Origin of the sequence: Pseudoalteromonas sp. 10-33 (assembly GCF_001469195.1) — a bacterium.
GTDB lineage: Bacteria > Pseudomonadota > Gammaproteobacteria > Enterobacterales > Alteromonadaceae > Pseudoalteromonas.
Window position 1 is genome coordinate 173,015 of sequence record NZ_LOFI01000001.1, and the last position, 230,686, is coordinate 403,700.

The following is a 230,686-nucleotide window of genomic DNA, read 5'->3' on the forward strand; positions in this document are numbered from 1 at the left end:
TTTAGCTTTTTTCTTTCAGTGTCTATACCTACTTTGAATCGTTATTTAGATAAGGTTTTTGTGCTTGTTTTTTTGGCTTTAAGTTTAAAAGCGTCTATTTACCCATATTTAGCTTTGTCGGGCCTGATTTTATTACCTCTAAGTGTCGCATCTAAAGTCTTGATGAGATCTTATGATGTAGATTATCCAATAAAAAAATACTGTTTTGCATTGTGTTTATTTTTCCCTTTTTTATTATTAATAATTTTTTTGTTAAATTACTTTGGTGTTCGGCTTATATATGAACAAAATGACAATATAGGTTTTAGTGCCTTAATAATTATAAGTGCTTTCAAGGCTTTTAACTTTCTTGAAATTTTAACTTTTTCTATATATTCAAAAAAACTCGATTTTCAGTCACTGTCTTCTAAAGTGTCGAAATGCCTAAGTTTGATTACATTTATTTTGTTATTATTAGGGTATGTTATAAATGTTTCACTACCTGAGGGGTCTTTGCTGTTTCTATGTGGATATTTTTTTATATCTTTTGTTTTACTAGTTCTATCTATTAAGGGTGATAAATGAAATTTATAATTATGAGAGTTTTAAAGACCGTTATTTATTTTATGAACATACTCTATCTTTCATGTGTTAAGAGAGAAATGAAAATTGGTCGTAGGGTTTTGATTTCATTGGATAGCGTGCTTGAGGGAAATAATCTTATTAATGATGATTGTAGAATAATTAGTACGAAAATACAGCGATATTCTTATGTTTCTCCACAGTCAATTATTGTAAATAGTAAGATTGGCAAATATTGTTCAATTGGTCCAGGCTGTAAAATTGGACTAGGTAATCACCCTTTAACAGATTTCTCAACATCGCCTTATATTTATAATAATACTTTATTTAAAAAGCGCCGAGATGAGGACTTTCTGCCTGTTACAGTTGGAAATGACTGCTGGATAGGTGCCAATGTATTGATTTTAGGTGGTATTAAAATTGGTAATGGAGTTATTATTGGTGCGGGCAGTATAGTTACAAGAGATATTCCAGACTTTGCAATAGTAGTCGGAGCTCCAGCTAAAATAATCCGATATAGATTTGATGAAAAAGATACTGCATTCATTAATGAGAGTAATTGGTGGGATTTAGACCCCGAAGAAGCTAAGAAGGTGCTTTCTAAATGAAAATATGTTTTGTAGGTTCTTCAAATACTATTTTTAGCCATTCATATCTAAAACTATTTAATGAACTTTCTGATGAGTTGTCTTTTATAGATATTGGAAAGGAGTGCTCACAGAGCATCGAATTTTTGCCTAAGGAAAATATATTGAGGCTTTATGAAGAAAAACAAAAAGCTAGCAGTACCTCTAGGCTTAAGCAATTTCTATCTTTTTTTAAGTTAGATAGAAATCCTTTTTTTATTTTTTTTCTGAGTTTAGTTGAGTCATTCAAAAATTTAGATTCAAGCAAAGCTGAAAGGATGGAGCGTTTTTTATTAAGTGCCAACCCAAGCATTATCGTTTATTTTTGGAGTACAACAGTCAGAACAGAGAAAAAAGCAATTGATAGTATTTCATTACTGGGGGAGGTAAAATCCGTATTAATAATTAACACCTATCCTGTGCGAAGTAATGTATGTTATGAGTCGCGATATTTAGCTTCATACTTTGACAGAGCTTTTTTTAGAGGTTTTGATGCTATTTCATTTCCATCAAAGGAAATGAAGTTTTTTTTCGACAAAAATAATATTAAATATAAACAGTCTCAAGTTCTACCTGACTTTTTGACTAGTGACTTTTCTAAAACTATTTACAGTTCAAATGATCCTAGACACATACCGGGGAAAAAAAAGGTTGCCTTTTTGGGAAATACTAATTTCAATTCAAGAACAATAGATAACGTTTATATGGATCTATTGAAAATATCTAGTTTAGGAATTGAAGTCTGGTTGCAAGAGTCCACTGATATTCTTGATTTATTGGAGAGTCAACCGAACCTTAATATTAAGACTTTTAAACCTTTTAGCTATGCTGAAATGTTAGCTGGTGAGTTATCAGATTTCTTGAAAATGTTTGATGGTATTTTAATGATTTATAATGGGATAAATAATGCGAGGACTGCAACAGGGTTTCCAACTCGTTTTGCTTTATCCTTGTATTCTGAAAAACCTATACTAATCAAATCAAATACCTTTATTTCCTTAGAAAGTCATTTTAGAGATATAGTTATTCCATATGAAAATGAAAAAGATCTGCTTAGAAAATTAAACTTATATAACTATAAATGCCCAAATTTCCCATTACATCTTGAAGATTATTCTAAGCAATGGAAGGAGTTCTTAGTAAGCGTGTAGCAACACATTCTTAGAGTTTAATATCCTCAGCATTAGCTTATTGATATCTCCGATTGGCTGTAGTCGTATAGTTTAATTTAAATACGCAATGTTTGATAATTTAACTTTAGATAATTTAACTTTAGATAATTTAACTTTAGATAATTTTCGCCTGCTTTTATTTTTTAATTTAGGGTGATTGGACTTCCCAGCTTTTCAACAGCTAAGCAAGCTACAGCATATGTTGGCCTAAAACCTAAGCTAAATGAATCAGGTTCGTTTAAAGGGAGAGCGACACTGAGTAAAATTGGCCCATCCAGAATTCGATCCAAAATATTTTTAGCAGCAGATAGTGCTGGAACACATAACCCAGATATTAAAGCACAAACAAAATCGCCTTCTAGCTGCTGGGAAAACAAAGATGCAAGCGTTAGGTGCAGCAATGAGAAAACTAATTCAAATTTGTTTTGGGGTGGTAAAGAGCCAAACAAGGTATCAGTCCGCATTAGCTTTAAATTAGGTTTGTACTCTGTTCTGAAAAATGATAGTTACACATACATACTCGAGCTATAGAGATGTTATAAAAGCACATTTTAAATTATGCTTTTGGCTATTCGTTTTCCCTCCTCGCTCTGATAAAATAGTAAAAATATTTTTTAAATATAAAGGAATACCATGAAAATTGCTGTGGTAGGGACGGGCTATGTAGGCCTTTCAAATGCAATGCTTTTAGCACAACACAATGAAGTGGTGGCATTAGACATTGATGAGCACAAAATTGCGCTTTTAAACGATAAGACATCACCAATTGTTGATACTGAAATTAGTGAATTTTTACTGCGTGATGATTTAAACTTCACAGCAACCACCGATAAAAAAGTGGCCTATGAAAACGCAGATTTTGTTATCATCGCCACTCCAACGGATTATGATGTAGAAACAAACTACTTTAATACGCGCTCGGTTGAAGCGGTTATTAAAGATGCTGTGGCACATAATCCTAATGCGGTAATGGTTATTAAGTCGACTATTCCGGTTGGCTTTACGGCTGATATTAAAAAGCAGCTTAAGGCTGATAATTTACTATTCTCACCTGAGTTTTTACGTGAAGGCAAAGCCCTTTACGATAATTTACACCCGTCACGTATTGTTGTAGGCGAGCAAAGCGAGCGCGCTACTGTTTTTGCAAACTTACTTAAGCAAGGCGCTATTAAGCAAGATGTTGAAGTGCTATTTACTGACTCAACAGAAGCTGAAGCCATTAAGTTATTTTCTAACACATACTTAGCTATGCGCGTAGCGTACTTTAATGAGCTTGATAGCTACGCAGAAGCACACGGTTTAAACAGCAAGCAGATTATACAAGGTGTAGGCCTAGACCCACGTATTGGTAACCATTATAACAACCCGTCGTTTGGTTACGGTGGCTACTGTTTACCAAAAGACACTAAGCAGCTACGTGCTAACTACCAAGATGTGCCAAACAATATTATTGGCGCAATTGTAGATGCAAACACAACCAGAAAAGACTTTATAGCTGCTTCTATTTTAAAGCGAAATCCAAAAGTGGTTGGAGTATACCGTTTAGTAATGAAAACGGGATCTGATAACTTTAGGGCGTCGTCTATTCAAGGCATTATGAAGCGTATTAAGGCAAAAGGGATTGAGGTGGTTGTTTATGAGCCTGTTCTTGAAGAAAGTGAATTTTACCATTCACGCGTAATAAAAGACTTAAACGAGTTTAAGCAGATATCAGACGTTGTGGTTTCTAACCGTATGGTTGAAGAGTTAAGCGATATTGCTGACAAGGTATATACGCGTGACCTTTTTGGTAGTGACTAATTAAATAATAGCTGTTTGTACAGTGACCTAACCCCGATAAGTTTGCTCGGGGTTTTACCTCGTTCATCCCTCATCTATATTTAATCTGTTAGTTTAAAAATAATTAATTTAAAAATAAAGGACTACCCATGAAAGCAGTAATCCCTGTTGCTGGCCTTGGCACGCGTATGCTACCCATGACCAAAGCAATCCCTAAAGAAATGCTCCCTATTGTTGATAAGCCACTTATTCAATACATTGTTAACGAGTGTGTTGCTGCAGGCATTAAAGAGATTGTGTTAGTAACCCATAGCTCTAAAAACGCTATTGAAAACCACTTTGATACCAGCTACGAGCTTGAAGCAACGCTTGAAAAACGCGTTAAACGCACATTGCTTGAAGAGGTGCGCTCTATTTGCCCTAGTGATGTAACCATTATGCACGTGCGCCAAGGTGAGGCTAAAGGTTTAGGCCACGCTATATTGTGTGCAAAGCCTATTGTGGGTAATGACGATTTTGTAGTTGTATTACCCGATGTAATACTTGATGCATACACAGCAAACCAAAAAACAGAAAACCTAGCTGCTATGATCGCTCGTTTTAATGAGACTTCAGCAAGCCAAATAATGCTTGAACCTGTTGCTATGGATGACGTAAGTAAATACGGTATTGCCGACATTAATGGTGTGCAATTAGTTGCTGGTGAAAGCGCTAAAATTAAAACTATGGTTGAAAAGCCAGAGGTTGATGTTGCGCCGTCAAACCTTGCTGTTGTTGGCCGTTATGTATTAAGTAAAAATATTTGGCCGCTACTTGCTAAAACACCAGTGGGTGCTGGTGGTGAAATACAGTTAACCGATTCTATTGATGCGTTAATGGCACAAGAAACTGTAGAGGCATTTCACATGAGTGGCCGCGCACACGACTGTGGCGATAAGCTTGGTTATTTAAAGGCGATTGTTGAATACGGTATGCGCGATGAAAAGCTGGGTAAAGAGTTTGCACAGCATTTAAATACATTGGTTAATGGTGAAAATGGACCAACATTAAACAATGTGGTTAATTTGTAATAAACAATTTGGCTTATTTTAAAATTATAAAACCGTGTTTAGTTTAAACACGGTTTTTTTGTTTTAGGCAAGCTTAGTATTGCGCTCTTTTCTTTGTAGCGCGAAGCGCCTCAGTGTTCTCTGTGGTGAAAGATAACCTAAAATAATTGGCTTTGGTTTTATCACTTACCCATCATTCGTTTCTCTTTATGCATTAAGGTTTTAAAAGCCAATTACTCACAAAGAGGCTAAGAGACGCTGCGCTTTAGAGTTGGAGACTAAGTGATTTTATATTTAACAAGTACATCAACTTAGTTTAAACACACTATAATATTTAAAGTAATCCACACATAGGCGTGAAGCTTGCTCACGCGAAAGTTGTTAATGAAAACATGTGTAAATTAAACGCGCTAGCAAGCAAAGCGCCTACAAAAAACGCGAAGTATTGCTTCAAGTAGAAAATAACCTAAACCCATTGGCTTTGGTTTTCTCATTTACTGCTTATTCGCTTCTCTTTGTGCATTATGTTTTTAAAAGCCAATTATTCACAAAGAGGGTAAGAGGCGCTGCGCTTTAGAGGGTTGGATTATAGTAGCGGCTTTACACCGCGCTTTTTTGTGGGGGGGATATTTGGGCTAGTGCTGGCTTTTATATTTTGCGTAAAGCTTGCTCATGCAAAAGGTTGTTAACGTAACTATGTGTAAATTAAACGCGCTAGCAAGTAAAGCGCCTACAAAAAACGCGAAGTATTGTTTCAAGTAGAAAATAACCTAAACCCATTGGCTTTGGTTTTCTCATTTACTCCTCATTCGCTTCTCTTTGTGCATTACGGTTTTAAGAGCAAATTGTTCACAAAGAGGCTAAGAGACGCTGCGTTTTATAGGCCGGTAATAATTGATTTGATATTTAACCAAGGACGTTTGAAGCTAAGTTTCTAACGTGCACAGCTTTTGTCTATAATAAATTCGTATTTTCGAATTTAAAAATTAGCTGAGAGGGCGATTCTCGAAAATGCCTCGCCATAAACGTCTTTACCTAAATAAAGCTCAGCGCCTAGGCTTTTAGCACCCCAAACAGGTTTGTTTAGTTTACGCGTATAGGCTGTTTGGAGTTCATAACTGGTTTTGTAACCATCACGTTTGTTTGTAAGGCCGCGTAACGTTGTATTTAAGCTTTCTTTAGCGCTAAGCTGCCAATGCCAGTTAATACTCATCGATTTTGCTGGGGGGTAGTCGGTATAATCGTGCTCGTCCCCACCCCAGTGGCCAATTACGTTGCCTGAGTTACGGTTCCCATCTTGATATATTCTGTTTGCATACCAGCCGCCTTGCCAGTTGCTATGTTCAAAACGTAAGCTGTGATCGTTTGCAATAAAGGGGAGGTATAGCCCGAAGCTATAAGCGTTGTTTCGGGTGCCGCCAAGTGTATCTTCAAGCGCAACTTCACCATAAAGCTCATACGGTAAATTAAATAGGCTGTTGTTGTATTCAAAAGTGATTGAGCCTAATTGATCACCAAGCTCAAAGTTGCCTCCAATTTCATTTGCATCCTTACTACCAACATTATCTTTTGCACCGGGTGTAAAAAAACCTTCAGCAAAGTCTTTTAAGGTTACGCTACGCGGGCCCCCACCAAATTGCATTAAGCGGCTTAAGCCAATAGTTAAGTTCTCTGTTGCTGCAAAGCTAATATGTAAGCCGTATAAATATGGTCTACCTTTTTCGTAAATACGGACGGTGGAGTTTTTTTCTTCTTCATTTAAAATTCCACGCTGCTCGGTCATTTTACTAATAAACATATCGTACCGAATTTTAAAGCTGGTTATTGGCTCAACATTACTTATGGTAATTGACGGTGTTGTTTTAGCGTGTGTACTTAATAGCATAGCGCTGTCGTTAAAAGGCGAATACCAATGTTCACGGTAGCCTATATCGACCTGTGCGTATTTATTACCTAGGTAAATAAAGCTTTGGGTTGGGAGTATTTCGTTTTCGTTTGCAATGCCTGCCACGCTTACACCAAAGTAACGGCCAAAGTTAGCGTAAGCGCCACCTTCAACAATTAAGTTGGTTTTAGTGGTTTGCCCACGTTGGTTTGGCAGTGTTTTGTTTTTTGTACCGGCAGCAAGGGTTGCTTTAGCAAATGTGCCTGCATCGCTTTGAATGTACGGGCTTATTTGGTACGACAAAGTTTGGTAAAGCTCTGGGTAACTATGCCTAATGGTTTGTAGTACGTTATATATGTCGTGCACTTTATAAGGCTTGCTCATAATATGGGTATTTTTACTTACCGCTAAAAGGCGCGCTACATTATGCTCTAACTCTGGTGCTTGGTTTAAAGGTAAGTATGGTGATACGCCTCCCTTTGCTAAAGCGTTTGCACTTAATGCTAATGCTATAAGTAACGATGTTTTTTTGAGCATAATTATTCCATTTGCCAATTTTTATAGTAAGTAAATACGTTAATGCGAGGTTAGCAATAAATACGTTAGTAAGAAAGAAAAAGCGTTAATACATAGTGGTTTTAAGTTGCTAGTTATAAGGTAAAGTTTCTAGATATTAGATGGTAGTTACAGGTGTTAGTTTTCCATTTAAGTTGGCGGCAGTTATCAGAATAGTCATTAAGGTTTGTATTGATGAGCGTTATTTACAAAAGTGACTTATTCACTACAGAGAAGACAAGGAGCTGTACAGGAGAAGTAATTCTAAAACATATATATTGTATTACGCTCTTCTCAGTAAAGCGCGCAGCGCCTCGGTGCTCTCGGTGGTCAAACTTGTTATGTAACTTGGGCGCCGTACCTAGTTGATAAAGTGAATAAGCCATTATTATCACCACAGAGAAGACAAGGAGTAGTACAGGAGAAGTAATTCTAAAACATATATATTGTATTACGCTCTTCTCTGTGAAGCGCGCAGCGCCTCAGTGTTCTCGGTGGTAATTAATTTTTAGAGTTATTTCAACGAAGGTGTGAAGCTTGCACACGTAAAAGGTTGTTTATTTAACTATCTAAAAACAAAGTACGTTAGCAAGCAAAGCGCATACATTAAATTCGCTGTGCTACTGTAAGTTCGGATTAGTCGATGAGCATTCCAACTTGTACCTTAACGTATATTGTGTGAAAAATTTGTATTTATGCTTATTGATAATAAAGCTGCGCCTATTAGTAAAGTCCACTATGCTATGGGCTATTCGTTATTTATATTTTAAGGATTTATCATGATTGAACAAGGCCAAAACGTACCACAGGTTACGCTTACGCAGTTAACAAGCGAAGGCACGCAAACACTGACTAACAAAGAATTATTTGATGATAAAAAAGTGGTGTTATTTGCTGTGCCTGGGGCGTTTACGCCAACGTGTTCAAATGCGCATTTACCTGAATTTATTACCCTTGCTGATAAAATTAAAGCAAAAGGTGTTGATGCTATTTATTGTGTTTCGGTAAACGATGCCTTTGTAATGAAAGCATGGGGCGACTCGCAAAACGCTGAGGAAATTTTAATGCTAGCCGATGGTGATGCAAGCTTTACCAAAGCACTCGGACTTGAAAAAGACACCGCTGGCTTTGGTGGTATTCGTTCATCTCGCTACGCGATGATTGTAAATAACGCGGTTGTTACTGGGTTATTTGTAGAAGAAGGCAAAGAGTTTACAGTAAGCCGCGCAGAACATGTCTTAGAAAAGCTTTAAGGCCCCATTTAGTTTTCAAATATGAATTAGTAGAAATCAGTTGTCAGTGGTTAGTTATCAGATCATAGGTACTTGGAAGTCATCAGAATAGTAATTAAGGTTTGTATTGATGGGCGTTATTTACAAAAGCGATTTTTTTCACCACAGAGAAGGCAAGGAGGAGTGCAGGAGAAGTTACTAGCAAATAGTATATTTTATCTGAGTAGTACGCAGCGCTTCGGTGTGTTAGATGTTGTAAAATAACTCAAACTAATTGGCTTTGGTTTTATCATTTACTACTCATTCGCTTCTCGTTGCGCATTAAGGTTATATTTAAATGTCAATTATTCACAAAGAGGCTTAGAGACGCTGCGCTTTAGAAGGTTTCGTTGTAGCAGAGGCTTTACCCGCGTGTTGTTTTGATATAAAAGTGATGATGTCACCACACAGAGCACCGAGCAGTACAGGAGAAGTAATTTTAAGACAAATATTTTGTATTACGGTCTTCTCAGTATAGCGCTTAGCGCCTCAGTGTTCTCGGTGGTTAAAATTGTTTTGTAGCTTAGGCTTTGCACCTAGTTGATAAAGTGAATAAAACATTATTATCACCACAGAGAAGACAAGGAGCAGTGCAGGAGAAGTAATTCTAAAACATATATATTGTATTACGCTCTTCTCTGTGAAGCGCGTAGCGCCTTAGTGTTCTCGGTGGTTAAAATTGTTTTGTGACTTAGGCTTTGCACCTACTTATATACTAAATGAGGCGGTATTATCATCGCAGAGAAGGTAAGGAGCGGTGCAAGAAAACTGAACGCTTTTTCAAAGCTCAAACGGCGCTACGCCTACGGCTTTCATTTTGTAACCCACCTGTGCTAATTCACCTGACCAGGTTTCTGTTGTAATAATACCTGTGACTACAATTGCATCGTAAAGGCTTTCGATTGGTACGCCGCCTTTTATAGTAACGTGTACAAGCTGGTTAGGTGGCGGTGGTGGTACGTGTATGCAGGCGCCAAAATACGGTACTAATAAAAATTCGGTGATTACTTCGCTATCGCCCTCTAGCGGTACAACAAAACCGGGTAAGCTGACAGATTGCCCGTTTAGTTCTTTTACTACAGGGGCGTCTAAGTCGGGTTGTACCCAGTTTTGATCGCTGCCTTCGTGGTTAGCTTGTGCTTGGGTATCTATTTGCACATGGCCTTTAGGGATCAAGTCTTCCCAAAAAATTTCTTTAGGTGGGTTAGCGTTACTTGAAAAGCTAATAATAGCTAAGCTTAATATGCAAAAAGCATTTAAAGCTGTTTTAAAAAGTGTCATAAAATTCCTAAACATTATGTTTTTATACTCATGCCGTCGCTGAGTGAGTAAAAATAAGCACGAGTTGCTGGTATTAAACCAATAATAAAACCCGCCGCCATAATAGCGCCTATGAGGGTGAGTTCATAGCGTGAAAGGATAGCTATATTTACACTAATACCCGCATGGCTTTGTAGGTAGTCGGCTCCTAAAAGTAATGTGGCGTAAAATAATGCACACCCAAGCACACAGCCTAAAAATGTTGTAAGCAAGGATTCCATACTTATAAGTGTAAATAGCTGCCATGGCCTTGCACCAACTGAGCGTAATATAGCAAGTTCACGTCGACGTTGATTAAGGTTTGCGAGTAATGTAGTTAACATACCGAGCAGGCTTATCAGCACGACAACAAATGAAAAAAGCAGCAATATTTTTTCAACAATGGCGAGCATTTCCCATAAGTCTTTTAGTGTGACGGTAGGCATAATGGCTAATAGAGCCTCGGGCTTGTACTGATTTATATTGCGCCTAATTTGTAGTGTATACAAAGGCGAATCAAACCCCATTAAAAATGCAGTGATTTGTTTAGGGTGACCAGTTAGGTTGTTATGCTCACCGTGCTCACCGTGCTCACCGTGCTCACCGTGCTCACCGTGCTCACCGTGATTATGACTTGCGTTACCGCTGTGAATCAAATCAATAGCGGCAAGCGGTATATGCAGTGTTTTGTCGACCGGGGTACCCGTCGGGTTTAAAATACCGACTACTTCAAACGGGTTGTCGTTGTGATGATGAAAACTGGTATTACCCATACCATGAGATATTACAATGCTATCGCCCAGCTTGTAGCCTAGTTTTGTAGCCACCTCGCTGCCCAATACCACGCCGTGAATAGTGCTAAAAGGATTACCTGCACTAAAACTCAAATGTTGTTTTTTAGCAAAGCGGTAATGGGTAAAGTAATCGGGGGTTGTGCCTAACACGGCTTGGCCTTTGTGGCTGTCGCCAAGGCTAATAGGAATGCTCCACTTTACGCCGCGTTGGCTTGTTATGTATTTGTAGCTTTGCCAGCTCACGCCATTATTGGTGTGGCCAATTCGAAATACCGATGAAAGCAGTAATTGAATATCGCCGGTGCGGGCTCCTACAATTAAATCGGTACCCGAAATGGTATTGCTAAAGCTGCTTTTAGCATCAACTCTAACACGTTCAATACTTAGCAATAACATAACGCTAACGGCAATGGTAAACAGTGTTAAAACAACACTTGCACGTCTATTTAATAGGCTTTTAAAAGCAAGCTTTGTAAGGATCATAATGCCTCCTGCAAACTTACTAAGTCGATTGAGCGATTAAACAGCGGCTTTAAGTTTTCGTCGTGGCTTACAAATATCAATGTGCTGTTTGTATTACTCGCTTGTTCAAACAATAAGTTAATAAAGCTTTCGCGGTTTTGTGTATCAAGGGCTGAAGTTGGCTCGTCGGCAATTATAATTTCTGGGTTACCAATAAATGCGCGTGCGGCGGCCACGCGTTGTTGTTGGCCAATGCTTAACTCTGCCACATTTTTGTTATGATATTGCTTGGCTAAACCCAGCGCGTTCAGTAACCGTTTTGCCTCATTATTTAACGTGGCAGAGTGGCTTAATGCTTTTTGTTGGCGCTTTTTTGAAAATTGGCATCCCAGTATTACGTTTTCAATAGGCGATAGGTAAGGAAGTAAGTTGAAGTTTTGAAAAATAATACCAATGTGGTCAGCTCTAAATACATCACTTTGAGTGTTACTTAGGGTATTTAAGGTGTGGTTTAATAACGTGACATTGCCGCTGGTGGCTTTATTTATACCGGCAAGTAAGGCAAGTAACGTTGATTTTCCCGAACCACTTGGGCCATGTAAAAAAACATGTTGGCCTTTTTCAATATTAAGTTTGCTAATAGTTAGCGTGGGCGTTTTATCGTTTTTATGCCATTTAAAAGTAACGTTATTAAGGCTTATCATTGTTTGGTTTACCACTTCCAATAATTAAGGTTTTTGCGCGTTTTAAACTGCCTAATAATATTAAACGGTTTAGGTTTTAGCTTTTCGTCACTAAGTAAAAACTCATTCGTTGCAGCCACTACTCGCTCACTTGATTTACCGTCTGTGTATGGGTGCAGCTGTTGGCAATAGCTTTCTATATTTTGCATCAATGTTTTAGGGTAGGTAAATGCAAGGTCTATCGCGTCTTCTAGCTTATTTGGATCTGTTACGTTTAGTAAGTGCTTGTCTGGGGCATTATTACAAAAGGTCACAACAGGCTTTCGCTGCACTATAAACATTAAAAGCACCGACGAGGTATCACACAGCATTACATCGGCCGACTTTAATAAGGGGACTACGTCGTCAGTTTCAATAAAGGTTAAGTTTTGATTACTTAACGCTTTGTATTTATTAACATGCTCAATAGGCATTTTAGGATGAAACTGCATTAATATGCGCCACTTTCCTGTTTCGCTAAAGTGTTTTATTTGCTCGTAAAGTTTAGGCGCAAGTGATAAACGCTTTGAAAAAGTAGAACAAATTAAAAGTGTAGGGCGAGTGTCGGTTTTACTGATATATGGGGTGTGTAATTCGTCAGTAAACAAGCGGTCGAGCGTTGGCCAGCCAGTTTCTGTCACTTTAAAATACCCCAGCTTTTTTTGTAAGGCTTTAAATGGCACTGTGGTATTGGGGCCTTGAGTACAGTAAAGATCAAAGCAGCCCCTTGCTTTTAGGTGGTCGTTGTTACCTTTTTTATCAAGTTTTCCGGCATCAAAACCATGAAATACACCCACTTTAATACCCGGAAAAAACGTAGGAATTAAATTGGCCGGTGCAAATGTAGCATCGGGTTTCCAGTTGTGAATATCGTCTATTGAATTAAGACGTATTTCATCGGGTGTTAAAAAGTCAGGGTTTACAGAGCTACCTTGTAAAAACCAGCGAACCTGACCACCATTCGCTAATATGGCCGCTTGAATAGGCCTCAAAATTGCGTATGAATAATTTTGAGATATATACATTAAGTATTTTTTATTTTTGGTGGTGGTTAAGTACTTCAAGCTAGCTCCTCGACTCAATAGCACAGCCAGTTTACCCGATTGTGACAACCATATAAATATTCTTGCTAAATCTCTTAACCAAAGTTCAGGTTATTTAGTTTCAAGCCCAAGATTGAGCTTTGAAGTTGGCTGGATTATCATACCGCACATAACCCCATACCATACTTTGCTCATAGAGCATCCCTAACCCCGGAGATAGCATGACTAGCTATAAAGTTTTAGACGTAAACGATGATTTACCCATCCGCACCAAAGGTGAAGTACACAGTGGTAAAGTGCGTTCAGTTTATTGGCTAACAGATGAAGACAGTGCACGATTAATTAAAGATAAAGGCTACAAAGTACCCGCAGGTACTGAGCTGGCTATTATGGTGATTTCGGACCGTATTTCAGCGTTTGATTGTATTTGGCAAGGTGAAAATGGCTTAAATGGTGTGCCGGGTAAGGGGATAGCACTTAACACCGTTGCATCATATTGGTTTAAATTATTTGACGAAGCAGGCCTAGCTGGCAATCATATTGTGGATATTCCACACCCATATGTATGGATTGTTCGTAAAGCAAGCACAGTTAAGGTAGAGGCGATAGCGCGCCAATATATTACGGGTAGCATGTGGCGTGATTACGCTAAAGGGACACGTAACTTTTGCGGTATAGATTTACCTGAAGGATTAAACGCGAATCAAAAACTCGATAATGTACTTATTACGCCATCAACCAAGGGGATTATTGAAGGCGTTGCCGACATACCGCCAGTAGACGATGTAAATATTACCCGCGAGAACATAACAAATAACCTAGACGTATTTAATTTTAAGTCGGAAGACGACGTTGCAAAATACGAAAAGCTGTTAGTAGAAGGCTTTGGCTTAATTAGTAAAGAGCTTGCCAAGCTTGACCAAATTTTTGTAGATACCAAGTTTGAATTTGGTTACGTAGAAGATCTAAATGGTGCACAACAGCTTATTTATATCGACGAAGTGGGTACACCAGATTCATCGCGTATATGGGATGGCGCTGCGTATCGAGATGGTAAAATTGTTGAAAACTCTAAAGAAGGCTTTCGCCAATTGTTAATTAATAACGTGCCAGAAAGCGACGTATTACTAAACAAAGATCGCATGGCTGAGCGTGAAAAATTAGCAAAAGAGTATATTTTACCCGAATCAGTCATGCTTGAAGTGTCTAATACTTATGTGGGTATTGCCAGCAAAATAGTTGGTGAAGCAATTACTATTCCTGAAGATCCGCGCCAAGAGGTCATTTCTATTTTAGACGCTGATTATGGCTTAATTGTAAAATAGCCATACTAAAGAACTAAAAAACCCAGTGGCTAACTTTTTATTTTTAGTTACTGGGCTATATTCCTTGCAATTAACCCCTGTAATTAATTACCTTAACCTAACGTTAATAGTTAGGTGTTGTTATGTTTGAACGTTGTTTGCAAAAAATAACTAAAAGTTGCCGTTTTTTAACCATGGGTTTGTTTTTTGGTTACTTTTTTAACGCCGCTGCACTGGAGTTGGTAGTAGAAGATCAACACGGTAGTAAACTAGCAAATGCTGTTATTGAGCTACACTTTAACGCCGAGCAATTAGCCAAGCCAAATCTTCCTGTAGCCACTATGGACCAAGTTCATAAACAGTTTTTGCCAGAGCTATTAGTTGTGCAAAAAGGGCAGCAAGTTGACTTTCCAAATAGCGATAATATTCGCCACCATGTGTATTCTTTTTCGCAAGCTAAGCCTTTTCAGCTAAAGTTATATTCAGGGCAACCAAAAGCACCTATTACTTTTGATAATCAAGGGGTCGTTGTTTTGGGGTGTAATATTCACGACTCTATGGTTGGCTACATATATGTGGCAGGTAGCAAACATATTTATAAAACAAATAAGCAAGGCAAAGTAACCTTGCCAAATAACCTATTACCGATTGAATTAAGCGTATGGCACGCTTTGCAAACAGCACCTTTGGAGAATAAAAAAATTATAACGGTAAGCGCTAAAAGCAAACACACCATAACGGTAAACACATCTACACCGGCACCAAGAAACACCTTTGGTAGCAAATTTAAGGCTGGTAATGACTCATAGTTTAAAAAACCGAATTATCTCACTCTGCGTAGGGCTGGTGTTATTAACAACGCTGGTGAGTGTTGCTAGTTTTTGGTGGTCAACAAGTCAGTTTCAAGAACAAAAAGTAGACCAAGACATAAGTGTTGCGCAAAACGTATATAAGCAATATTTGACCTCAAAAGAAAGCCTATTGTTAACAGCAGCTAAAGTACTCACTGCCGATTTTGGTTTTAAACAAGCGGTTGCCACGCGCGATGCGGGCACCATAAGCAGTGTTTTGTATAATCACAGCCAACGGATAGACGCGCAATTAATGTTGCTTATAGATTTATCGGGTCAGCTAATTTCGTCAAATTTAGAGCAAGGTGCCTTTGAAGACGACTTGCGACCTTTACTCGCAGAGCTATTTAACGCACAAGAGCAATCCACATTTGTAGTGTTAAACAATGAGCTTTACCAGGTTATTTTATTACCTGTAAAAGCCCCAAGAACCATAGCTTACAGTTTAGTAGGCTTTAAAATAGACGACAGTGTTGCAAGCGAGCTTAAAAGCTTAACGGGCATGGATGTAAGTTTCGTAGGCAGTGCCGACAACCTAGTTATTAGCTCGCTAGATGAGCGCCCAACGCCTTTTGAACCGGTGAGTTATTTTAACTCGGCCACCACCTCACGAATATTTGGCGAGTACCCGGTTTACCGAAACCGAGATATTAATTTAGCCTCTTTGGCAACACACCCAATTATTATTTTATTAAGCGCCGATTTAACACAAAGTTATAGCGATTTTGAAAAGCTATTTTTTACCCTTATTATTTTGTCTATCTTAACGATGTTTGTAGGTGTAATAACAAGTAGCTTATTAGCAAATAACTTAACAACGCCGCTTTCTCAGTTGGTTGTAATTGCTAAGCAGTTTGCACAGGGTAATTATAATTTTGAGTTTAAAGGTAAAAAACAAAGCACAGAAATAACGACCTTAGTTAATGCGTTCGACAACATGGGTAACGACATCAACAAGCGTGAACAACAAATTAGTTTTCAGGCGCGACACGATACTTTAACCGGCTTTTATAATCGCTCTGCGATGTTAGAAGTGTTGGACAAAGAATTAAGCGAATTAACTCAATATACGCTTGTAGCAATAGATATAAAAGGGTTACGCCATATAAACGATAAGCTGGGCCCGCGCATTGGCGATGAATGTATAAAAACCGTGGCATGCAGAATAAGTGAGTTTTCGGATGAGTTTGGTGGGATTCATGCGCGTATTGGGGGAGATGAGTTTTTAACGGTATTTCCAAGCAGTGCGGTTAGCGAGAAAAAGTGCGGCATAGAGGGATTAATTGCTAGGCTCCAAGAGTGTTATACCATTCAAAAGTTAAAAATTAACTTACAGTTTAGTACCGGTGTATTGCAGTACCCATCGCAAGGTACTGCCAGTGATGACTTAGTAAGGCGAGTGCTTATTGCCGTAGAAAATGCGGCCAATAACCAAAACCATATACATTATTACCAAGATGGCGAGGACGAGGCCCACTTAGATCGTTTAATTATGCTTGATGAATTAAAGCAAGCTATTAGCGATGACGATGGCCAGCTGTTTATGACCTACCAGCCTAAGCTGCATATGCAAACTCAAAAAATAGATAAAGTTGAATCGCTTATTCGTTGGCAGCGTAAAGATGGCAGCTGGGTTAATCCTGAGTTATTTATTGATTTAGCTGAGCGCTCAGGGCTAATTGTTGAACTAACGGCATGGGTAATAAATACCGTTGTTGCACAAGTTGCCGACTGGAAATCGAAGGGTATTGAGCTTCAAGCCGCTATTAATGTATCTGCACAAGATATTGCGTTTCCGGGGTTTCATGCCGCGTTAGTCGCTACGCTTAAAAAACATAATGTGGATGCAAGGTTAATCACCATTGAATTAACCGAGCGCGACATGATAGAAAACGAAGAAAAGGGCATAAAAGCGCTTAAAGATTTAAAACAAATTGGCGTTAAAATATCGCTTGACGATTATGGGGTAGGGCAAACATCGCTGGGGCGTTTAAAAATGTTACCTATTGATGAGCTCAAGCTCGATAAATGTTTTATTTTAAAACTAGATGCCTCTCAAAAAGATCAATTTATAGTGCAGTCGTCAATTACGCTTGGGCATCAGTTAGGTTTTTCGGTGGTGGCTGAAGGGGTCGAAACCGAAGAGTCGTTAGCTTTACTTAAAACAATGCAGTGCGACCACGCACAAGGTTACTACCTTAGCCGGCCTTTAAAAGCTGATTTATTAGAACAATGGCTGGAAGAATACTATGGTAAAAATTAAGTATTTATTTGTCAGTGTTTTATTGCTAGTAAGTTTGCCAACGTTTGCCAACAGTAGCGGAAAGTTACTAGCAACACCTGGTGTATCTCAAGTTGAAGGTAGCGGCGGTGGCGGTATTGTGCCTTGGGCTCAGCTTGCAGGTTATGCGAGCGAAGATGAATTTTCGGTAAATGGTTTTTGTAGCCGAGCTGATGTGAGTGATTACGCATTAAATGTATGTGGTGCGCAGTTAAACTTATTTAATCGGGTGGAGCTAAGTTACGCAAAGCAAGAGTTTGACGTGCCAGCACTTAACACCGAAATAGAGCAATCGATTACTAGTGCAAAAATACGTTTATATGGTGATATTGTTTACAGCCAATGGCCGCAATTAAGTTTAGGTATACAGCATAAATCGCTAGATGACGGCACCGTAGCCAAACTTGTTGGCGCAGAGGATACCAGCGGTACAGATTATTACTTGGCTGCCAGTAAGCTTCACTTAGGTGCTTTTGCAGGTTATAACTGGTTTTGGAATGTAACAACACGCTATAGTGAAGCCAATGAACTGGGACTACTCGGTTATGGTGGCGGCAATGCTGACAGCGCGTTTTTATTTGAAGGTAGCACCGCTGTATTTTTAAGTCGTGAATTGGCAATCGGTATTGAGTATCGTCAAAAAGCGAATAACTTAAACTTGGGTGAGCAAGACTGGAAAGACGTTTTTGTTGCCTGAATGCCTAATAAAAACGTGAGTGTAACTGCCGCATATTTAGATTTAGGGCGTATTGCAGGGGCAGACGATCAAACGGGTTGGTACTTATCGGTAACAGGGTATTGGTAATGAAGTTAATTGCAGTTGGGTTTTTATGTGTTGGTATTTTAATGGGCTGTGCGAATAAAGCACCGCCTACTTTATATTACCAAATTGGCGGCAACGCCGGCATAGAAAAACTAATTGATAGCTTTATTAATCAAATTGGTAACGACGAGCAGGTATTTCACTACTTTGAGCACACAAACATAGCGCATTTTCGTCAAGGTTTTATTTTGCATATGTGCATGCTTACCGATGGTCCGTGTAAATACAGCTACGCAGGTGATTCAATGGTAGACATACACACCGGCATGAATATAACAGAAAAAGATTTTAATCATGTTGTTGATTTGTTGGTGAATGCCATGAATGAGCAAAACATATCTCATCCTATTCAAAATAAAATTTTGTCAAAAATGGCGCCATTAAGAAGCGACATTATTAACATATAGTGGATAAACATTATTTTCTGTTTACCTACAATACAAGCCATTACTTATGTACAATGAATAATATTGTTACTTTATTGTATATTTTTCATGTTTGTATATTTCGACGTCCAGCATATTTATTATTTACCTCAATATATACCTGTAATTGAAAAATTATCACATAGGGGTCATCAATGCGCATTAGTATTTTATAGATCTCAAGAAAAACAATTTATAGATATTTGCGAGACATTCGCAGTTGAACATTCAATAAAAGCAATTTGGTTGGAAGATAAATCAAATACATTAGATTTCTATCAGAGTGTTGAGTGCGATTGGGTCGTGTTTGGTAATGCGTTTTTAGACGTTGATAAGCTCAATAATAAAAGTGTATTAATGCAGCATGGCATAGGTCCAAAAAGCTGCTACTACGATGTATCAAACACTACGACTACCGTTCGCTTTGTTGAAGGTGAACATCGTTTAAAACGATTAAAAAACTTATATCCAAATGGTAATTTTGTTGATAGCGGCTATGCGAAATTAGATCCAATTATTAACAACTCAGTGGAAAAAGTTGACTTGGCTGGGTTGGGTTTAGATAAGAATAAGCCAACACTTTTATATGCCCCCACTTTTTATCCGAGCTCTATTGAGTGTATGAGCGATGATTTTCCAGAGTGTTTTCCTGATTATAATATTATTATAAAACCACACTTTTTTAGTTTGTCTAAACCGCGTTATAAAAAACAAAAAAGTAAAATCATGCGCTGGAAAAAATATAATAATGTTTATTTAACAAGTGAAAGTGAATTTAACTTAACGCCTTTTTTAGCGGTTGCAGACATAATGTTATCAGACGCGTCGTCTGCTATATTTGAGTTTGCAGCTCTGGATAAGCCTGTTGTGTGGTGTGACTTTTACAAGCTACGATGGAATTATAGAGGCATATTTTCTTATCGTTTTAAGGCACGGCTTGATGAGGACATAAATTATTTTCACAAAATTTGTCAAAGGGCTGAACAGTTCAGCGATGTTGTATCTGCAGTTCAGTTGTGTGCCTCAGAATCTGAAGAATTTAGATTTAACCGGAAAAAAATTATTGAGCAGCTTGCAGGAAAAATAGATGGAAATTGCGCTGACCGTATAGTTAATTACTTAGAGAGTTATGAATGAAACGAGTTATTACATTTGGTACCTTTGATATTGTTCATGTCGGTCATATTAACATTTTAGAACGGGCGAAATCTTTGGGTGACTATTTAATTGTTGGGATATCATCAGATGCACTCAATATGCAAAAAAAGGGTAGAACTCCAGTTTATAGCGAAAGTGATAGAGTTAAAATAATTAGTTCTTTACGCTGTGTCGATGAAATTTTTATAGAGCATTCCCTTGAACTCAAAGGCGATTACATAAAAGAACATGATGCAGATTTGTTAGTAATGGGTGACGATTGGGCAGGTAAATTCGATAACTTCAAAACGTTATGTGACGTACAATACTTAACTAGAACACCTTCCATTTCAACTACGGAAATAATTGAAGTAGTTCGCAATCCTTCATAAAAACTTATAAGAGCGATAATTCAGTAATATTTTGATTATTACTCTAAACCCCATTCGCTTTATTATTAAAAGGGTATCAAATCAAAAACTTAATAACCTGCCAGCAATTACAAAAAAGGCTAAACGACCCTACTTTAGTTTTGTTTGATGCGGGTATGCTTCGCCCTGGTGTTTTAGGAACTTATGTGCCTGGAGCTATGCTACCCAATGCAAAGCGGTTTGACATAAAAAATGAGCTGGCAGATAAATCAAACCCGCTATCAAGCACAATGTGTAATGCACAGCAGTTTACACAGGTTATGCAGCATGCGGGTGTAAACCATGATTCGTTTATTGTGGTATACGAAGATACTGGCTTATTTAGTGCTGCAAGGGCGTGGTGGATGCTAAAAGCCATGGGGCATCACAATGTAAAGGTTTTAAATGGCGGCCTTAAAAAGTGGTTAGCGTGCGGCTATGCAGTGCAGCAAGGTTATAGTGAGGCTTTAACGTGTGGTAATTTTGAAGCAAGTTATAATCCAAATTACTTTATTGACCGCCAGCAAGTATTAGCAGCAATAGATGATGCGAATACTATATTGTTAGATGCGCGTGCCTATAAACGCTTTACTGGTGAAGAGAGCGAACCTCGAAAAGGCATGCGAGGTGGGCATATACCACAAAGCCGTTCATTGCCTTTTTTAGATTTATTAACCGATGGCGAGGCTAAAGCTTTTGAAGAAATAAAGATAAAATTTGAGAACGCTGTAGGTACTGCAGAGTATATTCAATTTAGCTGTGGATCAGGTATTACAGCGTGTATTTTAGCTTTATTTGCTGATGAATGTGGTTATAAAAACTTAAGTGTTTATGACGGTTCTTGGAGTGAGTGGGGCGCGAGTGATTCATTGCCTATCACCAAAGATGTATAAGTGAAAATACTATAACAAGCAATTTTTGTAGGCGCCTTGCTTGCTGGCACGTTTAATTTATACATAGTCACATTAACAACCTTTGCGTGAGCAAGCTTCACGCCTACGTGTGGGTAACTTTAAATGTTTATTACCACCGAGAGCACCGAGGCGCTGCGCGCTACACTGAGTAGAGCGTAACGTTTGATTGGTTTTAAAATTACTTCTCCTGCACTACTCCTTGTTTTCTCTGTGGTGAATAAGTCACTTTTTGTTGTATTACTTAATAGCATTTAATTACCACCGAGCGCACCGAGGCGCAGCGCGCTACACTGAGTAGAGCGTAACGGTTGATTGGTTTTAAAATTACTTCTCCTGCACTGCTCCTTGTCTTCTCTGTGGTGATAATAATGTTTTATTCACTTTGAAACCTTTTACAGCTTGTATCCATAAGGGCAGTTTTTACAGCCATTTTTACAGCAGGTTCCTCGCTTTAAAAAAAACCACTTACTAAATACCATGTAGCCATTTTGCATGGTGTAGTCGAGTTCTTCAATTAAGTTATCGTTTCCTTTAAATGCTTTTGCAAACTCTATTTGGCTTTTAATTGGCTGAGTATAAAGCGCTTCAAGGTAATGATTAATTTTATTGAGTGTACAGGTTTGGCACAAACAGCTTGTTGCTGTTGCGTCTAGGGGTAAAATAGCGGGTAACTGGTTACACCAACATGCGGTTATATTATTTACATTACAGTTAAGCACTGTATTACATTGGCTGCAGTTTGTTTGAGTCATTTTAGTTCTTATCAATAGTAGAGCGCCAAGAATAACAAATATTATGAATATACAAAAAGCCTTAGCAGAATTTATTACGTTTTCGGCAAAAAGAGACAATGCAATATCGGTTATTGTGTCAACGCCTGCATATGGTCAAGCGCCCTTATACATATTAAAAACTGACGTATTAGTTGGTGTAATTAAACGCTGTTTGAGTGGTGAAATAGATTTAGATGACTTAGAGCTTTGGGCTAACGTTATTGAGTCACGAGAAGACGTTGATTGCGCTGAACACGAGGGCGTTATTTATGCGCTTAGTAATAGCGAGCAAATGGGCGAGCTTGATCACCAAAAGCTTGAAAAAATACTGGCATTGTTAAAGGATTAAAGTTTAGGTTAACTTAAAACCGCATTTAAATTAAATGCGGTTTTAGTATTTTTTGACAACCTGATTACTTGTGATATCCCAAGCAGGTTTCTACTTCGTTTTTAGATCCTAAAATAACCGCTACACGCTGGTGAATAGCGTCTGGCTGAATATCCATAATACGTTCAGAGCCTGTTGAGGCAATGCCGCCGGCTTGTTCTACTAGCATAGCCATTGGGTTTGCTTCGTAAAGCAGACGCAGTTTATTGGGTTTATTAGGATCTTTAGTATCAGTTGGGTAAGTAAATACACCGCCTCGGCTTAGTACGCGATGAACATCGCCTACCATGGCGGCAATCCAGCGCATATTAAAGTTTTTAGCGCGCGGGCCGGTATCGCCTTGCAGTAAATCATTTATGTAGTTTTGCATAGCGGGTTGCCAATGACGCTGATTAGACGCATTAATCGCAAACTCGTTTGTATCTGCAGGTATAGTGGCAAAGTCTTCTGTTAGTAAAAAGCTCCCTTGGGTTTTATCAAGGGTGAACATGCGTGTGCCTTTACCTGTACTGAGTGCCAACATTGTTGATGGGCCGTACAGTACATAACCTGCCGCAACTTGCTTGTGGCCAGGTTGCATAAAAATACTTTCGTCTGCTGCATCTGAGCCTTCAGGCGCTTCCATAATTGAAAATATAGTCCCTACCAGCGAGTTAATATCGGTGTTTGACGACCCATCAAGTGGGTCAAATGCCACAATATATTTAGCGTCGGGGTTTCCTGCAACGGTGTAATCTTCTTCTTCAGAGGCAATGGCTTTAACTGTGCCCGACTCCAGTAAAATATCTTTTAATAGCTGATTAGATAATACATCGAGCTTTTTTTGCGTTTCGCCTTGAATGTTTTCATCAAGTGTTGAGCCTAATACGCCAGAAAGCGCACCTTGACCAACACGAAACGATATTTCTTTACATGCCGCTAAAATAGTTCGGATTAATGATAATAGTTCTCTTGGGCAACCGTCTTCTAGCAATACTGGAGGGAGTCTACGCATTCTATTTTCCTGATAACGTGTTAAAACCAATCATAATGTGAGAGAGATTAGTTTAGAGCGCTGAAATTCGTCTTAAATATCTGTATTGTTTAAATACCGCCCTATAATGGGGGCACCTAATCGTACCTAAAACGCCTATAACAAAGATAAGATTATGAAAAAAATACCACTACTAAGTTACATATTCTTTACTGTGTTGTGCTCTATCATAACTCAAGCGCACGCAGCAATTAAGTCAATTGATGAATTTACTACACAAATGAACCACTTTCCGGGGTATTACTCGTTTTATTACGATACTCAAAACGGCAAAGTGTATTTAAAGGTAGATAAGTTTGAGCAGCAGTTTTTATTACAACAAAGTTTGCCATACGGGATTGGGTCAAACGATATTGGACTTGATCGAGGCCAGCTTGGCAACACGCATTTGGTACAGTTTGAGCGCTTTGGCGATAAAGTTATGCTGCGTGCTGTAAATACTTACTACCGTGCTAACACTAATAACAAAGCCGAGCAGCAAAGTATCAAAGAGGCATTTGCATCAAGCATATTGGCGGGCTTTAAAGTGGTTGCTGAAGACAAAAACACGGCACTTATTGATTACACACCTTATTTATTGAGCGATGTACATGGAGTAAGCCGTACACTAGCTGCCCGTAAGCAGGGGAATTTTAACCTTGATGAATCACGAAGTGCGGTTTACATGGCGCGTTCAAAAGCCTTTGTAAAAAACACCGAACTGGAAGCCGTGCTTACATTTAAAGGCGCAAAGCCGGGTAAGTTTGTACGCCAAGTTAGCGCCGACCCATACACTGTTACCGTACATATGCACCATTCACTTGTTCAATTACCAGATGATAATTACACACCACGTAAATTTAACCCGCAATCGGGCTTTTGGAGCATTGAACACAAAGATTACGCAGCGCCTTTAGGCGAGTCGATGTATGTTCGTTATATACCGCGTCACCGCTTAGCAAAAAAAGATCCGAGCTTACCTATTAGCGAGCCGGTTGAGCCTATTGTTTATTATTTAGATCCCGGTGTACCAGAGCCAGTTAAAAGCGCCTTACTTGAAGGCGGTAAGTGGTGGAATGATGCATTTAGCGCTGCAGGTTATAAAAACGCGTTTATTGTTAAAGTATTACCAACCAATGTTGATCCCATGGATATTCGTTACAACGTAATTCAGTGGGTGCATAGGGCAACACGTGGTTGGTCATACGGAAGCTCAGTTATTGATCCGCGCACCGGTGAAATATTAAAAGGCCATGTTACGTTGGGTTCGCTTCGTGTTCGCCAAGATATTTTAATTGCAGAAGCGCTGGCTGCTCCTTATTTTAAAGGCGATGAAGTTGCTAAAAACTTACACGCTATGGCGCTTGATCGTATTCGCCAGTTAAGCGCCCATGAAATTGGCCATACATTAGGTATTGCCCATAACTTTGCGGCATCAGTAAGTGATAGAGCCTCAGTAATGGATTACCCGCACCCATTATTGAGCTTTAATGAACAAGGCAAGCTTGACGTAACACGAGGCTATGCAACAGGTATGGGCGTATGGGATACGCAGGTAATTAAATACGGTTATAGCGACTTTACCAATCAAGATGAAAGCGCAGAGCTGGCCGCAATTTTAAAAGAGAATAAAGCCAAAGGGCTAGCGTTTATTTCAGATTCTGATGCGCGAGCTAAAGGGGGCGCTCATCCAACTGCTCACCTATGGGATAACGGCGCTAACCCATCAGAAGAGCTTTTACGTGTTTTAGATGTGCGTAAAAAGGCACTTTCGCAATTTGGTATTAATAATATTAAGTTGGGTGTTGCGCTATCTCAGTTAGAAGAAAAGCTTGTACCACTTTATTTATTTCATCGTTTTCAAGTTGAGTCTGTGGTTAAGTTAATTGCAGGTGTAAATTACGAATATGAAACACGCGGTGATGAGCCAGTCCAAGGCGCTCAGGTTGTTGATAAGCAAGTGCAACAAGATGCAGTTAATGCCATTTTAGCAACGCTTACAGCCAAAAATTTAGTTATACCTGAATCTGTATTATCGTTAATTCCGCCAAAAGCATATGGTGAGTCTAAATCGCGCGAAAGCGTAGTGGGGCGTACCGGGTTAACACTTGATGCAATGGCTTTACCAGAGGTGGCAGTGCAGCATAGTTTATCGTTGTTGCTTAATCCACAGCGCTTAAATCGTTTAGCGCAACAACAAGCCCGTAATAACCAATTTTACAGTTTAGATGCGTTATTAAAGCAGTTGTATAGCCATGTTTATAATGTATCGTCGCCCGACACAATGAAAGGCAAAATAACCCAGCGTATACAGTTTTTAACAGCAAAAACCTTTGCTGACTTAGTGGCAAGTAATAATGTAAGCCCAGAGGTACAGGCCCAACTTCGTTATTACTTAGTTAAGCTAAGTGACGACTTTAATCAAAACACTATGCTGAGTAATACAAGCACCGGTGAAAGCGCATTTAAGCAATACCTAGCAGTGCAGGTAAAACACTTTTTAGCTAGTGGAGAGTGGCCTAATAACTTTAAGGTTCTGCCTATACCGCCAGGTTCACCCATTTAATTTTATAAGGGCGCAGGTTAACACGCCCTGAGCTTTAAACGCCTTTATAAGCAGCGCTTCGATAGTATCAAGCGCTGTTTTTTCTTGCATAAAATTGGTTTTTTGTTAACCTACTTGCCTTCCATTTTTTGTCTTTTTGAGGTGTATATGGCGTTTTTATCTCGTGCGATTTTATCGCTGTCCATTGCACTTTCAAGTACCGCTGCCTTTGCTCAAAAACCGTGTGATGTTGAACTCAGACACGGTCTAATTATTACCGATGACGTAATACGAATTGTTGATAAAGGCCAAACACGAGTGCAAATTAACAACAATACCCAGCTCTTTATTCGTGGCTATTGGGTCGATTTAGGTGAAGATGAAAGCAAAGTACTGGAGCAATTTAGCCAAGGCATTCGCCAAACAGTACCCGAGCTTGTAAATTTAGCCACCGACGGTGTTAATTTAGGGCTGAGTGCTATTGAGCAGGTGGTTGAGGGCATGTCGGATAAAGAGCCTGAAGTACTTAAAACCCAACTGCAATACGTAGAACGCGCGTTGATGGATAAGTTTAAGCGAGGCGACGACTTTTTTTTTATAGCTCCTCAATCACTTTCTCAAATTGATGACTTTTTTACAAAAGAAATAAGCCAAAAAATCCACTCGGCGGTTCATGGCTCGTTAGGTGCTATTTTAGTGTCTTTAGGGGATGCGTTTAAATCGCGTGAAGGCAATATTGAGGATCGCATTAACGATATGGGTCAACGCATGGATATCATCACGAAAGAGATTGATAAGTCATTGCAAAAAAAAGCAGACCAATTAGAGCTAAAAGCATCAGAATATTGCGAATACCTCAACACCTTAGATGTCACCGAATCTCGCTTACAAGCGATTGTACCGGGCATGGCAGACTTTGATTTAGTGCAAATTAAATCGTAAGGGAAAGTGGTTCGTTATCAGACAGCCCTATAGTTTTATCTCATTCTCGGTTAACAAGCGGTATTCGCCTGGCGCTAAGTCTTCATCTAACTTAATACCCGCAATTTGCTCACGGTGTAATTCAACCACTTTGTTATCAACGGCGTAAAGCATGCGCTTTACCTGATGGTACTTTCCTTCACTAATTGATAAGCGTAAACCGTAGTTAGCTAAGCGCTCAGCAATAGCAGGGCGGGTGGCATCTTTTTCATTGTGTAGCATAACGCCTTCGCGTAATTGCTCAAGCGCTTCGTCGGTAATTGGTTCTTGGGTTTCAACTAGGTATGTTTTAAATTTATTACTGCGTGGTGAGGTAATTTTATGTGACCAGTCGCCATCGTTAGTGATAATAACTAAGCCTGTTGTGTCTATATCTAATCGACCTGCTACGTGAAAGTCACTCATATTTGGCTCATCAAGTAAGTCAAAAACTGTTTTGTGTAAGTCATCACTATTTGCGCAAACATAACCAACAGGCTTATTTAGCATAAAGTAACGTTTACCTAAAAACACTAATGGCTCACCGTTATGTAATACGACATCGTCTTTTGCTAACTGAAAGTTATGTGCTGTGATCACCTCACCATTTACGCTTACTTCTTTACGCTTAATACTGGCGCGAGCTTGCGTGCGCGGTACTTCTGCTAAGTGGCTAATAAATTTATCTAAACGGCAAGGGAATTTCATTTTGGTTCACATTTTTAGTCGGCTACAATGGGCGCGATTATAGCCGATAGTGAAATACCATGACAGTGCACAGCACACTAATTTTAAACCTGTATAAGGGCAAAGTGGCCTCTGGTGAGCTGACGTACGATGCTGCCCAGCAACGTGCGGTTATGGCATTAAATACCTTAAGCTTACAACTTCAGACACCGGTGAAATGGTGGCAAAAAACACCAAATATAAACGGAGTTTATTTGTATGGGCCGGTAGGACGCGGTAAATCAATGTTAATGGATTTATTTTATAATAATGTGCCAGTGGTAAAAAAACAGCGACTTCACTTTCATCATTTTATAGCACATGTTCATAGTCAATTAGCTGAGCTACAAGGCCACGCGAATCCGCTTACATTGATAGCGAAAAAATGGGCTAAAAACATTAAAGTATTATGTTTTGATGAGTTTTTTGTCAGCGACATTGGTGATGCCATGATTATGGCTAGATTGTTTAAAGCGATGTTTGAGCAAGGTTTAGTGCTGGTGGCTACCTCTAATGCAAAACCAGAACAACTTTATAGCAACGGCCTGCAACGCGCGCGATTTTTACCTACTATCGATTTAATTAACAACCACTGCCAGATAGTCAATGTGGCCGGTGAGGAGGATCATCGCTTTAGATATGGTAAAAATAGCCGCCATTATTATATCAACTTACCGAGTGATGATTTTAAAGCTATTTTTATGCAAGCATATTCGCAGGTTACTTTTTCAGATGTAATAACGATTCACGGCCGTAAACTTAGCTACCAATTAAAAGCGCCTAGAGCCGTAATCATTGATTTTATGGCTTTATGTTCAGGCCCACGTAGTGCAAACGACTATATGTTTTTAGCATCCCAGTTTGATGTGTTGTACGTTAATAAAGTGCCTAAAATGGGTGAAACCGCAACGGGTAAAACGATTGTGCATGGAATAGAAGATAGCTACCAACGGGAAAAGCAAACGCTTGAAGAACACACTTTAGACGACGAAGCTCGGCGCTTTATTGCATTAGTGGATGAATTTTACGACTGTCAAAAATTACTGATCATCAATGCTCAGGTAAATATAGAGCATTTATATGTGGGTAAAAAGCTAAGCTTTGAATATGCGCGAACGCAATCGCGGCTAGTAGAAATGCAAAATTGGTAAAAAACGCGCTTAACGGTTTATGGCTAAGCGCAAATTTAATGACTTTACTTACTGTAGCCATTTGGATTGTTTGACTGCCAGCGCCATGTATCTTGCATCATGGCATCAATTCCGCGTTTAGCTTCCCAGCCCAGCTCATTAAGGGCTTTTTCTGGTGCAGCGTAACATGCAGCAATATCGCCAGGGCGACGAGGTGATAATTGGTATGGTACTGCTTGGTTACTTGCTTTAATAAATGCATTAACCATTTGCAGAACAGAATAGCCATTACCAGTGCCAAGGTTATATACAAGTGCACCCGTATTTGTAGCTATTTTATCAAGCGCTTTTAAGTGGCCAATAGCTAAATCTACAACGTGAATGTAGTCGCGTACGCCTGTGCCATCAATGGTGTCGTAATCATCACCAAATACGGCTAACTGCTTGAGTTTACCCACTGCTACTTGAGCAATGAATGGTAATAAATTATTAGGAATGCCATTAGGATCTTCACCAATTAGGCCCGATTCGTGAGCACCTACTGGATTAAAGTAACGCAAAATAGCAAACGCAAAGCGCTCGTCAGATTTAGCGATATCCTGGAGCATCATTTCTACCATCAATTTTGAGGTACCGTATGGGTTAGTTGTGCCACCAACAGGAAAGTCTTCTTTAATAGGTAAACTTGCCGGGTCACCATAAACGGTGGCAGATGAGCTAAACACTAACTTAAATACGCCCGCATCTCGCATAGCATCAACTAAGGTTAACGTGCCTTGCACATTATTTTGGTAATACTCTACTGGTTTAGCAACCGATTCGCCAACCGACTTTAAGCCTGCAAAATGAATAACGCTGTTAACTGTATGCTTTGCAAATACTGAATCTAAAAAAGCTTTATCGAGTATGTCACCTTGATAAAAAGTTACTTCTTTTCCCGTAATTTGTTTAACGCGAGCCAGAGACTCTTGCGATGAATTTGCTAAATTATCTATAACAACAACATCACTTCCTTGTTGCAAAAGTTCTAAAACGGTATGCGAGCCAATATAGCCTGCGCCACCGGTTACTAAAATAGTCATGAAAGCTCCGTAGGGTTCTTTATTCAGTTATTTTAATTTCAACATAAAATGGCAGAGTTTACATGCTTTATATTTAATTTTTAGTTTGCAAAGAAGATGTTTTAACGTAGTTTTAAAAGGTACATCAGATTACATTTTGTTCGTTTATAATTACATTTAACAACTATGATTAAGTTATAGTTAATATATATCTGTTAGGATAGTTTAATTAAGGTAAGCAACAAAATCATACCATATACATTGTGTTATGGATTACTTTTTGGAGATAGCTATGAACTCAGTTACAAAAATTTCAATGGCACTGTGTGTTGTATTGCCACTATTTACACATGCTGGCGAGTCTGCAGTTAAGTGGCATGACTTTAAAGACTATCGCGATGTGCGTGCATCAAACCAAACTAAAGCGTCTTACCATAAGCAAATTACGAAGCAGTTTGAAAAACACTTTTCCAAGCTTGCTGAGCAACTGTCAAAAGATTATAAGCTAAATGTCGAAATTACAGATGTTGATTTAGCTGGTGATGTACGTTTCAGTGGCACAAGTGAAATTCGCGTTGTTGAACCTATTTTTTTCCCACGTATTAATCTGAACTATTCGTTAGTTAATAAAGAAGGGGATGTAATAAGTGAAGCAAATGATGTTGAACTCAAAGACATGGGCTTTATGGATAGAATAAGAAGAGGCCGAGAGGAGTCATTTGACCACGAAAAAAGATTACTCACACAGTGGTTTGGCGAACAAGTATTAACAAGTATTGATTGAGTTAACTTGCCGCTTAAGAGCGGCAAGTGATTAACTTTGGTTACTTAAACGTGGCAAGTAAAGTGAGTAACTGTTGTAATTTAATGACGGTCGTTTTTAACTTTTCTTCGTTAAAGCCATCGTTTGATAAACTTTCTACATCAGCTGCAACGTCTAGTACATAGGGTTTGAAACGCTTTGCTTCAAAGTCAAAACCAGCGTCTTTTCCAAATAAGGCTTTAAATTTACCATGGCCTTGTTGTTGTAATTCGTCTAGTTTTTTGTCGGCATCAAGTGCCTGACGATAAACAATTTTTAAGTTAGCGTTGAGTTGTTCAATTATAGAATCCATGGTTTTCCTAAAGCTTTGTACTGCATGGCCGATATAATACGTGGATTACATTTAAAAGTCAGGTTAGTAATATGAATATATCAGGTTCAAGTTTACCCGTTATGTCAGGGGCTAGCGAAAGTGGTGAAGTTTACAGCGCTTCTTTGGCTAAAAAACAGCAACAGGCAGACGGCGCAGCTGCGCTTGCACTAATTGAAGGTGCTGCGCAATCATCAAGTGCGCAAACACCGGCTAAATCGGTGACTGCAACACTTGGAAATAACATAAACGTATACGTTTAAATGTCGCCCTAAATAAGTTTGAGGTCGATAGGGGTCTTACTTTTTTGACCTCCTATTTCTCTTACTAATTTAGGCACTAAAAATCCGGGCAGAGCTTTTAAAAGCTCTGCCATTATTTTTATTGCTTGCTCTTCGTTAATATCAAAGTGACTTGCGCCTTCAACTTTATCTAGCAAATACAAATAATACGGCAGCACGTCGGCATCAAATAACGCTTCACTTAAATTTATTTGTGCGTCAACCGTATCGTTCACGTCTTTTAAAATAACCGCTTGGTTTAATAGCATAACGCCTGCATGTTTAAGCTTTTGCATTGCAGCTTTAAACTCACCATCTATTTCGTTGGCGTGATTTATATGGTTTATAAATACAATTTTTAGCGGTGATTTTTGTAAGCGGGCACATAGCTCGTTGGTAATTCTCGCAGGTATCACGACAGGCAAACGGCTGTGTATTCGCATACGTTTTATTTGTGGTAATTTTTCAAGCTCATCTAAAAACCAGCTAATGGCATCGTCTTTGGCCATAAGCGGGTCGCCACCACTTAAGATCACTTCGTTTATATTGGTATCTGATTTTATATAGCAAAGGGCATCTAGCAGGCTTTTTTTATTAAGTTGGTTTTCTTGATATGGAAAATGACGTCTAAAACAATACCGACAATTTACCGCGCAACCGGTTTTAAACATAACTAAAACACGCGATTTATACTTATGTAAAACCCCGGGTTGATCGTTGTCTTGCTCAAGCAAAGGATCTTTATTAAACCCCGATTTTTTTAAAAACTCTTGATGACGAGGCATAACTTGCAGCAATAGAGGATCGTTTGCATCACCTTTACGCATTTTTTTTATAAAAGGCACTGGCACCCGTACCGGAAATAAACTGCGAGCTTTTAGGTCGTTTTCATGGACTTGGCTCGATAAACCAACCATTTCAAGCAAGGTTTTTGGACAGGTAACTACATTTGCTAATTCTTTTTGCCAGTTTTTATGCAAATTTGCTTCATTTCTTTGTATCATTGGCACGTAGATTACTCGAAAAAATTAAAATAGAGGAAACGATGGCGAATTATAGCACCAACGAGTTCAAGGGCGGCCTAAAAATTATGATGGACGGCGAGCCTTGCAGTATCTTAGAAAATGAAATGGTAAAACCTGGTAAAGGCCAAGCGTTTAACCGTGTTCGTATCCGTAAGCTTATTTCTGGCAAGGTACTTGAAAAAACCTTTAAATCAGGTGAATCGGTTGAAGGTGCTGATGTTATGGATACGGACTTAGCGTATCTTTATACAGACGGTGAATTTTGGCATTTCATGAATAACGAAACATTTGAGCAAATTGCTGCTGACGAGAAAGCATTAGGCGATGCTGGCAAATGGTTAGTTGAAAACGATGTATGTACTATCACACTATGGAATGGCAGCCCAATTGCAGTTACTCCACCAAACTTTGTAGAGCTTGAGATCACTGAAACAGATCCTGGCCTAAAAGGTGATACAGCGGGCACGGGTGGTAAACCAGCAACACTTAGCACGGGTGCAGTAGTTCGTGTTCCATTATTCGTTCAAATTGGCGAAGTAATTAAAGTAGACACCCGCAGTGGTGAGTACGTAGGCCGTGTTAAGTAATATTTAACGTAGCTTAATAATACCAATTCGCAAAGAGCAACACGGCCTAAGCGAATTGGTATGAATCCCAGCCTATGCTGGGATTTTTTTTGGAGAAAATATGTCAGCAACACTTTGGGCGCCCAGCGCAAATATAAAAACATTAAAACAACGCGCAGAAATTTTACGCACAATTCGTGAATTTTTTTACGTGCGAGATGTAATGGAAGTAGAAACACCGAGCTTAAGTGCTGCTAGTGTCACTGATGTTCACTTGGCAAGTTTTAATACTTCATTTATGGGCCCCGGGCATGCTGGTGGTTTGCCTCTTTATTTACAAACATCCCCCGAGTTTGCAATGAAACGCTTGTTAGCGGCCGGTTCAGGTTCTATTTTTCAGCTTTGCAAAGCATTTAGAAATGAAGAGGCGGGCAGCCATCATAACCCTGAGTTCACGATGCTTGAGTGGTATCGTCCTGGGTTTGACGAATTTGCATTGATGGATGAAATGGATGAGCTAATGCAGTGTGTACTTAATGTGGAGCCAGCAACGCGTATTACTTATCAGGATGCATTTAAACAAGTATTAGGCCTGGATCCACTGACAGCATCTTTAGATCAACTAAAGGCGCATGCTTGTGAGCACGGCTTTGCTGACATAGCTAAAAACGAAACTCATAAAGATACCTTGCTACAGCTGTTATTTTGTATGAAAGTAGAGCCGAGCATTGGGCAAACTAAACCCTGTTTTGTTTATCACTTTCCGGCATCCCAAGCGGCTTTGGCGCAAATTTGTGAACACGATGAGCGAGTCGCTGGTCGTTTTGAACTCTATTATAAAAATATGGAGCTTGCGAATGGCTTTAACGAGCTAACCAACGCAACAGAACAAGCTAAACGCTTTGATGAAGATAACCAGTATCGTGAAGCGCATGGTTTAAAACAAGTTCCGATGGATTCGCGCTTAATTGCTGCATTGGAGCATGGTTTACCGCAATGTTCAGGCGTAGCATTGGGGATTGATAGGCTGATAATGTTAGCAACTAACAAAGACACAATTAAAGATGTAATTGCCTTTGATGTAGATAGGGCTTAGAAAAGTTATTAGTTTTCAGATAAAAAAACACCGCGCTTTAATTAAACGCGGTGTTTTCTAATCTTTAACTTACAACTGACAACTGACAACTGACAACTGACAACTGACAACTCTATTTTACAGCTCTAACGTAAACGTTATACCTGCTACTCTTGGCTCACCTAATTGTGTGTAGGTATGCGTTTCGTAGCCATCAAGTGGGTCGTTACCGAACTCAAAGCCACGCGTCGGCACAGCTTCATCAAACACGTTGCGTGCCCATGCACGAACTGACCACATGTCAGCGTCGTAACCAAAGCTTAAGTTAACTAAGTTGCTGTTAGGCGCTTTTGAGTTATGGCTATCTGAGAAGTAGTAATCGTCTTTCCCTTCAATACCCACCATGGCATAAAAAGCGTTGGTAAAATTGTAGCGTGCAGTAAATGCATATTGGTACTTAGGCGATTGTGCTTGTTCACGGCCATCTTGGTTTAAACCAGATTGCGTTACAAAGTTATCTATTTCTGTGTCTAAGTAACCAGCGCTACCGGTTAATAATAGGTTGTCGGTGAGTCGGTAGTTACCTTCAATTTCAAGGCCGTAGTTACTACCAGAGCTTGCGTTATCAACGTAGCCTGTAAACTGCTGGCCTTCAACTTGCCATGCTTTTAACTGTATGTCGTCGCGGTGCATATAAAATGCCGCTAGGCGAAGTGTTAAAGCGTCATCGAGTGATGATCCTTTAACACCAAACTCACCGCTCCATAAGTATTCAGGGTCGAAGCTGGTGTGTTGTTGAAAAAAGTTAGCGTCTAGGTTTAAGCCTTCATCTTTTGCTTTTGCAAGCGCTTCAGAGTTAATACCACCGGCTTTGTAACCGCGCGTAATACTTGCGTAGATCATAGTGCGATCTATTACTTGATACTCAAGCGCGACTTTACCACCGAGCATAACATCGTCGGTTTCTTGTATAAACCCGTTACTGTCGGTGTAATCGCCTTGGTACTGCTCAACACGCAGGCCTGTTATTAAAGTGGTTTTTGGTCCAACAGGGGTGGCTACTTGACCATACATAGCAATATTACTGGTTTCATAAGTAGAGGCAAATGGGTTTGCAAGCCATGTGTATTGGCGCTCTAAATCAACATCGCGGTTTTGATAGTAAAGACCCGCAACCCAGTTACCGGCTTTATCATTAAACTGTAAGTTAGCTGATTGATCATCGCGATCGCGATTATAAATATCTGTAGAGCTGTAACCCCAAGGGTGTAAGCCTGCAGCACATAGTTGCGGCTCGTTTACATCATTACATACCCAGTCTTCGTCGTAGCTATAAAGTAATTCGCTATCGATGGCTGATAGGTTTAAGCTAATATCAAATGCATCAAACCCTGTGTAAGTATTAGCAATACCTAGCGCGTAACTTTTTTGATTATCTTGACCTGGTTCATCAGCAACACTGTTGCGGCTGTTATCGAGCGTAAAGGCATCGTAACCATTATTTATATCAATATAATGAAAATTTAACTCAGTGCTTAGGTTTTTAGTAAGCTGAGAGTTTAATTTAAAGCGTGCAACTTGCTCGTCTTGATTTTGTGTTGATTCGTTCAGGTATAAGTTGTCTACGTAGCCGTCAGATTTTCTGCCAAAGTAGCTAACTCGAGCTGTTGTATCGTCGGTTAACCCAGTGCTTACTGCAAGGCCAGCTTCATGGCTGTTGTATGTGCCAGCACCTAAATGGAGTTTTAAACTCGGATCGCTAGTTGCTTTAGCCGATTGCATTTGAATCATACCGGCCATGCCGTCTGCACCAAAACGTGTCCCTTGTGGTCCACGGTAAATTTCTACTTGGTCAATATCAAATAGTAACGAGCTGCCACCTAATCCTGAGTAGTTTATGCCGTCAATAACTAAACCAACCGAAGGATTAATTGGGTCAACAAATTGAGAACGTAAACCCACGCCACGAATTTGTATAAAACGTCCACGCGACGCCCCTGCAGTAAAGTTTACGTTAGCGGCACTACCTAATATTTCGTCTAAGTAACTTGCACCACGTAGGCTTATTTCTTCTTCGCTTAGTAAGCTTGCACTGGCGCTCAAAGTTTGAATGGTTTCGCGTTGAAAGTCACCGGTAACTACAATTTTTTCTATGTCGCTATCATCAGCATTTGCTGAAAAAGAGGCGCTTAATAGCGGCAAAATTGCAGCGGTGATTAAAGACAAACGTAAGTTCATTTTGTTACTTAACTCCATTTTAGGGGCTTATGCTGGGGCCTGTTGACCTTTGTAATATTCGTCTTAAAAGACAAGCTGACCCTAGTAATTATTTTTATACCTGTGTTATAACGCAGCGATTATACGTAAAAAAACTAGGATTACTAATATGACTTTTAAAGTTGATTTTAAAGTACGTCATTACGAATGCGATTTACAAGGGATCGTTAATAACAGTGTTTATTTTAATTATTTAGAACATGCTCGCCATGAATTCCTATTTGCAAACGGGGTTGACTTTGCATTATTGGCAAAGCAAAAAGTTAATTTAGTTGTGATTCGTAGTGAAGTTGACTACAAGCATTCATTAGTGCCAGAAGATGAGTTTTATGTATCTGTAAAGCCTGTTCGTATAAGCCGTTTAAAGTTTGCGTTTGAGCAAAGCATTGTACGTAAACACGATCAGCAAGTGATGCTCAAAGCAAAAGTAATAGGTACTGCGGTGAACGAAAAAGGGCGTCCTTTTTTACCACCCGAAATGCAAACCCTATTCAACAATAATGATTTAGGCTAACTCATATTCCATATATAACGTTTTATGAACAAAAAATTACATTTAAAACATGCAAATTTAACGGATAAATCGCATAAATATTGTTATTATGACATTAATTAGACAATGAGTTAGTAGCAGTATGAAATTAGCAGCAATACCGATGCTTGTAATCGGTTTATGTGTTGGTTGCGCATCAACAGGGACCGTTACCAGTGAGCAGCTAAAGTACACACAGTGGCAATTATCAACAATTGATGATGTAGCCTTAGAGGAACAATACACGGCTTCCGTTGGCTTTATTGAAGCACTTCAAGTAAATGGATTTGCAGGATGTAACCGATTTTTTGGCGAGGGTGAACTTAAAGAAAGTAGCTTGAGTGTGAAAAAAATTGGAATGACCCGAAAATCTTGTGGCGAAAAAACAGATAAGTTTGAACAGCAGTTTTTAAAAACGTTAAAGCAAGGTGTCACGCTTAGCATGCAAGGTCAAAAATTAGTTATGCAAGGCGAGCAAAAGTTTGTATTTGTTGCTAAATAAATTTTAGCGTTTAAAAAAATGACCCCTTGCGGGTCTTTTTTAACTGGCGTACACTCAGTGCAGATTTAGTAAACGTGTTTATTAAATCAACGAACAATTTATATACTTGTCGGAGTGCCTAAGTATTGTTGCTTAGGCTGAGATCGCGAAAGCGGGATCCGTGAACCTGATCAGGTTAATACCTGCGTAGGGAACAAGCTGCCTTAAACGGGACGCTTGTGCGTCTTTTTTTATGCGTACAATAAAGCCACTCGTCGTTTAATAGGCTGCAAAGTGGCACGAAGCCACTTTACGATCTTTCTCTATTCCTTTGGAATATCTGGCAAGACAACCCTTTAGTTATGAGGTAAGTCATGTCAAACACTACAAATAAATCATCGCGCCGTGAAACACGCGCAGCTGCATCTGAATACATTTATAATTTAACAGGTCAGCCATTTCCAAATTCTCAAAAAGTCTATGTTGAAGGCAGCCAATCAGGCGTGCGTGTGGGTATGCGCGAAATTACACTCAGTGATACGTTTATTGGTGGCACCGACGAAAAGCCGGTGTATGAACCTAATGAGCCACTTCGTGTTTACGATACATCGGGTCCTTATACCGATCCAAATTTTGAATTAGATGTACGTAAAGGACTACCAAAATTTCGAGAGCAATGGATTGAAGGGCGCAACGATACAGAAGTGCTCGATTCGGTCACCTCGCAGTTTGCACAGCAGCGCATGGCTGATGACGGATTGGATCATATTCGATTCGAACACTTACCAAAAATTCGCCGTGGTAAAGCGGGTAAAAACGTAACCCAAATGCATTACGCTCGCCAGGGGATTGTAACACCAGAAATGGAGTACGTAGCTGTACGCGAAAATATGGGCCGGGCAAAAATTCGTGAAGAATTATTAGCTGCGCAGCACAAAGGCGAATCGTTTGGTGCGAGCATTCCTGACTTTATAACCCCTGAATTTGTACGTGATGAAATAGCACGTGGTCGCGCAATTTTACCTAACAACATCAACCACCGAGAAACAGAGCCGATGATCGTTGGCCGTAACTTTTTAGTTAAAGTTAATGCCAATATTGGTAACTCATCGGTTACCTCGTCTATTGAAGAAGAAGTAGAAAAAATGGTGTGGTCGACTCGTTGGGGCGCCGATACCGTAATGGATTTATCAACTGGGCGTTATATTCACGAAACGCGTGAGTGGGTAGTGCGCAACTCGCCTGTCCCCATTGGTACTGTGCCCATTTATCAGGCCCTTGAAAAAGTAAACGGTGTCGCTGAAGACTTAACGTGGGAAATATTTCGCGATACGTTAATTGAACAAGCAGAGCAGGGTGTTGACTACTTTACTATTCATGCCGGTGTGCTTTTACGCTTCGTCCCTATGACGGCAAAACGTGTTACAGGTATTGTATCGCGCGGTGGTTCTATTATGGCCAAGTGGTGTTTAGCGCACCATAAAGAGAACTTTTTATACACCCACTTTGAAGACATTTGCGAAATTTTAAAACAATACGATGTGTGTTTTTCATTAGGCGATGGCCTTCGCCCTGGTTCTATTGCTGATGCCAACGATGAAGCGCAATTTAGTGAGTTACGCACCTTAGGTGAGCTGACTAAAATTGCATGGAAGCACGACGTACAAGTATTTATTGAAGGTCCAGGACATGTGCCTATGCATATGATCAAAGCTAATATGGATGAGCAATTAAAACACTGCGACGAAGCGCCTTTTTATACTCTTGGTCCACTAACAACCGATATTGCACCAGGGTACGATCACATAACATCGGGTATAGGTGCTGCACAAATAGCGTGGTACGGCTGTGCCATGTTGTGTTACGTAACCCCTAAAGAGCATTTAGGCTTGCCCAATAAAGAAGACGTTAAAGAAGGTTTAATTACTTACAAAATTGCAGCGCATGCCGCCGATTTAGCAAAAGGCCACCCGGGTGCGCAGGAGCGCGATAATGCCTTATCAAAAGCGCGTTTTGAGTTTAGGTGGCACGACCAATTTAATATTGGCTTAGACCCTGAACGTGCTCGCGAGTACCACGACGAAACATTGCCACAAGAGTCGGGCAAAGTCGCTCACTTTTGTTCTATGTGTGGCCCAAAATTTTGTTCGATGAAAATTAGCCAAGAAGTGCGTGATTACGCTAACGATCTAGAAGAGCGCGGTATTGATCCTAATAACGCGGGTGAGGCTATTGAAATTAAAATGATTGATGTAGAAGCGCAAATGAAAGCTAAATCAGAGGAATTTAAACAAACAGGCTCTGAAATTTACCACAAAGCAATATAAATCGGCTTTAGGCTGCGGATATCGAATTGCATGCAATGTGATGGCTACCTAAGTACACCATTACATGTGGTTTGTGATTCGCAGCCAACGAATAGAGGAGCTGTTATGCAGTACAATATTGCGGTCGTTGGGTTTGGCTTGGCAGGAAGGCTTGCTGCACTTGAGCTGAGCAAGCTGCACCATGTTAGCGTGTTTGAGGCCGATGATGAACATGCACTCAATAGCGCAGGTAAAGTCGCAGCGGCCATGCTCGCACCATTGGCTGAGTCGGTATTATGTGAAGCCGATTTAGCACAAATGGGATTGGATTCGATTAATCGCTGGCCTCAAATTATTGAAGAGCTTGATCACGATGTGTTTTTTCAGCAGCAAGGCACATTAGTGGTTGCGCATCAGCAAGATAAAGGCGACCTACAAAGCTTTACCCAGCGTATAAAACCTGTAGCTGGGCACAGCGCTCAGGGATTAAATGCTCAGCAAATAGCGCAGTTAGAGCCCGAGCTTGCAAATCGTTTTAGCCAAGGTGTATTTTTGCCATGTGAAGGGCAAATAGATAACCAGGCGTTTTATAAAGCAAGCTTTACCCTGCTTAACAAACGAAAAGTGAAGTTTGTGTTTAATCAGCGGGTAACCATTAAAAATGGTGAAATTAATAATCGCCCGTTTGATTTTATTATTGATTGCAGGGGGCTTGGCGCAAAAGCAGAGCAACTGCTTCGCGGTGTAAGAGGTGAGGTTGCGCGACTTTATGCGCCAGAAGTTAATTTAACGCGCCCAATTCGCTTAATGCATCCGCGTTATCCTATTTATATTGCACCAAAACCTAATAATGAATATGTCATTGGCGCTACCGAAATTGAATCACAAGACAGCGGCCCTGCCACGGTACGCTCAACACTTGAGTTATTGTCGGCAGCTTACACGGTGCATAGCGGATTTGCAGAAGGGCGCTTATTAGGGATTCAAACAGGCCTTCGCCCTGCGTTTAGTGACAACAGACCACAAGTAAAAAAATCCGAAAATGTAATCAGTATTAATGGCTTATATCGTCATGGTTATATGTTGGCTCCTGTTCTTGTTGCGCAAGCGCTATCGTACATAGGTGAGTATTAGATGAACATTACATTAAATGGTGAGCTTTTAGATTTAACCTCTCATGCATTACTTGAAATATTAAAAGAGTATGGAGCAGTTGCCCCTTATGCGGTGGCTGTTAACGGCATATTTATACCAAAAAGCCAGCATAACGGTTTTGTTATAAATGAAGGGGATAGCATTGAGTTGTTATCGCCTATTCAAGGCGGATAGTCGTATGCATGTAAAAGACACTTTAAATATTTATGGTGAAACAATTGATAGCCGATTACTAATTGGCACCGCTTTGTATCCATCGCCAGATATTATGACCCAATCAATAGAGGCGTCTGGTGCGGGGATTGTGACGGTATCACTTAGGCGACAGCAAAGCGTAGCGGCGGGAGATGACTTTTGGCAATTAATAAAAAATACGGGTTTAAAAATACTGCCCAATACGGCCGGATGCCACAGTGTAAAAGAAGCTATTACGCTTGCTCAAATGTGCCGCGAAGTATTTGCTACTGACTGGATTAAACTTGAGCTTATAGGTGACGACTATAACTTACAACCCGATCCGTTTGCTTTGCTTGAAGCCACAGAAATATTAATTAACGACGGGTTTAAAGTCCTGCCTTATTGCACCGATGATTTAGTGCTTTGCCAGCGTTTAAATGAACTAGGTTGCGAAGTGCTTATGCCATGGGGCGCACCTATAGGTACAGGAAAAGGCTTGTTAAATAGCTATAATTTAAAAACGATTCGTGAGCGCTTACCAAATACAACACTTATTGTGGATGCAGGATTAGGTTTACCGTCGCATGCCTGCCAAGCGCTTGAATTAGGGTATGATGCGGTATTATTAAATTCAGCGATTGCTGGGGCGGGTTGCCCCATTACCATGAGCCGTGCATTTAAGGCGGCGGTGGAGGCGGGACGTTTTGCTTATAACGCAAAAGCAATGCCTGAAAAAGATTTAGCAGCCCCATCAACCCCCACAATGGGCATGCCATTTTGGCATCAGCAGTAGGAAATAAATAGTATGAATAATTTAGTGTGGACAATTGCCGGATCAGACTCAGGCGGTGGTGCAGGTATTCAAGCCGATATAAAGGCGATGCAAAGCTTTGGTGTGCATGGTTGCACCGCAATTACCGCCCTCACAGCGCAAAATAGTTTAGGTGTAGAAGCTATTAATGCGGTCTCTACTGACGTGATTGAATCACAGCTTTTGGCACTTGAAAAAGATATGAAAGCCAAAGTTATTAAAATTGGCATGTTAGCAAATGTTCAGCAAATTCAATTAATAAGTGAGCATGTAGCACATTACAAAGCTAAATGGCCCGTACCACCTGTCATTGTTTACGACCCGGTTGCCATTGCATCAAGTGGTGATGTATTAACTGAAGAAGACACCGTAAGTGCTATTAAAGAATGTTTAATGCCGCTGGTTGACGTAATAACGCCTAACACGCACGAAACTCAATTATTAACCGGCGTATATTTAATTGGCCCAAGCGCTGTTAAAGACGCCGCAAATAAACTGCTAAGTTGGGGCGCAAAAGCGGTTGTTATTAAAGGTGGGCACTGGGATTACCCAAGCGGCTATTGTATTGATTATTGTGTGAATAATTTGACGCAAAATGGTGAAGAGTATTGGCTTGGTAATAAAAAAATTCAAAGCCCACACAACCATGGTACGGGATGCAGCATGGCGTCGGTTATTGCCGCGTGTTTAGCAAAAGACTACCCACTAAAAGATGCCTTTATTTTAGCAAAAGCTTATATAAATCAGGGCTTAAAGCAGTCGGTGAGATACGGTGAAGGAATAGGACCTGTTGCGCATATTCGCTTTCCTACAAACTTAGATGACTTTCCACAAGTCATTGAGCCAGGTAGCTGGCTGGGTGATGAGCTTGATTTTGATGTGCCGCTTGAATTTAATATGGCCGCTGATTTCGCACCTTGTGACAGCAAGCAATTAGGTTTGTATGCGGTTGTAGACAGTAATGAATGGTTAGAGAAGTGTTTACAACAAGACATTAAAACAGTTCAGCTACGTGTAAAAAATAAAACTGACGCTGAGCTTGATGAGCTCATAAAACAGGCAGTTGAACTGGGTGAAAAGCATCGTGCTCACGTATTTATTAATGATTACTGGCAGTTAGCAATAAAGCACGGTGCTTACGGTGTGCATTTAGGGCAAGAAGATTTAAACATTGCTAATTTAGCCGCTATTAAAGACGCAGGTTTAAGACTTGGGCTTTCTACCCATGGCTTTTACGAAATGCTGCGTGCGCATAACTATCGACCAAGTTACATGGCATTTGGTGCAATTTACCCTACCACGACCAAAGATATGACAGGGCAAATACAAGGGCTCGATAAACTTAAAAAGTGTGTGCCCTTAATGCAAAGCTACCCAACGGTTGCCATTGGTGGAATAAATTTAGCCCGCGCAAACGAAGTTGCAAATACAGGCGTAGGGAGTGTCGCGGTGGTAAGAGCTATTAGCGAAGCGGATGATTATATTGCCGCGATTAATGCGCTACAAGGCGCTATAAATCAGTCTAATGGATAAGCTCAGCGATAAAGAAGCCCTGCGTTATAGCCGCCACATATTATTAAAAGAAGTAGGGCTAGAAGGGCAGTTAGCGCTAAAAGCTGCAACGGTAGCTGTTGTAGGTGCAGGCGGCTTAGGCAGTCCTGCACTTTTATATTTAGCGGCGGCAGGTATTGGTACGCTTATATTAATAGACGATGATGCCGTTGAGCTCTCAAACTTGCAGCGCCAAGTGCTTTATAAAGTAAACCACTTAGGGCAAAGTAAAGTAGCAGCCGCTGGCAAAGTATTAGCAAGCCTTAATAATCAAATACACATAGTGACGCACAGTAAAAAGCTCGATGATAACAATGCCGCTGAGCTTTTAAATAATGCCGATGTAGTACTTGATTGCTCAGATAATTTTACCACGCGCTATAGTGTTAACCGCTATTGCCTAGCGAATAAAACGCGTTTAATAGCTGGTGCTGCTATTGCAACAAGTGGGCAGTTAATGGGGTTTGACTTTACACAAACTCAAAGTCCTTGCTACGGCTGTGTTTTTCCAAAAACGAATAAGGCGCCAGTTATTAATTGCAGTAATGCAGGAGTAATTAGCCCGTTATTAGGTGTCATTGGTTCTATGCAGGCACAACTTACGCTTAATATGCTGCTAAGACACGTTGAGGGTAGTGTGTTTATTACTTTTGATGCGCTGAGTTTTAAGCAGCAACATTTTAAAGTAGTTAAAGATTTAAACTGTAAAGAGTGCGGTGGATAAAGTAAGAGGTAATTCGCGGGGGAAGCCATGAGAAGCTGCGCTTTTCACGTGAGCAAGCTCTGCGTCTTGCTTGCGCATTTGAAATTTATGCTGTGTATATTTATTAATGCAAAATATCCGACGCGAGGTAAACTCGCTGCGCTTTAGAGGAAAAGATAAGCTTAAAATAAGTATTTGTTTTATCTTTTCTCACTTATTCCTCTTTCACTTCTCTTTGTACTAAATATTAAGTTATTTATTCACTGAAAGGTTAAGAAGTGGGTCGCTTTAGAGGTGGAGCATTATGTCTATATTTTGTGTGAGCAAGCTCTATTCCTACCAATAAAAAAAAACCGCGTTTATCATAAACGCGGTGTTTTCTAATCTTTAACTAAAAACTAAAAACTAAAAACTAAAAACTAAAAACTAAAAACTAAAAACTTACAGCTCTTCATTTCCTTTAATTTTTGCAAACGCAGTACCTAATCGAGTTACAACTTCAGGGAGTTGATCGTCAAGTATATCTGCTTTATTAGCACCCCATGCAAGTACTACCGTTGAGCCTAATTTAAAGCGACCCATTTCATCACCTTTTTTAAGGGTAATCGCGTTTTCGCCTTTAGTAGGGTAGTTCCAGCTAAATACATCGCTACCTGCTGGTGGAGTAACGGTGCCAGCCCAAATAGTCTCAATGCTAGCAACAATTGTTGCGCCTACAAGTACCATGGCGAGTGGACCAATTTCAGTCTCAAAAATAGCGACTACACGCTCGTTACGCGCAAATAAGTTGGGAACATTCTGCGCTGTAAGCGGGTTTACTGAAAATAAATCGCCCGGTACGTAAATCATTTTGCTTAATGTGCCATCAATAGGCATATGAATACGGTGGTAGTCTTTAGGTGCTAAATAAATAGTTGCAAATTTACCGCCTAAAAATGGCGTGGTGTCGTCCTCAGAGCCGCCTAATAGCGCTTGTAAGCTGTAGTCGTGGCCCTTAGCTTGAATTAGCTGTCCGTCAACTATGTCGCCTAACTGGCTTATTGCACCGTCTACAGGATGAATAATCGTATCTGAATCTTCAATCATAGGGCGAACGCCGTCTTTAAGTGGACGAGTAAAAAACTCATTAAAGGTTTTGTAATGAGCAGGATCAGAATATTTAGCTTCGCTCATGTCTATTTTATATTGTTTAATAAACAGCTTGATAAGCGTAGTTGTTAAGGCTCCGGCTTTAGCAGCTGCTAATTTACCCACAACGCGCGAAATAAAATGTTTTGGCATTGCGTATTGCATTGCTATTTTAAATTTATCTAAACTCACAGTATTTTTCCTAAATTATACGCGAGGCGCGCGAGCGCCGGCACGGCCATCGGCCATTGATTCTAAAATTCGGTGGTAACTATCAAAGCGAAGCTGAGATATTTCGCCATTAGCTACGGCTTCTTTTATTATACAGCCCGGATCGTTTAAGTGTTTGCAATCTCTAAAACGGCATCCGCCTATAAATTCTCTAAATTCTTTAAAGCACCAAGTCACACGTTCAACGTCTAAATGCCACAACCCAAATTCACGAATACCCGGCGAGTCAATTAAGTTACCGCCACTGGGTAAGTGATGAAGGCGCGATACTGTTGTGGTGTGTTGGCCCAAGCCACTGTTCTCAGATACTTCTTTAGTTAATATTTCTGCATCTGGCAGAACAGTGTTTACCAGGGTTGATTTGCCTACGCCACTTTGGCCTACAAAAATATTATTTTTGCCAACAAGCATGTTTTTGAGCTCACCAATTCCTTCGCCTGTTATATTACTAACAAGTAGTACGCGATAATTTAATTTGCGATAAATATCGAGCACTTTTTGGATGTCATTAAGGCCAGCTTCGTCAATTAAGTCGATTTTGTTAAGGACTAAAATAGGCTCAATACCCATGTCTTCACACGCAATCAAATAACGGTCAATAATGCTGGGTGTAAACTCAGGTAATACAGCAGAAACCATCAGTATTTGGTCAATATTTGCAGCAATGACTTTTACACCATCGTAAAAATCAGGGCGTGTTAGTTGTGAGCGACGCTCTTGTGTTGCTTCAATAACTCCGGCTAAATCGCCTTCACTGACTTTAGCGCGGCGAAATAACACTTCGTCACCACACACTAAATTAGATACTGTACGACGTATATTACAGCGAAGTACGTCGCCACTTTGCGTTTCAACATCAGCGTGCTGACCAAAGCGACTGATCACAATAGCGCTTTCTACCTGACCTAAATTATCGGCCTGCCATTCTTGGGCACCTTTTTTAGCTGGTTTTGAACCTGCGCTATTAATGCGCTTTTGATGATTGGCCTTAATCTGACGTGATTGGCCTTTACTTAATTTTTTCTGTTTTGCCACTTTTGGCCTATAACCTTGTTTAAATGTCGGCTTTGAGCATAATACCAATTTGCAATAATACTTAACCGAGTTGGTATAAAAAAAGCTTTAGCTCGACGGTTGATGCTAATATGATATATCGAAATGCGTTGGATCTAAAGAAAAGCACCGTTTAAGGTAATTATGACTATTAATAAATCAAACTTAATTTGGCTCGATCTGGAAATGACCGGACTTGAACCTGCGACTGACAAAATACTTGAAATTGCAACTGTTGTCACGGATGCAGACCTTAATATATTGGCTGAAGGGCCAACTATAGCCATTCACCAAAGTGATGAGCTACTTAATGGTATGGATGAGTGGTGCACGACCCAGCATGGTAAATCAGGCTTAACTGCGCGCTGTAAAGCAAGTACGTTTGATGAAGAGTATGCGGTAGCGAAAACATTAGACTTTTTAAAGCAATGGGTGCCTGCGGGGGCATCCCCAATGTGTGGAAACTCAATTGGGCAAGACAGACGCTTTATGAATAAATATATGCGTGAACTCGAAGACTTTTTCCATTACCGTAACCTCGATGTGAGTACAATTAAAGAGCTTGCAAGGCGTTGGAAGCCAGAAGTATTAGCCCAAGTAAATAAAAAAGGTTCGCACCTTGCCTTAGACGATATTAAAGATTCAATTATGGAATTGAAGGTATACAGAGAAAAATTCTTTAATTTGTAAAAAACACTTGCAAACACATCGTATTATTGTAGAATCCTGCCCCGCTCAAGACGATAACCCCCGCGGGGTTAGTGTGCTTGAGTAAGCGATTATGCGGCACTAGCTCAGTTGCCGGAATGTTGAACGCGACGTGTCGCGCACCAACGGACAAATTACTGACTAACCATAATGCGGCACTAGCTCAGTTGGTAGAGCGCGACCTTGCCAAGGTCGAGGTCACGAGTTCGAGCCTCGTGTGCCGCTCCAATTTCTCACCAAAGAAATTGGAGCTAAAGTTTAGAAGTGCGGTACTAGCTCAGTTGCTAGAATGTTGAACGCGACGTGTTGCGCACCAACGTAAAATAACTAAAGAAGTAAAAATGCGGTACTAGCTCAGTTGGTAGAGCGCGACCTTGCCAAGGTCGAGGTCACGAGTTCGAGCCTCGTGTACCGCTCCAATTTCTAACTAAAAAATTTAGTTAGAATATAAAATACGTTGCTAGAATGTTGAACGCGACCCAACGTAAAATAACTAAAGAAGTAAAAATGCGGTACTAGCTCAGTTGGTAGAGCGCGACCTTGCCAAGGTCGAGGTCACGAGTTCGAGCCTCGTGTACCGCTCCAATACTTTATCCCTTCAAAATATCTATATTAAAAATCATAAATTATAATTCAAACCTTTATTATCTAATTTTTTCTTATTTGTAATATTCAGCATTCAGCATTCAGCATTCAGCATTCAGCATTCAGGCTTTGGTTATTTGAAGCTATCACTTTTCGCGCAGAGCCAGCTTTGCATTAATAAAGCGATGTTTTATTATGAGGTCGTATAGTTGAAACAAGTGGGGTTGATACTTTTTGACTGAGAAGTGTTGAAACTTCAGTTAAAACAGCGCTCCTTGAATAGTCGCTATAATGCGCCTTGCACCGCCAGCATCGCGGTGCTCACCTAAATAAATACCCTGCCAAGTCCCTAATGTTAAGTATCCATTTGAAATAGGAATACTTAACTCACAACCAAGTGTACTTGTTTTTATGTGGGCAGGCATATCGTCATCGCCTTCATAGTCATGGCGGTAATAAGGTTGTCGCTCAGGTACAAATTTATTGAAGTGACTTTCCATATCCATACGCACAGTCGGATCGGCGTTTTCATTTATAGTCAGGCTTGCCGATGTGTGTTGGATAAATAAATGCAATAAGCCTACTTTATAGTGGGCAATTTCGGGGAGATTATTTAAAACGTCGTTATCAATTAAGTGGAAACCTCGAGGACGAGGTTTCAATGTGATTGTTTTTTGCTGCCAGCTCATAGCTTGTCGAAACTAACTTCTATATTTGCAGTGCCAGCGTCGCTGCTAAATGGCATTATGATTTTTTTGCCTTGGCTCTTATGTGTTATTGTGTGGCCTGCACCCGATACAACAATAGGTGTTGCCATATCGAAATCAAATCCTTTTTCACCTAATAAATTTTTAGCTCCACCGGTAACCATGTTGGTGATTTCACCCACCATGTCGGTTACTTCTTCGTTGATAGAGTCAGGGCGCTCGCCTAGCATGCGTTCCATAATTGTCAGCGCTAAGCTTTCATCAAATGTAATTGAAAACGAGCCACGAGTCTGCGGGCCAACCATGCCAATTAAACCAGATACATCCCCACACGCGACCTCGTCAGTTTTAATGCGTGGTTTACCAGGTTTTAATTGTGTTTGTGCCATTGTGCTTAACACATTGATTAATGATGATAAGAAAGGGTTGATAAACTCTACATTCATACTGAATACTCTTAAATTTGTGCTATTAAATGGCTACAACTTACTAGTATAGCCATTAAGAATTATTTTGTTTTTATAAAGCTCTACAAGATTCACATTTACCATGTGCTTCTATTGTTTGCCCTGTTACTACAAACCCACTTTCAGCCGCTAAGTTATTTAGTTCATGAGAAATAACGGTAGAGTGCAGTTCTTTAACAAACCCGCAGTTATCGCAAATAAGTAATTGTACCGGATGAATATGATCAAAATGATGACACAACATAAATGCGTTAGTGCTTTCAATTTTATGGATAAATCCCAGTTCGGCTAAAAAATCCAACGCGCGGTAAATAGTGGCTGGTTTAGCACCCGATTCGGTTACTTTTAATTGTTCCAGTAGGTCATAGGCGCCTACACCACCTTGTGCACTGGCTAATAAGCGAAATACTTTTTCACGGATAGGCGTAAAACGAGCGCCACGGTTGTCACATACTTGCTTAGCTTTACTAACTAGTGATTCTATATTCATCATTCTCTTATCCTTATGCTACCGTGATATACTAACATACTGTGTTGTAGTTGCAGTGTTTTTATTAGGCGCTTTTTAGTCAGGAAAACTCGAAATGAACGAATTATTAGCCATTTTTATCTTCTTTTTTGCGGTAATAGACCCAATAGGCACTGTACCTGTATTTATAGCTGTGACCCGAGGGGAGGATGATAAATTTAAGCGCAAGGTCATCTTCAAGGCCGTTGGGGTATCGGCTATTGTGCTGCTATTTTTTGTTGTCGCTGGTGAGCTTTTATTAAATGCGATTGAAATTCCATTGTCGGCTTTTCAGATAGCGGGCGGCATAGTACTGCTGCTTTTTGCACTGTCGATGATATTTGGTGAGAGCAAACCCGAAACTGAAATAAAAAGCGTACGAGACAGCACTGAAACAGCCATCTTTCCTTTAGCTATTCCTTCAATTGCAAGCCCTGGTGCGATGTTGGGTGCCGTGCTTATGACGCGAAATGAAGAGTTTACCTGGATTGAGCAACTTATGACCTCGTCGATGATGCTTGCCGTATTAGCCCTAGTACTCATATTACTTTTACTTGCAACGCATGTGCATAAAGTAATTGGCGATAGCGGCGCTAGTATAATAAGTAGAATAATGGGACTTATTTTAAGCTCTGTAGCAGTCACTAATATTTTAAACGGTATAGCGCATTACTTTGGCTTGCAGGTATATAGCTAATATTGCCGCTAGTCGGGGTTTTGTGTAAAATGCGCCTCCCTTAATTGCTTTGCTTTTATACCCACTTGGGTTTTACATTTGGATGAATATATTTTGGATAAACCAACTTTAAACAGACGCTTTTCTGTCGCGCCAATGCTTGATTGGACTGACCGTCATTGCCGTACTTTTCATCGCAAAATGACAAAGCACACCGTGTTGTATACAGAAATGATTACCACAGGTGCTATTTTATTTGGTCGTGGTGATTATTTACACTTTAATCAGCACGAGGGACCCGTTGCATTGCAATTAGGTGGCTCTGATCCTCAAGCATTGGCAAAATGTGCAAAGCTTGCCGGTGAGCGTGGTTATGATGAAATTAATCTAAATGTAGGCTGCCCATCAGATCGCGTTCAAAATGGTCGCTTTGGTGCATGTTTAATGGCCGAGCCTGAATTAGTTGCACAGTGTGTTGCGGCTATGAAAAGTGAAGTTGCAATTCCTGTTACTGTCAAAACGCGTATTGGTATAGACGAGCAAGACTCGTATGAGTTTTTATGTGCGTTAATTGAAGCAAGCCATAAAGTAGGCTGTGATGATTTTATTATCCATGCGCGTAAAGCATGGTTAAATGGCTTAAGCCCTAAAGAAAACCGTGAAGTTCCACCTCTTGATTACCCCCGAGTTTATCAACTTAAAAAAGATTATCCGCAACTCGATTTAAGTATTAATGGCGGCGTTAAAACGATTGAACAAAGCCTTGAGCATCTTCAATATATTGACGGTGTTATGGTTGGGCGCGAAGCCTATAGTAATCCGTTTATGCTTAATGAGGTTGATGAAAAAATTTATGGTGATGTAGTTAATACGCAAACCCGCCATGATGTGGTTCGCTCTATGTATGATTACATTGAAGAAGAAATGCGATTAGGCGCTAATTTTTGGCATGTTGCACGTCATATGTTGGGTATTTTTCAGGGGCAACCTGGTGCGCGTGGCTTTAGACGTCATCTTTCAGAAAACGGCCATGGTAAGCAGGCTGATTTATCGGTAATGGATAAAGCACTTAGCTTTGTACCCGAATAATTGTTTTTCAAACGTTACATTTAAAGCCACTTATACAGTGGCTTTTTTGATCCTAAAAATTAGTCAAAAACATAATTTATTGGCCAATTATACTTAATGCTGTTCAGCGGATGGTCATTTCAATCTTATCTTTATTCGTTTTAACTCTATGATAATACGTATCTTTTATTAATTTAAAATGACTTGGCATAACTCTTGGAATCTACTTGTTGTAATCAATTAAAAATCAACAGGAGAATACCGTGGGAATAGTTAATCGCGTAAACGATGTTATTCAATCAAATATTGTAGCACTGCTTGATAAAGCAGAAGATCCAAAAAAACTTGTTAACTTAATGCTTAACGATATGCAGGATGCATTAAACGAGTGTAGAAGCACAGCCGCCGCGCTTTTATGTGAAGAAAAAGCAATAAACCGCCACCTTGAGACTAAAAAAGCAGAGCTTGTAGCATGGCAATCTAAAGCTGAATTAGCAATTGAAAAAGGGCGTGATGACCTTGCTAAGTCAGCACTTATGTCTAAACAAGCTGTAAGCGAGAGCATTGAAAAAAAGCAAGCCCAACTTGAGACTTTACAAGAGTCTGTATTAAAAATTAGATCTGACTGTGAGCGCCTACAGCAAAAAATAGCAGAAGCAAAGACAAAGCAAGCTCAACTCGCGCAGCGTCACGATGTAGTTGTTGCTCGTTCGCATATAAATACGCACTTAAATAGCGATAAAGTAGCTCATGCGCTCTCTCGTTTTGATCAAATAGAGCAACGTGTTGAGAGTATTGAAGCGCAAGTTGAGGCGTATGAGTTAACTGACACAGCTAATTCGACAGCCACTCAAATTGAGTCACTTGTTAAAAACGAAAAAATTGACACAGAGCTGGCTAGTTTAAAAGCACGCTTAAATGTTAGTTCTAAACAAAGCGCGTAGGAGGAATTATGAGTCGATTTAATCATCAGCGTGGCTGGTTTAAAGACACGTTAAACAAAAAAATATCTGGCGTATGTAGTGGCTTAGCTTACCGATTAGATTTTCCGGTATGGGCAACACGTTTGGTTACTATTTTACTGTTTTTAAGTTTTCCGTTTGTAGTTGCGCTTGGTTATTTTATTGCGCATTGCTGTTTAGAAGAAAAGCATATTAAGGAGTTTTAAAATGAAAGCTATCGCTGTTTGTATACTCATTTATTTGGTGTTTTTTACTAATTCATTCTCATTTTTAAACTTTGACACGTGGCAGTTTCCATTGTGGATTGCAGATATGAGCTGGGTTGGTGTTGAATTAGTGAGTGTACTTATAGCCATCGTAGCCGTTGCCGCAATTGCTGCATTAGTGACTTTAGGTTTAATAGGTGCAGCCGCAGTGGCTGTTATTGGTACTGTTTTGGCTTTGCTATTTGGCTCAGTGATGATTGCATGGCCATTATTATTTATTGCCGTATTATGCTGGTTAGTGGCTGATAACAAAAAAGTGGTTTCTTAATCCTTAATTTAACTCACTATTCCCCGTTAACTATGTTAAATTTAACGTGTGATATTACGTTTTTACAAGGATTAAATGATGGCAAAATTATGTTTATCTTTAGTGTCTGCATTGGCTTTTAGTTTTTTTTCGTCATCTTTGGCTGCGCATTCTGGCCATAACCATTCAGCCGATACTGCACAACTTGAAGTAAGTAACGCGCAAGTAAGAGAGTTCTTACCTGGGGGTAAAGCCAGTGCCGCCTACTTAACTATTTCCAATCATAGCGGTACGAATGCAACATTAACAAAGGCCAGCATTGACGGGTTAGGGCGCGTTGAAATACATGAGCACGCACATGTTGATGGCATGATGAAAATGCAAAAGGTTGAATCGGTGAGTGTAAAAGCACATGACAGTGTCGATTTTCAGCCCGGTGGTTATCATTTAATGGTGTTTGAGCCGCAAGAACCTTTAAAAGCAGGGCAAGAACGCAAACTAACGCTATATTTTAGTGATGGTAATCGCTTGTTTACAAATATTGAGGTGGTTACGCTAGAGTCGCAAATAAATAAAGCTAAGTCATCAGCACAACATTCTCATCATTAGGAGTTTACATGTCGCAACACAAAGGAAAAATAGCAGGCATTTTAGTTTTACTGCTTATTATATTTTACGCCATTGCCGTTTACTGGAGTACTGAGCCTTCACGTTTTGATGTGGTTGAAAATGCAAAAGAGCAAGCGCAATTTCGAAATGAAACTATGGTGACGGGCTATATCACTACATCTACACTTATTACCGTTGCAAATACGTTACTTGATAAGCCAGGTGGGTATTTATCAAACGATGTTATTCCACCTAGTATTATTATGGACGATATGCCTGCTTGGGAGTATGGCGCACTTGAAATGGTCCGTGATTTATCACTTTCTATGAGAAAAGATTTCAGCCGTTCTCAATCTCAATCAACTGAACATGAAGCGCTCAAAAAAGCACAACCGCAATTTAATATAAGTTCTGAAGCTTGGGCGTGGCCAAGTGCAGAAGGTGAGTACCAAAAAGGGATTGATTACTTAATTGTTTATCGTACGCAAATGGCTCATCAGCATGAACGCGACAGCCAGTTTTATGCACGGGCCGATAACTTACGCAGCTGGTTGAAAGAGGCAGAAAAGCGGTTAGGCAGCTTAAGTCAGCGTTTAAGTGCAAGTGTTGGCCAAGATAAGGTTAATACTGACTTAGCTGGTAATTCTTCAAATAAGCAAGCAACGCTTGCGCCATTGCAGCAGCAAGTAAGAACGCCATGGCTTGATATTGACGATGTGTTTTATGAGTCTCGTGGCGCAACGTGGGCGTTACTGCACTTTTTACAGGCCGTTGAATACGACTTTAATGATGTACTTGAAAAGAAAAACGCACGTGTAAGCTTACAGCAAATCATTCGTGAACTTGAGGCCACTCAAGAAACCGTATGGAGCCCACTAATTTTGAACGGCAATGGCTTTGGCTATGTTGCTAATCATTCTCTTGTTATGGCAAATTATATTTCTAGAGCCAACGCGGCTTTAATTGAACTTAGCGAACTATTAGCGCAAGGATAAAAAATGAAAAAGTATTATTTAGCAGCAGCCCTATCTATGGCTTGTTTAGCTCCAGCAGCGCAGGCTGACACTCTATTAGGTTTATATGTGGGTGTTGATGGTTGGCAATCAGATAATGAAGGTCAGCTTTCTTATAAAGATAATGCACCTCAAGATTTTAACTTTGAAGACGAAACATACATTAGTTACTATGCTGCACTCGAGCATCCGGTGCCTTTAGTACCTAACCTAAAGCTTAAGTATACTGAACTTGAATTAAACGGCTCGACAGTACTAAATGATACATTTAGCTTTAATGGTTCAGACTATGTAGTGGGTACAACCGCTAATTCTGTAAGCGATTTAACGCATGTTGATTATATCTTGTATTATGAAATATTTGATAATGATCTGATTTCTATTGATTTAGGTCTAAATGCGAAGCAGTTTGACGGTGACATTATTGTTAACGGAACAACGCAAGATGGTGGCGCAAACTTCACTGAAACGGTTGAATTTTCTGGTTTTGTACCACTTGCATACGCGCGTGCAGAAGCTGGCTTACCATTTACAGGTTTAAGTGTGTTTTTTGAAGGTAGCCTTTTGGCAATTGACGATAGTAAAGTGCAAGATTACCAAGTGGGTGTTGCATGGGAGCTTGTTGATAACTTAGCTGTAGATATTGCTGTTAAAGCAGGTTACCGTTCAATGGTATTAGAGCTAGATGATGTTGATGATATTAATACAGATATTGACGCATCAGGTCCGTTTGCAGGTATTCAGGTTCACTTTTAATTAGTATCTTCTAATTAAACAAAGCGTGGCGCTCTATTTTGTAGTGTGCCACGCTAAATCAAACTCTCCTTCTAATGCCGTGTTTACTAGTTGCTTATATATTTTGTTTACAGGAAATCGTATAAGTTTAGATAGCTCATCGCCAGTTTGGGTGAACTTGTAATAACTTAAAACCAAATCACTATTTTTTGCTTTGAGTGTCACTTTTTGAGATAAAAAAGAGAGTGTGAGTTCTTGCCCTGCTTTAAGTACAGCTGATTCTATTTCTTTTCTATAAAGTAAATTTAAATCCATTAAAGTTAAAATATCAGGAAAGCTTATTCCTGTTTTTCCTAAATTTAATGACACTTTATTTCCCTTGCGAAGCAGATCAAATAAAGACGGTTTTTTATAAAAGCCAAGTAAAATAAAGTGGCTGTCGTCTTTTTCATTGTAGCCAGAAAGCGATACACACTTTTGCAAAGAATCGGCTTCGCGCTGAGTCATATGCTTTAAAGTTTGTAAGCTTTTGATTGAAAATGTACCAGGGTTTAATGTTTCACCGGTTAAAATTTTTGCCCACAAGGCTTGCATAGAGCTATTTGATGTGTCCTCACATAAAGCAATAAAGTGTTCCACCCAGTCTGCGTCTGGCTGTTTATTGCTTGCTACGTCCGGGCAAAACTCCATTGCCGTGGTTAAAATAGCCTCTATGTTTTGTTGTCGCTTTATAGCCAGTAAATCGTGTCTTTGTTTGGCGCGAGTTAGTAAAGGGTGTTCACTATTAATATGATATAGCGGTTTTACTTGCCCCCTTGTATTGTAACTTTGCTCTGTTATTGGCGATGTGTCGCTGCTGGCCACCTTAGTGAGAGGATAGCCAAGTAACGATTCTATTATATTGGCTAAATTAATCCGTGCTTGTGCTGTTTTTACTGTCATGGCTATTTGCTACGCTTTGTATATCGCTTAATTGTGCTACGGTTTTTAAATTATTTAACCCAAGCTCTAGAGTGTTATTCAAAATATACTCATACACGAGTGCCATATAGCCTGATATGAGTAGAGTCGTTGATTGTCCTTCAATATAACAGGTCACGGTATTGGTATTTGCTTGCTGTGAAAAGGTGAGTATACCTTCAATAATATGTTCATTATTTAATAGTATATTAAATGTCATTTTATTTTCACTGAGAGATGTAATGGTCATTTCGCCATGCCCCCATTGCCCCACCCACGATTGATGTGCGCCTACGCCAGCTCCCGGTTCATTAACAATAAATTCAATGGAAGGGTCTACTTGCTGCCAAGGTGACCATGTGTGCCATTGATTAAAGTCAGCAACAAGTGTTTTTATTGTGCTGATATTAGCATTGATTTCTACGTTTTTACTCACACGGTAGTTTTGTGGAAGCAGTAATCCGACTACGACTGTTATAAGTAGTAAAACTAATACGTATTTGAACAGTGTTTTTAATAATTTAATAACCATACCTTTGGTAGTTTTTTAAGTTTATATGTAACAACTTTTTGTTAATCGACTATAGTATGAATTAGATCATAAGCCAAAAACTAAATTTATAGCTTTTTAAACATTACGTTAGAGTATTTATAGCATTAAGCAGTATCTGAAAAGGGTAAATATGTCGTCTGAACAAAATGATTTTCTATTTTTAGACCAACAGCAAGACGACGAAATAGTTGTTGAGCCATCTCGTTATTGGGATATTTTAATTGTAGACGACGACGAAGAAATTCATACAGTTACAAAACTCGCATTATCAGGATTAGAATATGGCGGCGCTAGGCTTAGGTTCCATCATGCATACTCTGGCGCTGAGGCCAAAAATATACTTACTCAGCCTAATGATATATCTGTTATTTTTTTAGACGTTATTATGGAAACTGACGATGCCGGCTTTCAGGTGGTTAAACATGTCAGAGACACTCTAAATAACAAACGCGTTCGCATTATTTTACGTACGGGCCAAGCCGCTAACATCCCGGAAGAAAAAGTTATTCGTGAGTACGACATAAACGATTACAAAACTAAAACAGAGCTGACACGTTCAAAACTTGTTACAACACTTATTGCTGCTATTCGTTCTTATGAACAAATTTGCCTACTTGAGTACCAAGCCCAAGCAATGAATACTATTTTATCTGCATCTAAATACATTTTGGGGCAGACAGATATAAAAGTATTGTGCAACAAAGCAATTGAATTTATGGGAGTCATTTTAGGTTGTAAATCTAACGGATTAATTTGCACCAAGCTTGATGGTGAAAATTTTATTCAGGTCCTGGGTGGATGTGAAAAGTACGAAGAGTATTTTGGTGAAAAGTTAGTTAATGTTAACCAAACTGCATTACCTCAGGTTGAAACCTGTTTTGAACAGCTTACCCATCAATATACTGATAATAGCATCACCTTTATTTTAAAAAGTAAGCACCGCAAAGCTGCTTTATATATTGAGTGTGGTGGAGCGCCTACAGATATTCAATTGCAGTTTGCCGAAATATTTTTAACTAATATCAGTATTGCGCTTGATAATATTCGGTTGTTTGTAAAATTAAGAGATGCAGCCTACAAAGACTTACTCACTGGTATTTCAAATAGAACGGACTTTATTGAACGCATAGATGATTTTCAAAACGTACATGAAAATAAATATGTATTTGTTTTATTAGATGTAATTAACTTCTCAGATATAAACGATGGCTTAGGGCAAGATGTAGGCAATAAGCTACTTATTGCTATTGTTGAGCGCCTACGAACAATTGCACCAACGGCGCAGTTGCTCTCGCGAGTAGGGGCGGATGTATTTGGTTTTTTAATATTAAAAAATGAATTTAACATTGCCGATTTTAACGAAAAACTAAGTCCATCCTTTTGTGCTGCGGAACATGTGTTGCCAATTGATTTTAGAATTGGCTTATGCCAACAGCAAGACTTTCAAGGCTCAGGTATTGAAACATTAAAAGTGGCTTATATTGCTTTAAATCATGCTAAAAAAATAAAGCACAAAGAAGGTGTTTATTACAGTATTGATATGCAAGAAAAAATGGAGTGGCGATTAGGCTTAATTAGACAGCTGCGCCATGATTTTGCCAGAGGGAAGCTCGAAGTGTGGTATCAACCACAGTTAGCGTTTGATGATTTATCTTTAATTGGTTGTGAAGCCCTTTTGCGTTGGCCATTAGAAAATGGCACGTATATTTCACCTGCGGTATTTATACCATTAGCTGAGGATGCTGGGCTTATTGTAGATATAGGGCAGTGGGTGTTGGAGCAAGCTTGCCAGCAGCAAAAAAGATTAGAAAATGACGGAACCGAAATTTGTATTGCTGTTAACGTGTCCGTTCCGCAATTTAAAGTAAAAGGGTATGCGCAGACAGTTAAAAAGACGCTACAAAAATATGGTGTTAAGCCAAAGAATATTGAGCTTGAAGTCACTGAAAGTGTAGTAATGGATGAATTAGACACGGTTATAAATACTTTAAGAGAGTTGAAGGCGCTTGGTATTGAAGTGGCTATTGATGACTTTGGTACCGGGTTTTCGTCATTAAGTTACATTCAAAGCTTACCTATAGACAGATTAAAAATTGATAGGGCATTTATTAAAGATTTAGATAATGGCGATACGGGAGCCATTGCAGGGCTGGTAATATCATTAGGTTCAAAGTTAGGGTTAAAAACAATAGCAGAAGGTGTTGAAACACAGGAACAAGCTAAGTTTTTAAAAGATTTAGGATGTGATGAAGTGCAAGGGTTTATGTACGCAAAGCCAATGCCTGAAAACAAGTTATTGGAGTTCATTAGTAAACAAAATACATAGATAATTATAGGCTTAGCGTTAAAGGTATTTCATACCCTGTAATGTTATATATATAAACAAGGCTATGGTGTATAATTTGCGCCTTTTGTTATTCGACGGTCACATTTATGAGCACACTCAAAGCTAAGCGCGCCTTATTCTCTTACCCAAAGTATTGGGCTGAGTGTTATGGCACCGCACCATTTTTACCTACATCACGCGAAGAAATGGATGCACTTGGCTGGGATAGCTGCGACATAATAATTATTAGTGGTGATGCATATGTTGATCACCCAAGTTTTGGTATGGCCGTAATTGGGCGTGTACTTGAAGCGCAAGGGTTTAGGGTGGGTATAATTGCTCAGCCTAAATGGGATACAAAAGATGCATTTATGGAGCTTGGCAGACCAAACCTATTTTTTGGTGTAACGGCCGGCAACATGGATTCGATGATTAACCGCTACACAGCTGAAAAGCGAATGCGTCATGACGATGCGTATACTCCTGACAACTTAGGGGGCAAGCGACCAGACCGTGCTGTGATGATTTATTCTCAAAAATGTCGTGAAGCATATAAAGGTATTCCTATCGTTATTGGTGGTATTGAAGCAAGCCTTCGTAGGATTGCTCATTATGACTATTGGCAAGAAAAAGTGCGCCGTAGCATTTTGTTTGATTCAAAAGCCGATATATTAATTTACGGAAATGCTGAGCGCCCATTAGTTGAAGTTGCCCACCGAATTGCCGGTGGCGAAACGATGGATACGATTCAAGATATCCGTGGTACCGCTGTTATCCGCAAGGAGCCACTACCTGGCTGGCGTGGCAGTGACTCAACTGCAATTGATAAAATTGGTAAAATAGACCCTATTCCAAATCCTTACGGAGCCGATGATGTTGGCTGCAGTAAATCTGAATTTAAGCAAGCCGGTATTGATTTAAAGGCAGAAGCTGCAAAGCCCATTACAGTGCAACCAGCGCGTCCTAAGCCATGGGAAAAAACGTATGTTAAACTCCCAGCCTACGAGCAAGTAAGTGTTAACAAACCTTTATACGCCCATGCTTCAAGGATATTACACCAAGAAACTAACCCTGGTTGTGCAAGAGCGTTGTTTCAACGTCATGGGGATCGCTCTATTTGGGTAAACCCACCGGCTTACCCGTTAGAAACACATGAAATGGATGCAGTATTTGGATTACCTTACCAACGAATTCCTCATCCAAGCTATGGCGACGCTAAAATTCCCGCTTACGACATGATCAAAACGTCGGTTAATATTATGCGTGGCTGTTTTGGTGGATGTTCATTCTGTTCGATTACAGAGCACGAAGGGCGTATTATTCAAAGTCGCTCGCAAGAATCAATTATTGAAGAAATTGAACAGATCAGAGATAAAGTGCCTGGTTTTACAGGCGTTATTTCCGACTTAGGTGGGCCAACGGCCAATATGTACAAACTACGTTGTACAAGTAAAAAAGCGGAAAGCACTTGCCGACGCTTATCATGTGTATACCCTGACATTTGTAAGCACATGGATACTGATCACACTCCTACTATCGATTTATACAAAAAAGCGCGTGGCGTAAAAGGGATTAAAAAAGTATTAATCGCTTCGGGTGTTCGCTATGACCTTGCTGTACGCGATCCTCGGTACGTAAAAGAATTGGTGACGCATCATGTGGGTGGTTACCTAAAAATAGCACCAGAGCACACTGAAGACGGCCCATTATCCAAAATGATGAAACCTGGCATGGGCGCTTACGACCAATTTAAAGAGTTATTTGATAAGTACTCAAAAGAAGCAGGTAAAAAGCAGTATTTAATTCCGTACTTTATTTCTGCCCACCCGGGAACCAAAGACGAAGATATGGTTAATATGGCTTTATGGCTTAAATCAAATGACTTTAAGTTAGATCAAGTTCAAAATTTTTACCCATCACCTATGGCCAATGCAACCACTATTTATCATACAGAGATGAACTCTTTACGTAATATTAAAAATAATAGTGAGGTAGTGCCTGTGCCAAAAGGAGCTCGCCAGCGTAGATTACACAAAGCTATTTTGCGCTACCACGATGCATCAGGTTGGCCAATGATACGTGAAGCACTTCGTAAAATGGGTAAGGCTAATTTAATTGGCAAAGGGCCAAATTGTTTAGTGCCAGAAGAAGGCCGCGATGAAAAAGCGGGTAAAACCGTTAATAAAGGCGGCAAAGGTGGTCGCCCAGCGCTTACACGCCATACGGGATTTAGCCAATTTAAAAAGGCTAATACAAAACCTAAAGTGGGTGGAAATAGACAAAAAGCCAGGTAGTTTCTACTGGGTAACTAAAAACGCGCAGCTATACATTAACTGCGCGTTTTTTTGTGACAGTTTTATGCTTATATTAATAGCCAGGTAGCGGTGCCTAAAAAGGCAAAAATACCCACAATATCGGTAACTGTTGTCAGCACTACACTACCTGCAAGTGCGGGGTCTATATTCATTTTTTTAAGTAAAATAGGGATACTCGCTCCAGCCACGCCGGCTACCACTAGATTCATAAACATAGCAAAAGCAAGCACGCCGCCGAGCATAAAGTCCCATTGCCATAGTGCAATGACACCCGCTATTAATAATGACCATAAAATACCATTAAGCGCACCTATGGCCAGTTCTTTCATCATTAAAAAACGTTGGTTAGTTTGATTAATATGACCGACAGCAATACCACGAATAACAAGCGTAAGCGACTGGCTACCAGCAACACCACCCATAGAAGGTACAATGCCATTAAGCACTGCTAATATAGGTAAAATATCGAGTGTGCTTTCAAAAAAACTAGCTACAAAGGCGGCCGCAAGCGCCGTCAATAAGTTAACTCCTAACCATACTGAGCGTTTTTTCGAGCTTTTTAAGACGGGAGCAAAGGTATCTTCTTCATCATCAAGACCTGCCAAGCTCAGTAAGCTATGCTCGGCGTCTTCTCGTATAACGTCGACAATATCATCGATTGTGACACGACCTAGCAGCTGATCATTATCATCAACAACAGGGGCAGAGATCCAATTATGGCGTTCGAATAGTTGTGCAACTTCACTTTCATCCATAGATATTGGAATTGACTCACACTCTTCATCCATTAAGTCGCGAACAATTTTTTCAGGTGAATTAGTCAGTAATGTACTCAGCGATAAAGCACCAATAAAGCAGTTATGTTTATCAACTACATACAGATCATCTGTGCCTTCAGGTAACTCTCCACGAAGTCGAATGTAGCGCAGTACTACATCAATGGTAACGTCTGGACGAATAGTTACCGTATCGGTGTTCATGAGTGCGCCAGCAGAACGCTCTTGATAAGACAACGCCTGTGTTGCGCGCTCTCTGTCTTGAATATCCATAGCGCTAACAACGTCTTTATAAACGGTGTCAGGCAAGCTACGTAACACTTCACCTAAGTCATCGTGCCCCATGTCTTCAGTAGCGGCAGCAATATGCTCAGGTTCCATTTGGGCTATGATGCCTAAACGTACGTCTTCTGATAACTCTTCTAGTACGTCACCTTGAACATCAGGGTCAACAAGTTGCCAAAGTAATCGACGAATTTTATGAGGAGACGACTCCAATAATAAAGCAGTATCACATGGGGCGGTTTTTGCGAGCATGCGTCTAACTTGAACAAACTGGCCACTATTAAGTGACTTAGTCACTTGTTTTAGTTGTTGTAGTGGGTAGTCTTGTTCAAAAGCTTCGGGCATTGGCGTCCTTTATTTATATTGTAACTGTTACTTAGTGGGTGGGAGAGTACGAACTATTAGCCAGTTATTTCTGATTATAGTTATTTTATTTAATTGTTAAAAATTAACGTTACTCTTGCTCGTTAAATCGTTGCGAAATAAGCTCTCCAACTGCATTTAAAGCTTGTTTTGCATCAGGTCCTTCACATACCACTTTAACCTCTTTACCTTGGCTACTTTCAAGTAGCATCAGTGCTAATACACTATCACCAGCAGCTTCTTTGTCATCTTGAAATAAAGTGATTGAAGCATCAAATTTAACAGCAAGTTGAGCCAAGACTGTCGCGGCTCTGGCATGTAGCCCTAATTTATTTTGTATTAAAAAAGTGTCTTGTATGCGCATACATTACTCTATCAAAGCTGAACAGGTTATTAGTTTATATAAATTATTTTTCTTGTTCTCTGTGGCGTATTTTTACATTAGGATGCGTAACTGCAAAGCTTTCACCAATTGTTTGCGCTAAATATACAGAGCGATGTTGTCCGCCAGTACAACCAATAGCAATCGTTAAGTAGCTACGGTTATTGCGTTCTAAATGAGGTAACCATGTTTGCACAAAAGTTTGAATTTGCCATGTGAACTTTTGAACTATGCTGTGGCTAGCTAAATAATCTTTTACTGGCTGGTCTAAGCCATTGAGTGGTTTTAGTTCAGGCTCCCAGTGTGGGTTAGGTAAAAAACGTGCATCAAATACGTAGTCTGCTTCTTTAGGAATGCCATGTTTAAAACCAAATGATTCAAATGTGACAATCAGCTGCTTGTCTTTTTTACCTAATATTTTTTCACGAATCGATTCAGCGAGTTGATGAACACTCAAGTCGCTGGTATCTATCATGTAATCGGCACGAGTAGTGAGCACATCAAGTAGTTCTTTTTCTTTTTTTATGGCTAAATCAAGCGGTAGCGAATCGATTGATAGAGGGTGCAAACGTCTTGTTTCTGAAAAGCGTTTTATTAATGTTTGATCTTCACTGTCTAAATAAAATAGCGTTGGTTTTGTAAAACCCGGTAAATATTCAATAATGTGATTAAATTCATCTTGTTCTTTTGGCAAGTTTCGCACATCGATGCTAACAGCGATTTTATCGTAGTTATCAGAAACGCTTCTTACCAAAGAAGGTAATAAATTTACAGGGATGTTATCTACGCAATAATAACCTAGATCTTCAACAACGCGTAAAGCAACCGACTTACCAGAACCAGAACGGCCACTTATGATAATCAACTCCATTAATCACCCTTAAAATTTATTACGATTGGTCAACAATAATTTGATACAGCTCGGCATCCGATTTAGCACAGCGTAGCTGCTTGCAAAATTCTTTATTTTTTAGTTTATCAGCTATCGTCGCTAGCGTCTTTAAGTGTTGCTGGTTATCACCATCAGGTACGATGAGTGCAACAAAAATATCAACTGGTCGATTGTCTATAGCATCAAAGTTAATCGGTGTTTCACTTACTAATACTAATGCTAAAGGTTCTTGTGCGCCGCTCATTCGACCATGTGGAATAGCTATGCCTCTTCCTATTCCTGTACTACCTAGCTTTTCGCGGGTTAATAAGGCGCCCAAAATATCTTGTTGAGACAAATAAGGTAATTTATCGTGAGCAAGCTCGCTAATAAACTCTAAAATTCTTTTTTTACTATTAAAAAGGACCGCAGCTTTGCTGCAGTCCTGGCATATAAGTGAACTTAGTTTCATCATATTAGTGTCGAGCAAGCTTCTCTTTATGTTTAATTACTTGACGGTCAAGCTTATCAATTAATGAATCAATCGCTGCATACATATCTTGATGTTCAGTGGATGCGAATAATTCAGCGCCACTTACATGAATAGTTGCTTCTGCTTTTTGATTTAATTTTTCTATATCAAGAATGACATGAACATTATTAATATGATCAGAGTGCCTTTCTAGCTTCGCAAATTTGGTATTTATATAGTCTCTTAATGAATCAGTTAGTTCTACATGACGACCAGTTAAATTTAGTTGCATAAGCATTACCCTCTTTGTTTAGCGTCTTAGATCAGGCTCTTTCGCTGATTTGACGGTGGAATAGCAAGAGATTCGCGGTATTTTGCGATTGTACGTCTTGCTACTTTAATTCCTTGCTCAGCCAATATATCCGCAATTTTGCTATCACTCAATGGTTTTGCTGAGTTTTCTGCTGCGATTAGTTTTTTGATAAGTGCTCGTATCGCTGTGGATGAACATTCTCCACCATTTTCGGTGCTTACATGGCTTGAGAAAAAGTATTTAAGCTCAAATATTCCACGCGGTGTGTGCATGTACTTTTGAGTCGTTACGCGCGAAATTGTCGATTCGTGCATTTCTACCATTTCGGCTACATCATTTAAAACCATAGGTTTCATGGCTTCTGGACCGTGTTCAAAAAAACCTTGTTGTTGCTTTACGATACAGTTAGTTACTTTTAAAAGCGTGTCGTTTCTGCTTTCTAAACTTTTAATAAACCATTTAGCTTCTTGTAAATGTGAGCGAATAAATTGGCTATCACCGCTCGACTTAACTGTACGCGACATTGCAGCATATTGGCTGTTTACACGAATTTTTGGCATGCTGTCTGGGTTTAGTTCAACCACCCAGCGGCCTTTAATTTTCTTAACTGACACATCTGGTATTACATATTCAGACTCTTCTCGCACTATTGTGTCTGCAGGCTTTGGGTTAAGCGTATGAATAAGTGTCATTACTTCTTTAAGCTCATCTTCTTTGAGCTTCGTTTTTTTCATTAATGTACGATAGTCGCGAGCAGCTAACAAATCTATGTGCTCGGTTAAAATCATTTTTGTTTCGTCAATAAAAGGAGTGCCTTTATCAAATTGATTTAACTGAATACACAAACATTCTTGTAAGCTTCGTGCTGCAATACCAACAGGGTCAAATAATTGAATACGCTTTAAAACTGCTTCTATTTCATCAAGTTCAACCTCAACGTCATCGTCGTTATCTTGATTAAAGCTCTCTAAAATTTCTTCACAGCTGAGGGTTAATATGCCTGAGTCGTCCACGGCTTCAACTATTGCAATAGCAATCGCTTCATCCGTAGGGCTAAATGGCGTTAGTTGTAATTGCCACATTAAGTATTCGTGAAGCGTTTCAGTCGATGCACCTTGATAAATAGACTCATCTTCAGGCATGGGGCCTGAAGACGATGCTGGGGCGGCACTCATGTACTCATCCCAGCTAACGTCCATTGCCATGTCGTCACTGACGGTATCTTTTGCTAGGGCTTCACCACTGTCTTGTTCATACTCACTGGGGGCTTCATCTGCAGATGCACTTACTGTCACTTCATCATTATCTGCTTTTTGCTCATTTTTGCCTGCAAGGTCATCGGCATAGTCTTGCTCCTCAACCTCAAGTAATGGGTTGCTGTCGAGCGCTTCTTGTATTTCTTGCTGAAGATCCAATGTGCTTAATTGCAGCAAGCGAATAGCTTGCTGCAACTGAGGTGTCATTGTAAGTTGCTGGCCCATGCGCAGCTGTAGTGATTGCCTCATGTATCTCTAACAATCCTTTTAAGTTGTTATAATTAATACTAGCAGATGCATACAAATAAGGCGTAAATGTTACAGCCTAAATTGCTCGCCTAAATATACATCGCGTACAGTTTTATCGTTTAATACGTGTTCAGGGGTACCAGAAGCAATCAGTTCCCCATGAGAAACAATGTAGGCTTTTTCGCAAACATCAAGGGTTTCTCTTACATTATGGTCTGTTATTAATACACCAATACCACGGTTTTTAAGGTGTTCAATAATTTTTTTAATATCCAACACTGAAATAGGGTCAACGCCGGCAAACGGCTCGTCTAATAAAATAAACTTTGGATCTGCTGCTAAAGCACGTGCAATCTCTACTCGGCGACGCTCTCCGCCCGATAGTGCCATACCTTTGCTGTCGCGAATGTGTTGAATGCTAAATTCATCCAATAGATTATTAAGTGTATCTTCTCTGGCTTGCTTAGTGAGCTCCTTTCGAGTTTCTAAAATAGCCATTAAGTTTTGATATACGGTTAACTTTCTGAATATAGACGACTCTTGCGGCAAGTAGCCAATGCCTAATCTAGCACGACTGTGCATAGGTAAAAGAGTAATATCGTTCTCGTCGATAGATATTTTACCTTTATCGCTAGGGACTAAGCCTACAATCATATAAAACGTGGTGGTTTTACCTGCACCGTTAGGACCAAGTAAGCCCACTATGCTGCCGGCTTTAACTTCTAAGCCTACATTTTTAACGACTTCTCGGCCTTTGTAGCTTTTGGCTAATAGCTCTGCTTTTAATGTACTCATGGCTGACCTTTATCGCTTTTTTTTGGCTCCACAGGTACTAAAATGGTGTGCACGCGATCAGTTGAGCTTTCATCTTTTTCGGCGCTAATGAGTTGTTGCTCAATATCGTAGGTAATGCTTTTTGCATTCATTTTTTGCCCAGCTTGAGAGACCTGGGCATCTCCAATTAATGTTAAAAAACGTTTAGAAACATCGTATCTAACTTCATTAGCGCTGGCGCTCATTATTGTGCCGTCGGCTTGTTTTTCTTCAAAATAAGCAGGTGTACCTGTGGCAATTAACAGTTGCTTGTTATCACCCAATTCATCGCGTTTATGCACTTCTAGTCGGTCAGCGGTAATTTTTCTGTCGCCATGAATAATTTCAACGTTTTTTTCGAATATACCTACATTTTCTTTTAGTTGACCTTCTTGCTTATCTGCACTAATCGAAATTTGATTTGCAGTAAGTGGCGCCGTTGGTTCAGCGGCATTTGCACCGAATGCAAGTATAAATGTTGGAATGATAAAGAGTGTTAATAGTTTATTGGTCATAATAAATAGTTCGCGTATGGTTAATTAGTTTTATCACTTCGGTTTTTAAATCGGCTTCGAGGCCTTTACCGGTGATCTTTAAATTGGGTCCTGTAACAATGACAGGTTGCTCTGATTGCATCGTTAGTAATTTTATATCTACCTGAATATTATCAGTATTTATCTTATCTATCATTGCGTTATCAGTTAAATTACTAGCAACAACGTTACCTTCTAGTATTAATTGTCTGCCTTCGTATAATGTTGCTTCGTTAGCGTTAATTCGCCACGTTTGTTTGTCGTTATAAAGCGTAAAAATGGGTTTATCAAAAAAGGTAAATCCTAACTCTTGATATAACTCCATTCGCGCTGCCGTTACTTTGTGGCTAATTTTCCCATTCTCGTCATACGCAGTTTGTTTTAGCTCTATGGCAGTGTAATCGGGCTTTGCAATTATGTCTGCTTCGGTTTGCTGCGGTAAACTTACTTGTGTGAAATAAGGGTACCAAAGCCAAACCATACAGCTGATGAATAAAACGCTTAATATGATGCGCGCTGCATTCATGAACTCGTACCTTTGGTGGTCAAGGGTTTGTTGTTTTCAAGCATTAGCAGGTCGGTAAGCTCTCTCACTGCACCAAATCCACCAAGCATTTGTGTGGTGTAATGCGCTAAACGTTTTATTAGCGGATGTGCGTCATTTACTGCAACAGCAAACCCTACTAACTCCATTACTGGCATGTCAGGGCCATCATCGCCAATGTAGGCAATTTGCTCATCACATAAGCTAAGCTTTGTTTTTAGCTCCTCATAAGCGAGGAGTTTGTTTTCTTGGCCTTGGTAAATGTGTTGTACTGTTAGGCTTGTCATACGTTGTTGTACTATTTTTGAGTGTCGTCCGGTAATAACCGCAACGTCAAAGCCGCTGTTAATTAGCGCTTTAATGCCAAAGCCATCTTTTGTATTAAATGCTTTGAGCTCTTCACCTTGGTTACCCAGATAAATACGACCATCAGAAAACACACCATCAATATCACAAATAAGCAGCTTTACTTTTTTAGCACGTGCTTTTGCGTCTTCGCTTAGAGGTTGATAGAGCTCTTCAAATTGCATTTATAGTACTCCTGCTTTTAATAAGTCTTGCATATTTAATGCACCAATAGGGTGATTTTGCTCATCAACAATTATTAAGCCATTTATACGTTTTTGCTCCATAATATTTAACGCTTCAGCGGCCAAAATATCTTGTGTTGCAGTGGTGCAGGACTTAGTCATCACAACATCTATTCGTGTTGTATGTATATCAATTCGTTGTTCTAAAATACGGCGTAAATCACCGTCAGTAAATAGCCCTACAAGTTGCTGCTGAGAATCAACTATGGCCGTCATACCTAACCCTTTGGCCGACATTTCTATTAGCGCATCTTTTATAGTTTGCGTAACATTAATAATAGGTGTGTTTTTACCGCTATGCATGACATCTTTTAAGGTCAGCAGCAAACGTTTACCTAAACTACCGCCGGGGTGAGATAGTGCAAAGTCATCAGCTGTAAAACCACGGGCTTCTAAAAGTGCAACCGCCATGGCATCACCCATTGCAAGTGTTGCTGTTGTGCTTGCGGTTGGGGCTAAGCCTAACGAACAGGCTTCTTTTTGAACTTTTATGCAAATATGTACGTTTGCAAGCGTGGCCATCGTTGAGCTTGCGTTGCCTGTCATGGCTATCATTTTGGCGCCAAGGCGTTTTAAAACAGGAATTATATTGAGTACTTCGCTTGTTTCACCAGAGTTAGAAATGAGCATAACCACATCATTTTTAGTGATCATCCCCAGATCGCCATGACTGGCCTCACCCGGATGCACAAAAAAAGCAGGGCTACCAGTACTTGCTAATGTTGCTGCTATTTTATTACCAATATGACCTGATTTTCCCATACCTATAACGATAGTTCGGCCTTGGCAATCATATATTAATTGACATGCTTGATGAAAATTTTCATCCACATATTGTGCAATATCACTCAATGCTTGGCGCTCTATATCTAATACACGTAAGCCTTGTTCAATAAAATTTAGCGTTGCCATTACTTACCCTACTTGACTAAAAATATACCCTTGGTAGCCCAAAAATGCGATTAATAATAAGCTGCCTTCTACTCTATTGATGCGTTGAGCACCCCTAAAGTTCAATGACATGATAATAAGCGCAACAGTGGCACCAATCATTATTAGTATGTCGCGGTTAGCAACCGACGGGTCAATCACTGAAGGGTTAATAATGCCTGCAAAAGGCAATACTGCAAGAATATTAAAAATATTAGAGCCAACAATATTACCCAGCGCTAAATCATCTTCATTTTTAAGTACGCCCGCAATCGAGGCAGCAAGCTCAGGCAGGCTAGTTCCTATTGCAATAATTGTTAAGCCAATCACTAAATCGCTTAAGCCAAAGTATTTAGCAATATCCACCGCTGAATCAATTAAAAAATGTGCGCTAATAGGGAGTAAAACCATACCAATAACCAACCAAAGAATGGCCTTTTTAGTTGGTACGTCGTTTGGTACTTCGTCACATGCTTCTGATACAAATGGGTCTGTTTGATTTTTTGCACGCAGCGAAACAATAATTAGCCCGCCAATAAATACGACAAAACCAATTAATAACGCAACGCCTTCGGTGAACGAAAAGTAGTTATCTGAAAATATATACCAGGTAGCCAGCGATATGATAAGCACTAACGGGATTTCACGTTTTAATGTGCTTGAAGAAACGCTAAGAGGCCTAAATAAAGCGGTAATCCCTAATACCAGCAAAATATTTGTGATATTTGAGCCAATTGCGTTACCTACCGCGGTGTCGGTTTTTTCTGCTAATGCGGCTGAGGCCGACACCATCATTTCAGGTGCTGATGAGCCCATGGCAACAACGGTCAAACCAACAATTAAGGTCGGTACACCAAAGTTTTTAGCCAGTGCCGCAGCACCATAAACAAACCTGTCAGCACTCCAAACTAGGGCTGCAAAACCAAGAATCAAAATAACAAACGAGGTAACCATTGTATTAAGCCAGTTGTTCAAAATAGGAATGGCGCGAATAGTAACAAATGCCACGATGAAAGTATAAATAAAAGAGTAAGGTCAACTACGTAGACTAATTCATTTTACTAAAAATTAATTAGTAGGAGCTGGCAGCCTTTGAGTATCAATTTATAGGAAGTAATCACTCTTCAATAGCTCAGCCTTACCTACATACTAAACAGTTTACTTTAAATTTGATTTCGACAGGGGGACAGGTCCTATTTTAAGTGTTGGTTAAGTGAATATAAGTGAGTCTTAATGTGTGTTTTGCACGTACATTACAAAATCTTACGAATTGTTTTTTCCATATTGGATCAAAAAGATTTAAAATAGGGGCACTAGTGAACATTTTTATGGAGAGCGACTTGTCGCAATCAATAGTAGAAGTCAAGGATGTTAGCTTTTCCAGAGGCGATAGGGTCATATATAAAAATATGAGCTTTAGTGTGCCTAAAGGCAAAATCACTGCGATTATGGGACCAAGCGGCATTGGTAAAACTACGATGTTGCGTTTAATTGGTGGTCAATTAAAACCCGACTCGGGTGATATTTTATTTGAAGGTGGCAGTATTCCTTCCATGACGCGCTCAGAATTATATGAAGCGCGTACAAAAATGAGCATGCTATTTCAAAGTGGTGCTTTGTTTACTGACATGTCCGTGTTTGACAATATTGCTTTTCCGATTCGCGAGCACACAAAACTAAGTGAAGACCTTATTCGATTAGTTGTGCTAATGAAGTTGCAGGCTGTGGGTTTGCGTGGTGCTAAAGATTTAATGCCCTCAGAGTTATCTGGCGGTATGGCAAGGCGTGCTGCTCTTGCGCGCGCAATAGCGCTCGATCCAGAGCTTATTATGTATGACGAACCGTTTGCTGGCCAAGATCCTATTTCAATGGGCGTGCTTGTAAAGTTAATTAAATCGCTCAATCAAGTATTGGGTTTGTCGTCTTTAATTGTGACCCATGATGTGACTGAAGTCATGAGTATTGCCGATCACGTTATTATTATTGCCGATCAGGGCGTAATAGGTTCAGGTACGCCAGATGAAATGCGCAATCATGAGTCTGAGCTAGTTCAGCAATTTTTAAAAGGTTTGTCCGATGGCCCTGTTCCATTTCATTTCCCCGCGCAAGCCTATGCAGATGAGCTGCTTGGAGAAAAAGCCTAATGTTGGATCTGTTTCAAAAGTTAGGGCATAAAACGCTTGGGCGCTTTGCTGCCCTTGGCCGCTCAGCTTATATGTTGTTTAGTGCACTTGCGCATGTTCCTAATTTTAAAAAAGGCACACCGCTGCTTGTGCGCCAGCTTTATATGGTGGGCTCGCAATCACTACTAATTATTATGGTTTCTGGCTTGTTTATCGGTATGGTACTCGCACTGCAAGGCTACACCGTATTAGTAGGGTATGGCGCTGAAGATAGCTTAGGGCCGCTTGTTGCGCTGAGTTTATTACGCGAGTTAGGCCCCGTAGTTACTGCACTATTATTTGCGGGGCGTGCTGGTAGTGCACTTACCGCAGAAATAGGCTTAATGAAAGCCACCGAGCAACTCTCATCGTTAGAGATGATGGCAATTGATCCACTTAAACGTATTATTGCACCCCGCTTTTGGGCTGGCTTTATTAGCATGCCTTTACTTGCAATTATATTTTCTGCCGTTGCAATTATAGGTGCTCATTTAGTTGGGGTTGATTGGTTAGGTGTAGATACTGGTAGTTTTTGGTCAATTATGCAATCGCAAGTGTCGTTTCAGGCTGATGTGCTAAACGGCATAATTAAAAGTTTTGTATTTGCAATAGTTGTAACTTGGATTGCACTTTACAAAGGCTATGACTGTGTTCCAACATCGGAAGGGATCAGCAAAGCAACTACCGAAACAGTTGTACATTCGTCATTGGCCGTTTTAGGTTTCGACTTTATTTTGACAGCGGTAATGTTTACTAGCTAATTAGGGTATAAATAATGAATTCACGGAAATTAGAAATTTTAGTTGGCTTTTTTGTAGCGCTTGGCATTTTAGCTTTTGCTATGTTAGCGCTTAAAGTAGCGAATGCGGGTATTAGTGGCTCAGGCGAAACCTATTCACTTAATGCAAAATTTGAAAATATTGGCTCATTAAAAGCACGTGCCCCTATAAAAGTGGGTGGTGTGGTAATTGGTCGAGTTGAGTCGATTTATGTTCATCCAAAGGAGTTTTTACCTGTGGTTGATATGACCATTGATGCGCAATACCTATGTCGTTTTTCAGATACAAGCTCTATATCAATACTTACATCGGGTATTTTAGGCGAGCAATACTTAGGTATAAACCCTGTTATTGCTTCTAGTTCAGCGGAACAGCGCTGTTTAGGTGAAACAGTAACTAACAATGAACAAGATACAGCAATTGATGATTTATTTGGCGTAGAAAGTAAGGCGTTAGGCAATGGAGATTCAATTATTGATACTAAGTCTGCCATTGTATTAGAAGAATTAATTGGGCAGTTTCTATTCAACCAAGGTAGTGAGTAATTATTATGTTGAAAAAGTATTTAGCTATTATAACACTTAGCGCACTGAGCCTAGTGCAAACGGTGAGTGCTGCAGAAGTAAAATTAGACGATCCAAATAAAATGGTACGAAAAGTATCAGAGCACACATTTGACCGTATCAAAAAAGATCAACCATTGATTGTTAAAGATCAAGAGTACCTTCGCGTTATCGTTGAAGAAGAGTTGATGCCCTATATTGATTATAAATACGCAGCACTTCGTGTACTAGGAAGTGAAGTATCTAAAGTACGCGCAATTACTGATGATGCTGAAAAGGCACAAGCAATTAAAGATATTCAGCGCTTTATTGGCGTGTTTAGAGAGTATTTAGTTGCGACCTACGCTGGTGTATTTACCCAATATACTAATCAACACGTTGAATTTGGTGCACCACAACCATTTAAAGGTCAGGATGTAGTTGTAGTAAAAACAAAAATAATTGAAGATGGTAAGCCAGATATCCGCATTGATTTTAAAGTTCGTGAAGATCGCAGTGGGCAGTGGCGTGCATACGACATGATTGCTGAAGGCATAAGCTTGTTAGATGCCAAGCAAAGTGAACTGCAAGGTATTTTACGTCAACAAGGTATCGACAAGGTAAGTGATCTTTTAGAGCAAAAAAGTAAGCTTCCAGTTCAATTTAGAGGTAACAGCTCGAATGACTAAATTGGCCATAAGCCAAATTGACGAGCAACAGTTTCGAGTGAGCGGCGAGCTCTCTCGAAATTCAATTGGCGATGAACAACTTCTGAACAAGCAGCTACAAACTAAGCATAAAACCATCTATTTTGACCTAAGTGGGGTGTCAAGGGTTGACACAGCCGGCTTAGCTTGGTTAATTCACTCTTTTGCAGAATTAAAGCAACAAGGTATTCGCCTTGAATTGCAAAATCCACCTGAGCAATTGCAAAATTTAATGCAATTGGGTCAAGTTACAACCCTATTTGAGTGAGAGTTATGGAAACTAGCCAAGTCGAAACATTATTACGCGAAGAACTTCAATTAGCAGAAGTTCATGTAAAAGCCAATGGAAGCCATTATGAAGTTGTTGCCGTAGGTGAGTGCTTCGACGGTTTAAGCCGAGTTAAAAAGCAACAGCTAGTATATGGCCCATTAATGAATACTATTTCAGACGGTACTATTCATGCAGTTTCTATTCGTGCTTTTACACCGACTGAGTGGAAACGCGAACAAAAATTTATTTTACCGCAATAAATAGGGCCCCCTAATGGATCAATTTGTTATTCAAGGTGGCACTTCACTTGCTGGTGAGGTGACTATTTCTGGTGCTAAAAATGCGGCACTGCCTATTTTATTTGCCTCACTTTTGGCCGATGGTAAAAGTACATTTACTAATGTGCCGCGCTTACGCGATATTGTTACTACCGAAGCTTTACTAAAAACATTAGGTGCAAATGTAAATTGGCAGGGTGATACACTTATAATTGACGGTGCAACCGTTGATAAAACCTTGGCTCCATACGATTTAGTGAAACAGATGCGCGCGTCTGTATTAGCATTAGGGCCTTTAGTTGCTCGCTTTGGTGAAGCGCAAGTTTCATTGCCTGGCGGCTGTGCTATTGGTGCACGTCCTGTTGATATTCATATTCAAGGTATGGAACGTTTAGGTGCGCAAATTAGCGTTGAAAATGGCTACATTAATGCAAAAGTGGATGGTCATTTAAAAGGCGCTGAAATCTTTATGGAGATGGTCAGTGTAGGCGCAACCGAGAACTTGTTGATGGCAGCAGCATTAGCCGATGGTAAAACAGTACTTGAAAACGCAGCACGCGAGCCTGAAATTACCGACTTAGCTAACTGCTTAATTGCAATGGGCGCTAAGATTAAGGGTGCTGGAACAAGCCGTATTGAAATTGAAGGTGTAGAGCGCCTAGCGGGTTGTGAACATAAAATTTTACCGGATCGTATTGAAACAGGTACTTTTTTAGTTGCTGCAGCAATGGCTGGCGGTGAAGTATTGTGTAAAAACACAGACTTCCATTCACTTGAACCTGTTATTGAAAAACTGCGCGCTACAAATGCCTTACTTGAAGTAAAAGACGATTCTATTTATCTAGATATGCGTGGTCGTGATCTTAAAGCTGTGAATGTTAAAACTGCACCACATCCGGGTTTTCCAACCGATATGCAAGCTCAGTTTACTGCTCTTAATGTAGTGGCTAACGGCAGTGCGACAATTACAGAAACCATTTTTGAGAATCGCTTTATGCATGTGCCTGAGTTACAGCGCATGGGCGCAAACATTCGCTTAGAGGGTAATACAGCGATATGTGGTGAGACTAAAAGCTTGTCAGGTGCTCAAGTAATGGCTACTGATTTACGTGCATCAGCGAGCTTAATTCTTACCGGTATTGTTGCGCAAGGTGAAACAGTTGTTGACCGTATTTATCATGTTGATAGAGGGTATCAGCGTATTGAGGATAAACTCAGCGCGCTAGGCGCGAACATAAAGCGTAGAGCAAGCTAACAAAGTCAAAGTATAGGTCGGTGTATACTCACCGACCTTTTAGGCTTTAGAGCTTAGTTTCAAGCTCGGCAACCGTCACCATTATTTTTTCGATTTTCCCATCTCTATACAATTCAAATTCTATTTTTTTACCTGGTTCAGTATTGCCAATTTTTTCGAGTACCTTTTGTGGGTTAGCCACTGAAAGCCCAGCAATTTTTATTACAATATCTTGCTCTTCAATTCCCGCTTGCCAAGCAGGCCCTAATGGATCTAAATTTGTAATACGCATGCCGCTCACAGGGGTTAAGTTATCATTTACTTCTTTGCCAGTGCTGTCTACTGCTGTGCCTTCAAACCCTAAGTAACCACGGACTACACGGCCATGGCGAATTAGCTTAGCCATGACCTCCTTAGCTAAAGTGTATGGGACAGCAAAAAAGATGCCTTGAATGTTTAAGTTTTCGCGAGTTTTAAATTGCGCCGAAGTAATACCTACTAAATCACCATTTGAATTAACAAGTGCGCCACCGGAGTTTCCTACATTAATTGCCGCATCCATTTGAAGTAGGTTATTAAACGGGCTATCGGTAATTTTTTGTTTGCCTGTGGCACTAATAATTCCCTGTGTGATTGTTTGCCCTAGATTAAGTGGGTTGCCAATAGCTAATACAACATCACCCACACTTGTCGTGTAGTCATCGTTTACAGGGATAACAGGAAGGTGTTCTGCATTTATTTTTAGCAGTGCTAAATCAGTAATTGTATCAAAACCAATAAGCTGGACATCAAAAAAACGTCGGCCGTCAGTTAAAATCACCATAATGACATCAGCATTATTAACAACATGATAATTAGTTAGAATGTAACCATCTTGCGACATAATTACGCCTGAGCCTAGCTCCTGAACGGTGTTTTTTCTTTTGTAGCGTGGCTCCTTGGAAATACTTTCAGAAAAAATAGTAACGACAGAGGGGGCTGCGCGCTTTACTGCATCAGAAAAGCTTAAGTGGCTTGCACTCATTGCACTGGGGATAGGAACATTAGGCAGCAATGCCGCTCTCATATTTGGGCTGAAAAACACCACCAAAAAAGCAATACTGAGGCCTGCAAATAGAGGGGGGAGAACAAATTTAATGAATTTCAGCACAAGTTTCTTATTATTAAAGGAGCAATCCCTTTATGATGGCACAAAAAAAATAACAGCGGCAAGTGCCACTGTTATTTTTATTACACATATCCCGCGATTAATTACTGAATTAGAATAAATATAGACTCGCGTCCACGCTTAACGCCTAATACAATATTGCCTTTGGTGTTTTCGATGATTTTATTCATATCGCGAATAGTCTCAACACGTTGGCGGTTCACTTGTACTATCATGTCGCCTTCTTCTAGGCCTACGCGTGCAGAAGGAGAGCGAGGGTCGACAGAGGTAATCTCAATGCCTTTAGCATTATTTTTTTGAACATTCTCTAACTCAGCGCCTTGAAATGCGGGGTGCAGTTCTTCGCCAACCGCTTTAACACCAGATGCACCGTCGAGTGTGACTTTGAGCGTTTTTATTTTTCCATCTCGGTAAATACTGAGCTTTATTTCTCTGCCTTCACCTAATGTAGCAATTTTACTGCGCAGTTCATGGAAGCCGCTTATATCGCTGCCATTAATGCTTACAATAACATCCCCGGCTTTTATGCCTGCTTTACTTGCAGCGGTATCATCCATTACCTGCATTACATAAGCACCTTGTTTTACATCAAGTTGTTGTGCTTTAGCTAACCCCGCATCAAGTGGACGACCCGATATGCCTAAAGAGCCACGACGAACTTCACCATGCTCAATAATTTGATCAACCAAGTTTTTCATCATATTAGATGGAATAGCAAAACCAATTCCAACATTACCACCCGATGCACCTAAAATAGCGGTATTAATGCCAATCAACTCGCCATTTAAATTTACTAAAGCACCGCCTGAGTTACCTTGGTTAATTGCAGCGTCGGTTTGAATAAAATCTTCGTAACCTTCAATGTTCAAACCACTGCGTCCAAGCGCACTGACAATACCTGAGGTTACGGTGTGGCTTAAGCCAAACGGGTTACCTATAGCAACTGCAAAATCTCCGACTCGTAATTGGTCTGAGTTAGCGAGTTTGATTTCTGTCAGGTCATCAGCATCTATTTGCAGTAGTGCAATGTCAGACTCTTTATCCGTACCAATTTTAGTAGCTTCAAATTCACGTCCATCTTCGAGGGTAACGATCATTTTTTCTGCATCTTGGATCACGTGATTATTAGTAACCACATAGCCTTCATCTGCATCGATAATCACACCTGAACCCAAACCACTAAATTGGCGCTTTTGGCTGCGAGGTTGTTGCTGGCCAAAAAAGAACTCAAGCGGGTCTGCGCGGCGGCGAACTTCTTTAGAGCCTGATACCTGAATACTCACAACCCCCGGGGAGATTTGTTCAAGCATAGGTGCAAGAGTAGGTAGCTGTTGCCCGTTAACTGCTATTGGTAACTTTGCATAAGACGCTACCGGGCTCATTAATAAGCTTGTAGATAAAATAGCAGCACTGATAAGTGATAATTTCATTTTCATAGTCAGGGTTTACTCCACTTAGGAAAAACAAAAATTAAAAAAGGCTGCATAAGCAGCCTTTTTTAGTTTGTTAGTAAGATAAAACAACAAAGCTGTTATATCTAAAGACTATGGGGTCAAAAAAAAGTTCATCAAGATGCTTTAGAACGTTCCTGTACTTTATTTTCACCAGCAAATAAACCGGACTCACCCGACACAAAGTCTGCAGGTTGCGCCTCTGCTGAAGAGCGATCAGAACGGCGTTCTTTTAAAGATGCTTGTAATTGCTCTGTTGTTTCTTTTGAGAAGTATGGAGCTGCAGGTTCTTTATTTCTATCTTCTAAAAGTAATTGATTTGTTTCTTCAACGTGGCTAAGAAGCTGGTTGTAGTTATCTTTCATTTTATTTACAAGCTTGCTGGTACTTGCTAAATGGTCAGCTACGTCTTGGCGATATTGCTCAAGTGCATTTTGCGCTTGTTCCGCTTGCTCTTTTAATTCATCTTGTTTGAACTGTTTTTTAGTAACAAATGCACCAATAAAAAATGCTATAACCGCTACAATAACAATTAAACCTACCCATATCACTGTGCCCATAAAACTACCCCTTTGGGAAAATAACGAAAGAATGCTGATTCATTTATAAATCATATTAAGTGTAATATACCCCGAGTTATGATGCGTGTTAATATGCTTTACAAATTAAACTGCGTTTTGACAGAAAATACATATGACTCCTTGGCAAACATATCAACAAGATTTAAAACGAGATGACTTTGTACACGACGCAGCACAAGAAAATGCTGTGCGCCACTTGCAACGTTTATACGATGACCTCACACAAGCAAAACCAAAATCAACAGGTTTTTTCGCTAGTTTATTTAGTAAAAATGAACCCGAACCTATAAAAGGGCTTTATTTTTGGGGCGGAGTTGGACGTGGGAAAACGTACTTAGTTGATACTTTCTACGAAGCATTGCCAAGTGAACGAAAAATGCGCGTGCATTTTCATCGTTTTATGCACCGTGTGCATGACGAATTAAAAAAACTAAATAACACGGCCAATCCACTGGAAAAAGTTGCAGACATATTTAAATCAGAAACAGACATCATTTGTTTTGATGAGTTTTTTGTTCAAGACATAACGGATGCCATGTTGCTTGGTGGTTTAATGGAAGCATTGTTTGCTCGCGGAATTGTTTTAGTCGCTACCTCTAATATAGTGCCTGACGATTTATACCGAAACGGCCTACAACGTGCTCGTTTTATGCCTGCCATTGAGCTGGTAAAACTCAATACTGAAATAGTGAATGTTGACTCGGGTATTGATTATCGATTGAGAACGTTAGAACAAGCTGAAATTTTTCACAGCCCACTTGATGAGCAAGCAGATAAAAACCTGTTTGAATATTTTGATAAGTTGTCAGCTGAACCTGGCCAGCTTGATAAACCTATAGAAATAGAAGGGCGCTTAATAAAAACACGCAAAGTAGCCCAAAATGTTGTGCTATTTGAATTTAATGAATTGTGTGAGACCGCTCGAAGCCAAGTCGATTACATGGAAATTAGTCGCTTATATAACACGGTCATTATTTCTAATGTAAAACAGCTTGGTCAGAACAATGATGATGCAGCAAGGCGTTTTATTGCCTTAGTCGATGAATTTTACGAACGCCACGTGACGTTAATTATTTCAGCTGAAAAGCCAATTACCGAGCTTTACACGCAAGGCAACTTAAATTTTGAATTTAAACGCTGTATAAGCCGTTTACAAGAAATGCAGTCGTTAGAGTATTTAGCGAGAGAACATTTAGCTTAATAAACATTAGAATGCCGGTCGTTTTGCTTTCTTAACACTTATTTGTAAATAGCGATAATTTTCTTGTGGGAAAAACAACCGATCGGTAGCAATGTGATTTAAGTGCTGGTATACTCCCGCGTCTGCCACGTTGCGTTCTATGCCTTCATATAGTTTAGCCACTAATGAGCGGCGCAAAAGTCTAAAACTCGAAGGGGTTATAGCAAACTTAGAGCAGTAGTTAATATTAACTACTTGTGGTTTTAATTGAAAAACATTGGATTTTTATAAATGAAAACGTTTGTTGCTAAACCAGAAACAGTAAAACGTGACTGGTACGTAGTTGACGCTGAAGGTAAAACTTTAGGTCGCATCGCTACTGAAATCGCTCATCGCCTACGCGGTAAGCATAAAGCTGAATACACTCCGCACGTAGATACTGGTGATTACATCATCGTTATCAACGCTGAGAAAGTTACTGTAACTGGTAACAAATTTAAAGATAAAGTGTACTACGCTCACTCTGGTTTTCCAGGTGGCCTTAAGTCTACTACTTTTGATAAACTTCAAGCTGCAAAGCCTGAAATGATCATCGAGAAAGCAGTTAAAGGCATGTTGCCACGTGGTCCTTTAGGCCGCGCTATGTACCGTAAACTTAAAGTTTACGCAGGTACTGAGCATAACCATGCTGCACAACAGCCTCAGGTTCTAGACATTTAAGGAGCACTATCATGGCAAATCAATACTACGGTACAGGTCGTCGTAAAAGTTCAAGTGCTCGCGTATTCTTACGCCCAGGCACTGGTAACATCGTAATCAACAAGCGCTCTTTAGAAGAGTACTTTGGTCGCGAAACAGCACGCATGGTTGTTCATCAAGCTCTTGAGCTTGTTGATATGACTGAAAAATTTGACCTTTTCATCACCGTTTCTGGTGGTGGTACAACTGGTCAAGCTGGTGCTATCCGTCACGGTATCACTCGTGCACTTATGGAGTTTGACGAGTCACTACGTCCACAACTTCGTAAAGCAGGTTTCGTTACTCGTGATGCACGTAAAGTTGAACGTAAGAAAGTGGGTCTTAAGAAAGCGCGTAAGCGTCCACAGTTCTCAAAACGTTAATCTATACGTTATCAAGAATTCAAAAACCCAGCTTATGCTGGGTTTTTTGTTATTAGCGTAAAATTTCTTCAGATTCCTTTCCATTTTGATAAATTGTTAGCCTAAGCTGAACATTGCAAATTACCGTTTATGATGATCACACTGTGCAATAACGGCGTATTAATTGTACGAAAGGAAGTAAATAGCCAGATCTCTGCAAAAAAGTTAAATAATTATCGTAATTAGTTTAAATCCATCAGTTAATTGATGGAATTTTTTGCTACAATTGGCGTGGAAGTAAAACGATCAAGTTTTATAACACTATGTGTAGTCTTAAAACTTCCGCTTAGTGGAGTTGATCTTGGTCACTACATCGTTTTTACAGAAGTGATATTATTACTTTTCAGCTCGTGCTCGAACTAGCTTAATCAAACCATTGGTGAAATTAATATTTTTCAAGACTCGAGTTGTTAATAACCTTGTTTTAAACAAGGGTTTTAATTATGATCATTTCTATTTTAAAAATTTCGAATAATTAACCTGCTGTAACTGATGTTCTCAATATAGCAAGTGTTGAGAATCGTAAGTGGAGATAAGTGGATGAGCAATGCGCCTGTAGACAATGGCCGACGTCGCTTTTTAACCATAGCTACCTCTGTTGTTGGTGGTGTTGGTGCGGCTGGGGCTGCTGTTCCTTTTATTGCGTCTTGGAATCCAAGTGAGCGAGCTAAATCTGCGGGTGCGCCTGTAGAAGTAGATATCAGCAAACTTGAACCTGGACAATTAATACGTGTCGAGTGGCGTGGTAAACCTGTATGGGTTGTATCACGAACCCCAAAAATGCTTGAGCAAATGAAAGAACATGAAGGTCAACTTCGTGATCCGCAATCGCAAGAGCCACAACAATTAGAATCATCAACAAATGACTACCGTTCATTACGTCCAGAGATTTTTGTCGCTGTAGGTATTTGTACGCATTTAGGGTGTTCACCTAGCTTTTTACAAGGTGGCTTTGGTGAAAAAGTGGAAGGGACTGATGATGGTTTTTATTGTCCATGTCACGGTTCTAAATTTGATATGGCTGGCCGTGTTTTTCAATCGGTTCCAGCACCATTAAACTTAGAAATTCCACCATATACTTTTCTTGATGAAACCACTATTTTAGTGGGCGAAGAACAAGGGGTGGCCTAATGTTTGGTAAGATTATTGGTTGGATTGACGACAGAATCCCAATGACACGTGTTTGGAACATGCATATTGCACAGTATCCAGCACCTAAAAACTTTAACTTTTGGTACTTCTTTGGCTCATTGGCAATGTTAGTACTAGTGAACCAAATACTGACCGGCATTTGGCTAACAATGAACTACGTACCGTCTGCTGAAGGTGCATTTGCATCAATAGAATATATCATGCGTGATGTAGATTATGGTTGGTTACTGCGCTATCTGCATTCAACCGGTGCGTCTGCGTTTTTCATTGTTGTTTATCTGCATATGTTCCGTGGCATGATCTACGGTTCTTATCAAAAGCCACGTGAGCTACTGTGGTTGTTTGGTATGTTTATTTTCTTAGCACTGATGGCTGAGGCATTCATGGGGTATTTACTACCATGGGGTCAAATGTCATTTTGGGGTGCGCAGGTAATTATTTCATTGTTTGGTGCAATCCCTGTTATTGGTGATGACCTTACACTTTGGATCCGTGGCGACTACGTAATTTCAGGTGCAACGCTTAACCGCTTCTTTGCATTACATGTTATTGCACTACCATTAGTTATTGTAATTCTAGTATTTTTACACATTGTTGCACTGCATGAAGTGGGTTCTAATAACCCAGACGGTATTGATAACAAACGTAAAAAAGGCACGGTTCCTGAAGAAGATAAGCCTAAATTTAAGTTCCATGAATATTACACTGATAAAAAAGACATTATTGATGCGATTCCGTTCCACCCTTATTACACAGTAAAAGATATTGTGGGCGTGGTTGGTTTCTTAATCCTGTTTTGTTGGGTTGTGTTCTTTATGCCTGCTATGGGTGGTTTCTTCTTAGAAGCGCCAAACTTTGAAGCGGCAAACCCACTTAAAACACCGGAACATATATTCCCTGTTTGGTACTTTACGCCATTTTACGCAATCTTGCGTGCAATCCCAGATAAACTAATGGGTGTTGCAGCAATGGGGGCGTCAATTGTAGTACTTGCGTTATTACCTTGGATTGACCGTGGTTCAGTTCGCTCTGTTCGTTACCGTTGTGGTTTCCACAAATGGAACATTGCAGGCTTTGTTGTTACTTTTGTTCTTTTAGGTTGGGTTGGTGCTACACCGCAAACTGACTTTAAAACGATTGTCTCGCAAGTTTGTACTGTGACTTACTTTATGTTCTTCGTGCTGTTATTTGTTTACAGTAAGAATGAAAAAACTAAGCCATTGCCTGAGAGGTTAACGAAATGATGAAAAAACTAATTATTGGTTTATTCGCTTTATCAGTAAATATGTTACCTGCAATGGCGGCAGGTCCGTCGGTTCCTTTAATGGAAGCGGGTAACGATATATCTGATCAGCCATCTTTGCAGCGCGGTGCTAAGTTGTTCATGAACTACTGTCTTGGTTGTCACCAAATGCAGTACCAACGCTATGAACGTACTTTCCGTGATATCGGTATTCCAACGGAAGTTGGCCAAGAGCAACTTATTTTTGATGGTTCAAAAGTAGGTAGCCATATCAAGAACTCAATGGCTAAAGATGATGCAGCGAGATGGTTTGGTGCGGCTCCGCCGGATTTAACCAATGTTGCACGTGTACGCGGAAGTGATTGGATTTACACGTACTTGAAATCATTTTATAAAGATGAGTCTCGCCCGTTTGGTGTAAATAATACGTTATTCCCATCAGTAGGTATGCCACATGTTCTACAAGAACTTCAGGGTGTTCCTACTCCTATTACTGAAGAAGTAACTGTTGACGGTGTAACAACTGTACATATCACAGGTACTGAAACAGATGGTTCAGGTGAAATGAGCGTAGATGAGTATGACCAAGCAGTTCGTGATTTAACGAACTTCCTAGAGTACGTCGGTGAGCCGACTCGACTTGAATCGGAAGCGCTAGGTATTAAGGTAATCGGATTTTTAATTATCCTATTTATCTTGGCATTTATGCTTAAGAAAGAATACTGGAGAGATGTTCATTAATTTTGAACATATTTAAAGGTAATTTTGCAATAGGGGCTTAAGCCCCTATTGCTGTTTTAGTTATTTAATGGAGGTAGGCATGGCCGTAGCTGCCAATAAGCGCCCTGTAATGACCCTTTTTTCTGGGGCTAACTGTATGTATAGCCACCAAGTACGCATAGTACTTGCAGAAAAAGGTGTAAGTGTAGATATTCATTTGGCTGAAAAGGACAATCTGCCAGAAGCACTTCACGAAATTAACCCTTACGGTACAGTGCCAACACTGATTGACCGTGAGCTTGGTTTATATCAGGCAAATATCATCATGGAATACCTTGATGAACGTTTTCCTCACCCTCCACTAATGCCTGTATATCCGGTCATGCGTGGCCGTAGCCGTTTAATGATGCATCGTATTGACACTGATTGGTACAGCCTTGCTGCTAAAATCAGCAATAACACATCAGATGCAGCACAAGCTCGTAAAGAGTTAACTGAGGCATTACTTGCGGTAGCTCCTATTTTTAGCGAAGCGCCTTACTTTATGAGTGAAGAGTTTAGCTTAGTAGATTGTTACTTAGCCCCACTACTATGGCGTTTACCTGAGTTTGGTATTGAGCTTAATGGTGCTGGTTCTAAAGAGATGAAAGAGTACATGATTCGTTTATTTGAACGTGAATCATTCCAAGCTTCGTTAACTGAAGCTGAGCGTGAGATCCGTTTATAATGACGCCTAATCGTCCTTATTTATTACGTGCTTTTTTTGATTGGATAGTCGATAACGATTGTACGCCGCATATTGTGGTGGACGCTGGTTTTGCAAATGTGCAAGTGCCTACACAGTTTGTGCAAGATGGACAAATTGTGCTGAACATTAGCCCATCTGCAGTTACACAGTTTTCGTTAGACTTAACTCAACTTAGTTTTAACGCGCGTTTTGGCGGTCAGCCAATGCAAGTTTACGTACCTTTAGGTGCTGTGCTTGCAATTTACGCTCGCGAAAACGGCGAAGGTACAGTCTTTACTGCAGACGAGTTTGTAGAGGACGAAGACGAGTTTGATGAAGGGCTAGAAAGTGTTGATTCATCAGAGTATATAGATGAAACACCACCAGAAAAACCTGAAAAGAAAAAAGGCTCACATTTACGTGTTATAAAATAATATGTGGATTACAAAAAAAACCGCTTAGAAGCGGTTTTTTTATTGCTGTAATTTAGTGACTTTTAATTAAAACCAATTCGCTTAATTAAGTAATCTATTTTGAGTCTGGAAAAACGTGTTGATAGCTAGGCAAAAAATTCGCTATTTAGTTGTTCTCGGCAATTGCTCCTGCATTGCTCTACCTTCTGCATCCATGCAGTCGTAAATGAGAATTTTTAACGCAGGTAGCGATACGGTTAGCCCCGCAAAATTATTAAGTATTATTACGGACTGGTATAATATATTCAAATACTTTTACAACGCGCTCAACGCCCGACACATTACGTGCAATATTAACTGCGCGATTAGCTTCATCTTGAGACACCAAGCCCATTAAATACACCTCAGCGTTTTCTGTAACCACTTTAATATTATTGCTGCTAATATCTTTAGTTGCTAGTAACTGCGCTTTTACCTTGGAGGTAAGCCATGAGTCGTGTGTTTGCGTGGTTATACCAATATTTGAACCAATACGAAGTTGGTTATGAATTTTACGAATGCCAGCAATTGACTCTACGGTTATTTGCGCTTCGTTTTTCATTTCCTGATTAGCAACTTGACCAACAAGTAAAACAATACCATTAACACTTATGGCGTTAACTCGAGCTGATTTTTCTAGGCGTTCAACTTCACTAATAGCAATACTGGCTTTAATTTCTATATTGTTATCATCAATTTGTGAGCCAATGGTGCGACGGTCATTTGCAGCGGTTACTGCACTGGCTGTACCGGCTACAACAGCTGCGGCGCAGCCTTGTAATAAAACAACGGTGCCTAATATGATGAGAGAGCGTTTAAACATAATTTTCATCCTGAGGGAAAAGCGTTAAATCTATGAGTTCACTTAAACAATGTAAGTTAGTTAAATGCGACTCTATAATTCGGCTAGGGCGTTTAGACGGTGTTCTTATTTCAACATCATTAGGGCCAAGTAAACCCACTAATTCACCCCCGTCGTCACCCACCATAACAATGACCTTCATATCGCGTGTGAGTGCAGCTTCAACGGCTGAAATGACTTGTTTTTCATTGCCATTAATTGCTAATACCAGTAGTAAGTCACCTTGCTGAGCAAAAGCACGGATTTGGCGAGCAAATGTGTCGTGATCATCACTGTGATTGTTTTGCCCAAGATTTATATTTTCTTGTGATAAAGCAATAGCAGGTAAGCAAGGACGCTCTGTTTCATAGTGATTAACCAATATCCCCGCCATGTGTTGCGCAAGCATATGACAGTTAGCTGTTCCGCAACAAATTAACTTATTACCATTAATTAGGCTTTGTGCAATTGTAAATGCGGCCGATTCAAGTGCACTGGGTAGGACTTCTCCAGCAGCTATTTGAACTTGAATACTTTCTGTAAAAATTTCTTTTATTGTGTCTTGCATAGCCTACCAATTTATTTTTAGTATTTTAAAATACGTTTTTAAGCCAATTATATGTAGGAGATGATTCTCCAGTTATGGCTACATAGTCAATTCTTAATGCCTGATTTGTTAAGTTTTTAGCCGCTAAGTAATGATAAATACTGCGTTTAAGCCGTGCTTGCTTTTGTGCACTGAGCGCATAATTAGCACCGCCTCGAGCGTTATTTTTGCGAAACTTCACTTCTACAAATACAAGGGTGTTTCCCTCTTTCATAATAATATCGAGCTCACCAAAGGGGCAGTAATAATTACGCTCTATAGGCTTTAACCCTTGCGACACTAGGTATTTTTGCGCTTGTAGCTCGTAGTACTGACCTTTTTCACGACTATTTTGCCACAGCTCTTTAAACCACGACATGTCGCCCCCTTAACTTAATAAAGTCTAATTTAAAGTTTGCACACCACTGGCTGACTGCATAAACAAGGGCACAGGGCGCTGTGTTTTAAGCTGAACGGTCTTAATTTGGCGATTAGTATATTGCGCCCAATCAAGCACTCGTTGTATGTGGCCATTACTATTAACTGATAACTTACCGCTCAAACCACTAAATTGATTACCAGGCATTAAGCTCAGTTGCCTAATATCATTAATAACTAGTACTGCATCGTATGCCATAGCGAATAAGCGTTGACTTATGTCAGCTTGCTCAGGCCAAAGGGTGTTGTACTGCTCACGTAAATTATGTTGTTTTATTTGCGAGTTAAGCATCCAAGGTAACTCTGTAAAGTAGAGTCCATCTAGGTCGCCTTTATCGGTCGAATCTATCTGTTTGCTATGACTTTTAGAACTGGCATAAAGCGGGATCCGTTGTGCAAACGTACTAATGTTAACGTCAAGATAAGGCTTAATTAAACGGGTCTCTGTAGCATCACCTAAAATATAAATGACATCAATATCACTGCGTGAGCGTGTTTCACTCTCAACTTCTTGCTTAAATAATGCTTTGATTGTTTTTATACGCTCTTTAGATTTGTCCACTTCTAATAAGTTAGTAATGGTTTTAGGCATGTCTTGGTTGTTTTCATAAAAACCAATTTGAGGTTTAGTCTCGCTATAGCGTTGCCATTGCTGATTAAAAAAATCAACTAAACGCTGGCCATTATTGTTTTCTGGGGCAAGTAACATAGGTTTTTGGTATCCCATAGCCAGAAAGTGCTCTAATGCTTGTTCTACCTCATGCTCAGGATTTAACGCAAAATAATAATGTTGAAGCGAAATAGTGTTTCCGTCGAATGTATTCAAATGTAGTGTTGGAATGTTAATCAGTGTTTCAGCAGCTGTTAGCTTATCTATATTTGCTTTAAGTAGTGGGCCAACTACAAAATCAGGATTTATTTGATCAAGCTTTGCAGCAATTTCTGCAGTACTTAAATTCTCATCAATAAAAATAGCTTCATTAATGTTTTGTTTGTCTAAGGCCGCCAGAGCACCAGCTTTTAATGCATTTCCTAGTCTTTCGTTTGGGCCAGACTGAGGGAATAAAAGCACTAGACGATCAATATTCAAAGGTGCTAACTCAACAAAACCTCCGTCTTGTTTAGGTAAAACAGTGCCAGCAGGGTGCCCTACGTAACGACGTCGCCAGTTATTAATTGCTTGGTCAAGTTCCACACCGCTACCTGCATATACTTGGTGGTATAGAGCAAGGTTTACCCAGCCTTGTTGAATAACAGAGCCGCGGTTAAAACGCTCCAATGCATAGGAAGACAACTGTTTTAGGTTATCCCATAACTGTTGCTCGAGTTGCGGGATGTCAATTTTACTTTTTGCAGATGTCTCAGATGCTCTAAAAAAGTAGGGAGCTGCTTTTTTTGGAAAATTTTGTGAGGCATAAATGCTAGCTGTTAAAAACTGATGCCATGCAAAGTGCTCAGGCTGTGTTAGTTGCCCATCTAACGATTGTAAAATAATTAAAGCCTGGTCATTTTTATTTTGTTGTTTTTGCGCGTATGCAATATAAAGACGATTTTGAGTTTGATCGACACTTGCTGTTAGCTCAAGGTCGCTACCAATTTGCTCTAATAATGGCCAGTTTTTTTCAGAAATAGCGGCATCACGTGCGCTATACAATAATTGTATTTTGTCAGCACCTTGACGATTTACGGCTAATTGATAGATAGATTGCGCACTGGTTGCTTGATTTTTTAGCGCATTAGCACTGCTGCTGAAGTTATCGCTTTTTTTAATTGGTTTTTCGGTTGTGCTACACGCCGATAACCCTGACAATATAATTAATAGACCAACTAGTTTAAGTCGCACAATGATTTCCCAATACGTTAACGCGATTTGCTTATATTACTGACTGACGCAGGAGACCTCAATGTTAAATGAGGAGAATTCACATAAAATTGGCACTCTTTACATTGTTGCCACCCCAATTGGCAATTATGACGACTTAAGTCAGCGTGCAATTGCGACGTTATCGCAAGTTGACTTAATCGCTGCTGAAGATACACGCCACACCGGCAAGCTGCTCAGCCATTTTGGTATTAAGGCAAAAACATTTGCATTACATGATCACAACGAAAAACAAAAAGCGCAGCAAATTATTGATCAACTAAATCAGGGGTTAAATATAGCCTTAGTGTCAGATGCTGGTACGCCGCTCATTAGTGATCCAGGATATGCGGTTGTAAACTTATGCCGTGAACAAGGCGCAAGCGTAACCCCTGTGCCTGGTGCATGCGCTGCTATAACCGCAGTGTGTTGTTCAGGTTTACCTACTGACCGCTTTCAGTTTATTGGTTTTACGCCCGCTAAGAGTAAAGCGCGCCAAGATTTTTTCATCGAAGCGGTAAACTCAGGTATTACCAGCATTATGTATGAAAGCACGCACCGTATTATGGCAAGTCTTGATGATTTAGAAACTGCGCTTGGCAGTGAACAGCAGGTGGTGTTTGCTAAAGAGCTCACCAAAACCTTTGAAACCTTTTTTAATGGCACTGTGAATGAGTTAAAGCAGTTTTTAACTGACGATCCTACCAAGCAACGTGGCGAAATTGTACTCATGTTGCCGGGCAAACCCAAGCTCGTAGACGATATCCCACCTGAGGCTCGTAAAATGTTGGCTCTACTCGAAAAAGAAATGCCAATGAAAAAAGCGTGTGGTGTTGTAGCCGACTACTTTGGCATGAAAAAAAATGCACTATACAAAACAATTATTGAAGAAAAAGAGTAAATATTACTGCGCTTGGCTTTAGCGTCATGTATACTGCGCGCCGAGTCAGCCAAGATAATCGCTGCCTGTGACGAAAATGATCAGGGGGAGGAAAGTCCGGGCTCCACAGGGCAGAGTGCCAGCTAACGGCTGGGGGGCGTGAGCCTACGACAAGTGCAGCAGAGAGAAGACCGCCAACCTTGGTTGGTAAGGGTGAAAGGGTGCGGTAAGAGCGCACCGGGCCGCTAGTAATAGTCGGTTGCAAGGTAAACTCCACTCGGAGCAAGACCAAATAGGGTTCCTTATGGCGTGGCCCACGTTGGAACCGGGTAGGTTGCTTGAGCCATAGAGCGATTTATGGCCTAGACGAATGATTATCACTTTCTTCGGAAAGGACAAAACCCGGCTTATAGGCTGACTCACTCATTCAATAAAAAGCCCGCAGTTAACACTGCGGGCTTTTTTGTGTCTAAATTTTATTAATCTAAATAATATTTTTCCCTTGCTCTGGATCCCTTGACTGATCTGCCTGTTCGCGTATTTCGTCGGTATCGCTGCTTACATCGTTGAGCGTTAAGGTTTGCTCGTGTGTCTCAGACCTTACCTCAGTATTTGAATCTTGCTTGGGTATTGAGTTTATAAAATCTGTACTTGAACTAGTTAATAAAATCCGTTCTCGGGCATCATCCGGCATACTAATATTTTGTTCGGTAAACTCATTGACTAATTCACGCATTATTTGAGAGCTTACTTTTAGGGGGCTGTGCTGTTGCCCATTTACCCAAAAATATAAAATAAAGTTTATGGTTGATGAACCTAAATTCTTTATAAGTACTTGTGCAGGGGGATCGCTTAATACCGCAGCTTGTTGATTTATTATATTTAGAGCTAGCGTTTGCGCGCTGCGTATGTCGTTATCGTAACCTATACCTATTTCTACTTTACCGCGCATTTTTGGGTTGGCAGTTAAATTTTTTATGGTGTTTTTATATACTGTAGCATTAGGAATTTGAATGTGGTTTCCATCGTAGTCAACAAGCGTTGTTGCGCGGGCTGTTACTTTTTTGATAACGCCTAAACGTCCATCTACTTCAATGACGTCGTCTATTTTAAACGGGCGTTGCACACTTAAGAGTAAGCTTGCGATAAAGTTCTCAGCAATGTCTCTAAAAGCAAAGCCTAATATTAAACCTATTAAACCGGTCCCGCTCATTATAGCTACCGCAAACTCAGTGAGCCCTGCTAAACGTAAAAATAGATACAGGCCTAATAAAATGATTAAAGTGCTAATACCGCGCCTTGCGACAAGTAACACTAGTTTACTATCGGTTACAAACGAGATCGGCTTTGTGAGCAAGCGTGAAAGAGGGCCTGCTGTAAAATAGCTAATAGTGAGTAAGAGTAAACCTAGTAACAAGGTGGGTAATATTTGCGCTGTAGCGTGAACTAATTGCATGGTTTGGTCATAAAAAAATTGCCATGAAAATACATTTTCATCCATTACGGGGTTTAATGACGGTGTACTGGCAGCCGATTGTACGTCTGATGCTATTGTAGGCATTGGGTTTCTTCCGTGTTTAATTACTTTTACTTTAACAGCAAGTTTAATACCAAACACCTTTTTTAAGTTGGCAGTTATTTTGCTTCATTAAAGTACTAATTATAGTGAGATTAAGTATGAAAAAGCCAAAAAGAGGTCAACATGCAGAGCAACCAGCTCATATTCCAATTAAAGGCTGGTGGGATATTGCAAAGCGTATTTTCGCGCGCATGAGTAAAGACAATTTATCTTTAGTGTCTGCAGGTGTGGCGTTTTATGCGCTACTTGCTATTTTTCCAGCCATTGCTGCTTTGGTTTCTATATACGCTTATTTTGCTTCACCTGTGGAGATCAGTGAGCATCTCAGGCAGTTTACATCCTTAATACCAAGTAGTTCACGTGAGCTGATTTTATCGCAAATCTCAGATCTCACACAAAGCTCTCAAACACGTTTAACCTTAGGGGCGTTAGGCACACTATTACTCACTATTTGGAGTAGCTCTAAGGGAAGCCAAGCATTAATTACAGCCTGTAATATAAGTTATCATGAATACGAAAAGCGCTCTTTCTTGAGGGCGCAGCTTGTTCGTTTTATGTTTTCGGTAGGCGCTATTTTAGTCGCTATTTTTGCGCTGTTGATTATTGGTATCTTGCCCATAGTACTCAATTTAGTGGGCCTCAAGGACAGTATTGATTTGTTGATCAAGGTTGTGTCGTGGCCAATACTGGCACTTACGTTTAATTTTGCATTAGTGCTTTTATACCGTTATGCACCGCATAGAAAAGCCGCTAAATGGCGTTGGATAACGCTTGGCTCTGTTATTGCAACCGTATTTTGGATTGTGGCATCTATTGGCTTTTCATTTTATGTATCGCGCTTTTCAAGTTATAACGAAACTTATGGATCGCTGGGTGGGGTGGTGATCATGCTTATGTGGTTATATATAAGTGCGTATATTGTAACCTTAGGTGCCGTTATTAACGCAGAGACAGAGCAGCAAACGGCGAAAGACAGCACAATCGGGCCAGAGAAAGAACTTGGTGAACGCGGCGCTTATGTTGCTGATCATCTGGGTATCAAAAACGATTAATTAACCGCTATTCTGCAGCTATTATTACTGCAAGTTGCTCTTTAAATTCTTGTGCTGCAGGGCCCAATCTATCTGCGTCGTTACACATTAAATATAAGTTAAGAGGACGCGTAGTACCTTGTTCAAGATTAAGCACTTTTAGGGTATGATCATCAATTAGGTGAGCGACTTGATTGAACGGAAGCCACGCGTAACCTAGGTTTTGGCTCACCATATCAATTGAATTGCGTAAATGGCTGACTGTCCAACGCATATCTGCGCCTAGCCACCCTTCGTCTTGGCTAGTGTGTGTTGCAGAGTCGCGCACTACAATTTGTCGATGTTGTTTTAAATCTCGAAAGCTTAATTGATCTTCGCGCTGGTTAAGTGGGTGATTTGTATGTGCGACGGCAATAAATTCAATGTCTGTTAATTTACTGCAACTAATACCATAAATAGGAACTGATGAAATAGCTAAATCAACAACTGCATTGTTGAGTAATTCGTTGGCACCGGTTAACACGCTTTCAATTAAATCTATTTTGAGCAATGGATAAAGCTCACTTGTTTTAGCAAGCGCTTGGTACAAAATAGCTTGAGGGAATACTTCATCAACTGCTATTTTTAATGTGCTTTCTACACCTTCACTTAGTGTATTTGCGACTGATTCTATTTTATTCGCTTCTTCAATTAAAAACTCTGCGCGGCGCAATATAAGTTTCCCACTTTCAGTTAAAAACGCTTTACGACCTTTAACCTCAAGTAATTTTATTTGCAAAGCAGCTTCTAATTTTTGAACTGCATGATGAACCGTTGACTGGCTTTTGAAAACTGCGGCGCTTGCGCCTGCAAACCCGCCATGGTCCACTACGGCTTTAAACATTCGCCATTGATCTAATGTGGGTTTTGCCATTGAAATTCCTGTTAATGCTTTATTTGCCTACGTAACTTGACCGCTCAAAGCGATTATTTATTGCATAACAACAGTGGTTTAATTAAACCCAGGTTTGAGATAAGTTTATTATTCAGCAATCAGTTAACCTAGAAAGCATTACTCTTTTATTAGTGATTAGCGTCATAAAGTCATTTTTATTAAGCGGTTTAGAAAATAAATAGCCTTGTCCATAATCACAGCCAGCTTCAGTTAGTAGCTGGTACTGTAATGGTGTTTCAATGCCTTCTGCTATTACTTTTAAACCAAGCTGATGAGCCATTACAATAATTGCCTCGCAAAGCGAGAGCTCTTGGCTGTTGGCTTTAATATTATCAACAAAGCGTTTATCAATTTTTAAATAATCAGTGTCCATTTCCTGCAAGTAGGCCAGTGAAGAGTAGCCTGTACCAAAATCGTCAAGCGCCAATTGCATCCCCGATTTCACAATTTGTTTGAGGCGCTTTTGTGTAAGTTCCTCAGGGTTAACCATTAAGCCTTCCGTTATTTCTGCAACAATAGACGAGGGGGAAATTTTAGCGGCATCAAGCATGGCATACCAATCATCAATGCCACTATTAGCAGTAGATAGTTGTATGGGCGAGACGTTTATACTTATTTGAAAATCGTTATCTGTAATTTTTTTTATTTCGGTAAGCGTTTCTATTGCTTGCGAAAATACAAATTGCCCAATGGCATTAATTTGTCTTGTTTCTTCAGCAAGTGGAATAAACGCAACTGGGCTTATTAGCCCCTTTTGCGGGTGTTGCCAGCGTATTAAGCCTTCGGCCTTGTGTATATGTAAATCGTTAAGCGACACGATAGGCTGATAAAATAATTCAAACTGGTTATATTCTATTGCACAGCGTAAGTCTTTCAGTAAATGCATGCGAGCCTGTGCTTGCTCTCTCATATCCCGAGAGAAAAACTCAAAGCCATTTCGACCATTACTTTTTGCTTTATACATAGCCTGATCGGCTGCTTTTAGTAATTGCTCAGTATTTTCACCATCATCAGGTGCACAGGCAATACCCATACTGGCACTTATAAACACTTCTTCATTATCTATATGTAATGCAGACGATAAGCTTTGCAAAATATTGCTAGCAATCTGGTTGATATGGCGGGTACTTTTAATCTGACTAAATACAATAACAAATTCATCGCCGCCAATACGCGCAACAAATTCGGCATTTTTAGCTGAATTGACAATACGCTGTGACACTAGCTTTAATAAGTTGTCTCCGTAGTGGTGGCCTAAAGTGTCATTAATATCTTTAAAGTGATCAATATCTAAAAGCATGACCACAAAGGTTTCATTTTCATTCTTAGAATTAGAAAACTGTTTATTAAGTCGTTTTTTAAGCTCTAATCGATTAGGCAAATCGGTTAAATGATCAAAATGAGCTTGCCGCCAAATTGTTTTATTTGCTTTAATTTTTTCAGTTAAATCAGTAAAAATAGCAATTCGACGGGCGGGGTTATTATTTTCATCGTAAACCGTGTCTATGTTTAACCATTCAGTGAACAGCACCCCATCTTTTTTACGATTTATAATTTCACCTTGCCAACGGCCTGTCGCATTTATTGATGCCCAAATTTTTTCATAAAACTCTTTTGAGTGCTCCCCTGATGAAAGTATGCGGGTAGAGTGGCCAATCACTTCATCTTTCGAATATTGTGTTGTTTCACAAAAAGCAGGGTTTACATCAAAAATAATACCGTTGGCATCTGTAATTGCCATACTTTCACTACTATTGCCGTAAACAAGAGATGCTAAGTGAAGCGAGTCTTCATTTACTTTTCGTTGGCTGATATCACGCAGCACAAGTATTAACTCATCGTTCTTTTCAAGATGATTGATATGAGCTTCAAAGTAATGAGTGGTTATGCCTGTACTTATTTTAAAATCAAATGTGATGACATCTTTGCGAGTAGATGCTTCATTTAAAATTTGTTCAGTGATGTCGGTTGGTAAAATATCTAATAATTTTTTCGGTGATTTATTGTTAGCTGAAAATAGCGGGATAATAGTGCCACTAATATTAAGTACTTTACCTAGGTTATTTAACCTAAGGTACATATCGGGGAGAGCATTTAATAACCCCGTTAGTTCGTCGTGTTTATTTTTTAAATCGGCTTCTGTTTGCAAACGAGTCTCAGCCATTACTTCAAAGCGTGAATATAAAGCGGACAGCTCGGGACTATTAGGCTTAATTTTTTTAGTTGGCATATTGCCTTGTGCTAATAGGTCGGTTGCTTGGGCAAGTTCTTCAATGGGGTAAAAAATACTTTTTCTGATAATACGATGCCCAATAAAAGCAATAGTTAAAATAGCGCTAAAAAATAAAATAATAGTTTCTAAAAAGTGTGTATTTGCGCGAGCAATATACTTATCAGTGGGTGATGTAATGTAAATTTCTAAATTATTGTTATTAATATCGTTATAAATAGTCGCGCGATGAAAAATTTGATTTACATTGTTTGCGTCTTTAAACAGAGCCAGTGAGTTATCGCCATGTAAAAAGTGTTTGTTGTTTATTTTTTCTCCCAAAGGGAGCAATGAATTCGGGTAACTTGCTAGCACAAGGCCATTAGAATCGGCAATGACAGCCTTAGAACCGTTTGGAAACTCGGCTTTGTTCAAGGCTATATTCCACCAGTTAAGCGCAATAACTGTGACAACAACCCCCTTCAATTGCCCTCGCTCATTAATAATAGGGGAAGCAAAGTTAACACTGGGTGCTTGAATGCTTCGATCGTATTGAAAATATCCAATTGAAAAGCTTTTATTTGCTATGGCATTTTTAAAGTATTGCCTATCACTAATAGAAACATTTTTTACTATGCCATTGGTTACACACATTAAGTTTCCTTTAACATCTACCACACCAATGTTGGCAACATTATTATAGAGAGTGTGTGTTTGGTGAAAATACTCAGGGCAGGTTGAAGGGAGGTTTGTGTCGTCAGCAATCGTGTTTGCTAGAAATTGAGTGAGCTGCTCAGTTTCGCTAATCATTGCGGTTTGCTGGTGGGTTAAGTGTTTTGCAATATTAACGACTCTCTCCTGGCTTTTTTCTATTGCAGCCTCACGCTCAGCCCATAGAGCTAAAAATGTCACAACGATGCCCGGAATACTAATAACAATAAGTAGTCGATAAAGTTGGCTTTTGAGAGATGAAGTTAAGATACCCTGTCCCTTTTTTGAGTAAATTTAGTGGTGATTGTAGTCAATAAATTATAAAAAAACCATATTTTATAAGTTGTTATAAAAAAATATTTCACCATTAAAAAATTCTATATAAACGAACGATTAGCTCGATATAAAGACATGGTTGTTTTATTTTTTCAGTGCTTTAATGAGTATAGATAATATTTCATATAGTGATTTAAAAAATGAATATAGCAAAAATATTAACGTCTTATGCAACACAAGATGGCGATGGTGTCAGTATAAGTCGTATACCTGGGTTCGATGGTAAATACCTTGACCCGTTTTTAATGATCGATGAGCTTAAATCAGATAACGAAGCTGATTACATGGGTGGTTTTCCTGCACACCCGCACCGAGGTATGGAAACGTTTACTTATATCATTAAAGGTGGATTTGAGCATCAGGATCAAATGGGAAATAAAAAAGCGATCAGAGCAGGCGATGTGCAATGGATGAGCACGGGCAAAGGGGTGATCCATAGCGAAATGCCTCTAGCTGATGCTAAAGATGGACTTCATGGTTTTCAAATTTGGATCAATATGCCAAGCACAGAAAAAATGCGCGATCCAATTTATCAAGACACAACGCAACATCCGGCTCCAACGTTTAAAAATAAGAGTGGCGTAACACTGACTGCCCTTGCTGGTTCATGGCAATTTGAAGCTGTCGAATTAACATCAAGTATTCAAAAGCTCTCAGCAAATGCCGCTTTAGCTAATGTAACTTTACCTGACGGTCAGCTGTTAAAGCTAGCCCCTTTAAAACAACAAAATGTGATGCTTTACATACATTCGGGGTCGCTTATTACGAAAGATAATCAAACACTCAAGGCGGGTAAGTTACTAATTTTAGAGCCTGGTAGTGATATTGATATAGCAACACAACATGGCGCAGGTGTATTAATTTTAGCGGGTGATCCGCTTAAGCAACCCATCGCACATATGGGGCCATTTGTTATGACTACACAAGCCGAAATACATCAAGCCGTTCGTGATTATCAAAATGGTGAATTTGGCACACTTATTTAATTTTTGAGGAGCAAATAATGGGATTACTCGTTAATGGTCAATGGCAAGATAAATGGTATGACACAGATTCAAGCGACGGTAAGTTTGAGCGAGAAGCCGCGCAATTACGAAATTGGATCACGCCTGACGGTAGCCCAGGAAAAACGGGTGAAGGGGGGTTTAAAGCTGAGGCTGGGCGTTATCATTTATATGTTTCGCTAGCGTGTCCTTGGGCACACCGCACGCTTATTTTTCGAACTTTAAAAAAACTTGATGAGCTTATATCTGTATCGGTTGTAAGCCCTGATATGTTAGCTAATGGCTGGGAGTTTGATCAAAATAACTACAGTACCGGAGATGCTTTGTTTGCCAGTGATTACTTACATCAAGTTTACACTAAAAATAATTCTAGTTACTCAGGGCGAGTAACCGTTCCTGTATTGTGGGACAAAAAACAAAACAAGATAGTGAGTAATGAATCTGCCGATATAATACGTATGTTTAATAGTGTATTTAACGAAATAACAGGTAACAAAGACGATTACTACCCTGAGTCGCTTCGTAGTGAAATAGATGAAATAAATGCATTAGTCTATCCAAATATTAATAACGGTGTATACCGAGCCGGATTTGCAACAGCAAAACACGCGTACGAGCAGGCATTTGATGATGTGTTTAATGCACTCGACAAGGTTGAAAAAATATTGAGTAAAAAACGCTACCTTGTGGGCGACAAAATAACAGAGGCAGATTGGCGTTTATTTACAACGTTAATAAGGTTTGATTGTGTATACGTAGGGCATTTTAAATGCAACTTGCGCACAATTGAGAGTTACCCTTCGTTAAGCGGGTACCTAAGGGATTTATTCCAAGTTGAGGGCGTTGCAAATACGGTTGATTTTTATCATATCAAACGACATTACTATTTTAGTCACACTATGATCAATCCAACCCAAATTGTACCAAAAGGGCCCAAAATTGATTATTTACAGGCGCATGGTAGAGGTTAATTAGCCAATTAACCTAAGCAGCCAGCCATATTTTCTTATAAGGCTGGTTTCGCTTTTGCCTGACTGAACGGCAACGCCAGCTATAAATGCGCTGCTTAAGCCCACTTTGCTGGCAGCAAAACGCTTTAATCGATATATAAAAGCGGCTTGATGTTGTCGTTTTAGCTCGCTTTGTAAATCAATCTGTTTAGTCAGCGCTTTTACACACTCATCGGGGTTTTTAATTAATACATCAACTAACATATTAATATCCTTATAATTTTAAAAATTGCTTAATACTTCGAATTGTTTTGCTAAACCCTACTTTGTTGCTTAAATAAACGGTGCTTTTCCATAACCAAATTAAACACGCCACTTGCAGAAATGTCGCGCTTGCAATGCTAAGCCATACAGAACCAAATAAGTCATATATTCCATAGCCAATCGCGCCAAGCACTCCCGCCCACAACAAAACCAAACCACTGGCAAAACAGCCTAAAAATATAGAGAGCAGTGCAAGCGATCTTAACGATAAGCGCCACTCAGCTTTTGCAAGTTGGTGGGTGATCTTTCCTTGAGTATGATAATCATCCTTAAGCTGTTTTGAATACGTTAAAAGTTTTGCGATGTGATCTTGCCAATCATCCTTTTGATACTGTTGATCAGTTGTTTGGTTTTGCGCTGTACCATCCTTGGTTGTGCTTGAGTGGAAATTTTCCATCAGATTTTACTTACGACGAAACAGTGAAGTAATTAACATACCCGCTGCAAACGCAATACCTGCAGTTGCTAGGGGGTTTTCAGATGCAAAAGCACGTGTTTTAGCTGTGCACTCACTCAGTTTTTCGCGGGCAATTAACTGTTTTTCACTCAGAGCTTCAGCTGAACTTGATGCTCCTTTTCTTACACTACTTTCAGCTGTTGCTGCTTTTGTAGAAAGTGCATCAACAGCATCGTGAGCAGCTGATGTTGCTTTTTCTGTCAGTGGGGCATCGGTCGTTTGTGCCTTAGTGTCAGACTTAATATCTGTAGTCGTATTTTGCTTATTAGTTGCAGTAGCCATAATCAATCCTTAATGAGTAAAAGTATTTAAGTAGTGTATTGATAGAAGCAACAATCAAACCACACTATGTAATATTCTTAATAGATTGATTTTAAATACTATTTTATTTTTTAGTGCACCACTTTAAATATATAATAAAAACGAAGCAGTAACTCTTACCACCAATCTAAGTAAATATTACAAAGTGGGTAAACCCGCTAAAAAATTGTAATTATTCATTGCTTATTCAGTAATCAAACCATGTAAACAAAAGGTTATTAAAGTAGATAAAAATATTTTTTTGTTTGTATCTCCACTTTTTCCCACGTAATTCAACCGCTTCGCCTGAACCCTTATTTTTTCTAGCTTAGAGACTCGTTAAAGGAGGTCAGCTTACTTGACAAAAAGGCTTGTCAAGCCCTAAACTGGAGCACTGTGGTAAAAAGTGGTTTTTAGTGGATCAAACTGGATCAGCATAGTTAATAGCTGATTAAAATAATTTAAAGCAGGCTAATTATGTTCCGTGGCGCGAGTTCACTGAGTTTGGATGATAAAGGACGTTTTGCGGTGCCGACCAAGTACCGAGAATCTCTGCTATCTGAAGATCAGGGAACAGTGATTTGCACTGTCGCGTTAAATGAGCCGTGCTTATGGTTGTATCCATTGGCTGAATGGCAAGAAATAGAAAGTCGTTTAGCTAAAATTTCCAACATGAATCCACGTGCCCGTCGAATGCAACGCATGTTGCTAGGCAATGCGACAGAGTATCAACTTGATAAACATGGTCGAATTTTGTTAGCGCCGTCGTTGCGTGCGCATGCAGACCTTGGCAAAAAAATAATGCTAGTAGGGTTAATGAATAAATTTGAAATTTGGGATGAAGCGCGTTGGAACGAACAGATGCGCCAAGACACTGAGCTTGAAAGGCTAGGTGATTTTGAGCCTAATTCAGATTTAGATAACTTTACACTCTAACGGCACAAAAAAAGGCAAACAATAGCTAATGACAGCGCAATTTGAACACGTATCCGTTTTGATGGACGAAACCATTGATGCCCTAGCAATTAAGCCAGACGGCATTTACATGGATGGCACATTTGGACGAGGCGGTCATTCAGGTCAAATACTTGCACGTTTAGGCGACGCAGGACGCTTACAAGCGATAGACCAAGATCCACAAGCTATAAAGTCGGCTGAAAAATTTGCTGATGATGGCCGTTTTGCTATTGCACACACTCGATTTTCAAAACTATACGATGTAGCAGAGCAAAACGATCTTATTGGTAAAGTGGATGGCATTTTATTAGATATTGGCGTGTCATCTCCACAGCTTGATGACGCTGAGCGTGGTTTTAGCTTTATGAAAGATGGCCCACTTGATATGCGTATGGATCCAACAAGTGGCCGAAGTGCTGCTCAGTGGTTAGCAGAGGCTGAGTTAGACGATATTACCCACGTGATTAAAAAGTTGGGTGAAGAAAAGTTCGGTAAGCGTATTGCACATAAAATTTTAGAAACGAGAGAGCACACACCCATTACTACCACTAAGCAGCTTGCAGATTTAGTTGATGAAGCTGTACCGGTAAAAGATAAGTTTAAGCATCCTGCAACACGAACTTTTCAGGCTATTCGTATTTATATAAACAGTGAACTTGAAGAGATTCAAACCGCATTACAGTCTGCCGTTAAAGTGCTTAAACCAGGTGGTCGCTTAGTGGTTATTTCGTTTCACTCGCTAGAGGATCGCATAGTAAAACAATTTATTCGAAAACAGAGTAAGGGAGAAGCATTACCCAGAGGTCTGCCTTTAACCGACGCACAAATAAATCAAAACCTGACGTTAAAAGCAGTGGGTAAAGCTATTAAACCAAGTGTTGAAGAAGTTGCACGTAATCCGCGTTCGCGAAGCTCTGTACTTAGGATTGCTCAGAGGTTGGGATGAGTACAAAAGCAAATCATCGTCAACCTCCCAATTTATTTTTCGAAATAATTAAAGGCCTGGGTGCTAATAAGCTGACCTTGGCCTTGTTGGTTACGATATTTGTTTCTGGTTTTAGCGTAGTGCAAGTTACGCATTTAGCGCGTGGGCAATTAATTGAACAAGATATGTTACTGCAAGAGCGTGATGAGCTTGATTTAGAGTGGCGATACTTACTAGTTGAGGAGGAGTTTTACTCTCAGCATGCGCGTATCGAAGAAGTAGCAACCTCGCAACTAAAAATGAAAAGACCGACAAGTCAGGATGAACAGGTAATTATATTAAAATGAGAAATCGAGGCAAAAAACCAGTCAACAACTTAATTACATGGCGTTTTATGCTTGTGTGTTCGGTTGTACTTTTGGTGTTTGTAACACTCGTATCTCGTGCTGCTTATTTACAAGTAATTGAACCTGATAAAGCACGTTCAGAAAGTGATAAACGCACAGTACGTGTTGAAAAACTACACGTACAACGCGGAATGATTTTTGACCGCAATGGCAAAGAACTCGCGGTAAGTGTACCTGTTGTGAGTGTATATGCTGACCCTAAAGCGTTGCATAAATCGCTTGTATCTAAAGTTGTTAGACAAGCGCGTAAAAATGGCGAGGATAAACAAGCACTGTTAGATAATGCGGTAGAGCTAAACAAGCGCACCGCGCAGTATTACAAAAACGATTTACGTTGGCGCGAACTAGCTGATGTATTACGTATTGACCAGAAAAAAATTAACGCCCGCCTTTTGAATGATCCTAGTCGTCGCTTTGTTTATCTAAAGCGACAGGTAACCCCTGCAGTTGCTGATTATATTGGCAGCTTACGTCTTCCTGGTATTCATTTGTTGGATGAGTCTAAACGTTATTATCCGGCCGGCGAAGTAACTGCGCATATTATTGGTTTTACCAACATCGATGGTAAAGGAATTGAAGGCATTGAAAAGCTCTACGAAAACGCTTTAACCGGTGAAGAAGGTCGTCGCACAATTAGAAAAGACGCCCAAGGCCGTGAAGTACAAGTGCTAGATGAGCGTGAACGTGTAGAGCCCGAAAGTATTCAACTAAGTATCGATCAACGTATTCAGGCAATTGCTTATAAAGCCGTAAAGTCAGCGGTTTTATCTTATAAGGCTACATCGGGTTCAGCCATGGTGGTTGATGTTAAAACCGGTGAAGTACTAGCCATGGTTAATAGTCCATCTTTTAATCCAAATAACTTAACCGATGCAGCTCCACATAAACGCAGAAATCGCGCTATTACTGATTTGTTCGAACCGGGTTCAACCGTTAAGCCACTGGCCATTTTAGCTGGGCTAGACTACGGCGCAATTCAAGCCGATGAACAAATAGACACCTACCCAGGTTGGATGCGTTTAGGCGGAAGTTTAGTCCAAGATACGCGTAACCATGGTGAAATGTCACTGCGAGAAATACTAAAATATTCGTCAAATATGGGGGTGACTAAAGTCACTCAGCTGGTACCAAAAGACTACCTGGTAGGTTTATTCCAAAAGGTTGGGTTCGGATCTGATTCAGGCACCGGTATGGTTGGTGAAAGCAGTGGTTTATTTTACCCAAACCGTCGTTGGTCGGATCACGAAATTGCTGCATTGTCATTTGGTTACAATATTGCTGTTAGTACTGCGCAAATGGCTCGCTTTTATGCCATGTTAGGTGCCGGAGGGGTCAATAGGCCACTCACTGTATTAAAGCAAGATTCCGTCCCTGAAGGGGATCGTGTGTTTCAACAGCAAGATGTTGAAGCGGTAGTACACATGATGGAAAGCGTATTTGAAAGTGGCGGAACAGCACACAACGTTAAAGTTGATGGTTATCGTGCTGCAGGTAAAACGGGAACTTCTAAAAAAGCCGCAGTAGGTGGCTACGGTGATGAATATGTTGGTTATTTTGCGGGCGTGGCGCCAGCAAGTAATCCGCGTTTAGCTGTGGTAGTAATGATCAATGAACCTGGCGGTGATGTGTACTATGGAGGTGCCACTGCAGGCCCTGCATTTGCAGAAATCGTTTCTAACGCATTAAGAATATTAAACGTCGCACCCGACAAGGAAGAAGTTGCGTTCGTAAAAGGCAAAAAGAATGATGCGTGATTTAAAAACCATTTTAAAATATATCGAAATAGATGCACCCTCGCAGCTAGTTAATCATTTGCGATTGGATAGCCGAGACGTCAACCCAGGCGATGTATTTGTAGCAATAAAAGGCCATGAGCTAGATGGCGGGCAGTTTATAGCTAAAGCAATTGAAAATGGTGCTGTGGCAGTTATTGCCGATAGACTTTGCGAGTTTGAAGTTGAATTTGGCCCGCTTTACTTAGTGTCTGAGCTTGATAAAAAACTGGCTGAACTTGCAAGTCGATTTTACAACCAGCCTAGCCATAACCTTGATTTAATTGGAGTAACTGGTACAAACGGTAAATCGACCACCACGGCTATGATTGCTCATCTAGCGCAGTACTGTAATACGCAGTCAGCAATTATTGGTACGCTAGGTTTCGGTCATCCAGAGAATTTAACGCCGCTGATAAACACCACGCCTTCAGCAGTCGATTTACAACATATCTTAAGTGACTTACATCAAGCGGATAAAAAATTGGTGGCAATGGAAGTATCGTCGCATGGCCTCGTGCAGCATCGTGTTGAACGGTGTCTGTTTAAAGCCGCTGTGTTTACTAACCTTTCTCGCGATCACCTAGATTACCATGGCGATATGGCAAGTTATGGTGATGCAAAGCTCATGCTATTTCGCGATTTTGATCCACAGCTTGTCGTACTAAATCAAGACGACAACCAAGCAGAGCAGTGGCTTGAAAAATACGATTTTAATCATTTAATTTGCTACGGACGAAAAAATTTAGCACCTAAAAATGTACAGTATGTGTACTTTTCAGATGTTGATTATTCGGCTGAAGGTATTTCGGCGCAATTATCTACAAGCTGGGGTGATATTAAGGTAAAATCGCCGCTGTTTGGTGAATTTAATCTTTATAACCTAACGGCTGCTTTAGCAACGTTACTTGGTTTGGGCTATCCACTAAAACAGCTTATTGCAGGTTGCTTACAACTTCAGCCAGTGGCAGGAAGAATGCAGGCATTTAGTGCTGTGGGTAAACCAACCTGTGTAGTGGATTATGCGCATACGCCAGAAGCACTAGCTTTGGCACTACAAGCGTTGCAAAAACATGTACCTGGTGGTGTTAGCTGCGTGTTTGGTTGTGGTGGTGATAGAGATAAAGGCAAGCGAGCTTTGATGGCGCAAGCTGCTGAAAAAAATGCTAACAAAGTTATTATCACCAGTGATAATCCTCGCTCAGAAGAGCCTAATGCAATAATTGCTGATGTGTTGGCTGGTTTAGAGCATCCTCAAAAGGCCCATTCAGACGCCGATAGGGCACGTGCAATAAGCTATGCAATTAATAATGCGGCCTCGGATGAGGTGGTTTTAATTGCCGGTAAAGGCCATGAAAATTATCAAATTATAGGCAATGAACGTATCGACTTTTGCGATCGTCAATTTGTACAAGAACAACTAATAAAAACAGGTAGAGGGACTCAAACATGATCCCGATGGATTTTGATTGGTTAGCCAATGTGTTAACAACTGATTATCAAGGTGATAATCAGCAAGTGCTTAACATAAACACAGATACTCGCACAGTATGTGAAGGTGACATGTTTTTAGCACTGAAAGGGCCAAATTTTGATGGTCACAAATTTATAACTGAGGCAAAACAAAAGGGCGCTATAGGCGTTATTGTCGATCATAAAGTCGATGTTGATATTGCCCAGTTTGTAGTGAAAGACACACGTATTGCACTAGGGGTTATTGGCACCGCTGTTATGGCCCAAGTGGCACCTAAAACAATTGCTATTACCGGCAGTGTAGGTAAAACCACCGTAAAAGAAATGTGCGCGGCTATTTTATCTGTACATGGCGACGTGCTGGCAACAAAAGGTAATTTTAATAACGATATTGGCGTACCTCTAACGTTATTGCGTTTAGAGCCGCAGCACCGTTTTGCTGTAATAGAGCTTGGTGCAAACCATTTAGGTGAAATTGCATATACAACGGCAATGACAAAGCCAGACGTAGCGGTAGTGTGCAACGTAGCACCAGCACATTTAGAAGGTTTTGGTAGCTTGATGGGGGTGGCCAAAGCAAAAGGCGAAATTTTTGATGGCTTAAAAGAAGATGGCGTAGCCATAATTAATTGCGATAGTGAGTTTAGTCAATATTGGCTAGATAAGCTTGAAGGACGAAATATAAAGCGTTTTTCAACGTCTGAAAAACTTGATATTTGGGCTGAAGATATAAGCTTGGATGCCAATGCTCGTGCTAGTTTTACCTTGTGCACAAAACAAAAAAAAGTACCTATTACTCTTGCACTACCGGGCAAACACAATATAGGTAATGCGCTGATTGCTGCTGCGCTGACAAGCGAGCTTGATGTAACTTTAGAAGATATTGCCAGCGCTTTGGCGACAATGGGCGATGTAAAAGGACGTGTTAACTTAATAGAAGTGTCTGACCTGCTCACCGTGGTTGATGATACCTACAATGCTAATGTTAAATCAGTTAAGGCGGCAATTGACTTATTGAGTGATATGCAAGGTCACCGTATTTTAGCGTTGGGTGATATGGGGGAGCTTGGCGAAGATGCACGTAAATACCATCAAGAAGTGGGTGAATATGCGTTTCAAAAAGGCATTGATGAGTTGTTTACTTTAGGTGTGTTGAGTAAGTGTGCCAGCGATGTGTTTGAGCTGCCTAATCGCCACTTTTCAAATCGCGATCAGATGCAACAACAAATTCAAGCCACAATTAATCACGTAAATAAAAAAACAACCATCGTCGTGAAGGGATCACGCAGTTCTCGCATGGAATTATTAGTAACCGATTTAGTAAATGGCCAGCAACAAGCCATCAATGGAGTATCATAATGTTAGTTTGGCTGGCTGAGTATTTAACACAGTATTATAGTGGTTTTAATGTTTTTTCGTATTTAACACTGCGCGCTATTTTGGGTATTTTAACTGCGTTGGTTATGTCGCTTTATTTGGGGCCAAAGTTAATTCGTGGTTTGCAAAAAATGCAAATAGGGCAAACCGTGCGTGACGATGGTCCGCAATCGCATTTATCTAAGTCGGGTACACCTACAATGGGTGGCTTACTTATTTTAGCGGCAATATTCACCAGTACATTATTATGGGCAGATCTCTCTAATAAGTATGTGTGGGCAACACTATTTGTAATTGGTTCTTTAGGTGTTGTGGGCTTTATTGATGACTACCGTAAAGTTATTCGTAAAGATCCCAAAGGACTAATAGCTAAATGGAAGTACTTTTGGCAGTCAGTAATTGCATTAGTGGTTGCTACTGCATTGTACTTTACAAGTACACACGCTGTTGAAACCTCATTAGTTGTTCCGTTTTTTAAAGATGTGTTGCCACAGTTAGGCTTGTTTTACATTGTTATTACTTATTTTGCATTGGTGGGAACATCAAATGCTGTAAACCTGACCGATGGCTTAGATGGTCTTGCCATTGTGCCTACTATTTTAGTGGCTGCGGCACTTGCCATAATTGCTTATTTAACAGGTAATATTAATTTTTCTGCTTATTTACATATTCCTCATTTGCCATTAGCCAGTGAGCTTGTGGTTGTATGTACTGCCATTGTTGGTGCTGGCCTTGGTTTCTTATGGTTTAACACCTACCCGGCGCAAGTATTTATGGGCGATGTAGGCTCATTAGCGTTAGGGGGAGCATTGGGTATTATTGCGGTGTTGGTCCGTCAAGAACTGCTACTTATTATTATGGGTGGGGTATTTGTAATGGAGGCGCTGTCGGTCATTTTACAAGTGGGCTCGTATAAGTTGCGCGGCCAACGAATTTTTAGAATGGCACCTATTCATCACCATTACGAATTAAAAGGTTGGCCTGAGCCACGCGTAATCGTCCGTTTTTGGATTATATCTATTGTGCTTGTTCTTGCTGGTCTTGCAACGTTAAAGATAAGATAAATGCAGTATTTAAACGAGATAAAAAACAAACAAATAACAGTGCTCGGACTCGGTGTAACCGGTCTGGGCATTGTGCGTTTTTTACTATCTCATGGTTTGTCACCAAAGGTTGTCGACAGCCGGGTAAACCCACCGGGGATTGAATGGCTAAGCAATCATGCGCCTAGTTTAAACACACATTTTGGTAATTTAGATACCGCAGATCTTAATTGCAGCGATATGATTATTATCAGTCCCGGGCTTAGCCTTAAAACTCCAGCTATTGCGAGTGCTATTAATTCGGGTGTTGAAGTAATAGGTGATGTTGAGCTATTTGCGCGCATTAATACTAAGCCTGTAGTGGCAGTTACTGGCTCAAATGGCAAATCAACAGTGGTCACACTAGCGTACGAAGTGTTAAAAACTGCTGGTTTTAATGTGGCACTAGGCGGAAATATTGGTACTGCAGTGCTTGATTTATTGAGTGATGACTTTGATATATATGTGCTTGAACTTTCGAGCTTTCAGTTAGATACCACAACAAGCTTAAAGTCGGTGAGTGCTACCGTATTAAATGTATCTGAAGATCATTTAGATCGTTACGACAGCTACCAAGCTTATATCGATTCAAAGCTGACCATTTACAACGGTTCCGAGTGCATTGTTGTAAATGAAGATGATAAACAAACACACCCCGTAAGTACTTACTCAGTGCCTAAGGTAAGTTTTGGCGTATCGCAAGGTGAATACCACTTAGCAGAGCACAATGGCAGTACTTACTTTGCAGCTAAAGATGACATGCTTTTACCTGTAAATTCGCTAGCTGTTATGGGGAAACACAATTATTTAAACACGCTTGCGGTTATGGCGTTACTGAGTCCTTTTAATATTAGTAATGAGGTGTATACAAAAGCACTTGGCCACTTTAATGGTTTAGCTCACCGCTGCCAGTTTGTTGCACAGTTAGGTGGCGTTAAATATTTTAACGATTCAAAGGCAACTAATGTAGGCGCTACTATTGCAGCCATAGACAGCCTATCAACAGGTACTGAAGATCTCATTGTTATAGCAGGTGGCGATGCTAAAGGCGCTGATTTAAACCCACTTAAGCCTTACTTAAAAAAACACGTAAAAGCGCTAATTTGCTTTGGTAAAGATGCAAAAGATTTAATGGCACTAACCAGTAAAAGTCACTTAACACAGAATATGAGTGAGGCGGTTACTTTAGCAAAGCAGCTTAGTTTGCCAGGTAATGTCGTTTTACTCGCCCCTGCGTGTGCCAGTATTGATATGTACAACAACTATATGCAACGTGGCGATGACTTTGTTGCGTGTGTTTTGGCAGAGCAAGTATGACTACCTTTGCGCAAATAAAAGAGGCGTTAATACCTAAGCCATCGGCGCAGCTTTACGATGTGCCTTTGCTTTATTCAATGCTAATGCTAATTGGCGTTGGCTTTATTATGGTGATGAGTGCGTCTATGCCAACGGCAGAACGCCTTTTTGATAACTCACATCATATTGCTATTCGTCACGGGATATTTTTGGCCGTTGCGTTTGTGCTTTTTTGGATTGCTGTATGTGTGCCAATGGACTGGTGGAAGCGATCCAATGCCTATTTACTGATATTGGGCATGGTATTGCTCATTGCCGTATTAATTATTGGTCGCGAGGTTAATGGTGCCAAACGATGGATCCCAATAGGGCCCATTGGTTTTCAAGTGGCAGAGGCTGCGAAGCTGTACTTTTTTAGTTACATAGCGGGTTACTTGGTTCGAAAGCGTGAAGAAGTACAAGAGAACATTAAAGGCTTTGCAAAGCCTATTGCAGTGTTTGCTGTGTATGCATTGCTTATTTTGTTGCAGCCTGATTTAGGCACCGTAGTGGTTATGTTTGTAACAACAGTTGGCTTATTGTTTTTAGCGGGCGCAAAACTATGGCAGTTTTTTGTCCTTATTTTAACCGGGATTGGCTTGGTTGTTTTGTTGATTATTGTTGAGCCTTATCGTATGGCGCGTGTTGTCGGTTTTTTAGATCCCTGGGACGATCCGTTCGGAAAAGGGTACCAGCTTGTTCAATCGTTAATGGCATATAGTCAAGGTGGTTGGTTTGGCCAAGGGTTAGGTAATAGTGTACAAAAGTTGCAATATTTACCTGAGGCACATAATGATTTTATTTTTGCTGTTATTGGCGAAGAGCTTGGTTTAGTTGGCGTGGTAAGCATTTTAATGGTGCTCGCCACTTTAGTATTTAGAGCATTATTAATTGGCCAGCAAGCCTTAAAATGCGGCAAAGAATACGAAGGCTATTTTGCTTTTGCAATTGGTATTTGGTTTGCGTTTCAAACCATGGTTAATGTAGGCGCTAGTGCGGGAATTTTACCGACTAAAGGCCTTACGTTACCGTTTATTTCTTATGGTGGTTCTAGTTTGATGATTATGACCATAGCAACTGGAATATTATTACGCGTTGATTTTGAAACTAAAATGGCAACTAAACAAGCGACCTCAGGTGGAGGTAAACGATGAGTAAAAAGTGTGTTGTAGTCGCTGGTGGTACTGGCGGGCATATATTTCCAGGTATTGCAGTTGCTGATTATTTAAAAGAGCAAGGCTGGCAGGTTACTTGGATTGGCACACCCGATAGAATGGAAGCAAGCGTTGTTCCTAAACACAATATAAATATTGATTTTATTAATGTAAAAGGTGTTCGCGGAAACGGATTAAAACGCCTCATTAAAGCACCATTCATGGTGATTAATGCAATATTGCAAGCGCGTAAAGTATTGAAACATCAATGTCCGGATGTCGTTTTAGCTATGGGAGGCTACGTCACTGGCCCAACAGGCATTGCTGCAAAAAGTTTGGGTATTCCGTTGGTTATTCATGAGCAGAATGCGGTTGCGGGTATGAGTAATAAATGGCTTTCACGATTTGCAAATCGTGTTTTGGCTGCTTTCCCAAGTGCATTTGACTCGGGTAAAGCCGAACTTGTTGGCAACCCGGTGCGTCAAAGTGTAATTGATATACCAACGCGTGATGTTTCAAGCCCTATCAATATGTTGGTTGTAGGGGGATCGTTAGGGGCTCAAGTGCTTAATCAAACGCTACCCGCTGCATTTAAAGCCCTTAATAAAACCAGTGAAATAAATGTATGGCACCAAACAGGTAAAGGGCATTTAAATGGTGTTGAGCAAGCATATAAAATACAAACCTTTTCAAGCGATAATGTAAAGGTTGCAGAATTTATTGATGATATGGATGCAGCGTATGCTTGGGCCGATATTGTTATTTGCCGAGCAGGTGCGTTAACAGTAAGTGAAATTGCAGCAGCGGGAAAAATGGCTGTATTTGTGCCGTTTCCTCATGCAGTTGACGACCATCAAACGGCTAATGCCCACTATTTGGTGAAGGCTGATGGGGCGTTAGTTATGCAACAAAGCGTGTTTAATGAGCAATCGATTGTTGAGCTATTAACCCCCTATTTAGTAAACCCGAGTCTAATTAATAAAATGGCTAATAATGCAAAAAAACAAGCCATTTTAGATGCCACAGCAAGCGTAGCCGCGCACTGTGAGCAAGTATCGAATAAGAGAGCGTAAGTGAAAGAAGCATTAGTACAAAACAAAAACATACGACCTGCAATGCGTCGAATAGAAACCATCCACTTTATTGGTATTGGTGGAGCGGGTATGGGCGGTATAGCAGAAGTGCTTGCTTTTGAAGGTTACCGTATTACAGGTTCAGATATTGCGCATAGTGCAATGACAGAACGCTTAATTAAAGCCGGTGCAGAAGTATTTATTGGTCACCACGAAAATAACGTAAAAGACGCCAATGTTGTTGTAGTTTCAAGTGCAATAGATGAAACAAACCCTGAAATAATTGCCGCAAAAGCCGCAAGAGTTCCCGTTGTGCGTCGTGCTGAAATGCTTGCGGAATTAATGCGTTTTCGCCATGGTATTGCCATTGCTGGTACCCATGGTAAAACCACAACGACCAGTTTAATTGCCAGTATTTATGCGCAAGCAGGGCTTGATCCTACTTTTATTATTGGTGGCTTATTGAACAGTGCGGGTAGTAACGCAAAGGTGGGCAAAAGCGATTTTTTAATAGCAGAAGCAGATGAAAGTGACGCGTCGTTTTTACATTTACAACCCATGGTATCGGTGATCACTAATATTGAAGAAGATCACATGGATACCTATGGCGGCAGCCTCGAAAAAATGAAAGACACCTATGTGGATTTCATACATAACTTACCTTTTTATGGACTGGCTGTTGTGTGTATAGATTCTGAGGTAGCTGCCGAACTTATTCCTCGCTTTGGTCGTCCTATTATTACGTATGGCGAGTCGCCTAGTGCTGATTATCGTATGAGTGATTTTAGTCAATCAGCGAACACCTGTACGTTTACAGTCACCAATAAACAAGGTGAGTGCTTAACCGCAACGCTTAATATGCCAGGTAAACATAATGCGCTTAATGCAACTGCGGCGATTGCAGTAGCAAAAGATCAAAATATTGCTAATCATGCAATTTTAGAAGCCTTGCAAAAGTTTGAAGGGATTGGTCGTCGTTTTCAGCATTATGGTGAATTTGAGAACGAGCGCGGTAATGTAATGCTTGTTGATGATTACGGTCATCACCCGTCGGAAGTAGCGGCTACCATAGCGGCTGTTCGTGAAGGGTGGCCTGATAAGCGTTTGGTAATGGTTTATCAACCACATAGATTTAGCCGTACTCGTGACTTATATGAAGACTTTGTAAAAGTACTCGCTGATGTTGATCAGCTTTTATTGCTAGATGTTTATGGTGCTGGTGAAGAACCGATTGTAGGAGCTGATAGTAAAAGTTTATGCCGAAGCCTTCGCCAACGCGGCAAAGAGCCATTGCACGTAGCGTCAAGTAAAGAGCTTGCAGGTGTATTAGCCGATAACCTACAAAATAATGACTTAGTGTTAACGCAAGGTGCGGGTAATATAGGTCAGTTAGTAAAAACGTTAGCGGCGACAGGTATGTCGGTAGAAAAATTAAAGCAAGGTGAAGTATGACCCAAGTAAATGCACAATTTGGTAAAGTAGCGGTACTGCTTGGTGGAAACTCTGCAGAGCGTGAAGTGTCATTAAAGTCGGGTCAGGCTGTTTTTAATGCATTACAAAATTGCGGTGTGGATACTATTGCGTTCGATCCTCAAAATCGATCGTTATGGGAATTAAAAGAATTAAATGTAGAGCGAGTTTTTATTGCGCTGCATGGCCGAGGTGGTGAAGATGGAACCGTCCAAGGTGCATTAGAGTTTATGAACTTACCTTATACAGGTAGTAATGTACTTGGCTCGGCTTTAGCAATGGATAAAATTCGTTGTAAGCATCTGTTTAAATCTGCAGGTTTAAGCACAGCACCTTATGCCGTTGTTGATGCTAAAAAGGGTTTTGATGCACACGCCATTATGGCTGAATTTAAAAAAGTGATGGTTAAGCCCTCTCATGAAGGGTCGAGCATTGGTATGGCGCAAGCAACTACTGCGCAAGAGCTTGAAGATGCATTAATAAATGCATTTAAGTTTGATAGCCAAGTGTTAGTAGAGCAGTGGGTAACCGGGCGCGAATTTACAGTGACTGTTTTAGGTGATGAAGTACAGCCCGTAATCGAAATGACGACACCGAATGGCTTTTACGATTACCAAGCAAAGTATCAATCAAATACAACACAGTATCATTGCCCAGCAAGTTTATCGGCGCACGACACACAGCTCTTACAGGCTATGTCGTTAGAAGCATTTGAGTTAGTCGGTGCAAGCGGATGGGGTCGCGTTGATGCAATGCAAGATGAGCAAGGCAATTTTTATTTATTAGAGGTCAATACCGTACCCGGAATGACAGAAAAATCATTAGTACCAATGGCAGCAAAAGCAAATGGGGTAACTTTTGAGCAATTAGTTGTTCGCATTTTGGAGCAAACGCTTTAATATGCATCCCTTTTTAGAAAAAGCTCATAAAATCAAACAGAACCTAAATTGGTCGCTGATTTTTGGCGTGAGTTTTTTTTTAGTGGTTGTTATTGGGTTAGTGCAAATTACAACGGGTGTATCTGATTGGTTAGTAAAAAACAAAGATGCGCAAATAAAGCACTTAACTGTGCAAGGGCACCCTAAATACACAGATGAAACCGCGATTATAACAGCAATAAAAAAAGCGGATCTTAGTAGTTTTTTTGAGCTTGATGTAAAGCACGTGCAAAAGCTTGTACAAGATTTACCTTGGGTAGCGACAGTGTCAGTGCGAAAACAATGGCCAGATACGATTCAGGTCTATGTTGTTGAACACGAGGCGGTGGCGCATTGGAATAGTGATTTATTAATTAATCACAATGGTGAGGCTTTTCAAGCGCGCAGTGACAAATTAAGTAAAGATTTACCTCAGCTATTTGGCCCAGAGGGCAGTGAACAAGAGGCATGGATTGCCTTTAAACAGTTTGACGAAATGCTTAAAGTAAACGCGTTAACGCTTAAAAGTTTAGCGTTATCAGAGCGTTTTTCTTGGCAGCTTTGGCTTGATAGCGGGGTGCGCTTAGATTTAGGGCGCAGAGATAAAGCCAAGCGTGTGCAGCGTTTTATAGACGTGTATCCACGCATGGAATATCCAGAAAAAGCACAGATAGATGCAGTAGATTTACGGTATGATACCGGCCTTGCAGTGAGCTTTAAGCCAGTGCAAGAAGAACAATTACAAAATAAGAGTAAGGCATGACTAAGTCAGCAGAAAGAAACCTCGTGATTGGATTAGACGTTGGTACCTCGAAAGTGGTAGCCACGGTAGGTGAAATCACCGCAGATAACAAGCTCAGCATTGTTGGTGTAGGCAGCCAAGTATCTCATGGTATGGATAAAGGCGGCGTTAACGATTTGAACTTAGTGTCTGAGTCTATTCGCCGTGCGATTGACGAAGCCGAATTAATGGCCGATTGTCGAATTAGCTCAGTGTACTTGGGGATTTCTGGTAAACATATTCAATGTCAGAACGAAAGCGGTGTTGTTGCTATAAACAACACTGAAGTGACAGATGAAGATATTGAAAATGTTATTCACATTGCACGCTCTGTGCCGATATCGGCTGAGCGTAAAATGCTGCATGCATTGCCGCAAGAGTACAGTATCGATATGCAAGAAGGGATTAAAAATCCTTTAGGTATGAGCGGTGTGCGTATGGAAGCACGTGCACACATTATTACCTGCTCCAACGACATGGCTAAAAACATAGAAAAATGTGTTGAACGTTGCGGCCTTGAGGTCGACCAACTGATATTTACAGCATTAGCTTCTTGTTATTCAGTTCTTACAGACGATGAAAAAGAATTAGGCGTAGCGGTACTTGATATTGGTGGTGGTACAATGGACATCACTATTTATATTAATGGTGCGCTGCGTCATTCAGCTGTCATCCCTGTAGCGGGTAATCAGGTAACGGGAGATATTGCAAAAATATTTCGTACACCTATATCGCATGCTGAGTCACTCAAAGTACAATATGCATGTGCAAGCAGCCAATTGGCAAGCAGCGAAGACACGATAGAAGTGCCAAGTGTAGGCGGACGACCAGCAAGGTTAATGTCGCGTCATACGCTGTCAGAGGTTGTAGAGCCTCGTTTTAGAGAATTATTTGAACTGGCGATGGAAGAAATTCGTCGTTCAGGTTTAGAAGACCAAATTGCGGCGGGTCTCGTTATAACAGGCGGAACTGCCAAAATGACTGGTGCAATGGAAGTGGCGGAAGACATTTTTCAAATGCCAGTAAGAATAGGTAAGCCGATCGGGATGGTTGGTTTAACAGACTATGTAGATGATCCTTCGTACGCAACCGCTGTTGGTTTGTTACAATACGGGCGTACTATGCAATCGATGAATGCACAAAAGTCGAAAGCAGAGGATAACAATAATTGGTGGAACCGCATTACTAAATGGTTTCAAGGCGAGTTTTAAGACTCAAGTCGGAGAGTGAACATGTTTGATATAATGGAACAACACAGCGAAGAAGCTGTAATAAAAGTAATAGGCGTGGGCGGTGGCGGCGGTAACGCTGTTGAGCACATGGTAAAACAGCAAATCGAAGGCGTGCGCTTCATTGCTGCAAATACAGATGCGCAAGCACTACGCAACTCAGCTGCCGATGTAACCGTTCAACTGGGCACACAAATAACCTCAGGTTTAGGTGCGGGCGCAAACCCTGAAGTGGGCCGTGAGTCAGCTGAAGAAGATGCAGAAACTATTCGCGCTAGCCTAGAAGGTGCCGACATGGTATTTATCGCAGCCGGTATGGGCGGCGGTACAGGTACAGGTGCTGCCCCAGTGGTTGCTAAAATTGCTAAAGAACTCGGTATTTTAACCGTTGCTGTAGTAACGCGTCCTTTTGACTTTGAAGGCAAGAAGCGCGCAGCTGCCGCAGAGCAAGGTATTAACGAACTATCAGAAATTGTAGATTCACTTATTACAATTCCTAACAATAAATTACTTAAAGTTTTAGGCAAAGGCACTACACTGCTAGATGCATTTGCCAAGGCAAACGACGTGCTATTTGGCGCAGTACAAGGTATTGCAGAGCTAATTACGCGTTCTGGTTTGATCAACGTGGATTTCGCCGACGTACGTACCGTAATGTCTGCCATGGGAACTGCAATGATGGGCACAGCGTCTGCATCGGGTCCTGATCGTGCGCAAGAAGCAGCAGAAGCTGCTATTTCAAGCCCACTTCTAGAAGATGTTGATTTAACGGGTGCTAAAGGTATCTTAGTTAACATTACTGCGGGTATGGATATTGCGATTGAGGAATTCGAAATTGTCGGTAACCACGTTAAAGCACTAGCCTCTGAAAACGCAACGGTTGTAGTGGGTGCGGTAATTGACCCTGAAATGACCGACGAGTTACGTGTAACGGTAGTTGCAACGGGATTAGGTGGCGATCGTCGTCCACAGTTTGGTATTGTTGATAACGGTTTTAAAAAGGCATCAGGTTCTGATGTTGCGAGCACGTCTAACCAAGCAAGCAGCATGTATGTGCCTAGCTTTGCAAGCCAAGACAGCACTGATGAAACTGCAGCTAAAGCGCAAACTGAAAGCGCAGAAAAAGCGAGTTCTAAAAGTTCAAGCAATGCAACAAGCTCGTCGTCGCAAGCGAGCAAAAAAGCAGATAAGTCAGAGGGTGGTGATTACTTTGACATCCCAGCTTTTTTACGTAAGCAAGCTGACTAACAAAAAAGCGTTACATTGCTGTTAAATTGAACGAATATTGTAAGGCGCGCGTATATATGATACTATCCGCCGTCTAACTGTAATAAATTTAAGTGAGCGAACCTATGATTAAACAGCGTACGATTGCAGAAGTAGTCAAAGCCATAGGAATTGGACTTCATAAAGGTGAGAAGGTCACAATAACTCTCCGACCTGCGAGCGCAAATACTGGGATTGTATTTCGTCGTGTCGACCTTGATCCGGTTGTTGAATTTGAAACAACACCTGAAGCCGTTGGTGATACGCAGTTGTGTACCTGTTTAATTAACAAAGATGGTGTTCGTTTATCGACTACTGAGCACCTTATTGCTGCAGTTGCAGCAATGGGCATAGACAATCTAATTGTTGAGTTAGATAGCTCAGAAGTGCCTATTATGGATGGTAGTGCATTACCATTTATTTATTTATTACAAAAAGGCGGCATTGAAGAACAAAATGCGGCTAAACGCTTTATTCGTATCAAAGAAAAAGTACGTATAGAAGAAGGCGACAAATGGGCCGAAGTAGAACCATACGACGGTTTTCACATCGACTTTGAAATTGCCTTTGACCACCCGGCTATTAACGAAAGTCGCCAGCGTGTTGGTTTAGACATAACCGCGCAGAGCTTTACAGAAGAAATTAGCCGTGCTCGTACGTTTGGTTTTATGAAAGACATTGAATACATGCATGCTAATAACCTTGCACTAGGTGGCAGCATGGACAGTGCAGTAGTGCTCGACGAGTTTAAAGTACTAAACCCAAATGGTTTACGCTACAGCGATGAGTTCGTTAAGCACAAGATACTAGACTGTGTAGGTGACATGTTTATGACAGGCCATAATATTTTAGGCAAGGTCACTGCGTTCAAGTCGGGCCACGACTTAAACAACAAGTTACTTCGTAAAGTTATGGCAACCGAGTCAGCATGGGAGTGGGCAACATTTGAAACGCCTGTAACGATGCCTGCACCCGGTCTTGAGTTAGCAACGGCTTAACATAGTATTTTTTAAGTACACGCTCAATCAGATATAAAAAATGACGCTTATTAGCGTCATTTTTTTTGCCATAAATTTATTTTTTTAAATAGTAATATCAATCGGCAATAATACTTGGTCATTTTTAGGGACTAAAAGTATCGCAATCGGCGTTAAAAATTATTTTTTAAAACTAAATAACGAATTTTTTGCCTAGCTATCAATGCGTTTATCTATCCTCAAAATAGATCATTTAGTTAAGAGGATGGGTATAAATATGAAAAATTAAATGTCTAATATGGCTTGTAACTGTTCTAATTTAGTTATTGTGTAAGTGGGGGATATTCCCTCTGGCAATTGTTCGCCAGGGTGTTGTAACCAACACGTATCAATGCCTACATTATTACCGCCGAGTATGTCGCTTGACGCGGTATCACCTACCATTAATATTTGGCTTTTATTTGGGTTACCCATTAGCTCAAAGGTATGTTCAAAAATAGCTTTGTTAGGTTTTGCTATACCTACAAGTTCAGATATAACCAACCACTCAAACATATCTTTCAAACCAGTATGCTCCAAACGAATTGTTTGTAGGCGGGCAAAGCCATTAGTAATAATGCCTAACCTAGCATGGGGTTTTAGTTTATTAAGTAACTCTATACCACCTGGTAATGGTTCACAAATTTGCGCCATTGCATCTAAAAATGCATCGTTCAACTCTTTAGCTGGCACATTCAATTTTGTTGACCATTCGTTAAAGCGGGTTACTTGTAAGTAATCAGCACTAATCGCACCATTTTGATAATCAACCCACAGTTGTTTGTTGGTTTTTTGATAGTGAATATAATCGTCTTGCGTAAAGTTAACGCCGTAGTTTTTAAACATACGGGTCATACCGGCTAAAATATCAAACCTAAATAAAGTTTCGTCTGCATCAAACAACACGTAGCTGTATTTCATTCAATTTCCTGTTTTTTATGTGCGATAAAGGTCGCTATGTAAAAAAGGTGCCATGGCCAAGGTAAGCGCTTGGGTATAGGTGCTTTCGCGTGTTGCATGGTTATTTGTAAGCAGGCCTATGGCGCCGCCTTTTTGTTTTATGTTAGTTGTATTAAATGCTTTATCCATTACATCGCCGAGCTCTTCGCCATTAAGCAGGGCTTTAAAAAGTATATTGGGTAATGGAAGGTTGCTACTACGTCCTACAACTTGCTCTGTGGCGTTATCAATAACAACATAGGCAAAGGTCGCTGCGCCATAACTAAATTGCTCTGCGCCGCCTTCCATTGCCACGTAGTAATCGGCTTGATGATGCTTTTTGCAATAGTTAACGCGGTTTTGCGCGCCAATGCGTGTTTCGTCTTCACCAATAGGTTGTTCAGGCACGTTTGAAGGGGCGTTAACACCTAGGCAATCAATGGTGTTATTTGGAAAGTACATAGTAAAAATGTGTTTTGCTGCATTTATTTTTACAGGGTTTTTAGACCCAACTATAACTTTTAACAAAGATGACATGCTGATCTCGTATTAAGTAAAATCAGCAGTGTACGTCAGTTCTGTTAAACAAAAAAGAGTACAAAAGCCATAATGCTAAATAGGTAAATCAAGCGGAGCGAGGTTTTCTAATGCACGCTTTTTCAAAATAATATCTTTAATAAGTGGCGTTAATACTAGCTCCATTGCAAGGCCCATTTTACCGCCAGGTACTACAAGCGTATTAATACGCGACATAAAGCTGCCTTCAATCATTCTTAAGTAATAGGGGAAATCAACATCTTCAATGCCTCTAAAGCGGATCACAACGAAGCTTTCATCAAGTGAAGGAATATCTTTTGCACTAAATGGGTTTGAGGTGTCTACGGTCGGGACGCGCTGAAAGTTAATATGGGTTCGTGAAAACTGAGGTGTAATATGATTTATGTAATCGTCCATACTACGCACAATTGACCCCATCACGGCTTCGCGAGAGTGGCCACGCTCTGAAGTATCGCGTATTAGCTTTTGTATCCACTCAAGGTTAATAATAGGCACCATGCCTATGAGTAAATCAACATGTTTGGCTACATCTACATCTTGGTCAACAACTCCGCCATGCAAGCCTTCGTAGAATAAAATGTCGGTATTATTATCAAGGTCTTGCCAGGGAGTAAATGTACCAGGCAGTTGGTTATAAGGGACCGCTTCATCAAAGGTGTGTAAATACCGGCGTAATTTTCCTTGGCCGGTTTCACCATAGTTACTAAATAACGATTCAAGCGCCCCAAAGTCGTTAGCTTCTCGGCCAAAGTAACTAATATGTTTACTTTCTTGTTGGGCTTCGCGTATTTTTTTGTCCATTTCGGGGCGTGTGTAACGATGAAAGCTATCACCTTCAATGAATGCTGCATGGATATTTAGGCTACGGAAAATATGCTTAATAGCATTAGTTGTGGTTGTAGTCCCCGCACCTGATGAACCAGTAATTGCAATGATAGGATTTTTAGCTGACATGTTAATTCTCTTTTTTAGGACCAAGCTACATAACCAGACTCAATTTAACACTTTTTTAAGTCATTTGGGTATCTTACGTGTTGACTGACTAAGCTCAAGTGACGCCATCAGCAAATAACGTTATCATGAGGTGCTTAAAATTAAAACGAGAGAAAGCATGAAACTTTTAAAACCATTACTTAGCTTCTTTTCATTAAGTGCGATAGCCGCAGGTTATGCACATGCTAACATGCCCAAAAGCCAAATATTACTTGCCGATTTAAATACGCCATATGGTGTTCAAGTGACCATAGTAAGCGACAAAACAAGTTATAATAATCAGCCTTACTTAATTAACAACGATTTATACTTTACCCATGAGGTTATAACTAATAACCAAAGCCAAACCGATATTGCTCATTACAATTTAACAACGCGTGAAATAACTAACTTAACAAATACGCCTGTCAGTGAGTATTCGCCAACATTAATGCCTAATAAAAATAGCTTGTCAGCCATTGTGGTAGAAGCCGATTCAAAACAAAAGTTGTGGCAGTATCCACTAGATACGCAAAGCCCGCCTAGTCGTATTTTTGATTGGATTGAACCTGTTGGCTACCATGCTTGGGGTATAAATAACGATTTAGTGATGTTTATTTTAGGTCAGCCGCATACGCTTCAATATACCTCAGTAGATGCTGCTAAAGGTGAAATAGCCGCCAGTGATATTTCTCGTACACTGATTTATAACCATAACGCAGCGACGTTTTTATTTAGTTACACCAAAAGCGATGAACATATTTTAGCGAGCTTTAATCCTCAAAATAAACACGTAGAGGATTTATTAAGGCTGCCCTCTCAGGTGCAAGACTTTATTTTAAAAGATGATAAAACAATTGCCTATGCCATTAAAAACCGTGTTTATCAGCGTAAACTAGATGGGAGTAATGAGGTATCGCAATGGCTTGATTTAAGCACATACTGTGAAACTAATATCACTCGAATGAGTTACAACAACGATAAGCTAGCATTTGTATGCGACGTAACACAATAAAGTAAGACTTCATATCGCGTATGCGATAAGGTTATACGCAAATTAACGGATAGGGATAAACATGGCGTACAGTGCAGATGAGTTAACAGAGCAACTTATAAAATTACAATGCAGAAGTAATTTTAAAATTAAAAACATTGCAGAATACATGTTAGTTAATTCAAAAGAGGCCTTTTACACTCACAGTGAAAGCGGTAAAGGCAAAATAGTAATTCGCCCTGCGTTTGAAGTATTCAGTGATGACTTTAACGATATAGATGGCGTAATTCGCGCACAAGGGTATTTTCATAGCAGTGAGATGACTCGCTTCCCAACGCGAATATATAAAAGCGCTCAACCAATTCATTATGGCGTGGCATTTAAAATAAACTCAGAGCAAGCTGCAAAAGATTTTATTGCTAAATTGACGATGATCATTGGCAATTAACCTATACTTTACTCAAGAGACTAATTATTAGTTCAGCCCTAAAAATGTAAAGCCGCTAAGTGAATACTTAGCGGCTTTTTATTACTTAATTAAACAGGTTTATTTGCTGTTTAAGAAGCTATTAACAGAATCAAGCTCGCGGTTTTTTAGTGCTATACAATCAAGTGTACTTTCTTCTAGTTTACTCAATGTACGGCTGTACCCAGGTACGTCTGAGATTTTATCGTTAAAGAAGTTTTGAGTGGTTGCTAAGCTTTTGGCATCACAGCCTACAGTTGTAAAGTACGGTAAGTTAGGAATAAAAAACGGCGGTAAACTTGCTGTTACTTTATCGTAATTGTTATAAACCCAATCTATGAATAATGCTTGGCGCTCTTCTGTGTAACTTTGCCCAGATAAAATAGTACGCATATCAGATGCGGTTACTTCATCAGTTAAGCTGTAAGCGAGCACTGTATTTTGTAACTCAGACTCACCAAAAAAGCCCATTGCCGCTAGCATGTTAGTGCGCACTTGTGGATCTTTAGTCGTTTTAAATGTTGTCATGAATTGATTAAGCAAGGCTTTATCACCATGAAAAGCAGCAAGTCTCAAATAGACACCCGCTAAGTATGGATCTACTTTTTGTGGATTAGTTAAATACACTTGCGTTTGTTCTTTGGCTTTATTGATTACGTTTTGGTCCTCGCCATCAAAACCTAAGCGAGATATAACGGCTGCACGAAGTTGCGACACGGCACCATCTTCGTCAATTTTTGCCTCTAAACCATACTTTTTAGCTGCAGGGGTAACCGCATCACGTATAAACGCAGGCCATAGGTCTTTATTGCTTTCATCTTTGAACGTACGTTGCTGCGATACCAAGTAACCCAGCGCCGTATTTGCTACGCGAGGGTGGCTGTCGCTCACAAAAACTTCAAGTGTTTGCATTAATTTAGCGGCAGAGATAACACCGGCTTTAAGCAGTGCATCGGTTGCCGATAATAATGCTAAGCGTTCACGGTCAGTTAGTACCGTTGGTGCGTTTTCAATTAATGCGTTAAATTGCGCGTCGTCCATTACCCAGCGATAGTAGCCAAGAGCGCCTTGGTCAGGGTAAATCCACTCTGGTGCAAAGTCTAAATCAAGTGTTTGGCTTTGCTTGTTAAGTAAAATGCTGGCTGTTTTAACTTTGTCGCCTGCACCGTATTTAATCGATACTGGCACATTCCAAAGCTGTGCTGGCGCATCAACACCAGCATTTACAAAGCGGCTTTGTGAAATAGTTACTTTTTTACCTTGTTGCTTAACATTTACAAGAGGGAAAGAAGATTGCTCAATAAATGATTTTAAAACACTGGCTACATCTTTGTTTGACGCTTTACCCAGTGCCTGCCATAAATCAGCCGCTTCTGCATTTTTATAAGAGAAGTCTTTTAAGTAACGTTGAATTCCTTTTTGGAACGCCTCTTCGCCAATCCAATTTTCAACCATTGCCAGTACTGAGCTACCTTTACTGTATGCAAGGCCTAAACCGTCCATAATGTCAGCTTCAGTTTTAATTGGCTTACGAATCGGCTTAGTGCTCAAGCGGGCGTCTAATGCCATTACGTTGTTTTGCGGTAAGTCTAAATGTGATTCAAACTCAGGATTTAGCTGCTTGGTCATTTTAGCTGCCATCCAGCTTGCAAACGCCTCGTTTAACCACAAGTCATTCCACCACTTCATGGTGACCAAGTTACCGTACCATTGGTGAGCAAGCTCGTGAGCAATAATAGAGACGTTACGTTGTTTTTTACTGCGTGTTGCCGCGGCTAAATCAACTAACAAAATATCTTCGCGGTAGGTTACTAAGCCTGAATTTTCCATTGCACCAAATGGGAATTCAGGCACGGCAACCGAATCGAGCTTTTTATATACATAAGGAATACCAAAGTACTCTTCTAATGCTGCAAGTACGCGCGGCATATTATCTTTTGCGTATTCGGCTAAATGAATTTTACCTTGAGGAGTGATAACACGCCCAGGAATTGGCATACCTTCTATGTCTATTTCTTCAAACGGACCAACTGCCATTGCTACTAAATATGATGGAATAGGCGGTGTTTTATCAAAAAAGTGCGTTGTCATATCACCATTTGTTGTTGTTTTTAGTTCTGGTGTATTGGCATATACTTTTTGTGAGCTAGGGGCCGTTATTGTTAACTGAAAAGGAATTTTATAGCTTGGTTCATCAAAAACAGGAAAAGCACGACGTGCATCACTCATTTCAAATTGGGTAAATAGGTAAGGCGTACCTTGATCTAAGGTTTTGTATAAGCCCACACTTTGGCGATTGTAGGGTGCAGAAAAATCAATTTTAAGCGTGTATTTGCCCGGTTGGATTTTTTCATCACAGCTAAATTTAACTTTACCTGTTTTAAGCATCTCGTTACTTAGGTCACAATTTTCTTTACCTAACAGTTGTGCCACTTTAACAGCGTAATCAACACCATTGAGCTCAATATAATGGGTTGGTTTTAATACTTCTAGTGCAATTTCAGTCATTCCTGAAAATGTATCTTGGCTAGGGTCGAGTGTTAGCGATACATGTTGAGAACTTGGTTTTGCGAGTTTTTCTATAACGAATTCGTTAGCGTGTGCAGCATTCATTGCTAGCGCAACGCTCACTGTTAAGAGGCTTTTAAGAAACATAATGATCCCTTGTTTATTGTTAGAAACGCCCAGATTTTATGGGTACAGTTTATCCTACCAGCTTTTATGGAGCGCGTAATTGATTTAAGAAGTCGCTTTGAATGTAAATAGTAACAAAGTTTGTCAGTGACTTTCGCGAGATAAAAAACGTTGCCAATGTAGTTGAGTATTTATAATGCGTACTTGTTGAATAACCGTATTTAATAAGTTGATGTCATCAAACTGGCTGTTTGAGTACTCGTTAAAACCCATTAAATAATTAAATGCGTTTTTAGAGTCAGCTTGTAGCGCATAAATACGAACTTGTTGTTCAAAGTTAAGACGCAGGCTACTTATGGCCGTTTTCATACCGAGTTGGTCAACGTTGGGGATATCACATTTTTGCAAGTAGCCGGCACGCTCACCTTCACCTGAAAACCAAATACGCACTTTTTCACTGTATCTGCCGGTTTTAGCCGGAAGATCAAACATAAGCCGTTGATAATTTTTTGATTTTATAAATTCAATATACTCATTAAATCCGGCATTAATCAATGCATTGTGTACAGGGACTAAACGCGGCTTTATTTTACCGTGAGTATGGAAGCTAAAACATAAAATATCATTATGGATACAAAGATCATCAAGGGTTAAACAGCCAATTTCATCACTGTAAGCACCACTGTAATAGGCTATTAGTGGCAGCCAAAAGTGCCAATGTTTTGCTTGTTCACGGGGGAGTCGAAAATCACCGTATATATATCCATTATAAAGAGTGTGCAGTTCCATGGCTGAAAAAGGGCGACGACCAAGATGGGTTTTCAACGTAATACCTTGAAAATAATGAGATGTTTTATTTTATACCCAACTAGCATTAGATGCTAGTTGGGCTACCAGGCTTTAATATCCTGTGTGTAAACTATTATTCACTTAATGCGCGAGCTAAGCCGGTCGGTTCAATCTCTACACATACTTGGTCATCATTCCAATTAATGCCAACTAATGCATCATCTTCATTTAAGTCTTCAACCCATGCATCTAAAAATTCATCAAGGCTAATTTCTACCGGGCTATAATCTTTCCATTCTTCTTTACACTGCGCTTTAGCCGCTTCTTCACTTTCCCAAAGCAGTAAAACATCAGTGTCGACAAATTGGTTTGAGTCGCACACTACAAAGCCATTATCTTCTGCGCCCAGTGCCCAAATGACTTCGCTAACACGTACTTTTTCTACGAAGTTAACTAGTTGTGATTCAATTTCAATATCGCTCATGTGTTTACCTTATTAAGTTAGTGACGAGGATTAGTTTCTATTGCTGATTGACGTTCGCTAAATTGCGCATGAAATACAACAAGTTCACTGTACTGACTAAAGTCAGTTAATTCACGAAAGCTAATCCAATCAAGCAGGCAGTATAAACTGATGTTGAGGTATTCACAGCTTTTAAATTCTTCATCGTTTAAATGGTTGTTTAAAAAGCTTAATGTTTGCTCTATTCGCTCATTTTGAAGATTAAAAAATAATGCATCGCTTTGAGTATCTAAGCCCGAGCGTTTACATAACAGCATTTCAACTAGTGAGTCGTTACAGGCATTAATAGTGGTGAGAAGGTGTTCTTGTGGCCACGTTAGTTTTGCTTGGTCTGTTTTGTCTAATAAGTAGCGTATTATTGAGTTTGAGTCGCTCAGTGTTAAATCATCATCAATTAAAATAGGGATTTTTCGCGCAGGGTTTTTACTGGCCATTTTGGGGCGGTCTTGCTCAGAAAATATATCTAAGCTTACAAGTTCAATATGACAGTTATTTTGCATAGCCCACATTCTAATTCGGCGAACATACGGTGATGGAACAGAACCAATTAATTGCATAATCACTCCAAAAAAAAGCCGCTGATGCGGCTTTTATTAAACGTTAATAGCAGTAAAGCTAAATTTATTCTGAACGGCTAGTAACTTCAAGTAAATGATAACCAAATTGTGTTTGCACAGGGCCTTGTACTTGGTTAATAGGTGCAGAAAATACCACCTTGTCAAACTCTGGTACCATCATACCCGGGCCAAACTCACCAAGGGCGCCGCCGTCTTGCCCTGATGGGCAATTAGAATGTGCTTTTGCTAATTCAGCAAAGTCTTCGCCTTGTTCAATTTTTGTTTTTAAGTCTAAACATTGTGCTTCGCTGTCTACCAAAATGTGTCGTGCGCTTGCCGCTGTCATAAAATCTCCTGAGTATAAGTGGTGTTTTTTTAACCTAGTGTGTTGCCATACTAGTTAGTTTCAACAAATTGTACCAGTATAAATTTAGATTTTAGACAGCGAATTTTCTACTGCCTTAATCATTTTTGGTGAATCTGGTTTTACTTTACTATTAAATCGTAAAATTGTTTTACGATCAGCAGATACTAAATATTTGTAAAAGTTCCAATTTGGCGAACTTGTTTGCTCATTTAAATGCTTAAATATAGGGTTTGCATCACTGCCTCTTACTTCGCTGGTGGCGAACATAGGGAAGGTAACCCCATAATTAATAAAACAGACTTTAGCCGTTTCTTTTTCGTTATCTTCTTCTTGAAAAAAATCATCAGAAGGAAAACCTAGTACTACTAGTCCCTCATCTTTGTATGTTTTGTGTAGTTTTTCTAAGCTTTCAAACTGAGGGGTAAAACCACAGTTACTGGCAGTATTAACAATTAATAGCGGTTTATTTTTGAATTCGCATAGGTTTATTGATTCTTTAGAGCGCAGCTTTCGAATATCAACGTTGGTAAAATCGTCACAGGTGTGTGCCTCAATAGGTTCATTGTTTGGCAGTGTTTGTGCTGTAACCGCACTATTTATTAATAAAGCAGATAACCCTATTATTATTCTTTTTAGCATTATATTACCTAACTATCCGATTGTTTGATTGGCTGATCATACGCTAATATGGAGAAAATTGATCAACCACTTAAATTAACTATGACAACTCGCTTAGCTACTATTGACGATCTTAATGAAATTGTTGCCATTTATAATGAAACCATAGAAGGGCGAATGGTAACGGCAGATACCGAAGAAGTAACCGTTGAAGAAAAAAAAGATTGGTTTAATAGTCATACCCCAAATCGCCCAATTTATGTTTACTGTGAAAACAATACCGTTCTTGCGTGGGTGAGCTATAAATCGTTTTACGGACGCCCAGCTTACGATGGAACTGTAGAAATGAGTATCTACATAACTAAAAATGCACAAGGTAAAGGCCTTGGTAAAAAGTTAATGCAGTTTGCCCAAGTTGAGGCTAAAAAACTTAAAATCAATGTGCTGCTTGGTTTTATTTTTAGTCATAATTTACCGAGTGTTAAGCTATTTAAGCACTTTGGTTTTGATGTTTGGGGCGAGTTACCAAACGTTGCTGTTATGGATAATAACTTATACAGCCTAACAATATTTGGTAAGCATTTAGAATAAGTTACAACAATTAATTGGTCATATTTGTTTACAAATAACATACAAGGAATGTGTGTTATTTAGGCATTTTTATACTACGCTAATAACATATAAATTTAATTGATTTAAAGTGTAGTTTAATGGAAAGAAAAATATTAATCATAGACAGTAGCACCATCATAGCAATGAGGGTAAAAGTACTCTTAGAGCTTATAGGGTGTCATGTTGAGTTGGTTCATTTTTCTATGCTTGAAATGTACACTCATGCCAACAGCTTCGATTTAGTTGTTATTTCTCATGGTGTTCCGGTAAGCCCTGTAAAGCCTATAATCGATAAACTATCCCACGGGCGATTATTACTTCTAGCTCCAAAAACAGAAAATACTGAGCAGCTAACTGCATTTGCAGGCCTTAATAAAATAGTGCCTGAGGCAACGGTTGTTTACCCTTTTTTTTCTAATAAAGAGATCACCTCTCTTTTAGAGAGCTTATTAGAATTAGACTCAAGCCATATGTTGCAGCTACCCACTATTTTGCTGGTAGATCACATTCAAGAGCGACTTGAGAACATGCAAAGCAATTTGCTTGGTGCTCATATAAAAACCTTCACTGCAAGTAATTTAACTGACGCTCTTGGCATTGCACAAGACAATAAAATTGACATTTTAATAAGTGACTTTAGCTTAGGTGATGTCACCGGGTTACAGATATTTTCAAAGCTAAAAGCGAGGCAACCCAATACAAGGTGCTTACTTTTTACCTCTCGCCCTGACCAAGTTTCAATGATAGAAGCTATTCGCCAAGGTGTAGAAGATGTTCTTATTAAACCACTTAATGAAAATATTTTACTGCAATCAGTGCATAAGCTTTGGCAAACCGAATTATTAAAACGCCGAAATGCCGAGTTAGTTGACCGACTTCAAGAAACTGTCGATGCACTAATAGAAAAAGACAGCCTGCTGCAAGTTATTTATAAACACACCCCTGATGCGATCATGCTATTTGAACGCAATGGCCAAATTATTGAAGCAAATGACGCATGTCTTAAGTTGTTGGGTCTACCCTTTAGTGAGCTGGCAGGGAGATCATTATTTGATTTCTTAGATGATGACTCTGTTGCTGGGATCAGAGATAAAATTTCAACATTAAACAGTAATCGCCAGTTTAGTTATGATTTACGCCTCCCTATTCAGAGTGGTGGCACAGTCCCACTATTTGGATCTTTTAATGAAATAGACCACCATGGCGAAATTGCATTAGCAGTAATTTTTAAAAATGTGACGCATTTAAAGCAAAAAGAAGAACTGCTTCAAGAAGCAAAAGGCTTACTTGAAGAAGAAGTTAAAGCCCGTACATCGCAGTTAGAGCATGCTAAAAACGTAGCTGAAGCGGCAAATTTAAGTAAATCAGACTTTTTAGCTAATATGTCGCATGAGCTACGAACGCCTATGCACTCAATTTTAAGTTTTGCTCGCTTTGGGCTAGACAAATTAGAAGCGGGTGATTTTGCAAGAGAAAAGCTATTAAAGTATTTGTCACGCATTGAATGCAGCGGCGATAGGCTACTATCGTTACTAAACAACCTACTAGATTTATCAAAGCTTGATGTTGGTAAATTTCCATTTAATCCGCGCCCGCATAATTTAGAAAGCATTATTAAAACCAGTATTGATGATGTGTCGGGCACGGCTATGGAAAAACAAATTAATATTATTTTTCCGGCGCCAGATTCAGCAGTCATTGCGCAATGTGATGAAGAGCAAATTAATCAGTTGTTACGCAATGTATTGGGTAATGCATTAAAGTTTAGCGAACCGAAAAGCAATATTACGCTCACGCTTGCTACAAATGATGAATATGCTGAAATAAAAGTCATTGATAGCGGTATTGGTATTCCTGAAGATGAGCTTGATCATATTTTCACAAAGTTTGTGCAAAGCAGTAAAACAAACAGTGGTGCAGGTGGTACTGGATTAGGGTTGGCACTTTGCAGAGAGTTTGTATCGTTACACCAAGGTCACATTAATGCCTATAATAATGCCTGCGGCGGTGCCACAGTGCATATAAAACTACCGCTTAAAATAAATTTAGAAGAACATCTAGTTAACGAATAAAAGTAAGCTAAAACAGTAGGTTGCTTTTTTAAGTGATTTATTTTCGAATTTAAAAGGATGATTTAGTTATGGCTTTAACAAAAATACTAGCAGTAGATGACGAGCCTTTTAATCTTGAAATAATAGAAGAGATTTTAGAGGAACTGGATTTTGAGCTAAAGCTCGCTACCAGTGGCCCTGAATGCTTGGATATGGTTGAAGATTATATGCCGCAGGTTATTTTACTTGATGTAAGTATGCCGCAAATGAGTGGTTACGAAGTATGTAAAATGCTTAAATCTAACCCCAATACAGCACATATTATTGTTATGTTTGTATCAGCAAGAGGAACGGTAGAGGAGCGCATGGAAGGCTACTCAGTCGGTGCTGAAGATTACATTGTAAAACCGTTTGGACACGACGAGCTTAGGTCTAAATTAAAGAATCTAAATCAAGTATTAGTCGAAAAGCAAAGCCTGGAAAAACAAGTGGAAGCGGCCACATCTACCGCTTTTAACGCGATGGCTAACAGCAGTGAAATGGGGCAAATAGTTAACTATGTCGAAAATATTGCGCTAATTACTAATCCAGATGATTTAGCAAAAGCACTCATTGATTGCCTGCAATCGTTTGATCTTCAGAGCAACGTAGAATTTAGATACGACTCTATTGTTAAGCATTATGCTTTGCATGGAGTGTGCTCGCCTATTGTTATTGAGTTGTTTGAAATGCTTAAAAATAAGGGGCGGCTACATGAATTTTCTCAGCGTTTATTGGTTAATTATGAACTAATAAGTTTACTTATTTTAAATATGCCAGGACATGATCCAGATAAACACGGCAGAATACGTGACCACGTTTGTTTTATAGTAAGTGTTACAGAGCAGCAGTTACGCGCCATAATAACTAAAAATTTATTATATGCGCAGCAAGTAAAACTTAATGCAGTGGCAAGTACTGTGCATAGCAAGTTTCATGGTTTGATAGATTTACTAAATGAAAACCGAATAAATAATGAACAGGTGTTTAAAAAGCTCCAAGAAGACCTTGAAGTAAGAATTCCAACGATGGGGTTAGATGAAGACCAAGAAATTTTTATCTATAAAAAAGTAGATGAAACAATTCAAAATTCAGTTGCCCGCGAGGAGTCTGTTGTTCAAGTAAAAGAAGCGTTTGCAGATATTGAAAAAGAACTTTCAATTTTACTAAACCACAGTCAATAATGTGAGCTTTTGCGGATTAAGGTTTGTTAAAGCTTGGTCTTTTTAATCACTGTGTAAGATTTGTAACTAAGTGGGCTCTACATTACTCAGGTAGCAAAAAGATTACTGTAAATTAAACCCTTATAAAACCAACAGACCTTGAGGCTACCATAAGTTTTATGCATCTCGTGGTAAGCCTTTTTCTACAATCCTAATCAGCCTTTGCGTTTTTCTAAGTGAAGGTTGTTTATTGTTTTGCTGCTTCAGAGCCCACTCAATATGCTCTTTTACTAGGTCACTACACCCATCTATTTTCTGCTCTAGTGCATCAATAATATCAGGGGCAAAGTTTGCGTTACCTAAACCAACCGCTAAATTACGTAACCAACGTTCGTGACCAATTCGGCGTATCGGACTCCCTTCGGTATTTTTTAAAAATGTTTCTTCATCCCAGCTAAATAGCGCTAGCAAGTCTTTGTCTTTTAGCTGCGTGCGCGGGTGAAAGTCTTGTTCGTCAGTGATTTGTCCATAACGGTTCCATGGGCACACTAGTTGGCAGTCGTCGCAGCCGTAAACACGATTGCCTAATAAAGACCTATACTGCTCAGGGATAGGTCCTTGGTGCTCTATTGTTAGATATGAAATACATTTTCGTGCATCAACCACATAGGGTTCTACAATTGCACCTGTAGGGCATAATGTTATACAGGCAACGCATTTTCCACAGCCTTCAAAGGTGTTTTCATTATCAATAGGCAGAGGTAAGTCAATAAACAGCTCGCCTAAAAAAAACCATGACCCTGCTTCTTTATTTATAAGTAACGAATGTTTACCGCGCCAGCCTAGTCCCGCTTTTTCTGCCAATTGACGTTCTAATACAGGGGCTGAATCAACAAAGGGCCTAAAACCATATTCACCCACTTCTTGTTCTATTTTTTGACCTAGCTTTTTTAGTCGGTTTCGTATTAATTTATGGTAATCACGACCAAGTGCATAACGGCTAATATACGCTTTTTGTTTGTTTTTTAATGTTTTAGCAAAGCCAGCATCGGGTGGGAGGTAGTTCATTTTTACCGATATAACTCGCTGTGTACCAGGTATGAGTTCAGCTGGTCGTGCGCGCTTCATGCCGTGTGCTGCCATATAATCCATTGAGCCATGAAAGCCGGCATCAAGCCAGCGTTGGAGCTGTTGCTCATGCTTACTCAAATCTATATCGGTAATGCCCACTTCGCTAAAGCCAAGTTCTTTCCCCCATGCTTTTATTTGCTGGGCTAATTTAGGGTAGTCAGGAGTTAGGTTGCTCACACATTTTCACGCACATTAAATAATCGCCCAGTAATTTACCATATTTACAGGGCGGTGTTGAGTTTAGCGCGTTAATGTAGCGCAAACTAAAGCACAAAGCGCTTTAATTGCTGCTGAGTTTGCATGCTTAACTCTTGTGATAATTGGCTATCGGCAAGGGCGGTGTCTATTTGTTGTTTGGCTTGCTCACCAAGCTCAACAATTTGCTCTACCGATTGATGGGTTAAATTTTGCGTATCTTCTAGTAAATGCACGGCGCTGGCAATTTGCTGTAATTGCTTTTGATTACTCTCAAATTCGTTAAGCATTTTACTAAACCCATCTGAGGTTGCACTTATTGAATTTTGTGCATTTTTAGAGTGGCTAATCAGCTGCTCTGACTCTTTGTTGGTTTCACTGACCAAATCATTCATTTGATTAATAAAGTCACTAATTTGGCGAGTTGCACCGCTTACCTTAATTGAAAGGGTGCGAACTTCATCAGCAACAACAGCAAAACCACGTCCGGCTTCACCTGCTCGTGCAGCTTCTATTGCGGCATTAAGAGCGAGTAAGTTAGTTTGATCAGAAAATTCCTCAACCATTTTTAAAATGCTGCGAATATTTTCACTGTTTTCTTTTAACCCCTCCACTGTGCTTGCAAAACTACCTAGCATATTAGTAATTAATTGAACTTGCTCAACGAGGGTACTGAGCTCTTTATCTGAGAGTTTAACAAAGGCTAAATGTTCATTATTTACAGTGTGGACACTGTCGGTGTTGCCCACAATATTTTGCAAGCTTTGAGTAATTTGGTTGCTGGCATCAATGATGGTGTGGCTCAAGTGTATTTGCTGCTGGCTAGAGTTTTCAGTATGTTTCATCGACTCTGTAACCGCTTTATTACTTTGCGCACTTGCCTCTGCACTGGTGTAGGTTGTGTTAAGCAGTTCACCTAAATGGCTAGTGAAATCGTTATATTGGGAGCTTAACGTTTTAAATTCGTCGTATGAAAAATGCGGAAGTTTAGCGTTTAAATTGGCATCTTGTTGATTAATTTTAATAAGCGTATCGCACATTGCTTTTACAGGGCGAACAATCAAAAAGCGCATGTAAAAAAGCGTAAACGCAAAGCCTGAAATAATAACCAAGGTTAGTAGCCAAAAAAGGCCAAGATTTTGTTGCTCACTTAAGCTGTCATAAAGCCAAAACAAAGTAATAGCTTGAAACAGAAAAACAAAACTTAAGTTACCAACAATTTTACGCGTTAGAGTAAAAAAAAATGTTTGTTCGATGTAATTATAAATTTTCATTAAGCCACTCATCTTGCTTAAACCTATGTTTGAACGCTTTTACGCAGGCATTTGCAAGGTATAAGCGACTCTATTTATCAGCTAACGATAGCAAATATGCCTTGGATTGCATGGGAAAGTTAGTAAAAATCCCGTCTAAACCGAAGTCATGCATAAGTGCAATATCTTGTTGTTTATCGACTGTATAAGCGTAAACTTCAAGCCCGCGTTTTTTAGCATCATCTACAAACGCTTTGTTAATAAAATTTTTATCTACATGCACACTAAATGCATTTAAGTCTTGTGCAAACTTTGCATATTTAATTGGAATAGAAGACGTTAAAGCGCCTATTTTTAACCAGGGTAAACGCTTTTTAAGCCATTGTAATTGATGATGATCAAACGATGATACTAAAATATTAGCACATGAAATGGTTCCCGCACTGATATTACGTTCAAGCTGGTCAGCAAAATTTTCAAGTTCAAAGGTATGCTTAAGTTCTAAATTAAGTAAGGTTTTATTGTTATTCCAATCAAATAACTGTTGTAGCCTTGGTATACATTCGCCATTACCCGCATCAAGCTTTGTAAGGGTTGCTGCATCAAACTCACTAACTTTGCCTTTTCCGTTGGTGGTTCTGTCTAGCCACGAGTCATGTATTAGCATGTAATCATCGGTAGCGCTTTGAATATCTACTTCAATGCCGTCTACACCAATATTTAAGGCTTCTAAAATGGCGCTTTTAGTGTTTTCGGGAAAGTGCCCGCTAGCACCCCTGTGTGCAAAAATTTTCATTGTCGAGCCTTCTTGGTTATTGACCATGTTTCAAAGCATGCAGCGCTTACAATAAGTGCGCCGCCAATCAGGGTCATTAATGTTGGGCGTTCGTGAACAATAATAATAGCCAAAATAGTACCGTACAACGGTTGTAAGCACGAAATTAGCCCTGCCGTTGCGGCTGATAAATGTTTGAGGCTTGCTGCAAATAGCGAGTGGGGTGTAGCGGTAAATATAATGCCAGCGACGGCAATTAATACAAGATCTTGATTACTCACCTCGTACACAGGCACTTCAATAAATGCGCACAGCATTATGCTCGCTACCAAGGTTTGGTAAAACATCGTCTGTGGGCCGCCGTATTGGCTAAAATAACGTTTGTGGGTAATGTTTCTAATAGAGAAAAACAACGCAGATACCACGCCGGTAATAACACCAAGTGTTACATCGTCGCCTAAATCAGCACTTGGTACCAATAAATAAATACCCAAAACAACTACGCCAGCGCTTATTATATCTTTTGCTTGAGGTTTACTTTTATTAAATAAAGGCTCTAAAAAAACCGTCATTACTGGGTAGCTAAAAAATGCAAGCATACCAATGGTTATGCCTGCCATTTGCATACCTGCAAAATAAGTCACCCAATGCAGCCCTACTGTAACACCTAAAAATAAAGCAATAAGGTAGTCTTTGGGATTGTTTAACTTAATTTGTTTTTTCCCGAATGAAAGCATTGCCAATATTGCCATACCAGCAATAGCTGTTCGGTAAACTGTAATATCCAGGGCATTTAAACCAATGAGTTTGGCAAAAAGGGCAGTTCCCCCAAAAAGTAACACGGCAATATGTAGGTAAATTAAGCTTTGCTGTTGTGGCTGCATTTAAACATCATCTCCTTTTTTTAATATGTTATCACCGAGGGGGCGTCAACAAGATGAATTTTTTGAAACATGACAAATGTCAGCAAAGTTAATGACACTTCACACTCTTATTATTTTTACGTACTGGCATAGTTATCCTACTTAACAGGAGAGTGCTATGAATAGTTTAGTTTTAATGAGTCTTGATATTAGCGAGTTTTTTGATTCGCTTAATTTTACTATTAATTACATTGATTATTTTATGCTGATAAGCATTTTTGTGGTATCTATATTTATTAATAAAAAGAGTGCTTTAAATAAAAATAATACACCAGAGGTGCTAGCATGAGTTCGCAAAGTAGCTTTTCTCAACAAACGGATAAAACGTTTTGGAAATACGGCCATTTAATTTTTACAGGCTTTTACTTACTGCCATTAATTATTAATTTTGACCAATTCACAAAAAGCCAAATGGGCCTATGTTTAGCTTTTTATATTGCCTTTATTATCTTGTATGTAAAAGCAATTAACTGCGATAACACAAAAATAACCACCTTATTTTTAGCCTTGCTCGCTATTTGTTTTAGCGCCACTTTTTTTACCTCTGGCACACCTACCTTATATGGCTTTGTTGCCTATGTAGCTGGGTATAGTTATAACTTAAAACAGCGGTTTTATGCCGCATTAGCCATTGTGGTGGCGCTTTTTACAAGTTCGTATTTAAGCGATATGGGAAAGCTTCAATACTTTTTGGCTGTGGCCTTAATATTATGTGCCGCTTTATTTAGTTATGGAATTGCAGCAAAAAGAGAACGCGACCATAAAAAGCGTGAGCAAGAAAGTGCAAACCAATTAGAGCAATTAGCTGCTATTGCTGAGCGTGAACGTATAGCGCGTGACCTACACGATATTTTAGGCCACTCACTTTCATCTATTGCATTAAAGGCCGAGCTGGCTAATAAGCTAAACCAAGGTGAGCGCTACGAGCAAGCAAACAACGAAATAGCCCAAGTAGCAGACCTTGCAAGGCAGCTACTTAGCGATGTACGCAGTGCCGTAAGCGACTTAAAAGAGCTTAATTTGGTAAGCCAAGTTGCTCAGTTAAAACAACGGTTATTAGAGCAAGATTTTAATATTACGTTTAACGTTGAATTATCTGTGCTACCTGCCAAGGTAGAGGGCATTGCTAGTTTAATAATTAAAGAGTCAGTCACTAACTTACTACGCCATAGCTCAACTAAAAACAGCGCAATAACAATTAAGCAAACACCCCAGCAATTACTCATTGAAGTAATAGATAATGCACCCTGTGGCAGGCTCGAGGCAGGCAACGGTTTAAACGGTATAAAAGAGCGAGCAGAGCAAATACAAGGTAGTGCAACTTTTACCTGTGGTGAACAATTTATATTAAACGTAGTACTGCCAATTTCATCTGAGGGTTTACAATGATCAAAATATTTTTAGTGGAAGATCAGGCGCTAGTGCGTGACGCTGTTAGTGCACTACTTAGCCTAGATTTTAATATTGACGTAATTGGCCAAGCAAGCAACGGGCTAGATGCTCTAAATGCTATTAATGCGCTTGATGAAGATGCAATGCCAAATATTATTTTAACCGATATTGAAATGCCTAAAATGAACGGCATAGAACTTAGTGAAAAAATAGCAACGCAATTTCCGGCTATAAAAATGGTGATCATGACCACGTTTTCACGTGCTGGATATATTAGGCGCTCGTTAAGTGCCGGTGTTAAAGGGTTCATATTAAAAGAAGCACCAAGTGACGAGCTAATCAACGCGCTTAAAAAGGTAATGCAAGGTCAAAAGGTAATTGACCCAGAGCTTGCCATTAACGCCCTAGACGACGCCGACCCACTTACCGACAAAGAAAGAAAAGCATTAAAGCTTGCAAGCGATGGCCTTAAAACGAGCGAAATAGCCACACAGTTATTTATAAGTGAAGGCACAACGCGTAACTATCTCTCAGACGCCATCGCCAAACTTAATGCAACAAACCGAATCGACGCAGCACGTATAGCTAAACAAAAAGGGTGGTTATAAACAAATTTGATTAAGGTTTATAAATTTAACACAAACCCTTACTATATTAGCCATAACAATAAAGAAACGAACAGCGCTTAAAACAAGCTTAAAATGCGCTAAAAGAGGGTTAAATGGCAAACTTAATAGATTTAACAGTAAAAAACAATGTCGCAATATTAACGATGAACACCGCAGAAAATCGACATAATCCAGCGTTTTTGGCTGAATTTAATTTACACCTTGATCATATTGAGGCTGATAAAAGCATTCACTCGGTTGTGCTCACTTCGGCAAGCGACAAAAGCTGGTCGTTGGGTATTGATCTTGAGTGGATGGCAAATCCAAGCATTTTACCAGCGGCTATTTCTGACTTTATGTTGCAAATAACACAGTTACTACAACGTATTGTTACGTTTCCTATGCCTGTTATTGCCGCCCTTAACGGCCATACGTATGGTAATGGTGCTGTACTGGCTTGTGCCTGCGACTTTAGATTTATGAAGTCAGATAAAGGCTTTTTTTGCTTTCCAGAGGTTGATGTATTGGTCCCTTTTGTACCGTCTATGTTTCCTATTATTAATAAAGCGATACCGCAAACCTTTTTTAATAGGCTAGCAATGACGGGCGAACGCGTGGGCGCGCAACAACTGTTTGAAAACAACGTAATAGAAGCTGTATTTTCTAACAGTGACGAACTGCAAGCCGGTGTAATTGAATTTGCAGCGCAGTTTAATAAAAACCGTTGGATTTACGCTCAAAACAAATCGCAAATGAATAAACACATTTTACACACTATAAAAGAAGAAGACCCTGCCTTTATCGATAACGTGAGTAAAATGTTGTACAAAAATTTGCATAAAACTAAGTAATAACTGAGTTAACGGATGCAGCTTAATCACAATGACATAATTAAGCTGCATAGTTAAGCACGCATTAAGGCCCTGTACGCTAAGTTTTCTAAAACTAAATAACCGATAAATGCGCTTTGTTTAAAGATTAAGTGCTTTTACCTGTCTCATTTTACGTATATGGGTTAAAATACTTCCATAACCAACTAACAAGATAGTGAATGTCAAACCAAGATCCAAATCTCAGTCGAGAACAAGAAAAGTACGAAAACCCCGTCCCTAGCCGTGAGTTTATACTTACTCATCTTCAAGAGCGTTCAAAACCTGCTAACTACGCACAGTTATGCGAAGAACTAGCCGTGAATGATGAAGAGCGTCAAATTGCATTTAAACGTCGCCTTCGTGCCATGGAGCGCGATGGTCAGTTATATTTTAATAAATTTAAATGCTATGCACTTATTGACGAAGCCGGTTTAACTAAAGGCAAAGTAATAGGCCACAGAGACGGTTTTGGCTTTTTAGAAGTTGAAGGCGAGAACAAAGATTGGTTTATTGCCAAACATCAAATGAACATGGTGTTACATGGCGACATTGTACTAGCTAAAGGTACAAAACGTGGCTCTGGCTCAAAATGTGATGCCCGTATTATTAAAGTGCTTACCAACGAGCGCGCCCCTATTGTAGGGCGTTACTTTGTTGAACATGGTGTTGCAGTTGTAGTCGCTGAAGACCCGCGTATTACGCAAGACATAATGATTTTACCTGGCAACGAAAACGGTGCCCGCCACAACCAAATGGTGCAGGTTAAAATTACTCAAAACCCTAGCCGCAATATGAACGCGGTAGGTAAAGTTGTTGACGTACTGGGTGAACATTTGGCGCCTGGTATGGAAATTGAAGTTGCCCTTCGTAATCACGATATTCCGCATGTTTGGCCAGAAGAAGTGGACGCACAAGTGGCTCACTTAGGCGAATTTGTAGAAGATGCAGACAAACAAGGCCGCGTAGATTTACGCGACCTACCGCTTGTTACGATAGATGGCGAAGACGCCCGCGACTTCGATGATGCAGTGTACTGTGAGCCTAAAAAATCAGGCGGTTGGCGTTTATGGGTTGCTATTGCCGATGTATCGCATTACGTAGGTATGAACACGCCACTAAATAAAGAAGCCATCGCACGTGGTAACTCAGTGTATTTTCCTGAACAAGTGATCCCAATGCTACCAAAAGTACTGTCTAACGGGTTGTGTTCGCTTAACCCTAAGGTAGACCGCCTTTGCATGGTTGCTGAAATGACCGTATCAGCGGCGGGTAAGTTGTCGGGTTATAAATTTTACGAAGCGGTGATGAATTCGCACGCGCGCTTAACGTACACCAAAGTAAACGCCATTTTACAAAATGACGAAAAGCTTCGTGACGAATACGCCGACGTAGTGCCACATTTAACTGACCTGCAGCAAATGTACATGGCGCTTAAATCTGCACGTCAAGAACGCGGTGCTATTGAGTTTGAAACGCTCGAAACACGCTTTGTATTTAATGCGCAGCGTAAAATAGAGTCTATTGTGCCTGTTATCCGTAACGACGCGCACAAACTTATTGAAGAATGTATGATTTTAGCCAACGTGTCAGCGGCTAAATTACTTGAAAAGCACGAAGCCAGCGCACTTTACCGTGTACATGACGAGCCCGACAGCGAAAAACTAGGTAACTTTACTCAGTTTTTAACTGAGCTTGGTATTCAAAGCACATTAAGTGATGAACCAACGCCAAAAGAAATAACCCAAGTATTAGGTAAATTAGGCGAGCGCCCAGAAGCGGATCTTATTCAAACTATGCTGTTGCGTTCAATGAAGCAAGCCGTTTACCAGCCAGATAACATAGGCCACTTTGGTTTAGCGCTTTCGGCTTATGCGCACTTTACATCGCCTATTCGTCGTTACCCAGATTTAGTTGTACACCGTGCAATTAAAGCGGTACTAAAAGCACAAGGTCTACAAACATCAGGCGCGTATGCTTATACTGACGATGAAGTAGATCAATTAGGCGAGCAGTGTTCAACCACCGAACGCCGTGCAGACGATGCGACTCGCGAAGTAGCCGATTGGCTTAAATGTGAGTTTATGCAAGACCACGTTGGTGATGAGTTTAACGGGGTTATTTCATCGGTAACTAATTTTGGTTTATTTATACGCTTAGACGATTTACAAATTGATGGTTTAATTCACGTTACTAATTTAGGCGACGAGTTTTTTGCCCATGATGCTGCAAAACATTGCCTAATAGGTGAGCACACACATAAAGTTTACCGCCTTGGCGATAAAGTGACAGTGCAAGTTGCCTCAGTTAGTTTAGACGATCGCCGTATAAACTTAGTGCTCAAAGGCGATGTAGCGCAAGATAGATATTCACGCCGTCGTGCACCAAAAGGTAAAGCACCAGCGAGTGTACGCTCACAGTTAAAAGCAGGCAAAGTACCGGGCAAAAAGTCAGACGACAAGCCCAAAGGTAAAAAAAAGCCAGCCGGTAAAGGTAAAGCTGCTGGTAAGTCGGCGGTTAAAGCCAGCGATGGCACCACAAAGAAAAAACTGAAAAAGAAATCGGCTAAAAAGCCTAAAAGACCAGGCAAAAATGCCCGTAAACGTACAAGCCCAGGAGCATAAAATACGTGAGTAATGAATTAATTTTTGGCTTTCACTCTGTTGAAGCAATTTTAGCAAAAGAGCCTGAGCGATTTTTAGAAATTTACGCCCTTAAAGGCCGTGATGACAAACGCTTAACACCGATTATTGATGAAGCACGTAAATTTGGTATTTCAGTACAATTTATGCAGCGTAAAGCACTTGATAACAAGTCGAAAGACGAGCAGCATCAGGGGATTATTGCTAACGTAAAAGCGGCGCCAACGTACAACGAAAAAGATCTAGATGCGATCATTGCCCGTGAAGAAACCCCATTTTTATTGGTACTTGATGGCATAACCGATCCGCATAACTTAGGTGCATGCTTGCGTAGTGCAGATGCGGCAGGTGTTCACGCGATCATTGTTCCTAAAGATAAGTCGGCAAAACTTAACGGCACAGCGCGTAAAGTAGCGTGTGGCGCAGCAGAAACTGTGCCCCTTATTCAAGTAACTAACCTTGCACGTACGCTTCGTGAAATTAAAGACGCGGGTGTATGGGTAGTTGGTACTGCTGGCGAAACAGATACACACGTATTTGATGCAAGCTTAACAGGCCCAATGGCCATTGTTATGGGTGCAGAAGGCGAGGGGATGCGCCGTTTAACGCGTGAGCATTGCGATGTATTGGTTAAAATTCCAATGGCAGGTTCGGTGTCTAGCTTAAATGTATCGGTTGCAACCGGTATTTGTTTATTTGAAGTATTACGCCAACGTAACGCAAACAATTAAATTGCTCTAGCTTAAAGCTTAAGCATTAAAAAAGCCGAGATTAAATAATCTCGGCTTTTTTGTATTTATAATTTACGCTGTTAGCGAACCGTTTATTTTATCAAAGCGCAGGTAAACGGTTTAATAACAAGGCAATAATTTAGATGTGTAGTGCTCTTACATAAAAAATTATTAACGCTGTTAGTGAACCGTTTATTTTATCAAAGCGCAGGTAAACGGTTTAATAACAAGGCAATAATTTAGATGTAAAGTGCTCTTACATAAAAAATTATTAACGCTGTTAGTGAACCGTTTAACCAGCTTTAAGCTTAAAAGCTATATGTGTAGCCCATTTGAATGCTACGTGGCTTACCTGGCTGAATACCGCCATTAGCACGGTTAGCGATGTACGTTTTATCAAACAGATTATCAACCGTTAAGTATACTTTTTGGTTGTCGTCGATTAAGTATTTAGCCGCTAAATCCCACACTACACGACTGTCAATTGCATTTAAGCCTGAGTCAGAAAGGTCAGCATGAGAATCAGATACGTAACGTATTTGGCTGTTAACAACAAACGATGCAAACTCAGCGCCTAACGATAAAGCAACTTGGTTTTCAGGTACGTAAGGCATTGCGTCGCCTTTTTCTACCGAGCCCCAAATTTCTGAATCAAACGTGTTTTTAAACTCAGAGTCAGTGTATGTATACGTTAATTTAACTGGAAATTGTGCTGCGTCTGTTGCAAATGTACGACCCGCACTAAATTCAAACCCCGATACTTCTACTTCACCGTAGTTGTATTGGTCGCCAATGTTCTCGTCGCTACAACCTACTGCCGCAGTACAGTTACCGTGCATATTGTCGTAATCAGAGAAAAACGCAATCACTTCACCGTTAAAGCCATCCATATTAAAGCGAGAGCCAAACTCAAGGTTTACACTTTCTTCTTCTTCTTGGTCAGCATTACCCGGTGCCGCAGGAGCGTAACCTTTTTGAATACCAGCAAGTAACGTCACGTTGTCGTTAAGTGTGTAGGTGGCACCTAACGATGGCACTAAAATTTCAGTATCGTTCGAAATATCTTTAGTTAAGCCATTGCTACGAGTTGGATCTGATTTAGACCATTCTTCACGTGTAATGGTAATGTCTTCGTAACGAAGACCTGCATTAATAACTAACGCGTCTAATGCCCATTCGTCTTGAACAAATAACGTGCTTGCTTTAGCGCTGTCTACACGGTTGCTATCTGAACCAGGAATACCTTGCGATGTTAGCGTCATGCTTAGATCTTGATTAAGCGTGTACGTGTCTTGCCATTGGAAACGATCCATTTCGTCTTCGTGGTAACGCACACCAACAGTAACGTAGTGATCGCCTGCAGGAATATGTAATTCAGACTGAATGCCTTTTGCTTGGTAATCACGGTTGTTAGCTTTAACACCAATACCTTCAATACCTTCGCTTGTTGGGTTTGCTTCAAAATCGCTGTATTGTTCAAGTGTGCTTGTGCCTACACTGCTTGCTTTATACCAATTACGATGAAAATCGTTTAGGTAAGCGGTTGCAAGTAATTCGTAGCCTTCGCCAAAACGGTACGCGTAGTTTAGTTGGTAAGCATTGTGGCGAGTATTCATTTCATCGTTTTGTGATGCAGCGTAACGGCGATTAGGGTTTGCTTTGTAATCTTCGTCAGTTAAGCCCATATAAGTTTCGTCTGATGTTTCGTCAGAGTATTTTACTTTTAGCTCAATGTTATGCGCATCGTTTTGACCAAACGTATGGCCAAATTTTAATAGTAAATCTGTTTTTTCAAAGCCCGTGTTGTCGTTGCCAACAGGAAGCTCTTTAAAGCCATCGGCGCCGTAAGTAAATACTTCAACCAAGCCAGACGTGTTGTTTTTTTCTTTACCAAAGTATGCGTGGCCTTTGTAGTAGCCATCGCTACCAAGGGCTGCATCTACCATACCTTTAGAACTATTTGGCTCGGTTGGTAAGCTACGAGAAAGTAAGTTTAAAACGCCACCTGTAGTACGAGGACCGTATTTAACAGAGGCCGCGCCTTTTAATACTTCTATTGTTTCCATACGACCCATAGTAGGGAAGTAATAAGCAGAAGGTGCAGAATAAGGGGCTGGTGCGACTAATACGCCATCTTCCATTACAGAAATTTTATCGTTACGGCCGGTACCAGTACCGCGCATACCAATGTTAGGGCGAAGGCCGTAGCCATCTTCTTCTTGAACGTAAACACCCGGAACAGACGCTAAAACACGCGAAATATCGGTAAACTCAAATTTTTGAAGTTCTTCGTCAGAGATAAAAGTAGCCGAACCAGGAATGTCGTTTATAGCTTGCTGTGAGCCAATAACTGTAATTTGTTCAAAGCGTTGTTCTTTATCGCTGGTGTCTTTAGCCATTGCAGTGGCTGTAAAAGACAAAGCAACCGCAGTTGCAAGAGTAGATACTAAAAACTTAGGGTTCATTTTTGTCCTAATCACGTTGATTATCTAAATTGGCGTAATTTGAACACGTTGACGAATGCGAATCAATATTATTAAGTATAAAATTATTCATTTTTTTAGAACTAAAAACATATATTATGTAACTTAATTAACTTTTTTATATCTTTTGTATTATTTTGTCATCGTGAAGCTAGGTATAAAGTTGAGTGTGTGTTTTATTAGCCTAAACGCAAGGCAATAAACTCAGCAAGCTTATCTACCGCATTTTCAGACTCACCTGAACTTTTAACCAAGCTAATACCAATGTCGCCCAGTGCAGGTAGGTATTTAGTTTGTACTTGGTAGTTAAGCTCACTGGGTACGGTACTTTTTGCAAGTACTGTAATGCCAAGCCCTTCTTTTAAAGCCGCAATAAGCCCAGTTAAGTCGGCGTTACTATATACAATACGGTATTTTATGCCGGCACTTTTAAGCGCATCGGTAGCGCGGCGGCGATAAATGCATCCCTCTGGCGCGGTTACCAAGGTAACTACTTGGTTTTGTGCTTGGTTTAAATCGCCCACCCATACCAATTGGTCTTGCATAAAAATAGGAAATTTACTTGAGGTAAGTTGCTCGTTTAGCGCAAGAACTAAATCAAATTGGTCTTGCCTTGAAGCCGATAATAAATGCTTACTTAAACGCGATTTAACTTCAAGCGATACCTCTGGGTAAAGCGCCACAAAGTCGCCAATAATAGAAGGGAGTATACGCGCTGCAAATTCACTCGGTATGCCTAAGCGTACTTTTCCGGCAATGCTCTCTGAGGTAAATTGCTGCAAAATGGCGTCGTTGTATTGCATCATCTGTTTTGCCATGGGCAATAATAGTTCGCCGTACTGGTTAAGTACTTGGCGCTGACCTTGCTTTTTAAATAGTTTATAACCCAATACATCTTCTAAGCGCTTTATTTGTAAGCTTACCGCAGGTTGCGAAAGCCCTAAAAAGTCGCCTGCTTTGGCAAATCCGCCTACATCTACAATCATTACAAAGGTACGTAAACTGTCGGTTGATATATTTTTCATATTTAAAATTACAATTTATGTGGCCACATATATAAGTATTATTTATCAATTGATAAATAATTACAATTTGTTGTTACAGACACCGCGCAATATAATTTTGAGATTAAAAATACACAGGTGTTTGTTATGACTTTCAACCCAATAATGTTTGCCCGCCACAGCAACGCCAACAGCGCGGTTATAAACGCTTTGCAAGCAAATAACAGCACAGTTGTAATGGATTTTAGCGGCAGCGAAGCTTCTGTATTTTTAAGCAGTATTTTAGGTCACGATTTAACAAAATTAACGGCCAGCGGTTTAGGCTTAAAAGGCACGCTAGACGGCGACTTCAATTCTGACTTTAGCTACGCCGTGTATTATTTCAGCGAAACTGCCTTTCGATTTGTATTACCTCACAGCGCAAGCCTTCAATTACAGTCACTTATAAACGAACAACAGCTTCGTTTTGATATTGACTACGTTATTCGTACCGACTTAACCAGCTTTACCTTAAGCGGCGAAAACGCCTTTGATACGTTAGTTGATGCCTTTAAGTTAACTCCCGGTTTGCGATTATCTGACGCGCAATTATGCTACGGTGCGCAAAGCGGTCAGGTATTTATTACCGCAATTGATAACAAAGATGAGCAGCATTTTGTGCTCATAGCTAAAGCGCCAGAGCTACAAAAATGGCAAAGCTATATGCAAACGCAAGGTTTTGCTGTCATGCAAAATCAGGCCGCATAACAAAACAATCAACAGGTAAACATAGCTATGTTTGCCTGTTTTTAATTTAAGCCACGCCCATTAAGGGTCAATTTAAAACGTGAAGGAATGTTATGACTTCTAAAACTGTACTACATGCTAAGCACCTAGAAGCGGGCGCAAAAATGGTTGATTTTCATGGCTGGGAAATGCCAATCAACTACGGCTCACAAATAGAAGAACATAATGCAGTGCGTAACGATGCCGGTATGTTTGACGTATCACATATGACCATTGTTGATATTGAAGGCGACCAAGCTAAAGCATTTTTACGTAAGCTTGTAGCAAACGACGTGGCTAAATTAACCGTACCGGGCAAAGCACTTTACACGGGCATGCTTAACGCGCAAGGCGGCGTAATCGACGACCTTATAATTTACTTTTTCAGTGAAACGTTTTACCGCCTAGTGGTTAACTCGGCTACGCGCGAAAAAGACTTAGCGCATTTAGCTAATGTATCGAGCAATTTTGCCGTTACAGTGACTGAGCGCCCAGAGTTTGCAATGATTGCAGTACAAGGCCCTAACGCACGCGAAAAAACAGGCATGCTTCTAAATGCAGAGCAACAAGCGGCAGTTGAAGGTATGAAGCCGTTTTTTGGTGTTCAAGTGGGTGATTTATTTATTGCTACAACGGGTTATACTGGCGAAGACGGTTACGAAATTGTAGTACCAAACGACCAAGCAGCCGATTTATGGCAACAACTGCTAGATGCAGGTGTAGCGCCAGCTGGTTTAGGTGCACGTGACACGCTACGTTTAGAAGCAGGTATGAACCTTTACGGCCTAGATATGGACGAAAGTGTATCGCCACTTGCTGCTAACATGGCATGGACTATTGCATGGGAACCAGAAGATCGTGACTTTATTGGCCGTGACGTACTGGTTAAACAACGCGCCGAAAAAAGCACCGACAAACTTGTTGGTTTAGTACTTGAAGAAAAAGGCGTATTGCGTAGCGGTTCAAAAGTAATTGTTGACGGTGGGGAAGGGGTTATTACCTCAGGTACTTTCTCACCTACACTTGGTTTTAGTGTAGCCCTTGCACGTGTACCACGTTCAACAGGCGACACAGCTCAAGTAGAAATGCGCAAAAAATTAGTTAACGTTAAAGTAGTTAAGCCTAGCTTTGTACGTAACGGTAAATCAATAATTTAAATTTGGTGTTATCACCCAAGAATACCAATCATGTTGAGTTATTAACCACTTACAGCGACGGATAAATAGAGTGATAACAAGGCATTAATTTTGATATGTAGTTGTTCTACCTGAGAAATTAATAACGATGTTAGCGCTTTATTTAGACCGCTAGAGTGGTTAAATATTTAAGTTGATTGGTATCATAACCAAAGGAATATAAAAATGAGCAATATCCCTACTGAATTAAAATACGCTTCTTCACACGAGTGGGTTCGCAACGAAGGTGACGGTACCTTTACTGTAGGTATTACAGAGCACGCACAAGAACTACTTGGTGACATGGTATTTGTTGAATTACCAGAAGTGGGCGACGAAGTAGACGCAGGCGAAGATTGTGCAGTAGCAGAGTCGGTTAAAGCGGCATCAGACATCTACGCACCAATTAGCGGCGAAATTGTTGCCATTAACGAAGAGCTAGAAGACGCACCTGAAACAGTAAACAACGACGCGTACGGTGATGGTTGGTTATTCCGTGTTAAAGCATCTGATGAGTCTGAACTAGACAACCTATTAGACGCTGAAGGTTACTCGCACACTATCGACGAAGAGTAATCACTCTTTATTGATACTTAAAAGCCCCGTTTTATGTTTGATGGGGCTTTTATGATTTTATCGCCAACTTTCCATACCATTTTGACGTTAAATCATCATATATTTTAATTAATACTAGTTACCCATTAGTATTTAGGATCATAGGAATCTAGACACATGTCAAACGCCAAATCTCTTGAGCAGTTAGAGCAAAAGCAAGATTTTATTCGCCGCCATATTGGGCCTAGCCCAGCACAAGTAAGCGATATGCTGAGCGCTTTAGAAGTATCGAGTGTGCAAGAGCTGATCGATCAAACTGTACCGGCTAACATTCGCCTAGAGCAACCGCTAAGCATTGGCGAAAGCCGTACTGAAGTTGAAACACTAAGCTACTTAAAATCGGTAGCAAGCAAAAATAAAGTTTTCAAATCGTACATTGGCCAAGGCTACCACCCAACACATGTACCGCACGTGATTTTACGTAACGTACTAGAAAATCCGGGTTGGTATACAGCGTACACGCCGTACCAGCCAGAGATTGCACAAGGGCGTTTAGAATCGTTACTAAACTTCCAAACTATGACCCTAGATTTAACCGGCCTTGATTTAGCAAGCGCGTCGTTACTTGACGAATCAACCGCTGCTGCCGAGGCAATGGGCCTAGCAAAACGTGTATCAAAAGCTAAAAAAGCCAATGCATTTTTTATTGCCGACGACGTACACACACAAACTATAGACGTTGTAAGTACCCGTGCTGAGCAATTTGGTTTTGAAATCATTATTGGTAAAGCGGCCGACGCCGTTAACCACGACATTTTTGGTGCATTATTCCAATACCCATCTACATCGGGCGAAATAGTTGACGTAACCGACCTAATTGCTGGTGTTCAAAGCAAAAAGGCCATTGCCTGTGTTGCTGCCGACATTATGAGCTTATTACTATTAAAAGCACCGGGTAAATTAGGTGCCGACGTAGTACTAGGTTCGGCTCAGCGTTTTGGTGTACCAATGGGTTACGGCGGCCCACATGCTGCATTTTTTGCAACACGTGACGCGTACAAGCGTTCATTACCAGGGCGGATTATTGGTGTATCTAAAGACCGTTTAGGTAACGACGCACTGCGCATGGCAATGCAAACGCGCGAACAACACATTCGCCGCGACAAAGCCAACTCAAACATTTGTACAGCGCAGGTACTGCTTGCCAACATGGCCGCGTTTTACGCGGTGTACCACGGCCCGCAAGGCTTAAAAACTATCGCGCAGCGCATTCACCGCTTTGCTGATATTTTAGCAACTGGCCTAAAAGCAAAAGGTGTAGCACTTAAGCACAGCACGTGGTTTGATACGTTAACAGTAGTAAGCGACAACAAAAACGATGTAATAGCACGTGCCATTGCACACGGTGTTAACTTTGCTACAAACCACGACGGCGAGTACTCAATTTCGGTTTCAGAAACCACAACACGTGCCGATGTAGCTGAGTTATTTGATATTGTACTAGGTGAAGGCCACGGCCTAAGCGTAGATGCCATTGCAGCCGATATTGAAGCAAACGGTAGCGACTCTATTCCAGCAAGTTTAGTGCGTGATGACGAAGTATTAACGCATCCAAACTTTAACAGCTACCATAGCGAAACAGACATGCTTCGCTACATTAAGCGCCTAGAAAACAAAGATTTAGCGCTTAACCACTCAATGATCTCGTTAGGTTCATGTACCATGAAACTAAACGCGACCGCTGAGATGATCCCCGTTACATGGCCTGAATTTGCAAACCTTCACCCATTCTGCCCGCTAGACCAAGCAGAAGGTTACCAAATAATGATTAACGAGCTGCACGACTGGCTAGTTAACATTACCGGTTACGATGCGGTTTCACTGCAGCCAAACTCGGGCGCACAAGGTGAATACGCAGGCTTAATTGCCATTCGCAAATACCACGAGTCACGCGGCGATGCGCACCGTAACGTATGTTTAATTCCAAGTTCTGCGCATGGTACTAACCCTGCATCAGCGCAAATGGCCAGCATGAAAATTGTGGTGGTTAACTGTGACAAAAACGGCAACATCGACATGGCCGATTTAAAAGCGAAAGCTGAAGAAGTGTCTGAAAACTTGTCGTGTGCCATGATCACGTACCCATCTACCCACGGTGTTTACGAAGAAACCATTCGTGAACTATGTGACATTATTCATGAGCACGGCGGCCAAGTTTACATGGACGGCGCAAACATGAACGCACAAGTGGGCGTAACAAGCCCAGGCTTTATTGGCTCAGACGTATCGCACTTAAACTTGCATAAAACGTTTTGTATTCCGCACGGTGGCGGCGGCCCAGGTGTAGGCCCAATTGGTGTTAAATCGCACCTTGCGCCATTTATGCCAAACCACAGCGTAATTAACGTACCGGGTACCAACATTAACAACGGTGCCGTATCGGCAGCGCCTTACGGCTCAGCGGCTATTTTACCTATTTCATGGGCATACATTACTATGATGGGCTCAGAGGGCTTAAAACAAGCCACCGAAATGGCCATTGTGAACGCTAACTACCTAACGCACGAGTTAAGCCAGCACTTCCCAATTTTATACCGTGGCCGCAACAATCGCGTTGCGCACGAATGTATTGTTGACTTACGCCCATTAAAAGAAGCGTCAGGCATTACTGAAATGGACGTCGCTAAACGCCTACAAGATTACGGCTTCCATTCACCCACTATGTCGTTCCCAGTAGCGGGCACATTGATGATTGAGCCAACTGAGTCTGAGTCAAAAGGCGAGATAGACCGCTTTATCGAAGCAATGGTATCTATCAAAGGCGAAATAGACAAAGTAATCTCTGGGGAATGGTCAATCGAAAACAACCCACTTGTTTTTGCACCGCACACACAAGCAGACGTTTTAGGTAACGAATGGGACCGCGGGTACGACCGTTTTTACGCTGCATTCCCAGTGCCTTCGGTAGCTAAAGACAAGTTCTGGCCAACCGTTACACGAATAGATGACGTATACGGCGACCGTAACTTAGTATGTTCATGCCCAGCGGTAGAGACTTATAGAGATTAATTTTTGATTAAACTCAAATAATTAAAAAAGCCGTTGCAGCAATGTAGCGGCTTTTTTGTGCGTGGTGATTAGCCATAAATTATATGAAGGTAGGTTGGGTAGAGTGAAACGAAACCCAACGAATCACGAATATACTTATTAGCTCAAAAGCCAAGAGTATGTGTTATTTATTTCCAGAGCATATTTTTAGAGATTCTGGCTTATTCATTTCAATAAGCCAGGTTTAATCCATTAATTTAAGTTAATGAGTTAAAAATATTCCAAGGTTACTACCAAAGACTAGCGGCATTGTATTATTAGTTATGTTGCCAAATTTTATTGAGTGACCCTCTACCTTTCCTGCTAATGGGTAGCTTTGCCATACAATGTCACCTGTCTTTGTGCTAACCTCAGAGATAAGACTTGATTGTGAATAATTATCATCACTGATGTTTGTAGTTATTAATACATTATCAGAATCAGGTAATTGTATTAGGCCTGTTAATTCACCATTAATTTGAGCTTTTAGTAATAGTTGTAAGTCGAATGAAAAAGTAACTAAATTACCTTGATATGAGTATTTAGGAGAGAAACATAAAATACTATCAGTTTGAGGTTGTGCATAAAGACGACTACATTCCTCTGAGTTTACTGAGCTGGAGCGCATACTTAGTTTATTATCTTCAAAGTTAAGAATTGTAAGGCTATTTCTGGTGCCCAGTATTACCAATTTTTCCCCTAAAGTACTCGTAGTTGTAGTCACTGAGGTGATGGCATCGCCAGCAGTCCATGTAGCTAGGATATTATTGTTACTAATATCGTGTATGGTAAGTACCTCATTTGTGGCGATTAATGCATCGTCATGGCCATCGTTATTAATATCCGTAACTTCTAAACCATTATAATTAGAAGTGTCATCTTCTGTCGTTACTTGCCCTTTAGAAATATCAGACTCTAATTCAATTACGTTTAGAGCAGGAGAGTAATTGAGAGCTCCAAATATAAATAATTCATCATAATTGTCTGAATCTATATCACCGATTGCTGCTAGGGCTGCTTGGAGAATATTTGATGAGCTATTATAATTAGGTGTAACTTCACCATTTTCATTCATAGTTAAGTATCGAGGGCGAATATAGCCACTATTTGTACTAGAAATTATATAAACTGCCGCCTCTTTTTCAGGGCTTATATTTGCCCACCCAGCTGCAATATAGGAATCGTATTGTGAAGGTGATTCTCTATTTTCGTTATGCCATAAAATTTCGGGGTTTGGAGTAATACCAGCGATGACTAGTATATCTTTACCTGAACTGCTTAAGCCTGACCCCCAAACAATTTCTTCTTTACCATCATTATTTATGTCGCCAACAACCATCGCAGCGCTGCCATGATCTATAAGTGGCAGTGTCCACAGATCTGCATAAGTATCATCAGTAATATCGTAGGCGTGAACTTGACCCCATTGGCAGTCGCCGATTATTATTTCATCGGCTGGGTCGTTATCTATATTTGCTGTGGCTACAGAACAATTATCCTGATTATCAATCGTTAGGATTTGAGAGCGATCATTTGCATTCCATACTGTTATCGAATTCCATCCTCCAGTACTAATGATCTCATCTATACCATCGCTATTTACATCGCCTGTTTCCATAATTGTTCCAAAGCCGGCAGCGTTAAACCATTGACTGCTAGCACTTTGGATATCAAAAATATCACCGTTTGAAAGTATTAATTCTAATGATGTGTCGCTATCGATATTGGCAACAGCTATTTCAATAGGAGAATCTCCCTCTAGAGAAAAGCTAAAAAGCTCTGTTTGAAAATTATTGTCGTAAACAACAGCTTCTTTAGCGCTATAGCTTTCACCAAAAATTACGATTAATTCAGGTTCGCTATCACTATCAATATTTTTTACCATAAAATTGTGGATAGTTTTATTTGTTGTAAACACACCGCTCGGAGGCTGTGTAAAATTACTTACTTGATAGATATTATTATTTGTTTCTACAAAGATATTATTTGCGCCATTATTTTCTTTAAATACAGAGAGGCGCATTTCATTCTGATTACCGCCAAAAGAGTATGGGTAGCTGTAAATTGATTCGAATCCATCGCCTTTTTGAGATATGACAGACAGCCCACCTAATTTATCAAGCACCAACATTTCGTTATTTTCATCGCCAATGAAGTTACCAATTTGCATACCGTTAGATGTATAGGTGAGCTCAATATCCTTTCTCATTGTAGGTGCTTTAAAGTTTGGTATTGTTACATTAATCTCACTAACTAATGGCTCAAGAGTTCTATTAGATGTAAAAGCAAATTTAACCGTATTTTGTTGCGTTATCATAGGCAATAGTGGGGTCCATTTTACTTCCCCCTTGCTTGATACCGTCATTCCAGTAGGTCCGAATAATAACTCGACTGGGGTGTCTGACTCAGCATCTTTATTTACACTAAATGTAACTTCTTCGCCTGCTTTTGCTTCATTAGGTGCGTTAGATAAAGACAACGATATTGATCTATCAAGCGTAAAGATAGCATTGCCGCCAGTGTCTGATTCATACCATTGCATTTGTTGTTCATTAGTAAAACTAACAAATAGTTCAAGGTTAGCTCCAACAATATAATCAAAAGAGTTTTCGCAGTCATACCCTTGATTTTGTTGCTCAAAGCTTAGGACTAATGAGTGGCGTTCGCCGCTATCGACAGATTGCTCAAATGAGTAGCTACCGACTACATTTGACTGATTAGAACTAATTTCGAAACTACCATCTGTATTAAACTGAAATACTTCTAGGCATTTATTAGGGTACTCGTAAAACCAAGTTGCACTAATTGATTTTGATGTATTATTACCAACAGGGGCTATGGGCTTTGCGGCATCTTGACCTTCGCCTCCACCACCGCAACCGGAAATGAAAATCGTTGATAAAAATATTACAGAGAGGAGCTTTCGCATTACATCTTCCTTAATTTTAGGTTTGATAAGACATACAAATAAACCAGGATATATGATTAGTCATGACACAAAGTATAACTAACGGATAAAAGTGAACAAATTGTGAATAAAAACAACCTAAAAATCTAGTTAAATCGTAATTATTTGTAAACATGAGTAAACTGTGCCACAGCTTTTATTAAAAGTGGTGCGACACCTAAATGGCTAGTTAGAGATTTTATATTTTCGCTGCAAGGTAAAAAGCGTAAGTATGTTGCGTACAAACAGTTTGTTGAATATGAGTGTAATGAAGAAGTAAGCGCTTTTTATAGTGCTAAAAAGTTATTGTCGGTGCTAGGCAGTGATGACTTTGTTGAAAGCATTAAAGGCTATATTGCAACATCAAACAATGAAAGTAAGCTTGTTAGTAAAAGGCATTCAGCGAATGATGTAATTACCTACTTGGCTAACCACTTTAATGTTGAGGTAGATGATATAGTAATGGTTAAAAAGGGGCGAAAAGAAAAAAACTTACCCCGATGGTATGCTATTAAATTGTGCCAAGATTTAACGGGATTAAATTTGCAGGCATTAGCAGATGTTTTTAATGTTAAACACTATTCGGCCATATCAAAAGCTGTTGGTAGATTAAATGCATTAATCATTGAAAATAAGCAGGTTAAATTACAGTGGGAAGAACTTCGAGATTGTTTGATGTCTGAAGTCAAGATTTGATAATCATATAGAAAGCTCCTCGAGTTTTTCGATACAGTTGTGTTGACCAAAACATAAACTGTACCCCGAGGAACTTAGTATGAAACTATATGGTGGAATTGACTTGCATTCAAATAATAGTGTTATTGCTATCATTAATGAACACGGTGAAACGCTTAGCTGCAAGCGTTTAAATAATGATATGTCTGTCATTTTATCTTTCTTAGCCCCTTATAAAGACAAGTTAACAGGGCTTGTTGTTGAATCAACATTTAATTGGTATTGGTTAGTTGATGCATTAATGGATGCAGAATTTAAACTACACTTAGCAAACCCTGCTGCAATCCAGCAATATTCAGGCTTAAAGCATGCTGATGACCACAGTGATGCGTGTTGGTTAGCTGAAATGCTACGTTTAAACATTCTGCCTGAAGGCTATATTTATCCTCGAGAGCTCAGGGCTGTTCGCGACTTAATGCGTAAACGAATGGACATTGTTCAACAGTCCACTAAAAACTTATTATCAGTGCAAAGTTGTTACATGCGTCATCTTGGATACAAGCTCAGTAGCAACAAAATCAAACAAATGGCCGCTATCAGAAAAGGCGTCAATGTTGAGCAAGTACACACCGATTTCAGCTCAACGAATACAGCACTGTCGGTCATTTCTAATCTCTCATTAATACGCTGTGCTCAACAGCAAATCAATGCAATAGAGAGCGCTATATTACAACAAACATCGCTCTCCCCTGAGTTTATAAACCTAACCAGTATCGATGGAATTGGGAATACGTTAGCACTGACCATTATGTTAGAGACAGGCACTATTAAACGTTTTGATAGCCCAGGGAATTTCTCATCGTATTGCCGCTGTGTTAAAGGGGCAAGGTACAGTAATGGAAAGAAAAAAGGCGCGACGAATCAGAAGAATGGTAATCGTTATTTAGCGTGGGCCTTTACTGAGGCTGCTAACTTTGCCATTCGTTATAACCCAACAGTTAAAAAATATTATCAACGAAAACTGGCTAAAACGAACCAAGTTATCGCAATTAAAACGGTTGCGCATAAGCTCGCAAGAGCCTGTTATCACGTGCTTAAAGACAATGTACCATTCGATGAATACAAGGCGTTTGCTTAGCGACTATAAAAAATTTGGTTAACGTGTTGAGCTAGTAATGGGGTTGGTAAAACCATTAGATTTGATTGAGTCTGCACGTTAACCGCTCATATTTTAAATACTGGATATGCCCAATGTTTGAGCCACAAAGGGTTGGTTATGTTCAAGCATAAACCACAGAATTGTTACAGCGCAGTGTGTAAACACAGCCAGAAACTGGACTGATATTGGAACTAAACGATGACTGAGGCGAAAGCCAAGGGCATTAATTAATCATCAATAATGCTTAATTAAACTGCCTAAATTCATATGGGTGACTGGTGCATATTCACACCAATCGACGTCATTACTGGATGCGTAGCCATATTCAAATTGAGTTTAAAAATAACAACACTTGGTTTTTGAATAAAAAAATCAAGAAAACACAGCTGCCTGCTTGACCGGAACTTTCTAATGGGTGACCCCTTGTTGACTGACCCCTTGTTGACTTATACCTTATAAATTCCCTTTTAAATAAGAGGTTACTATGGTTCGTAGAGCGGTCATTCTACTTTGCATTTTATGCTTTAATATAAGCTCGTTACATGCCAGCGAAAAGGGTAAAACCATTATGTTTGCGGTTGGTCACGATCATGACAAAATGCTGATGGAGAATTACCCAATTTATCGTGCTAGTTGGCAATTTTTAAATCAAAGTTTAGCCAAAATAGGGTATAAAGTAGACGCCATTGTTTTACCTTGGGCTAGAGCGAACTATTATACTCAGTCAGGAAAAGCTGACGGTTTATTTTTAGCTGCTAACCTGCCAGGAAGAGAGCAGTGGGCGGTTTTGTCAAAGCCAATTGGAGTGGGGGCGTTTGGTGCTTTTTATCATAAGGATAGAAAAGACGAAGAAAATATTATTGCGGGTGTTCGTTTAGGTGTGCACGATAAAATATTAACGGGTTATCACACTTATGAGCTGTTAGAAGTTGCCACGGCTCAGCAAGGGTTTAAACTGCTTTTTAACCAAAAAGTAGACCGCTTAATTATGTCAGAAAGCTATGGCAAGTATTTGTTAAGCACTGAGTTGATTGAATTTAAAAACGACATATTATTTGACTCCGACGTGATTGAGAAACGTTCAATTCATGTTGCATTTGCAAAAGACATTGCTGAAAGTTTAAAAGTTATGGCGGTAGTGAATAAAGCTATTGATTTGGGTATAAGCGACGGTACATACCATGACGTTATGATTAAAAATAAAGTACCTGAAAGTATGTTTTTGTCAGACCTAGATAAATAGTCGTTATATTTTATTTATTTTTAAGGGCAGCCTGTAGAGAGTGTTTTATTTCATATTTGTGAGTGAAAAAATGCAAAATTTGTCTTTAATAACTTCGTTTTATTATTTCGTTAAAGTAAGCGTTTCATGAAGGCGCCAATAAAAATATTCTCCACCTACCAATCATAAAAAGCCATATTCAGCTGATTATAATAAAGGGCAATGTTATTGCCCTTTTTTATGCGCTTAAATTGGTAGTTATAAACTATAGAGCGACTAAGCTTTGCTCTAGCATTGCCTTTATTTGTTTTACTATTTTAGCTTCTGTTTCAGGTTCGAATTGTTGTATACGTGGGGTATGAATATGCCCTGTAGGTATACTTGAATTAAGCGCATCGCGCAGGCGAATACTTCGGTACGATATTTCGTTAGACAGGTAACCACCACCGCCGCCATTTACCGCAATACTATTTTTAAGCTCGCCGTACGAAGGCGCTTTATAGGTTTTTTCAAGCGTGGTGACTTCACGATTGTCGATAACTTTATAGGGGCCTTTGGCGTTTTGCATGTAATTTACAGGCAAGCTAAATTTTACAAACTCGTTACCTGGGAGTGGTCGGCCATTAAGTTTTGGTATTACTGGGCTTGTTTGCGTTCCGCCATACACAATATTAGCGTTATCGGGGGCGGTTACACTACGGCGTTTACCCGGAAAGTGCTCTAAATCAAATTGTGTTCTGCCCATACTTACGGTGACTACCATGTCTACATTATTAAGTGCGTAGTAGGGGGCAAGCAGTGATTCTATTATGCCTTGATCAAAGTCTTCGTAGCGCACAGGCACCATAACGGTGTTAATTTCTGCGCTTATGCCGTTGTAATTAATAACTTGGCCGTCGAGTAATAACGCTGCAACACCTGAGGGGTTACTTTGGTTTATGTTTCTATCGAGTAAAAAAGGGTCAAAGCCTGTAAGTAATATTTTTTTAGTGCTGCCTGATGAAAAAGTAAGGTCGGTGCGGCCTCTGCTGCCTTCCTCAAGTAGGGTTAGTAACGTATTGAGTTGAGCCTGCGTAATTGAAAACTTAGGTGATGTTGTACGTATTACTTTGCTTGAAAGTAGGCGCGCCCAGTAAAGCGCTCGGTCGTCGTAATTATTGGTTTTTATTATGCGTTGCTTGGCACTTTCCCACAGTTCAAAACTAAAGCGTTGTACTAATATTTTTGCACTTTTAAAGTTGTTTAATTCTTTAAATTGTTGCTCAAAACTTGATATTTGTGGGGTAAATGCTTTTAAAACATTGGGCATTGCTAATTGGGCTTTGTTGATGCGCTGTTCTTCAACAGTTAAAGGATTACTTAAAGCAGCGAATGAAGAGGCTATTAAGCTGGTCGCTAATAATACTTTGATCATAATATTCCTAAGATAACGCGATTGTTTTATATGTAATTTACTATCCTATTATTGTTAACTTACAGCAACCTATTAACGTTGAATCGACTGATATTTGCTTTTGTTTAATTTATTTTTTTATTTATAAAGCTAATATTAAGCTTCTTTTACAGGTGAACAAAGTTAGAATATTTAATAAATTTCCTCCACTTCCAACGTGTATTAAAGAAGTGGAGAATAAAAGGTTTAGGACTTTATTTATAAGCTGTCGCTTTACCATCTAGTTTATAAACTTTACCGTTTTTCATGACTAGATCAACATGCTGTAAAAGGTTTATATAACGCAATACATCACCTTTAACAGCAATAATATCTGCATATTTCCCTTCGCTTACCGTTCCCACTTTATCGTTTACTTTCATTAGCACTGATGGCCAATAAGTCGCGGCACGAATTGTATCCATTGCAGAAATTTCCATTTCGTTTACCCATACAGCTAATTCGTTCCATGTGCTTTGGCAGTGAAATTTGGTTGGTATTCCGCTGTCGGTACCTACCAATAAAACTACGCCAGATTCTTTTAATTGTTGAATTTTACGTTTTAACGTAGGTTTGCGCATTGGTGTTAATTGCATATATTCAAGTTCGCCTACGTTTTTTAATGAGCCGCGAATATCATCAATAGTGCTTTGTTCTAAGCCTCGGTGCCAGCATGTATTATCTAAACGCTCAGGGTTGGCAACTGTTAAGTCATAATTCCAAAGTCCTTCTACTGTTGGGGTCCAATAAAGTGGTCCGCCGGCAATTCTGCCTTTGGCTGTACGCTCTCTGAGTAAAGTAATCACATCGTTGGGAAATTCGGGGGCTGTGGTAAGTCCTGTGTGCTCAAAATTATCCACCCCTATTTCTAAGCCTCGTCTAATTTCGTCAGGTTTATGTGAGTGAGCAACGACGACTAAATTGCGTTTATGGGCTTGGTCAACAATAGCTTGTGCTACCTCAAGTTTCATAATGTCGTGGTCAATGAGTTTGATAATATCAACACCTGCATCAGCCAATTTGTTGACCTTTTTTTTGGCATCTTCAACGTTTTTAACACCCCACCTATACAGCTCGGTACCAGGGTAGGCTTCGTGTTGCAAAAAGGGACCCGAAACAAACAAGCGTGGGCCTGGAATTTCACCATTGTCTATTTTATTTTTTATTGTAATGGAGTCTTTTAATGGTGCGCCTAAATCGCGGGCACTGGTGATCCCAGCTAACAATAATTGTTCAGCGCTTGCTGGCATTATTTCGTTTGTTAGTTTAGAAGTATATTCTTTATGCCAGTGCGTGTAATCAGCATGACCATTTAGCATTAAATGTGCATGATTTTCCCAAAGGCCTGGAAGTACATCCATCCCTTCTGTTGAGACAATTTTGTACCCCGTAGGTATAGATAAAGTATCAACTGTTCCAACTTTTTCAATGAGCCCGTTTTTTACTAGTATGACACTGTTGGCTAGTGGCTGATTACCAAAGCCATCTATCAGCCTTCCGCCTACTAATGCGGTGGGTTCAGATTGCTCTGAAGCACTTGCTATTGGTACGATTAAAACACTTAACAAAGATAAGCAGGTTAAAACTGAGAGTGCAGATCTATATAAACTTGTTGCTGTAATATTCAACATCGGTACATTCCTTTTGTTTAATTATTATCTAATAGTTATAGTTGCCCAATTAAGATAACGTCAAAACAGACAAGTTAGCAAAACAAAACGTTGAACCAATAATTTAACCAAAGAGAAAGAGTTGTATACTGCTTGAGCATTATTTTATGGTGGCACCCTATACTCAGGTTATATAAATTATGTGGGTAATCGTACACATTCTATTACAGGAATATAGTGAGCGTTCATATCTATATTGTTCAGGGTAATTATAGGCTGGTGGAGTGAGAGAGAAGTTAAACCTCTTGTGAACACTAATATTACAAGAGGCATTAATTTAAAACTTATTTGGATTGACGTTTGTCGAGAATATAACGCACTGCCATTCTTGCTACGCCGGCTCCAATGCCTGAAACGACCGCCCAAGTTACTGCTTCTTTAATATCTGTATTTTCGCTTGGCTTGTCTTTTGGGGCTGGTTCGTTGGTAACCTTTTCCCATGATTTTTGTAAAGTTTTCCTTGTTAGCATACCTGCAGAAGCTGCTGCCAAACCTATACCTATAGTCGTAATTAGTTGTTTGTTAATCATAATGTTCTCCTTTTGCTAAATATAGATAGCCATATTTATGTTTAATTTTTAAAGCAAGAACATGAGTAACAGCAATTTATATACCGAAAAGAAAGCAGCCTAACTTAAGCCGTAATTTGAATGTAAAAGCACGTGGCACTGTAATCCACTTATTTGTAATTTGGCGTATTAAAAACGTTTATAAAACTATTTATAGCTAGTCTTTCATTGAACGCCATGCAAATGTTGAGGCTGCTATAACAATTGCAATGGCTATTCCTAAGTACAGGGTTTCTATTGTGCCGCCAAATTCCACTGCATGTTCTAAAAATAGTATGACAAGAACAACTGAGGTTACTTGTACGAGGGTTATTTTTAAATCATGAAAGTCTTTAATATTAAAAGCGGCTAAAAATTTACTTTCTTTTGATTTAGCAGGCGATATAAACAAGCGGTATAAGCTAATGGCTATAACTTGCAAGGTAATACCTATTAAAAGTAAATCGAGTATTTTAAGTAGTTCAACTATAAGGGCTTTACCTGCTTTGGCTGAGTCGGGCAGGTCGAGAATGGTTGAAACCACTATATTAAAAACAATATTAATGCATGAAACATAAACAAGGAGCGATGATACTGCTGCGGTGATAACCGCAATGACAACTAAAAAACGGCTAGTTTGAAATATATTTTCCATGTTGCTCAACTTCATAATTAGACTAAATCTATACGAAGCATAGTATATGTTAGATCCCTAAGTTACTATTTAAACAGAGTAATAAACTTGAGAACACATTGAATTATTTAGCTCACCTTTATTTTGCAAAGCCAACGGCTGATTCCCATTTTGGAAATTTACTAGGCGATTTTGGCGGCCATAGGCATGTGGCACAACTGAGTGAGCCTGTAAAAAATGCGTTAAATAATCACTATTTAGTTGATAAGTTCACAGATGCGCACCCCGTTGTTAAAGAGGCTAAACAGTATTTTTCGCCAGCGCGAAGGCGCTTTGCAGGCGTGGCAATAGATGTGGTGTTTGATCACTTTTTAATTACGCATTGGCAGCAGTTTAGTGAGCAACCTTTGAGTGATTTTAAACGTAACAGTTTTGGGCTTTTAAATCAGCGGTTAGCGCACATGCCGCCGCGTATGCAGCGGGTGGTTACTAGCATAACTAAACACGATTGGTTTAAAGATTACGAAACTATTAATGGTGTGGGGACTGCGCTAGACAACATTGCTAATCGTATTCGCTTTGCCAACCAATTTGCAGGCGCTGCCCAAGATATAAAACGTCATTACTACCAGTTGGATGAGGCTTTTTTAGCGTTTTTTCCACAATTAATAACGCATGTAACAGAGTTTAATGCAGAGAAGATTTAAATCTTTGTTGGTAAATATTAGGCGATTTTTTTGCTAACGCGTTTAGTCGTCTGGGCCATTTAATGTGAATTTTAGGTGTTTGCGCATGTCTTTTAAAATAACGCCTTTTTTAAGCATGGCGCCGCTTAATCGTTTTTGCCATTTTAATATGTCGGGCTCTGCGGCATCAAGGGCTTGTTGGTTTTCAAACTGAAAGCACATAAGTAACGAGCCCGGAAATAAGTGATACTCCACGTCAAACCAACATTGCAGCATACCGGGTAGTTCAGTGCGGCCTTGCTCTTCTATTTTATCGGCAACGTTAAGCACAAGCGCTTGTTGTTTTTCTTGTACTTTAGATAGTTTTTTCATTCTAGTGTCCACTTGAGGGCATAATAATAGCCAGAGTGGGTCATTATACATCAGCTTTTAGTGCCCAACACCTTAAAGCTAAGTTAATAGTTATTTTCTATTAAGCATTAGCTTAAACGCAGTAACTTTACTCGTCGCTTTTAGCATGGTTAACTTGGTGCTGCTTTTATAGCGTCTGATTAATTAAATACGCAAACATAAAAGATTATTTATTACGCCCAGTTTGTGTATAACAATAATAATTACAGTCACTAAAGTGTTATTAATTAATGACTAAGTGACGTGATAACGCAAATAATACGTACAAGTAGGCTTGCAGTTTAATAGGCGCAAGGTGCTATTTTTAAGATTTAAAAAGGAAGTTGTGTTGTGAAAAATACGGTTGTTTTACTTTTAGGTATGTGGATTTTAAGTGGATGTACGACTACCAACAACATTGAGTTTCCTGTTGTTGAAGACAATGTTGCGTATTCTAAAGTGGCGTCGCTCGGTTTTGTAAATGCTAACGAAAAAATACAGTATGGCAGTGACGAATCACAATTTGCATTACTGTGGCGAGCTACGCATGTTGAACAAACTAAATCAAAGCCGTTGGTGGTATTACTGCATGGTGGCTGTTGGCTAAGTGCATACGATATAAAACATACTTATGCGTTAAGCACGGGCTTGGCACAGGCAGGGTTTAATGTATGGTCGGTGGAATATCGCCGAAGCGGCGAAAGCGGTGGCGGTTGGCCAGTTACATTTAACGATATAAAAGCCGGTATTTTAGCATCAAGTACTTACAATAGTGGTGAGTTTAAACTTAATAATGCTGTTGTTGTGGGGCACTCGGCTGGTGGGCATTTAGCGTTACTTGCGGGCGGAAAAATAAGTGAATTAAAAGGCGTAATTGGCCTTGCTCCCATTACCGATATTAAAGCCTACGCGGCAGGTACTAATAGCTGTCAAAAAGTAACTAAAGATTTTATGCAAGGTATGCCAAGCGATAAGCCCGAACAATACACTCAGGCCAACCCAAGTGAGCAACCCTTGCATGCGCAAAGCATAATTTTACAAGGTGCGAATGACAGCATTGTCCCGGCGTATAATTTAGAGCAACTTAATCGGCCGGTAGATTTACTCAAAGGGGGGGGGCATTTTGATTGGATACACCCAGGTTCTGCTGCTTTTAGCACGTTAGTTGAACATTTAAACGGAATAGATAAATGAATTTTGATGATATTGTAGCGCTTGATAAAGCCGATGTACTTGCAAGCAAGCGTGATGAATTTGATTTACCCGCAAATACTATTTATTTAGACGGTAATTCGCTAGGAGCTTTACCCAAAGCGGTTAAAACCAGAGTGGCACAAGTAGTGAGCGAGCAGTGGGGAAGCCATTTAATTAGGAGCTGGAACGATCACCAATGGATTGATTTACCTACGCAGGTTGGCGAAAAGATAGCGCCCATAGTTGGTGCCGAAAAAGGCCAGGTAATTTGTTGTGATTCGATTTCAATAAATTTATTTAAGCTTTTAAGCAGCGCGCTTATGTTAAACACGGGTCGTAGTAAAGTGCTATCAACGCAAGATAATTTTCCGACCGATTTATACATGGTGCAAGGTTTAAGCGATTTATTAGGCACTGATTTATGCCAATTAAAATTAGTTGAAGAGCAATGTATTGAGCAAAACTTAACTGACGACATCGCTGTATTGTTACTTACCCAAGTTAACTTTAGAACCGGTAAGCTTTTAAATATGCAAAAGCTAACAAAGCTCGCTCAGCAAAAAGGTATTTTAGTGATATGGGATTTAGCGCATAGTGCAGGTGCATTGCCGGTTGAGTTGGATAAATGCAACGTTGATTTTGCAGTAGGCTGTGGCTACAAATATTTAAATGGTGGCCCAGGGGCGCCCGCCTTTTTATATGTTGCCAAGCGCCACCAAAGTACAGTTAAACAGCCATTAAGCGGTTGGATGGGGCATGCAAAACCATTTGCATTTAATGCCCATTACGAGCGGCCAGAAAGTATTAATCAGTATTTATGTGGTACGCCAAGTGTTATCGGTATGAGTGCGTTAGATGCCGCGCTTGATGTATGGGAAAACGTTAAAATAAGCGATGTGAGGGCTAAGTCGATTGCTTTAGCCGATGTGTTTATTGCTTTAGTGCATTCGCATGCTAGCTTGGTTGATTTGCGTTTATGCTCTACTGAGGATTCAATACAACGTGGAAGCCAATTGGCTTTTTCGCATAACCAGGCATTCGCTATTTGCCAAGCATTAATAGAAAAAGGCGTTATAGCTGACTTTAGAGCGCCTAACATTTTACGGTTTGGTTTTACGCCTTTGTACACCTCGTTTGAAGATGTGTGGAACGCGGTAAATACGTTAGTTGATGTAGTTACAACAAAGTTATACGCCGAGCCACGGTTTAACTTGGCAGGTAAAGTAACTTAATAAAGCGGGCTAATTGCTTTGGTTTATTTTGCTTAAGCAATTAGCCTCTAGCTGTATTACAAGGTTGCTAGTAACTATTGAAACTTAAAGTTTTTCATTGTGTGTTGCAGGGTTTCAGTGTTGAGTCGCATTTCATTAAATATTTCTTCTTGCTTACGTGCTGCTTCAACTTCGTGGTTGGCGTATTCAAATACGCTTGCAGCATCCACTGCTATATTTGACGCAACTGCAGACTGTTGTTCTGCGGCTGATGACACGTTCATGGCTAAGTTTTCGAGTACTTTACTTTGTGCATGGACTTGCTCGGATACCGCTCTTGCTTGATCAAATCGCTCTAAAGTGGCTTTTGATAATTTAGTACTTGCTACAATAGAGCTAACTACTTGGTCGCTGATAGACTGTAACTCGCCGAGCAAAGACGAAATTTTTTCTGATGATTCTTTACTGTTTCCTGCAAGGCTTCTTACTTCGTCGGCAACAACGGCAAACCCTCTACCATGCTCACCTGCTCTTGCTGCTTCAATAGCGGCATTGAGCGCGAGTAAATTAGTTTGCTCGGCAATGCTACTAATTGAATCTAAAATGGACGATATGCTCGCTACCTGCTGATCCATTTTACTCACTACCTCCTCTACATTAGACATGCCTGTAGCAAGCTCACTAATAGAGCTTTGGCTAAGTTTGTTATCTTCAATCAATAGATTGGCTTGTTTGTTTAACTCGTCACTCGAGCTGAGTGTTTCAGAAGCTGAGCCTGCTATTTCGCGGCTTGTTGCGGCCATTTCTTCTATTGCGGTGGCTATATTACTTGCCATAGCCAGTGTTTTGTTTGAATCATCAAGTACTGTTTTTGTTGCATTACTCATATCATCACTGAGTTTTGAGCCTGAATTGATTGAATGATCAAGCCCTAATAGCAGGTCTTTAAAAGCGAAAATAGTATTGTGGATAGCATTTGATATTTCGCCGAGTTCATCTTTACTTTTGAGCCTTATATCTATTGTTAGGTCGCCTTTTTCGGCTTTAAGCAAAAGTGACGTTAGTTGGCTTAATTCCTTTTTGAGAGTACTTAATAAATGAAAGTTTAGGTACGCTATGATAGCTAACGTAACCAAAAAGTAGATAATAGTGAGTGTAAGCGTTGTATCGGCTGCTTCTTTTAATTCAAGGCCATCTTTATCAACCGTATTCCATTGGGTGTCTAGTAATTGTTTAATTTGAGTTATTTGCTGTGTTGCCATAGGAAACCACTCCGACGCTGCCGGCAAAGTCGTAAAGTTTGGGGAGTTTGTGCTCAGTAATGTATTTGTTATTGTATTAATTTTACGTGAGTCATCGCTTTGTATAATGTTGTTAAAGCTTTGTAATTGCTGGCCTTGTAAGTTAGCTATTAAGTATTGATTGAGCAAATCTATTTCTGAATTGTATAAGGCAATATTTTGCTGCGTAACACTCGTTAATTGCTTTTTAGCTAAAGTGCCGTTTATTTTTCCTCGGTTTTGACCTAAGCGCTCTTTATAGTGAGCGAGTAAAAAAGCAATATTGAGATCTTTAGATAACACAGGGTGCTTTATTTGGCTGCTCAGGTTTGCCGCTACATCAAGTGAAATTTGGTTTAGTTTACTGTAAAACGCGAATGCACCAGGGGCTGCTTTATTATCAACTTGAGTGCGTAATGCCGCTTTTTCAGCATTGAGATCAAAAAGAATACTTAAATTTTTAGAGACCTTTGTAGCGTTTTTCGTGAGTTGAGCACTTACCGACTTTAAATGCTGTATTGAAGCATCTGCCTTTTGGCGTTGCGCGAGTACTTTATTTTTTGCTGCATCTGAGCCGCTTCCTAAAAAACCTGCTGTTAAACCGCGCTCTACAGCATGATTATGTGCCACTTTTTCAAGCGCATCGAGAAGGCTAATTAAAGTTATATCTTGCTGTAGTGTTTGCGACTCTTGCCATTTATTTGTGATGTTTTGTATTAAAAGTATAAAAATAAAAACCATTAATATTATTGAGGTCAGCAAAGAGAGTTGAATAATAGATAGTCGCCTAAGTAAGCGATTCATAAGGTCAGTCCTATAGTGTATTTATCTCAGTATTTTGGTTAAGCAATGGTTGAGCAAGTAAACGGCTATTAGCTATTTAATACATAAAGCGTAGTGTAGTTTTTAATAAATTCACTCGAGTAAGCGAGTTAATTTGATGAACAACGTTGTTTGCGAGGTATTTAACAGTGCTTTGTTTACAAACTATTGCAATTTTGTAAGCATTTTGGTGATGGTTACCTTGTTATTGTTTTGCTTAAGTTGAGATAATGGTAGGTGAACCAATTTAACGGACTAATTAAAATGAATAAATTTATACTTACCCCGCTTGCTATTACACTTTCTTTAACGCTTAGCGCATGCGGTGGCTCTTCATCAGAAAGTAGCTCTGGCAGCTCGTCAAGCGGTGGCAGCACAGCTCAGCTTCAAACTATTGCCTTACAAACATTAACACGCGAATGCGGGGCTGATTCTGCGTACCAAGCAGATGTTGTTTTTCATAGTGATGATGGCGATGCTATCGGTTCTGTTAAAACCGATGCAGAAGGTAAATTTTCAGGTGAGTTACCCACTGGTACAAAACATGTATCAGTACTAGGTGATGTGTTTGATGAAGAAGACGGCGGTTATAAGCAAATTATCACTGAGCTTGATATTGAAAATAGAACTAATTTAGGCACCTTTTATTTTAATGACTTCACAGGTGATTGTGGATGTACTGAATATAATGTTGATACAACAGCGCTAAGCACGATTGCGTCTGATTACACAATATATCAATCACAAGGTAATGAAGTTTCAGGGTCTGTAAATATTTGCCCGAATGATAACAAGCTTTATTTAACGGCGCTTTCTAGGTACTCAGTTGATGCGAAAGCTGCCGTTATTGATATACCGGTAAACTCATCAGTTATTACTCTCACGGATGAAGACTTTATTCATGACGGTGTTGAAGTTCCAGTTCAATTAGATGTTGATGCTGATTATGCTAGTACTCGAGGTTACATAGAAGCTGATAATACGTATAGGTTTGTTCAATATAGTGGCTCTGAAATATCAAGCACGCTTTTTGTATTCCCAACAGTGACTGAGCATAATTTTTATGTGCAGCTTGATTTTATGTCAGACCTTATGAATGTAGATGGTGTTGACGTTGAGATTCAAAGTTATGCCCGAAGCGCAATAGATAGTAATGGTAATTATCAGCTGACCACGCTTCCGAGCGTTACTGATGATTTAGGGTTTAGTTTACTTCAATTTACTGAAAACAGTGATTCAAGCTTTGACTTTGGTAATGTTGACAACCGATTTGCTCGTACAATATGGGGTTACAGCTTTTTAGTTGATGATGCAGCAGAAAGCCGATTTGATTGGACAATAAAAGCGGGCATAAGTGGTCAAATTCCAGATCTATCTTTTGGTAGTGTATTCCCTGAACCTACCGACGAGGTTATTTTAGAAGAGTTAACGGTATTACTTTATGGTTATGCTGGAAATGCAACCGATGCAAACAGTTATACAAAACTTTTAGACACGATTTCTGAGGGTGGGCATTTAACTAAGCCAGAGTTTAGTAACTACGTGTATACATTTGTAAGTGCTGAAATATATTAGGCTTTGCGTTAAGTTATTATAAATAAGGCCACACTTGTGGCCTTATTTATAATAATGCTCTAGGCTCAGGTCGCTGTAAAAGTTTATTGAGTAAAATCAATATTCTCAATTAGATGTACCGTAACATCAGCACTGCACGTTACTGTTAAGTTACTTGCTTTAGTTGGTAGTGTTTGGCATTGCAAGTTTTTTACTTGCGCAATTCCAGCTGTTTGTGCGACGGCTTTCTCAGTAAAGTCCTGTCTTGAGTAGCGTGTGTTATTTTTGTTTGAGTCAACGTTAATAATAGTCGTATTAGTCTTCGATGTTGAGGCTATAACAACACCATTTACTTCCTCTGTAGCTAGTTGGACTATATCTTTTTTGGCGCGCTCTTTTAAGTTTTTTAAGGTTTCATCATCGCTACCCATAACCGTAGTCGATCTGTTTATAGTTTTTACTATAGGCTTGTTATTGATATCTTTTTTGTAGTGTATTTTAAAGCTACTACTCGACTGTTCGGTTGGCTGAGGTTTTATTTTATTGCTTTCAGCCAAAGGAATAACGATGTCGTATTCACTATTTTTGCTGGTAGCGCACCCCGCTAAAAAAGTAATTAGAATTAACAGTAATATTCTCATTTTAGACCTCTTTGCTTTTTATGCGCATCACTTAATACTTTGTAGTCTTCTACTTCTTTTATTGAATCAAGAATATCAAAGTTTCTAGGATCGATAAGATTCGCTTTTGTCATTAAGTCATAAGCTTCTGTATGTTTGCCCTGCATTAATTTTATTAAACCTTGGTTGTGAAGGGCTATGGCTTGATCTTCAATTGAATTACTATTTTGAGCAACTTGTTCAAAAATACTAAAAGCTTGGCTTAAACGGTCTTTTTTTACGTACTCTATACCTAAATCAATATTTTCATCTTCCCCGTTTAGGTAATTAAGTTTTACTAAAGAACGATATGGGGAAATTTGTTTAACAACAAAGTCAGCCGCCTTTTCTATCAAAAAGTCAGCAACTTCAGAATCGGTCCGGAGCTTATCTTTTGCTTTGCTTCTATTTTCGCTTGAGCTCTTTTCTTTACTATAAGTGAATGTTTCAGAAGCACTATTTAGTGTTTGCTGGCCATAAATAACGTAGTAAGTTAGGGTTAAAGTTTGTTTAACTGATGCATGATAGCTGTACCACGTTTCTTTTTTTCCTTCATGCTTTTCACTCCATGAATTACGCTCTACTCGAGATGGCGAAATTTCACCAACCAGCTTATAGGGGGAATTGGCATGTACCTTTACGTATCCATGGCTCATTAATTTAGCTTTTACTTTTGCTGAAAGCGCATTTCCCTTAATGTTATATTTATCGCCGTTAAAACCAACTACAGCAATATGATCAAGAGCAAGGCCTGACTTACTAGGCATATTCATTGTTGAATCAACTTCAACTTTTGAAGCACAGCCAGTAAGTACAGCCAATAAACTTAAAAAGTATAATGAATGTGAGAATGTTTTTTTTATATTTAGCATCGCTTTTTCCATTTCCATGTTGGGGCATAACTAACGCCTTTTTTGCTGGGAAGGCAATTAATTACCAGATAAGTAGTTTTAAATTTGTTCCATAGATTTATAAATAGGTTGACGTTCTAGCACCTTTTGTAAATACTTTTTTGTTTCTTCGTATGGTAGGTCTGTAATAAGCTTGTCATAGACCTCTTCAGGCGTCATTTTATTTATTATGTTAGAAGCTTTGTTGATATTTCTTGAGTTATCGGTGTTAAAGGCTTTAGCTACGTTCCCTGCTCCGGTGTTGTAAGCTGCAATCATGCAATAAAATCGACTTTGCTGATTACTTATTTTAGCCAAATAGCGTGTGTTTAAAAGGTGCATATATGCAACACCTGTTTCAATATTATTCTTTGGGTTGAATAAATACTCCTTGCTCATAATGTTCTTTTTCTTATGTAAAAAAAGATTAACATCAGCTCCTGCACTTATAGGCACAATCTGCATTAAACCAAAGGCCGGGATTGGAGATTCTGCTTGAGTATTAAAGTGGCTTTCAGTATGGATAATCGAAAAAAGCAAACTCTCGGGCAACTGCCAAAGCTTACTATGCTTACTAACAATACTTTTATAGGGTGCTGCTTTTTTTATAAAACTGCTATGGTCAAGCGGTATGGTGTAGGTGGTAACTCGTTTATTTTTTAGCTTTTCTCTTTGTTTAATCGCGTTACCCTCTACTTGCGACGCTTTTAACCTTTTTATACGCTGTGCTTTTTCGACTTCTATTTTTGCTATTTCTGCATTCAATTTCTTTTTGGCTAGTAAATTGTCGCTATCTAGCTGAACAGGTGATGATCGTTGTAAAGACATATCAAACACTTTTTCAACTTGTTGGCGAGCTTCAATAGCTTGCTTATTTATTTTATTAATTTCTTTTTCTATCAATGTTTCAGGCTGTGCAATTACTTCAACTGGCGTTTCAATGGGAGAGGTATTTTCTATATTTTTTTTAAGTACCTTAAACGAAGTGCTTTTTATTTTGTTCGCTACCACTTCATTAGTATTTAACGTACTTTTTAGAGCGTTACTGATATCATTTGTAGAAATGTGATCTTGCTCATTATGCAAAATGCTTATACTTATCTGATCTTTTTCATAGTCAATGGTGGTTTTTGCCTTGTTGTCAGGACTATAGTAGGTCGTTTGACTAGAAAGCTGAGGATCTGTTTCCCCCCACGTGTTAATAAGTTTGTCGCGTATATCATCAAGTTTTTTAAAATGTTTACGCCTAAAAACTTGATATTCAGATAAGTAGGTTTCTTTCCAGTCGTTAAACTCTTTTAGTTCTTCTGCGCTGCCTTCTTTTTCCAAAGCGGCCATTTCTTGCTCTAATTGCTCAAATGGATCATTTGTTTGTTGTGCTGAAATCTCCGTTACATTTAGCATTAAGGTGGTAAATAGTGACGCATATAAATTAAGTTTAAATAAACTCATAAAAAACCTTTATCAACTTTTTGTTAATGTTTGGTACTCAAATCGGGTGAGTAAGGACTCTGCAACAATTTTGCTTTCTAATTCACTAACCGCATAATAGTTGGGCTTTATCTTCGCTCGTAATGAGTCAACTTCCTTTTTCAACTCATTAAGGTTATCTGAGTAGGTAGCCAAAGAGTCCATCGTGTTAATACTTGTTTTTATTGTTGCTAAATATTTTTCTGGTATTTCCACGGAGCTCGGAACTGCGGCGTAGCCAATAAACCCTTTAGATAAAGAAAGAAACATTTTTTCTTTACCAAGATTTTGAGATTCTAGATAATAAGTCAAATTACGATTATCAAAGCTGTATTCAAATTCACTTGAATTTTTCTCTAAAATTGTTGATTTTCCCAGTGGACCCGAGAAAGGTATCTCAGGAGAAAAGTCTGCGATACGTGACACTACGGAGTAACCATTAATACGCTTGTCAGAAGTGATTACTGTAAAGATAAACTTTTTTCTAATGTAATAGTAAAACTCAACATCAATATCTATTCGTGACCTTTTTACTGCATTGGGCTCCCCTAGAAATGTTTTGATGTAAGCGATGCTATTACCTATGTTAACTTTATCTATCTGCTTATACTGAACTTTATGTGTAAAGTTCTCTACGAACGCAGAGTAAGCACTTTTAAGAACATCTTTTGTATCACCCCATTGCCCAATAGAAATCAATATAGCGGCTGCCATTAAGATAGAGCTTTGTACTTTTTTCCAGGTTGATGTTTGATTATTATTTTCTGTCATATTTTTACTTATAATGGAAAACTTCACGCGTAGTAATTTGGTGAAGTTTTTTGACCGACAACTATGTAATTAATTAGTTAGTTTTTTTATTTCTTGATCTAGGTCGTTTTCGGCTTTTTTGGCTTTGAATTCTTGATACAAAAACTTTTCGTCAGCGGGGTTTATGGTTCGTTGGCTTTGTTTAAGAATATCATTGAATAAGGATTTTGTTTGATTTGGTTCAAGCGCTGTAAGTACACAAAAATGATCTTTTCCAGATATATTAACAATATCCGATTTTATTAGCCTAGAGCCTTGCAATTTTTGTTTGGTTAGTTGTTTTGAAACAGAACTAAAGCTTGTACCAACAGTGGTATCGTCGTTTGAGTCTGTACGATTGCTATATGTTTTTTCAAGCCCTTCAATCCGTGTTTCTATTTGTTGCGCTAGCGCTAGACGACTATTTGCTGTTGCGAGTTTTTTATCAACAGATAAGTTGCCTGAAAACTTCACACAATCTGTCGCGGCAATGCCGTCACTTACATGAGGGTTTAACACCCAATCGGGCAGATTTGAAACAGATGTATTTGCGCTTTTTTCTGCAACTGTATTACAGCCAGCAATAACAACAATGGCAACAGATGTTAATAATGTGCGTGATATTTTCATATAGTCAGTAACCTTGTAGTTAATTTAGGTGAAAATTTAAGCAGACACTAATTGTATGTTTGTAGAATAATTTTATTTGTGTAAGGAGGGAATGAAAAACTGCATTATTTGATTGCCTCCATGCTTAAATAACTAGTTTTAAAGAATAAACCAAATTATTAATAATTAATATAGATTAGTGTTTTTTAATATGTACTGGTATTTAAATTCTTTAACAGAAAAAACTTTACGTTTTTAAGTACTACACCCAGTTGAAAGTTTAATAACTCGCCACTCACGTTGTTTCCCAATATGGGATTTCACCATAATGCTTTATAAAAAAGTCGATAAACGCACGTACTTTTGGCGCAAGCAATCGAGAGCTTGGATATACCGCCCAAATGGCAGGATTTGAATCCATGGGGTAGTCTTTTAATATTTGAACTAGGGTCCCTTGTGCTAATGCTTGGTGAACACACCATATTGATGAGATGGTAATGCCGGCTCCATCAATGCATGCATCTCTTATTGACTCTCCATTATCAATACGAATATTGCCTTTAACTTTAATTTTTTCAATGCCGTTTGCTGTTTTAAAATTCCAATGTTCGATACCAATTAAGTTAATACAATTGTGGTTAAGAAGGTCGTGTGGTGTTTTAGGTTCCCCATGTTCTGCAATGTAGTCAGGGGAGGCACATATAATACGTCGATCGCGGGCGAGCTTTCTGGCTACGAGGGTTGAATCGTTAAGCTCGGCATTTCTGATAGCGATATCAAAACCACCTTCTACCATGTCTACAATACTATCGCTTTGTCTTAAATCGACTTTAAGCTCAGGGTGCTGATCAATAAAAGCTTTAAGTGCGGGCACTATATGCATGCGACCAAATGAGGAGGGGGCTGCAACACGAATCGTGCCTTGAGGTGTAAAAGAGCCAGCACCTACAGCTGCTTTTGCACTGTTTATAGCATTTAATATTTCTTCAGCGTGAGGTAAAAACTCATGGCCTTCTTCAGTTAGTGAAACTCGCCTTGTTGTACGGTGGATTAGTTTTACACCAAGCGATTCCTCAAGTTTAATAATATGCATGCTAGCTACTGGCGGCGAAAGGCCAAGTTCCGCGCCTGCTGAACTAATATTGTGTGTAGAGGCGACTCGAACGAATAACTTTAGGTGTTCATTGTTCATTATTAAAGCCTATTATTAATTAAATTTTAAAACTAGCTGTTCATTTGAGTGTATTATCATGGGTATCTCTTGTAAATATACTGGCTGTTTAAACTAAACAAGGGGGTACCATAAACGCCAGCAGCATGGTGAAATATTAGCTAAGCTTGCAACAATTATTGATGAAGGGCACCTTGTACCTGTGTTAGATAATATTGAATTTAACCTTGAGGATGCCGGTAAAGCGCATGATCGCCTTGCTAGTGGTGAAGGTATGGAGAAAGTGGTTATTTCACTATAAATTGTCGTGTCGGCTCAAGCCGATCACTTATTAAATGTGCCCGGCTTTTTTATTATTTATCGGTAAAATCACTCTATAAAGATTTACGGTTGAATAGCCGTAAATTCAATTGAGATCTATTTGTTTTGATAAAAATAATGTAGTTAAGTCTGTTATTTTTATCAGAGCTTCTTTATCTGCATGGGTCCATGATATTTTCGACCCAATACTTTCGCAGCAAATCACGCCTAGTGCTTTATTATCTTTAAAATAAATGTAGTCAAGTAGTGAGTAAATATTGTATGGCTCAAAATAGCTTTTGGTAAAGCCTTTTGTAACTTCGTGATTTCTTGCATCGGGGGCATCAAGTATTTGGTGGCTTAGTATGTAGTTAAAGTAATCTGGGTAGTCTTTTGCTGTTAATACTGAGTCAAGAATGACTTCATCGTTCTCATCAAGGCACATTAAGCAATTTATCTCAGAGTATTCTTCATTAAACAGCCATAAGCTGACTCTGTTGGCCGCAGGTATTAATCTTTTTAGTTCACTGCATGTTTGTTTGAGTTTGTGTTCTCTTTTAATGCTTGGATCACTAATTTTTATTGCTAAGTCTTTGAGATTTTCGTTGTTTGGGTTGTAAACATTAAGCAAGCTGTTCAAGCTATCTTTATTAAATGGCTTAGTTAAATAACCGTCCATGCCAATATTTAGGTAATGCTCAATATCTTGTTTCATTGTGTTAGCAGTCATGGCTATTATAGGTATTGATTTGCCTTTGTCTTGCGTTCTTATGGCTTTAGTTGCTTCAACCCCATCCATTACTGGCATCTGAATATCCATAAAAATTAAATCAACGTGGTTGGTAATGAAGTAATCAACGCACTCTTTACCGTTTTCACTAAAAACCACTTTTGCATTATGCGCTTTTAACATTTTACTGACGACGATTTGATTTATTTTATTATCTTCCGCCACTAAAATAGTACAGCCTTGTAAATTAGTTACTTCTTTGTTTTTCTTTAATAAACCGTCTAATATCGATGCTTCAAAGCTTTGTTGGTAAATAAATGTAGAGCCTTCGTTTTCTTTACTTGTAAAACTGATTTTGCCATTCATTAAATGACTTAATCTATTACAAATGGAAAGGCCTAATCCTGTACCACCAAATTTACGAGAGGTAGATGAGTCAGCTTGATGAAATTCTTTAAATAAGTTTGCTTGTGCTGCTTTGTTTATCCCTATACCTGTATCTATGACCTTAAATGTTATGTTCTGTGTATTTAAAGAGTGACCTTTTAAGTTAATTATTAAATCAACGTGCCCAGCTTGAGTAAATTTAATTGCATTTGAGCATAGGTTATTTAATATTTGCGATATTCTTAGTGGGTCACCTTTTAATGTTTTAGCCACTTTTTTATCTATTGATACATTAAACTTTATACCTTTATCGGAGGCTTGTTTTTTTAGTGGCTCAATTACGCCATAAACAACGTCTTTAAGGTTGAAATCGATATGTTCAATATCTAATTTTCCGGCTTCTATTTTTGAAAAGTCTAAAATGTCATTCACTATATTGGATAAAATATTGGCTGAGTTTAGAATACTTTTTAGCGCAATATCTTTTTCACTATTACTGCTGTCAGATAAGCCAAATTCGGCTAAGTTTAAAATACCATGAAGTGGGGTTCTTAGCTCATGCGACATATTAGCTAAAAATTTACCTTTTAAATCATTAGATGTATCTGCTTCAGTTTTTAGTTTTTCAAGCTCTTGATTATGAACTTTTTGCTGTTCTAATGCTTTACTTAGCTCTCTATTTTTTAGCCTTAACTCTAATTGGGCTATTACCTCTTTACCTAAAATAGTTAATGCGCTTATTTGCTTTTTGGTTAGTTTTTTGGGTTTATCACTAATTACACATAAAGTACCAATTGTACTGCCTTGCGGTGTGATAAGGGGCGCGCCTGCATAAAAGCGAATGTTGGGATCGTTGGTAACTAAAGGGTTGTCGTGAAAGCGCTCATCAAGTAATGCATTTTGTATTTCAAATACTTGGTCTTGCAAAATAGCATGAGAGCAAAACGCTATATCACGCTCTGTTTCACTGGCTTCAATTCCATACTTTGATTTAAACCACTGTCTTTGCGGATCGACAAGGCTTATAAGTGATATTGGGGTATCACATATATCTGAAGCTAGCTGAGTTAAATCATCAAATACTTTTTCTGCATCGGTATCTAATATTTCATACTCATATAAGGCTTTTAATCGAGACTGCTCATCTTCAGGAATTCGTGCTTTTTGCATAGTAATACCTAACGTTTATATAGAGTTACTATAGAAGTAAATTAGTAGTAATAGCAACTTTTAGCTGCGGATTTACGGAAAAAATGGGGTGTTTCTTTAGTTTGTAGTGACTTAGTGACTTAGTGACTTAGTGACTTAGTGTTATAAAGTAGAGTTACTTTTATAGTTTAAATAATAAAGAGCCAAATAATTAAATTATTTGGCTCTTTATTATTATTATTTTGACCTTTATTTATTTCTTTTTCTCGCTTGGTACGGGCTGACCATAGCTAGGAGAACGTGGGCCATATAGCAGACCATTGTATGTATCTGATGATAATAAACGATTTGATGTAATTGCAGCGATCTCGAACCCTTTGTCTGTAATGGTTTCTGCAATTTGGTTTATTGCAGCCACAACTAACATGCCGACTAAACCGCCACCGCTATTATTTTGTTGCTCGGCTGATGAAGCACGCGCTTTGCCTTGCCATAATTGCACCCCAGTACGCAAATCAACAAGTGATGCAGAAACAGTAACAGCCGTTTCACTAGAAATTACAACATAGCTTGTACCGTACTCTTCAACGGTTATGTAAAGTGCAGAATCGGCACCAAAAATACTTTGAAGTTTATCTACAGGAACTTGGTGTACGTCGCTTGCAACAGTAAGACCATTACCTTTAAATGTTTGTTCAACTACAGCTACCGGAAAAACATAAAATCCAGATTCTGCAATTGGGGCAACCATTTGTGTCATTACGCTATAAGGTGCGATGACTTCAGGTGTGTTATTAAGTGGCGGTAAGATAATAATTGAATGCGGGTCAGCTTCTTTGAATGCAGTATAGTCATGGGCTGGTGGAGGAGAAACACAGCCAGCAAGTAATGCAACAAGTGCAGCAGCAGTAAGTGATTTTAAGTTGAACATATTAGGCACCTTTCGCAGATTTTAATAGAAAGTCGATATATGAGGTTGATTCTGGAAACAGTGACTTTTCAGTTTCAAAGTGAGTTGTACCTAATGCAGCATTACCTGTTTCAAAGTAAAGCATACCTAAATGAGCGTGAACCCCAGGTGCAATAGCTTTGCTTTTGTTTGCTGCGTCAGCAATAACTTGCTCTAGCATAGTAATTTGTTCTTCAAGGGTAACATCTTCTGCTTTTAAGTAAGCATAAACTGCGGTGTTATACTCACCATAGTAGTAAATAGGTTCTTTGGTTGAGTTACATCCTGTAAGCGCTGCACAGACTAATGCTAGGGTTATTAATTTTTTCATTACTTATCACCCCATTGACCAGATTCAAGTCCAGTAACTAGTTTATTTACTACTTCGCGGATTGCTAAGTCGAGTACTTTTCCATTAAGAGTTGCATCGTATGAAGCTGTGCTACCAAACCCAACAACTTCACGTTCAGATAAGCTGTATTCACCTGCTCCTTGAACTGAGTAAACCACTTCTGAGGTGGTAACATCAACAATATTGAGTGTTACTTTAGCGTAAGCAATTTGTGATTTACCCTTACCAAGTAAACCAAAAAGCTGACGGTCGCCGATTGCTTTACGACCAAATTCAGTCACATCGCCAGTAACCACAAATTTAGCACCGCTAATTACTTGTTTTGTACCTGTTAATTTAGCTTCGTCAGCAAGTGCTGCCATATTATCGCGATCAAGCACGCTAAAGCGGTTAGTTTGTTGTAAGTGGCTCATTAAAGTTGTTTTGGCTTGGTTACCTAAACGATCTTGGCCTGACGAAAAAATACCATTTTGAAAACTCGAGCGATTAACAAATTGACCTACTACAAGTTTACTCTTAGTACCTGTATAGGTTGTGTTGTAACTTGCTACGGTAGGGGTCTCAACAACTTTTGATGATGTTGTTGCACATCCAGCTAATGTAGATGCCATTATTGCAGAGATTAGAATTGTTTTAATGTTGCTTTTTACTATGCGCATAAGATGTTTATGTCCGTTTAAATAATTACAAAAATATTTTAGAAACAGACTATTAACACTTAATTCAACTAAATAAATATTTGTAGAGTCCATTCCGAGTGTATTTATAAACAAAAAACAATGTAAATGCAATGTTGTTTTATAATTATTAGGTACATAAATTTATATATTTCAAGGCTGAAATATTAGCAAAGACTAAAATAATAATACTGGTTTTCGAGTTACAACACTTTGGCTATTGATGCTTGAAAGTAAATAAACACGTAAGAAATTGTATGTCGGCATGCCATATTTCAGTTGTTTATTGTTGCATTTACATAATTAAAGTTTCTAAGAATAATTACAGGCAATACAGTGCTAATAAATATGGCTTTGTTTACACTATTCACGGGGTTTTGTGTTCACATTCATTGCTAATTTAAAATATAGCTTTTAAATCAATCCTCTAGCTTGCTTAGCACTCATTAATAGTTATAAGCCGGACTTTTTTAGTATTTGGTTAATAACAGTGTTAATGATCTACATTTTGCTACTCTAAATTATCAATATAATTGAGCTTACCTTTAAGATGGTACTTTAAATAAAGATAACGAGTTAACGTTAATATGAGTGTCAAAGTCCCAATACCTAGTTGTATAAGCCATATTGTTGAGTGGTTGTACATTAAAACGCTCACGGCCGCTGTAATGCAAAGTGCAGCCCACAAAATGGAACAGCCTATAAGGTTTAAACGCCAATAGTTTATTTGATTAATGAGCTGCTGCTTTTTAAAAAGTAGTAAAGCATTAACATCTAAGGTATTGGATTTAATAAGCTTTTTACGTTTAAAAAATACCCATGTTGAAAACCCAATTGGTAACGGAGTTAAAATTGCGTATAACACTTGCTCAGGAGTACTAGTTGCTTCAAAAATTAATGCATAGATACAAAATAAGCTAACAAATACGCCTGCGACTAAGTCGAACCATGCTTTGATTGCCTGTTTTTTTCTTGCTAATGTAATTTGGCTCAGTAGTGCGGCAGTATCCAGTTTTGGAGTCGCATTTTTATAGTCTTTTTGCCATTGTTCTAATAGTGGATTCATAATTATTATTGCTCCATTAGCTTTTGAAGTTGCCCACGTGCGCGGCTAGCGCGCTTGGCGACGTTCGCTTCGTTTATACCTAGCGTATGTGCTATTTCGGCTTGGTTAAAACCTTCTAATTGAAGAGAAATAACTTGCCTAAATTTTAATGGTAGCCGTCTCATCGCTGTCATTAAATCATACGTGTTATCGCTGTGATGGTGAGAATCAGTACTAACCAAGTCAAGTAAAGGGTCGCTTAAATTATGACGATCTTGGCGACGTATTTCTTTTAAAACATGATCGACAGCACGGCTGTGTGCGACCTTGGCAATAAAGGTCTTCATACTTGAATCGCCTCTAAAGTTTTCTACTGCATGCCAAACAGCTAATGATAGACTTGCAGTAGGTCCTCTCTAAGTGCTTGGTCTGCTTCATGTGTTGCAGCAATACGCGCCATTAAAGGTGCGTATTGCAGTAGTATCTCATGAATATGGTCCCTTTTTTCCACTAGGCTTCCTTGTGTTTTATGAATATATTGCTGTAAGCAATATAGCTTATACACATGAGTATAGGACCCGTAATAATTGCACTTAATAAAAAAGTATAAGGAGCTAATAATAGGCTTAAGAAAGAAATCAACGCGATTAAACACATTGGTTTAAACGCATAGAAAAAAGCATTCAGGCTACTTTTTAATGCTTGCAGTACATTTTTATCACCTAGTAAAACACAATAGCTTGCAAAGCTGACTGGCAGTGTAACAGGAATAATCGACGCAAAAATAATACCTAGTTGCCATTGAGACACCTCTGTAGGCTGCGAAAACAAAAGTAAATTTATGCCATCATTTCCTAGTAAAAGCTTTGCTACAAATAACTGAATAAAAAAAGCAGATGCTAAAATTGCTGAAAGCGGAATCATACTTAGCCAGTTTTTAGCTTTAAAAATCGACTTTAATGAAAATACTTTTTGAGTGGCCAAGTGATGAATGACGATTACAGCGCTACTGCCTACAAAATTGGCAGCCCATTTAGAGGCTAGCATGCTATAAGGGGCGGGTAGTATTTGAAAAATACCTTCAATAATTAAAGGAAGCAGTAAAAATAAAAAAAGCTTTACAGATGCTTGTTTAAAAAGTGAAAAACCGTCTTGAAACCATTGATTAGCTTTACTAGCGGGTAAACTATGTAGTGGGCTTACTGTTAATGTATTCATAATTACTCTCCTTTTGATTGTTATGTTATTAGTCGATAACAATGAGAATAACCTGACATTTTATTTTTAATTAAAGTAAAAAATATTTTAAACATAAAAAATTTTTAGATTAGCTAGCACCACAAGCAGGGTATAAATTAAGTACTTCAGTAACTACTTGACCGAATAAAGCTTGTTCTTGCTCAGATAAATTAATAGTTGGGTCAAATTTCATGGTGTCGGCGGGTCGTGAAGTAATTATTTCTGAAAAAGTCATGGCTGTTAATATATTGCCAGAGTAAGAGGCATGGTTGCCATCATCCATATGTAGTTTAGTATTTGGCATTAACACTAAAAGCCTGTTCCAAATAAGGCCAATGGGAGCCACGCAGCTAGGTTGTTTAGCGCTTATTGATAAGTGTAAGTCGTATACACGTTGGCCCTCTTCAGGGTTGCCTTTTTGTGGGTGTTCTGGGAATAAAATAGGTGTAATGTTTTGTGTCTTGGCTAATGAAATTAAATGCTCAGCGGCATCAGTAGGGTACGTTGTTAAACCAGACTGAGAGTATTTTTGTCCTTGAAAAATAGCATGGCTTAGGTTGTTGTTTTTAAGCTTGTCTACATTTGCCCTAATACTCACAATATTATCTAAAAAAGGTCCCGATACGGTGGTTGTATGAACTGATTTATCTGGGTATTGGTTTTCGATTATATGCTCAATGATCCGCCCTAACTGACTGCTGTGACTATTGCCATAAATAATAATGTTGTAATTATCTTCGGTAGTGTTTTGTGTAATTGGAGTCGGACTTACACTTGTATTTGATTGCGGAACTTTAGTATTACTGCTGCTTGAGCCACAGGCTGATAAAAATATTAAAGAAAAAAGCCAAAATTGTTTAGGGTATTTAAAATTCAGCATGCCAATTTGTACCAATAATAAGAACTATTTACTGATACTAGTAGGTCGATTCACATGCCGCAAGTTCTTGCACGGCTCAAATAGCTTAGTGATATTTTGTTTTATAATTTAAACAAAAAGCCCAGCAAAAATGCTGGGCTGAGGTATTTACGTAATAAACGCATTATTGCGTTAATTCACCAGTAGATGACTCGATGTGTGCTCTTACAAACCATTGAAACTGCTCAAGGTCAGCAAGTTGGCTTACTAGCATATCTTCAGATACTGGATCTAAATCTGATACCGTTTCGATGGCTTTACGGTGATCGGCATTAATACCGTTGTACACCTTATCTAACGCGCCTAAATGCTCGGTAACAAGTCCTTTACCTAGTGAATATTCGTTCCATGTACGGCGGTCAACAATTGACTTAGGTGTACCTATTGGTACGCCGCCTAAAGTGGCAATACGCTCGGCTATTGTATCTGTCATTTCGCGCACAGCTTCAACCTGCGGGTCTAGCATTTCATGTACACCTATAAAATTAGGACCAACAACATTCCAATGAATATGTTTTAGTGTTAATTGAAGATCTATAAGTGCAACCATACGGTTTTCTAGGGCTGCGATAGTTTTATCAGCTGATTCATTACTCATACCTGGTGCGGTAAACTTAGCTTGCTTATTTGTGTTACTCATAACTTCTCCTACTTAACTATTTAATATTTTTATGTAGATCCTTTACATAATAAATACGTGATAATTATATGAAGCAATCAATATGCCGGAAGTTAAATTTAATAAAGTTATTTAAATTCAATGGTTTGTATTTTGTTTTTTGATTTGTTTTTTTAACAATATGAGGTGGTTATGAAAAGTCTGCATCTTTTTGTAAAATTTGCAGACCAAACAGATTTGTTGAAACTAAACTAGAATATTTTTAACGGGTGTATTCATGTGCCTTTAGTAATTCAAGCGATATTACTTCAAGCGATTTTTTATTAGTGGCCTGCAAGATTACTGGCGGCGCAACGTTTGCTTGTTGCGCATGAAGCCACCTTATTGCGCATAAACACCACTTATCACCCGCTTTTAAGCCTTTAAAATCGTAAAGTGGATTGGGCGTTATTAGATCATTGCCTTGTGACTTCGAAAACTGTAAAAATTCCTCGGTCATAATTGCACACACACTATGATTACCGCGATCAGAATCCGGTACATAGCAAAAACCCTCGCGAGTATACCCGCCATTTCCGCAACATAACTGTAACCGCGTATCGAGAACGTTAAATTGGTTTGCCATTAGGTGCCTTAAGTGACTGTGTTTAATAAAATAACAATAACTTTATCAGGCACTAAAAAGTATAGCTACTAAAGTTAAAATGTTTGATTGTAACTTTTAAAAAAAATCGGAATATTTTGAACAAACGCGAAGGTGGCTAGGAAGGGGATATTTCGTGCCATAAACTAGCCTGACTAGAACATGGCACAAATTAAGTTGAGATTATCGTTTATTCATAATTTCTGGGTTTTTTAGTTTTGATTACCGCAATGTACGCGTGCCAGCTTGCATAGCTAAGTAGTGGCATAATTACAATAAACCCAACAGCTCCAGTTACAAAGCCAAGCGCAACCAGCAGAAAAATACAAATTGACCAAACAACCATAGGCGCAAAGTTATTTTTCACGGCGTTAATAGATGAAACTATAGCTGTCATAATGTCTACACGTCTTTCCATCATTATTTGTGGTGTGAAAGCCGATACAGAGAAAACAGACACAAGTAAAACACCACCTGCAATTGTTCCGAGCGTTAAAAATGCTGACAGTTCTTCAAATGTTGGGTTAGCGTAGTTAGGGTATAAAGCGTGAACAAGAGCGGCAATGCGCATCCATGCAATCATTATTACAAGTAATAATATTGCAAAGCCCCATTCACCAACAGGATTTCTAAACATTGATTTTAGTGAATGTCTTAACGTTGGTTTGTGACCTTTTTCAAGTTCCCATGCTACGTCGTATAGGCCTGCTGCAAAAGCGGGTCCAATTAATACAAACGCAACGGTGGCGGGTAATATTACAAATACGCTTTGTGCAAAAAATGCAGAGTAAATAATAGCAGCAGGAATAATACTAAACACTAGGCCATAAATCACAGTGAGTAATGGTGCGCTGGTCATATCTTTAAACGCAAGTGCCAACCAATGAAAAGCAGCGAACGTATCTACTTTGTTGCATTCTATACAGCGGGCAAATTCGGTATTTTTATCAATTGTTTTTGTTGTAGGCATAAGTGGAGCTCCTCTATAAAGCCTCTATTAAGGTTTAGGTCATAAATGCTTTATTTACAAATATTAAACATAGATACGGAGCTAAAATTAAAATTGTTCACTAAATAAACGCTGTGTATTGATTAATCGCGGGTGTTTCATAATAAAATTGCACAAGGGGGTTACGCAAATCAATATTAATAAGGTGCTACTTAACCTGCGGCAGGTTAAGTAGCTAAAGAATATTCAGCCCAAACTTATTGCTAAATACTTTATTTCATCACCACTTATTTGTGGTAAAAAATAAATGTCATTGTATTTAAAATACTGCTGAGAATTTATAGTAATAGGCTCAGCTGAGGTTGGTAGCTCATCATAAATTTGTCCCAAACTGTAATCGTAAGCATTGCCTATTTTAATTGCTTTGTTGCGCTGTATTATTGGTCGATCAACGACTTTATAGCCTCCTCTATCAGCAATATAGTAAACGTTTTGATAAGTATAATACGTGGAGTTGTGGTGCTTAATACGCGAATAATGCCTTGGAAGCTTTTTAATTCGTAGCCCATGAGGTGGCATTACAGCATGGTAGCCTTTTTTAGCTTTTCGGTAATAAATACCGTCATTAAAACTAAACGAAATTCCATTAAACCAGATAGAAGTACTTCTTCTAGGTAAGTGCCTTATATATTTATTTTCTTTGTCATAGCGTGATTTATATCTATTAGTTAGGTAGTTATATTTATGGTTGTCGTAACGTAAATGTTTACGCTTGTCTTGCTTCTTTTTTTGTTTGTTTTTTTCTTTTTTGCGGTCTTGACGCTTTTCTTTTTTTTGCTCTATTCGTAGCGTTTTTTCATGGCGGCGTTCATCGCGCTTATATTCAATGCGTTTAGGATTTTCGCGCTTATAGTTTTTATGGTTTTCTCGCTCGTTGGGTGCTGAAATAGCTGGGCTTGAAAGCGCGCCAATGGCAATTATGCCCGGTAGTAAAAAGGAAAGTTTCATAGTGTGCCTCGTTTATGTTGTTACATAACTAGACTTAATATTACCCCTTGAAACTGAACATTAACTGACCTACTTACTTTTTGGCGTTCCCTTTACAATGCTTTACGTAGACCATACAGTTTCTTACCGTTTATTACAATTTTAAACAGGGCGCTTTAAATAATAATGCGTATGCGATGATAAAGAGAATAGGATAAATTTAAAGGCTGGCTTTTTGAGCCAAACTATTAAAATTTAGATGATTTTAATAGTTTGTTCGTTATTGTTTAGCTGTGGTTAACTAATCTCATCAAGTAAATACATTACGCGTTCGCTGGCAGCTTCCATTTTATGAATATGCTTAATTGCAGATTCTTTATCGCCATTTTGAATAGAGCGCAGAGCCGCAACACCATTTTTATGCACTTCACTATGTGGGTTTTCTAATTGTTTAAACGCATTGGTGTGTTTAAATTCAGCAGATTGTTCTGAACTATACCACTGACCTAATCGGCACATTGTGTGATCGCTAAAGTCATTAATCGATTTATTACTTTGACCATTTGCAACAGCATATACATCACCTTTCCACACAACATGGTCAAGTTTAACGGTTTGTATAAATGACAAGGTCGCTGCTTGAGATATTGTGTTTTTCATATTATTGCAAAAATCAATAATTGAAGTGTAATCGGTATTGAGTGCATCAAAATTGTCACTTAAGTGCGAACTATTTTCTTTAATACCTTCCACAGAGACGACAGTTTCGTCGGTCTTATTAATTATTTCTTTTACAAGGTCAGCTACTTCTTGCGCCGATTTATTTGTGTTTGTTGCCAATACTCTTACTTCGTCTGCTACAACGCTAAAGCCTCGACCTGCTTCACCAGCTCGTGCAGCTTCAATAGCAGCATTTAGTGCTAGTAAATTGGTTTGATCAGATATTTTACTAATGGTAGAAACAAACGTGCTAATTTTTCCAGCCATGCTGGCTAAGCCTGAAATGTTTTCAGTCATGCTACCCATTTTGTTTGTCATTAAATCCATTTCTTTAACAATATGATTGAGTGAACTATTTGATTTTTCGAGCAGGGTATTAATTTTATCGCTTACTTTGTTTTCTTCATCAATTTTGGTGTAAGAGCCCAGTACGGTTTGTCTTATTTCATCAATTTGATTAACACCATTAATTGAACTAGATAGTAAAGAGTGAGTGAAACTATGATCTTCATTACTATTAGGATTATTAAGCTCTTCAATAAGTGATGTATTTTCACTAATTAACGATGTATTTTTATTGCGTAAACTCTCAATTTCTTTTTTTAATTGGTCATTTTCGTTTTTCAATATCGAGTAGGTTGAACTTAAAACAAACATATTTAGACCTTGATTTTTAAATAATAATTTACATTTAGTTATCATTATAAAGGTAAAATTTTATTGAGCCTATATTTATCATCACTGTTTTCCTTAAATAAACCCATACGGTGAAAAATATTCTGTTAGTTTCACCATGTATCATTAAATTCAAAATTCTTGTTCAAAGGCTGCTTTTATAAAGTCCGTAAAAATGCGACTAGGTCGGCTTGTTCTTGCTTGGTTAAATTAAGCTTAATAAGCAGGTCGGTGGTTTTAGGGAAATGTGGGTCGTTTAGTTGGTTTTTTCGTGGCTTTGGTCTAGTCCCGCCATGGTTATACATACTCACGATGCCTGCTAAATCTTCAAATAAGCCATTGTGCATCCATGGAAATGTTTGCATTAAGCCTAGTAAAGAGGGGGTTCTAAATTGCCCTATGTGTTGAGGGTTATTTGTGGCATCAAAGCGGCCTTTATCTTCAAAACGACGGCCATAATAATGGAGTCCAGTGTTGTGAAATTTGTTATCACTTAGTAGGGGGCCATTATGGCATGTCATACATTTGGCTTTAGTTCTAAATAGGTGCAGGCCATTTAGTTCACTATCACTTAAGCTACTAATTGCGTGCTGTGGGTTTTTATTAAGCTGCGTTAAAAACGTTTTATAGCGGCTATTTGGCGCGGCTAATGTTCGCTCAAACGCAACTAAGGCTTTTGCCATTTGCTTTGAAGTGAGGGTATTACTATTAAAAGCACTTTGATTAAATAGTATGCGACGGTAGACTGTAAAGCTGGGAATGGGAAATTGCTCTATAGCAATCAGGGCAATCCAGTACAAACTAGTTGCGATTATTGAATGTTTTATTTTAGGAAATGTATGCAGGTACTTTTAGTTTTTATATTACTTTGCCCATTTTGGGTATGTAGTGCTGAAAACACATCGCTTATTATTTCTGAAAATGTACTGAGCTCATATGAAGCAAAAAAATTACACATTCATCGACTAGTTGATGGAAATAATGAAAATTTGGACGATAGCTGGGTAGTACTAATTTATCCAGAAGTTGATCAGCAAGGCCAACCAATATCTGAATTATGCATAAGTATTAATAGTGGTCCAAAGAAGTTAGCTTCGTTGTGTGCTGCTATAAACAAGTCCGAAATTAGCGGGTTTAATCGTTCTGATTTTGAAATAGGGGAAGGTGTTTCAGTATCAGCTGATTTTACATATGGTGCGGCTAGTTATACTTTACAAAATGTTTTATTACTTGAAAGCGAAGACTATGAGTCATTCAAAGAGCGATATAATAAACGCGGCGACCCAGAGAATGATTAATAGTCATATATTTAGCAAACAATACAAAAAACGATACCAACATATTTAGTGTTGGATAACAGGGAGTGTTTATTTTTATGTTCAAAATTATAATTATTTTAATATCAATTATTTCTTTTAATGCCTTGGCATCAGCAGAGGTGAAGCTTGGAGTTGTAGGGAATGTTGGGGCGGATGGCTTTTTTAGCCCAAAAGTAATGTCATTTATTATTGAAAAAGTAGAGCCTAATTCTCCCGCTGAAAAAGCAGGGATTATTGCAGGGCAAAAAATTATTTCTATAGAAGGCTGTAAAATTCCGGGCTGCCCTGCCAGTAAAGCAAAAAAATTAATGCGCAAGGAGTCAGGAGATATCTTACAGTTAGTTTTAGAAAATGAGGATGGTAGCCAAGTTCCTTTAGAGGTTCCTATGAATGCTTGGTAAGCCTAATGAGCTTTAAGCGCCGTTAATTGTCGGGTGGCGCTTCGCTTGCGACCTACGTTTTAAAACGGTTTAAAAGTCTATTAAAAAAGCGGCTTAACGCAACGAAGGTTAAGCCGCTTTTTTGTGATTACTGATTGGATAATACTTGTAAATGATTACTCGGCTGCAGCTTGTTTGGTTTTTCTAAACATAAACTCAAGCGGAATGTGTAAGCGATTTGCCCACGCGTTTTCGGTGTGATCTTCCCCCGGGAAGTACTGGCTTTGCCAAAGTTTTGCCGGATACTGTTGCGCCATAAATAGTGCATCAATTTGCGCTTGTAACTTAGGGTACATGGCATCTAAGGTGCTGTCGCCGTAATCAAAATACACTTTTTGATTACTCAGCTTTGCGATGTTGTTGGCAATGTACTGTTTAAATTGTACAAATACTTCGTCGTCGTGGCTAAAAATACCTGGCCAATGGGTCGACATACTAATAGCGCCGGCAAATTCGTTAGGGTAATTAAGTAGTGTGTACCACGATATAAGCCCACCCATGCTAGAGCCACCAATATAGCGGTACTGGGCGCCTTTGTTTACGTTGTAGTTAGACTCAATGTAAGGAATAACTTCTTTAACTAAAAAACGTGAGTAGTTATCTGAGTAGACGTTAGAGGCAAATAATTTATGGCCTGGGTATTTTTCTAACTGGTAAAGGGCGTTTTGCTTTTGCTTGCTTAGGGCCTCAAACGGTTTTTGTGGGTAGTATTCGCTGTGGCGGTTTTCTGCGGCGTTAGGAATGCCGACCACAATAAATGGGCGTACTTTGCCTTGCTCTATTAATGTGCCGGCTACTTCATCTACGCGCCATTCTTGCTTGTTCCATGTACTGTTGGCATCAAATAGCATGCGGCCATCGTGCATGTAGAGCACGTCGTAGCTGGTGTTTTTGTTGTAACCTGGCGGTAGCCAAATATTTAAAAAACGGTTTTTTTACAAACTGTGACTCTATATTGTCGATTACTTCAATGTGGCCTTTGCTTACTTGCACGTTAGCCGTATTTGCATAGCTGGTATGCACTACAAATATTGATAAGCTAAACAGTAAAGCAATTAATTTCATGGTGGCGCCTTAGCATACAAAAAATTGCACTATTACAATCTATCATTGTTAATTCAATGTGAATACGTATGCACTGGTGATGGTTTCGTAAATGTAAAAGCCACTTTTTATTAATTATAAAGTGGCTTTGTTTGGTTGGGCTAACGCATAGTAAGTTGTTGATTTATTTCTTCAAAAATACTTGCGTCGTCTATGGTTGAAGGGATTTGCAGTTCGTCGCCATCGATGAGTTGGCGCAAGTTTTTACGTAGTATTTTTCCGGAACGAGTTTTAGGTAAGCGCTCTACGCTAACTATATTTTTTAAACATGCAATGGCACCAATTTGATTACGTACGGAGGCAACAAGTGCTTTTTCGACTTCTTGGCTTGACCCTGTGAAGTCATTTTTAAGTACAATCATGCCCATTGGGAGCTGGCCTTTTAGTGGGTCGTTTACACCAAATACAGCACATTCGGCAACCGCTGGATGAGCTGCTACAATTTCTTCCATTTCGCCGGTAGAAAGCCTGTGGCCTGCAACATTTATAACGTCATCTGTACGGCCCATTATGAATAAGTAGCCGTCTTCATCTATATAACCGCCATCGCCAGAAAGGTAGTAGCCCTCGTATTCACTTAAATAACTGGCTTTAAATCGGGCTGTGTCTTGCCAAATAGTGGGTAAGCATCCGGGCGGTAAAGGAAGCTTTATAACTACAGCCCCTTGTTCGTTAGCGGCGCATTCATTACCGTCCATGTCGAGTATACGAACATCAAACCCGGGTGTTGGTACGGTTGAACTGCCAGGTTTGGTTGTTAATGTTTCTATTCCTACTGGATTACAGGCAATCGCCCAACCTGTTTCGGTTTGCCACCAGTGATCGAGTACCGGAAGTTGAGTTTTCTCTTGTAGCCATTGATAAGTGGGTGGGTCGAGGCGTTCGCCTGCTAAAAACAACCGCTTTAAGCTAGAGGTATTATATTTTTTAAAGCCTTCAGCATTAGGATCTTCTTTTTTAATGGCTCTAAATGCTGTGGGTGCGCTAAATAACGCACTCACTTTATATTCTTCAACTACACGCCAAAAAGCGCTGGCATCGGGAGTGCGAACAGGTTTTCCTTCATACAAAACGGTTGCACACCGGTACATTAGTGGTGCATACACAATATAAGAGTGCCCAACTACCCAGCCAATATCTGATGCCGCCCAAAACACCTCTCCAGGCTCCATACCATAAACCGTTTTCATGCTGTAGTTCATTGCAACGGCGTGCCCGCCATTTTCACGCACAACGCCTTTGGGAGTACCTGTGGTACCTGATGTATATAAAATATAAAGCGGGTCGTCACCATTTACTGGTATTGGGTCGGCTGCTTGTGTTGTTTGCATGGCATGCGTCCAATCTATATCGCGCATTTTCACCATGGTTGCAGTGACCTGTTCACGCTGGTAAATAATACAGTGATTTATTTTGTGATTGGCAAGTTCTATGGCGTTATCAATTAGTGGTTTGTATTCAATGATGCTATCTACCTCTACACCGCAAGAAGCGCTGAGTATCAGTTTAGGTTTAGCATCGTCGATACGCACAGCTAGTTCGTGCGCAGCAAAGCCGCCAAACACCACTGAGTGTATAGCGCCCAAGCGAGCACAAGCTAACATACCAATAACAGCTTGTGGGATCATGGGCATGTAAATCACTACGCGGTCACCTTTTTGTACACCGTATGATTTCATTACGCCTGCAAACTTAGCCACTTCATGTTGTAGTTGGTTGTAAGTATAAATTTGCTTTGTATTGGTGACAGGTGAGTCGTAAATCAGTGCAGTTTGTTCGCCAAAGCCTGCAATAATATGCTGGTCTAGGGCTAAAAAGCTGGTATTTAGTTGTCCATCACTAAACCAATGATAAAGGCCGTCGTTGTCTTTTGTGTAGGCTTGTTTTGGCGTTTTATACCACGGTATGCTTTTGCTTTGTTCAAGCCAAAACTGAGCTGGATTTTGCTTAAAGGTAGTGTATTGCTGGTTGTAAAGGTCTGGCATAACTGGCTCCTAAAACTAATATGTGTGAGAGACCTTACAAAAGGTAGGCTTTTTTATCCGTGTAGGCTATTCGACCTTGGTCGGCTAAAAGTTAATCACATGGTTAATATGCAGTTGCAATCAGTTTGACAAATTAAGGCGCGCGGCTCAGCATAGCCTTATATTTGTAAGGAATTAATTGTATGAGTAACGAAGTGAGAGTAGGCGTGGCGGTTATTATTATGCGCCAAAACACTATTTTATTAGGCGAGCGCATTGGTGCGCATGGTGCAAATACATGGGCAACACCCGGCGGGCATTTAGAGTTTGGCGAGGCAGTTGAGCAATGTGCAATACGCGAGGTATGTGAGGAAACAGGGTTAAATGTAAGTAATATAACTAAGCTAGATTTTACTAACGATATTTTCAGTGCTGAAAATAAACACTACATTACATTATATGTAAAAGCAGAGTATAAAGATGGCGAGCCAACTCTTAACGAGCCTAATAAATGTATTCAGTGGCGCTGGTGTGATATTAATAATTTACCTTCGCCACTGTTTACATCTCTTAAAAACTACTTAGCTACAGCAACGCTTATGGTTTAGTTGATGGGCTTAATACTAATTTTTTAAAGCTCACTTGTGCGTAATCACCATTTTGCTTGTCGAGTGCCCATTCGCCTGTACCTAAGCAGCCAGGGTACCAAATACCTTTAGATGATTTTGTGCTACATTGGTTATAAGCACCGGCTTTAAAATAGTGCCAGTCGGCAGCATAACCATGTGGATGATCTTTATAATCCACCTTGCCATATGCATCAACATTGTTCCCTAAGTTAATTGAGTAATTAACGTCTTTTTTACTCTGTGCGCTAAAGGTTAGGTGCATTACATTACCATGCACGTTCACGGTGTAGCTAAAATCTTCGCCAAGGGCTATTCCCATATCCGCTGGATCACTTGGGTTTTCCCACGTGTTTCCCCATACTGGGTAGGTAATGTCTGTACGGTTAGGATCTGTTTTTGGGAGATTACGTTCGTAGTTCCAAAAAACGGAGCCTGTTTTATGACCTGGCCATTTTTTATAGTAAATTTTTAGCGGTTCGTTGCCCCACCCATAACCCAGTTTTGTATCAATTAATGCTTGGTTTTTACCTGCATGAATTTGCCCAACAACAACAGAGTAAGCTGCTTTTTTATTAGGATCTGTGGCCCGAAGTGCTACATGGTCAACCTTCAACGTGGCTTCCATTTTTCCACCTACAGAGCCAAAACGCTCTGAAAGGGGATGTACAGCCAATGCAAAATTATTTTTTGAGTTTTTTGTTTTAATTTTGGTATTTGACCCGCGGATCATTTGTCTTAATTCACTACGTGTATTGGTAGAGTTGGCGCTGGTAAGTGCTTTATTTGGCGAGGTAAATACCATATAACCTTGCTCATCAAGATAGAAAAAATCAGGGTGAGCGTAAGTTTGAATTTCTTCAACGTCTATTGTATCTATTTTTCCATCGTTGTTTAAATCGACCGGTACGTTTATTTTCCATTGTGATAAATCAAATTTTGACGCAGGGACTGCTGCATTATTTTCAACTTTAGTATTTGTACTAGCGCAGCCCATAAATAATAAATGAGTAACAGCGGCAAGTGCTGTGAGTTTAAAAGTAGATGTGTATTTTTTCATGGTTGTCTCTGTGTGATGATTTTAAAAGTAAACGATATTAACTTCGCTTAGCTTTAATTTAACATACCAATTTAAAATATCAACATTACCAATTTTAGATTTTTGTTATTTTTAAATAATATTATTGGTTATACCAATGTGTTTTTTTGCTGTTTTTTTGCTGTTTTTTGCGCTTTTTATTTAAGTGTTTACGCTGCGCTTTTTTTATGTGCTTAGTTAACCACTTTGTCATTTTAGGCATTAGCTCAGGGGCAAAATTATGGCCCATACCAGGGACTACTCTTAGCTTGGCCTTTTTTATAAGTGCGGCTGTATTTTTACCTGCATTAAGCGGAATAATCACATCGTCACTGCCATGAATTACGAGTGTTGGGGTTTTAATTTTACGTATTAAATGTTGTCTGTTTTTACTTGCGGCCATAGCAACTAATTGGCGCTTATAACCATTGGGATTGTATGAACGCTTAACTATTTGCGTTGCATGCTGGCGAAGTGTGTCTTCTGTTTGCGGGTAAGCAGGGCTGCCAATTAGCTGGTTCAGCTTAATGTTGTAATTTATTGCTTCATCAAGGTTTGGCGTTTTAGGCCTTAATTTTGCTAGTTTTATAAATACACCAATACTCTTAGCACTAGGCCTTGGTAGACTAGAGCTCGACATGATTGTTGTTAAACTGAGTACCTTTTTTTTATGTTTTGCTGCGATTAACTGGGCAATCATCCCACCCATAGATGCGCCAACAAAGTGGGCTTTTTTTATTTTAAGTGCGCACATAAGTGCTAAAACATCGTTTGCCATGTCATCGAGTAAGTAGGGAGTTTTAGTCGGGATGGAGAGTCGTTTACTTAACCACGATTTAAATAAACTTGCAGGCGGTGCGTGCTCACAATGAGTTGACAGACCACTATCGCGATTATCAAATCGAATTACCCTAAAACCGTTTTTAACTAAACCATAATATAACGTGTCTGGCCATACGGTCATTTGAGCGCCAAGCCCCATTATTAGAATGATTGGCGGAGATTTTTTATTGCCTTCGTCTTGATAATGAAGCGTTATACCGTGTGGTGTTTTAATTGTGCGCATAGCCAAGTGGTGTAGTTAGCTTTGCTAAATTGTAGCGAGTATTTATTACAGCTTATTTGCAGTATTAGGCAGTGGCAGTGGCAGTTGCCATTTATTTAAAATAGCATTGTATTCGCCACTTTGTTTAATTGCTTCAAGAGCGTCTGATAGTGTATTGGCTGTTTGCGCGTCGAGCATTTTATTCGCCGCAAAGTAAAGCGTAGAAGGGAAATCTTCTAGGTGGATCCGTTTAGTGATAAGGCTTGGATCTAACCCCGACATTTTTAGTTCGTTATTAAGGGTGAGTGTATTCATTAATACAAAATCAATACGCTTTTTATACAACATTTGCCACAATTGTTGGTAGTAGCTCACTAGCACTAAATTTTTGTCTTCTGTAAAGCCCATTTGCTGTAAATATTTAGCACTGGAGTAACCGCGAATTGTGCCTATTTTATAAAACTTAGTGTGGTTTAAGTGTGTTGCCTCGGCTTTACTACTTTTTAAGCTAACTACGTAGGCGTCGGTAAAATATACGTCGCCTAACCATTTAAAGTTATTTGTGCGTGTAGGGGTTTTTAACAAAGAAAGTAAAATAGTGTTTGGGTTGCTTTCAAGCTCGTGAAATGCGCGCGCCATGGGCATTATTTCAAATGAAGCACTTAACGTTGTGTTTTTTAAAACTGCTTTGGCTAAATCCACAAGCGCGCCATCGACTTGGCCACTTTCATTTTTAAAATGATATGGGTGTAGGTCTTCTGCAATAAAGTTAAGTGTACTCGTCGCATTTACCGCGGTACAAAACATTAACATAAAGGCGATAATTACAACACGAGGGTGCATAAAACAATCTTTTATAACTAATATGCTTCGAGTTTAAAGAATGTTGACTGAAATATAAACTTAAATGTTTAATAAAAGTAAATAAGCGTGGCTTATTTATCTTTCGAGGTTAAATTTAAATCAGTAAGCTTGGTACTTAGGCAAGGTAGAGCCTTTTTAATGTGGTTACCTGTGTTTAGTTTTAAAGTATTCGAGTGGACTGCATGAGTACCAGCGTTTAAAAGCACGATTAAAAGAGCTTTGGTCTTTAAATCCGAGTGCTAAAGCCAACTGCGCTAAATTGGGTTTATTGCATAACTCATTTATACGTCGTTTTCGCTCGGTTTCAAGAAGAAGTAAAAATGTTGTTTCTTGTGACTTTAAATGTCGCTGCAAGGTCCTTGGGGTCATGCTTAAGGCATTTGCAGTGCGTGCTAACGTACAATGTTGTAAATCGAGCTTTGCCATTAAAATTTGACTAACATTTTCAGACATATTTTGCTGGCTAGTAAAAAGACTTAATTGCTGATCAGACACCTGCTTAAGTGCTAAATGTATAGCAGCGTTATCGGTTTTAAAGTTTAGGCTTAAGTAACTACTCGGAAAACAAATTTCGTTGTGTTTAGCATGAGTTAAAATTGGGCAATTAAACCATGTTGTTAGCGTATTTATTTGCTGTTGAGTGTAGTGATATTTAAAGCTTACTTGAGTCGGTGATAATTCGGTCTTGAGTAATTGGCGCACCACACTCACCCAAGCCGTCATGTTTCTTAACACTACTTGTTCATTGCAGTGGGCATGGGGAAACCAGCGTATAGTGGCTTGGTTTTTGTGTTGTTCAAATTGTGCTTGACCTATATCTGCCACCAAACGGTCGTAATTTAAAAGTGCTTGTATCGCGTCACCTAACCCATTACTCGATTCTACTAAATATCCCAAAACGCCATAGTCAGCGGTGCGAATATGTTGGCCCAGCCGAAACCCAAATAAAGGGTCTTTAAGTGTTTTTTGACCATAATCAAGCAATGAATTATAGCTTTTAAGCGTTATGCGTGGTGACAGCTGTTGTGTTGCACGATTACTGTATTCGTTAAAGTTAATTGCTTTTAAAGCATCTGCGCTATTTAATCCTCGGCTTTGTAGGTAGTCAAGAATACTCGAAAAGTAATGATCGGCAAGGGTTTGCATTTGTCGCCTAGAGCTAAAAAATGGTCGTGTAAGAGCAAGTTTGCCACGTTAAATTTTATTATGCTATAGGTCCTATTTTTAGTAGTAGTAGCTTATGGTTTCTATAAATTTAAAATGTACTTTACTTGCTCCACCAGAGAAAGTGGCTGCTGTATTACTTGAACATGCCTATTTAGGACGTTTTTTTAATGCCCAATTTTCACAATTAAAATCACATAATAAAGGTGAAATGAAAGGTGGAGCAGGTGCCATAAGGCAAGTTAAAACCCCGCTTGCTATTTTTAGTGAACAAATTATAAGTGCCAGCAATAAGTATATTTGCTATCGCATAATGGGTGATAAGCCGGTGGCAAATCATCAAGGAGACATATATTTAACTCCCATTGAGCATGAAGGTAATACTGCTACAGGGCTCAGGTATTGTATTACTTTTAAGCCACCATGGTGGATGCCAAGTAGCCTGATTAAGTTATTTGTTAAACATGATATTTCGCAAGCGCTTAATAAACTAGCGCGGTATTTTAAGGAGCATAATGTATGACCATTGAGATGATTTTACTCGCGCTTAGTCCTGTTTTTTTAGTGTTTGTTAGTGTTGAATTTATTAAATACAGGCGTTTTTACGATATAAAAGACAGCATGGCGAATACAGCCTTAGCGTTATTGCATCAAGCTGCCGATGCGCTTTCTTTAATATTACTGATGCCATTATTTAATTGGTTATATGAATATCGCGTTTTTGATATTGAGCTGTCGGTACTTAGTGTTTTTTTCGCCTTTATTTTGCAAGACTTTTTATATTATTGGTTTCATAGGGCGTCGCATCATATTCATTGGTTGTGGGCTGCACATGTTGTGCATCATAGCTCTACAAAAATGAATTTTACAACGGCATTTAGGCAAAGTTTAATGTACCCCTTAGCCGGTATGTGGGTATTTTGGTTACCTATGATTTTAATAGGCTTTAATCCTATAACTGTGCTTAGCGTTGTTGCGTTAAATTTGGCGTATCAGTTTTTTGTGCATACACAGGTAGTAAATAAGCTTGGGTGGTTTGAATTTATATTTAATACACCATCACATCATCGGGTTCATCATGCTATTAATCGGGGCTATTTAGATAAAAACTTTGCTGGCGTACTTATAATTTGGGATAAGTTATTTGGTACCTTTGTAGAAGAAGATAAAAACCAGCCGTGTAAGTATGGCATTGTGGGGCAGCTAAATAGCAATAATCCAATCACTATTACATTTCATCAATGGCGGTACTTAATTAAGCTAACTTACATAACTAAAGGATTTGAAGCTAAGTTAAAAGTTTTGTTTGGTTACCCAACTAGCTCGCAAAAGAAGAATGATAATAGCGTGAAATATAAAAGTTAAGAGCGGTTATCCACTCTTAACTTTGTTGTCTAAGGAAAGAAACTATTGTGCAGTAGTAATAACCGTATCAATTAAATGTACCACGCCATTACTTGTGTATATGTCGGTGGTTGTTACATTGCTTCCTGCAACTTGTAATGACGTTGCAGATAAGCTCACCTGCCACCAAATGTTGCCAACACCTTGACCGTTTTCATCACCAGGTGCAGTGTCGCCAGAGTAGGTATACAGTGGACGACCTAGGTACGCTACCTGCATAGTGCTATCTGCGCGAGCAATAAGTGATAAACCTGGTATGTTTTCAATAGAATCAGCGGTGCCTAACACAGGTGGCCACGTTGCTGCACAGGTATCTTCACATACACTCATCGACTCGCCCAAGTCGTTGTCAAAAACGTAAACTGTTTTACCCGGTGTTGTATCAGCCATGCCTGTTACTAAACGCGCATTGTCTGCATCGTATGCAATGCTGTCTGTTTCAGCGTTAGTGGTGTTAGTAAAGTCGACAATATTTACACTTAGCATATTTTCAGCAAGGGTGGTGACCATTTTACCATTAGCTGCAAATGCATCCGTGCTGCCTACTTGAGCGCCTAATACGTGCTGTGTTAATACGCCGGTTAATGCATCTTTATCGGCTAGTAGCGCGTTTAAGGTGTCGGTTGGGATTTTACTGAATGCGGCGTTGGTTGGAGCAAATACGGTGAACGATTTTGTTGTATCGTTAAATGTATCAACCAAGTCAGCAGCTTGTAGGGCAGTAACTAATGTTGAAAGAGCGTCTGTTTCTGTCGCAACGGTGGCAATTGTTTTAGTAGGTGTACCAACTTCAGTGGGTGGCATAATTACCTTGTTGAGCACATGAATTACACCATTATCAGCTGTTACATTTGCTGTGGTCACTGCCGAGTCGTTGATGAATAATGCGCTATCTACATATGAAAGGGCAGCCATATCGCCATTTGCCATTTCAACTTTATTGTTTTCGCTATTTGCAATGGCGACTGCTGCGTCAGACAAAACACTTGCGTCGGCAACTACATGGTAAAGTAAAATATCGCGAAGGGTATCAGTGTCTGCAAGTAGCGCATCAATGGTGTCTTGTCCAAGTGCTGCAAAAGCGTCATCGGTAGGAGCAAATACCGTAAAAGTATTAGTAGGATCTGCGACTAACGTGTCCAAGCCAGTTGCACCGAGCGCAGCAATTAATGTTGTAAAGTTACCATTTTCGCTGGCAACGTCGGCAATTGTACCAAAGCTTTCAGGCAGAGTTACATCAGCCACAATGACCGAATCTATTACATGAATCACTCCGTTGGTTGTAGCAATATCTTTAACCACAATATTGGCACCGCCAAACATAAGCATATCTGTTTCAGTATTAATTGTAATTGGAAGAGAGTTGCCTAGCAGCGTTTCTGCAGATTGACCATTTAATGACATAGCTGTTACCGAGTCAACCGCACCCATTAAAACGTGCTGCTTTAAGATGTCGGCTAATACCTCAGGGTTTGCTAAAAGTGTGTTAATCATTTTGCTACCAACAGCATCAAAAGCTGCATCTGTAGGTGCAAAAACGGTGAACTGCGCTGACTCATCGCTCAATGCCGATGTTAAACCGGCTTCGTCTAATGCGGCAAGTAAGGTAGTGAAGTCGCCTGCTTGATTCGCTGTTTCTATAATATTAGCGGTAGGGGCTGACTCAGCCGTGGCGATAGGCATAAGTACTGCGTCTATTACATGAATGATGCCATTGTCCGTTGCAATATCAGTCATGGTTACTGTGCTTGTGTTTATTAACAAGCTCTCGCCATTTAACGATAAAGCGACTTTGCCGCCGTTTACCGTGTCAACAGTTGTACCAGCAAGGCCTATAGCTGCTTCTGCGTTAACACTTCCTGATACAACGTGATAAGTTAATATTGAGCTCAGTGTATCTGTGTCAGCCAGTAGGCCATTTATTGTATCTTCGCCGAGAAGTGCAAAGGCATCATCTGTTGGGGCAAAAACAGTAAACTCCTGACTCGTATCGGCAAGTGTATCGTCCAAGCCTGTTGCCTCAAGCGCTGCAACTAGGGTAGTAAAGTTACCCGCATTTCTTGCTACATCAACAATGGTTGAAGATGCTTCGGGTTCAACTTGTACTGGTATGTTATCGTCATCATCGTCATTACAACCTTGTGCTAATAATAAGGGAAGTGTAATGAGACATACCTTCAGTAATTTGTTCATGACCTGATCCTTCTGTGTGAAATGTAATTAACAATCTCGTAACGTTACGGGAGTACTTTTACAAGAGATCAGATTTATTTGAGTGTTTTTTAAACTTCTGAATTTTAAATTTGAAAGGTATTCGTATTATTTATTACTTTTTACTACGTGGTGCCCCAAATAAAATAAAGATATGACAAGCACATACAGATAAAAATGCACTAATACCTAGTGCTCCACCATAGTTACTTATTTTAGGGACTAAATATTCAAATAGAATCGCAAAAATCACTGCAGCGCAGGTTATTGTATACAAACCAAAACGCTTAGGTGCACTCATACCAATAAACGTACCACCAAAAAAAATGGCACTGTAAAGCTCAGGGTGTAAATTAAAACCATAAAAAATGCAGTAAGCAACTATAGATAAACTCGAAGAGGCACTAATAGCGCTAAAAAGCCTATGTTTGGCGAGTAAAAATGTTAATAAAGCGCCAAAAAATGCAATTGCCGGGTATTCTATTGTCATACAAATATTCCTTTTGCTAGCGCAAATACAGCAACGCTTACAAATGCAATACTCCCTAATTTTCCTCCAAAGCCAGAAAATAAATTTAAAGTAAGTACATACAAACAAGCACCTAAGAGTGAAATAAAAGCCAGTTCCCAGTAACTGTTAATTAAACTAGAAGAACACATACCCGCAAAACTTCCTGCGTAAATAGCAGCGTTTGGATGAATATTAAGAGACTTTGGAAAAGGAATAAAAGAACCAGAAAGGCCAACCACAGAGGCAGCAATAACAGCAGGAAAATTAAATTCAGTGTGCATCACAAAGCACAGCAAACAGCCTGAAAAAAAAGCACCGAATTTTATAAAGAAAAATTTAAGCATAGCTAGTCAGTTTAAAGTAACCGGGGAGTGTTTAACAGCAGCGCTTAACATTGCGAGCAAATAGTTAAAAAGATCATATGAAATGTATGAAGGCTTAAATATGCTCAAAGTAATGTAGTTTGTGTAATGTAAATTGTAATTTATGTATAATGTAGGGAATTTATTGAATAATAAGAAATAACCTAGGGTAATTTATGTCTAATTGTTTGCATTTGGCAATTCCGGCTGGCGATTTAGAAGTGGCTAAAACATTTTATTGTGACGTACTTGGCTGTAAAACCGGTAACAGTGAAGAGGGGCGCTGGGTAGATATCGACTTTTGGGGAAATGAACTTACATTGCATCAAAGCGTTGAGCGTTTACCGACTGTTCGCCATGATGTAGATATGGGCGCAGTAGCTGTGCCGCATTTTGGTATTCATTTATCTGAAGATGAGTTTAACAATTTAAAAAAACGTATTGAAGATGCAGGTTTAGAATACCTTGATAAGCCTTATCGCCGATTTGTAGGAGATGAGTTTGAACAAGAAACCTTTTTTATCGAAGATACTAATGGCAATGTACTCGAAATGAAAACCATGGTTAATCCTGAGGTTTTATTCAAAAAAGTCTAACTAGTTTTTATGAATTCAAAGCCACTTTTATAGCTGTCTCTTGATCACAAGTCTGACTCAAGAGATTTTGCTAAATCGTAGCCTTCAAGGATGGCTTGTAATTTAAGCCATCCTTGCCATAACACTTTCACAGATGCACGCCCTGTGCGCTTGGTATCTTTCCACCCCCCTAACTTTGCCAGTTCTCGATACGCCCATGACATATTTGGAGCGGTTTCAGGCAATGGTGTTTTTATTCTCTTTAACCACAATAACTTCCATGCTTTCGGAGGTAGCAGTTGTTCACAACTTGGAGAATCAGGCTGCTCATTGGTGAACTTTAGTTGCAATATTCGCGTCGCAATAAACCCATTAATCGTCACCAACCTTTCCATGTTATCTTGGCTTTGAAGGCGTAAACTTTCGATATTCGTGCCATCACTTTTCCAGACTTTATGGTATTCCTCAACAAGCCAACGGTGCTCATAGTAGGTGATGATGGCTAAGGCGTCTTCTTTGCTGGTGACTGGTTCACTAGTTAATAAGTGCCAGCTTAAATCGTTCTCAGCGTTTCCTCGCTCTGCACAGCCGACATAGTAAACTGGGAGAGAGTGTCCTTTTTTATTGTAAGGCACTTTCAGTGTCACTGGCGCATAGGTGATATCCAGTGTTGCGCTTCGGGCTTTTCTTCCTCCTTTTTGTGCAATGTGGATTTGTTTGGTGCCTGCACTCATCAGCTCGCTTGCAAACGCATAAAGCTTATCCTCACCTTCTTCAATATGACGACTTTGCATTGAGCGTACGACGAATCGTTGCTGCTCGGTTAGTTTATACTGCAAGTATTCGTAGATGTCCGCTTCGCGGTCACACACCGATATCACGTTCGCCATTTGTCCTTGCAGCCGCTCAGCCATCGCTCGTGACGCTAACTCCCACTTGTAACTTTCTTTTTCTTCATAAGAAGTCGTCGCGTGCTTTTCCCTTTTTCCAATCGTGTTGATATTACGGCTCCAGCGAGACTGTTCAATTAATCCCACAACGTGCTTTGTATCTGGCGCAAACAGCAATACGCTATGAGCTAACAAGCCTCGTTGTTTTGCTCCTCGTCCGACATGACCCAAATCATCTCGAATGGAGGAATGTTTATAAATTAGTGTGGTCGTGTCTTCTAATGCGAGCAATAAGTTATGACTTTTGGCCTGTTCAACCGTGGCTTTAAAGCCTGACTTTGCAATAGCCGTTGCGTCAATATTCTCGTTGCGAATAAAGCGGTAGGCACCTTCCATATCGGCGGGGGATTGAGTGATGTTCACAAGCGGTTTTCCTGGTTCATTTGCAAGCGTTGATGCTAACTTTACCAGACGCGCTGTTCTTCTTGGATCACCTAAGTCCGATTTACCGAATTGTTGTTTTGCCCAATGAGTATGTTCGTTAATCATAATGTGCCCTCAAACAAGATTTGAAGATCTGATCATGACATTGGGATTTAGTTCAAAAAAATCCCCGCTAATTTCTTAGCAGGGATTTGTGTATAAGAGACAGCTTTTATAGTGGCTTTGTTGAGGTTTAGCTCTGTAATTGAGGTATGACCTCGCTTGGCGTTTTATTAAAGTGGCGCTTAAACTCGCGGCTAAATTGCGAGGGGCTGGTATAGCCTACCTTTAACGCGGCCTCATTTGCTTTACTGCCGTTGTTTATAATGAGTTCTTTTGCTTTGGCTAAGCGTACTTTTTTTAAGTATTGCAATGGCGATTCAAAGGTCACTTGTTTAAAGGCGCGATGAAACGACGATACACTCATGTTTACCTCTTCAGCTAAGCCTTCAACAGTAATTTGATCTGCATAGCTTTTATGCATTGTAGACAGTGTTCGTGCTATTCGGGCGTAGTGCCCATCGTGCATGGCAAGGCCAATTAAAGTATGACCCTGAGGACCACAAAGTACACGGTATACCAATTCTTTAATTATATCTTCACCAAAAATATCGGCCTCTAGCGGGCTATTTAGTGCGCTTAATAAACGATGAGTTACTTGCTCCATAGCACCATCTATTTTTGCCGACTGCACACCGCTCATTTGCCCAGAAGTAAACGGCGTATGTTCGCCCATTTGGTTTACTAACTTATGTAATGTTGCTGGGTTAATATCAATAACTACGCCCATTACAGGTAGGCCATTATCAGTAAAGGCTTCGCATTCAAGTGGTACGGGTACACCTAAAACCAGGTAGTCGCCAGCACCATATTTTATTTGATGATCAGGGAAATGAATTATTTTATGCCCTTGGCCAACTAAAATAATACCAGAGTTGTAAATGAGTGGCTGACGAGGTGAACTCTTACTCGCACGATGAAAGTAAACCCCGGGAATAATCGTTTTTCTAACGCCCTCAAAATTGAGCAAATCATTGTGCTCGGCGTATTGCTGCAACATGTTGGCTATAGTGGGCATTAAAAAACCTTTTATCGTACAAATTTTGCGTAAAATAACAATGTTGGCAGTATTAGGCAAGCTTTAGGCATTTATTAGGCTTTTTTAATGTTTATTTTGCCACTAATATGCACTCATTGGAATTCAGCTTAGTGAGTAACTAAGCATTTTATTTAAGGCGTGTTGATCTTTGATGGTTGAATTTGCAGCAGTATGTTTGGTTTTTAGGCAAGGCAGAGCCTATGAAGTGTGGTTACTCCCCATAAATAGGCGATAACGCAGCATAAATGCCAAACATGCGCTGCCCTTCGGGTTCTGCCTAGGGGCGATTAACTCTTTGTTACTCGGTTTTTACTTAGCCCACTAGGTTACAAACCTCGTGCTGCGATTTAATCGTCCCTAGATTGAACAAATTTCAATCTGCAAAGATCAACACGCCCTAGTATTTAACCGTCACCTAGGAGCAAAATAATGAAATTTAGCTACGTAAACCCAACACTTATTCAGTTCGGCCAACAGCAAATTGCATCACTAACCGATTTGATCGCAAAAGATCAAAAAGTACTAGTAGTGTACGGCGGCGGTTCTATTAAAAAGAACGGCGTGTACGACCAAGTTGCAGCGGCACTTGAAGGTTTTGATTGGGTAGAGTTCTCAGGTGTTGGTGCCAATCCAACAATTGAAGTGTTAGACCAAGCAGTAAAAATTTGTAAAAAACAGGATATCGACTTTGTATTAGGTGTAGGCGGTGGCTCTGTAATTGACGGCGTTAAATACATTGCAGCGTCGGCAGTTTATGACGGCGAAGGTTGGGATATCCCTACTGGTAAGCATACTATTACTAGCGCATTACCAATCGGTGCAATATTAACATTACCAGCAACGGGTTCTGAGTCTAATCAAAATTCAGTTGTGAGCAAAGAAGCAACGAAGCAAAAACTACCGTTTGCATCACCAAAAGTGCTACCCAAGTTCGCGATTATGGACCCAGATGTAATGAAAACATTACCGCAGCGCCAACTTGTGAATGGTTTAGTAGATGCATGGGTTCATACGTGTGAGCAGTACCTAACATTCCCTGAAGCTGCATTGGTTCAAGAAGGTTATGCAGAGGCACTTTTAAGAACGCTTAAAACGCTGGGCGATAACTTTGAAAACCAAGACGATGCATGGCGTGCAAATCTTATGTGGGCAGCCAACCAAGCGCTTAATGGTTTAATTGGTTCTGGCGTATCACAAGATTGGGCAACACACATGATTGGCCATGAGCTTACAGCTGCTTACGGTGTTGATCATGCTCGTTCACTGGCTATTGTTCAGCCTTCTTTACTACGTAACCAATTTGCAGTTAAAAAAGCGAAGCTAGAGCAAATGGGTAAAAACGTATTTGGTCTTGCACAATCGGATGATTTAGCAGAGCAAACAATTCAAGCAATTGAAGCGTTTTACCACAGCTTAAATGTAGCCACTGTGCTTACTGAACATGGTGATGACAAAGCAGCGGCAGTAGAAAACGTACTTACTAAGCTTGAAGCTCACGGCATGGTAGCCCTTGGTGAAAACCAAGCAATTACACTTACACAAAGTCGCGAAATTTTAGAGCAAGCAATTGCTTAAGCGCTTAAAGTAATACAAAAAAAAAAGCCGCTAGCGTTTACGTTAGCGGCTTTTTTGCAAGTTATACCAATCCTCAAAATAGATCACTTAATTAAGCGAATTGGTATTAAATAAATTAAAAACACTGTGTTTATAATTAACCAATAATATCGGTATTAATGTTTTAAAATGATGATAGTAAACTGTGTTCATCGGTTAGCAAAACTAACACCTTATAAATTTACACAGGATAAAAACTCATGACACTACTACAAAAAATATTAAACTCTAAAGCAGGCGCAGCAGCACTTATTTTACGTGTACCAGTTGGTTTAATTTTAGCAGCGCATGGCGCGCAAAAATTATTTGCTTGGTTTGGCGGTTATGGCCTTGAAGGCACAGGGCAGTGGATGGCAAGTATTGGCTTAGAGCCAGGTTACTGGTTAGCTTTAATGGCAGGCAGCGCTGAATTTTTTGGCGGCATTGCATTAGCACTTGGTTTATTAACACGCCCAGCAGCCGTAGTTACTGCGTTTACAATGTTGATTGCAATATTTAGTGTACACATTAACAATGGTTTATTTATGGCTAACAACGGTTACGAATACGCACTTACGTTATTAGTTGCAACTTCAGCGCTTGCTATACAAGGTGCAGGTAGCTTTTCGATTGATAGTGTTATTGCTAAAAAACTAGCTGATAAATAGCGGCAGAAATTTATAATTTAAAAAATAGCGGCTTATTTAGCCGCTATTTTTGCATGGGTTAAGCGTTATTTTACTTAGCCGAAAAAGTTAAAGAGTAGTTGTACTGCGTTTGCTCAAGTAAATATTCTTTGTGGGTACTTGGGCTCCACGAATCATCGCCGCCAACACCCATATGTTGATGATCAATATGTACATGTAAGCAATCATCAGCTATTAGCTCATTGGTGTGCTTTGCTTGCGTAAGCATGCTTTGAGAGTATTCACTGGCGGCAAATAAAAACGCACCGGTCACGGTTAAATTATTAATGCTAAGTAGTTGGCAATCACTACGCACGCCGTTATCAGTTGGGAATATATACGGTGTATGTAGCTCATTGTGTTGCGCGTTGTAATAACCTAAACGCGCAGCCGCTTTGCGATCAGGGTAGTTTTCAAATGGGCCTAAACCAAGCCAATTTACTTGTGTATCGCTTTGTTTATTAAGCGTTGTACTTAACCCTATGCGTGGCATGGGTGGCAAAGTGTCGTTTAGTTGTACATCAACATTTAAGTTAATTTCACCTGTATTATTAAGTATATAAAGCCATGTTGTTTTTGCTTGTACTACGCCATTAAATTCATAACTAAACACACAGGTAATACGTATATCTTTGTTTGATTGCACGACTTCAAACAAGCGACATGTGCGCTGCCACTTGCCAATACCCGCTCTTAGCCAGCGCGCTTCCCATGCGTTAGGGTCTAGATTGTCTACTTCGCTTACGCCTATGTCGTTATCAAGCGGGGCGCGGTAAAAATTATCAACTAGTGGACTTTTAATAACGTGGGTTTGATTGTGTAGCCATTGCTCAATAAGGCCTGATTGGCTATTAAACACAAGCTTAAAGGTATTGCCTTCAATACTTAGCAGTGTATCGGTCTCACTAATATTTAGTGTGCCATGTGCTGAAGCGTTTAGAATGGGCTTAAATGTATCAGCGCTTAAACTTTGGCTATTTATAAGTTTAAATTGCTCGGTGTTTAATACATGATCGCTACTTGCAAAGCTGCAGTCGTTAAGCAGTGCTACATCTAAATTAAGGTGATATTGCGCACCGGCTTTAAACACCGTTTTTGTATTAATAGTTAGCGTTTGCGTACTTTGCGGGGCAATATTAATAATTTGCTCGCCTTGCTCTATACATTGGCCATTTTCTATTAACTGCCAAACCAGTTTTTCGTTATCGGTTGCCCTAAATACATAATCACTAAATACATCAACGGTATAGTGGTTTTGAGTTTGCTCGCGCAGCGTGAATTGTAAATGTTGTTGGCTGTATTTAGCTTCAAACAGGCTAGGGTGCGGCGTACGATCTGGAAATAATAAGCCGTTTATACAAAATTGGCGGTCGTTTAGTTCATCACCAAAATCGCCACCGTAAGCCCAATAATGCTTACCGTTTTCATCAGTTTTAGATAAACCTTGGTCTACCCAATCCCAAATAAAGCCACCTTGCAGGCGCGGGTACTCTCTAAATGCTTGCCAGTAATCGTCAAAGCTACCTAGGCTGTTACCCATTGCGTGTGCGTACTCACATAAAATGAGAGGACGGGTTTCGCCTGGTAGGCTTAGCCACTTTTTAATAGAGTATTTAGGTACTGCGTCATCGGCAAGGTGGGTATCTACACGGGCATACATAGGGCAAATAATATCGGTTGCGGTGGTATTTGCGCCGCCACCTTCGTATTGCACTGGACGCGATGGGTCAAAGCTTTTTGACCAACCGTACATAGCATCGTGGTTGGCACCGTGCCCGCATTCGTTCCCCAGTGACCAAATAATAATAGAGGCGTGGTTTTTATCGCGCTCAACCATTTGTGTATAGCGCGACATAAATGCGCCAGCCCACTGCGGATTGCTGGCTAAACGCCCCATAGGGAACATGCCATGGGTTTCTATATTGGCCTCGTCCACTACGTATAAACCTAGCTCGTCACATAATTCGTAAAAACGCGGGTGGTTAGGATAATGAGCGGTACGTACAGCATTAAAATTATTTTGCTTCATCAGCTTAATATCTTCAATCATGTCGGCGGTGCTTACTGTATGGCCGTTTTCAGGATGGTGTTCGTGGCGATTAACACCGCGTATGAGTAGCGGCTTGCCGTTTAAACAAAGTTGCCCGTTAAGCATTTCTACTTTTCTAAAGCCAATATTGTAGGCTTCTGCGTCTATAGTATTGCCTTGTTCATCTAACAGGCTTACAACACAGCGGTATAAGGTCGGGGTTTCAGCGGTCCATTTTTTAGGGTTTTGTATATCAATGGTTTGAAATACGACATCGCTCCAGCCGCCTTTTTCGTCAACACGTTTATTATTAGTGCTTTGGATTTGCGGCTCACACAGTGCTTGCTCACCATCAAAAACCTGTACGGCTACTTGGAAGTTATTTGGCGCATCTATTGCGGTTTTTATATGCAAAGTCGCATCGCGGTAGCAGGCGTCTAAATCTGGGGTTATAAATACATCGCGTATTTGGTGTTGCGGTTTGGTAAGTAAATTAACATCGCGGAATATACCGCTTAGCCACCACATGTCCTGATCTTCTAAATAACTGCCATCACTCCAACGAATTACCATAACCGCAATGCGGTTGGTGCCAGCCACTAACAGTTCGCTTAAATCAAATTCGCTGGGTAAGCGGCTATCTTGCGAGTAGCCTACCCATTGGCCATTACACCAAAGGTGAAACGCCGAGTTTACGCCTTCAAAAATAATATGGTTTCGCTGAGCTAATTGATCCGCCGTAATAGTAAACTCAGTGCGGTAGCAACCCGTTGGGTTATCGCCAGGAACAAAAGGCGGGTTTACGGCAAAGGGGTATTTAACATTGCAATAAATAGGTTTATCAAAGCCGTGTAATTGCCAGTTAGAAGGCACAGGAATACTTTGCCAGTCGCTGGCGAGTGTTTCACTTAGTAATGACTCATCAACCGCTTCGGGCTTATCAAATAATTTAAAATCCCATTGGCCGTTTAAACTTTGTTTTTGTGATTGCGTGTTTGTACGGGCATGGTCAACGCTTTTAAAACCATTAAGTGGGCTGTGCGCTTTTACTTGATTAACTTGCACCGAAATTGGGTTTTCCCAATCGCGGCGGTTAATTATGTGCTGTAGTGAGTTCATTAGTGTCCTATTGCATGTGTGGCAATTATAGTGGCTTAAATATAGCTAAAATAATACGTTGAGGTTATGCTTAAAGCTCTCTTTTATTTATCCAAAACTATCATTTTAAATTATGCGCAACACCATTAAAGATGTACTCGATATTGGCCCAGAGTGTACAGAGCGGTTTATTGATTTAAACACGCTTTCGCAAATGCCAAGCCTTGAAATAGAGCTGGCAGGTTGCTCAAATTTACTGGGTGATTATTGTGTTGCGCGTACTAACCCGCTTGAACACACTTTGTTTTATACTTTGGGTGGTCAGGGCACGCTTAAAACTATTAATAACCAATACCCATTAATCGAAAATAGCTTAGCTATATTGCCAGCACGGCAAAGTTTTGAGGTTGAAATAGCAAGCGAAAAGTGGGATGTGATTTGGCTAAATCTTGCAAATACCAAGCGTTGGCAGCATTTAAATTTAGCGCACGCTAAGGTATTAACTGATCAACAATTAACACCACTGCACTTAGCAATGGAGCTTTTATACAGCGAAGGAAATGCGACTTTGCGTGAAGGCGTAATGCCTATTTTAAGTCATTACTTAAATACTACGCTTCAAAGCGAGCCACAAATAGGTGGGCAAAATAGATTAACCAGCTTGTTTTTAGAGGTAGAAGAGCGCCTGCAATTTGATTGGACAATAGAGGCTATGTGCGAACAAATACATTACTCAGCACCGCATTTACACCGGTTATGCCAGGCACAATTTGGCAAAAGCCCTATGCAGCAGCTTATTTATTTACGTATTAAACGGGCTAAAAACTTGCTTTTAAATACCCGCTGGCCAATTGCCCATATTGCCGCTTACGTGGGGTACCCTAATATATTTAATTTTTCAAAACGGTTTAAAAAATCAGTGGGCGTGTCACCCACAGAGTTTAGAAAAAAGTTAGTTTAAACATTTCAATTATATTGAAACAGGTTATCCCAGCGCTCATCTAAAATGGTTTTTGCATGGTCTAGGCTTATTGCGCTATACACATCGTTAGTGCAGGTTACTAAACGCATCCGGGTGAGCTTTTCAAGCGCATCGCTAATTTCAAAGTCGAGTTCGCATTTATACTTTGTTTTAAACCACGCCTCTATTTGCTCATCAAGCATTTGTGCGCTTAAGCCACTTTTAGATTTTAATAAAAACGTATAGGCAAGTAGGGCTTCTTTTATGTCTTCTTCTTCGGCGGCGTCTATAAGGGTATGAAAAACACCGGCGTTGTTATCAAGGTTTTTAAAGTAAAGGTTATCGCTTAGCGCTTTCATAAATTTAATTTTACGGTTTTTAAATTTACTCCATTCTTTAAAAATAAAGCTGCCAAATACCCCCATGCCAATGGCAAAGGTAATAAAGTGTTGCTGGGTCATTTCTACGGCTTTATCTGTAAAGCCCCCCCAAAAAGCAAACAAAGCAAATAATAATAATATTGATGCGCCTAGCTTTGTAATTAAAACCACGGCACCGCCAATTAAAGCCGATGAGCCAATAATCACCTTATCAATAGGGCGCATACGTACTTCGCTATTAGGAAATAGCATTTCAAGGTCGGCTTTGGGTACATTTTGAAACAGCTTAACGATGGTCGAGCTTGGCTCAAACCCTAAAGGCGTTTTATTTTTAGCGTCAAAGTGGGCTTTATCTTTAAAACGAATAAACACCGCAACGCGGTCGTAATTAGTAAAGTGCAGTGGCTTTTTACGAAGCCCCCAAAAGCTGGTTATGGTTTCAGTGAGCTGCGACTCGCCGCGGCGATAAAAAACCACTTCTTCAAAGTCGTCAAACTCCACCTCAAGGCGCACTTTAAAAAGTGACTCTTCGTTGAGCGCATCTTGTAAATCTTGATTAGTAATTACTTCAAAGTTAGCGGCGTTTAAAACTTTAGCAAAATCTTTTGCAAATTCGCGTTGGCATTGGGCTTTTTGATTGTTTGATACCGGCGCTAAAGAGCGTGTATCGCTATTAGGATCAAAGGGGGCGTAGTTATTTTTAAGCGATTCAAGTGTTGCGTGGTAATCGTAATGGATAAGGCTTGCTAATAAATCACAACACTGTTTAAACGAGGTTTGTTGTGTGTTGTTTTCAAGCTCATTGCTACACATTTCAATAATGTCTTGCTTGCGAAAGGGAATAAAACGCGCATTTTGCATAAATTTTTAACTACTTAAATAGGGCTTAACGTTATTAACACATAGTAAAATATTCTTATAAATATTGCTATTTTGTTAACCTGTTAAGTGGGTATTGTTTATATCAAGTTTTAATAGTTTCAGGGTGTATTAACTTAACTGTGTCATTATTACTATGTAAATACAGGATAATTAAGCATAGGGCAGGAGTTAATTGTGGCTTTACAAAAAAAATTAAAACAAAAAACACGTAATTTTATAGAGTCTAAACATATGCTCAGCGGCATTACGGTTGCGTCGTTTTTAGAATCCACAATTGTCCCTATTCCTTTAGAAGCGGTTATGGTGCCACTTATGCAGGCACAACGAGAAAAACTATGGTTGATTGCATTAATGGCTACGCTGGGCTGTGTTGTCGGGGCATTATTTGGTTATGCCCTTGGCTACTATTTATTTGATGCAGTTGGGGATTGGGTGATCAGTGCTTTTTCAAGCTCTGAACAGTTCGAAAATGTAAAACAAAAAATGGACAACCAAGGTTTTTGGTTTGTTATTACTTTAGGAATAGTACCTATTCCATTTCAAATAGCGATGCTTGCGGCGGGGGCTACCAAATATTCACTTGGCCTGTTTTTATTGGCCAGCGCAATTGCTCGTTCAATTCGTTACTTTGGGCTTGCTATTGTTGTGTATTACGCAGGAAACCAAGCTGAACGTATAATTAGTAAACATAAAGTTAAAGCTATGATTAGTTTAACTATTTTAGTTTTACTGGGGTGGGGTATTAGTACCTTACTTTAAGGCTAAATTTCTATCTTGTGTTATAATTCTTAAAGATGATTTATTAGCTCAAGTGTAATCTATTTATATGATGAATGTTGAAACTGTCAGCCTTAAGTTGACCCGCTTTACTCGTATAACGCGGTTGAACAAATTACTTATGTTTGCGCTGCTTGTGTTTATAGTGGTTTTCACTATTTACAACTTCACCTATTTCCCTCTGTTAGGTGCTAAAAAAAGCATCCCTGACTTTGCCAGTGAACTCATCAATCTTATTGTTATAATGACGGTTTTTTGGGTTGTGCAATGTTCTAAATTAGCTAAAAAAGCCTACCAGTATGCCACCATTGGTTTGATGCTATGGATAGTGGGAATGACGGCCGATGTGCTTGACGAACTTGTTGTTCAGCCTGCGTGGGTCACCTTGTATATAAAAGATTTATGCATTTCTGTAGGGGTCGTTATTACGGCTTACGGCTTATTTAAAACCATGTTGTTTATGCAAAAAATGCACAATAGGCTAGCCCAAGAATTTATAATTGATGATCTCACCCAAGTTTACAACCGGCGATGTTTTTACGAATACGTTGAAAACGAAACCGATGAATCTTACGCGGTAATCATTATCGATATTGATCACTTTAAATCTATTAACGATACCTACGGTCATAGCAAGGGCGACAAGGTGCTCAAAGCTTTTGCTAGCAAAATAGACGCTTTGTTTGAAGATGGCAATATTTTTGCGCGTATTGGAGGTGAGGAGTTTGCAGGCTACTTACCAAATTGCACTCTAGAGCAAATGCAGGCGTTTGCTGAGTCGGTGTTGGCGAGTGCTCGCACTATTGAGGTTACCGATAAGCTTTATACTAGTGCAAGTGTTGGGGTAGCTAAACGCTTTAAAAATGAATCATTTGATAGCGTAATGAAACGCGCAGACCAAGCTTTATATATAGCTAAAAACAATGGCCGAAATCAATTTGAAATCGCAGCAAAGCCGTAAATAGCGGGTCCTTATTATTTGCACATTTGCTACACTTTTTTACGTTTTCGTAAGTAAATGTCAGCTTAGGTAATACTTTGTAAAGCATGAAATTAAATTAAAATGCAAAGGTCGTAGAGGGGATATTAATAATAAGGAATCCCCTTGATGACCAACTCTCTTTTAAAAGTGGCTTTACCTCTTAGCTTACTTGGTGTTTTATCTGGCTGTGGCTCTGATGATAGCGCAAGCTCTACAGGCTATATTCAAATGTATAATGGCTCATACAACAGCCCTTATACGCGCTTATTTGTTGAAGAAACAGAACGCTCAGGTGCCGACTTTGCCGACGTAACCACGCGCCATAATTACAGTACTGGCACATTTGATGTTAGCTTTGAATATTTAGACGCTAACGATAGCTACATCACTATTAGCGATCAAGAAATTTCAATTAAAGGTGATAAAACGCAATTAGTCGTTATGAGTGGCGATTTCGCTGAACCCACTTTTACTGAATTAAGCGTGCCTATTAGTAGTGACACAGGCAAATTTAACCTTGGCTTTTTTAACATCACGGGTGAGGACACCAGCTACGATATTTATCTGGCAACAGACGATGGCGTATTTGAAAGCGCAACATTGTTTGCATCTGCGCAGTACTTAAATGAATTAGATTTACAAAGTGTAGATGAAGGTTATTACACTATTTTTATTACCCCTGCGGGCAGTAGCGATGTGGTTTATGAGTCATCGTCAGTTTATTTGTATGATGAGGCAAGCTACGTAGCCATTATTCGCCCAAGTTATGCCACCGAGTTAAGTGGTATCACGCTTGATGTAGTAACCGACAATAACTACGTTACTGAACTTAAGCATCAATCTGCATTAGGTCAATTGCGTTTTATTAATACTATTGATGACTACTCACCAGTTAGTTTTAGTGTAACGCGTGGCACTACAGCAACCCCAACTAATTCAGTTTCAAGTGACAGCTATACCGACTACGTTGAGCTTTTACCAAACAGTTATAGCGTGGCGATGTTTGATGAGCAAGGTAACAAGCTGGCCGATAACTTTTTAATGACCCTTGAACGTGAGCAAAGCGCGGTGGGTATTTTTTACAACGATGCAGATAATGGCTTGCGGATGATGAGTGTTGAAGAGCATTTAACACCAAGCAGTTATAGTCATACGGTGTCGGTTGTTAACCTTATTGAAAGTTACGCAGGACAGTCGGTAACTGATATTGATGTGTACTTTACCCTTAACGGTGAAACTGTTGAGGACACCAATAATGTAGTTGATGGCTTAGACCGCTACGATCAAGAAGAGCAAGTAGTCGATAACGAAATTTATACGGTGTACGCTGTTTTTGAGGATAATGGCCAGCAAATTGTACTCATTCAACAAAGCGATATGGACTTTACCCAAGAGGGAAATTACATACTCATTTTAGAGCATGATGAAACCACGGCATCGGGTTATAAAATGTCTTTAGAGCGCACAATTACAGACAGTGTTGAATAATAAAATGAGAGTTAAAAGCCTAAATACAGAGTGTATTTAGGCTTTTTATTGAACAAAATTTAACGGCTTAGTAATAATTAGGTACACTCAGAGCATAAAAAATAATAAGAGTGTGCCATGGATGATTTTATTGGGTTAATAGTGATAGTCATGCTGATTATTGCAACCGGTGCTTTGTGTGGATTAATTGCATTAATACAAGTAAACGGATTAAAGCAAGAAATTGCAGTATTGAGGGCTAAAGTAACTAAATTACAAGCCTCTAAAGCAGCGTCATTTAATAATGTACAGAGTGAAGTAAAAGCCCCTGACTCTAAATCTCAAGCCACTACTATAAATACCGAGCCAACTTTAGCCGTGCAAAGCGCTCACATTGGCGCGGCAAAACAAAAGCCTGTAGCGCCTAAAAAAGCTAAACCAGCCACGCCTTCATTTATTACCACATTGTTTGAAACATTACGCACTGGCTTTGAGCAAAACTGGATGACGTGGATAGGTGCAATAGCACTTGCCTTTGGTGGCATATTTTTAGCTAAGTACAGTTTAGAGGCAGGGCTTTTATCACCCGTAATGAGGCTTAGTTTAGGTGGCTTATTTGGTCTTGGCTTAATTAGTACTGCAGGTTACTTACATTATAAACGTATTGTTTTTGAAGGCTTTAACAATTACATACCTGCAGCACTTGCCAGTGGTGGTTTTATTACCTGCTTTGCGTTAACGCTTTTAGCTTACAGTAGCTATCAAATGCTTAGCCCAACAACCGCGTTTATTTTGTTAGCTATTATTGCCATAAGTGCGAGTGTAATGGCATTAACACTTGGCCCATTGCTGGCAGTGCTCGGAATTATTGGTGCTTACAGCGTGCCTATTTGGGTTAATACCGGCAGTAATAATGTATTTGCGTTATTTATGTATGTGGGCTTTGTTAGTTTGTCTGCCTCGTTGGTTGCTCAAAAAGTGCAGCGAGCTTGGCTTTGGTATTTATTATGGGCAGGGCACATTGGTTGGTATTTAGTCGGTTTTATTATTATGCAGATAAAAAGCGACACACTATGGCTGTTTGGTACCTTTGCGTTACTCAGTATTATAGGGCTCATTGTCATACCGCGTTTGGGCTTTAAATTAAGAAACATTGAACATCGTCCGCACTCTTTAAAACGCCTTGTAAAAGTATTACCCGATCACCTCTTATTATTGGCTTTTATAGTCCCGTTAATTTTTACCATGTGTATAAGCTATTACAATTTAGAATGGCAAACCATTGGTGTGTTAAGCATTGGATTGTTGTTATTTTTAGTACTCAAAAATAGTCGCTGGGATTTATGGCAAGGGCTGTCTCTTGTTATTGCTACGCTAATGGTTATAAGTGCAGAGCAAATGAATTCTTTATCTGCTTTTTTTGATGATGGATTATTTATATTTAAAAGCGAATACGGCTTAGGGTTATTGCTTGGTTTTGGTTTTATGGCCTACGGGCTTTATTTTGGTAAAAAACAGGTTAAACGATTAGCCTTTCATATTAGTGCGGCGTTTAGCGTTTTTGTAATGATAGGTACGTTATATTCACTTATTCCAAATAGCGCATTAAGTACTGCTTACCCTTTTTGGGCTTTTGTATTATTTGTTGTAGCGGCTATTTTAATTAAGTGTGCGCAGCATAATACAACGCTATTTCAGCGCTTTACTTATTGGGTAGGGGCAAACGCTAATATTACCTTAGCTATCACCATGCTATTAAGCGACAGCGGTTTAACCATTGCATTAGCAATTCAAGTATTGTTAATTAGTGTGCTTATAAAACGTTTTAATGTGCCTATGCCGCATTGGCCAATTAAGGCGTTAGTGGCTGCTTTAATACTGCGCTTAACGCTTGCGCCATGGACACCAAGTTACGAAGCGCTTACATTATTTGGCTTGCACTGGAGCGTTATTGTATATCCGCTGTGTACTGCATTATTTTTTGCCGCCGCTAAATGCTATAAAACATCACAATTACAAGTGTGGTTAGAAGGGGCCGCTCTTCATTGTTTTGCGTTATTTATTACTACCGAAACCAGTTACCAGCTAGTAGGGCATTACCCACAATTTGACTCGCTTAGTTTTTATGAGCAAGCATTACTTACGTGTAATTGGCTTGCGCTGGGCTGTGTTTATTTGCATCGCGCACGTTTTGCGGGGAGCTTAGCAAAACTGTATCAAATTGCAGGGTGTGTATTAGCAGGCGGGGCGGGTTTTATTTCAGTTAAAACACTACTCGACGATAACCCGTTATTAACCTCTATCTATATTGGTGAACTTCCTGTACTAAATTGGCTGTTTTTGCTTTGGTTAGTACCTGCAGGCTTAACGGTTTGGTTATATTCACTTATAAAACCTATAAACGCTAAGGTAGCGCCGTTTGTACTGGGTGTGGCAGGTTTACTTGGCTTAATTGCTATTAATAGTTTTATTCGCCAATACTGGCAAGGGCCTTATATTTATCTATCAAAAGGGGCCACTAATGAAGAGCTGTATAGCTACTCTATTATTTGGCTAATACTAGGCGCCGGTACGGTTATATTAGGGCACCTTAAAAGCCAGTTACTCATTCAAAAAATAGGCTTAGGGTTACTTGCAGCGGTAATTGTAAAAGTGTTTTTAATTGATATGGCTAATTTAACAGGGCTGTTAAAAGCGCTGTCGTTTATTGGTTTAGGGCTCTCTTTAGTGGGTTTAAGTTGGTTATTTCAAAAGCTTAGAAGCCGCTCAAAAGTTATATAATATTGATATTTTATAAAGCAAAGCCCAGTAATTATACTGGGCTTTTTACTTACTCAGCTTAGCAAAATCTGAGCAACTAACTAATAAAATTAAGTACTGTGATTAAGTAGTGCTTTTAACTTGCCTGGTTTAATAGGTTTACTTAAGTAATGAATATTAGCCGCTTTGGTTTCTTGTTTTAGCTCGGTGTCGCGCACTGCGGTAATTAAAATAGCCGGAATATCGCCTTGCCATATTTCTCTAAGCGTTTTAATTAAAGTGATGCCATCGCACTCATTGCCTAACTGATAATCCATTAAAATTACATCGGGTGCGCTATGTGCTTTAGCATGCGACATTACACTTTCTACATTATCGAACAGGGTATAATTGGCTTGCCACTTTTTAAGTAAACTTGCCATGGCTGCTAGGTTTTCTGGATCGTCGTCAACGGCAATAATATTTATTGCTGTGCGGTTTTCTATTAGGTTACTCGCTGCACTTTTTTGCTGTACAAACTGGGCGTCGCCGTAAGGTACGTCAATACTAAAGCGGCTTCCTTTATTTGGTACAGAATGCACACTTAGCGGCAAGCTAAGCAGGTCGGCCATACGCTTTACTACCCCAAGGCCTAGCCCAACACCTTTGTTATCGCCCGACTCGACACGGTAAAAATCATTAAATATTTTGGCTTGTTCAACGTCGCTAATACCAGGCCCTGTATCCCAAACTTCAATCCGTAAGCTGTGTTTTCGATTTCTACATGCAACTAATACACGGCCCGAATCTGTATATTTAACAGCATTAGACACTAAGTTTTGGATAATTCGGCGAAGGTAGGTAATGTCGCTATGGACAACTTGCGCCTTAGATCGCACGGTGAGTTTAAGGCCTTTATCGCTTGATAAAATAGCGTACTCACTTTTTAGCGGCGCTAAAATATCTTTAATGTAAAAGTGGCGCGGTGTGGGGGTCATTGCGCCTTGTTCTAGTTTAGCTATTTCGAGCAGGGCTGACATTAAGTGAACAGTTGAATCTAGGCTGTCACCAAGCTTGTTAAAGTTATTAGCATTAGTGACATCAAGTTGTTTTTCATCAATGGCAGCAAGGTATAAACGTGCAGCATTAAGCGGTTGTAAAATATCGTGACTCGCGAGCGCTAAAAACCGTGTTTTACTGTCGTTTGCTTGCTCGGCCTCTTTTTTGGCTAAAGTGAGTGCTTCTTCCGTTTGTACTCGGCTGTCTATTTGCGCTTGTAAGTCTTTATTGATAGTTTGTACTTCTTGGGTTCGTGCCTCAATACGGTTTTCAAGGTCCATGTTGATTTCTTCAAGGGCATTTTGTGTGCTTATGTGAGTTGTGATATCAGAAAAGCTCGTTACAAATCCGCCATCAGGTAGCGGATTACCTATCATCTCAAACACCTGGCCATTACGGCGATGACGAATAAAGTGATGAGAGCTGCCGTTTTTTAAATGCTGCACACGTTTTTCTATTTGGCGTTCTATTTCGCCAGGCCCACATTCACCGCGTTTAGCGTTATACCTAATAATATCTTCTATGGGTTGGCCAACTTCTAAAAAACCCTCAGGGTAGTTAAACATGGCACTGTAGCGCTTATTCCATGCCACGAGCTTTAAGTTTTTATCAACAACCGAAATTCCATGGCTTAAGTTTTCTAAAGAGGTAAATAATAGGTTTTGGTTGAATTGCAGCGCTTGTGTGGTTTCATCAAAAAAGTTAACAACCTCTTCAAATGCCATACGTTTTCCCGACGATACCGTATGAATGAGTGCTTGTGCAGATGACGCACCTAAAACACCGGTTAACGCGCGCTCGCAATAGGCAATAAATTCGGGCTCTGGGTGGGCGTTGTTGTCGTTTAAATGATGTGCAAGTGCATAATGTGCCAAAATTTGTTGGCTGCGTTGTATGCCCAAAAAGGTTTGCAGTAATATTTTAAAGTCGTAAACCGTGGCTTTAACATTTTTGTTTAAGCGGCGCGATAAAATGGCCTGATCTTTTGGGTTTACAAATGCAGCGGCCTGAATTTTGTCAATAAGACGCTCTTCAGCTCCCAATGAAAAGCTAATGTAGCAGCCAATATTTGCAAATAATGCTATTAATGTTCCTCGGGTTATTAATGTTTGTTGTAGTTCACTATTTAACGTATTACCGGCGTCTAAAATGGGGAGCATTAAAAACAGCACCCAGCAAGTTATACCGGCTAAAAGGCCTGCATACACACCATAGGCATGGCCTTTTCGCCAATATAACCCTCCCACTATTGAGGGCAATAATTGAGTAACCAACGAAAAGGCAACTAAGCCCATACTGGCCAGTGCGCTGCTATGGCCAAACCATTGCTGATAAAAGTAAGCCAGTATTAAAATACCGGCAATGGTAAAGCGCCTGACTAATAAAATTTGTGCCTTATAGCTGGTGGTAATTAAATTTCGCTTAAACTTTCGGCGAAGTATTAATGGCAGTACAACATCGTTAGAGATCATGGTACTTAGGGTCAGTGTTGCAACCACAATCATGGCCGTTGCAGCCGATAAGCCACCAATAAATACAAAGGTCGTTAAAAAGGCGTTGTCGTTAATTAATGGCAGTGCCAGTACAAAGCTATCTGGCGAATAGCCAATACCAATGCTTGGGTGAATAGCGGCAGTGGCTATAGGTAAAATCATTGCTGCGGTTAGCAATAAATAAAGCGGAAACGCCCAGCGAGCGGTGTTTAAGTGTCGCTTATTTTGGTTGTCGACCACGGTTACATGAAACTGGCGTGGTAAACAAATAATAGCCGCCGCTGCCATGAGCGATTGGCCAATAAAGTTAAAACTAAAAAAGTTAAAGTTGCTCCAGTGCGACCAAGCAGATTCAGTCAACTGGGACGATGTAGCCTCGGGTAGATTAAACAACGTATAAATTGCTAGCCCTGCCACAGCCATTAATGCAAAAAGTTTGATTAAAGATTCGAATGCAACAGCTAGCATTAATCCAGAGCGATATTCGGTTACGTCTACTTTGCGGGTGCCAAAAAATATTGCAAATAATGCCATGATGAGTGTGGCAGAAAGTGCCAGCATATCACCTGATATTTTATTGCTGTTTTGCAATAGCAAAAAGCTAGTGCTTAGCGCTTTAAGTTGTAACGCAATGTAGGGGATTGTTGCCAGCAGGGCAATAAGAGTAACCATAATAGCGGTGGTTTGGCGTTTGCCATACCGCGCTGAAATGAAGTCAGCAATGGTGGTAATGTTTTGTTTTTTACTCACCAAAACGAGTTTACGCAAAAATCCTTGCCCGAAAAAAAACAATAAGGCCGGTCCTAGTAAAATAGGTAAGTAGCTCCAACTGCTGGTGGCCGCGGTACCTACTGAGCCGTAATAGGTCCAAGAGGTACAGTAAATACCAATTGCAAACGAATACACAAAAGGGTGATGACTAATACGCTTCGCCAAAGGCGTGGTTTTATCACCCCAGTTAGCGAGCCAAAACAGTACCCCTATATACCCTAATGCAACAATTATCAGAACGGCAGTCATGTTGTTATTAACCCTTATTATTTTTAAATGCCCCTCAACCCAAGAGGCCATTACACAATACCAGAACTGAGCTTAAGTGTGAGGGCTGATTTTATATTGTTTAATAAAACTTAAGTTTATCTTACTGAATAATAACAATAAAAAATAAAATCGGCCGCGTATTAGACTAATGTCGCATTTATGAGTTGCTCGGTAAATAGGCAACAAACATAGCAGGTGCTATGAGCGTAACATGCTGATATTAAATAAAAATAACAGCTTTCATCAGGAAGGTTAAATACAGTTTACGTAAACGTTAATTAGCTGTTACGACTATGGTCTCAATTCAATATGTGAGCTGCGTTGCTAAATTGATTAGCGAAGATAAAAAACCACCCATCGCGATACTGCGGTGCTTAAAGGGGAAAATAAAAATGGCTTTTAAAGACGAAGAACAAGCAAAAGCTTATTGGGCAGAAAACATTTCACTACTGTTTAAACTACTAGCAGTGTGGTTTGTGGTCTCATTTGGCTTTGGCATATTACTGGTTGATGTACTTAATGAAGTACGTTTTTTTGGGTTTAAACTTGGCTTCTGGTTCTCCCAGCAAGGCGCGATTTACACCTTTGTTGCTTTGATTTTTGTGTACGTTTTCAAAATGAATACGTTAGATAAAAAATACGGCGTAGACGAATAGGAGCTAAGCAATGGATGTTCAAACACTCACATTTATAATTGTCGGTTTAAGCTTTGCGCTTTATATCGGCATTGCAATTTGGGCCCGTGCGGGTTCAACTAACGAATTTTACGTAGCGGGCGGCGGCGTGCCTCCACTTGCTAATGGTATGGCAACCGCAGCCGACTGGATGAGCGCCGCGTCGTTTATTTCAATGGCGGGTATTATTTCGTTCGCAGGGTATGATGGCGGCGTTTACTTAATGGGGTGGACAGGCGGCTATGTATTGCTCGCTATGTGTTTAGCGCCTTACTTACGTAAATTCGGCAAATTCACGGTGCCTGACTTTATTGGTGACCGTTACTACTCGCGCACAGCACGTTTAGTCGCAATTTTATGTGCCATATTCATTTGTTTTACTTACATTGCAGGGCAAATGCGCGGCGTAGGCGTTGTGTTTTCTCGCTTTTTAGAAGTAGAAATTGAAACCGGTGTTTACATTGGCATGGTGATTGTATTCTTCTATGCGGTTCTTGGCGGCATGAAGGGCATTACCTACACGCAAGTAGCGCAGTATTGTGTACTTGTATTTGCCTACCTTGTACCGGCTATTTTTATCTCGATGATGATGACAGGTCACTTTTTCCCACAAACAGGCTTTGGAGCCACATTGAGTGACGGTTCGGGTATGTATGTACTTGATAAGCTTGATGGGTTAAGCGCAGAACTTGGTTTTGCACAATATACCGAAGGTTCAAAAAGTATGATTGATGTATTTGCCATTACGGGTGCATTAATGGTGGGTACTGCAGGTTTACCACATGTAATTGTTCGCTTTTTCACTGTACCACGCGTGAAAGATACGCGTATCTCAGCAGCATGGACGTTAGTATTTATTGCTATTGTTTACACTACAGCACCGGCGGTTGCCTCATTTGCACGTGTAAACATGATTGACACAATCAATGGTAAAGATGGCAGCGGTACAGCATATGCAGAAGCGCCAGCATGGATCAAAAACTGGGAACGCACAGGCCTAATCACGTTTAATGATAAAAATGGTGACGGCAAAATGTTCTACACAGCGGGTAAAATCGAAGATCCAAACAGCGCAAACGAAGTAAAAGTAGACCGCGATATTATGGTATTGGCTAACCCTGAGATAGCTAATTTACCAGCGTGGGTTGTTGCACTTGTAGCCGCAGGGGGGATTGCTGCAGCACTATCGACAACAGCGGGTTTACTACTGGTTATTTCGACTTCTGTTTCACACGATTTACTTAAACGAACTCTTAAACCCGATATTAGTGATAAACAAGAACTACTGGCCGCTCGATTAGCTGCGATGGTTGCTATTGTTATATCCGCTTACTTTGGAATTAACCCACCAGGCTTTGTGGCGTCGGTGGTCGCGTTTGCCTTTGGTTTAGCGGCGGCGAGTTTCTTCCCGGCTATAATTATGGGGATATTCTCTAAAACAATGAACAGAGAAGGCGCAATTGCTGGCATGGTAACGGGTATTGGCTTTACCGCCGCGTATATTATCTTCTTTAAATTTGTGAGCCCAGAGCTTAACAGCCCTGAGAACTGGTTCTTAGGTATTTCGCCAGAAGGCATTGGCTTAGTTGGTATGGTTATTAACTTTGTTGTTGCTGCCGTAGTACTTAAATTTACTCAACCAACACCTGTTGAGATACAAGAAATGGTAGAAGGTATTCGTAATCCTAAAGGATCGGCAGAAGCGCACGCGCATTAAGCCAACTTATATGTAAAGTACCAAAAGCCTGACTTTAGTCGGGCTTTTTATTTGTATAAATAATGAGTACATTGGTGCTGTGTATACTTTTTAGTGAGTGTAACAATGAGTGTAGAACAACAAGAAGTGGCCCAATATGTTTATCTTCAGGCGCCATTTAGTATGCTTGATAGCAGTGCTTGCGACTATTTTGTAAATCATCTCGATGTTATTTATTTAACGCGAGAAAATCAGGCGCAGTGGCTGCAAAGTGAACACCCAAAGCTATTTTTAATTCGTTCAGGCCTTTACGATTTAGTTGATGCAAAAGGCAATGTGGTGACGCGTTTAGCGCAAGGTGATTATTTTGGTTTTCCTTCGCTTTTAACTGGCGAGGCCATTCAAAATAAATTGGCAGTTCAAAAAGAGGGCATAGTGTATATGCTCAACCAAGAACATTTTGATTTTTTACGCCGAGAGTACAAACCGTTTGAGCAATATTTTGTTAGAGCTCACGCAAACCGTTTACTCTCATCACATTATAAAAGTAAAAACGACAGTTGGTCAGAGCGCAGAATATCTGAACTCATGACACGCACAGCCATTACACTTTCGCCCGATGCGAGTATTCGCCAAAGCGCTAAAAAAATGAAAGAGCACGGTGTATCGTCAATCATGGTTATTCAACATGCCCATTTAGTTGGAGTGGTCACAGACCGCGATTTGCGTAATCGTGTGCTTGCCGACGAAGTAGACCCACAAGATGCAGTTAGTAGCATAATGACCACAAATCCTAAATTTATATTTGAAAACAACCGTGTTTTTTCTGCACTACATTTAATGCTCAAATATAATATTCACCACTTGCCAGTGCTTGATGAAAGCCATAATCCTATAGGTATGCTTACTAGCACTGATTTACTGCGCCAACAAAAAAGTGACCCTGTGCAACTCATTGGCCGCATTTATAAAGCGCATAACGTAACCGATTTAAAACGTTACGCCAAAGAAGTACCCGATTTACTTAAGAGCTTTTCTCATAATATCGACGATATTTCACTTATTGGTAAACTACTAAGTGGATTAACCGATGCGCTAACATCGCGCTTGATAAGGTTATTTCAAGAAGATCATGGTGCAGCGCCAACCAGTTTTAGCTTTATATGTTTTGGTTCACAGGCACGAGAAGAGCAAACACTGCACTCGGATCAAGATAACGGCCTACTGCTTCCCAACGATTTAACCCAAGAACAACATGCTTATTTTAAAAAAATGGGAGAGTTTGTTTGTGAACATTTAGTTGAATGCGGTATTAGGCGTTGCCCTGGTAACATTATGGCAAGTAGTGATTTATGCCGCATGAGCGTAAACGATTGGTCGGAGCGTTTTTTTAAATGGATAAAAAGCCCAACTCCCGAAGCCATGCTTAACTGTAAAATATTTTTTGATTTACGTTTCATAGAAGGATCAAATTCGTTATACACCGCATTTTGTGAGCAATTAGTGCGCATATCGCGAAACGATTTATTTTATGCTGCCATGGCGACCGATATAAATAACAACAGTGTGCCCATAGGGTTGTTTAACAAGTTTAAAACACAAAAAGATGACAACAACCATAAATACATAGACTTGAAAAAACGCGGTGTGGTGATTATTAACGACATTGTGCGTTTATACGCATTAAAAGCCGGTATCAAACGTGCTAACACTCAAGAGCGCCTAGAAGCATTATTAAAGTATAACCTCATCAATAAAGACGATATTTACAACTTAAAAGACTGTTGGCGTTTTTTAACCCAACTGCGCTTAAGTACACAAATAAATGAAGAAGGGCTCCCAAGTAACTGCATAAACCCTAACAAGTTAAACTCATTAGAGCGTCATCAGCTTAAAGAGGCTTTTTATTTGGTAAAACAAGCACAGCAGGGCGCGGCGTTTAAATTTGCGCGAGGCAGTTTGTGAGGCTCTCATGGTAAAAACGCTACTTACGCGGTATATAAAACGCCGTCAACTACTGGCACAAAATGCATTATCGCAGCGCTATTTAGTTATTGATTTAGAGCTTACGGGGCTTGACCCAAAACAGCACGAAATAGTATCGGTTGCATGGGTTTTGATTGATAATCAATGTATAAAAATGAGTGAGTCGCAGCATTTTATTAATAAAGACGTAAAAAGCCTAGAACAAAGCCCTGTTTTTCATGGCATTAGTAACGAGGCCATTACTAATGGGCTTAGCTTAAACAGTATTTTAAAAAGCTTAAGCGCCCATTTTAACGATTGTATTTTAGTGTTTCATAATGCAGCTCTTGATTGGGGATTTTTAAAAGTTGCTTTAAAACAAGCCAATATAACCACCCGCCCTAAACTAATACTCGACACCCTCCACATAGAAAAAAAGCGGCTACTTAACCAATCAACTGAAATAAAACAAGACGATTTAACCCTAAAGGCATGCCGCACTCGCTATGAGTTACCAAGCTATCATTGCCATCATGCGCTTACCGATGCACAAGCGACAGCTGAGCTGTTTTTAGCCCAATGTCATCAAATAAGTTGTGGTAAAAAACTAAAAGTAGGTGAGTTGACGTAGGTTGGCTGGCTGTAGGCAGGGGGATGCCGCGCGAGATAAACTCCCGCTTACAATAAAGAGCAGTTTACTTTTATAGTTATTAGTATGAATATAGGTACAGTTATATCGTCATTATTTAACTGATTACTCCAAGTTACTCCAAGGAACGAATATGAAACTTATTATTACTATTTTTCTACTCTTTTCACCACTTATCACTTTTGCTAATTCAAGCGTGCCTGCTAATCGCCATATTGCAGTGCAGGGTACTGCAGAGGTATTAGCAAAGCCCGATATGGCTCAAGTTTCTTTTGAAGTAATAAGCTTTAAAGACAAATCACTTGATGCTAAACGTGATGTTGATGACCGAGTGAATTTGTTACTCAAAGGGTTAAGCAAGTATGGTGTTAAGGAGACTGATGTTTCCGCTTCAAGCCTGTTAACTCATAATGATGACGATATATTTAATGTTGAGAGTGGTACAGCAATTAATGCAGGGTATGTAGCAACAAGAACACTTAAAGTAACATTAAGAGATATTGAAAAAAGTGAATGATTTTATCGATTTTGCACTAAGTGTAAAAATTAATGAAGTGACGAATATTGAGCTTATGTCTTCAAAAGCTGCGCAATTAGAAGCTGAAGCAACTCAAGGCGCAATAGAAAACGCTATAGTTAAAGCAAGCGAGCTTGCTAAAGCGTTTGGGGCAGAACTTGGAGAAATTTACAGTATTAATTCAAATTCTAACCGTTCAAGTTATGGTTATGGCGCAGATAGTTTTGAGCAAATAGTTGTGACCGGCTCTAAAGTTACTAGAAATCCATTTAAGCAAGGTAGATACCTGCAAGAAACGATTACATTTAAATCATCTATAAACGTGGTGTTTGACCTAGAGATAAAATAACAATTAGGGTAGGAGGCATTAGAGAAATGGAATTAAATTATTTTTATATTGGGTTTGGTGTCATTGTATTACTGAACGTCATCGTTAGTATTCTTCTGATAAAGCGCGATGATTTAGAGGTTTTTCAAAAAGTAGTGCAAGTAATATTGGTTTGGTTAATTCCGTTTTTTGCTGCGGTTGGCTTATGGTTATTTTATCGCTCACAGGATAAGCCCAAAAGTCCGCCTAAAAGCTTTGGTGGAGGAACATCTTCTGGTACGAGCACATACAACGGCAGCGGGCTATGAACAAGTTTTAATGCGAGTGATAGGAGGTTATTTTAAACGTTAATTTAAAGTTTCTGATCGCCCCCTCTTATAATCAGGCGCAAGGTCGATTACAATACAACCATCTAAAAGGCACATAGCCTTTATCTGCACGCTAAAAGAGTGGATTTTATATTTCATGGCAATCAAACTTGCAATTAATGGTTTTGGTCGTATTGGTCGAAATATTGTCCGCGCGTTATACGAGTCAGGTTTGAGCAATGAGATAAAAATTGTTGCGATTAACGAACTTGCTGACCCTGAAGCTATTGCTCATTTATTAAAATACGACACGTCCCACGGTCGTTTTTCTTTTCCTGTAAAACTTGGTGAAGACACCATTAGTGTGGCAGGCGATACCATTGCACTTTTTTGTGAAGAAAACCCAGTAGAGTTACCTTGGCAAACTCTTGATGTAGACGTTGTACTTGAATGTACCGGTGTTTATCACTCGCGTGAGCATGCACAATTACACATTACAGCGGGCGCCAAAAAGGTGTTGTTTTCGCATCCGGCTGATAACGACGTAGATGCCACTATTGTTTACGGCATAAACGACGATGAGCTTAAAAGCGAGCACACTATTGTATCTAACGGCTCGTGTACTACTAACTGTGTAGTGCCAGTTATAAAGGTTTTAGATGATGCGTTTGGTATTGAGTCGGGGGCTATTACCACTATTCATGCGTCGATGAACGATCAACAAGTGATTGACGCGTACCATCATGATTTACGCCGTACCCGCGCTGCGAGTCAGTCTATTATTCCGGTAGATACAAAACTTGCGCGTGGTATAGACCGCATATTACCTAAATTTGAAGGCCGCTTTGAAGCTATTGCTGTGCGTGTACCAACAATTAATGTTACGGCGATGGATTTAAGTGTAACGGTTAACGCCGATGTTGATTTAAATGCAGTAAATAATGCACTCAAAGCACAAGCGAAAGACCGCTTAGAAGGTATTTTAAGTTACACCGAAGAGCCGCTTGTATCGGTTGATTTTAATCACGATCCACATTCTTGTATTATTGATGGCACACAGACACGTGTTAGTCACAAACGGCTGATAAAGTTACTTGTTTGGTGTGATAATGAGTGGGGATTTGCAAACCGTATGCTCGACACCGCGCGTGCGATGGTTGCTGTAAGCCACTAATTTTATATTTAGTATAATAATTTAAAACGTATTTTTCAGGTTCAGTATCGTTAACTAAGGAGATATTCATGTCGGTCATAAAAATGGCAGATTTAGATTTAAACGGCAAACGCGTATTAATTCGTGAAGATTTAAATGTACCAGTTAAAGCAGGTAAAGTGACGTCAGATGCGCGTATTCGCGCTGCACTACCTACTATTAAATTAGCGCTTGAGAAAGGTGCTAAAGTAATGGTTATGTCACACCTAGGCCGTCCTACGGAAGGGGAATACGATGAAGAATACTCGCTTGCACCTGTAGCTGACTATTTAAACGATGCCTTAGAGCAAACAGTACGTCTTGAAAAAGACTACTTAAATGGCGTAGATGTAGCTGATAACGAAGTGGTTGTATTTGAAAACGTGCGCTTTAATAAAGGCGAGAAGAAAAACGATGAAGCGTTATCAAAACAACTTGCAGCATTATGTGATGTATACGTAATGGATGCCTTTGGTACAGCTCACCGCGCACAAGCCTCTACTCATGGCGTTGGCTTATTTGCAGATGTAGCCTGTGCTGGCCCATTACTATCGGCTGAACTTGAAGCACTAGGCAAAGCACTTGATAACCCTGCACGCCCATTAGTGGCTATTGTTGGTGGTTCAAAAGTTTCAACTAAACTAACAGTATTAGACTCGCTTTCTAAAATTGTAGATCAGCTAGTAACAGGCGGCGGGATTGCTAATACGTTTATTGCAGCTGCAGGCAACCCGGTAGGTAAATCACTTTTTGAAGCTGATTTAATGGATGAAGCAAATCGTCTATGTGCAGCAGCTAAAGCAAACGATGGTGAAATTCCAGTTCCTACCGATGTAGTAGTAGGTAATGAGTTTTCAGAGTCAGCAGTTGCTACGCTTAAAGATGTAAGCGAAGTGACTAGTGACGATATGATTTTTGATATTGGCCCAGATACTGCCAGCCAACTTGCTAAAATTATTGCAAATGCTGGCACGGTGGTATGGAATGGTCCTGTAGGTGTATTTGAGTTCGATCAGTTTGGTAACGGCACACGTGCTATTGCTCAAGCAATTGCTAACTCAAAGGCATTTTCAATTGCGGGTGGCGGTGATACCTTAGCTGCAATTGATAAATACGGCATTGCCGATAAAGTTTCTTACATTTCTACCGGTGGTGGTGCGTTCTTAGAGTTTTTAGAAGGCAAAAAACTTCCAGCAGTGGAAATGCTAGAGTCGCGCGCTAAATAAATTTATTTAGCCGTGTAAGGTGGGGGGAAACCCTCGCTGACAATTAGTTATTAAATACCTCTCACCCTAATTTAATAACTGATTTTGACGTAATTTTACTGCTGAGCAGTGATTTTTCGTGGTGTTATTTAAACGCCAAACTAACATATCCGTTCAAACTAGATAGCAGTGAAATGTTATCGATAAATTGGAGAATACCCAATGGCTTTAATCAGTATGCGACAACTTTTAGATCATGCAGCTGAGCATGGTTACGGCGTACCCGCTTTTAACGTGAATAACCAAGAGCAAATGCGCGCAATAATGGAAGCGGCTGACAAAACAAACAGCCCAGTAATCGTTCAAGGATCAGCGGGCGCACGTGCTTACGCCGGTGCACCATTTATTCGCCATATGATTTTAGCAGCCGTTGAAGAGTGGCCACATATCCCCGTAGTAATGCATCAAGATCACGGCACCTCACCGGGTGTTTGTCAGCGTTCAATCCAACTTGGTTTTTCATCAGTAATGATGGATGGCTCGTTAATGAGTGATGGTAAAACGCCTTCAAGTTATGAATACAACGTAGAAGTAACACGCGAAACCGTTGCGATGGCGCACGCCTGTGGTGTATCGGTTGAAGGCGAGTTAGGTGTGCTTGGCTCACTTGAAACAGGTGAAGCGGGCGAAGAAGACGGTGTAGGCGCAGAGGGTAAATTAACGACCGACCAAATGCTAACTGACCCTGAAGAAGCAGCAGATTTTGTAAATAAAACCCATGTTGACGCCCTTGCTATTGCGTGTGGTACATCGCACGGGGCTTACAAATTTACGCGCCCACCAACGGATGATATTTTAGCAATTGATCGCATTAAAGCCATTCACGCACGTATTCCTAACACGCACTTAGTAATGCATGGATCGTCGTCGGTTCCACAAGAATGGTTAGAGATCATAAACCAGTACGGTGGCGAAATTCCTGAAACCTACGGTGTACCAGTTGAGCAAATTGTTGAAGGTATAAAGCACGGCGTTCGTAAAGTAAATATTGATACCGATTTACGTTTAGCGTCTACCGGTGCTATTCGTCGTCATATGGCGCTTAACCCATCTAACTTTGACCCGCGTAAATACCTAGCAGAAGCTACAAAAGCGATGACAGAGATTTGTGTTGCGCGTTACAACTCGTTTGGAACAGCAGGGCAGGCTGGTAAAATTAAACCAATTTCTCTTGATGACATGCACCTTAAGTACTTAAGCGGCGAGTTAGCACCACAGATTAAATAATCGATCGATTTAACTGATCAATATATAAAGGCCAGTAATAGTATTACTGGCTTTTTTATTGCCTGCCAAGAGCAGATCATGCAATTACTAACGGTATTATTTGGGATCACTCATTTACTAACACAGGTTGTTTTGGATCATTACTTTACTAAGTAAACGTAATTTTTAGCTTTATTTAGCATTAAAAATAATCAGATCTTTTTTTATTTGTACAAACAATCAACAGCTTAACTTTTTGAGTAGGTAGAGTATTGATCTCAACATTGATCGCCTTGGTAAAAATCTGATCTTTGAAGTTAAGCTTAGTAAA

General features: G+C 39.7%; 221 protein-coding genes, 3 tRNA genes, 1 other RNA gene, 4 pseudogenes and 1 riboswitch (1 of these 230 only partly in view). Of the genes and pseudogenes, 127 read left to right on the plus strand and 102 right to left on the minus strand.

Features of this window, described 5'->3' with window-relative positions:
- The 6 genes and pseudogenes from ATS76_RS00730 to galU form a co-directional block, all read left to right on the plus strand.
- A protein-coding gene (locus ATS76_RS00730) for a hypothetical protein (protein ID WP_058550655.1) crosses the window boundary here: on the plus strand, positions 1 to 564 show its 3' portion. 561 nt of this gene lie to the left of the window's left edge; the window shows 564 of its 1,125 coding nt (coding positions 562-1,125); its start codon lies beyond the left edge, outside the window; its stop codon occupies positions 562 to 564.
- Positions 561 to 1,169 (plus strand): CatB-related O-acetyltransferase, encoded by a 609-nt coding sequence (locus ATS76_RS00735; protein WP_082664305.1) that lies wholly within the window; start codon positions 561 to 563, stop codon positions 1,167 to 1,169. Before ATS76_RS00730 ends, ATS76_RS00735 begins: the two co-directional genes overlap by 4 nt.
- Positions 1,166 to 2,338, plus strand: coding sequence for a hypothetical protein (locus tag ATS76_RS00740; RefSeq protein WP_058550656.1), 1,173 nt, complete (start codon positions 1,166 to 1,168; stop codon positions 2,336 to 2,338). Before ATS76_RS00735 ends, ATS76_RS00740 begins: the two co-directional genes overlap by 4 nt.
- Positions 2,339 to 2,530: 192 nt before the next feature.
- Positions 2,531 to 2,837, plus strand: a pseudogene (locus ATS76_RS00745) (transposase); the annotation flags it as partial.
- A 155-nt stretch (positions 2,838 to 2,992) separates the two neighbouring features.
- Positions 2,993 to 4,159 carry a nucleotide sugar dehydrogenase gene (locus tag ATS76_RS00750; protein WP_058550657.1) on the plus strand — a complete coding sequence of 389 codons (1,167 nt, stop codon included), beginning with the start codon at positions 2,993 to 2,995 and terminating at the stop codon, positions 4,157 to 4,159.
- Positions 4,160 to 4,287: 128 nt separating this feature from the next.
- On the plus strand, positions 4,288 to 5,208 hold the full coding sequence (gene galU, locus ATS76_RS00755; RefSeq protein ID WP_058550658.1) for a UTP--glucose-1-phosphate uridylyltransferase GalU: 921 nt from the start codon (positions 4,288 to 4,290) through the stop codon (positions 5,206 to 5,208).
- A gap of 958 nt (positions 5,209 to 6,166) precedes the next feature.
- Here the strand turns inward: galU and ATS76_RS00760 are convergent.
- A complete protein-coding gene (locus tag ATS76_RS00760; RefSeq protein WP_058550659.1) occupies positions 6,167 to 7,609 on the minus strand; it encodes a capsule assembly Wzi family protein in 1,443 nt (480 codons plus the stop codon).
- 797 nt (positions 7,610 to 8,406) lie between these two features.
- On the opposite strand from ATS76_RS00760, the gene ATS76_RS00765 reads away from it, so the two are divergent.
- A complete protein-coding gene (locus ATS76_RS00765) occupies positions 8,407 to 8,880 on the plus strand; it encodes a peroxiredoxin (RefSeq protein ID WP_058550660.1) in 474 nt (157 codons plus the stop codon).
- 798 nt (positions 8,881 to 9,678) lie between these two features.
- Here ATS76_RS00765 and ATS76_RS00770 read toward each other — a convergent pair.
- The 4 genes from ATS76_RS00770 to ATS76_RS00785 are packed head-to-tail and all read right to left on the minus strand — an operon-like array spanning position 9,679 to position 13,239.
- The gene (locus ATS76_RS00770; RefSeq protein ID WP_008130189.1) at positions 9,679 to 10,179 is read right to left on the minus strand and encodes a DUF3299 domain-containing protein; all 501 of its coding nucleotides are present in this window, start codon (positions 10,177 to 10,179) and stop codon (positions 9,679 to 9,681) included.
- A gap of 14 nt (positions 10,180 to 10,193) precedes the next feature.
- Complete coding sequence (locus ATS76_RS00775; protein ID WP_058550661.1) at positions 10,194 to 11,474, minus strand: ABC transporter permease; 1,281 nt, start codon at positions 11,472 to 11,474, stop codon at positions 10,194 to 10,196.
- On the minus strand, positions 11,471 to 12,157 hold the full coding sequence (locus ATS76_RS00780; RefSeq protein ID WP_058551038.1) for an ABC transporter ATP-binding protein: 687 nt from the start codon (positions 12,155 to 12,157) through the stop codon (positions 11,471 to 11,473). The genes ATS76_RS00775 and ATS76_RS00780 overlap by 4 nt, the downstream gene beginning before the upstream one ends.
- Before the next feature lie 8 nt (positions 12,158 to 12,165).
- Complete coding sequence (locus ATS76_RS00785; protein ID WP_201023482.1) at positions 12,166 to 13,239, minus strand: CDP-glycerol glycerophosphotransferase family protein; 1,074 nt, start codon at positions 13,237 to 13,239, stop codon at positions 12,166 to 12,168.
- Positions 13,240 to 13,439: 200 nt separating this feature from the next.
- On the opposite strand from ATS76_RS00785, the gene ATS76_RS00790 reads away from it, so the two are divergent.
- The 8 genes and pseudogenes from ATS76_RS00790 to ATS76_RS00825 all read left to right on the plus strand — a co-directional run bounded on the left by ATS76_RS00790 (position 13,440) and on the right by ATS76_RS00825 (position 21,342).
- Positions 13,440 to 14,543, plus strand: coding sequence for a phosphoribosylaminoimidazolesuccinocarboxamide synthase (locus ATS76_RS00790; protein ID WP_006792040.1), 1,104 nt, complete (start codon positions 13,440 to 13,442; stop codon positions 14,541 to 14,543).
- A 122-nt stretch (positions 14,544 to 14,665) separates the two neighbouring features.
- Positions 14,666 to 15,331: a methylamine utilization protein gene (locus ATS76_RS00795; protein WP_058550662.1), complete on the plus strand. Its 666-nt coding sequence runs from the start codon at positions 14,666 to 14,668 to the stop codon at positions 15,329 to 15,331.
- Positions 15,321 to 17,636 (plus strand): bifunctional diguanylate cyclase/phosphodiesterase, encoded by a 2,316-nt coding sequence (locus ATS76_RS00800; protein ID WP_058550663.1) that lies wholly within the window; start codon positions 15,321 to 15,323, stop codon positions 17,634 to 17,636. The genes ATS76_RS00795 and ATS76_RS00800 overlap by 11 nt, the downstream gene beginning before the upstream one ends.
- Positions 17,623 to 18,459, plus strand: a pseudogene (locus ATS76_RS00805) (DUF3034 family protein). Before ATS76_RS00800 ends, ATS76_RS00805 begins: the two are co-directional and overlap by 14 nt.
- Positions 18,459 to 18,884 carry a group I truncated hemoglobin gene (locus ATS76_RS00810; protein ID WP_039036341.1) on the plus strand — a complete coding sequence of 142 codons (426 nt, stop codon included), beginning with the start codon at positions 18,459 to 18,461 and terminating at the stop codon, positions 18,882 to 18,884. The pseudogene ATS76_RS00805 and the gene ATS76_RS00810 overlap by 1 nt, the downstream one beginning before the upstream one ends.
- An 87-nt stretch (positions 18,885 to 18,971) precedes the next feature.
- Entirely contained in the window at positions 18,972 to 20,039 is a 1,068-nt protein-coding gene (locus ATS76_RS00815) for a CDP-glycerol glycerophosphotransferase family protein (protein WP_058550664.1), read from the plus strand.
- Positions 20,036 to 20,431 (plus strand): adenylyltransferase/cytidyltransferase family protein, encoded by a 396-nt coding sequence (locus ATS76_RS00820; protein ID WP_039036343.1) that lies wholly within the window; start codon positions 20,036 to 20,038, stop codon positions 20,429 to 20,431. The genes ATS76_RS00815 and ATS76_RS00820 overlap by 4 nt, the downstream gene beginning before the upstream one ends.
- Positions 20,432 to 20,511: 80 nt before the next feature.
- The gene (locus tag ATS76_RS00825) at positions 20,512 to 21,342 is read left to right on the plus strand and encodes a sulfurtransferase (protein WP_058550665.1); all 831 of its coding nucleotides are present in this window, start codon (positions 20,512 to 20,514) and stop codon (positions 21,340 to 21,342) included.
- A gap of 413 nt (positions 21,343 to 21,755) precedes the next feature.
- Here the strand turns inward: ATS76_RS00825 and ATS76_RS00830 are convergent, their stop codons facing one another.
- Positions 21,756 to 22,115 carry a DUF5522 domain-containing protein gene (locus ATS76_RS00830; protein WP_058550666.1) on the minus strand — a complete coding sequence of 120 codons (360 nt, stop codon included), beginning with the start codon at positions 22,113 to 22,115 and terminating at the stop codon, positions 21,756 to 21,758.
- 43 nt (positions 22,116 to 22,158) lie between these two features.
- Here ATS76_RS00830 and ATS76_RS00835 point away from each other — a divergent pair, with 43 nt between their 5' ends.
- Positions 22,159 to 22,485: a hypothetical protein gene (locus tag ATS76_RS00835; RefSeq protein ID WP_058550667.1), complete on the plus strand. Its 327-nt coding sequence runs from the start codon at positions 22,159 to 22,161 to the stop codon at positions 22,483 to 22,485.
- A 64-nt stretch (positions 22,486 to 22,549) separates the two neighbouring features.
- On the opposite strand, the gene ATS76_RS00840 is transcribed toward ATS76_RS00835, so the two are convergent.
- On the minus strand, positions 22,550 to 23,518 hold the full coding sequence (locus ATS76_RS00840; protein WP_058428319.1) for a class 1 fructose-bisphosphatase: 969 nt from the start codon (positions 23,516 to 23,518) through the stop codon (positions 22,550 to 22,552).
- A 154-nt stretch (positions 23,519 to 23,672) separates the two neighbouring features.
- On the opposite strand from ATS76_RS00840, the gene ATS76_RS00845 reads away from it, so the two are divergent.
- Positions 23,673 to 26,102 carry a zinc-dependent metalloprotease gene (locus ATS76_RS00845; protein ID WP_058550668.1) on the plus strand — a complete coding sequence of 810 codons (2,430 nt, stop codon included), beginning with the start codon at positions 23,673 to 23,675 and terminating at the stop codon, positions 26,100 to 26,102.
- A 147-nt stretch (positions 26,103 to 26,249) separates the two neighbouring features.
- Positions 26,250 to 27,023: a YggN family protein gene (locus tag ATS76_RS00850; RefSeq protein ID WP_006792053.1), complete on the plus strand. Its 774-nt coding sequence runs from the start codon at positions 26,250 to 26,252 to the stop codon at positions 27,021 to 27,023.
- Positions 27,024 to 27,050: 27 nt separating this feature from the next.
- Here ATS76_RS00850 and rsuA read toward each other — a convergent pair whose 3' ends face one another.
- Positions 27,051 to 27,749 carry a 16S rRNA pseudouridine(516) synthase RsuA gene (gene rsuA / locus ATS76_RS00855; RefSeq protein WP_006792054.1) on the minus strand — a complete coding sequence of 233 codons (699 nt, stop codon included), beginning with the start codon at positions 27,747 to 27,749 and terminating at the stop codon, positions 27,051 to 27,053.
- Positions 27,750 to 27,808: 59 nt separating this feature from the next.
- On the opposite strand from rsuA, the gene zapE (ATS76_RS00860) reads away from it, so the two are divergent.
- Positions 27,809 to 28,918 (plus strand): cell division protein ZapE, encoded by a 1,110-nt coding sequence (gene zapE, locus ATS76_RS00860; protein WP_058550669.1) that lies wholly within the window; start codon positions 27,809 to 27,811, stop codon positions 28,916 to 28,918.
- A gap of 44 nt (positions 28,919 to 28,962) precedes the next feature.
- On the opposite strand, the gene galE is transcribed toward zapE (ATS76_RS00860), so the two are convergent.
- Complete coding sequence (gene galE / locus ATS76_RS00865; RefSeq protein ID WP_058550670.1) at positions 28,963 to 29,979, minus strand: UDP-glucose 4-epimerase GalE; 1,017 nt, start codon at positions 29,977 to 29,979, stop codon at positions 28,963 to 28,965.
- A gap of 271 nt (positions 29,980 to 30,250) precedes the next feature.
- On the opposite strand from galE, the gene ATS76_RS00870 reads away from it, so the two are divergent.
- Positions 30,251 to 30,742, plus strand: coding sequence for a DUF3016 domain-containing protein (locus ATS76_RS00870; RefSeq protein ID WP_058550671.1), 492 nt, complete (start codon positions 30,251 to 30,253; stop codon positions 30,740 to 30,742).
- A gap of 40 nt (positions 30,743 to 30,782) precedes the next feature.
- Here ATS76_RS00870 and ATS76_RS00875 read toward each other — a convergent pair whose 3' ends face one another.
- Positions 30,783 to 31,073: a hypothetical protein gene (locus ATS76_RS00875; protein WP_010555634.1), complete on the minus strand. Its 291-nt coding sequence runs from the start codon at positions 31,071 to 31,073 to the stop codon at positions 30,783 to 30,785.
- A gap of 71 nt (positions 31,074 to 31,144) precedes the next feature.
- Here ATS76_RS00875 and ATS76_RS00880 point away from each other — a divergent pair, with 71 nt between their 5' ends.
- Positions 31,145 to 31,354, plus strand: a complete 210-nt coding sequence (locus ATS76_RS00880; protein WP_006792059.1) for a hypothetical protein — start codon at positions 31,145 to 31,147, stop codon at positions 31,352 to 31,354.
- Between the two features lie 8 nt (positions 31,355 to 31,362).
- On the opposite strand, the gene epmB is transcribed toward ATS76_RS00880, so the two are convergent.
- The gene (gene epmB / locus ATS76_RS00885) at positions 31,363 to 32,376 is read right to left on the minus strand and encodes an EF-P beta-lysylation protein EpmB (RefSeq protein ID WP_058550672.1); all 1,014 of its coding nucleotides are present in this window, start codon (positions 32,374 to 32,376) and stop codon (positions 31,363 to 31,365) included.
- Positions 32,377 to 32,417: 41 nt separating this feature from the next.
- Between epmB and efp the strand changes: the two genes are divergently transcribed.
- Both efp and epmA read left to right on the plus strand, forming a co-directional pair.
- A complete protein-coding gene (gene efp, locus ATS76_RS00890; RefSeq protein WP_006792061.1) occupies positions 32,418 to 32,984 on the plus strand; it encodes an elongation factor P in 567 nt (188 codons plus the stop codon).
- Between the two features lie 100 nt (positions 32,985 to 33,084).
- Positions 33,085 to 34,059 carry an elongation factor P--(R)-beta-lysine ligase gene (gene epmA, locus ATS76_RS00895; RefSeq protein ID WP_058550673.1) on the plus strand — a complete coding sequence of 325 codons (975 nt, stop codon included), beginning with the start codon at positions 33,085 to 33,087 and terminating at the stop codon, positions 34,057 to 34,059.
- A 117-nt stretch (positions 34,060 to 34,176) separates the two neighbouring features.
- Here epmA and ATS76_RS00900 read toward each other — a convergent pair whose 3' ends face one another.
- Positions 34,177 to 36,294 carry a TonB-dependent receptor gene (locus tag ATS76_RS00900; protein ID WP_235590887.1) on the minus strand — a complete coding sequence of 706 codons (2,118 nt, stop codon included), beginning with the start codon at positions 36,292 to 36,294 and terminating at the stop codon, positions 34,177 to 34,179.
- A 130-nt stretch (positions 36,295 to 36,424) separates the two neighbouring features.
- On the opposite strand from ATS76_RS00900, the gene ATS76_RS00905 reads away from it, so the two are divergent.
- The 8 genes from ATS76_RS00905 to ATS76_RS00940 all read left to right on the plus strand — a co-directional run bounded on the left by ATS76_RS00905 (position 36,425) and on the right by ATS76_RS00940 (position 44,052).
- The gene (locus tag ATS76_RS00905; protein WP_058550674.1) at positions 36,425 to 36,829 is read left to right on the plus strand and encodes an acyl-CoA thioesterase; all 405 of its coding nucleotides are present in this window, start codon (positions 36,425 to 36,427) and stop codon (positions 36,827 to 36,829) included.
- 121 nt (positions 36,830 to 36,950) lie between these two features.
- Complete coding sequence (locus ATS76_RS00910) at positions 36,951 to 37,349, plus strand: META domain-containing protein (RefSeq protein WP_082664307.1); 399 nt, start codon at positions 36,951 to 36,953, stop codon at positions 37,347 to 37,349.
- Positions 37,350 to 37,449: 100 nt separating this feature from the next.
- Positions 37,450 to 37,559: riboswitch (TPP riboswitch) on the plus strand.
- 143 nt (positions 37,560 to 37,702) lie between these two features.
- Positions 37,703 to 39,655: a phosphomethylpyrimidine synthase ThiC gene (gene thiC, locus ATS76_RS00915; RefSeq protein WP_058550675.1), complete on the plus strand. Its 1,953-nt coding sequence runs from the start codon at positions 37,703 to 37,705 to the stop codon at positions 39,653 to 39,655.
- A 105-nt stretch (positions 39,656 to 39,760) separates the two neighbouring features.
- On the plus strand, positions 39,761 to 40,768 hold the full coding sequence (locus tag ATS76_RS00920) for an FAD-dependent oxidoreductase (protein WP_058550676.1): 1,008 nt from the start codon (positions 39,761 to 39,763) through the stop codon (positions 40,766 to 40,768).
- Positions 40,769 to 40,963: a sulfur carrier protein ThiS gene (gene thiS / locus ATS76_RS00925; protein ID WP_058403273.1), complete on the plus strand. Its 195-nt coding sequence runs from the start codon at positions 40,769 to 40,771 to the stop codon at positions 40,961 to 40,963.
- Between the two features lie 4 nt (positions 40,964 to 40,967).
- A complete protein-coding gene (locus ATS76_RS00930; protein ID WP_058550677.1) occupies positions 40,968 to 41,759 on the plus strand; it encodes a thiazole synthase in 792 nt (263 codons plus the stop codon).
- Positions 41,760 to 41,771: 12 nt separating this feature from the next.
- Positions 41,772 to 43,310 carry a thiamine phosphate synthase gene (gene thiE / locus ATS76_RS00935; RefSeq protein WP_058550678.1) on the plus strand — a complete coding sequence of 513 codons (1,539 nt, stop codon included), beginning with the start codon at positions 41,772 to 41,774 and terminating at the stop codon, positions 43,308 to 43,310.
- On the plus strand, positions 43,303 to 44,052 hold the full coding sequence (locus tag ATS76_RS00940; protein WP_058550679.1) for a HesA/MoeB/ThiF family protein: 750 nt from the start codon (positions 43,303 to 43,305) through the stop codon (positions 44,050 to 44,052). Before thiE ends, ATS76_RS00940 begins: the two co-directional genes overlap by 8 nt.
- Before the next feature lie 420 nt (positions 44,053 to 44,472).
- On the opposite strand, the gene asd is transcribed toward ATS76_RS00940, so the two are convergent.
- Positions 44,473 to 45,351, minus strand: coding sequence for an archaetidylserine decarboxylase (gene asd / locus ATS76_RS00945; RefSeq protein WP_201023483.1), 879 nt, complete (start codon positions 45,349 to 45,351; stop codon positions 44,473 to 44,475).
- A gap of 15 nt (positions 45,352 to 45,366) precedes the next feature.
- Positions 45,367 to 46,425, minus strand: coding sequence for a small ribosomal subunit biogenesis GTPase RsgA (gene rsgA, locus ATS76_RS00950; protein WP_058550680.1), 1,059 nt, complete (start codon positions 46,423 to 46,425; stop codon positions 45,367 to 45,369).
- 162 nt (positions 46,426 to 46,587) lie between these two features.
- Here rsgA and orn point away from each other — a divergent pair, with 162 nt between their 5' ends.
- From orn to ATS76_RS00970, 4 genes are all read left to right on the plus strand, one after another.
- Positions 46,588 to 47,133, plus strand: coding sequence for an oligoribonuclease (orn, locus tag ATS76_RS00955; RefSeq protein ID WP_058550681.1), 546 nt, complete (start codon positions 46,588 to 46,590; stop codon positions 47,131 to 47,133).
- Between the two features lie 170 nt (positions 47,134 to 47,303).
- Positions 47,304 to 47,379: transfer RNA gene (locus ATS76_RS00960), tRNA-Gly, on the plus strand.
- 115 nt (positions 47,380 to 47,494) lie between these two features.
- Positions 47,495 to 47,570 (plus strand) — tRNA-Gly (locus ATS76_RS00965).
- 90 nt (positions 47,571 to 47,660) lie between these two features.
- A tRNA-Gly gene (locus tag ATS76_RS00970) sits at positions 47,661 to 47,736 on the plus strand.
- Positions 47,737 to 47,996: 260 nt separating this feature from the next.
- Here ATS76_RS00970 and ATS76_RS00975 read toward each other — a convergent pair.
- From ATS76_RS00975 to ATS76_RS00985, 3 genes are all read right to left on the minus strand, one after another.
- Entirely contained in the window at positions 47,997 to 48,425 is a 429-nt protein-coding gene (locus tag ATS76_RS00975; RefSeq protein ID WP_058550682.1) for a secondary thiamine-phosphate synthase enzyme YjbQ, read from the minus strand.
- Positions 48,422 to 48,889 (minus strand): chemotaxis protein CheX, encoded by a 468-nt coding sequence (locus ATS76_RS00980; protein WP_058550683.1) that lies wholly within the window; start codon positions 48,887 to 48,889, stop codon positions 48,422 to 48,424. The genes ATS76_RS00975 and ATS76_RS00980 overlap by 4 nt, the downstream gene beginning before the upstream one ends.
- A gap of 73 nt (positions 48,890 to 48,962) precedes the next feature.
- Entirely contained in the window at positions 48,963 to 49,400 is a 438-nt protein-coding gene (locus ATS76_RS00985) for a transcriptional repressor (RefSeq protein WP_058403334.1), read from the minus strand.
- Positions 49,401 to 49,494: 94 nt separating this feature from the next.
- Between ATS76_RS00985 and ATS76_RS00990 the strand changes: the two genes are divergently transcribed.
- The 8 genes from ATS76_RS00990 (at position 49,495) to ATS76_RS01025 (ending at position 55,015) form a co-directional block, all read left to right on the plus strand.
- The gene (locus ATS76_RS00990; protein ID WP_058403265.1) at positions 49,495 to 50,115 is read left to right on the plus strand and encodes a MarC family protein; all 621 of its coding nucleotides are present in this window, start codon (positions 49,495 to 49,497) and stop codon (positions 50,113 to 50,115) included.
- A gap of 93 nt (positions 50,116 to 50,208) precedes the next feature.
- A complete protein-coding gene (dusA, locus tag ATS76_RS00995) occupies positions 50,209 to 51,183 on the plus strand; it encodes a tRNA dihydrouridine(20/20a) synthase DusA (protein ID WP_082664308.1) in 975 nt (324 codons plus the stop codon).
- 242 nt (positions 51,184 to 51,425) lie between these two features.
- On the plus strand, positions 51,426 to 52,106 hold the full coding sequence (locus ATS76_RS01000; RefSeq protein WP_058550684.1) for a PspA/IM30 family protein: 681 nt from the start codon (positions 51,426 to 51,428) through the stop codon (positions 52,104 to 52,106).
- Between the two features lie 8 nt (positions 52,107 to 52,114).
- A complete protein-coding gene (locus ATS76_RS01005) occupies positions 52,115 to 52,330 on the plus strand; it encodes a PspC domain-containing protein (protein ID WP_058550685.1) in 216 nt (71 codons plus the stop codon).
- Position 52,331: 1 nt separating this feature from the next.
- Positions 52,332 to 52,658, plus strand: a complete 327-nt coding sequence (locus tag ATS76_RS01010) for a hypothetical protein (protein ID WP_008130274.1) — start codon at positions 52,332 to 52,334, stop codon at positions 52,656 to 52,658.
- A 78-nt stretch (positions 52,659 to 52,736) separates the two neighbouring features.
- Positions 52,737 to 53,246 (plus strand): copper chaperone PCu(A)C, encoded by a 510-nt coding sequence (locus ATS76_RS01015; protein WP_058550686.1) that lies wholly within the window; start codon positions 52,737 to 52,739, stop codon positions 53,244 to 53,246.
- 8 nt (positions 53,247 to 53,254) lie between these two features.
- Positions 53,255 to 54,241 (plus strand): DUF2333 family protein, encoded by a 987-nt coding sequence (locus ATS76_RS01020; protein ID WP_058550687.1) that lies wholly within the window; start codon positions 53,255 to 53,257, stop codon positions 54,239 to 54,241.
- A gap of 3 nt (positions 54,242 to 54,244) precedes the next feature.
- The gene (locus tag ATS76_RS01025) at positions 54,245 to 55,015 is read left to right on the plus strand and encodes a TIGR04219 family outer membrane beta-barrel protein (RefSeq protein WP_058550688.1); all 771 of its coding nucleotides are present in this window, start codon (positions 54,245 to 54,247) and stop codon (positions 55,013 to 55,015) included.
- Positions 55,016 to 55,048: 33 nt separating this feature from the next.
- Here the strand turns inward: ATS76_RS01025 and ATS76_RS01030 are convergent, their stop codons facing one another.
- Together ATS76_RS01030 and ATS76_RS01035 are read right to left on the minus strand one after the other, a co-directional pair.
- A complete protein-coding gene (locus tag ATS76_RS01030; RefSeq protein ID WP_058550689.1) occupies positions 55,049 to 55,936 on the minus strand; it encodes a TIGR03899 family protein in 888 nt (295 codons plus the stop codon).
- Positions 55,905 to 56,486 (minus strand): SRPBCC family protein, encoded by a 582-nt coding sequence (locus ATS76_RS01035; protein WP_058550690.1) that lies wholly within the window; start codon positions 56,484 to 56,486, stop codon positions 55,905 to 55,907. The genes ATS76_RS01030 and ATS76_RS01035 overlap by 32 nt, the downstream gene beginning before the upstream one ends.
- A gap of 151 nt (positions 56,487 to 56,637) precedes the next feature.
- On the opposite strand from ATS76_RS01035, the gene ATS76_RS01040 reads away from it, so the two are divergent.
- The gene (locus ATS76_RS01040; RefSeq protein WP_058550691.1) at positions 56,638 to 58,833 is read left to right on the plus strand and encodes a bifunctional diguanylate cyclase/phosphodiesterase; all 2,196 of its coding nucleotides are present in this window, start codon (positions 56,638 to 56,640) and stop codon (positions 58,831 to 58,833) included.
- 107 nt (positions 58,834 to 58,940) lie between these two features.
- Positions 58,941 to 61,127, plus strand: coding sequence for a YgiQ family radical SAM protein (locus ATS76_RS01045; protein WP_058550692.1), 2,187 nt, complete (start codon positions 58,941 to 58,943; stop codon positions 61,125 to 61,127).
- Positions 61,128 to 61,195: 68 nt separating this feature from the next.
- Here the strand turns inward: ATS76_RS01045 and mgtE are convergent, their stop codons facing one another.
- The 12 genes from mgtE to ATS76_RS01105 all read right to left on the minus strand — a co-directional run bounded on the left by mgtE (position 61,196) and on the right by ATS76_RS01105 (position 70,479).
- On the minus strand, positions 61,196 to 62,554 hold the full coding sequence (gene mgtE, locus ATS76_RS01050; protein ID WP_058403255.1) for a magnesium transporter: 1,359 nt from the start codon (positions 62,552 to 62,554) through the stop codon (positions 61,196 to 61,198).
- Positions 62,555 to 62,663: 109 nt separating this feature from the next.
- Positions 62,664 to 62,936, minus strand: a complete 273-nt coding sequence (locus ATS76_RS01055) for an HPr family phosphocarrier protein (RefSeq protein WP_058550693.1) — start codon at positions 62,934 to 62,936, stop codon at positions 62,664 to 62,666.
- Positions 62,937 to 62,979: 43 nt separating this feature from the next.
- Positions 62,980 to 63,825, minus strand: a complete 846-nt coding sequence (rapZ, locus tag ATS76_RS01060) for an RNase adapter RapZ (protein ID WP_058403253.1) — start codon at positions 63,823 to 63,825, stop codon at positions 62,980 to 62,982.
- A gap of 19 nt (positions 63,826 to 63,844) precedes the next feature.
- On the minus strand, positions 63,845 to 64,297 hold the full coding sequence (gene ptsN, locus ATS76_RS01065) for a PTS IIA-like nitrogen regulatory protein PtsN (protein ID WP_058551044.1): 453 nt from the start codon (positions 64,295 to 64,297) through the stop codon (positions 63,845 to 63,847).
- Positions 64,298 to 64,301: 4 nt separating this feature from the next.
- Positions 64,302 to 64,589 (minus strand): ribosome hibernation promoting factor, encoded by a 288-nt coding sequence (gene hpf, locus ATS76_RS01070; RefSeq protein WP_006792096.1) that lies wholly within the window; start codon positions 64,587 to 64,589, stop codon positions 64,302 to 64,304.
- Positions 64,590 to 64,615: 26 nt separating this feature from the next.
- Positions 64,616 to 66,115 (minus strand): RNA polymerase factor sigma-54, encoded by a 1,500-nt coding sequence (locus tag ATS76_RS01075; RefSeq protein WP_058403252.1) that lies wholly within the window; start codon positions 66,113 to 66,115, stop codon positions 64,616 to 64,618.
- Between the two features lie 69 nt (positions 66,116 to 66,184).
- On the minus strand, positions 66,185 to 66,910 hold the full coding sequence (gene lptB / locus ATS76_RS01080; RefSeq protein ID WP_058550694.1) for an LPS export ABC transporter ATP-binding protein: 726 nt from the start codon (positions 66,908 to 66,910) through the stop codon (positions 66,185 to 66,187).
- Positions 66,907 to 67,443, minus strand: a complete 537-nt coding sequence (gene lptA, locus ATS76_RS01085) for a lipopolysaccharide transport periplasmic protein LptA (protein ID WP_058550695.1) — start codon at positions 67,441 to 67,443, stop codon at positions 66,907 to 66,909. Before lptA ends, lptB begins: the two co-directional genes overlap by 4 nt.
- Positions 67,433 to 67,987 (minus strand): LPS export ABC transporter periplasmic protein LptC, encoded by a 555-nt coding sequence (gene lptC / locus ATS76_RS01090; protein WP_058550696.1) that lies wholly within the window; start codon positions 67,985 to 67,987, stop codon positions 67,433 to 67,435. Before lptC ends, lptA begins: the two co-directional genes overlap by 11 nt.
- Complete coding sequence (gene kdsC, locus ATS76_RS01095) at positions 67,984 to 68,535, minus strand: 3-deoxy-manno-octulosonate-8-phosphatase KdsC (RefSeq protein WP_058550697.1); 552 nt, start codon at positions 68,533 to 68,535, stop codon at positions 67,984 to 67,986. Before kdsC ends, lptC begins: the two co-directional genes overlap by 4 nt.
- A complete protein-coding gene (locus ATS76_RS01100) occupies positions 68,536 to 69,507 on the minus strand; it encodes a KpsF/GutQ family sugar-phosphate isomerase (RefSeq protein WP_058550698.1) in 972 nt (323 codons plus the stop codon). It abuts the gene before it with no gap.
- A 3-nt stretch (positions 69,508 to 69,510) separates the two neighbouring features.
- Entirely contained in the window at positions 69,511 to 70,479 is a 969-nt protein-coding gene (locus ATS76_RS01105) for a calcium/sodium antiporter (RefSeq protein ID WP_058550699.1), read from the minus strand.
- A gap of 374 nt (positions 70,480 to 70,853) precedes the next feature.
- On the opposite strand from ATS76_RS01105, the gene ATS76_RS01110 reads away from it, so the two are divergent.
- From ATS76_RS01110 to murA, 7 genes are read left to right on the plus strand one after another with little or no spacing between them, the layout of a single operon-like run.
- A complete protein-coding gene (locus ATS76_RS01110; protein ID WP_074210176.1) occupies positions 70,854 to 71,669 on the plus strand; it encodes an ATP-binding cassette domain-containing protein in 816 nt (271 codons plus the stop codon).
- A complete protein-coding gene (gene mlaE, locus ATS76_RS01115) occupies positions 71,669 to 72,448 on the plus strand; it encodes a lipid asymmetry maintenance ABC transporter permease subunit MlaE (protein ID WP_006792105.1) in 780 nt (259 codons plus the stop codon). Before ATS76_RS01110 ends, mlaE begins: the two co-directional genes overlap by 1 nt.
- Positions 72,449 to 72,462: 14 nt before the next feature.
- Positions 72,463 to 73,011, plus strand: coding sequence for an outer membrane lipid asymmetry maintenance protein MlaD (gene mlaD, locus ATS76_RS01120; protein ID WP_006792106.1), 549 nt, complete (start codon positions 72,463 to 72,465; stop codon positions 73,009 to 73,011).
- A gap of 5 nt (positions 73,012 to 73,016) precedes the next feature.
- Positions 73,017 to 73,697, plus strand: a complete 681-nt coding sequence (locus ATS76_RS01125) for an MlaC/ttg2D family ABC transporter substrate-binding protein (protein WP_058550700.1) — start codon at positions 73,017 to 73,019, stop codon at positions 73,695 to 73,697.
- Complete coding sequence (locus tag ATS76_RS01130) at positions 73,690 to 73,983, plus strand: STAS domain-containing protein (protein ID WP_058403244.1); 294 nt, start codon at positions 73,690 to 73,692, stop codon at positions 73,981 to 73,983. The genes ATS76_RS01125 and ATS76_RS01130 overlap by 8 nt, the downstream gene beginning before the upstream one ends.
- 5 nt (positions 73,984 to 73,988) lie before the next feature.
- The gene (locus ATS76_RS01135) at positions 73,989 to 74,246 is read left to right on the plus strand and encodes a BolA family protein (protein ID WP_006792109.1); all 258 of its coding nucleotides are present in this window, start codon (positions 73,989 to 73,991) and stop codon (positions 74,244 to 74,246) included.
- 13 nt (positions 74,247 to 74,259) lie between these two features.
- Entirely contained in the window at positions 74,260 to 75,519 is a 1,260-nt protein-coding gene (murA, locus tag ATS76_RS01140; RefSeq protein WP_058550701.1) for a UDP-N-acetylglucosamine 1-carboxyvinyltransferase, read from the plus strand.
- Between the two features lie 46 nt (positions 75,520 to 75,565).
- On the opposite strand, the gene ATS76_RS01145 is transcribed toward murA, so the two are convergent.
- Entirely contained in the window at positions 75,566 to 76,522 is a 957-nt protein-coding gene (locus ATS76_RS01145) for a trypsin-like peptidase domain-containing protein (RefSeq protein ID WP_235590904.1), read from the minus strand.
- On the opposite strand from ATS76_RS01145, the gene ATS76_RS19350 reads away from it, so the two are divergent.
- A complete protein-coding gene (locus ATS76_RS19350) occupies positions 76,437 to 76,766 on the plus strand; it encodes a hypothetical protein (protein WP_235590906.1) in 330 nt (109 codons plus the stop codon). The genes ATS76_RS01145 and ATS76_RS19350 overlap by 86 nt on opposite strands.
- Here the strand turns inward: ATS76_RS19350 and ATS76_RS01150 are convergent.
- Both ATS76_RS01150 and ATS76_RS01155 read right to left on the minus strand, forming a co-directional pair.
- Positions 76,750 to 78,102 carry a Do family serine endopeptidase gene (locus ATS76_RS01150; protein ID WP_008130320.1) on the minus strand — a complete coding sequence of 451 codons (1,353 nt, stop codon included), beginning with the start codon at positions 78,100 to 78,102 and terminating at the stop codon, positions 76,750 to 76,752. The two genes, ATS76_RS19350 and ATS76_RS01150, sit on opposite strands and share 17 nt — an antisense overlap.
- Before the next feature lie 131 nt (positions 78,103 to 78,233).
- Positions 78,234 to 78,677 (minus strand): YhcB family protein, encoded by a 444-nt coding sequence (locus ATS76_RS01155; RefSeq protein WP_058403240.1) that lies wholly within the window; start codon positions 78,675 to 78,677, stop codon positions 78,234 to 78,236.
- A gap of 133 nt (positions 78,678 to 78,810) precedes the next feature.
- On the opposite strand from ATS76_RS01155, the gene zapE (ATS76_RS01160) reads away from it, so the two are divergent.
- The 8 genes from zapE (ATS76_RS01160) (at position 78,811) to ATS76_RS01195 (ending at position 85,314) form a co-directional block, all read left to right on the plus strand.
- Positions 78,811 to 79,899: a cell division protein ZapE gene (gene zapE / locus ATS76_RS01160; protein ID WP_058550703.1), complete on the plus strand. Its 1,089-nt coding sequence runs from the start codon at positions 78,811 to 78,813 to the stop codon at positions 79,897 to 79,899.
- Between the two features lie 270 nt (positions 79,900 to 80,169).
- Complete coding sequence (gene rplM / locus ATS76_RS01165) at positions 80,170 to 80,598, plus strand: 50S ribosomal protein L13 (RefSeq protein ID WP_002957960.1); 429 nt, start codon at positions 80,170 to 80,172, stop codon at positions 80,596 to 80,598.
- A gap of 8 nt (positions 80,599 to 80,606) precedes the next feature.
- Entirely contained in the window at positions 80,607 to 80,999 is a 393-nt protein-coding gene (gene rpsI / locus ATS76_RS01170; RefSeq protein WP_086007041.1) for a 30S ribosomal protein S9, read from the plus strand.
- 579 nt (positions 81,000 to 81,578) lie between these two features.
- A complete protein-coding gene (gene petA, locus ATS76_RS01175; protein ID WP_006792117.1) occupies positions 81,579 to 82,169 on the plus strand; it encodes a ubiquinol-cytochrome c reductase iron-sulfur subunit in 591 nt (196 codons plus the stop codon).
- Complete coding sequence (locus ATS76_RS01180; RefSeq protein WP_006792118.1) at positions 82,169 to 83,434, plus strand: cytochrome b; 1,266 nt, start codon at positions 82,169 to 82,171, stop codon at positions 83,432 to 83,434. The genes petA and ATS76_RS01180 overlap by 1 nt, the downstream gene beginning before the upstream one ends.
- Positions 83,431 to 84,174 (plus strand): cytochrome c1, encoded by a 744-nt coding sequence (locus ATS76_RS01185; protein WP_058550704.1) that lies wholly within the window; start codon positions 83,431 to 83,433, stop codon positions 84,172 to 84,174. The genes ATS76_RS01180 and ATS76_RS01185 overlap by 4 nt, the downstream gene beginning before the upstream one ends.
- 79 nt (positions 84,175 to 84,253) lie before the next feature.
- On the plus strand, positions 84,254 to 84,880 hold the full coding sequence (gene sspA, locus ATS76_RS01190) for a stringent starvation protein SspA (protein ID WP_006792120.1): 627 nt from the start codon (positions 84,254 to 84,256) through the stop codon (positions 84,878 to 84,880).
- Entirely contained in the window at positions 84,880 to 85,314 is a 435-nt protein-coding gene (locus ATS76_RS01195; RefSeq protein ID WP_058403237.1) for a ClpXP protease specificity-enhancing factor, read from the plus strand. The genes sspA and ATS76_RS01195 overlap by 1 nt, the downstream gene beginning before the upstream one ends.
- A 253-nt stretch (positions 85,315 to 85,567) precedes the next feature.
- Here ATS76_RS01195 and dolP read toward each other — a convergent pair whose 3' ends face one another.
- Genes dolP through ATS76_RS01215 form a run of 4 tightly spaced genes read right to left on the minus strand, consistent with a single transcriptional unit; the run spans position 85,568 to position 89,040 of the window.
- Positions 85,568 to 86,155: a division/outer membrane stress-associated lipid-binding lipoprotein gene (dolP, locus tag ATS76_RS01200; RefSeq protein ID WP_058550705.1), complete on the minus strand. Its 588-nt coding sequence runs from the start codon at positions 86,153 to 86,155 to the stop codon at positions 85,568 to 85,570.
- Complete coding sequence (locus ATS76_RS01205; protein WP_058550706.1) at positions 86,148 to 86,741, minus strand: SIS domain-containing protein; 594 nt, start codon at positions 86,739 to 86,741, stop codon at positions 86,148 to 86,150. The genes dolP and ATS76_RS01205 overlap by 8 nt, the downstream gene beginning before the upstream one ends.
- Before the next feature lie 25 nt (positions 86,742 to 86,766).
- On the minus strand, positions 86,767 to 87,138 hold the full coding sequence (locus ATS76_RS01210; protein ID WP_058403234.1) for a YraN family protein: 372 nt from the start codon (positions 87,136 to 87,138) through the stop codon (positions 86,767 to 86,769).
- A 24-nt stretch (positions 87,139 to 87,162) separates the two neighbouring features.
- Positions 87,163 to 89,040: a penicillin-binding protein activator gene (locus ATS76_RS01215; RefSeq protein WP_058550707.1), complete on the minus strand. Its 1,878-nt coding sequence runs from the start codon at positions 89,038 to 89,040 to the stop codon at positions 87,163 to 87,165.
- Positions 89,041 to 89,101: 61 nt separating this feature from the next.
- Between ATS76_RS01215 and rsmI the strand changes: the two genes are divergently transcribed.
- Both rsmI and rnpB read left to right on the plus strand, forming a co-directional pair.
- Positions 89,102 to 89,959, plus strand: coding sequence for a 16S rRNA (cytidine(1402)-2'-O)-methyltransferase (rsmI, locus tag ATS76_RS01220; RefSeq protein WP_058550708.1), 858 nt, complete (start codon positions 89,102 to 89,104; stop codon positions 89,957 to 89,959).
- Between the two features lie 41 nt (positions 89,960 to 90,000).
- An RNA gene (rnpB, locus tag ATS76_RS03405) (RNase P RNA component class A) lies at positions 90,001 to 90,364 on the plus strand.
- A 58-nt stretch (positions 90,365 to 90,422) separates the two neighbouring features.
- Here the strand turns inward: rnpB and ATS76_RS01225 are convergent.
- Complete coding sequence (locus tag ATS76_RS01225) at positions 90,423 to 91,439, minus strand: mechanosensitive ion channel family protein (protein ID WP_442960103.1); 1,017 nt, start codon at positions 91,437 to 91,439, stop codon at positions 90,423 to 90,425.
- Positions 91,440 to 91,615: 176 nt separating this feature from the next.
- Between ATS76_RS01225 and ATS76_RS01230 the strand changes: the two genes are divergently transcribed.
- On the plus strand, positions 91,616 to 92,569 hold the full coding sequence (locus ATS76_RS01230; RefSeq protein ID WP_058403231.1) for a YihY/virulence factor BrkB family protein: 954 nt from the start codon (positions 91,616 to 91,618) through the stop codon (positions 92,567 to 92,569).
- A gap of 7 nt (positions 92,570 to 92,576) precedes the next feature.
- Here the strand turns inward: ATS76_RS01230 and ATS76_RS01235 are convergent, their stop codons facing one another.
- On the minus strand, positions 92,577 to 93,461 hold the full coding sequence (locus tag ATS76_RS01235; protein WP_058550709.1) for a LysR family transcriptional regulator: 885 nt from the start codon (positions 93,459 to 93,461) through the stop codon (positions 92,577 to 92,579).
- A gap of 112 nt (positions 93,462 to 93,573) precedes the next feature.
- The gene (locus ATS76_RS01240) at positions 93,574 to 96,603 is read right to left on the minus strand and encodes a bifunctional diguanylate cyclase/phosphodiesterase (protein WP_082664309.1); all 3,030 of its coding nucleotides are present in this window, start codon (positions 96,601 to 96,603) and stop codon (positions 93,574 to 93,576) included.
- A 275-nt stretch (positions 96,604 to 96,878) separates the two neighbouring features.
- On the opposite strand from ATS76_RS01240, the gene ATS76_RS01245 reads away from it, so the two are divergent.
- Both ATS76_RS01245 and ATS76_RS01250 read left to right on the plus strand, forming a co-directional pair.
- Positions 96,879 to 97,724: a pirin family protein gene (locus ATS76_RS01245; protein WP_058550711.1), complete on the plus strand. Its 846-nt coding sequence runs from the start codon at positions 96,879 to 96,881 to the stop codon at positions 97,722 to 97,724.
- Positions 97,725 to 97,741: 17 nt separating this feature from the next.
- A complete protein-coding gene (locus tag ATS76_RS01250; protein ID WP_058550712.1) occupies positions 97,742 to 98,713 on the plus strand; it encodes a glutathione S-transferase family protein in 972 nt (323 codons plus the stop codon).
- Here ATS76_RS01250 and ATS76_RS01255 read toward each other — a convergent pair whose 3' ends face one another.
- Genes ATS76_RS01255 through ATS76_RS01265 form a run of 3 tightly spaced genes read right to left on the minus strand, consistent with a single transcriptional unit; the run spans position 98,714 to position 99,755 of the window.
- Positions 98,714 to 98,956, minus strand: coding sequence for a hypothetical protein (locus ATS76_RS01255; protein WP_058550713.1), 243 nt, complete (start codon positions 98,954 to 98,956; stop codon positions 98,714 to 98,716).
- 10 nt (positions 98,957 to 98,966) lie between these two features.
- Positions 98,967 to 99,413 (minus strand): hypothetical protein, encoded by a 447-nt coding sequence (locus ATS76_RS01260; RefSeq protein ID WP_058550714.1) that lies wholly within the window; start codon positions 99,411 to 99,413, stop codon positions 98,967 to 98,969.
- A gap of 6 nt (positions 99,414 to 99,419) precedes the next feature.
- Complete coding sequence (locus tag ATS76_RS01265; RefSeq protein WP_058403224.1) at positions 99,420 to 99,755, minus strand: hypothetical protein; 336 nt, start codon at positions 99,753 to 99,755, stop codon at positions 99,420 to 99,422.
- Positions 99,756 to 100,250: 495 nt separating this feature from the next.
- Here ATS76_RS01265 and mraZ point away from each other — a divergent pair, with 495 nt between their 5' ends.
- The 16 genes from mraZ (at position 100,251) to lpxC (ending at position 117,989) form a co-directional block, all read left to right on the plus strand.
- Entirely contained in the window at positions 100,251 to 100,709 is a 459-nt protein-coding gene (gene mraZ, locus ATS76_RS01270) for a division/cell wall cluster transcriptional repressor MraZ (protein WP_058550715.1), read from the plus strand.
- Positions 100,710 to 100,737: 28 nt separating this feature from the next.
- Entirely contained in the window at positions 100,738 to 101,676 is a 939-nt protein-coding gene (gene rsmH / locus ATS76_RS01275) for a 16S rRNA (cytosine(1402)-N(4))-methyltransferase RsmH (RefSeq protein WP_058403223.1), read from the plus strand.
- Positions 101,673 to 102,002, plus strand: coding sequence for a cell division protein FtsL (gene ftsL / locus ATS76_RS01280; RefSeq protein WP_058550716.1), 330 nt, complete (start codon positions 101,673 to 101,675; stop codon positions 102,000 to 102,002). The genes rsmH and ftsL overlap by 4 nt, the downstream gene beginning before the upstream one ends.
- Positions 101,999 to 103,816: a penicillin-binding transpeptidase domain-containing protein gene (locus ATS76_RS01285; RefSeq protein WP_058403221.1), complete on the plus strand. Its 1,818-nt coding sequence runs from the start codon at positions 101,999 to 102,001 to the stop codon at positions 103,814 to 103,816. Before ftsL ends, ATS76_RS01285 begins: the two co-directional genes overlap by 4 nt.
- Complete coding sequence (gene murE / locus ATS76_RS01290) at positions 103,809 to 105,287, plus strand: UDP-N-acetylmuramoyl-L-alanyl-D-glutamate--2,6-diaminopimelate ligase (RefSeq protein ID WP_058551046.1); 1,479 nt, start codon at positions 103,809 to 103,811, stop codon at positions 105,285 to 105,287. Before ATS76_RS01285 ends, murE begins: the two co-directional genes overlap by 8 nt.
- Positions 105,284 to 106,666, plus strand: a complete 1,383-nt coding sequence (locus ATS76_RS01295; RefSeq protein WP_058550717.1) for a UDP-N-acetylmuramoyl-tripeptide--D-alanyl-D-alanine ligase — start codon at positions 105,284 to 105,286, stop codon at positions 106,664 to 106,666. Before murE ends, ATS76_RS01295 begins: the two co-directional genes overlap by 4 nt.
- Positions 106,666 to 107,748, plus strand: coding sequence for a phospho-N-acetylmuramoyl-pentapeptide-transferase (gene mraY, locus ATS76_RS01300; RefSeq protein ID WP_058403219.1), 1,083 nt, complete (start codon positions 106,666 to 106,668; stop codon positions 107,746 to 107,748). The genes ATS76_RS01295 and mraY overlap by 1 nt, the downstream gene beginning before the upstream one ends.
- Entirely contained in the window at positions 107,749 to 109,083 is a 1,335-nt protein-coding gene (gene murD / locus ATS76_RS01305; RefSeq protein WP_058550718.1) for a UDP-N-acetylmuramoyl-L-alanine--D-glutamate ligase, read from the plus strand. It abuts the gene before it with no gap.
- Positions 109,080 to 110,255, plus strand: a complete 1,176-nt coding sequence (ftsW, locus tag ATS76_RS01310) for a cell division protein FtsW (RefSeq protein ID WP_058550719.1) — start codon at positions 109,080 to 109,082, stop codon at positions 110,253 to 110,255. Before murD ends, ftsW begins: the two co-directional genes overlap by 4 nt.
- Positions 110,252 to 111,328 (plus strand): undecaprenyldiphospho-muramoylpentapeptide beta-N-acetylglucosaminyltransferase, encoded by a 1,077-nt coding sequence (murG, locus tag ATS76_RS01315; protein WP_058550720.1) that lies wholly within the window; start codon positions 110,252 to 110,254, stop codon positions 111,326 to 111,328. The genes ftsW and murG overlap by 4 nt, the downstream gene beginning before the upstream one ends.
- Positions 111,329 to 112,780, plus strand: a complete 1,452-nt coding sequence (murC, locus tag ATS76_RS01320; RefSeq protein ID WP_058550721.1) for a UDP-N-acetylmuramate--L-alanine ligase — start codon at positions 111,329 to 111,331, stop codon at positions 112,778 to 112,780. It abuts the gene before it with no gap.
- Positions 112,777 to 113,697, plus strand: a complete 921-nt coding sequence (locus ATS76_RS01325) for a D-alanine--D-alanine ligase (RefSeq protein WP_058550722.1) — start codon at positions 112,777 to 112,779, stop codon at positions 113,695 to 113,697. The genes murC and ATS76_RS01325 overlap by 4 nt, the downstream gene beginning before the upstream one ends.
- 1 nt (position 113,698) lies before the next feature.
- Positions 113,699 to 114,478 carry a cell division protein FtsQ/DivIB gene (locus ATS76_RS01330; RefSeq protein WP_058550723.1) on the plus strand — a complete coding sequence of 260 codons (780 nt, stop codon included), beginning with the start codon at positions 113,699 to 113,701 and terminating at the stop codon, positions 114,476 to 114,478.
- Positions 114,475 to 115,707 carry a cell division protein FtsA gene (ftsA, locus tag ATS76_RS01335; RefSeq protein WP_010555687.1) on the plus strand — a complete coding sequence of 411 codons (1,233 nt, stop codon included), beginning with the start codon at positions 114,475 to 114,477 and terminating at the stop codon, positions 115,705 to 115,707. The genes ATS76_RS01330 and ftsA overlap by 4 nt, the downstream gene beginning before the upstream one ends.
- 21 nt (positions 115,708 to 115,728) lie before the next feature.
- Positions 115,729 to 116,973 carry a cell division protein FtsZ gene (gene ftsZ, locus ATS76_RS01340; RefSeq protein ID WP_058403212.1) on the plus strand — a complete coding sequence of 415 codons (1,245 nt, stop codon included), beginning with the start codon at positions 115,729 to 115,731 and terminating at the stop codon, positions 116,971 to 116,973.
- A gap of 104 nt (positions 116,974 to 117,077) precedes the next feature.
- Positions 117,078 to 117,989: a UDP-3-O-acyl-N-acetylglucosamine deacetylase gene (lpxC, locus tag ATS76_RS01345; RefSeq protein ID WP_008126813.1), complete on the plus strand. Its 912-nt coding sequence runs from the start codon at positions 117,078 to 117,080 to the stop codon at positions 117,987 to 117,989.
- Between the two features lie 264 nt (positions 117,990 to 118,253).
- On the opposite strand, the gene yjjG is transcribed toward lpxC, so the two are convergent.
- The 3 genes from yjjG to ATS76_RS01360 all read right to left on the minus strand — a co-directional run bounded on the left by yjjG (position 118,254) and on the right by ATS76_RS01360 (position 120,458).
- On the minus strand, positions 118,254 to 118,928 hold the full coding sequence (yjjG, locus tag ATS76_RS01350) for a pyrimidine 5'-nucleotidase (protein WP_058550724.1): 675 nt from the start codon (positions 118,926 to 118,928) through the stop codon (positions 118,254 to 118,256).
- Between the two features lie 15 nt (positions 118,929 to 118,943).
- Positions 118,944 to 119,483, minus strand: coding sequence for an inosine/xanthosine triphosphatase (yjjX, locus tag ATS76_RS01355; RefSeq protein WP_058550725.1), 540 nt, complete (start codon positions 119,481 to 119,483; stop codon positions 118,944 to 118,946).
- Between the two features lie 75 nt (positions 119,484 to 119,558).
- Positions 119,559 to 120,458 carry a phosphoribulokinase gene (locus ATS76_RS01360; protein WP_058403209.1) on the minus strand — a complete coding sequence of 300 codons (900 nt, stop codon included), beginning with the start codon at positions 120,456 to 120,458 and terminating at the stop codon, positions 119,559 to 119,561.
- Positions 120,459 to 120,615: 157 nt separating this feature from the next.
- Between ATS76_RS01360 and ATS76_RS01365 the strand changes: the two genes are divergently transcribed.
- Both ATS76_RS01365 and ATS76_RS01370 read left to right on the plus strand, forming a co-directional pair.
- Complete coding sequence (locus ATS76_RS01365) at positions 120,616 to 121,491, plus strand: hypothetical protein (RefSeq protein WP_058550726.1); 876 nt, start codon at positions 120,616 to 120,618, stop codon at positions 121,489 to 121,491.
- A gap of 61 nt (positions 121,492 to 121,552) precedes the next feature.
- Entirely contained in the window at positions 121,553 to 121,918 is a 366-nt protein-coding gene (locus tag ATS76_RS01370) for a hypothetical protein (protein ID WP_058550727.1), read from the plus strand.
- 99 nt (positions 121,919 to 122,017) lie between these two features.
- Here the strand turns inward: ATS76_RS01370 and ATS76_RS01375 are convergent, their stop codons facing one another.
- The 6 genes from ATS76_RS01375 to ATS76_RS01400 form a co-directional block, all read right to left on the minus strand.
- Complete coding sequence (locus tag ATS76_RS01375; protein WP_058550728.1) at positions 122,018 to 124,591, minus strand: M1 family metallopeptidase; 2,574 nt, start codon at positions 124,589 to 124,591, stop codon at positions 122,018 to 122,020.
- Between the two features lie 123 nt (positions 124,592 to 124,714).
- Positions 124,715 to 125,395 carry a hypothetical protein gene (locus ATS76_RS01380; protein ID WP_058550729.1) on the minus strand — a complete coding sequence of 227 codons (681 nt, stop codon included), beginning with the start codon at positions 125,393 to 125,395 and terminating at the stop codon, positions 124,715 to 124,717.
- 97 nt (positions 125,396 to 125,492) lie between these two features.
- Complete coding sequence (locus tag ATS76_RS01385) at positions 125,493 to 125,843, minus strand: DUF2750 domain-containing protein (RefSeq protein ID WP_058550730.1); 351 nt, start codon at positions 125,841 to 125,843, stop codon at positions 125,493 to 125,495.
- A gap of 17 nt (positions 125,844 to 125,860) precedes the next feature.
- Entirely contained in the window at positions 125,861 to 126,439 is a 579-nt protein-coding gene (locus ATS76_RS01390) for a glutathione S-transferase family protein (protein WP_058550731.1), read from the minus strand.
- A 64-nt stretch (positions 126,440 to 126,503) separates the two neighbouring features.
- Entirely contained in the window at positions 126,504 to 126,785 is a 282-nt protein-coding gene (locus tag ATS76_RS01395) for a peptidylprolyl isomerase (protein WP_058550732.1), read from the minus strand.
- Between the two features lie 84 nt (positions 126,786 to 126,869).
- On the minus strand, positions 126,870 to 127,445 hold the full coding sequence (locus ATS76_RS01400) for a glutathione peroxidase (protein ID WP_058550733.1): 576 nt from the start codon (positions 127,443 to 127,445) through the stop codon (positions 126,870 to 126,872).
- Positions 127,446 to 127,526: 81 nt separating this feature from the next.
- On the opposite strand from ATS76_RS01400, the gene ATS76_RS01405 reads away from it, so the two are divergent.
- The 3 genes from ATS76_RS01405 (at position 127,527) to ATS76_RS01415 (ending at position 131,310) form a co-directional block, all read left to right on the plus strand.
- Positions 127,527 to 128,015, plus strand: a complete 489-nt coding sequence (locus tag ATS76_RS01405; protein ID WP_058551047.1) for a GNAT family N-acetyltransferase — start codon at positions 127,527 to 127,529, stop codon at positions 128,013 to 128,015.
- Between the two features lie 119 nt (positions 128,016 to 128,134).
- Positions 128,135 to 130,108: an ATP-binding protein gene (locus ATS76_RS01410; protein WP_058550734.1), complete on the plus strand. Its 1,974-nt coding sequence runs from the start codon at positions 128,135 to 128,137 to the stop codon at positions 130,106 to 130,108.
- Between the two features lie 68 nt (positions 130,109 to 130,176).
- On the plus strand, positions 130,177 to 131,310 hold the full coding sequence (locus ATS76_RS01415) for a response regulator (RefSeq protein ID WP_058550735.1): 1,134 nt from the start codon (positions 130,177 to 130,179) through the stop codon (positions 131,308 to 131,310).
- A gap of 156 nt (positions 131,311 to 131,466) precedes the next feature.
- On the opposite strand, the gene queG is transcribed toward ATS76_RS01415, so the two are convergent.
- From queG to ATS76_RS01435, 4 genes are all read right to left on the minus strand, one after another.
- Positions 131,467 to 132,597: a tRNA epoxyqueuosine(34) reductase QueG gene (queG, locus tag ATS76_RS01420; protein ID WP_058550736.1), complete on the minus strand. Its 1,131-nt coding sequence runs from the start codon at positions 132,595 to 132,597 to the stop codon at positions 131,467 to 131,469.
- Between the two features lie 86 nt (positions 132,598 to 132,683).
- Complete coding sequence (locus tag ATS76_RS01425; protein ID WP_058550737.1) at positions 132,684 to 133,901, minus strand: methyl-accepting chemotaxis protein; 1,218 nt, start codon at positions 133,899 to 133,901, stop codon at positions 132,684 to 132,686.
- A gap of 58 nt (positions 133,902 to 133,959) precedes the next feature.
- Entirely contained in the window at positions 133,960 to 134,664 is a 705-nt protein-coding gene (locus ATS76_RS01430; RefSeq protein WP_058550738.1) for a glycerophosphodiester phosphodiesterase, read from the minus strand.
- Positions 134,661 to 135,527: a DMT family transporter gene (locus tag ATS76_RS01435; protein WP_058550739.1), complete on the minus strand. Its 867-nt coding sequence runs from the start codon at positions 135,525 to 135,527 to the stop codon at positions 134,661 to 134,663. Before ATS76_RS01435 ends, ATS76_RS01430 begins: the two co-directional genes overlap by 4 nt.
- A 157-nt stretch (positions 135,528 to 135,684) precedes the next feature.
- Between ATS76_RS01435 and ATS76_RS19260 the strand changes: the two genes are divergently transcribed.
- From ATS76_RS19260 to rlmB, 6 genes are all read left to right on the plus strand, one after another.
- The gene (locus ATS76_RS19260; protein WP_006794092.1) at positions 135,685 to 135,855 is read left to right on the plus strand and encodes a hypothetical protein; all 171 of its coding nucleotides are present in this window, start codon (positions 135,685 to 135,687) and stop codon (positions 135,853 to 135,855) included.
- The gene (locus ATS76_RS01440; RefSeq protein WP_058550740.1) at positions 135,852 to 136,955 is read left to right on the plus strand and encodes a sensor histidine kinase; all 1,104 of its coding nucleotides are present in this window, start codon (positions 135,852 to 135,854) and stop codon (positions 136,953 to 136,955) included. Before ATS76_RS19260 ends, ATS76_RS01440 begins: the two co-directional genes overlap by 4 nt.
- Positions 136,952 to 137,566 (plus strand): response regulator transcription factor, encoded by a 615-nt coding sequence (locus tag ATS76_RS01445; RefSeq protein WP_058550741.1) that lies wholly within the window; start codon positions 136,952 to 136,954, stop codon positions 137,564 to 137,566. The genes ATS76_RS01440 and ATS76_RS01445 overlap by 4 nt, the downstream gene beginning before the upstream one ends.
- A gap of 113 nt (positions 137,567 to 137,679) precedes the next feature.
- The gene (locus ATS76_RS01450) at positions 137,680 to 138,417 is read left to right on the plus strand and encodes an enoyl-CoA hydratase/isomerase family protein (RefSeq protein ID WP_058550742.1); all 738 of its coding nucleotides are present in this window, start codon (positions 137,680 to 137,682) and stop codon (positions 138,415 to 138,417) included.
- 200 nt (positions 138,418 to 138,617) lie between these two features.
- Entirely contained in the window at positions 138,618 to 141,059 is a 2,442-nt protein-coding gene (gene rnr, locus ATS76_RS01455; protein ID WP_058550743.1) for a ribonuclease R, read from the plus strand.
- Between the two features lie 5 nt (positions 141,060 to 141,064).
- Positions 141,065 to 141,808 (plus strand): 23S rRNA (guanosine(2251)-2'-O)-methyltransferase RlmB, encoded by a 744-nt coding sequence (gene rlmB, locus ATS76_RS01460; protein WP_058550744.1) that lies wholly within the window; start codon positions 141,065 to 141,067, stop codon positions 141,806 to 141,808.
- 308 nt (positions 141,809 to 142,116) lie between these two features.
- Here rlmB and ATS76_RS01465 read toward each other — a convergent pair whose 3' ends face one another.
- Both ATS76_RS01465 and ATS76_RS01470 read right to left on the minus strand, forming a co-directional pair.
- Positions 142,117 to 144,273 (minus strand): TonB-dependent receptor family protein, encoded by a 2,157-nt coding sequence (locus ATS76_RS01465; RefSeq protein ID WP_058550745.1) that lies wholly within the window; start codon positions 144,271 to 144,273, stop codon positions 142,117 to 142,119.
- A 197-nt stretch (positions 144,274 to 144,470) separates the two neighbouring features.
- The gene (locus ATS76_RS01470) at positions 144,471 to 145,316 is read right to left on the minus strand and encodes a LysR family transcriptional regulator (RefSeq protein ID WP_058403191.1); all 846 of its coding nucleotides are present in this window, start codon (positions 145,314 to 145,316) and stop codon (positions 144,471 to 144,473) included.
- Positions 145,317 to 145,442: 126 nt separating this feature from the next.
- Between ATS76_RS01470 and ATS76_RS01475 the strand changes: the two genes are divergently transcribed.
- From ATS76_RS01475 to gcvP, 4 genes are all read left to right on the plus strand, one after another.
- Positions 145,443 to 146,042 carry a hypothetical protein gene (locus ATS76_RS01475; RefSeq protein WP_058550746.1) on the plus strand — a complete coding sequence of 200 codons (600 nt, stop codon included), beginning with the start codon at positions 145,443 to 145,445 and terminating at the stop codon, positions 146,040 to 146,042.
- Between the two features lie 92 nt (positions 146,043 to 146,134).
- Complete coding sequence (gcvT, locus tag ATS76_RS01480; RefSeq protein WP_058550747.1) at positions 146,135 to 147,217, plus strand: glycine cleavage system aminomethyltransferase GcvT; 1,083 nt, start codon at positions 146,135 to 146,137, stop codon at positions 147,215 to 147,217.
- 204 nt (positions 147,218 to 147,421) lie between these two features.
- The gene (gcvH, locus tag ATS76_RS01485) at positions 147,422 to 147,811 is read left to right on the plus strand and encodes a glycine cleavage system protein GcvH (RefSeq protein ID WP_058403188.1); all 390 of its coding nucleotides are present in this window, start codon (positions 147,422 to 147,424) and stop codon (positions 147,809 to 147,811) included.
- Positions 147,812 to 147,967: 156 nt separating this feature from the next.
- Positions 147,968 to 150,859, plus strand: coding sequence for an aminomethyl-transferring glycine dehydrogenase (gene gcvP / locus ATS76_RS01490; RefSeq protein WP_058550748.1), 2,892 nt, complete (start codon positions 147,968 to 147,970; stop codon positions 150,857 to 150,859).
- 241 nt (positions 150,860 to 151,100) lie between these two features.
- On the opposite strand, the gene ATS76_RS01495 is transcribed toward gcvP, so the two are convergent.
- The gene (locus tag ATS76_RS01495; RefSeq protein WP_058550749.1) at positions 151,101 to 153,806 is read right to left on the minus strand and encodes a hypothetical protein; all 2,706 of its coding nucleotides are present in this window, start codon (positions 153,804 to 153,806) and stop codon (positions 151,101 to 151,103) included.
- A 330-nt stretch (positions 153,807 to 154,136) separates the two neighbouring features.
- On the opposite strand from ATS76_RS01495, the gene ATS76_RS01500 reads away from it, so the two are divergent.
- The 3 genes from ATS76_RS01500 to ATS76_RS01510 all read left to right on the plus strand — a co-directional run bounded on the left by ATS76_RS01500 (position 154,137) and on the right by ATS76_RS01510 (position 156,901).
- A complete protein-coding gene (locus ATS76_RS01500) occupies positions 154,137 to 154,520 on the plus strand; it encodes a helix-turn-helix domain-containing protein (RefSeq protein ID WP_235590892.1) in 384 nt (127 codons plus the stop codon).
- A 79-nt stretch (positions 154,521 to 154,599) separates the two neighbouring features.
- Positions 154,600 to 155,637 (plus strand): IS110 family transposase, encoded by a 1,038-nt coding sequence (locus tag ATS76_RS01505; RefSeq protein WP_058550750.1) that lies wholly within the window; start codon positions 154,600 to 154,602, stop codon positions 155,635 to 155,637.
- Positions 155,638 to 156,142: 505 nt separating this feature from the next.
- On the plus strand, positions 156,143 to 156,901 hold the full coding sequence (locus ATS76_RS01510; protein WP_058550751.1) for a substrate-binding periplasmic protein: 759 nt from the start codon (positions 156,143 to 156,145) through the stop codon (positions 156,899 to 156,901).
- A gap of 244 nt (positions 156,902 to 157,145) precedes the next feature.
- On the opposite strand, the gene ATS76_RS01515 is transcribed toward ATS76_RS01510, so the two are convergent.
- From ATS76_RS01515 to ATS76_RS01530, 4 genes are all read right to left on the minus strand, one after another.
- The gene (locus ATS76_RS01515; RefSeq protein ID WP_058550752.1) at positions 157,146 to 158,294 is read right to left on the minus strand and encodes a hypothetical protein; all 1,149 of its coding nucleotides are present in this window, start codon (positions 158,292 to 158,294) and stop codon (positions 157,146 to 157,148) included.
- Positions 158,295 to 158,527: 233 nt separating this feature from the next.
- Complete coding sequence (locus tag ATS76_RS01520) at positions 158,528 to 159,943, minus strand: amidohydrolase family protein (protein ID WP_058550753.1); 1,416 nt, start codon at positions 159,941 to 159,943, stop codon at positions 158,528 to 158,530.
- Positions 159,944 to 160,266: 323 nt separating this feature from the next.
- Entirely contained in the window at positions 160,267 to 160,512 is a 246-nt protein-coding gene (locus ATS76_RS01525) for a DUF4235 domain-containing protein (protein WP_058550754.1), read from the minus strand.
- 196 nt (positions 160,513 to 160,708) lie between these two features.
- Complete coding sequence (locus tag ATS76_RS01530; RefSeq protein ID WP_082664310.1) at positions 160,709 to 161,185, minus strand: YqhA family protein; 477 nt, start codon at positions 161,183 to 161,185, stop codon at positions 160,709 to 160,711.
- Between the two features lie 98 nt (positions 161,186 to 161,283).
- Between ATS76_RS01530 and ATS76_RS01535 the strand changes: the two genes are divergently transcribed.
- Entirely contained in the window at positions 161,284 to 161,871 is a 588-nt protein-coding gene (locus ATS76_RS01535; protein ID WP_058550756.1) for an acyl carrier protein phosphodiesterase, read from the plus strand.
- Positions 161,872 to 161,913: 42 nt separating this feature from the next.
- Here the strand turns inward: ATS76_RS01535 and ATS76_RS01540 are convergent, their stop codons facing one another.
- On the minus strand, positions 161,914 to 162,222 hold the full coding sequence (locus tag ATS76_RS01540; protein ID WP_058550757.1) for a hypothetical protein: 309 nt from the start codon (positions 162,220 to 162,222) through the stop codon (positions 161,914 to 161,916).
- 369 nt (positions 162,223 to 162,591) lie between these two features.
- Between ATS76_RS01540 and ATS76_RS01545 the strand changes: the two genes are divergently transcribed.
- Positions 162,592 to 163,434, plus strand: coding sequence for an alpha/beta hydrolase family protein (locus tag ATS76_RS01545; protein WP_058550758.1), 843 nt, complete (start codon positions 162,592 to 162,594; stop codon positions 163,432 to 163,434).
- The gene (gene kynU, locus ATS76_RS01550; protein WP_058550759.1) at positions 163,431 to 164,666 is read left to right on the plus strand and encodes a kynureninase; all 1,236 of its coding nucleotides are present in this window, start codon (positions 163,431 to 163,433) and stop codon (positions 164,664 to 164,666) included. Before ATS76_RS01545 ends, kynU begins: the two co-directional genes overlap by 4 nt.
- Before the next feature lie 74 nt (positions 164,667 to 164,740).
- Here the strand turns inward: kynU and ATS76_RS01555 are convergent, their stop codons facing one another.
- On the minus strand, positions 164,741 to 166,729 hold the full coding sequence (locus ATS76_RS01555) for a methyl-accepting chemotaxis protein (RefSeq protein WP_058550760.1): 1,989 nt from the start codon (positions 166,727 to 166,729) through the stop codon (positions 164,741 to 164,743).
- Positions 166,730 to 167,011: 282 nt separating this feature from the next.
- On the opposite strand from ATS76_RS01555, the gene ATS76_RS01560 reads away from it, so the two are divergent.
- Positions 167,012 to 168,322 carry a hypothetical protein gene (locus ATS76_RS01560; RefSeq protein ID WP_058550761.1) on the plus strand — a complete coding sequence of 437 codons (1,311 nt, stop codon included), beginning with the start codon at positions 167,012 to 167,014 and terminating at the stop codon, positions 168,320 to 168,322.
- An 83-nt stretch (positions 168,323 to 168,405) separates the two neighbouring features.
- Here ATS76_RS01560 and ATS76_RS01565 read toward each other — a convergent pair whose 3' ends face one another.
- From ATS76_RS01565 to ATS76_RS01590, 6 genes are all read right to left on the minus strand, one after another.
- Positions 168,406 to 168,942, minus strand: a complete 537-nt coding sequence (locus tag ATS76_RS01565; protein ID WP_058550762.1) for a hypothetical protein — start codon at positions 168,940 to 168,942, stop codon at positions 168,406 to 168,408.
- Positions 168,939 to 169,832, minus strand: a complete 894-nt coding sequence (locus ATS76_RS01570; RefSeq protein WP_235590894.1) for a hypothetical protein — start codon at positions 169,830 to 169,832, stop codon at positions 168,939 to 168,941. The genes ATS76_RS01565 and ATS76_RS01570 overlap by 4 nt, the downstream gene beginning before the upstream one ends.
- Before the next feature lie 78 nt (positions 169,833 to 169,910).
- The gene (locus ATS76_RS01575) at positions 169,911 to 171,302 is read right to left on the minus strand and encodes a transglycosylase SLT domain-containing protein (protein ID WP_058550764.1); all 1,392 of its coding nucleotides are present in this window, start codon (positions 171,300 to 171,302) and stop codon (positions 169,911 to 169,913) included.
- A gap of 12 nt (positions 171,303 to 171,314) precedes the next feature.
- The gene (locus ATS76_RS01580) at positions 171,315 to 172,091 is read right to left on the minus strand and encodes an ETEC_3214 domain-containing protein (RefSeq protein ID WP_058550765.1); all 777 of its coding nucleotides are present in this window, start codon (positions 172,089 to 172,091) and stop codon (positions 171,315 to 171,317) included.
- Between the two features lie 69 nt (positions 172,092 to 172,160).
- Positions 172,161 to 172,739, minus strand: a complete 579-nt coding sequence (locus tag ATS76_RS01585; protein ID WP_058550766.1) for an LPP20 family lipoprotein — start codon at positions 172,737 to 172,739, stop codon at positions 172,161 to 172,163.
- 274 nt (positions 172,740 to 173,013) lie between these two features.
- The gene (locus tag ATS76_RS01590; protein WP_058550767.1) at positions 173,014 to 173,910 is read right to left on the minus strand and encodes a LysR family transcriptional regulator; all 897 of its coding nucleotides are present in this window, start codon (positions 173,908 to 173,910) and stop codon (positions 173,014 to 173,016) included.
- A 130-nt stretch (positions 173,911 to 174,040) separates the two neighbouring features.
- Between ATS76_RS01590 and ATS76_RS18955 the strand changes: the two are divergent.
- Positions 174,041 to 174,190: pseudogene (locus ATS76_RS18955) on the plus strand (zinc-binding dehydrogenase); the annotation flags it as partial.
- Positions 174,191 to 174,295: 105 nt separating this feature from the next.
- Here ATS76_RS18955 and ATS76_RS01595 read toward each other — a convergent pair.
- From ATS76_RS01595 to ATS76_RS01660, 15 genes are all read right to left on the minus strand, one after another.
- Entirely contained in the window at positions 174,296 to 176,476 is a 2,181-nt protein-coding gene (locus tag ATS76_RS01595) for a GAF domain-containing hybrid sensor histidine kinase/response regulator (protein WP_058550768.1), read from the minus strand.
- A 232-nt stretch (positions 176,477 to 176,708) separates the two neighbouring features.
- Positions 176,709 to 177,386: a DUF799 domain-containing protein gene (locus ATS76_RS01600; protein WP_058550769.1), complete on the minus strand. Its 678-nt coding sequence runs from the start codon at positions 177,384 to 177,386 to the stop codon at positions 176,709 to 176,711.
- 1 nt (position 177,387) lies between these two features.
- Complete coding sequence (locus ATS76_RS01605) at positions 177,388 to 177,735, minus strand: DUF4810 domain-containing protein (protein WP_058550770.1); 348 nt, start codon at positions 177,733 to 177,735, stop codon at positions 177,388 to 177,390.
- Positions 177,735 to 178,415, minus strand: coding sequence for a CsgG/HfaB family protein (locus tag ATS76_RS01610; protein ID WP_058550771.1), 681 nt, complete (start codon positions 178,413 to 178,415; stop codon positions 177,735 to 177,737). The genes ATS76_RS01605 and ATS76_RS01610 overlap by 1 nt, the downstream gene beginning before the upstream one ends.
- Positions 178,416 to 178,944: 529 nt before the next feature.
- Positions 178,945 to 179,499, minus strand: coding sequence for a hypothetical protein (locus tag ATS76_RS01615; RefSeq protein WP_058550772.1), 555 nt, complete (start codon positions 179,497 to 179,499; stop codon positions 178,945 to 178,947).
- A gap of 5 nt (positions 179,500 to 179,504) precedes the next feature.
- On the minus strand, positions 179,505 to 179,825 hold the full coding sequence (locus tag ATS76_RS01620) for an RNA polymerase sigma factor (protein WP_235590897.1): 321 nt from the start codon (positions 179,823 to 179,825) through the stop codon (positions 179,505 to 179,507).
- Between the two features lie 41 nt (positions 179,826 to 179,866).
- Complete coding sequence (locus tag ATS76_RS19470; RefSeq protein WP_268795508.1) at positions 179,867 to 179,989, minus strand: hypothetical protein; 123 nt, start codon at positions 179,987 to 179,989, stop codon at positions 179,867 to 179,869.
- A complete protein-coding gene (locus ATS76_RS01625) occupies positions 179,989 to 180,696 on the minus strand; it encodes a hypothetical protein (RefSeq protein WP_058550773.1) in 708 nt (235 codons plus the stop codon). Before ATS76_RS01625 ends, ATS76_RS19470 begins: the two co-directional genes overlap by 1 nt.
- Positions 180,697 to 180,805: 109 nt before the next feature.
- Positions 180,806 to 181,597 carry a hypothetical protein gene (locus ATS76_RS01630; RefSeq protein WP_058550774.1) on the minus strand — a complete coding sequence of 264 codons (792 nt, stop codon included), beginning with the start codon at positions 181,595 to 181,597 and terminating at the stop codon, positions 180,806 to 180,808.
- 163 nt (positions 181,598 to 181,760) lie between these two features.
- Positions 181,761 to 182,276, minus strand: coding sequence for a DNA starvation/stationary phase protection protein Dps (gene dps / locus ATS76_RS01635; protein WP_058550775.1), 516 nt, complete (start codon positions 182,274 to 182,276; stop codon positions 181,761 to 181,763).
- Between the two features lie 241 nt (positions 182,277 to 182,517).
- Complete coding sequence (locus tag ATS76_RS01640) at positions 182,518 to 182,880, minus strand: DUF2237 family protein (RefSeq protein ID WP_058550776.1); 363 nt, start codon at positions 182,878 to 182,880, stop codon at positions 182,518 to 182,520.
- Positions 182,881 to 183,088: 208 nt separating this feature from the next.
- Entirely contained in the window at positions 183,089 to 183,868 is a 780-nt protein-coding gene (locus tag ATS76_RS01645; RefSeq protein WP_058550777.1) for a DUF2189 domain-containing protein, read from the minus strand.
- Positions 183,869 to 184,093: 225 nt separating this feature from the next.
- Complete coding sequence (locus tag ATS76_RS01650; protein ID WP_058550778.1) at positions 184,094 to 184,855, minus strand: DUF6515 family protein; 762 nt, start codon at positions 184,853 to 184,855, stop codon at positions 184,094 to 184,096.
- Positions 184,856 to 185,131: 276 nt separating this feature from the next.
- Positions 185,132 to 186,211 (minus strand): methyl-accepting chemotaxis protein, encoded by a 1,080-nt coding sequence (locus tag ATS76_RS01655; protein WP_058551048.1) that lies wholly within the window; start codon positions 186,209 to 186,211, stop codon positions 185,132 to 185,134.
- Positions 186,212 to 186,387: 176 nt separating this feature from the next.
- Positions 186,388 to 187,029: a cytochrome-c peroxidase gene (locus ATS76_RS01660; RefSeq protein WP_235590898.1), complete on the minus strand. Its 642-nt coding sequence runs from the start codon at positions 187,027 to 187,029 to the stop codon at positions 186,388 to 186,390.
- 39 nt (positions 187,030 to 187,068) lie between these two features.
- On the opposite strand from ATS76_RS01660, the gene ATS76_RS01665 reads away from it, so the two are divergent.
- The gene (locus ATS76_RS01665) at positions 187,069 to 187,527 is read left to right on the plus strand and encodes a hypothetical protein (RefSeq protein ID WP_058550779.1); all 459 of its coding nucleotides are present in this window, start codon (positions 187,069 to 187,071) and stop codon (positions 187,525 to 187,527) included.
- 77 nt (positions 187,528 to 187,604) lie between these two features.
- Positions 187,605 to 187,949, plus strand: coding sequence for a PDZ domain-containing protein (locus ATS76_RS01670; RefSeq protein WP_058550780.1), 345 nt, complete (start codon positions 187,605 to 187,607; stop codon positions 187,947 to 187,949).
- 155 nt (positions 187,950 to 188,104) lie between these two features.
- Here ATS76_RS01670 and ATS76_RS01675 read toward each other — a convergent pair whose 3' ends face one another.
- From ATS76_RS01675 to ATS76_RS01680, 3 genes are all read right to left on the minus strand, one after another.
- Positions 188,105 to 188,854, minus strand: a complete 750-nt coding sequence (locus ATS76_RS01675) for an alpha/beta hydrolase (protein WP_235590899.1) — start codon at positions 188,852 to 188,854, stop codon at positions 188,105 to 188,107.
- On the minus strand, positions 188,829 to 189,053 hold the full coding sequence (locus ATS76_RS19355; RefSeq protein ID WP_235590900.1) for a hypothetical protein: 225 nt from the start codon (positions 189,051 to 189,053) through the stop codon (positions 188,829 to 188,831). The genes ATS76_RS01675 and ATS76_RS19355 overlap by 26 nt, the downstream gene beginning before the upstream one ends.
- 140 nt (positions 189,054 to 189,193) lie before the next feature.
- A complete protein-coding gene (locus ATS76_RS01680) occupies positions 189,194 to 191,077 on the minus strand; it encodes a propionyl-CoA synthetase (protein ID WP_058550781.1) in 1,884 nt (627 codons plus the stop codon).
- Between the two features lie 182 nt (positions 191,078 to 191,259).
- On the opposite strand from ATS76_RS01680, the gene ATS76_RS01685 reads away from it, so the two are divergent.
- Positions 191,260 to 191,664 (plus strand): nucleotide triphosphate diphosphatase NUDT15, encoded by a 405-nt coding sequence (locus ATS76_RS01685; protein WP_058550782.1) that lies wholly within the window; start codon positions 191,260 to 191,262, stop codon positions 191,662 to 191,664.
- Here the strand turns inward: ATS76_RS01685 and ATS76_RS01690 are convergent.
- The 4 genes from ATS76_RS01690 to ATS76_RS01705 all read right to left on the minus strand — a co-directional run bounded on the left by ATS76_RS01690 (position 191,654) and on the right by ATS76_RS01705 (position 195,815).
- Complete coding sequence (locus tag ATS76_RS01690) at positions 191,654 to 192,742, minus strand: polysaccharide lyase family 7 protein (protein ID WP_058550783.1); 1,089 nt, start codon at positions 192,740 to 192,742, stop codon at positions 191,654 to 191,656. The genes ATS76_RS01685 and ATS76_RS01690 overlap by 11 nt on opposite strands.
- Before the next feature lie 121 nt (positions 192,743 to 192,863).
- Complete coding sequence (locus ATS76_RS01695; protein WP_058550784.1) at positions 192,864 to 193,826, minus strand: alpha/beta fold hydrolase; 963 nt, start codon at positions 193,824 to 193,826, stop codon at positions 192,864 to 192,866.
- A gap of 45 nt (positions 193,827 to 193,871) precedes the next feature.
- Complete coding sequence (locus ATS76_RS01700; protein ID WP_058550785.1) at positions 193,872 to 194,648, minus strand: substrate-binding periplasmic protein; 777 nt, start codon at positions 194,646 to 194,648, stop codon at positions 193,872 to 193,874.
- Positions 194,649 to 194,813: 165 nt separating this feature from the next.
- Entirely contained in the window at positions 194,814 to 195,815 is a 1,002-nt protein-coding gene (locus ATS76_RS01705; RefSeq protein ID WP_058550786.1) for an AraC family transcriptional regulator, read from the minus strand.
- 94 nt (positions 195,816 to 195,909) lie between these two features.
- Between ATS76_RS01705 and ATS76_RS01710 the strand changes: the two genes are divergently transcribed.
- Complete coding sequence (locus ATS76_RS01710; RefSeq protein ID WP_058550787.1) at positions 195,910 to 196,356, plus strand: SRPBCC family protein; 447 nt, start codon at positions 195,910 to 195,912, stop codon at positions 196,354 to 196,356.
- Complete coding sequence (locus ATS76_RS01715; RefSeq protein ID WP_058550788.1) at positions 196,353 to 197,198, plus strand: sterol desaturase family protein; 846 nt, start codon at positions 196,353 to 196,355, stop codon at positions 197,196 to 197,198. The genes ATS76_RS01710 and ATS76_RS01715 overlap by 4 nt, the downstream gene beginning before the upstream one ends.
- A gap of 42 nt (positions 197,199 to 197,240) precedes the next feature.
- Here ATS76_RS01715 and ATS76_RS01720 read toward each other — a convergent pair whose 3' ends face one another.
- The 3 genes from ATS76_RS01720 to ATS76_RS01730 all read right to left on the minus strand — a co-directional run bounded on the left by ATS76_RS01720 (position 197,241) and on the right by ATS76_RS01730 (position 200,303).
- The gene (locus ATS76_RS01720; protein ID WP_058550789.1) at positions 197,241 to 199,430 is read right to left on the minus strand and encodes a fasciclin domain-containing protein; all 2,190 of its coding nucleotides are present in this window, start codon (positions 199,428 to 199,430) and stop codon (positions 197,241 to 197,243) included.
- 133 nt (positions 199,431 to 199,563) lie between these two features.
- Positions 199,564 to 199,938 (minus strand): hypothetical protein, encoded by a 375-nt coding sequence (locus tag ATS76_RS01725; RefSeq protein ID WP_058550790.1) that lies wholly within the window; start codon positions 199,936 to 199,938, stop codon positions 199,564 to 199,566.
- Positions 199,935 to 200,303, minus strand: a complete 369-nt coding sequence (locus ATS76_RS01730) for a hypothetical protein (RefSeq protein WP_201023484.1) — start codon at positions 200,301 to 200,303, stop codon at positions 199,935 to 199,937. Before ATS76_RS01730 ends, ATS76_RS01725 begins: the two co-directional genes overlap by 4 nt.
- 194 nt (positions 200,304 to 200,497) lie before the next feature.
- On the opposite strand from ATS76_RS01730, the gene ATS76_RS01735 reads away from it, so the two are divergent.
- Complete coding sequence (locus ATS76_RS01735; RefSeq protein WP_058403118.1) at positions 200,498 to 200,917, plus strand: VOC family protein; 420 nt, start codon at positions 200,498 to 200,500, stop codon at positions 200,915 to 200,917.
- A gap of 44 nt (positions 200,918 to 200,961) precedes the next feature.
- Here ATS76_RS01735 and ATS76_RS01740 read toward each other — a convergent pair whose 3' ends face one another.
- Positions 200,962 to 202,335 carry an IS4 family transposase gene (locus tag ATS76_RS01740; RefSeq protein WP_058550792.1) on the minus strand — a complete coding sequence of 458 codons (1,374 nt, stop codon included), beginning with the start codon at positions 202,333 to 202,335 and terminating at the stop codon, positions 200,962 to 200,964.
- 127 nt (positions 202,336 to 202,462) lie between these two features.
- On the minus strand, positions 202,463 to 203,347 hold the full coding sequence (locus ATS76_RS01745) for an AraC family transcriptional regulator (RefSeq protein WP_058550793.1): 885 nt from the start codon (positions 203,345 to 203,347) through the stop codon (positions 202,463 to 202,465).
- Positions 203,348 to 203,797: 450 nt separating this feature from the next.
- Here ATS76_RS01745 and ATS76_RS01750 point away from each other — a divergent pair, with 450 nt between their 5' ends.
- Positions 203,798 to 204,943 carry an iron-containing alcohol dehydrogenase gene (locus ATS76_RS01750; RefSeq protein ID WP_058550794.1) on the plus strand — a complete coding sequence of 382 codons (1,146 nt, stop codon included), beginning with the start codon at positions 203,798 to 203,800 and terminating at the stop codon, positions 204,941 to 204,943.
- A gap of 239 nt (positions 204,944 to 205,182) precedes the next feature.
- Positions 205,183 to 205,629: a DoxX family protein gene (locus ATS76_RS01755; protein ID WP_058550795.1), complete on the plus strand. Its 447-nt coding sequence runs from the start codon at positions 205,183 to 205,185 to the stop codon at positions 205,627 to 205,629.
- A 70-nt stretch (positions 205,630 to 205,699) separates the two neighbouring features.
- Here the strand turns inward: ATS76_RS01755 and ATS76_RS01760 are convergent, their stop codons facing one another.
- Complete coding sequence (locus ATS76_RS01760) at positions 205,700 to 208,795, minus strand: beta-galactosidase (protein WP_058550796.1); 3,096 nt, start codon at positions 208,793 to 208,795, stop codon at positions 205,700 to 205,702.
- A 112-nt stretch (positions 208,796 to 208,907) separates the two neighbouring features.
- On the opposite strand from ATS76_RS01760, the gene ATS76_RS01765 reads away from it, so the two are divergent.
- Entirely contained in the window at positions 208,908 to 209,735 is an 828-nt protein-coding gene (locus tag ATS76_RS01765; RefSeq protein WP_058550797.1) for an AraC family transcriptional regulator, read from the plus strand.
- 5 nt (positions 209,736 to 209,740) lie between these two features.
- Here ATS76_RS01765 and ATS76_RS01770 read toward each other — a convergent pair whose 3' ends face one another.
- Positions 209,741 to 210,976, minus strand: coding sequence for a TMEM143 family protein (locus ATS76_RS01770; protein WP_058550798.1), 1,236 nt, complete (start codon positions 210,974 to 210,976; stop codon positions 209,741 to 209,743).
- Positions 210,977 to 211,171: 195 nt separating this feature from the next.
- On the opposite strand from ATS76_RS01770, the gene ATS76_RS01775 reads away from it, so the two are divergent.
- The 4 genes from ATS76_RS01775 to ATS76_RS01790 all read left to right on the plus strand — a co-directional run bounded on the left by ATS76_RS01775 (position 211,172) and on the right by ATS76_RS01790 (position 217,004).
- Positions 211,172 to 211,756 (plus strand): YqaA family protein, encoded by a 585-nt coding sequence (locus ATS76_RS01775; protein WP_058550799.1) that lies wholly within the window; start codon positions 211,172 to 211,174, stop codon positions 211,754 to 211,756.
- 70 nt (positions 211,757 to 211,826) lie between these two features.
- Entirely contained in the window at positions 211,827 to 212,735 is a 909-nt protein-coding gene (locus ATS76_RS01780; protein WP_058550800.1) for a GGDEF domain-containing protein, read from the plus strand.
- Between the two features lie 147 nt (positions 212,736 to 212,882).
- Positions 212,883 to 214,244, plus strand: coding sequence for a hypothetical protein (locus ATS76_RS01785; RefSeq protein WP_058550801.1), 1,362 nt, complete (start codon positions 212,883 to 212,885; stop codon positions 214,242 to 214,244).
- A 117-nt stretch (positions 214,245 to 214,361) separates the two neighbouring features.
- Positions 214,362 to 217,004, plus strand: coding sequence for a DUF2339 domain-containing protein (locus ATS76_RS01790; protein WP_058550802.1), 2,643 nt, complete (start codon positions 214,362 to 214,364; stop codon positions 217,002 to 217,004).
- A gap of 89 nt (positions 217,005 to 217,093) precedes the next feature.
- Here the strand turns inward: ATS76_RS01790 and ATS76_RS01795 are convergent, their stop codons facing one another.
- Complete coding sequence (locus ATS76_RS01795) at positions 217,094 to 220,534, minus strand: PAS domain-containing hybrid sensor histidine kinase/response regulator (protein WP_058550803.1); 3,441 nt, start codon at positions 220,532 to 220,534, stop codon at positions 217,094 to 217,096.
- A gap of 413 nt (positions 220,535 to 220,947) precedes the next feature.
- Between ATS76_RS01795 and ATS76_RS01800 the strand changes: the two genes are divergently transcribed.
- The 9 genes and pseudogenes from ATS76_RS01800 (at position 220,948) to fba (ending at position 230,376) form a co-directional block, all read left to right on the plus strand.
- On the plus strand, positions 220,948 to 221,211 hold the full coding sequence (locus ATS76_RS01800) for a DUF4212 domain-containing protein (RefSeq protein WP_004586074.1): 264 nt from the start codon (positions 220,948 to 220,950) through the stop codon (positions 221,209 to 221,211).
- A 10-nt stretch (positions 221,212 to 221,221) separates the two neighbouring features.
- Positions 221,222 to 222,946, plus strand: coding sequence for a sodium:solute symporter family protein (locus ATS76_RS01805; protein ID WP_058550804.1), 1,725 nt, complete (start codon positions 221,222 to 221,224; stop codon positions 222,944 to 222,946).
- Between the two features lie 105 nt (positions 222,947 to 223,051).
- Positions 223,052 to 224,890 (plus strand): DUF294 nucleotidyltransferase-like domain-containing protein, encoded by a 1,839-nt coding sequence (locus tag ATS76_RS01810; RefSeq protein WP_058403107.1) that lies wholly within the window; start codon positions 223,052 to 223,054, stop codon positions 224,888 to 224,890.
- Positions 224,891 to 224,897: 7 nt separating this feature from the next.
- Positions 224,898 to 225,521: a 3'-5' exonuclease gene (locus ATS76_RS01815; protein ID WP_058550805.1), complete on the plus strand. Its 624-nt coding sequence runs from the start codon at positions 224,898 to 224,900 to the stop codon at positions 225,519 to 225,521.
- Positions 225,522 to 225,672: 151 nt separating this feature from the next.
- A pseudogene (locus ATS76_RS01820) lies at positions 225,673 to 226,405 on the plus strand (SIMPL domain-containing protein).
- Between the two features lie 26 nt (positions 226,406 to 226,431).
- A complete protein-coding gene (locus ATS76_RS01825; protein ID WP_058550806.1) occupies positions 226,432 to 226,692 on the plus strand; it encodes a hypothetical protein in 261 nt (86 codons plus the stop codon).
- A gap of 157 nt (positions 226,693 to 226,849) precedes the next feature.
- The gene (gene epd, locus ATS76_RS01830; RefSeq protein WP_058550807.1) at positions 226,850 to 227,866 is read left to right on the plus strand and encodes an erythrose-4-phosphate dehydrogenase; all 1,017 of its coding nucleotides are present in this window, start codon (positions 226,850 to 226,852) and stop codon (positions 227,864 to 227,866) included.
- Between the two features lie 68 nt (positions 227,867 to 227,934).
- Complete coding sequence (locus ATS76_RS01835; RefSeq protein ID WP_058550808.1) at positions 227,935 to 229,110, plus strand: phosphoglycerate kinase; 1,176 nt, start codon at positions 227,935 to 227,937, stop codon at positions 229,108 to 229,110.
- Between the two features lie 201 nt (positions 229,111 to 229,311).
- Entirely contained in the window at positions 229,312 to 230,376 is a 1,065-nt protein-coding gene (fba, locus tag ATS76_RS01840; RefSeq protein ID WP_006791868.1) for a class II fructose-bisphosphate aldolase, read from the plus strand.
- The last annotated feature ends 310 nt before the right edge of the window (positions 230,377 to 230,686 follow it).

Excerpts from the sequence above, each read along its gene's own strand:
- ATS76_RS01750 (WP_058550794.1), top strand. The coding sequence starts at position 203,798 with ATGAAATTTAGCTACGTAAACCCAACACTTATTCAGTTCGGCCAACAG.
- epmB (WP_058550672.1), bottom strand. The coding sequence starts at position 32,376 with ATGATACAAAGAAATGAAGCAAATTTGCATAAAAACTGGCAAAAAGAA.
- ATS76_RS01370 (WP_058550727.1), top strand. The coding sequence starts at position 121,553 with ATGGCGTACAGTGCAGATGAGTTAACAGAGCAACTTATAAAATTACAA.
- ATS76_RS01605 (WP_058550770.1), bottom strand. The coding sequence starts at position 177,735 with ATGAAAAAATTAATAACCCTAGCATTAGTCTGTGCAGCGCTTACAGGA.
- ATS76_RS01435 (WP_058550739.1), bottom strand. The coding sequence starts at position 135,527 with ATGCAGCCACAACAGCAAAGCTTAATTTACCTACATATTGCCGTGTTA.
- ATS76_RS00845 (WP_058550668.1), top strand. The coding sequence starts at position 23,673 with ATGAAAAAAATACCACTACTAAGTTACATATTCTTTACTGTGTTGTGC.
- ATS76_RS01400 (WP_058550733.1), bottom strand. The coding sequence starts at position 127,445 with ATGCTAAAAAGAATAATAATAGGGTTATCTGCTTTATTAATAAATAGT.
- ATS76_RS01600 (WP_058550769.1), bottom strand. The coding sequence starts at position 177,386 with ATGTTCAACTTAAAATCACTTACTGCTGCTGCACTTGTTGCATTACTT.
- ATS76_RS01415 (WP_058550735.1), top strand. The coding sequence starts at position 130,177 with ATGGCTTTAACAAAAATACTAGCAGTAGATGACGAGCCTTTTAATCTT.
- lptC (WP_058550696.1), bottom strand. The coding sequence starts at position 67,987 with ATGAATGCAGCGCGCATCATATTAAGCGTTTTATTCATCAGCTGTATG.
- ATS76_RS01225 (WP_442960103.1), bottom strand. The coding sequence starts at position 91,439 with ATGGATGAAAATGTATTTTCATGGCAATTTTTTTATGACCAAACCATG.
- ATS76_RS01620 (WP_235590897.1), bottom strand. The coding sequence starts at position 179,825 with ATGAAGACCTTTATTGCCAAGGTCGCACACAGCCGTGCTGTCGATCAT.
- ATS76_RS01805 (WP_058550804.1), top strand. The coding sequence starts at position 221,222 with ATGGATGTTCAAACACTCACATTTATAATTGTCGGTTTAAGCTTTGCG.
- ATS76_RS00830 (WP_058550666.1), bottom strand. The coding sequence starts at position 22,115 with ATGACTCAAACAAACTGCAGCCAATGTAATACAGTGCTTAACTGTAAT.
- ATS76_RS01125 (WP_058550700.1), top strand. The coding sequence starts at position 73,017 with ATGTTGAAAAAGTATTTAGCTATTATAACACTTAGCGCACTGAGCCTA.
- murE (WP_058551046.1), top strand. The coding sequence starts at position 103,809 with ATGCGTGATTTAAAAACCATTTTAAAATATATCGAAATAGATGCACCC.
- ftsA (WP_010555687.1), top strand. The coding sequence starts at position 114,475 with ATGACTAAGTCAGCAGAAAGAAACCTCGTGATTGGATTAGACGTTGGT.
- rplM (WP_002957960.1), top strand. The coding sequence starts at position 80,170 with ATGAAAACGTTTGTTGCTAAACCAGAAACAGTAAAACGTGACTGGTAC.
- ATS76_RS01145 (WP_235590904.1), bottom strand. The coding sequence starts at position 76,522 with ATGAGTGCAAGCCACTTAAGCTTTTCTGATGCAGTAAAGCGCGCAGCC.
- ATS76_RS01505 (WP_058550750.1), top strand. The coding sequence starts at position 154,600 with ATGAAACTATATGGTGGAATTGACTTGCATTCAAATAATAGTGTTATT.
- ATS76_RS01185 (WP_058550704.1), top strand. The coding sequence starts at position 83,431 with ATGATGAAAAAACTAATTATTGGTTTATTCGCTTTATCAGTAAATATG.
- ATS76_RS00810 (WP_039036341.1), top strand. The coding sequence starts at position 18,459 with ATGAAGTTAATTGCAGTTGGGTTTTTATGTGTTGGTATTTTAATGGGC.
- gcvT (WP_058550747.1), top strand. The coding sequence starts at position 146,135 with ATGACTTCTAAAACTGTACTACATGCTAAGCACCTAGAAGCGGGCGCA.
- ATS76_RS01530 (WP_082664310.1), bottom strand. The coding sequence starts at position 161,185 with ATGGAAAATATATTTCAAACTAGCCGTTTTTTAGTTGTCATTGCGGTT.
- ATS76_RS01835 (WP_058550808.1), top strand. The coding sequence starts at position 227,935 with ATGTCGGTCATAAAAATGGCAGATTTAGATTTAAACGGCAAACGCGTA.
- ATS76_RS01590 (WP_058550767.1), bottom strand. The coding sequence starts at position 173,910 with ATGAACAATGAACACCTAAAGTTATTCGTTCGAGTCGCCTCTACACAC.
- ATS76_RS19260 (WP_006794092.1), top strand. The coding sequence starts at position 135,685 with ATGAATAGTTTAGTTTTAATGAGTCTTGATATTAGCGAGTTTTTTGAT.
- hpf (WP_006792096.1), bottom strand. The coding sequence starts at position 64,589 with ATGCAACTAAATTTAACTGGTCGTCATGTAGAACTAACTGATTCATTA.
- ATS76_RS01695 (WP_058550784.1), bottom strand. The coding sequence starts at position 193,826 with ATGCGCACAATTAAAACACCACACGGTATAACGCTTCATTATCAAGAC.
- ATS76_RS01330 (WP_058550723.1), top strand. The coding sequence starts at position 113,699 with ATGCATCCCTTTTTAGAAAAAGCTCATAAAATCAAACAGAACCTAAAT.
- murD (WP_058550718.1), top strand. The coding sequence starts at position 107,749 with ATGCAGTATTTAAACGAGATAAAAAACAAACAAATAACAGTGCTCGGA.
- ATS76_RS00900 (WP_235590887.1), bottom strand. The coding sequence starts at position 36,294 with ATGGAGTTAAGTAACAAAATGAACTTACGTTTGTCTTTAATCACCGCT.
- ATS76_RS00795 (WP_058550662.1), top strand. The coding sequence starts at position 14,666 with ATGTTTGAACGTTGTTTGCAAAAAATAACTAAAAGTTGCCGTTTTTTA.
- ATS76_RS01285 (WP_058403221.1), top strand. The coding sequence starts at position 101,999 with ATGAGAAATCGAGGCAAAAAACCAGTCAACAACTTAATTACATGGCGT.
- ATS76_RS01055 (WP_058550693.1), bottom strand. The coding sequence starts at position 62,936 with ATGCGCATACAAGACACTTTTTTAATACAAAATAAATTAGGGCTACAT.
- ATS76_RS19355 (WP_235590900.1), bottom strand. The coding sequence starts at position 189,053 with ATGAAATTAATTGCTTTACTGTTTAGCTTATCAATATTTGTAGTGCAT.
- ATS76_RS01690 (WP_058550783.1), bottom strand. The coding sequence starts at position 192,742 with ATGAAAAAATACACATCTACTTTTAAACTCACAGCACTTGCCGCTGTT.
- ATS76_RS01510 (WP_058550751.1), top strand. The coding sequence starts at position 156,143 with ATGGTTCGTAGAGCGGTCATTCTACTTTGCATTTTATGCTTTAATATA.
- ATS76_RS01720 (WP_058550789.1), bottom strand. The coding sequence starts at position 199,430 with ATGAACAAATTACTGAAGGTATGTCTCATTACACTTCCCTTATTATTA.
- ATS76_RS00990 (WP_058403265.1), top strand. The coding sequence starts at position 49,495 with ATGAACGAATTATTAGCCATTTTTATCTTCTTTTTTGCGGTAATAGAC.
- thiC (WP_058550675.1), top strand. The coding sequence starts at position 37,703 with ATGTCAAACACTACAAATAAATCATCGCGCCGTGAAACACGCGCAGCT.
- ATS76_RS01015 (WP_058550686.1), top strand. The coding sequence starts at position 52,737 with ATGGCAAAATTATGTTTATCTTTAGTGTCTGCATTGGCTTTTAGTTTT.
- ATS76_RS01445 (WP_058550741.1), top strand. The coding sequence starts at position 136,952 with ATGATCAAAATATTTTTAGTGGAAGATCAGGCGCTAGTGCGTGACGCT.
- ATS76_RS01525 (WP_058550754.1), bottom strand. The coding sequence starts at position 160,512 with ATGATTAACAAACAACTAATTACGACTATAGGTATAGGTTTGGCAGCA.
- ATS76_RS01685 (WP_058550782.1), top strand. The coding sequence starts at position 191,260 with ATGAGTAACGAAGTGAGAGTAGGCGTGGCGGTTATTATTATGCGCCAA.
- ATS76_RS00880 (WP_006792059.1), top strand. The coding sequence starts at position 31,145 with ATGAATATATCAGGTTCAAGTTTACCCGTTATGTCAGGGGCTAGCGAA.
- galU (WP_058550658.1), top strand. The coding sequence starts at position 4,288 with ATGAAAGCAGTAATCCCTGTTGCTGGCCTTGGCACGCGTATGCTACCC.
- ATS76_RS01005 (WP_058550685.1), top strand. The coding sequence starts at position 52,115 with ATGAGTCGATTTAATCATCAGCGTGGCTGGTTTAAAGACACGTTAAAC.
- murG (WP_058550720.1), top strand. The coding sequence starts at position 110,252 with ATGAGTAAAAAGTGTGTTGTAGTCGCTGGTGGTACTGGCGGGCATATA.
- lpxC (WP_008126813.1), top strand. The coding sequence starts at position 117,078 with ATGATTAAACAGCGTACGATTGCAGAAGTAGTCAAAGCCATAGGAATT.
- zapE (WP_058550669.1), top strand. The coding sequence starts at position 27,809 with ATGACAGTGCACAGCACACTAATTTTAAACCTGTATAAGGGCAAAGTG.
- ATS76_RS00870 (WP_058550671.1), top strand. The coding sequence starts at position 30,251 with ATGAACTCAGTTACAAAAATTTCAATGGCACTGTGTGTTGTATTGCCA.
- mraZ (WP_058550715.1), top strand. The coding sequence starts at position 100,251 with ATGTTCCGTGGCGCGAGTTCACTGAGTTTGGATGATAAAGGACGTTTT.
- rsmI (WP_058550708.1), top strand. The coding sequence starts at position 89,102 with ATGTTAAATGAGGAGAATTCACATAAAATTGGCACTCTTTACATTGTT.
- ATS76_RS00835 (WP_058550667.1), top strand. The coding sequence starts at position 22,159 with ATGAATATACAAAAAGCCTTAGCAGAATTTATTACGTTTTCGGCAAAA.
- ATS76_RS00850 (WP_006792053.1), top strand. The coding sequence starts at position 26,250 with ATGGCGTTTTTATCTCGTGCGATTTTATCGCTGTCCATTGCACTTTCA.
- ATS76_RS01395 (WP_058550732.1), bottom strand. The coding sequence starts at position 126,785 with ATGACAGCGGCAAGCGCACGACACATTTTGGTAGACAGCGAAGCACAA.
- epd (WP_058550807.1), top strand. The coding sequence starts at position 226,850 with ATGGCAATCAAACTTGCAATTAATGGTTTTGGTCGTATTGGTCGAAAT.
- lptB (WP_058550694.1), bottom strand. The coding sequence starts at position 66,910 with ATGAGTACATTAAAAGCAGAGCTATTAGCCAAAAGCTACAAAGGCCGA.
- mlaE (WP_006792105.1), top strand. The coding sequence starts at position 71,669 with ATGTTGGATCTGTTTCAAAAGTTAGGGCATAAAACGCTTGGGCGCTTT.
- ATS76_RS01795 (WP_058550803.1), bottom strand. The coding sequence starts at position 220,534 with ATGACTGCCGTTCTGATAATTGTTGCATTAGGGTATATAGGGGTACTG.
- ATS76_RS01365 (WP_058550726.1), top strand. The coding sequence starts at position 120,616 with ATGAAACTTTTAAAACCATTACTTAGCTTCTTTTCATTAAGTGCGATA.
- ATS76_RS01810 (WP_058403107.1), top strand. The coding sequence starts at position 223,052 with ATGAGTGTAGAACAACAAGAAGTGGCCCAATATGTTTATCTTCAGGCG.
- ATS76_RS00905 (WP_058550674.1), top strand. The coding sequence starts at position 36,425 with ATGACTTTTAAAGTTGATTTTAAAGTACGTCATTACGAATGCGATTTA.
- dolP (WP_058550705.1), bottom strand. The coding sequence starts at position 86,155 with ATGTTTAAACGCTCTCTCATCATATTAGGCACCGTTGTTTTATTACAA.
- ATS76_RS01565 (WP_058550762.1), bottom strand. The coding sequence starts at position 168,942 with ATGAGAATATTACTGTTAATTCTAATTACTTTTTTAGCGGGGTGCGCT.
- ATS76_RS01785 (WP_058550801.1), top strand. The coding sequence starts at position 212,883 with ATGACCAACTCTCTTTTAAAAGTGGCTTTACCTCTTAGCTTACTTGGT.
- ftsZ (WP_058403212.1), top strand. The coding sequence starts at position 115,729 with ATGTTTGATATAATGGAACAACACAGCGAAGAAGCTGTAATAAAAGTA.
- ATS76_RS01710 (WP_058550787.1), top strand. The coding sequence starts at position 195,910 with ATGGTTTCTATAAATTTAAAATGTACTTTACTTGCTCCACCAGAGAAA.
- ftsL (WP_058550716.1), top strand. The coding sequence starts at position 101,673 with ATGAGTACAAAAGCAAATCATCGTCAACCTCCCAATTTATTTTTCGAA.
- ATS76_RS01440 (WP_058550740.1), top strand. The coding sequence starts at position 135,852 with ATGAGTTCGCAAAGTAGCTTTTCTCAACAAACGGATAAAACGTTTTGG.
- ATS76_RS01755 (WP_058550795.1), top strand. The coding sequence starts at position 205,183 with ATGACACTACTACAAAAAATATTAAACTCTAAAGCAGGCGCAGCAGCA.
- ATS76_RS00790 (WP_006792040.1), top strand. The coding sequence starts at position 13,440 with ATGACTAGCTATAAAGTTTTAGACGTAAACGATGATTTACCCATCCGC.
- ATS76_RS01495 (WP_058550749.1), bottom strand. The coding sequence starts at position 153,806 with ATGCGAAAGCTCCTCTCTGTAATATTTTTATCAACGATTTTCATTTCC.
- ATS76_RS01580 (WP_058550765.1), bottom strand. The coding sequence starts at position 172,091 with ATGACAGAAAATAATAATCAAACATCAACCTGGAAAAAAGTACAAAGC.
- ATS76_RS01665 (WP_058550779.1), top strand. The coding sequence starts at position 187,069 with ATGCAGGTACTTTTAGTTTTTATATTACTTTGCCCATTTTGGGTATGT.
- ATS76_RS01740 (WP_058550792.1), bottom strand. The coding sequence starts at position 202,335 with ATGATTAACGAACATACTCATTGGGCAAAACAACAATTCGGTAAATCG.
- ATS76_RS01515 (WP_058550752.1), bottom strand. The coding sequence starts at position 158,294 with ATGATCAAAGTATTATTAGCGACCAGCTTAATAGCCTCTTCATTCGCT.
- ATS76_RS01105 (WP_058550699.1), bottom strand. The coding sequence starts at position 70,479 with ATGGTTACCTCGTTTGTTATTTTGATTCTTGGTTTTGCAGCCCTAGTT.
- ATS76_RS01790 (WP_058550802.1), top strand. The coding sequence starts at position 214,362 with ATGGATGATTTTATTGGGTTAATAGTGATAGTCATGCTGATTATTGCA.
- ATS76_RS00775 (WP_058550661.1), bottom strand. The coding sequence starts at position 11,474 with ATGATCCTTACAAAGCTTGCTTTTAAAAGCCTATTAAATAGACGTGCA.
- kdsC (WP_058550697.1), bottom strand. The coding sequence starts at position 68,535 with ATGCAATTTGAAGAGCTCTATCAACCTCTAAGCGAAGACGCAAAAGCA.
- ATS76_RS01630 (WP_058550774.1), bottom strand. The coding sequence starts at position 181,597 with ATGCTGAATTTTAAATACCCTAAACAATTTTGGCTTTTTTCTTTAATA.
- ATS76_RS01610 (WP_058550771.1), bottom strand. The coding sequence starts at position 178,415 with ATGCGCATAGTAAAAAGCAACATTAAAACAATTCTAATCTCTGCAATA.
- ATS76_RS01585 (WP_058550766.1), bottom strand. The coding sequence starts at position 172,739 with ATGAAAATATCACGCACATTATTAACATCTGTTGCCATTGTTGTTATT.
- ATS76_RS01030 (WP_058550689.1), bottom strand. The coding sequence starts at position 55,936 with ATGACAGTAAAAACAGCACAAGCACGGATTAATTTAGCCAATATAATA.
- ATS76_RS01650 (WP_058550778.1), bottom strand. The coding sequence starts at position 184,855 with ATGAAACTTTCCTTTTTACTACCGGGCATAATTGCCATTGGCGCGCTT.
- ATS76_RS00765 (WP_058550660.1), top strand. The coding sequence starts at position 8,407 with ATGATTGAACAAGGCCAAAACGTACCACAGGTTACGCTTACGCAGTTA.
- ATS76_RS01265 (WP_058403224.1), bottom strand. The coding sequence starts at position 99,755 with ATGGCTACTGCAACTAATAAGCAAAATACGACTACAGATATTAAGTCT.
- ATS76_RS01250 (WP_058550712.1), top strand. The coding sequence starts at position 97,742 with ATGGGATTACTCGTTAATGGTCAATGGCAAGATAAATGGTATGACACA.
- ATS76_RS00930 (WP_058550677.1), top strand. The coding sequence starts at position 40,968 with ATGCATGTAAAAGACACTTTAAATATTTATGGTGAAACAATTGATAGC.
- petA (WP_006792117.1), top strand. The coding sequence starts at position 81,579 with ATGAGCAATGCGCCTGTAGACAATGGCCGACGTCGCTTTTTAACCATA.
- ATS76_RS00740 (WP_058550656.1), top strand. The coding sequence starts at position 1,166 with ATGAAAATATGTTTTGTAGGTTCTTCAAATACTATTTTTAGCCATTCA.
- ATS76_RS01425 (WP_058550737.1), bottom strand. The coding sequence starts at position 133,901 with ATGAGTGGCTTAATGAAAATTTATAATTACATCGAACAAACATTTTTT.
- ATS76_RS00815 (WP_058550664.1), top strand. The coding sequence starts at position 18,972 with ATGTTTGTATATTTCGACGTCCAGCATATTTATTATTTACCTCAATAT.
- ATS76_RS01640 (WP_058550776.1), bottom strand. The coding sequence starts at position 182,880 with ATGGCAAACCAATTTAACGTTCTCGATACGCGGTTACAGTTATGTTGC.
- ATS76_RS01645 (WP_058550777.1), bottom strand. The coding sequence starts at position 183,868 with ATGCCTACAACAAAAACAATTGATAAAAATACCGAATTTGCCCGCTGT.
- ATS76_RS01540 (WP_058550757.1), bottom strand. The coding sequence starts at position 162,222 with ATGAAAAAACTATCTAAAGTACAAGAAAAACAACAAGCGCTTGTGCTT.
- ATS76_RS00875 (WP_010555634.1), bottom strand. The coding sequence starts at position 31,073 with ATGGATTCTATAATTGAACAACTCAACGCTAACTTAAAAATTGTTTAT.
- ATS76_RS01800 (WP_004586074.1), top strand. The coding sequence starts at position 220,948 with ATGGCTTTTAAAGACGAAGAACAAGCAAAAGCTTATTGGGCAGAAAAC.
- ATS76_RS01770 (WP_058550798.1), bottom strand. The coding sequence starts at position 210,976 with ATGCAAAATGCGCGTTTTATTCCCTTTCGCAAGCAAGACATTATTGAA.
- ATS76_RS01745 (WP_058550793.1), bottom strand. The coding sequence starts at position 203,347 with ATGCCCACTATAGCCAACATGTTGCAGCAATACGCCGAGCACAATGAT.
- ATS76_RS00980 (WP_058550683.1), bottom strand. The coding sequence starts at position 48,889 with ATGAATGTAGAGTTTATCAACCCTTTCTTATCATCATTAATCAATGTG.
- ATS76_RS01680 (WP_058550781.1), bottom strand. The coding sequence starts at position 191,077 with ATGCCAGACCTTTACAACCAGCAATACACTACCTTTAAGCAAAATCCA.
- dps (WP_058550775.1), bottom strand. The coding sequence starts at position 182,276 with ATGAGTAACACAAATAAGCAAGCTAAGTTTACCGCACCAGGTATGAGT.
- ATS76_RS01150 (WP_008130320.1), bottom strand. The coding sequence starts at position 78,102 with ATGAAAATGAAATTATCACTTATCAGTGCTGCTATTTTATCTACAAGC.
- ATS76_RS01570 (WP_235590894.1), bottom strand. The coding sequence starts at position 169,832 with ATGCTAAATATAAAAAAAACATTCTCACATTCATTATACTTTTTAAGT.
- ATS76_RS00920 (WP_058550676.1), top strand. The coding sequence starts at position 39,761 with ATGCAGTACAATATTGCGGTCGTTGGGTTTGGCTTGGCAGGAAGGCTT.
- ATS76_RS01205 (WP_058550706.1), bottom strand. The coding sequence starts at position 86,741 with ATGCAAGACACAATAAAAGAAATTTTTACAGAAAGTATTCAAGTTCAA.
- ATS76_RS01245 (WP_058550711.1), top strand. The coding sequence starts at position 96,879 with ATGAATATAGCAAAAATATTAACGTCTTATGCAACACAAGATGGCGAT.
- rsuA (WP_006792054.1), bottom strand. The coding sequence starts at position 27,749 with ATGAAATTCCCTTGCCGTTTAGATAAATTTATTAGCCACTTAGCAGAA.
- ATS76_RS01675 (WP_235590899.1), bottom strand. The coding sequence starts at position 188,854 with ATGCACGATGGCCGCATGCTATTTGATGCCAACAGTACATGGAACAAG.
- ATS76_RS01255 (WP_058550713.1), bottom strand. The coding sequence starts at position 98,956 with ATGTTAGTTGATGTATTAATTAAAAACCCCGATGAGTGTGTAAAAGCG.
- kynU (WP_058550759.1), top strand. The coding sequence starts at position 163,431 with ATGAATTTTGATGATATTGTAGCGCTTGATAAAGCCGATGTACTTGCA.
- ATS76_RS01760 (WP_058550796.1), bottom strand. The coding sequence starts at position 208,795 with ATGAACTCACTACAGCACATAATTAACCGCCGCGATTGGGAAAACCCA.
- ATS76_RS01730 (WP_201023484.1), bottom strand. The coding sequence starts at position 200,303 with ATGCTTAAATTTTTCTTTATAAAATTCGGTGCTTTTTTTTCAGGCTGT.
- ATS76_RS01135 (WP_006792109.1), top strand. The coding sequence starts at position 73,989 with ATGGAAACTAGCCAAGTCGAAACATTATTACGCGAAGAACTTCAATTA.
- rnr (WP_058550743.1), top strand. The coding sequence starts at position 138,618 with ATGTCAAACCAAGATCCAAATCTCAGTCGAGAACAAGAAAAGTACGAA.
- ATS76_RS01385 (WP_058550730.1), bottom strand. The coding sequence starts at position 125,843 with ATGAGCGATATTGAAATTGAATCACAACTAGTTAACTTCGTAGAAAAA.
- ATS76_RS01765 (WP_058550797.1), top strand. The coding sequence starts at position 208,908 with ATGCGCAACACCATTAAAGATGTACTCGATATTGGCCCAGAGTGTACA.
- gcvP (WP_058550748.1), top strand. The coding sequence starts at position 147,968 with ATGTCAAACGCCAAATCTCTTGAGCAGTTAGAGCAAAAGCAAGATTTT.
- ATS76_RS01110 (WP_074210176.1), top strand. The coding sequence starts at position 70,854 with ATGGAGAGCGACTTGTCGCAATCAATAGTAGAAGTCAAGGATGTTAGC.
- ATS76_RS01725 (WP_058550790.1), bottom strand. The coding sequence starts at position 199,938 with ATGACAATAGAATACCCGGCAATTGCATTTTTTGGCGCTTTATTAACA.
- lptA (WP_058550695.1), bottom strand. The coding sequence starts at position 67,443 with ATGACCAATAAACTATTAACACTCTTTATCATTCCAACATTTATACTT.
- ATS76_RS01260 (WP_058550714.1), bottom strand. The coding sequence starts at position 99,413 with ATGGAAAATTTCCACTCAAGCACAACCAAGGATGGTACAGCGCAAAAC.
- ATS76_RS00910 (WP_082664307.1), top strand. The coding sequence starts at position 36,951 with ATGAAATTAGCAGCAATACCGATGCTTGTAATCGGTTTATGTGTTGGT.
- gcvH (WP_058403188.1), top strand. The coding sequence starts at position 147,422 with ATGAGCAATATCCCTACTGAATTAAAATACGCTTCTTCACACGAGTGG.
- ATS76_RS01705 (WP_058550786.1), bottom strand. The coding sequence starts at position 195,815 with ATGCAAACCCTTGCCGATCATTACTTTTCGAGTATTCTTGACTACCTA.
- ATS76_RS01595 (WP_058550768.1), bottom strand. The coding sequence starts at position 176,476 with ATGCAAAAAGCACGAATTCCTGAAGATGAGCAGTCTCGATTAAAAGCC.
- ATS76_RS01100 (WP_058550698.1), bottom strand. The coding sequence starts at position 69,507 with ATGGCAACGCTAAATTTTATTGAACAAGGCTTACGTGTATTAGATATA.
- ATS76_RS01430 (WP_058550738.1), bottom strand. The coding sequence starts at position 134,664 with ATGAAAATTTTTGCACACAGGGGTGCTAGCGGGCACTTTCCCGAAAAC.
- ATS76_RS01130 (WP_058403244.1), top strand. The coding sequence starts at position 73,690 with ATGACTAAATTGGCCATAAGCCAAATTGACGAGCAACAGTTTCGAGTG.
- ftsW (WP_058550719.1), top strand. The coding sequence starts at position 109,080 with ATGACTACCTTTGCGCAAATAAAAGAGGCGTTAATACCTAAGCCATCG.
- ATS76_RS01180 (WP_006792118.1), top strand. The coding sequence starts at position 82,169 with ATGTTTGGTAAGATTATTGGTTGGATTGACGACAGAATCCCAATGACA.
- ATS76_RS01815 (WP_058550805.1), top strand. The coding sequence starts at position 224,898 with ATGGTAAAAACGCTACTTACGCGGTATATAAAACGCCGTCAACTACTG.
- ATS76_RS01155 (WP_058403240.1), bottom strand. The coding sequence starts at position 78,677 with ATGGGCACAGTGATATGGGTAGGTTTAATTGTTATTGTAGCGGTTATA.
- rapZ (WP_058403253.1), bottom strand. The coding sequence starts at position 63,825 with ATGGAGTTGATTATCATAAGTGGCCGTTCTGGTTCTGGTAAGTCGGTT.
- mraY (WP_058403219.1), top strand. The coding sequence starts at position 106,666 with ATGTTAGTTTGGCTGGCTGAGTATTTAACACAGTATTATAGTGGTTTT.
- ATS76_RS01780 (WP_058550800.1), top strand. The coding sequence starts at position 211,827 with ATGAATGTTGAAACTGTCAGCCTTAAGTTGACCCGCTTTACTCGTATA.
- ATS76_RS00780 (WP_058551038.1), bottom strand. The coding sequence starts at position 12,157 with ATGATAAGCCTTAATAACGTTACTTTTAAATGGCATAAAAACGATAAA.
- ATS76_RS00750 (WP_058550657.1), top strand. The coding sequence starts at position 2,993 with ATGAAAATTGCTGTGGTAGGGACGGGCTATGTAGGCCTTTCAAATGCA.
- ATS76_RS01670 (WP_058550780.1), top strand. The coding sequence starts at position 187,605 with ATGTTCAAAATTATAATTATTTTAATATCAATTATTTCTTTTAATGCC.
- ATS76_RS01040 (WP_058550691.1), top strand. The coding sequence starts at position 56,638 with ATGTCGTCTGAACAAAATGATTTTCTATTTTTAGACCAACAGCAAGAC.
- ATS76_RS01325 (WP_058550722.1), top strand. The coding sequence starts at position 112,777 with ATGACCCAAGTAAATGCACAATTTGGTAAAGTAGCGGTACTGCTTGGT.
- ATS76_RS01035 (WP_058550690.1), bottom strand. The coding sequence starts at position 56,486 with ATGGTTATTAAATTATTAAAAACACTGTTCAAATACGTATTAGTTTTA.
- ATS76_RS00975 (WP_058550682.1), bottom strand. The coding sequence starts at position 48,425 with ATGAGCTGGCAGCAAAAAACAATCACATTGAAACCTCGTCCTCGAGGT.
- sspA (WP_006792120.1), top strand. The coding sequence starts at position 84,254 with ATGGCCGTAGCTGCCAATAAGCGCCCTGTAATGACCCTTTTTTCTGGG.
- efp (WP_006792061.1), top strand. The coding sequence starts at position 32,418 with ATGGCGAATTATAGCACCAACGAGTTCAAGGGCGGCCTAAAAATTATG.
- ATS76_RS01475 (WP_058550746.1), top strand. The coding sequence starts at position 145,443 with ATGACTTTCAACCCAATAATGTTTGCCCGCCACAGCAACGCCAACAGC.
- ATS76_RS00940 (WP_058550679.1), top strand. The coding sequence starts at position 43,303 with ATGGATAAGCTCAGCGATAAAGAAGCCCTGCGTTATAGCCGCCACATA.
- mlaD (WP_006792106.1), top strand. The coding sequence starts at position 72,463 with ATGAATTCACGGAAATTAGAAATTTTAGTTGGCTTTTTTGTAGCGCTT.
- ATS76_RS01700 (WP_058550785.1), bottom strand. The coding sequence starts at position 194,648 with ATGCACCCTCGTGTTGTAATTATCGCCTTTATGTTAATGTTTTGTACC.
- ptsN (WP_058551044.1), bottom strand. The coding sequence starts at position 64,297 with ATGAAACTAAGTTCACTTATATGCCAGGACTGCAGCAAAGCTGCGGTC.
- fba (WP_006791868.1), top strand. The coding sequence starts at position 229,312 with ATGGCTTTAATCAGTATGCGACAACTTTTAGATCATGCAGCTGAGCAT.
- ATS76_RS01375 (WP_058550728.1), bottom strand. The coding sequence starts at position 124,591 with ATGTTTCTTAAAAGCCTCTTAACAGTGAGCGTTGCGCTAGCAATGAAT.
- ATS76_RS01715 (WP_058550788.1), top strand. The coding sequence starts at position 196,353 with ATGACCATTGAGATGATTTTACTCGCGCTTAGTCCTGTTTTTTTAGTG.
- ATS76_RS01045 (WP_058550692.1), top strand. The coding sequence starts at position 58,941 with ATGAGCACACTCAAAGCTAAGCGCGCCTTATTCTCTTACCCAAAGTAT.
- ATS76_RS01410 (WP_058550734.1), top strand. The coding sequence starts at position 128,135 with ATGGAAAGAAAAATATTAATCATAGACAGTAGCACCATCATAGCAATG.
- ATS76_RS00840 (WP_058428319.1), bottom strand. The coding sequence starts at position 23,518 with ATGCGTAGACTCCCTCCAGTATTGCTAGAAGACGGTTGCCCAAGAGAA.
- ATS76_RS00770 (WP_008130189.1), bottom strand. The coding sequence starts at position 10,179 with ATGACACTTTTTAAAACAGCTTTAAATGCTTTTTGCATATTAAGCTTA.
- ATS76_RS01615 (WP_058550772.1), bottom strand. The coding sequence starts at position 179,499 with ATGAATCCACTATTAGAACAATGGCAAAAAGACTATAAAAATGCGACT.
- ATS76_RS00820 (WP_039036343.1), top strand. The coding sequence starts at position 20,036 with ATGAAACGAGTTATTACATTTGGTACCTTTGATATTGTTCATGTCGGT.
- ATS76_RS01390 (WP_058550731.1), bottom strand. The coding sequence starts at position 126,439 with ATGCAATTAATTGGTTCTGTTCCATCACCGTATGTTCGCCGAATTAGA.
- ATS76_RS01195 (WP_058403237.1), top strand. The coding sequence starts at position 84,880 with ATGACGCCTAATCGTCCTTATTTATTACGTGCTTTTTTTGATTGGATA.
- ATS76_RS01465 (WP_058550745.1), bottom strand. The coding sequence starts at position 144,273 with ATGAACCCTAAGTTTTTAGTATCTACTCTTGCAACTGCGGTTGCTTTG.
- ATS76_RS00985 (WP_058403334.1), bottom strand. The coding sequence starts at position 49,400 with ATGAATATAGAATCACTAGTTAGTAAAGCTAAGCAAGTATGTGACAAC.
- yjjX (WP_058550725.1), bottom strand. The coding sequence starts at position 119,483 with ATGTCATCTTTGTTAAAAGTTATAGTTGGGTCTAAAAACCCTGTAAAA.
- ATS76_RS01450 (WP_058550742.1), top strand. The coding sequence starts at position 137,680 with ATGGCAAACTTAATAGATTTAACAGTAAAAAACAATGTCGCAATATTA.
- ATS76_RS01210 (WP_058403234.1), bottom strand. The coding sequence starts at position 87,138 with ATGTCGTGGTTTAAAGAGCTGTGGCAAAATAGTCGTGAAAAAGGTCAG.
- rsmH (WP_058403223.1), top strand. The coding sequence starts at position 100,738 with ATGACAGCGCAATTTGAACACGTATCCGTTTTGATGGACGAAACCATT.
- ATS76_RS01405 (WP_058551047.1), top strand. The coding sequence starts at position 127,527 with ATGACAACTCGCTTAGCTACTATTGACGATCTTAATGAAATTGTTGCC.
- ATS76_RS01625 (WP_058550773.1), bottom strand. The coding sequence starts at position 180,696 with ATGAATACATTAACAGTAAGCCCACTACATAGTTTACCCGCTAGTAAA.
- zapE (WP_058550703.1), top strand. The coding sequence starts at position 78,811 with ATGACTCCTTGGCAAACATATCAACAAGATTTAAAACGAGATGACTTT.
- ATS76_RS01470 (WP_058403191.1), bottom strand. The coding sequence starts at position 145,316 with ATGAAAAATATATCAACCGACAGTTTACGTACCTTTGTAATGATTGTA.
- ATS76_RS01235 (WP_058550709.1), bottom strand. The coding sequence starts at position 93,461 with ATGGCAAAACCCACATTAGATCAATGGCGAATGTTTAAAGCCGTAGTG.
- ATS76_RS00735 (WP_082664305.1), top strand. The coding sequence starts at position 561 with ATGAAATTTATAATTATGAGAGTTTTAAAGACCGTTATTTATTTTATG.
- ATS76_RS00800 (WP_058550663.1), top strand. The coding sequence starts at position 15,321 with ATGACTCATAGTTTAAAAAACCGAATTATCTCACTCTGCGTAGGGCTG.
- ATS76_RS01575 (WP_058550764.1), bottom strand. The coding sequence starts at position 171,302 with ATGAGTTTATTTAAACTTAATTTATATGCGTCACTATTTACCACCTTA.
- ATS76_RS01010 (WP_008130274.1), top strand. The coding sequence starts at position 52,332 with ATGAAAGCTATCGCTGTTTGTATACTCATTTATTTGGTGTTTTTTACT.
- ATS76_RS01295 (WP_058550717.1), top strand. The coding sequence starts at position 105,284 with ATGATCCCGATGGATTTTGATTGGTTAGCCAATGTGTTAACAACTGAT.
- ATS76_RS01025 (WP_058550688.1), top strand. The coding sequence starts at position 54,245 with ATGAAAAAGTATTATTTAGCAGCAGCCCTATCTATGGCTTGTTTAGCT.
- ATS76_RS01560 (WP_058550761.1), top strand. The coding sequence starts at position 167,012 with ATGAATAAATTTATACTTACCCCGCTTGCTATTACACTTTCTTTAACG.
- ATS76_RS01555 (WP_058550760.1), bottom strand. The coding sequence starts at position 166,729 with ATGAATCGCTTACTTAGGCGACTATCTATTATTCAACTCTCTTTGCTG.
- ATS76_RS01360 (WP_058403209.1), bottom strand. The coding sequence starts at position 120,458 with ATGTCAGCTAAAAATCCTATCATTGCAATTACTGGTTCATCAGGTGCG.
- epmA (WP_058550673.1), top strand. The coding sequence starts at position 33,085 with ATGTCAGCAACACTTTGGGCGCCCAGCGCAAATATAAAAACATTAAAA.
- ATS76_RS01520 (WP_058550753.1), bottom strand. The coding sequence starts at position 159,943 with ATGTTGAATATTACAGCAACAAGTTTATATAGATCTGCACTCTCAGTT.
- ATS76_RS01020 (WP_058550687.1), top strand. The coding sequence starts at position 53,255 with ATGTCGCAACACAAAGGAAAAATAGCAGGCATTTTAGTTTTACTGCTT.
- ATS76_RS01825 (WP_058550806.1), top strand. The coding sequence starts at position 226,432 with ATGGAATTAAATTATTTTTATATTGGGTTTGGTGTCATTGTATTACTG.
- ATS76_RS01735 (WP_058403118.1), top strand. The coding sequence starts at position 200,498 with ATGTCTAATTGTTTGCATTTGGCAATTCCGGCTGGCGATTTAGAAGTG.
- mgtE (WP_058403255.1), bottom strand. The coding sequence starts at position 62,554 with ATGCCCGAAGCTTTTGAACAAGACTACCCACTACAACAACTAAAACAA.
- ATS76_RS01230 (WP_058403231.1), top strand. The coding sequence starts at position 91,616 with ATGAAAAAGCCAAAAAGAGGTCAACATGCAGAGCAACCAGCTCATATT.
- thiS (WP_058403273.1), top strand. The coding sequence starts at position 40,769 with ATGAACATTACATTAAATGGTGAGCTTTTAGATTTAACCTCTCATGCA.
- yjjG (WP_058550724.1), bottom strand. The coding sequence starts at position 118,928 with ATGAAATACAGCTACGTGTTGTTTGATGCAGACGAAACTTTATTTAGG.
- galE (WP_058550670.1), bottom strand. The coding sequence starts at position 29,979 with ATGACTATTTTAGTAACCGGTGGCGCAGGCTATATTGGCTCGCATACC.
- thiE (WP_058550678.1), top strand. The coding sequence starts at position 41,772 with ATGAATAATTTAGTGTGGACAATTGCCGGATCAGACTCAGGCGGTGGT.
- ATS76_RS01655 (WP_058551048.1), bottom strand. The coding sequence starts at position 186,211 with ATGTTTGTTTTAAGTTCAACCTACTCGATATTGAAAAACGAAAATGAC.
- ATS76_RS01075 (WP_058403252.1), bottom strand. The coding sequence starts at position 66,115 with ATGAGGCAATCACTACAGCTGCGCATGGGCCAGCAACTTACAATGACA.
- murA (WP_058550701.1), top strand. The coding sequence starts at position 74,260 with ATGGATCAATTTGTTATTCAAGGTGGCACTTCACTTGCTGGTGAGGTG.
- ATS76_RS00760 (WP_058550659.1), bottom strand. The coding sequence starts at position 7,609 with ATGCTCAAAAAAACATCGTTACTTATAGCATTAGCATTAAGTGCAAAC.
- orn (WP_058550681.1), top strand. The coding sequence starts at position 46,588 with ATGACTATTAATAAATCAAACTTAATTTGGCTCGATCTGGAAATGACC.